General features: G+C 62.7%; 219 protein-coding genes, 5 tRNA genes and 1 riboswitch. Of the genes, 112 read left to right on the forward strand and 112 right to left on the reverse strand.

Annotated features, from left to right (window positions below):
• Window positions 1-75 precede the first annotated feature (75 nt).
• Entirely contained in the window at window positions 76-1,662 is a 1,587-nt protein-coding gene (locus CCC_RS09735) for a trypsin-like peptidase domain-containing protein (protein ID WP_236686352.1), read from the reverse strand.
• Window positions 1,663-1,747: 85 nt separating this feature from the next.
• A complete protein-coding gene (locus tag CCC_RS22790) occupies window positions 1,748-2,044 on the reverse strand; it encodes a methyl-accepting chemotaxis protein (protein WP_009867370.1) in 297 nt (98 codons plus the stop codon).
• 147 nt (window positions 2,045-2,191) lie between these two features.
• Between CCC_RS22790 and scpB the strand changes: the two genes are divergently transcribed.
• Window positions 2,192-2,971, forward strand: coding sequence for a methylmalonyl-CoA decarboxylase (gene scpB, locus CCC_RS09745; protein WP_009867369.1), 780 nt, complete (start codon window positions 2,192-2,194; stop codon window positions 2,969-2,971).
• Here the strand turns inward: scpB and CCC_RS09750 are convergent, their stop codons facing one another.
• The 10 genes from CCC_RS09750 to CCC_RS09795 all read right to left on the reverse strand — a co-directional run bounded on the left by CCC_RS09750 (window position 2,972) and on the right by CCC_RS09795 (window position 12,257).
• Window positions 2,972-3,895, reverse strand: a complete 924-nt coding sequence (locus CCC_RS09750; protein ID WP_152619749.1) for a hypothetical protein — start codon at window positions 3,893-3,895, stop codon at window positions 2,972-2,974.
• Window positions 3,896-3,991: 96 nt separating this feature from the next.
• Window positions 3,992-5,029 (reverse strand): hypothetical protein, encoded by a 1,038-nt coding sequence (locus tag CCC_RS09755; protein ID WP_152619750.1) that lies wholly within the window; start codon window positions 5,027-5,029, stop codon window positions 3,992-3,994.
• 173 nt (window positions 5,030-5,202) lie between these two features.
• Window positions 5,203-6,489: a hypothetical protein gene (locus CCC_RS09760; RefSeq protein WP_152619751.1), complete on the reverse strand. Its 1,287-nt coding sequence runs from the start codon at window positions 6,487-6,489 to the stop codon at window positions 5,203-5,205.
• Between the two features lie 24 nt (window positions 6,490-6,513).
• The gene (locus CCC_RS21180) at window positions 6,514-7,248 is read right to left on the reverse strand and encodes an SDR family NAD(P)-dependent oxidoreductase (RefSeq protein ID WP_052473075.1); all 735 of its coding nucleotides are present in this window, start codon (window positions 7,246-7,248) and stop codon (window positions 6,514-6,516) included.
• Entirely contained in the window at window positions 7,245-8,552 is a 1,308-nt protein-coding gene (locus CCC_RS09770) for an FAD-binding oxidoreductase (protein WP_082036578.1), read from the reverse strand. Before CCC_RS09770 ends, CCC_RS21180 begins: the two co-directional genes overlap by 4 nt.
• Window positions 8,553-8,556: 4 nt before the next feature.
• The gene (locus CCC_RS09775) at window positions 8,557-10,041 is read right to left on the reverse strand and encodes a B12-binding domain-containing radical SAM protein (protein ID WP_041041072.1); all 1,485 of its coding nucleotides are present in this window, start codon (window positions 10,039-10,041) and stop codon (window positions 8,557-8,559) included.
• Window positions 10,042-10,050: 9 nt separating this feature from the next.
• Window positions 10,051-10,761: a class I SAM-dependent methyltransferase gene (locus CCC_RS09780; RefSeq protein ID WP_041041074.1), complete on the reverse strand. Its 711-nt coding sequence runs from the start codon at window positions 10,759-10,761 to the stop codon at window positions 10,051-10,053.
• Window positions 10,758-11,714 (reverse strand): glycosyltransferase, encoded by a 957-nt coding sequence (locus CCC_RS09785; RefSeq protein WP_009866595.1) that lies wholly within the window; start codon window positions 11,712-11,714, stop codon window positions 10,758-10,760. The genes CCC_RS09780 and CCC_RS09785 overlap by 4 nt, the downstream gene beginning before the upstream one ends.
• Before the next feature lie 319 nt (window positions 11,715-12,033).
• Window positions 12,034-12,108: transfer RNA gene (locus tag CCC_RS09790), tRNA-Asn, on the reverse strand.
• A 75-nt stretch (window positions 12,109-12,183) separates the two neighbouring features.
• Window positions 12,184-12,257 (reverse strand) — tRNA-Cys (locus tag CCC_RS09795).
• 206 nt (window positions 12,258-12,463) lie between these two features.
• Between CCC_RS09795 and CCC_RS09800 the strand changes: the two genes are divergently transcribed.
• From CCC_RS09800 to CCC_RS09820, 5 genes are all read left to right on the forward strand, one after another.
• On the forward strand, window positions 12,464-13,120 hold the full coding sequence (locus CCC_RS09800; RefSeq protein WP_041041076.1) for a protein-L-isoaspartate O-methyltransferase family protein: 657 nt from the start codon (window positions 12,464-12,466) through the stop codon (window positions 13,118-13,120).
• Between the two features lie 193 nt (window positions 13,121-13,313).
• The gene (locus CCC_RS09805) at window positions 13,314-14,648 is read left to right on the forward strand and encodes a TolC family outer membrane protein (RefSeq protein ID WP_009866832.1); all 1,335 of its coding nucleotides are present in this window, start codon (window positions 13,314-13,316) and stop codon (window positions 14,646-14,648) included.
• A gap of 144 nt (window positions 14,649-14,792) precedes the next feature.
• Window positions 14,793-15,527, forward strand: a complete 735-nt coding sequence (locus tag CCC_RS09810; protein WP_052473077.1) for a DUF2497 domain-containing protein — start codon at window positions 14,793-14,795, stop codon at window positions 15,525-15,527.
• 94 nt (window positions 15,528-15,621) lie between these two features.
• Window positions 15,622-18,285, forward strand: a complete 2,664-nt coding sequence (locus tag CCC_RS09815; protein ID WP_201773304.1) for a valine--tRNA ligase — start codon at window positions 15,622-15,624, stop codon at window positions 18,283-18,285.
• An 88-nt stretch (window positions 18,286-18,373) separates the two neighbouring features.
• The gene (locus CCC_RS09820) at window positions 18,374-20,302 is read left to right on the forward strand and encodes a diguanylate cyclase domain-containing protein (protein WP_041041084.1); all 1,929 of its coding nucleotides are present in this window, start codon (window positions 18,374-18,376) and stop codon (window positions 20,300-20,302) included.
• A 3-nt stretch (window positions 20,303-20,305) separates the two neighbouring features.
• On the opposite strand, the gene CCC_RS09825 is transcribed toward CCC_RS09820, so the two are convergent.
• The 3 genes from CCC_RS09825 to CCC_RS09835 are packed head-to-tail and all read right to left on the reverse strand — an operon-like array spanning window position 20,306 to window position 21,998.
• On the reverse strand, window positions 20,306-20,737 hold the full coding sequence (locus CCC_RS09825) for a bacteriohemerythrin (RefSeq protein ID WP_041041086.1): 432 nt from the start codon (window positions 20,735-20,737) through the stop codon (window positions 20,306-20,308).
• A 60-nt stretch (window positions 20,738-20,797) separates the two neighbouring features.
• Window positions 20,798-21,433, reverse strand: coding sequence for a uracil-DNA glycosylase (locus CCC_RS09830; RefSeq protein WP_041041088.1), 636 nt, complete (start codon window positions 21,431-21,433; stop codon window positions 20,798-20,800).
• Between the two features lies 1 nt (window position 21,434).
• Complete coding sequence (locus CCC_RS09835; RefSeq protein ID WP_009868861.1) at window positions 21,435-21,998, reverse strand: LabA-like NYN domain-containing protein; 564 nt, start codon at window positions 21,996-21,998, stop codon at window positions 21,435-21,437.
• Between the two features lie 174 nt (window positions 21,999-22,172).
• Between CCC_RS09835 and rpoZ the strand changes: the two genes are divergently transcribed.
• The 11 genes from rpoZ (at window position 22,173) to recO (ending at window position 31,779) form a co-directional block, all read left to right on the forward strand.
• A complete protein-coding gene (gene rpoZ, locus CCC_RS09840) occupies window positions 22,173-22,553 on the forward strand; it encodes a DNA-directed RNA polymerase subunit omega (protein WP_041041090.1) in 381 nt (126 codons plus the stop codon).
• Between the two features lie 133 nt (window positions 22,554-22,686).
• Entirely contained in the window at window positions 22,687-24,858 is a 2,172-nt protein-coding gene (locus tag CCC_RS09845) for a RelA/SpoT family protein (protein WP_009868859.1), read from the forward strand.
• 23 nt (window positions 24,859-24,881) lie between these two features.
• Complete coding sequence (locus CCC_RS09850; protein WP_041041092.1) at window positions 24,882-25,187, forward strand: hypothetical protein; 306 nt, start codon at window positions 24,882-24,884, stop codon at window positions 25,185-25,187.
• A 12-nt stretch (window positions 25,188-25,199) separates the two neighbouring features.
• A complete protein-coding gene (locus CCC_RS09855) occupies window positions 25,200-25,934 on the forward strand; it encodes a pyridoxine 5'-phosphate synthase (protein ID WP_009868857.1) in 735 nt (244 codons plus the stop codon).
• Window positions 25,931-26,326: a holo-ACP synthase gene (gene acpS, locus CCC_RS09860; protein ID WP_009868856.1), complete on the forward strand. Its 396-nt coding sequence runs from the start codon at window positions 25,931-25,933 to the stop codon at window positions 26,324-26,326. The genes CCC_RS09855 and acpS overlap by 4 nt, the downstream gene beginning before the upstream one ends.
• 93 nt (window positions 26,327-26,419) lie before the next feature.
• Window positions 26,420-27,163: a signal peptidase I gene (lepB, locus tag CCC_RS09865; protein ID WP_041041094.1), complete on the forward strand. Its 744-nt coding sequence runs from the start codon at window positions 26,420-26,422 to the stop codon at window positions 27,161-27,163.
• Window positions 27,164-27,167: 4 nt separating this feature from the next.
• On the forward strand, window positions 27,168-27,860 hold the full coding sequence (rnc, locus tag CCC_RS09870) for a ribonuclease III (RefSeq protein WP_009868854.1): 693 nt from the start codon (window positions 27,168-27,170) through the stop codon (window positions 27,858-27,860).
• A gap of 37 nt (window positions 27,861-27,897) precedes the next feature.
• Window positions 27,898-29,754, forward strand: coding sequence for a hypothetical protein (locus tag CCC_RS09875; protein ID WP_009868853.1), 1,857 nt, complete (start codon window positions 27,898-27,900; stop codon window positions 29,752-29,754).
• Between the two features lie 74 nt (window positions 29,755-29,828).
• Window positions 29,829-30,740 (forward strand): GTPase Era, encoded by a 912-nt coding sequence (gene era, locus CCC_RS09880; RefSeq protein WP_009868852.1) that lies wholly within the window; start codon window positions 29,829-29,831, stop codon window positions 30,738-30,740.
• A gap of 126 nt (window positions 30,741-30,866) precedes the next feature.
• Window positions 30,867-31,082: a hypothetical protein gene (locus tag CCC_RS09885; RefSeq protein ID WP_041041096.1), complete on the forward strand. Its 216-nt coding sequence runs from the start codon at window positions 30,867-30,869 to the stop codon at window positions 31,080-31,082.
• Window positions 31,069-31,779 (forward strand): DNA repair protein RecO, encoded by a 711-nt coding sequence (gene recO, locus CCC_RS09890; RefSeq protein WP_041041098.1) that lies wholly within the window; start codon window positions 31,069-31,071, stop codon window positions 31,777-31,779. Before CCC_RS09885 ends, recO begins: the two co-directional genes overlap by 14 nt.
• Window positions 31,780-31,914: 135 nt before the next feature.
• Here recO and CCC_RS09895 read toward each other — a convergent pair whose 3' ends face one another.
• Complete coding sequence (locus CCC_RS09895; RefSeq protein ID WP_152619752.1) at window positions 31,915-33,672, reverse strand: hypothetical protein; 1,758 nt, start codon at window positions 33,670-33,672, stop codon at window positions 31,915-31,917.
• 195 nt (window positions 33,673-33,867) lie between these two features.
• On the opposite strand from CCC_RS09895, the gene CCC_RS09900 reads away from it, so the two are divergent.
• The gene (locus CCC_RS09900) at window positions 33,868-35,523 is read left to right on the forward strand and encodes an AMP-binding protein (protein WP_052473079.1); all 1,656 of its coding nucleotides are present in this window, start codon (window positions 33,868-33,870) and stop codon (window positions 35,521-35,523) included.
• Between the two features lie 183 nt (window positions 35,524-35,706).
• On the opposite strand, the gene CCC_RS09905 is transcribed toward CCC_RS09900, so the two are convergent.
• Entirely contained in the window at window positions 35,707-37,041 is a 1,335-nt protein-coding gene (locus tag CCC_RS09905; protein ID WP_236686353.1) for a radical SAM protein, read from the reverse strand.
• A gap of 68 nt (window positions 37,042-37,109) precedes the next feature.
• Between CCC_RS09905 and CCC_RS09910 the strand changes: the two genes are divergently transcribed.
• Window positions 37,110-40,691 (forward strand): ATP-binding protein, encoded by a 3,582-nt coding sequence (locus CCC_RS09910; protein WP_009868848.1) that lies wholly within the window; start codon window positions 37,110-37,112, stop codon window positions 40,689-40,691.
• 83 nt (window positions 40,692-40,774) lie between these two features.
• Here CCC_RS09910 and ykgO read toward each other — a convergent pair whose 3' ends face one another.
• On the reverse strand, window positions 40,775-40,900 hold the full coding sequence (gene ykgO, locus CCC_RS09915; RefSeq protein ID WP_008614494.1) for a type B 50S ribosomal protein L36: 126 nt from the start codon (window positions 40,898-40,900) through the stop codon (window positions 40,775-40,777).
• A 146-nt stretch (window positions 40,901-41,046) separates the two neighbouring features.
• Here ykgO and CCC_RS09920 point away from each other — a divergent pair, with 146 nt between their 5' ends.
• On the forward strand, window positions 41,047-41,838 hold the full coding sequence (locus CCC_RS09920) for an N-formylglutamate amidohydrolase (RefSeq protein ID WP_009868847.1): 792 nt from the start codon (window positions 41,047-41,049) through the stop codon (window positions 41,836-41,838).
• Here the strand turns inward: CCC_RS09920 and CCC_RS22945 are convergent.
• Window positions 41,835-41,957 carry a hypothetical protein gene (locus CCC_RS22945; protein ID WP_269078877.1) on the reverse strand — a complete coding sequence of 41 codons (123 nt, stop codon included), beginning with the start codon at window positions 41,955-41,957 and terminating at the stop codon, window positions 41,835-41,837. The genes CCC_RS09920 and CCC_RS22945 overlap by 4 nt on opposite strands.
• 89 nt (window positions 41,958-42,046) lie before the next feature.
• Here CCC_RS22945 and CCC_RS09925 point away from each other — a divergent pair, with 89 nt between their 5' ends.
• Window positions 42,047-42,310, forward strand: coding sequence for a DUF2312 domain-containing protein (locus CCC_RS09925; protein ID WP_009868846.1), 264 nt, complete (start codon window positions 42,047-42,049; stop codon window positions 42,308-42,310).
• Window positions 42,311-42,350: 40 nt separating this feature from the next.
• Here the strand turns inward: CCC_RS09925 and CCC_RS09930 are convergent, their stop codons facing one another.
• From CCC_RS09930 to CCC_RS09945, 4 genes are all read right to left on the reverse strand, one after another.
• Window positions 42,351-42,755, reverse strand: a complete 405-nt coding sequence (locus CCC_RS09930; protein ID WP_236686354.1) for a dihydroneopterin aldolase — start codon at window positions 42,753-42,755, stop codon at window positions 42,351-42,353.
• Window positions 42,756-42,824: 69 nt separating this feature from the next.
• Complete coding sequence (locus CCC_RS09935; RefSeq protein ID WP_041041106.1) at window positions 42,825-43,367, reverse strand: hypothetical protein; 543 nt, start codon at window positions 43,365-43,367, stop codon at window positions 42,825-42,827.
• Window positions 43,368-43,426: 59 nt separating this feature from the next.
• On the reverse strand, window positions 43,427-43,927 hold the full coding sequence (folK, locus tag CCC_RS09940; protein ID WP_009866748.1) for a 2-amino-4-hydroxy-6-hydroxymethyldihydropteridine diphosphokinase: 501 nt from the start codon (window positions 43,925-43,927) through the stop codon (window positions 43,427-43,429).
• A 9-nt stretch (window positions 43,928-43,936) separates the two neighbouring features.
• Window positions 43,937-44,143 carry a YdcH family protein gene (locus CCC_RS09945; protein WP_009866747.1) on the reverse strand — a complete coding sequence of 69 codons (207 nt, stop codon included), beginning with the start codon at window positions 44,141-44,143 and terminating at the stop codon, window positions 43,937-43,939.
• Window positions 44,144-44,238: 95 nt separating this feature from the next.
• Here CCC_RS09945 and CCC_RS09950 point away from each other — a divergent pair, with 95 nt between their 5' ends.
• Window positions 44,239-45,324 (forward strand): ATP-dependent 6-phosphofructokinase, encoded by a 1,086-nt coding sequence (locus tag CCC_RS09950; RefSeq protein WP_041041108.1) that lies wholly within the window; start codon window positions 44,239-44,241, stop codon window positions 45,322-45,324.
• A gap of 30 nt (window positions 45,325-45,354) precedes the next feature.
• On the opposite strand, the gene CCC_RS09955 is transcribed toward CCC_RS09950, so the two are convergent.
• The gene (locus CCC_RS09955) at window positions 45,355-45,924 is read right to left on the reverse strand and encodes a UbiX family flavin prenyltransferase (RefSeq protein ID WP_041041110.1); all 570 of its coding nucleotides are present in this window, start codon (window positions 45,922-45,924) and stop codon (window positions 45,355-45,357) included.
• A gap of 138 nt (window positions 45,925-46,062) precedes the next feature.
• Between CCC_RS09955 and CCC_RS21745 the strand changes: the two genes are divergently transcribed.
• Together CCC_RS21745 and CCC_RS09960 are read left to right on the forward strand one after the other, a co-directional pair.
• On the forward strand, window positions 46,063-46,236 hold the full coding sequence (locus CCC_RS21745; protein WP_082036579.1) for a YdcH family protein: 174 nt from the start codon (window positions 46,063-46,065) through the stop codon (window positions 46,234-46,236).
• Between the two features lie 306 nt (window positions 46,237-46,542).
• The gene (locus CCC_RS09960; RefSeq protein WP_041041111.1) at window positions 46,543-48,459 is read left to right on the forward strand and encodes a propionyl-CoA synthetase; all 1,917 of its coding nucleotides are present in this window, start codon (window positions 46,543-46,545) and stop codon (window positions 48,457-48,459) included.
• Between the two features lie 214 nt (window positions 48,460-48,673).
• Here CCC_RS09960 and CCC_RS22140 read toward each other — a convergent pair whose 3' ends face one another.
• From CCC_RS22140 to CCC_RS09980, 4 genes are all read right to left on the reverse strand, one after another.
• Entirely contained in the window at window positions 48,674-48,901 is a 228-nt protein-coding gene (locus tag CCC_RS22140) for a hypothetical protein (RefSeq protein ID WP_152619753.1), read from the reverse strand.
• A 385-nt stretch (window positions 48,902-49,286) separates the two neighbouring features.
• Window positions 49,287-50,321, reverse strand: a complete 1,035-nt coding sequence (locus tag CCC_RS09970; RefSeq protein WP_041041114.1) for a CobW family GTP-binding protein — start codon at window positions 50,319-50,321, stop codon at window positions 49,287-49,289.
• Window positions 50,318-50,716, reverse strand: a complete 399-nt coding sequence (gene hisI / locus CCC_RS09975; RefSeq protein ID WP_009867723.1) for a phosphoribosyl-AMP cyclohydrolase — start codon at window positions 50,714-50,716, stop codon at window positions 50,318-50,320. The genes CCC_RS09970 and hisI overlap by 4 nt, the downstream gene beginning before the upstream one ends.
• A 32-nt stretch (window positions 50,717-50,748) precedes the next feature.
• Window positions 50,749-51,666 carry a zinc ABC transporter substrate-binding protein gene (locus tag CCC_RS09980; protein ID WP_009867724.1) on the reverse strand — a complete coding sequence of 306 codons (918 nt, stop codon included), beginning with the start codon at window positions 51,664-51,666 and terminating at the stop codon, window positions 50,749-50,751.
• A 66-nt stretch (window positions 51,667-51,732) separates the two neighbouring features.
• On the opposite strand from CCC_RS09980, the gene CCC_RS09985 reads away from it, so the two are divergent.
• The 5 genes from CCC_RS09985 to CCC_RS10005 all read left to right on the forward strand — a co-directional run bounded on the left by CCC_RS09985 (window position 51,733) and on the right by CCC_RS10005 (window position 57,131).
• A complete protein-coding gene (locus CCC_RS09985) occupies window positions 51,733-52,215 on the forward strand; it encodes a Fur family transcriptional regulator (RefSeq protein WP_041041116.1) in 483 nt (160 codons plus the stop codon).
• Window positions 52,212-52,997, forward strand: a complete 786-nt coding sequence (locus tag CCC_RS09990) for an ATP-binding cassette domain-containing protein (protein ID WP_009867726.1) — start codon at window positions 52,212-52,214, stop codon at window positions 52,995-52,997. Before CCC_RS09985 ends, CCC_RS09990 begins: the two co-directional genes overlap by 4 nt.
• Entirely contained in the window at window positions 52,990-53,772 is a 783-nt protein-coding gene (locus CCC_RS09995) for an iron chelate uptake ABC transporter family permease subunit (protein WP_041041419.1), read from the forward strand. The genes CCC_RS09990 and CCC_RS09995 overlap by 8 nt, the downstream gene beginning before the upstream one ends.
• Window positions 53,773-53,877: 105 nt before the next feature.
• A complete protein-coding gene (locus tag CCC_RS10000) occupies window positions 53,878-55,050 on the forward strand; it encodes a hypothetical protein (protein ID WP_009867728.1) in 1,173 nt (390 codons plus the stop codon).
• An 83-nt stretch (window positions 55,051-55,133) separates the two neighbouring features.
• Window positions 55,134-57,131: an ATP-binding protein gene (locus CCC_RS10005; protein WP_052473082.1), complete on the forward strand. Its 1,998-nt coding sequence runs from the start codon at window positions 55,134-55,136 to the stop codon at window positions 57,129-57,131.
• Between the two features lie 2 nt (window positions 57,132-57,133).
• Here the strand turns inward: CCC_RS10005 and CCC_RS10010 are convergent, their stop codons facing one another.
• Window positions 57,134-57,859, reverse strand: coding sequence for an MgtC/SapB family protein (locus CCC_RS10010; protein ID WP_009867730.1), 726 nt, complete (start codon window positions 57,857-57,859; stop codon window positions 57,134-57,136).
• A gap of 2 nt (window positions 57,860-57,861) precedes the next feature.
• Complete coding sequence (locus tag CCC_RS21185; protein WP_052473084.1) at window positions 57,862-59,793, reverse strand: efflux transporter outer membrane subunit; 1,932 nt, start codon at window positions 59,791-59,793, stop codon at window positions 57,862-57,864.
• A 333-nt stretch (window positions 59,794-60,126) separates the two neighbouring features.
• On the opposite strand from CCC_RS21185, the gene pdhA reads away from it, so the two are divergent.
• From pdhA to CCC_RS10055, 8 genes are all read left to right on the forward strand, one after another.
• Window positions 60,127-61,125: a pyruvate dehydrogenase (acetyl-transferring) E1 component subunit alpha gene (gene pdhA, locus CCC_RS10020; RefSeq protein WP_009866809.1), complete on the forward strand. Its 999-nt coding sequence runs from the start codon at window positions 60,127-60,129 to the stop codon at window positions 61,123-61,125.
• 17 nt (window positions 61,126-61,142) lie between these two features.
• Complete coding sequence (locus CCC_RS10025) at window positions 61,143-62,504, forward strand: pyruvate dehydrogenase complex E1 component subunit beta (protein ID WP_041041118.1); 1,362 nt, start codon at window positions 61,143-61,145, stop codon at window positions 62,502-62,504.
• A 16-nt stretch (window positions 62,505-62,520) separates the two neighbouring features.
• Window positions 62,521-63,786 (forward strand): pyruvate dehydrogenase complex dihydrolipoamide acetyltransferase, encoded by a 1,266-nt coding sequence (locus CCC_RS10030; RefSeq protein ID WP_041041119.1) that lies wholly within the window; start codon window positions 62,521-62,523, stop codon window positions 63,784-63,786.
• Between the two features lie 13 nt (window positions 63,787-63,799).
• Entirely contained in the window at window positions 63,800-64,378 is a 579-nt protein-coding gene (locus CCC_RS10035) for a hypothetical protein (RefSeq protein WP_009867714.1), read from the forward strand.
• Window positions 64,379-64,396: 18 nt separating this feature from the next.
• Window positions 64,397-64,864 (forward strand): hypothetical protein, encoded by a 468-nt coding sequence (locus tag CCC_RS10040; protein WP_052473086.1) that lies wholly within the window; start codon window positions 64,397-64,399, stop codon window positions 64,862-64,864.
• A gap of 13 nt (window positions 64,865-64,877) precedes the next feature.
• Window positions 64,878-66,266, forward strand: coding sequence for a dihydrolipoyl dehydrogenase (gene lpdA, locus CCC_RS10045; protein ID WP_009867716.1), 1,389 nt, complete (start codon window positions 64,878-64,880; stop codon window positions 66,264-66,266).
• 73 nt (window positions 66,267-66,339) lie between these two features.
• Window positions 66,340-67,341 carry a lipoyl synthase gene (lipA, locus tag CCC_RS10050; protein WP_082036581.1) on the forward strand — a complete coding sequence of 334 codons (1,002 nt, stop codon included), beginning with the start codon at window positions 66,340-66,342 and terminating at the stop codon, window positions 67,339-67,341.
• A gap of 12 nt (window positions 67,342-67,353) precedes the next feature.
• A complete protein-coding gene (locus CCC_RS10055; protein WP_009867718.1) occupies window positions 67,354-67,782 on the forward strand; it encodes a type II toxin-antitoxin system RatA family toxin in 429 nt (142 codons plus the stop codon).
• Between the two features lie 207 nt (window positions 67,783-67,989).
• Here CCC_RS10055 and CCC_RS10060 read toward each other — a convergent pair whose 3' ends face one another.
• From CCC_RS10060 to CCC_RS10085, 6 genes are all read right to left on the reverse strand, one after another.
• On the reverse strand, window positions 67,990-68,691 hold the full coding sequence (locus CCC_RS10060) for a Crp/Fnr family transcriptional regulator (protein WP_236686355.1): 702 nt from the start codon (window positions 68,689-68,691) through the stop codon (window positions 67,990-67,992).
• Between the two features lie 21 nt (window positions 68,692-68,712).
• Window positions 68,713-69,660 (reverse strand): branched-chain amino acid ABC transporter permease, encoded by a 948-nt coding sequence (locus tag CCC_RS10065; protein WP_041041121.1) that lies wholly within the window; start codon window positions 69,658-69,660, stop codon window positions 68,713-68,715.
• 3 nt (window positions 69,661-69,663) lie between these two features.
• On the reverse strand, window positions 69,664-70,551 hold the full coding sequence (locus CCC_RS10070; protein WP_009867236.1) for a branched-chain amino acid ABC transporter permease: 888 nt from the start codon (window positions 70,549-70,551) through the stop codon (window positions 69,664-69,666).
• Window positions 70,552-70,615: 64 nt separating this feature from the next.
• Window positions 70,616-71,830: an ABC transporter substrate-binding protein gene (locus CCC_RS10075; protein ID WP_041041123.1), complete on the reverse strand. Its 1,215-nt coding sequence runs from the start codon at window positions 71,828-71,830 to the stop codon at window positions 70,616-70,618.
• 22 nt (window positions 71,831-71,852) lie between these two features.
• A complete protein-coding gene (locus CCC_RS10080; RefSeq protein ID WP_009867233.1) occupies window positions 71,853-72,563 on the reverse strand; it encodes an ABC transporter ATP-binding protein in 711 nt (236 codons plus the stop codon).
• The gene (locus CCC_RS10085) at window positions 72,556-73,326 is read right to left on the reverse strand and encodes an ABC transporter ATP-binding protein (RefSeq protein ID WP_041041125.1); all 771 of its coding nucleotides are present in this window, start codon (window positions 73,324-73,326) and stop codon (window positions 72,556-72,558) included. The genes CCC_RS10080 and CCC_RS10085 overlap by 8 nt, the downstream gene beginning before the upstream one ends.
• Window positions 73,327-73,858: 532 nt before the next feature.
• Between CCC_RS10085 and gltB the strand changes: the two genes are divergently transcribed.
• The 6 genes from gltB to CCC_RS10115 all read left to right on the forward strand — a co-directional run bounded on the left by gltB (window position 73,859) and on the right by CCC_RS10115 (window position 84,866).
• Complete coding sequence (gene gltB, locus CCC_RS10090; protein WP_041041429.1) at window positions 73,859-78,484, forward strand: glutamate synthase large subunit; 4,626 nt, start codon at window positions 73,859-73,861, stop codon at window positions 78,482-78,484.
• Between the two features lies 1 nt (window position 78,485).
• A complete protein-coding gene (locus CCC_RS10095; RefSeq protein WP_041041127.1) occupies window positions 78,486-79,904 on the forward strand; it encodes a glutamate synthase subunit beta in 1,419 nt (472 codons plus the stop codon).
• 318 nt (window positions 79,905-80,222) lie between these two features.
• Complete coding sequence (locus CCC_RS10100) at window positions 80,223-81,911, forward strand: methyl-accepting chemotaxis protein (protein WP_041041129.1); 1,689 nt, start codon at window positions 80,223-80,225, stop codon at window positions 81,909-81,911.
• 78 nt (window positions 81,912-81,989) lie between these two features.
• Window positions 81,990-83,201 (forward strand): NnrS family protein, encoded by a 1,212-nt coding sequence (locus CCC_RS10105; RefSeq protein WP_009869102.1) that lies wholly within the window; start codon window positions 81,990-81,992, stop codon window positions 83,199-83,201.
• A gap of 9 nt (window positions 83,202-83,210) precedes the next feature.
• On the forward strand, window positions 83,211-83,936 hold the full coding sequence (locus CCC_RS10110; RefSeq protein ID WP_009869103.1) for an SAM hydrolase/SAM-dependent halogenase family protein: 726 nt from the start codon (window positions 83,211-83,213) through the stop codon (window positions 83,934-83,936).
• Window positions 83,937-84,041: 105 nt separating this feature from the next.
• Window positions 84,042-84,866 carry an MBL fold metallo-hydrolase gene (locus CCC_RS10115; RefSeq protein ID WP_041041131.1) on the forward strand — a complete coding sequence of 275 codons (825 nt, stop codon included), beginning with the start codon at window positions 84,042-84,044 and terminating at the stop codon, window positions 84,864-84,866.
• A gap of 75 nt (window positions 84,867-84,941) precedes the next feature.
• Here CCC_RS10115 and CCC_RS10120 read toward each other — a convergent pair whose 3' ends face one another.
• Complete coding sequence (locus CCC_RS10120; RefSeq protein ID WP_009869105.1) at window positions 84,942-85,397, reverse strand: MucR family transcriptional regulator; 456 nt, start codon at window positions 85,395-85,397, stop codon at window positions 84,942-84,944.
• A 339-nt stretch (window positions 85,398-85,736) separates the two neighbouring features.
• Here CCC_RS10120 and rpiB point away from each other — a divergent pair, with 339 nt between their 5' ends.
• The 11 genes from rpiB to CCC_RS10175 all read left to right on the forward strand — a co-directional run bounded on the left by rpiB (window position 85,737) and on the right by CCC_RS10175 (window position 95,784).
• Window positions 85,737-86,180 (forward strand): ribose 5-phosphate isomerase B, encoded by a 444-nt coding sequence (rpiB, locus tag CCC_RS10125; protein ID WP_041041133.1) that lies wholly within the window; start codon window positions 85,737-85,739, stop codon window positions 86,178-86,180.
• A 43-nt stretch (window positions 86,181-86,223) separates the two neighbouring features.
• The gene (gene glyA, locus CCC_RS10130) at window positions 86,224-87,507 is read left to right on the forward strand and encodes a serine hydroxymethyltransferase (protein ID WP_041041135.1); all 1,284 of its coding nucleotides are present in this window, start codon (window positions 86,224-86,226) and stop codon (window positions 87,505-87,507) included.
• A 71-nt stretch (window positions 87,508-87,578) separates the two neighbouring features.
• The gene (nrdR, locus tag CCC_RS10135; RefSeq protein WP_011384737.1) at window positions 87,579-88,040 is read left to right on the forward strand and encodes a transcriptional regulator NrdR; all 462 of its coding nucleotides are present in this window, start codon (window positions 87,579-87,581) and stop codon (window positions 88,038-88,040) included.
• A gap of 31 nt (window positions 88,041-88,071) precedes the next feature.
• Window positions 88,072-89,148: a bifunctional diaminohydroxyphosphoribosylaminopyrimidine deaminase/5-amino-6-(5-phosphoribosylamino)uracil reductase RibD gene (gene ribD / locus CCC_RS10140; RefSeq protein WP_009869110.1), complete on the forward strand. Its 1,077-nt coding sequence runs from the start codon at window positions 88,072-88,074 to the stop codon at window positions 89,146-89,148.
• Window positions 89,149-89,166: 18 nt separating this feature from the next.
• Window positions 89,167-89,760 (forward strand): riboflavin synthase, encoded by a 594-nt coding sequence (locus CCC_RS10145; protein WP_009869111.1) that lies wholly within the window; start codon window positions 89,167-89,169, stop codon window positions 89,758-89,760.
• Window positions 89,732-90,880 (forward strand): 3,4-dihydroxy-2-butanone-4-phosphate synthase, encoded by a 1,149-nt coding sequence (ribB, locus tag CCC_RS10150; protein ID WP_052473088.1) that lies wholly within the window; start codon window positions 89,732-89,734, stop codon window positions 90,878-90,880. Before CCC_RS10145 ends, ribB begins: the two co-directional genes overlap by 29 nt.
• A gap of 17 nt (window positions 90,881-90,897) precedes the next feature.
• Window positions 90,898-91,344, forward strand: a complete 447-nt coding sequence (ribH, locus tag CCC_RS10155) for a 6,7-dimethyl-8-ribityllumazine synthase (RefSeq protein WP_009869114.1) — start codon at window positions 90,898-90,900, stop codon at window positions 91,342-91,344.
• Window positions 91,345-91,465: 121 nt separating this feature from the next.
• Window positions 91,466-91,936 (forward strand): transcription antitermination factor NusB, encoded by a 471-nt coding sequence (nusB, locus tag CCC_RS10160; protein WP_009869115.1) that lies wholly within the window; start codon window positions 91,466-91,468, stop codon window positions 91,934-91,936.
• On the forward strand, window positions 91,933-92,955 hold the full coding sequence (thiL, locus tag CCC_RS10165) for a thiamine-phosphate kinase (protein ID WP_009869116.1): 1,023 nt from the start codon (window positions 91,933-91,935) through the stop codon (window positions 92,953-92,955). Before nusB ends, thiL begins: the two co-directional genes overlap by 4 nt.
• Before the next feature lie 3 nt (window positions 92,956-92,958).
• On the forward strand, window positions 92,959-93,420 hold the full coding sequence (locus CCC_RS10170; RefSeq protein WP_236686356.1) for a flagellar basal body-associated protein FliL: 462 nt from the start codon (window positions 92,959-92,961) through the stop codon (window positions 93,418-93,420).
• Window positions 93,421-93,702: 282 nt separating this feature from the next.
• Window positions 93,703-95,784 (forward strand): sodium-translocating pyrophosphatase, encoded by a 2,082-nt coding sequence (locus CCC_RS10175; protein WP_009869118.1) that lies wholly within the window; start codon window positions 93,703-93,705, stop codon window positions 95,782-95,784.
• Between the two features lie 133 nt (window positions 95,785-95,917).
• Here CCC_RS10175 and CCC_RS10180 read toward each other — a convergent pair whose 3' ends face one another.
• Window positions 95,918-96,373 carry an outer membrane protein assembly factor BamE gene (locus CCC_RS10180; protein ID WP_041041141.1) on the reverse strand — a complete coding sequence of 152 codons (456 nt, stop codon included), beginning with the start codon at window positions 96,371-96,373 and terminating at the stop codon, window positions 95,918-95,920.
• 141 nt (window positions 96,374-96,514) lie between these two features.
• Here CCC_RS10180 and CCC_RS10185 point away from each other — a divergent pair, with 141 nt between their 5' ends.
• The 9 genes from CCC_RS10185 (at window position 96,515) to CCC_RS10225 (ending at window position 103,746) form a co-directional block, all read left to right on the forward strand.
• Complete coding sequence (locus CCC_RS10185) at window positions 96,515-97,078, forward strand: ubiquinol-cytochrome C chaperone family protein (RefSeq protein WP_009869120.1); 564 nt, start codon at window positions 96,515-96,517, stop codon at window positions 97,076-97,078.
• Entirely contained in the window at window positions 97,078-97,620 is a 543-nt protein-coding gene (locus tag CCC_RS10190) for a YceD family protein (RefSeq protein ID WP_009869121.1), read from the forward strand. The genes CCC_RS10185 and CCC_RS10190 overlap by 1 nt, the downstream gene beginning before the upstream one ends.
• An 85-nt stretch (window positions 97,621-97,705) precedes the next feature.
• The gene (rpmF, locus tag CCC_RS10195) at window positions 97,706-97,888 is read left to right on the forward strand and encodes a 50S ribosomal protein L32 (protein WP_009869122.1); all 183 of its coding nucleotides are present in this window, start codon (window positions 97,706-97,708) and stop codon (window positions 97,886-97,888) included.
• A 35-nt stretch (window positions 97,889-97,923) separates the two neighbouring features.
• Entirely contained in the window at window positions 97,924-98,979 is a 1,056-nt protein-coding gene (plsX, locus tag CCC_RS10200) for a phosphate acyltransferase PlsX (RefSeq protein WP_041041143.1), read from the forward strand.
• 13 nt (window positions 98,980-98,992) lie between these two features.
• Window positions 98,993-99,967 (forward strand): beta-ketoacyl-ACP synthase III, encoded by a 975-nt coding sequence (locus tag CCC_RS10205; protein WP_009869124.1) that lies wholly within the window; start codon window positions 98,993-98,995, stop codon window positions 99,965-99,967.
• A 227-nt stretch (window positions 99,968-100,194) separates the two neighbouring features.
• Window positions 100,195-100,515, forward strand: a complete 321-nt coding sequence (locus CCC_RS10210; RefSeq protein ID WP_009869125.1) for an integration host factor subunit alpha — start codon at window positions 100,195-100,197, stop codon at window positions 100,513-100,515.
• Window positions 100,512-101,066: a MerR family transcriptional regulator gene (locus tag CCC_RS10215; protein WP_009869126.1), complete on the forward strand. Its 555-nt coding sequence runs from the start codon at window positions 100,512-100,514 to the stop codon at window positions 101,064-101,066. The genes CCC_RS10210 and CCC_RS10215 overlap by 4 nt, the downstream gene beginning before the upstream one ends.
• A 143-nt stretch (window positions 101,067-101,209) precedes the next feature.
• A tRNA-Pro gene (locus CCC_RS10220) sits at window positions 101,210-101,286 on the forward strand.
• Window positions 101,287-101,346: 60 nt separating this feature from the next.
• Window positions 101,347-103,746, forward strand: a complete 2,400-nt coding sequence (locus CCC_RS10225; RefSeq protein WP_052473090.1) for a tetratricopeptide repeat protein — start codon at window positions 101,347-101,349, stop codon at window positions 103,744-103,746.
• On the opposite strand, the gene CCC_RS22555 is transcribed toward CCC_RS10225, so the two are convergent.
• Complete coding sequence (locus tag CCC_RS22555) at window positions 103,747-103,890, reverse strand: hypothetical protein (protein ID WP_169746887.1); 144 nt, start codon at window positions 103,888-103,890, stop codon at window positions 103,747-103,749.
• 146 nt (window positions 103,891-104,036) lie between these two features.
• A complete protein-coding gene (locus CCC_RS10230) occupies window positions 104,037-105,026 on the reverse strand; it encodes a dihydroorotate dehydrogenase-like protein (protein ID WP_009867163.1) in 990 nt (329 codons plus the stop codon).
• A 127-nt stretch (window positions 105,027-105,153) separates the two neighbouring features.
• Between CCC_RS10230 and CCC_RS10235 the strand changes: the two genes are divergently transcribed.
• Window positions 105,154-106,257, forward strand: a complete 1,104-nt coding sequence (locus CCC_RS10235; protein WP_041041145.1) for a hypothetical protein — start codon at window positions 105,154-105,156, stop codon at window positions 106,255-106,257.
• Window positions 106,258-106,476: 219 nt separating this feature from the next.
• Window positions 106,477-106,782: a divalent-cation tolerance protein CutA gene (gene cutA / locus CCC_RS10240; RefSeq protein ID WP_041041435.1), complete on the forward strand. Its 306-nt coding sequence runs from the start codon at window positions 106,477-106,479 to the stop codon at window positions 106,780-106,782.
• Between the two features lies 1 nt (window position 106,783).
• On the opposite strand, the gene CCC_RS10245 is transcribed toward cutA, so the two are convergent.
• Window positions 106,784-107,938 (reverse strand): bifunctional 2-C-methyl-D-erythritol 4-phosphate cytidylyltransferase/2-C-methyl-D-erythritol 2,4-cyclodiphosphate synthase, encoded by a 1,155-nt coding sequence (locus tag CCC_RS10245; protein ID WP_009867947.1) that lies wholly within the window; start codon window positions 107,936-107,938, stop codon window positions 106,784-106,786.
• Window positions 107,939-108,032: 94 nt separating this feature from the next.
• Here CCC_RS10245 and CCC_RS10250 point away from each other — a divergent pair, with 94 nt between their 5' ends.
• From CCC_RS10250 to CCC_RS10300, 11 genes are all read left to right on the forward strand, one after another.
• Window positions 108,033-108,833, forward strand: coding sequence for a cytochrome C assembly family protein (locus tag CCC_RS10250; protein ID WP_009867949.1), 801 nt, complete (start codon window positions 108,033-108,035; stop codon window positions 108,831-108,833).
• A gap of 69 nt (window positions 108,834-108,902) precedes the next feature.
• The gene (dusB, locus tag CCC_RS10255; RefSeq protein WP_009867951.1) at window positions 108,903-109,910 is read left to right on the forward strand and encodes a tRNA dihydrouridine synthase DusB; all 1,008 of its coding nucleotides are present in this window, start codon (window positions 108,903-108,905) and stop codon (window positions 109,908-109,910) included.
• Entirely contained in the window at window positions 109,910-111,031 is a 1,122-nt protein-coding gene (locus tag CCC_RS10260) for a two-component system sensor histidine kinase NtrB (protein ID WP_009867953.1), read from the forward strand. Before dusB ends, CCC_RS10260 begins: the two co-directional genes overlap by 1 nt.
• 5 nt (window positions 111,032-111,036) lie before the next feature.
• Window positions 111,037-112,491 (forward strand): nitrogen regulation protein NR(I), encoded by a 1,455-nt coding sequence (gene ntrC, locus CCC_RS10265; RefSeq protein WP_041041436.1) that lies wholly within the window; start codon window positions 111,037-111,039, stop codon window positions 112,489-112,491.
• Window positions 112,492-114,726 (forward strand): sensor histidine kinase NtrY-like, encoded by a 2,235-nt coding sequence (locus CCC_RS10270; protein WP_041041147.1) that lies wholly within the window; start codon window positions 112,492-112,494, stop codon window positions 114,724-114,726. It abuts the gene before it with no gap.
• A complete protein-coding gene (gene ntrX, locus CCC_RS10275; protein WP_041041149.1) occupies window positions 114,716-116,107 on the forward strand; it encodes a nitrogen assimilation response regulator NtrX in 1,392 nt (463 codons plus the stop codon). The genes CCC_RS10270 and ntrX overlap by 11 nt, the downstream gene beginning before the upstream one ends.
• Window positions 116,104-117,480 carry a Trk system potassium transporter TrkA gene (trkA, locus tag CCC_RS10280; RefSeq protein WP_009867497.1) on the forward strand — a complete coding sequence of 459 codons (1,377 nt, stop codon included), beginning with the start codon at window positions 116,104-116,106 and terminating at the stop codon, window positions 117,478-117,480. Before ntrX ends, trkA begins: the two co-directional genes overlap by 4 nt.
• Before the next feature lie 14 nt (window positions 117,481-117,494).
• Window positions 117,495-118,139, forward strand: a complete 645-nt coding sequence (locus CCC_RS10285) for an HAD family hydrolase (RefSeq protein ID WP_236686358.1) — start codon at window positions 117,495-117,497, stop codon at window positions 118,137-118,139.
• 104 nt (window positions 118,140-118,243) lie between these two features.
• Window positions 118,244-118,498 (forward strand): RNA chaperone Hfq, encoded by a 255-nt coding sequence (gene hfq / locus CCC_RS10290; RefSeq protein WP_008617630.1) that lies wholly within the window; start codon window positions 118,244-118,246, stop codon window positions 118,496-118,498.
• A complete protein-coding gene (gene hflX / locus CCC_RS10295) occupies window positions 118,499-119,806 on the forward strand; it encodes a GTPase HflX (RefSeq protein WP_041041151.1) in 1,308 nt (435 codons plus the stop codon).
• Window positions 119,806-120,564, forward strand: coding sequence for an inositol monophosphatase family protein (locus CCC_RS10300; RefSeq protein WP_041041153.1), 759 nt, complete (start codon window positions 119,806-119,808; stop codon window positions 120,562-120,564). The genes hflX and CCC_RS10300 overlap by 1 nt, the downstream gene beginning before the upstream one ends.
• Before the next feature lies 1 nt (window position 120,565).
• Here CCC_RS10300 and argE read toward each other — a convergent pair whose 3' ends face one another.
• Entirely contained in the window at window positions 120,566-121,717 is a 1,152-nt protein-coding gene (gene argE / locus CCC_RS10305; RefSeq protein WP_041041155.1) for an acetylornithine deacetylase, read from the reverse strand.
• 230 nt (window positions 121,718-121,947) lie between these two features.
• On the opposite strand from argE, the gene CCC_RS10310 reads away from it, so the two are divergent.
• The 8 genes from CCC_RS10310 to CCC_RS10345 all read left to right on the forward strand — a co-directional run bounded on the left by CCC_RS10310 (window position 121,948) and on the right by CCC_RS10345 (window position 131,839).
• Complete coding sequence (locus CCC_RS10310) at window positions 121,948-123,696, forward strand: peptidase domain-containing ABC transporter (protein ID WP_052473093.1); 1,749 nt, start codon at window positions 121,948-121,950, stop codon at window positions 123,694-123,696.
• A complete protein-coding gene (locus tag CCC_RS10315) occupies window positions 123,693-125,873 on the forward strand; it encodes a peptidase domain-containing ABC transporter (RefSeq protein ID WP_041041157.1) in 2,181 nt (726 codons plus the stop codon). The genes CCC_RS10310 and CCC_RS10315 overlap by 4 nt, the downstream gene beginning before the upstream one ends.
• Window position 125,874: 1 nt before the next feature.
• Window positions 125,875-127,281 carry an HlyD family type I secretion periplasmic adaptor subunit gene (locus tag CCC_RS10320; RefSeq protein WP_009868011.1) on the forward strand — a complete coding sequence of 469 codons (1,407 nt, stop codon included), beginning with the start codon at window positions 125,875-125,877 and terminating at the stop codon, window positions 127,279-127,281.
• 193 nt (window positions 127,282-127,474) lie between these two features.
• Window positions 127,475-130,171 carry a DNA gyrase subunit A gene (gene gyrA, locus CCC_RS10325; RefSeq protein ID WP_009868010.1) on the forward strand — a complete coding sequence of 899 codons (2,697 nt, stop codon included), beginning with the start codon at window positions 127,475-127,477 and terminating at the stop codon, window positions 130,169-130,171.
• Window positions 130,164-130,670: a pantetheine-phosphate adenylyltransferase gene (coaD, locus tag CCC_RS10330; RefSeq protein WP_041041158.1), complete on the forward strand. Its 507-nt coding sequence runs from the start codon at window positions 130,164-130,166 to the stop codon at window positions 130,668-130,670. The genes gyrA and coaD overlap by 8 nt, the downstream gene beginning before the upstream one ends.
• Window positions 130,671-130,681: 11 nt before the next feature.
• Window positions 130,682-131,158: a peptidylprolyl isomerase gene (locus tag CCC_RS10335; RefSeq protein ID WP_041041160.1), complete on the forward strand. Its 477-nt coding sequence runs from the start codon at window positions 130,682-130,684 to the stop codon at window positions 131,156-131,158.
• A gap of 4 nt (window positions 131,159-131,162) precedes the next feature.
• Entirely contained in the window at window positions 131,163-131,708 is a 546-nt protein-coding gene (locus CCC_RS10340; protein ID WP_041041162.1) for a peptidylprolyl isomerase, read from the forward strand.
• 55 nt (window positions 131,709-131,763) lie between these two features.
• Window positions 131,764-131,839, forward strand: a tRNA-Lys gene (locus tag CCC_RS10345).
• Window positions 131,840-132,000: 161 nt separating this feature from the next.
• Here CCC_RS10345 and CCC_RS10350 read toward each other — a convergent pair.
• Together CCC_RS10350 and CCC_RS22795 are read right to left on the reverse strand one after the other, a co-directional pair.
• On the reverse strand, window positions 132,001-132,273 hold the full coding sequence (locus tag CCC_RS10350; RefSeq protein ID WP_009866682.1) for a hypothetical protein: 273 nt from the start codon (window positions 132,271-132,273) through the stop codon (window positions 132,001-132,003).
• A gap of 45 nt (window positions 132,274-132,318) precedes the next feature.
• A complete protein-coding gene (locus CCC_RS22795; protein WP_041041164.1) occupies window positions 132,319-132,663 on the reverse strand; it encodes a hypothetical protein in 345 nt (114 codons plus the stop codon).
• Here CCC_RS22795 and CCC_RS23035 point away from each other — a divergent pair.
• Window positions 132,634-132,933 (forward strand): hypothetical protein, encoded by a 300-nt coding sequence (locus CCC_RS23035; protein WP_407668836.1) that lies wholly within the window; start codon window positions 132,634-132,636, stop codon window positions 132,931-132,933. The genes CCC_RS22795 and CCC_RS23035 overlap by 30 nt on opposite strands.
• A gap of 133 nt (window positions 132,934-133,066) precedes the next feature.
• Here CCC_RS23035 and CCC_RS10360 read toward each other — a convergent pair whose 3' ends face one another.
• The 15 genes from CCC_RS10360 to CCC_RS10425 form a co-directional block, all read right to left on the reverse strand.
• Window positions 133,067-139,009, reverse strand: a complete 5,943-nt coding sequence (locus tag CCC_RS10360; protein WP_041041166.1) for a hypothetical protein — start codon at window positions 139,007-139,009, stop codon at window positions 133,067-133,069.
• Window position 139,010: 1 nt separating this feature from the next.
• On the reverse strand, window positions 139,011-139,682 hold the full coding sequence (locus CCC_RS10365; RefSeq protein ID WP_041041168.1) for a hypothetical protein: 672 nt from the start codon (window positions 139,680-139,682) through the stop codon (window positions 139,011-139,013).
• Window positions 139,679-139,900, reverse strand: a complete 222-nt coding sequence (locus tag CCC_RS10370) for a hypothetical protein (RefSeq protein ID WP_009868118.1) — start codon at window positions 139,898-139,900, stop codon at window positions 139,679-139,681. Before CCC_RS10370 ends, CCC_RS10365 begins: the two co-directional genes overlap by 4 nt.
• Window positions 139,901-139,907: 7 nt before the next feature.
• A complete protein-coding gene (locus CCC_RS10375) occupies window positions 139,908-140,111 on the reverse strand; it encodes a hypothetical protein (RefSeq protein WP_009868117.1) in 204 nt (67 codons plus the stop codon).
• The gene (locus CCC_RS10380) at window positions 140,108-140,326 is read right to left on the reverse strand and encodes a hypothetical protein (protein ID WP_152619755.1); all 219 of its coding nucleotides are present in this window, start codon (window positions 140,324-140,326) and stop codon (window positions 140,108-140,110) included. Before CCC_RS10380 ends, CCC_RS10375 begins: the two co-directional genes overlap by 4 nt.
• A gap of 5 nt (window positions 140,327-140,331) precedes the next feature.
• Entirely contained in the window at window positions 140,332-141,006 is a 675-nt protein-coding gene (locus CCC_RS10385) for a hypothetical protein (protein WP_041041170.1), read from the reverse strand.
• A gap of 76 nt (window positions 141,007-141,082) precedes the next feature.
• Window positions 141,083-141,616 (reverse strand): hypothetical protein, encoded by a 534-nt coding sequence (locus CCC_RS10390; RefSeq protein ID WP_009868114.1) that lies wholly within the window; start codon window positions 141,614-141,616, stop codon window positions 141,083-141,085.
• A 449-nt stretch (window positions 141,617-142,065) separates the two neighbouring features.
• Complete coding sequence (locus CCC_RS10395; RefSeq protein WP_009868113.1) at window positions 142,066-143,286, reverse strand: replicative helicase RepA; 1,221 nt, start codon at window positions 143,284-143,286, stop codon at window positions 142,066-142,068.
• Window positions 143,283-143,537, reverse strand: a complete 255-nt coding sequence (locus tag CCC_RS10400) for a hypothetical protein (RefSeq protein WP_009868112.1) — start codon at window positions 143,535-143,537, stop codon at window positions 143,283-143,285. Before CCC_RS10400 ends, CCC_RS10395 begins: the two co-directional genes overlap by 4 nt.
• Entirely contained in the window at window positions 143,534-144,085 is a 552-nt protein-coding gene (locus tag CCC_RS10405; RefSeq protein ID WP_041041171.1) for a hypothetical protein, read from the reverse strand. The genes CCC_RS10400 and CCC_RS10405 overlap by 4 nt, the downstream gene beginning before the upstream one ends.
• Before the next feature lie 2 nt (window positions 144,086-144,087).
• A complete protein-coding gene (locus CCC_RS10410; RefSeq protein ID WP_041041173.1) occupies window positions 144,088-144,495 on the reverse strand; it encodes a hypothetical protein in 408 nt (135 codons plus the stop codon).
• A gap of 154 nt (window positions 144,496-144,649) precedes the next feature.
• A complete protein-coding gene (locus tag CCC_RS10415; protein WP_152619756.1) occupies window positions 144,650-144,880 on the reverse strand; it encodes a helix-turn-helix transcriptional regulator in 231 nt (76 codons plus the stop codon).
• 97 nt (window positions 144,881-144,977) lie between these two features.
• The gene (locus tag CCC_RS22150) at window positions 144,978-145,349 is read right to left on the reverse strand and encodes a hypothetical protein (RefSeq protein WP_152619757.1); all 372 of its coding nucleotides are present in this window, start codon (window positions 145,347-145,349) and stop codon (window positions 144,978-144,980) included.
• A complete protein-coding gene (locus CCC_RS10420) occupies window positions 145,342-146,706 on the reverse strand; it encodes a tyrosine-type recombinase/integrase (RefSeq protein WP_041041178.1) in 1,365 nt (454 codons plus the stop codon). Before CCC_RS10420 ends, CCC_RS22150 begins: the two co-directional genes overlap by 8 nt.
• A gap of 255 nt (window positions 146,707-146,961) precedes the next feature.
• Window positions 146,962-147,414: a hypothetical protein gene (locus tag CCC_RS10425; RefSeq protein ID WP_009867003.1), complete on the reverse strand. Its 453-nt coding sequence runs from the start codon at window positions 147,412-147,414 to the stop codon at window positions 146,962-146,964.
• Between the two features lie 159 nt (window positions 147,415-147,573).
• Here CCC_RS10425 and CCC_RS22425 point away from each other — a divergent pair, with 159 nt between their 5' ends.
• The 5 genes from CCC_RS22425 to CCC_RS10445 all read left to right on the forward strand — a co-directional run bounded on the left by CCC_RS22425 (window position 147,574) and on the right by CCC_RS10445 (window position 150,437).
• Complete coding sequence (locus CCC_RS22425) at window positions 147,574-147,720, forward strand: hypothetical protein (RefSeq protein ID WP_160295532.1); 147 nt, start codon at window positions 147,574-147,576, stop codon at window positions 147,718-147,720.
• 91 nt (window positions 147,721-147,811) lie between these two features.
• Window positions 147,812-148,681 carry a helix-turn-helix domain-containing protein gene (locus CCC_RS10430; RefSeq protein WP_009867002.1) on the forward strand — a complete coding sequence of 290 codons (870 nt, stop codon included), beginning with the start codon at window positions 147,812-147,814 and terminating at the stop codon, window positions 148,679-148,681.
• 65 nt (window positions 148,682-148,746) lie between these two features.
• On the forward strand, window positions 148,747-149,331 hold the full coding sequence (locus CCC_RS10435; protein WP_041041182.1) for a BON domain-containing protein: 585 nt from the start codon (window positions 148,747-148,749) through the stop codon (window positions 149,329-149,331).
• Between the two features lie 30 nt (window positions 149,332-149,361).
• Window positions 149,362-149,556: a hypothetical protein gene (locus CCC_RS10440; protein ID WP_236686359.1), complete on the forward strand. Its 195-nt coding sequence runs from the start codon at window positions 149,362-149,364 to the stop codon at window positions 149,554-149,556.
• A gap of 5 nt (window positions 149,557-149,561) precedes the next feature.
• On the forward strand, window positions 149,562-150,437 hold the full coding sequence (locus tag CCC_RS10445) for a DMT family transporter (RefSeq protein WP_041041186.1): 876 nt from the start codon (window positions 149,562-149,564) through the stop codon (window positions 150,435-150,437).
• A gap of 13 nt (window positions 150,438-150,450) precedes the next feature.
• Here the strand turns inward: CCC_RS10445 and CCC_RS10450 are convergent, their stop codons facing one another.
• The 16 genes from CCC_RS10450 to CCC_RS10525 form a co-directional block, all read right to left on the reverse strand.
• Window positions 150,451-151,203, reverse strand: coding sequence for an SDR family oxidoreductase (locus CCC_RS10450; protein WP_009866835.1), 753 nt, complete (start codon window positions 151,201-151,203; stop codon window positions 150,451-150,453).
• Window position 151,204: 1 nt separating this feature from the next.
• Window positions 151,205-151,855: a hypothetical protein gene (locus tag CCC_RS10455; protein ID WP_041041188.1), complete on the reverse strand. Its 651-nt coding sequence runs from the start codon at window positions 151,853-151,855 to the stop codon at window positions 151,205-151,207.
• Window positions 151,842-152,660 (reverse strand): nucleoside triphosphate pyrophosphohydrolase, encoded by an 819-nt coding sequence (mazG, locus tag CCC_RS10460; RefSeq protein WP_041041189.1) that lies wholly within the window; start codon window positions 152,658-152,660, stop codon window positions 151,842-151,844. The genes CCC_RS10455 and mazG overlap by 14 nt, the downstream gene beginning before the upstream one ends.
• A 3-nt stretch (window positions 152,661-152,663) precedes the next feature.
• Window positions 152,664-153,332, reverse strand: a complete 669-nt coding sequence (locus tag CCC_RS10465) for a transglutaminase-like domain-containing protein (RefSeq protein ID WP_041041191.1) — start codon at window positions 153,330-153,332, stop codon at window positions 152,664-152,666.
• A gap of 36 nt (window positions 153,333-153,368) precedes the next feature.
• The gene (locus tag CCC_RS10470; RefSeq protein ID WP_009867207.1) at window positions 153,369-153,692 is read right to left on the reverse strand and encodes a hypothetical protein; all 324 of its coding nucleotides are present in this window, start codon (window positions 153,690-153,692) and stop codon (window positions 153,369-153,371) included.
• Window positions 153,693-153,735: 43 nt separating this feature from the next.
• A complete protein-coding gene (nhaA, locus tag CCC_RS10475; RefSeq protein WP_041041193.1) occupies window positions 153,736-154,887 on the reverse strand; it encodes a Na+/H+ antiporter NhaA in 1,152 nt (383 codons plus the stop codon).
• On the reverse strand, window positions 154,877-155,650 hold the full coding sequence (locus CCC_RS10480) for an MBL fold metallo-hydrolase (protein WP_041041195.1): 774 nt from the start codon (window positions 155,648-155,650) through the stop codon (window positions 154,877-154,879). Before CCC_RS10480 ends, nhaA begins: the two co-directional genes overlap by 11 nt.
• Complete coding sequence (locus CCC_RS10485) at window positions 155,647-156,426, reverse strand: TatD family hydrolase (RefSeq protein ID WP_009867204.1); 780 nt, start codon at window positions 156,424-156,426, stop codon at window positions 155,647-155,649. The genes CCC_RS10480 and CCC_RS10485 overlap by 4 nt, the downstream gene beginning before the upstream one ends.
• Window positions 156,427-156,430: 4 nt before the next feature.
• On the reverse strand, window positions 156,431-157,981 hold the full coding sequence (gene metG / locus CCC_RS10490; RefSeq protein WP_041041197.1) for a methionine--tRNA ligase: 1,551 nt from the start codon (window positions 157,979-157,981) through the stop codon (window positions 156,431-156,433).
• A 32-nt stretch (window positions 157,982-158,013) separates the two neighbouring features.
• Window positions 158,014-159,105 (reverse strand): DNA polymerase III subunit delta', encoded by a 1,092-nt coding sequence (locus CCC_RS10495; protein WP_041041199.1) that lies wholly within the window; start codon window positions 159,103-159,105, stop codon window positions 158,014-158,016.
• Entirely contained in the window at window positions 159,102-159,740 is a 639-nt protein-coding gene (gene tmk, locus CCC_RS10500) for a dTMP kinase (protein ID WP_009865753.1), read from the reverse strand. The genes CCC_RS10495 and tmk overlap by 4 nt, the downstream gene beginning before the upstream one ends.
• Window positions 159,741-159,744: 4 nt before the next feature.
• On the reverse strand, window positions 159,745-160,908 hold the full coding sequence (locus CCC_RS10505) for a D-alanyl-D-alanine carboxypeptidase family protein (protein ID WP_052473096.1): 1,164 nt from the start codon (window positions 160,906-160,908) through the stop codon (window positions 159,745-159,747).
• 19 nt (window positions 160,909-160,927) lie between these two features.
• Window positions 160,928-161,902, reverse strand: coding sequence for a septal ring lytic transglycosylase RlpA family protein (locus CCC_RS10510; RefSeq protein ID WP_041041202.1), 975 nt, complete (start codon window positions 161,900-161,902; stop codon window positions 160,928-160,930).
• Between the two features lie 39 nt (window positions 161,903-161,941).
• Window positions 161,942-162,943: a lytic murein transglycosylase gene (locus CCC_RS10515; protein WP_041041204.1), complete on the reverse strand. Its 1,002-nt coding sequence runs from the start codon at window positions 162,941-162,943 to the stop codon at window positions 161,942-161,944.
• 89 nt (window positions 162,944-163,032) lie between these two features.
• Entirely contained in the window at window positions 163,033-163,833 is an 801-nt protein-coding gene (locus CCC_RS10520; protein ID WP_009867299.1) for a YdcF family protein, read from the reverse strand.
• Window positions 163,834-163,923: 90 nt separating this feature from the next.
• Complete coding sequence (locus CCC_RS10525) at window positions 163,924-165,111, reverse strand: ABC transporter substrate-binding protein (RefSeq protein ID WP_041041445.1); 1,188 nt, start codon at window positions 165,109-165,111, stop codon at window positions 163,924-163,926.
• A gap of 191 nt (window positions 165,112-165,302) precedes the next feature.
• On the opposite strand from CCC_RS10525, the gene CCC_RS10530 reads away from it, so the two are divergent.
• Together CCC_RS10530 and CCC_RS21190 are read left to right on the forward strand one after the other, a co-directional pair.
• Window positions 165,303-165,390 (forward strand) — tRNA-Ser (locus CCC_RS10530).
• A 113-nt stretch (window positions 165,391-165,503) separates the two neighbouring features.
• Window positions 165,504-166,961, forward strand: a complete 1,458-nt coding sequence (locus CCC_RS21190; RefSeq protein ID WP_052473100.1) for a sensor histidine kinase — start codon at window positions 165,504-165,506, stop codon at window positions 166,959-166,961.
• Window positions 166,962-166,963: 2 nt separating this feature from the next.
• Here the strand turns inward: CCC_RS21190 and CCC_RS10540 are convergent, their stop codons facing one another.
• From CCC_RS10540 to CCC_RS10565, 6 genes are read right to left on the reverse strand one after another with little or no spacing between them, the layout of a single operon-like run.
• Window positions 166,964-167,815 (reverse strand): aldo/keto reductase family protein, encoded by an 852-nt coding sequence (locus tag CCC_RS10540; protein ID WP_009865526.1) that lies wholly within the window; start codon window positions 167,813-167,815, stop codon window positions 166,964-166,966.
• A 60-nt stretch (window positions 167,816-167,875) separates the two neighbouring features.
• Window positions 167,876-168,583, reverse strand: a complete 708-nt coding sequence (locus CCC_RS10545; protein WP_009865407.1) for an ABC transporter ATP-binding protein — start codon at window positions 168,581-168,583, stop codon at window positions 167,876-167,878.
• Complete coding sequence (locus CCC_RS10550) at window positions 168,583-169,314, reverse strand: ABC transporter ATP-binding protein (protein WP_052473101.1); 732 nt, start codon at window positions 169,312-169,314, stop codon at window positions 168,583-168,585. The genes CCC_RS10545 and CCC_RS10550 overlap by 1 nt, the downstream gene beginning before the upstream one ends.
• Window positions 169,311-170,303: a branched-chain amino acid ABC transporter permease gene (locus CCC_RS10555; RefSeq protein WP_009868293.1), complete on the reverse strand. Its 993-nt coding sequence runs from the start codon at window positions 170,301-170,303 to the stop codon at window positions 169,311-169,313. The genes CCC_RS10550 and CCC_RS10555 overlap by 4 nt, the downstream gene beginning before the upstream one ends.
• On the reverse strand, window positions 170,300-171,166 hold the full coding sequence (locus CCC_RS10560; RefSeq protein ID WP_009868292.1) for a branched-chain amino acid ABC transporter permease: 867 nt from the start codon (window positions 171,164-171,166) through the stop codon (window positions 170,300-170,302). The genes CCC_RS10555 and CCC_RS10560 overlap by 4 nt, the downstream gene beginning before the upstream one ends.
• A 52-nt stretch (window positions 171,167-171,218) precedes the next feature.
• Complete coding sequence (locus tag CCC_RS10565) at window positions 171,219-172,439, reverse strand: ABC transporter substrate-binding protein (RefSeq protein ID WP_009868291.1); 1,221 nt, start codon at window positions 172,437-172,439, stop codon at window positions 171,219-171,221.
• Window positions 172,440-172,577: 138 nt separating this feature from the next.
• On the opposite strand from CCC_RS10565, the gene CCC_RS10570 reads away from it, so the two are divergent.
• Window positions 172,578-173,885 carry a diguanylate cyclase domain-containing protein gene (locus CCC_RS10570; protein WP_009868290.1) on the forward strand — a complete coding sequence of 436 codons (1,308 nt, stop codon included), beginning with the start codon at window positions 172,578-172,580 and terminating at the stop codon, window positions 173,883-173,885.
• Window positions 173,886-173,895: 10 nt separating this feature from the next.
• Window positions 173,896-174,543, forward strand: coding sequence for a DsbA family oxidoreductase (locus CCC_RS10575; RefSeq protein WP_009868289.1), 648 nt, complete (start codon window positions 173,896-173,898; stop codon window positions 174,541-174,543).
• A gap of 178 nt (window positions 174,544-174,721) precedes the next feature.
• On the opposite strand, the gene CCC_RS10580 is transcribed toward CCC_RS10575, so the two are convergent.
• Genes CCC_RS10580 through CCC_RS10590 form a run of 3 tightly spaced genes read right to left on the reverse strand, consistent with a single transcriptional unit; the run spans window position 174,722 to window position 179,699 of the window.
• Complete coding sequence (locus CCC_RS10580) at window positions 174,722-175,924, reverse strand: pyridoxal-phosphate-dependent aminotransferase family protein (RefSeq protein ID WP_009868288.1); 1,203 nt, start codon at window positions 175,922-175,924, stop codon at window positions 174,722-174,724.
• Window positions 175,925-175,962: 38 nt separating this feature from the next.
• Window positions 175,963-179,436, reverse strand: coding sequence for a transcription-repair coupling factor (gene mfd / locus CCC_RS10585; protein WP_041041207.1), 3,474 nt, complete (start codon window positions 179,434-179,436; stop codon window positions 175,963-175,965).
• Window positions 179,433-179,699, reverse strand: coding sequence for an FAD assembly factor SdhE (locus tag CCC_RS10590; RefSeq protein WP_009868286.1), 267 nt, complete (start codon window positions 179,697-179,699; stop codon window positions 179,433-179,435). Before CCC_RS10590 ends, mfd begins: the two co-directional genes overlap by 4 nt.
• Before the next feature lie 71 nt (window positions 179,700-179,770).
• Here CCC_RS10590 and recG point away from each other — a divergent pair, with 71 nt between their 5' ends.
• Window positions 179,771-181,852 carry an ATP-dependent DNA helicase RecG gene (gene recG / locus CCC_RS10595; protein ID WP_041041211.1) on the forward strand — a complete coding sequence of 694 codons (2,082 nt, stop codon included), beginning with the start codon at window positions 179,771-179,773 and terminating at the stop codon, window positions 181,850-181,852.
• A 96-nt stretch (window positions 181,853-181,948) separates the two neighbouring features.
• On the opposite strand, the gene CCC_RS10600 is transcribed toward recG, so the two are convergent.
• On the reverse strand, window positions 181,949-182,530 hold the full coding sequence (locus CCC_RS10600) for a TMEM165/GDT1 family protein (protein WP_041041452.1): 582 nt from the start codon (window positions 182,528-182,530) through the stop codon (window positions 181,949-181,951).
• An 18-nt stretch (window positions 182,531-182,548) separates the two neighbouring features.
• Window positions 182,549-182,724: riboswitch (yybP-ykoY riboswitch) on the reverse strand.
• Between the two features lie 163 nt (window positions 182,725-182,887).
• Between CCC_RS10600 and CCC_RS10605 the strand changes: the two genes are divergently transcribed.
• The 3 genes from CCC_RS10605 to CCC_RS10615 all read left to right on the forward strand — a co-directional run bounded on the left by CCC_RS10605 (window position 182,888) and on the right by CCC_RS10615 (window position 188,119).
• A complete protein-coding gene (locus CCC_RS10605) occupies window positions 182,888-184,270 on the forward strand; it encodes a cation diffusion facilitator family transporter (RefSeq protein WP_009867501.1) in 1,383 nt (460 codons plus the stop codon).
• Between the two features lie 94 nt (window positions 184,271-184,364).
• Window positions 184,365-187,208 carry an excinuclease ABC subunit UvrA gene (gene uvrA, locus CCC_RS10610; protein WP_009867502.1) on the forward strand — a complete coding sequence of 948 codons (2,844 nt, stop codon included), beginning with the start codon at window positions 184,365-184,367 and terminating at the stop codon, window positions 187,206-187,208.
• Between the two features lie 206 nt (window positions 187,209-187,414).
• Window positions 187,415-188,119, forward strand: coding sequence for an OmpA family protein (locus tag CCC_RS10615; protein ID WP_041041213.1), 705 nt, complete (start codon window positions 187,415-187,417; stop codon window positions 188,117-188,119).
• 199 nt (window positions 188,120-188,318) lie between these two features.
• On the opposite strand, the gene CCC_RS10620 is transcribed toward CCC_RS10615, so the two are convergent.
• On the reverse strand, window positions 188,319-188,882 hold the full coding sequence (locus CCC_RS10620; protein ID WP_009866038.1) for an rRNA large subunit pseudouridine synthase E: 564 nt from the start codon (window positions 188,880-188,882) through the stop codon (window positions 188,319-188,321).
• A gap of 36 nt (window positions 188,883-188,918) precedes the next feature.
• On the opposite strand from CCC_RS10620, the gene CCC_RS10625 reads away from it, so the two are divergent.
• From CCC_RS10625 to CCC_RS10640, 4 genes are all read left to right on the forward strand, one after another.
• The gene (locus tag CCC_RS10625; RefSeq protein WP_041041215.1) at window positions 188,919-189,722 is read left to right on the forward strand and encodes a TrmH family RNA methyltransferase; all 804 of its coding nucleotides are present in this window, start codon (window positions 188,919-188,921) and stop codon (window positions 189,720-189,722) included.
• A 35-nt stretch (window positions 189,723-189,757) separates the two neighbouring features.
• Window positions 189,758-190,078, forward strand: a complete 321-nt coding sequence (locus CCC_RS10630; protein WP_009867658.1) for a peptidylprolyl isomerase — start codon at window positions 189,758-189,760, stop codon at window positions 190,076-190,078.
• A 99-nt stretch (window positions 190,079-190,177) separates the two neighbouring features.
• A complete protein-coding gene (gene ppk2, locus CCC_RS10635) occupies window positions 190,178-191,167 on the forward strand; it encodes a polyphosphate kinase 2 (protein ID WP_041041217.1) in 990 nt (329 codons plus the stop codon).
• Window positions 191,168-191,170: 3 nt separating this feature from the next.
• On the forward strand, window positions 191,171-191,545 hold the full coding sequence (locus CCC_RS10640) for a cereblon family protein (RefSeq protein WP_009867660.1): 375 nt from the start codon (window positions 191,171-191,173) through the stop codon (window positions 191,543-191,545).
• Between the two features lie 100 nt (window positions 191,546-191,645).
• On the opposite strand, the gene CCC_RS10645 is transcribed toward CCC_RS10640, so the two are convergent.
• Together CCC_RS10645 and CCC_RS10650 are read right to left on the reverse strand one after the other, a co-directional pair.
• Window positions 191,646-192,356, reverse strand: coding sequence for a pseudouridine synthase (locus CCC_RS10645; protein WP_009867661.1), 711 nt, complete (start codon window positions 192,354-192,356; stop codon window positions 191,646-191,648).
• Window positions 192,357-192,470: 114 nt separating this feature from the next.
• Window positions 192,471-193,496, reverse strand: a complete 1,026-nt coding sequence (locus CCC_RS10650; protein WP_009867662.1) for a class I SAM-dependent methyltransferase — start codon at window positions 193,494-193,496, stop codon at window positions 192,471-192,473.
• 86 nt (window positions 193,497-193,582) lie between these two features.
• On the opposite strand from CCC_RS10650, the gene CCC_RS10655 reads away from it, so the two are divergent.
• Entirely contained in the window at window positions 193,583-193,906 is a 324-nt protein-coding gene (locus CCC_RS10655; RefSeq protein WP_009867663.1) for a hypothetical protein, read from the forward strand.
• A gap of 40 nt (window positions 193,907-193,946) precedes the next feature.
• Here the strand turns inward: CCC_RS10655 and CCC_RS10660 are convergent, their stop codons facing one another.
• Window positions 193,947-194,282, reverse strand: a complete 336-nt coding sequence (locus CCC_RS10660) for a (2Fe-2S) ferredoxin domain-containing protein (protein WP_009867664.1) — start codon at window positions 194,280-194,282, stop codon at window positions 193,947-193,949.
• A 69-nt stretch (window positions 194,283-194,351) separates the two neighbouring features.
• The gene (locus CCC_RS10665; protein ID WP_041041219.1) at window positions 194,352-194,759 is read right to left on the reverse strand and encodes a DUF4170 domain-containing protein; all 408 of its coding nucleotides are present in this window, start codon (window positions 194,757-194,759) and stop codon (window positions 194,352-194,354) included.
• A 201-nt stretch (window positions 194,760-194,960) separates the two neighbouring features.
• On the opposite strand from CCC_RS10665, the gene CCC_RS10670 reads away from it, so the two are divergent.
• Both CCC_RS10670 and trmFO read left to right on the forward strand, forming a co-directional pair.
• Window positions 194,961-195,227, forward strand: coding sequence for a hypothetical protein (locus CCC_RS10670; protein WP_009867667.1), 267 nt, complete (start codon window positions 194,961-194,963; stop codon window positions 195,225-195,227).
• Between the two features lie 46 nt (window positions 195,228-195,273).
• Window positions 195,274-196,617: a methylenetetrahydrofolate--tRNA-(uracil(54)-C(5))-methyltransferase (FADH(2)-oxidizing) TrmFO gene (trmFO, locus tag CCC_RS10675; RefSeq protein ID WP_041041221.1), complete on the forward strand. Its 1,344-nt coding sequence runs from the start codon at window positions 195,274-195,276 to the stop codon at window positions 196,615-196,617.
• Between the two features lie 133 nt (window positions 196,618-196,750).
• On the opposite strand, the gene gloA is transcribed toward trmFO, so the two are convergent.
• The 19 genes from gloA to CCC_RS10770 form a co-directional block, all read right to left on the reverse strand.
• Window positions 196,751-197,143, reverse strand: coding sequence for a lactoylglutathione lyase (gene gloA / locus CCC_RS10680; protein WP_041041223.1), 393 nt, complete (start codon window positions 197,141-197,143; stop codon window positions 196,751-196,753).
• 124 nt (window positions 197,144-197,267) lie between these two features.
• Window positions 197,268-198,434: a lipid-A-disaccharide synthase gene (gene lpxB, locus CCC_RS10685; protein WP_009867382.1), complete on the reverse strand. Its 1,167-nt coding sequence runs from the start codon at window positions 198,432-198,434 to the stop codon at window positions 197,268-197,270.
• Window positions 198,428-199,255 (reverse strand): LpxI family protein, encoded by an 828-nt coding sequence (locus CCC_RS10690; RefSeq protein WP_041041225.1) that lies wholly within the window; start codon window positions 199,253-199,255, stop codon window positions 198,428-198,430. The genes lpxB and CCC_RS10690 overlap by 7 nt, the downstream gene beginning before the upstream one ends.
• Window positions 199,245-200,036, reverse strand: coding sequence for an acyl-ACP--UDP-N-acetylglucosamine O-acyltransferase (gene lpxA / locus CCC_RS10695; RefSeq protein WP_009867380.1), 792 nt, complete (start codon window positions 200,034-200,036; stop codon window positions 199,245-199,247). The genes CCC_RS10690 and lpxA overlap by 11 nt, the downstream gene beginning before the upstream one ends.
• Window positions 200,033-200,512 carry a 3-hydroxyacyl-ACP dehydratase FabZ gene (fabZ, locus tag CCC_RS10700; protein ID WP_009867379.1) on the reverse strand — a complete coding sequence of 160 codons (480 nt, stop codon included), beginning with the start codon at window positions 200,510-200,512 and terminating at the stop codon, window positions 200,033-200,035. Before fabZ ends, lpxA begins: the two co-directional genes overlap by 4 nt.
• A 21-nt stretch (window positions 200,513-200,533) precedes the next feature.
• On the reverse strand, window positions 200,534-201,553 hold the full coding sequence (gene lpxD, locus CCC_RS10705) for a UDP-3-O-(3-hydroxymyristoyl)glucosamine N-acyltransferase (RefSeq protein WP_009867378.1): 1,020 nt from the start codon (window positions 201,551-201,553) through the stop codon (window positions 200,534-200,536).
• A 6-nt stretch (window positions 201,554-201,559) separates the two neighbouring features.
• Window positions 201,560-202,195 (reverse strand): OmpH family outer membrane protein, encoded by a 636-nt coding sequence (locus CCC_RS10710; RefSeq protein ID WP_041041227.1) that lies wholly within the window; start codon window positions 202,193-202,195, stop codon window positions 201,560-201,562.
• A gap of 44 nt (window positions 202,196-202,239) precedes the next feature.
• Window positions 202,240-204,507, reverse strand: a complete 2,268-nt coding sequence (gene bamA, locus CCC_RS10715) for an outer membrane protein assembly factor BamA (protein WP_041041229.1) — start codon at window positions 204,505-204,507, stop codon at window positions 202,240-202,242.
• A gap of 44 nt (window positions 204,508-204,551) precedes the next feature.
• Complete coding sequence (gene rseP / locus CCC_RS10720; protein WP_009867799.1) at window positions 204,552-205,709, reverse strand: RIP metalloprotease RseP; 1,158 nt, start codon at window positions 205,707-205,709, stop codon at window positions 204,552-204,554.
• A 3-nt stretch (window positions 205,710-205,712) separates the two neighbouring features.
• Window positions 205,713-206,876 (reverse strand): 1-deoxy-D-xylulose-5-phosphate reductoisomerase, encoded by a 1,164-nt coding sequence (locus tag CCC_RS10725; RefSeq protein WP_009867798.1) that lies wholly within the window; start codon window positions 206,874-206,876, stop codon window positions 205,713-205,715.
• A gap of 10 nt (window positions 206,877-206,886) precedes the next feature.
• Window positions 206,887-207,675, reverse strand: coding sequence for a phosphatidate cytidylyltransferase (locus CCC_RS10730; RefSeq protein WP_009867796.1), 789 nt, complete (start codon window positions 207,673-207,675; stop codon window positions 206,887-206,889).
• A 6-nt stretch (window positions 207,676-207,681) separates the two neighbouring features.
• Window positions 207,682-208,413: an isoprenyl transferase gene (locus tag CCC_RS10735; protein ID WP_009867794.1), complete on the reverse strand. Its 732-nt coding sequence runs from the start codon at window positions 208,411-208,413 to the stop codon at window positions 207,682-207,684.
• Between the two features lie 18 nt (window positions 208,414-208,431).
• Window positions 208,432-209,004: a ribosome recycling factor gene (frr, locus tag CCC_RS10740; protein ID WP_041041231.1), complete on the reverse strand. Its 573-nt coding sequence runs from the start codon at window positions 209,002-209,004 to the stop codon at window positions 208,432-208,434.
• A gap of 22 nt (window positions 209,005-209,026) precedes the next feature.
• The gene (gene pyrH, locus CCC_RS10745) at window positions 209,027-209,749 is read right to left on the reverse strand and encodes a UMP kinase (RefSeq protein WP_041041456.1); all 723 of its coding nucleotides are present in this window, start codon (window positions 209,747-209,749) and stop codon (window positions 209,027-209,029) included.
• Between the two features lie 153 nt (window positions 209,750-209,902).
• On the reverse strand, window positions 209,903-210,829 hold the full coding sequence (gene tsf / locus CCC_RS10750) for a translation elongation factor Ts (protein WP_009867790.1): 927 nt from the start codon (window positions 210,827-210,829) through the stop codon (window positions 209,903-209,905).
• An 89-nt stretch (window positions 210,830-210,918) separates the two neighbouring features.
• On the reverse strand, window positions 210,919-211,719 hold the full coding sequence (rpsB, locus tag CCC_RS10755) for a 30S ribosomal protein S2 (RefSeq protein WP_009867788.1): 801 nt from the start codon (window positions 211,717-211,719) through the stop codon (window positions 210,919-210,921).
• Between the two features lie 156 nt (window positions 211,720-211,875).
• Window positions 211,876-212,718, reverse strand: a complete 843-nt coding sequence (mepA, locus tag CCC_RS10760) for a penicillin-insensitive murein endopeptidase (RefSeq protein ID WP_009867786.1) — start codon at window positions 212,716-212,718, stop codon at window positions 211,876-211,878.
• Window positions 212,718-213,890: an HD-GYP domain-containing protein gene (locus CCC_RS10765; RefSeq protein WP_041041458.1), complete on the reverse strand. Its 1,173-nt coding sequence runs from the start codon at window positions 213,888-213,890 to the stop codon at window positions 212,718-212,720. The genes mepA and CCC_RS10765 overlap by 1 nt, the downstream gene beginning before the upstream one ends.
• A gap of 119 nt (window positions 213,891-214,009) precedes the next feature.
• Window positions 214,010-215,644, reverse strand: coding sequence for an acyl-CoA synthetase (locus CCC_RS10770; protein ID WP_041041234.1), 1,635 nt, complete (start codon window positions 215,642-215,644; stop codon window positions 214,010-214,012).
• A gap of 202 nt (window positions 215,645-215,846) precedes the next feature.
• On the opposite strand from CCC_RS10770, the gene CCC_RS10775 reads away from it, so the two are divergent.
• Genes CCC_RS10775 through CCC_RS10790 form a run of 4 tightly spaced genes read left to right on the forward strand, consistent with a single transcriptional unit; the run spans window position 215,847 to window position 220,810 of the window.
• Window positions 215,847-217,064 (forward strand): GGDEF domain-containing protein, encoded by a 1,218-nt coding sequence (locus CCC_RS10775; RefSeq protein ID WP_052473104.1) that lies wholly within the window; start codon window positions 215,847-215,849, stop codon window positions 217,062-217,064.
• Window positions 217,065-217,102: 38 nt separating this feature from the next.
• Entirely contained in the window at window positions 217,103-218,008 is a 906-nt protein-coding gene (gene mamU, locus CCC_RS10780; protein ID WP_009867529.1) for a lipid kinase MamU, read from the forward strand.
• On the forward strand, window positions 218,005-218,802 hold the full coding sequence (locus CCC_RS10785; RefSeq protein WP_041041236.1) for a metallophosphoesterase family protein: 798 nt from the start codon (window positions 218,005-218,007) through the stop codon (window positions 218,800-218,802). Before mamU ends, CCC_RS10785 begins: the two co-directional genes overlap by 4 nt.
• A 31-nt stretch (window positions 218,803-218,833) precedes the next feature.
• Window positions 218,834-220,810 (forward strand): O-linked N-acetylglucosamine transferase, SPINDLY family protein, encoded by a 1,977-nt coding sequence (locus CCC_RS10790; protein ID WP_041041238.1) that lies wholly within the window; start codon window positions 218,834-218,836, stop codon window positions 220,808-220,810.
• Here the strand turns inward: CCC_RS10790 and CCC_RS10795 are convergent.
• Both CCC_RS10795 and CCC_RS10800 read right to left on the reverse strand, forming a co-directional pair.
• Window positions 220,807-221,628 carry a class I SAM-dependent methyltransferase gene (locus CCC_RS10795; protein WP_009867640.1) on the reverse strand — a complete coding sequence of 274 codons (822 nt, stop codon included), beginning with the start codon at window positions 221,626-221,628 and terminating at the stop codon, window positions 220,807-220,809. The genes CCC_RS10790 and CCC_RS10795 overlap by 4 nt on opposite strands.
• A gap of 25 nt (window positions 221,629-221,653) precedes the next feature.
• Window positions 221,654-222,094 (reverse strand): c-type cytochrome, encoded by a 441-nt coding sequence (locus tag CCC_RS10800; protein WP_041041462.1) that lies wholly within the window; start codon window positions 222,092-222,094, stop codon window positions 221,654-221,656.
• A gap of 114 nt (window positions 222,095-222,208) precedes the next feature.
• Between CCC_RS10800 and CCC_RS10805 the strand changes: the two genes are divergently transcribed.
• The 3 genes from CCC_RS10805 to putA are packed head-to-tail and all read left to right on the forward strand — an operon-like array spanning window position 222,209 to window position 226,066.
• Window positions 222,209-222,721 carry a glycine cleavage system protein R gene (locus CCC_RS10805; protein ID WP_009867638.1) on the forward strand — a complete coding sequence of 171 codons (513 nt, stop codon included), beginning with the start codon at window positions 222,209-222,211 and terminating at the stop codon, window positions 222,719-222,721.
• The gene (locus CCC_RS10810) at window positions 222,721-222,906 is read left to right on the forward strand and encodes a YgaP family membrane protein (RefSeq protein ID WP_009867637.1); all 186 of its coding nucleotides are present in this window, start codon (window positions 222,721-222,723) and stop codon (window positions 222,904-222,906) included. The genes CCC_RS10805 and CCC_RS10810 overlap by 1 nt, the downstream gene beginning before the upstream one ends.
• Window positions 222,907-222,946: 40 nt before the next feature.
• Window positions 222,947-226,066, forward strand: coding sequence for a bifunctional proline dehydrogenase/L-glutamate gamma-semialdehyde dehydrogenase PutA (gene putA, locus CCC_RS10815; protein ID WP_009867636.1), 3,120 nt, complete (start codon window positions 222,947-222,949; stop codon window positions 226,064-226,066).
• Between the two features lie 134 nt (window positions 226,067-226,200).
• On the opposite strand, the gene CCC_RS10820 is transcribed toward putA, so the two are convergent.
• Window positions 226,201-227,046 (reverse strand): phytoene/squalene synthase family protein, encoded by an 846-nt coding sequence (locus tag CCC_RS10820; RefSeq protein ID WP_041041240.1) that lies wholly within the window; start codon window positions 227,044-227,046, stop codon window positions 226,201-226,203.
• Window positions 227,047-227,070: the final 24 nt, after the last annotated feature.

Here is a 227,070-nt window from a genome sequence, read left to right on the forward strand (position 1 = left end):
ATCAACGGGATCAAAGGGCCCAAGGCCCTTTGCGGGTGTGGGCGGCGCCCACGAGGACCGTGAATCCGGCCTTGCCTAATCAATCCGGCATTCGATGAAGACGGTGACGCGCTTGATGCGCTCGCCCACATCGGCCACCGACATCTGGGACGAGGAGGGCGCGGTCTGGTACGCAACGCCGTTGCTGTCCAGATAGGTCCGCGCCAGATCGGCCTTGATGGCGAAGTTGATGTTCTGGGGCAGGTCGCCGGTTTTGTCGGCGATCTTCATGGCGTTGAGCTTGGAGGTGACGATGCCGACGATATTGCCGCTCATATCGATGAGCGGGCCGCCGGAATTGCCTTTCTGGACCGGGGCGGTGATCTGGTAGTGGCGTGGATCGCCGCGCATGCCGTTCATGGCGCTGACCACGCCTGCGGTGACGTTGGGCTCGCGCGACAGCAGGGACGACAGGGGGAAGCCGATCACCACCACCTCATCGCCCGAGCGAAGCGGGCGGTCCTGGCGGAAATGGGCGATCTCGGGCAGGCGCAGCGAGGTCTTGAGCAGGGCCATGTCGTTGGCGCTGTCCTTGGCCTTCAGCGAGACCACCTGGGCGGGGGCGTCCTGGGGCTTGACGGTGATGGTGCGGCATTGCTCCACCACATGGGCGTTGGTCATCACCACGCCATCAGCGGAAACCACGAAGCCCGAGCCCGAGGACACTTTGCCCCCCGTGGTCTGGGGAGGGGTGGTGGAAGATTGCTGCGGCAGCGGAGCGGAGGAGGGCGAGGGACCACCGGCCTGAGCCGCCGGTTGGCCAGCCAAGGCTGTGGGCTTCCACAGGGCGACGCGGGCTCGCGTGGCATCCAGGTCGGCGGGAGACAGGCGCGAACCGGCCCCATCGCGCTCCTTCTCGTAATTCTGTTTCAGGTTGGGCGGCGCGCGTTCCGCGCCCAGGGCCAGCCAGAAATAGCCTTCGGTCTGGGATTTGGCGATTCCATTGCCGTTGAGATACATGACGCCGAGATTATGCTGGGACTGAGGGTGGCCCTGGTCGGCGGCCTTGCGGAACCACTGCGCGGCCTTATTCATGTCCTTGTCCACGCCGCCCTGGCCCAGCAGATAGGCCACCCCAAGGATGAACTGGGCGACGGGGCGTCCGGCCTCGGCGGCGGGGCGGGCGTATTCCAGCGCCTTGACCTGATCGGTGGGCATGGCGCGCCCTTCCCAGGCGTATTGGGCCAGGCGGTCGAGAGAGGGCGGCCAGCCTTTTTCGGCGGCGCGCTTGAAATATTCGATGCCGCGCCCTTCGTCCTTGTTGATGCCCAGCCCGTTGAAATGGATCTCGCCCATGGCATGCAGGGATTCCGGCTGGCCCTTTTCGGCGGCACGTCCGAACCAGATCAGGGCCTGGGAAATGTCCTTGGGCACGGCGCGGCCGTTGAAATAGGCGCTGCCCAATACGTGCTGGGCGAAGGAATCGCCGCTGGCGGCGGCGGCATTGAGCAGGCGTAACGCCTCCACATCGTCCTTGGTGCCGCCCAACCCATCGAACAGCATATGGCCAAGCCGGGCCTGGGCGGCGGCATTGCCCTGGGCGGCCAGGGGCCTGAACTCCCGGATGGCGGTGGCCCAGTCCCGCTTCTGATAAGCGGCAAGGCCTTCGTCATAGCCAGCCATTGCTGGCACCGTCCCCAAGGCCAGAAAAAGGCTCAGGGCGAGTGGCGCGAGTGGGCGGGCCATCCGGGGGAGGCGAGGCATGGGATTATTCAGCGGCGTCGGCCCGCAGGCGTCCCGCCAGCTTGCCCAATTCATCCACGGCGGCGCCCATTTCCGCTTCCAGCGACTGGGTGATGCCGTCGATGCTTTCCGAGACGTTCTTGACCTCGCCCGCCACCACGGCGAAGCCCTTGCCCGCCTCGCCGGCACGGGCGGCTTCGATCAGGGCGTTGAGCGCCAGAATGCGGGTGGTGCCGGTGACCTTCTTGATCTCCTCCACCTTACGGGAGACCACGTCGGCAAGGGTGGCGGTCAATTCGATGATACGTTCCTGATCGGACATGGTGTGCCTTCCCGCAACTGTGATCGGTGCAGTGTACGGGGCGAGCGGGCGGCGGGCAATCGCCAGCTTTCCGAAATCGTTCATATGGTTTGGCCTTGGCCTATGTCATTGTGCGGTGCATCAATTCAAATGAGGCGAGCGACAGACATGAGCATCATGCGCTGCGAGTTGGACGGCCACCTTGCCGTCATCACCATGACCAACCAGGCCAAGCGCAACGTTCTGTCCGAGGCCATGATCAACGGCATCATCGAGGCGCTGGAAGAGGCGGGGCGTGCCAAGGCGCGCGCCGTCATCCTGCGGGCCGAACCGGGATGCAAGGTCTGGTCGGCCGGTCACGACGTATCCGAACTGCCCGCCAGCCATCGTGATCCGCTGGGCTGGAGCGATCCGCTGCGGGTGGTTATCCGCGCCATCGAGGAGTTTCCGGCCCCCGTGATCGCCCTGATCGAAGGCGGCGTTTGGGGTGGAGCCTGCGAGATGGCCCTGGCCTGCGACATCGTGGTGGCGACGCCCGATTCCACCTTCGCGCTGACGCCCGCCAAGCTGGGCATTCCCTATAACGTCTCGGGCCTTTTGACCTTCATGAATGTCACCGGTATCCATGTGGTGCGCGAGATGGCTTTTACCGCCCGGCCGATTTCGGCCCAGCGGGCCCAGGCGCTCGGCATCGTCAACCATCTGCGCGGGGCGGAGGAGATCACCTTCTACTGCACCATGATGGCCCGCGACATCGAGAAGCTGGCGCCGTTGGCCATCGCGGTGATGAAGGAAGAGATGCGGGTCCTGGCCTCGGCCCATTCCATCACGCCGCGCATGTTCGAGCGGGTGCAGGGCCTGCGCCGCCAGGTCTATGACAGCCAGGATTACCAGGAAGGGGTCCGGGCCTTCCGCGAGAAGCGCCCGCCCAACTTCACGGGTGAGTGATCAGCCCGCGCTGCGGGCGAAGGCGCCGTTGATCAAGGTGGCGACGCGCTGGGCCTGGCGGCTCTTGAAGGCGCTCCACCAGGCGATGACTTCGGTCTGGAGCCGGGCATAGCGTTCGGGCTCCGCCTCCACCGTCTTCCACCACAGGGGAAGCTCGTCCCACGAGTTCAGGATCACGGCCGGAATGCCGCCAGCGGTGCGCTCGTCATGCAGGAAGGGCGCATCCAGGCAGATTGGGATGGCTCCGGTCTCCAGCGCATCATAGAGACGGATGGTCTCTACCGAATTGCCGGTGGGGACCAGGGCGAAGCGGGTGTTTTCCATCAGGGCGCGATAGGCATGGGGGCTGAACTCGCCACCGAACTTGAGAGAGGTCTCGAGCCGGGCGGGAAGGGCATGGGCGCGGATCACCTCCATCATCTTCAGGCGGTCGGTCAATTCGGGCGGCGTGCGGCCCACGAAGCTCATCTGATGGCTCCGCAAGCCGAAGGGCAAAAGGGCATCAGCACGGCAAGGCCCCACGCCGGTACGATAGCCGTTGGGGACCCAAATGGCGCCCTGGCACCGGCTGCCGGGGGCAATCTCCAGGGCTTCGGGGCGCCAGTAATTGCGCAGCACGTAATCGACCTTGGGGTAATAGGAGCAATCGGCCGACAGCGTCTCGTCGGCCATGTGCAGCACGCCCACATTGCGAAACGGCGCGGCGGCGAAGGAGTTCACCACCGGGCTAAGGCGGTTCTCGAAATCGATGATCAGGACGTCGTCCATGGCCTGCAACTGCTGGCCTGGTTCGCCCAGAACGACCCGCACCGGCACATCGACCTTGGACAGCAGCACGTCGAGGATGAACCCCGTCTCCATGATGAAGTCATACATCTGACGCGGTGCCAGAACGCTGAGAACCCTGCCGTCCGGGTTTGTCATGGAATGAGGGCTCCGAAATTTCCTAATTGCCGCCGGTGGAAGATAGCGGAATTCGGGCGAATCCGGAAGATTGGGGCCCGCCGAGTCAGGGCTTTCTCACTGAAATGGCCGGTCCACCTCAAAGGGACCGATTCGGCGGAGATGCTCGGCGATGACCGAGTTTCCGAGTTCACTGAAATGAACGTCGCCGCCGATATAAAGATCGCTATACCATGTCTGTGGATGTGAGGCTTTGTATGAAAAGAAATCTGGAAATGTATCGATAAAATGAGAGCATTTGTTGGTGCACCATTCGCGCCAAATTTTGACATGAACGCTATCAACGTGGTCAGAGTTCAATTGATCTGGCCATGGGTACACGCCAACGCTGATGCGGATGTTTTTTGATTTTAGGAGTTCGTAGAGTTGATCCATGTTTGCCTTTGCTTTTTCGATGGCAGAGGCAACTCCCATGGAGGGGTAGTGGGGGCTGAGATCATTCCAGTCGGTGAACGTCCACGATGCTCTGGTATTGGCAAAGATAGGCTGAATTGTCGGTGGATTGCGGATGGCGTTCAGCAAGTCTGAGATATTTGCCATCGCGATAAAGTTATTGTCTATGAATTGACCGATCAGCAGTTCGAAATCCGTTTCAATGTCATCTCTGTCGTCGATGATATTGTTGCCGGAAGATAGATGATAGTGTGTTTCATCCTGGATATCCGACGGATCTACAAACACGATCACGTGGTCGAACGTCAGTCCCTGTTCCAGCAGGTGACGAACCTTGGTGTAGTAAATGGATGGGGCGTAACTGGCGACCGCCGCGTTCAGCACTTCGGAATTTTCCAGTCGAGACGAATACAGCCCCACGAACGAATCCTTCCAGGGCATGCCAATGGCCTCGGTAAACGAGTCGCCGATGAACAGGAGGCGGGGGCGAATGGGGGCCTGGGCGACGATCCTGGCGGATCCATCCTTAAAACCCAGGGAATTGGTACATATCGGATAAGGCCGCCCACCCCATCTGTCTAGCCCGCAGAGATTTGATCTCAGGGTGTGGTGGTAGACCGGATTGTGAATTCTCAGACCGGTATGACGGATGAGGCCGAACCATGAAAATTGAGAAAATATAAAATCGGCAAGGGCAACCATCAGTAGTGTCAGGAGTATAGATGCGGAGAGTGTGTTGAAATTGTTGAAGTTCATAGTCTTGGTAATAATTGTTGCGGACTGCTCTCGCTTTGGACCTCATGGTAACTTAAGTGTGGGCAATCGCGAACCAGTTTATGGGCCAGTTATCGCGGACGATCTCAGGGGTGAGAAATCTAAAGGGGACGGTTGGTGGAATTATTGCGTCCAAACCGGCATGTGGAAATAAGCCATCGGATCAGTGAGGTGGATAACAGCAGCATCATGGCTGCGGCGGGCAGTGCCTGACGAGCAGGTTCCCAGGTGCTGTTCACCAGACCCAGAAGCACGGTGACCAGTACCGCCGCCATGGGGATGAGAGTGATGAGGGCATCCCGTTTCCGGCGCTCGGGGTCGGTTTGCGGCTCCAGCAGCGCCGCCAACAAGCCGCAGATCACACCGGCGAAGCAGGGAAACAACAAAATGGTCGCCAGATTAGCCAAAGAGACGTTCAGCCATGCGAAGTTATGCTGGCCGACCTCTTTCCAGTAATGGCCGGCGTAATCCCCCAGAGAGTTCAGCCGGCCGGACAAGACCCTCTCCGTGTTCAGGTAGGCAATGCCCATCAACGCCGCCAGGGCGGTCGATGACCCCAGCCCGGCACTGACCAGACGGGTCAGCGCGACCCGCCAGCGAACCTTGCCGTCAGGCGGCAAGATAAGGGCGGCAGCCGCAAGGCACAATCCGGTGGCCAGCCCAAGATTCTCGAAGAACAGCTGTCCAAAAGCAGCGAGCAATGCGGCCTGACCAGCCCCAATCCGCGACGAAGCCCTGAGAGTGAGGGCAAGAAGGTGAACCATGCCCACGGCGGCGAAGTCGTGGGAATTGGTCCGAACGTCCCACATGTAGTAGGAGTGCGGCCAATTGATCACTGGCTGAACCATGGTGAAAAAGGTGTTGATGACCAGGGGGGCGCCACCTCCCACGGTGGATGTCACCGCGATCAGATATAACAGCCGAACTCCGGTGGTTCGAAAGAAGGTCAAGGCAGCCCAATAGACAGGCGAGAGCAACAGGAGCTGGGTACAGGCGCGTGCCATCAACGGCACGGTGAAGCCGTTCAACTCGGAACCACGATCATTATTCCCCCACGGCGAGCCGGGAAACAGCGGATAGCTGGCGGGATCGCCCATGACCAGATGGGCGAAGACGCCGAATATTCCCTGAAAAGCGCGCTCGATCAGAACGCTGCCGACGCGCAGGGATACCGGTAGACCGTTCATGTCGAGAGGCAGCAGGTTCTCGGGACTGTGAAGCAGAATCCGGTGCACGCTGAGATCACGGAAGACAACGACAAAGACCCCCAGCCCCAGGAAAACCAGAAGAGGCAGAATCCTGACCAGTCCTGCTGCCGCAGTCACGCCATTGGCAAGGGAAAGCGCATCAGTCCCCCGCTGTCCCCTTGCTTGCTCGTTTGTCGCCATGCCGCCCCCAATATCTCCGACCGCTCAAATCTTCAGGCGGCGGTACAGAGCCCAGGGAAGCAGTCGCAGCCCCAAGGCAATCAAACCCCACCAGCGGGGAAGGTAAGCCATACCCCGTCTTTTGCCCAGTCGAGCAACAATTTTCCGGGCTATGGACGCTGGCGATGCCACCAGTAGACCGGCGGTACGGTTGCCAAGCATGGTGGTATCCATGAACCCTACCCGGTAGAACTGGACGGAGCAGCCGGTTCCGGAGAGACGGTGGCGCAAAGCTTCGAAGTAGAACTCCAACCCACGCTTCGCCGCCCCATAGACCATGTTGCGCGACCGCCCGCGAATGGCGGCAACCGATCCGATTCCGATCAGATGCGCCTCAGGACTTGAACGCAAGAGATCGGGCAACAAGGCATTAATCACTGCCACCGGGCCGGTAAAATTGACGGCTGCAAGCCGCCGCAGCAAGGACTCTGCCATGGCTCCGTCATCGGCGTCATCGCCCAACCCGGCCACCAGAAAAGCCGCGTCGATTCCGCCCAGACGACCGACCATGGCCTGGGCAAGGCCGGAGGCATCCTCCAGACCTAGGTCTGCGGCCAGCCAGTCCACCTCCGTGCCGTAGCGCAAAGACAGATCTCGGGCCGATGCATCGAGATCCCTTCCGTCCCTTGCCACCAGCAACAGCCGGTCTCCCCGTCTGGCCAGCTCCTCGGCCAGGGCTAGCCCCAAACCGGCCGAAGCACCGATTACCACGGCTCTCACAGTCCGATCCTTTCCGAAAGGATGGATCGCATCAGGCGATCCGGGTCAAAGGCCACCAGGCGTTGCCGGAACAGATCGTATTCGGGATAGGCGGCTTTCACCACGGCCTGGGGCAGCCGGGCATCCTTGATGATATTGGGGCGGCACCCCAGGACGGCATCAAGCTGATCCAGACCTGCGAAAAGCTTCAGGCATTCAGGGCCAGCGGCAACCTCAACGGCAATGCTCAGCCCGTCGCCCTCAAAGCGCAGCAGGCCGGGATTGCCGCCGAACGGCTTCATCACCATCAGCCCGGGGGTCACGCCGAAACGGCGGATCAGATCACGCAGACCGTCAATGTAGTCTGAAGCGCGCTCCCAGGGGACCAGGGACTGATGCTCAAGGAATCCGTTACGTCCGAACAGCGCGAAGAACTGGGGAGTTGCCGCAAAGGGAAAGGTGGCCGCGGCCACGCCCAGATCACGCACATGCCGCCATTGCGCCCACTGGATGGCATTGACCAGGGCAATGCCTGCCCGGTGGCGGAGAACCCCCGGCAGCAAGCCACGGGCACCGGGTTTCAGGGGGCGGTAGCGGGCAAGGCAAGCCGCCCGTTCGCCTTCTCCCTCATGGCGCCCCACGAAGACTATACCGGGACCGCGCCGCCCGGGTGCGGCAAGGTCGTGCCAGGAATAGAGATGCTCAGCATCAGGAGGGCAAACTTTCAAGATGTCTGCTGCCTCTTCCGGTGTCGCGACGCGACGCGGCTCTACCCTGATGGTGTTTGCCGACAGAGGAACCAGCCGCAGGCGGGCGCGCAGGATCACCCCGGTCAATCCCAGCCCGCCGATGGTCATCTCGAACAGATCTGGATTCTGCTCCCGTGACATCGACAGAGGGCCGTGCGATGGATGGAACAGTTCAATGGCCTCGACCCACTGGCCGAAGCAGCCGTGAGCTCTCGGATTCTTGCCATGGACATTGCCGCCTATGGCGCCGCCGATGGTGATGTCGGGATATCCGGGCTGAACGGCAAGCTGAAACCCCTGTGGCGCGAGGAAGTCAAACAGACGTCCCAGAGTGGCTCCGGCCTCGGCGGTCACTGTCGGCACGGTAGGATCAAAGGCGAGAATGCGGTTGAAACGGCGCATGTCCACGGCCCGGACTCCCTCGCCAAATCCGGCGCCGGAGAGGGATAGCCCCCCCCCGCGCGCAATGACCCGCCCTTGAGGAAAGTCGTCGAAGAACCGATATCTGTCAGGGCGCTCCCAAGTGCCCAGGGCACCCTCGCCCCGGCCAAGGCAATGGAAGTGGTGCGATGACACCGGGCTATCCCGCCATCCTGAGGTTCGTCTTTATCAGCTTCATGGCCCCCTTGGCCTTGGACAGAAACTGATAGAGCGAGCCAGTCTGGCGCACGCTGCGCAGGATGTAGGGCAGGCGGAAATAGAATCGGCGATAGGCGCGCTTTTGCTCCCGGACCAAGGTGGTGAGATCCATGAACTCGTTCCAGTGATCGACGATGAAGTCGCGGCGGGGATTGACCGAGAATTCCTGCCAACGTCCAGGCGCGACGACTCCCCTTGCCGTTGCATCATCGTACATTTCGGTGTTGGGATAGAGCTTGAGGACCGAAATCTGAGCATAATCCGGGTCGAGGGCGACCAGGAAGTCAATGTTGCGGCGGATATCGTCGGGCGTTTTCTCGAAAGGCTGGCCGATGATGTAATCGGCCACGGTGAGAATCCCCAGTTCCCGGCACCAGGCGAAGGCTTGGCGGATTTTGGCGGTGGTGGTGGCCTTCTTCAGAATGCGCAAGCCGTCATCGCTGCCTGTCTCCACACCAAACGAAATCATCCGAAGCCCCGAGGCTCTGGCGCGCACCAGGGATTCCCGGCTCACCGCGTTGACCCGACCACGGAAATCCCAGGTAATCCGAAGCCCCCGGCGGTCCAATTCATCGCAGAAGGCGATCACCTTGCGCTCGTTGATGTTGAACAGATCGTCGTAGAAGCGGAACTCTTTGTACCCCATGGCCAGACAGGCCTCGATCTCGTCGCAAACCGCCGCGGGCGAGCGTTCGCGGTAGCTCTTGATCGGCACATCGCAAAAGGTGCAGCGGTAGGGACAACCGCGCGACGACAAGATGGTCGCCAGATCGTCCGTTGATCCGATGATGTTGTGGTAACGGTATTGACGAATATAGGCGCGGTTGAGCATGGGCAGCGCGTCGATATCCTCCACATAGGCGGCGGGGACCGTGACACGGGCTAAAAAGCGCTTATCGCGGACCGGATTGTCTAGATGACGACCGATGGAATCGCGGGTGTAGACGCCGCGGATATCAGTAAAATCCCGCCCCGTCTCCAGCCGGCCGACCAATTCGGTGAAGACTTCCTCGCCCTCACCGACCACCACCGAGTCGAATTCGGGCAGTTCGGCCGCTTCCTTGGGATAGGCAATGGGGTGATGACCACCCAGGCAAAGATGGACGTCCGGCACCACCTCGCGGATCAGGCGGGCCGTCAGAACTACGTCCATCAGGCAAACGGTGAAGCTGGTGATCCCGACCACATCGGGGCGAATATCCTCGATATAGGCGCGAAGCTGTTCGTAATCGCTGCGCTCCGCGACGCAATCCTTGAAGAACAATTGGTGTCCGGTGCTGTGCGCCTCCAGGTGGGAGAGAACGTAAAGCGCTCCCAATGGCGGAAAGTCGCCAAACGAATCAGCCTCGAGGAACTCCTCGCCGTTCTCGTCCGGATTCTCCACCACCTTGTTTCGGTCGGGAGGATTGATGAGCAAGATACGCATGTGGTCGTCCTAACGCCTCCAAACGGCGAGAATGGATTTTCCGAACCGGCCGCCGATCAACGGATCGAAGTATCGCGACGCGGGAACCATCCAGCGATCCCAGGTTAGCACCTGCCCCAAAGTGGGCATGCCGGAGCGCAATAGCAACCGGTTGGCCATGGATGCCGCCATGCCGACGCTATCGAGATAGCTCATTCGCACCGATGCGGCGCCAGCAGGGGCGATGGCCGTCAAACGGTCGCGGTCGTAGCGTCTGACATGGCCAATGGCGTGATCGAAGGCAGTGTAGAGCCATTGGAATGCCGGCGACAGCACCACCAGCGTCCCGCTCGGCCGCAGGAGGGCGAAAGCCCTCGCCAATTCACCGGAGTCATCCTCAATATGCTCCAGAACATCGATATAGATTACGCTGTCGTAGCGCTCGCCCTGGTCGGCGGCGATCAGATCGGAGGTCGTGCCAGCCTGGATCCGGCATTGGACGGGAAGCATGCCTTGTGTCACCGCATCCCCCAGCCTCTTCGCCATTTGGGGGTCGGGTTCCAGGCAGACCCAGCGAGACTGTCCGCTGTAAAGAGCGACGGTCGTCGTTCCGAGCCCGGCCCCCACTTCCAGCACCGACTCCCCAAGATAGGGGGTGATTTTCGAACTGAAATAGCGCTTCCAATTAACGGCATGCGCGAACAGGGCCAACTCGCCGCCCTGATAATCAAGCGCGGTCATTGACACGGCCACACCTTTCGCACGTCCCGTATGTAATGTTCGGAATGAAGAAACGGGATCAACGGCATATTGCAGCGTTCTTGCAATGCCAGGAGGCTGGTGGACAGCAGCCCGAACAGGATCGTCACCAGGGACAGGACCAGGAAGCCGACCATGTTGCTGGCCCAGCCAGGGACGATCCATCCCGGCTCCCAAAAGCGAACCATGACAACAGCAAAAATTGCGGCCAGCACCGCCAGCACCGCCGCAAGAGACAAACGAACCAGAACCGTGTCGGAAAACGTGGTGATCGCCTGCATGCCGTGCAGGATCAAGTCGACGAATCTCATCTTTGCCTCACCGGCATAACGCCGCCCCCGGACCACCGGTATGGTCGTGTAAGGCAATTTAGAGCGCAGGCAGGTAGCGGGCAGGCTGTTCCATAAAATAGGCATGAAGGCCAGCCGGCGGGCTGAGGCATTGGTCATGGCACAGTAGTTGCCGAAGGACAGGCTCTGCCCTGTCAATTGGCGGAACAGCAGCTTGTACACAATATAGAATGCGCGAAACAACAGCCCTTCCGAGCGTTTGGCGCGATGGGCCAGAACGATGGGCGCCTTGCTATCTCGCATCGTGGCAAGAAAGCGCGGAAGATCGGCGGGATCATCCTCACCGTCCCCATCCATGATCACCACATAGCCGCAATCCTCGAATCCGGCAGCCACACTGAGTCCTATGGCAATCGCTTTCTGGTGTCCGAGATTACAGGCCAGCCGCAGGATTTCGACCTGCTCAATGGCCTTGTAGGAACGAAAGGCCCAGCCTGCGTCATCGTCGGAAAGAGTGGAACCATCGTCAACGACCAGCACCCGGGCGCTGGCACCACTCACTAGCATCGACTCGTCAATACCCCTCAGCAGGCGCTCTAACGATACCCAGTCATTGAAGATGGGAATGACGAAGCACACCTTCATTCACGCACCATCCGATATCCGTAACGCAGCGCCGCGCGAGCCAGAAAATTGTGGCAAAGTCCGGTCGGAGGGTATCCATGGCCGCCCGTGATCGCAAGTAAATCGTTCAGGTGGGGATACGAGCGGAAGGCTTAACCCCATGTTCCAAAGGCCCCCGCCAGGGATGGGAGGATTTATGGCGCCGTGGCGCTACGTGTTGGTGGATCTCGAATGCCTATGCCCAGGCTTATGAAAACTTGATCTGCCGTGCCGAGCGAAAGCGCGGGCAAGAAAAAAGGGCTCGACCGTATTGGTCAAGCCCTTCATTTCCCAACAAAATTGGCTCGGGAGGAGGGATTCGAACCCCCGGCCAGGCGGTTAACAGCCGCCTGCTCTACCGCTGAGCTACTCCCGATCAACGGCCTGCCCAGGCGGTATGGCAAGCCGAGGAATTCTTGTGTCTCACATGCACACCCGGACCTGGGGACGGTGGAGGCCGAGGCCGGAATTGAACCGACGTACGCGGATTTGCAGTCCGCTGCATAGCCACTCTGCCACCCGGCCCAACCGGCCCAGCCGGCGGGTGCCGACGTGAGGACCGTGCTTATACGCGCAGTTCGATAACCGGTCAAGCGGCTGTTTGGCGCTTTTCGCGGCATTGTTTTCGCCCGCACTCACGCCTATAAATTTCAATCGCGGCTCTGCCCGATTTCAATTGAGGGGGTGAGCCCGCCCAAGCCAGTGACGAGCAGCAGGGGAGCCCAAGGGACATGGATTACGCCGGCGCCAGATACAACATGGTCGAGAACCAGATCCGCACCAACAAAGTGCATGATCTGAACGTGTCGGGGGCCATTTCCTCGACCCCGCGCGAGGCGTTCCTGCCCAAGGCCATGCGGGCCTTCGCCTATGTGGACGAGGATGTGTCCATCGGCGGCGGCCGCTTCGTGATCGAACCGCTGGTGCTTGCCCGTCTGCTGCAAGCGGCCGCCATCCAGCCTTCCGACGTGGTGCTGGCCATCGGCGATGCCACCGGCTGGGCCTGCGCGGTGCTTTCCAAGCTGGCCAGCACGGTGGTGTCTTTGGAAAGCGATGCCGATCTTTCCAGCCGAGCCTCCCAAGCCTTGTCCGACCAGGGCGTGGATAACGTCGCCTATGTGACGGGCAGTTACTCGACTGGCTATACCGCGCAGGCGCCTTATGACGTGATCATCTATTTGGGGGCGGTAGGGGAGATTCCCTCTGGCCTGTGCCGCCAGTTGAGCGATGGCGGCCGTCTGGTGGCCGTGGCGGATCCGGGGGGCAAGGGCGCGGGCAAGGTGGTGCAGGTGATCCGGGTGGGGGATACTTTTGGCCGCAGGCCCCTGTTCGATGCCGCCACGCCCTATCTGCCCGGCATGGCTCCTCGGCCCGGCTTTGTTTTCTGAGGCTTGTTGCATGCGGCCGGGGTGGGTCGCCCCGGCTGGCGGGAGCGGGCAGGAGGATGGAATTGTCCTTGATCTTCCGGTCCCAAGGTCTAATGTTCTCGGGCCGTAAGGTCGTTTGGGGATGGGGATCCGCTTTGCTGAAGACAGGTGTTGAATGAGGAAGGTAAGCTGCCGGCTGATTGGCGCGGCGTGCATGGTTGTTGCCGCATCGGCGCCCGTCTCCGCTGAGACGCTGGAAGAGGTTCTGGCCTCCACATACTCCTCCAATCCGACGCTTTTGGCCCGGCGTGCCAAGCTTCGTTCCACCGATGAAGGCGTTCCCCAGGCTCTGTCCAACTGGCGGCCAACCGTGTCACTGACCGGATCCGTCGGGCGGGGCAGCTACGACAACAATACGCTTAGCCCCTACAGCATGAACCGCACGCCAAGGACGCAGGCGCTGACCATTTCTCAGCCTCTGTTCCGGGGCGGGCGCACTTTGGCCGCCACATCGCAGGCGGAAAACACCGTGCTGAGCGAGCGGGCGTTGTTGGCCGCTACCGAGCAGTCCATCCTGCTGGCCGCCGCCACCGCCTATCTCAACGTGGTCCGCGATGATGCGGTGCTGAAACTGTCCATCAACAACGAACAGGTTCTGCGCCGCCAGTTCGAGGCGACGGAAGAGCGCTTCAAGGTGGGCGAACTGACCCGTACCGACGTCAGCCAGGCCGAGGCCCGCCTTGCCAAGGCCACCGCCGACCGCGTCGCCGCCGAGGGAAATCTTCAAACCTCGCGCGCCAATTATGTGAACAATGTGGGGCGTCCGCCCGAGGCTCTCAGTCCTCCCGCGGCGCCGCCCGCTCTGCCTGCCAGCCTGGAAGAAGTCACTTCCATGGCCCTGGCGGCCAATCCCAATGTCCTTTCCGCCGATTTCACCCACGAAGCCGCCAAGGATGGCGTCGATCTGGTGTTCGGCGAATTGCTGCCCACTGTCTCGCTGTCGGCGGATCTGACGCGCAACTTCCAGACCTCGACCATGGAGAATTCGTCCACGGCCCGCGAGGTTTTGCTGAACGTCTCGGTCCCACTCTACGAGTCGGGCAGTGTCTATTCCCGCGTGCGCGCCTCCAAGCATACCGCTGGCCAGCGCCGCATCGAGGCCGATCAGGCCAGGCGCGATACCGTGGAGACCGGGACCAAGGCATGGGAGGCGCTGCAGGCGGCCCGCGCCCAGGCCAAGTCCTATCAGGCGCAGATCAAGGCCTCCGAACTGGCCCTGGCCGGTGTGCGTGAGGAATCCAAGGTGGGCTCGCGCACCATTCTCGACGTGCTGAACGCCGAGCAGGAGCTGTTCGACGCCCGCGTCAATCTGGTGAAAGCACAGCGTGACGTGCTGGCCGGTTCCTATCAAGTCAAGTCGGCTCTGGGGCAGATGACCGCCCGGGGGCTTAATCTCGGTGTCGAGGTCTATGATCCGACCAAGCACTATGACGATGTGCGGGGGCAATGGATCGGCAATGGCATCGACAAGGACAAAGGATACGAGTAGAAATAGCGGGACCGGGGGCTCAGCCGAATGGCTGACACAGGTTTCTCTTGGGGACTCGTGGAATTTTAACCATTTGTTACCAGCCGTAGGCCACTATTACGGCAGGTCCCTTTCTTGGGCGCAGGCAGACAGAATAGCCGTGACATGAGCGAAGACAAGGCCCAGCAAGAACCATCAATGGAGGATATCCTCGCCTCTATCCGACGCATTTTGTCGGAAGATGAGGCCGAAGATAAGCCCAAGGCCCCGGAACCGGTCGAGCCGGAGCCCGAGCCCGAGCCCATGCCTCCGCCCGAGCCCGAGCCGGAACCCGAGCCCGAGCCCGAGCCGACCCCCACTTTCGCCCAGGACGACATCGACTCTTTGTTCGATACGCCTGCGCCCGCTCCCGAGCCGGAGCCCGAGCCCGAGCCCGAGCCCGAGCCTGAACCCATCCCCGAGCCGGAGCCCGAGGACGATGTCCTTGAGTTGACCGACGACATGGTGATGGAGGAGGAGCCCGAGCCCGCTTTCGACATCAACGATTTCAAGGCCGATCTCGGCGAGTTCGAGCCTGCTCCCGTCATGGCCACCGCCAGCCGGGTGATGGACGACTATGAGCCGCCGCCGCCGCGCCGTCAGGCCCCGCCCGACGACGAGGGGCTGATGAGCCCGCCGCAGATCGATCACGGTGCCTCGCTTCTGACCAATCTGGCGCGCGAGATCGTGCGGCAAAAGTCGTTCGGTCTGGGCAACAGCGCCGTCACCTTGGAAGATCTGGTGCGTGAACTGTTAAAGCCGATCCTGTCGGAATGGCTGGACCAGAACCTGCCTTACATGATCGAGCGCATCGTCAAGAAAGAGATCGAGAGGATGGTAAACCGCACCGGAGAGTATTAATCTCCGCCGGTTCGAAGCCAATGGGGCGGCCCGGCATGATCGGGCCGCCCTTCTCGTTTGTATCCCCCCAATTGAAGTGACAAGTCCCATGGCCATGCTGGATAAGACCTATCGCCCCGCCGAGATGGAGCCGAAGCATTACGAGCGCTGGGAGGCCCAAGGCGCCTTTGCCGCTCATACCGACTCCGAGGCCCGGCCCTATACCATCATGATGCCGCCGCCCAATGTGACGGGCAGCCTCCATATGGGCCATGCGCTGACTTTCACGCTTCAAGATATCCTGATCCGCTACCGCCGCATGACCGGCAAGGACGCCCTGTGGCAGCCGGGAACCGACCATGCCGGTATCGCCACCCAGATGGTGGTGGAGCGCCAGCTGGAGGCCCAGAAGGTCACCCGCCACGATCTGGGACGCGACAACTTCATCAAGCGCGTCTGGGAGTGGAAGGCGGAATCGGGTGGCACCATTACCCGTCAACTGCGCCGCCTGGGCGCGTCGCCCGATTGGGCCAAGGAACGCTTCACCATGGACGAGGGCCTGTCGGCCGCCGTCCGCAAGGTCTTCGTCACACTTCACCGCCAGGGCCTGATCTACCGCGCCAAGCGGCTGGTCAATTGGGACCCCAAGCTGCACACCGCCATTTCTGATCTGGAGGTTGAGCAACGTGAAGTGAAGGGTCATATGTGGCACTTCAGATATCCCGTTGAAGGCGTTGAAAATGCTTACATTACCGTAGCTACCACCCGCCCCGAAACCATGTTGGGCGACTCGGCTGTTGCAGTTCATCCTGAAGATGAACGCTATACCGATCTGGTGGGTAAGATGGTCCGTCTACCCATTTGTAATCGCTTGATTCCTATCGTCGCGGACGAGTATTCCGACCCCACCAAGGGCACCGGCGCGGTGAAGATCACCCCGGCCCATGACTTCAACGATTTTCAGGTGGGCGTGCGTCACGATCTGCCCCAGATCAATATCTTCGACCGCGATGCGCGGACTCTGGACGATCTGCCCGAGGGCTATGGCGGCCTGGATCGCTATGACGCCCGCAAGAAGGTGGTGGCCGAGTTCGAAGCTCTGGGCCTCTTGGACAAGATCGAGCCCCACACCCATATGGTGCCCTATGGAGACCGGTCGGGCGTGGTGATCGAACCCTGGCTCACCGACCAGTGGTTCGTGGACGCCGCCACCCTGGCCAAGCCTGCCATCGAGGCGGTGGAGACGGGCAAGACCCGCTTCGTCCCCAAGCATTGGGAGAACACCTATTTCGAATGGATGCGCAACATTCAGCCCTGGTGCATCTCGCGCCAGATCTGGTGGGGCCATCAGGTTCCAGCGTGGTACGGCCCTGACGGGGCGTTCTTCGTCGAGGAGACGGAGGCCGAGGCCCAGACCGCTGCGGCCAAGCATTACGGCAAGGCGGTGGACCTGACCCGCGATTCCGACGTGCTGGACACATGGTTTTCGTCGGCGCTGTGGCCGTTCTCGACGCTCGGCTGGCCGGAGCAGACCCCGGAACTGGCCCGCTATTATCCCGGCGACGTGCTGGTCACCGGTTTCGACATCATCTTCTTCTGGGTCGCCCGCATGATGATGATGGGCATCCATTTCATGGGCGACGTGCCCTTCAGGGACATCTACATCCACGCCCTGGTCCGCGATGAGAAGGGCCAGAAGATGTCCAAGTCCAAGGGCAACATCATTGACCCCCTGGATCTGATCGAAAAGTACGGCTGTGATGCGCTGCGCTTCACGCTGTCGGCGCTGGCGGCGCAAGGCCGCGACGTCAAGCTGGCGGAAAGCCGGGTCGAGGGTTACCGCAACTTCGCCACCAAGCTGTGGAACGCGGCGCGCTTTTGTCAGATGAACGAATGCCAGCCGGTGGCGGGTTTTGATCCAAAGGCGGTGAAGGAGACGGTCAACCGCTGGATCGTGGCCAAGACCGCCGAACTGGCCGCCAAAGTGGGCCAGGCCATCGAGACCTATCGCTATGACGGGGCGGCGGGTGGTGCCTATCAGTTCGTCTGGGGAACCTTCTGCGACTGGTATCTGGAATTCGCCAAGCCCATCTTCACTGGCGCCGATGAAGACGCCAAGGCCGAGACGCGGGCCACCGCCGCCTGGGTTCTGGACCAGATCCTGCACGTCCTGCATCCCCTGATGCCCTTCATCACCGAGGAGTTGTGGGGCCAGATCGCCGAACGTGACGGTGATCTGATGCTGCGCTCCTGGCCCGTTCTGGACGGTCTCGCCGCTCCCGGTGTGGAGGAGGAGATGGATTGGGTGGTGCGCATGATCTCCACGGTGCGCGGTGTGCGTGCCGAGATGAACGTGCCACCTTCGGCCCAGGTGGACCTACTGGTATCGGGCCTGGCCGAGGGCAAGCAGGGATGGGCCAAAACCCATGCCGACCTGATCACCCGGCTGGCGCGGCTGACCAGTTTCGATGCTCAGGCGGGCGCCGATCGGGTGGCCCAGGCGTCGTCGCACGGTGCCGCCCAGATGGTGGTGGACGAGGCCACCTTGGTGATGCCGCTGGGAGGCGTCATCGACGTGGACAAGGAACGCGCCCGTCTGGACAAGGAGATCGCCCGGCTGGAGGGCGAGATCGGCAAGGTGGACAAGAAACTCGGCAATGCCGACTTCATCGCCAAGGCGCGTCCCGAAGTGGTCGAAGAGCAGCACGAACGCCGCGCCGACTGGGCGCAGGCGGTGACCAGGCTGAAGGAGGCTTTGGAGCGGCTTTCCGGCGCTTAAAGACCGGAAGGCCCGCTTTCAACCCGCCGAGACTCCATCTCGGTTTCCCGCTAAGATTGGTGCGGGCTGTGCGGGAAAATTGTAGGTGATGCCTGACCTCGGCGAGCGGATCACTCGGGATCTGACCACACGGTATGTTACCGTGCTGGGGGTGCTGGGCGTGGTGGCTCTGCTGTCGTTTTTCGCCCTGGCCCGGATTGTTACCGATGCTGGCGATAGCGCCGAACTGGTCCAATTGACCGGTGAGCAGCGGGTCCTGGTGCAAAAAGCGGTCTTCGAGACTCACCGGTTTCTGGTGTCTTCGGGAGAGGAGCGCCAGACGGCCCGGAAATCCCTGGCCTCCGTTCTTGATGATCTGGAAGCCGGGCATCAGCGGATTTTCTTCTCCGGCTCCCGCCCGTTATCAGAGCCCGCCCACGAGGTGCTGAGCGCTCCCCCCTGGAACCTAGATCGCGAGATGAAGGATTTTGTCCGTTTCGGGCGGGCGATCCTCTCCCTGCCCGACAGCGTGGAGGGGCACAAGACAAATCTGGCGGGCATAGCCTTGAAGGCGGCCAACCCCCTGATGTCGGGTCTGGACGAGGCTTCAAGCCGTTTTCGCCGTGACGCCGCCGGACAATTGGGCGGCGTGGTCACTGTCCAGGGGACAAGCCTGTTTATCGCGCTTGGCCTGCTGGTGCTGTCGGCCCTGGGCGTCTTTCGCCCCATGGTCTTACGGCTGAAGGCCGATTTTGCCGAGCGTTCCGAGGCATCGGCGCGACTGCGCGAAAGCGAGGCGCGCCTATGGCGCATCCTGGAGGAAAGCCCCGTCGGCGTATCGGTGTCGCGACGGCGCGACGGCAAGGTTGTCTTCGCCAACAGCCGGTTCACCGATATCATCGGCATGAGCCGCGACGAATTTCTCGGCTCGGCGGCGCGCGAGCATTACGTGGACGACGCCCAGCGGCAGGTGGTTTTGGCCATTTTGCGCCGCGACGGGCGCCTGGACGACGCCGAGGTGGAGTTCCGCCGCAAGAATGGAAGTCCATTCTGGAGCCTGTTGACCATCCGTCCCCTGGAATTCGAGGACGAGCCGGTCAATCTGGCCTGGATCTACGACATCACCGAGCGCAAGGCGGCGGAGCAGCAGATCTTGCTGGCTGCCAAGGTTCTGGAAACGGTGACCGAGGCCGTGGTGATCACCGATGCCGACAACCGCATCATCTTCGTCAATCCCGCTTTCACCACCATCACCGAATATTCCAAGGACGAGGTGCGGGGCAAAAACCCCAGCTTTCTGCGTTCCGGCCGCCACGATCCCGAATTCTACGCCAATCTGTGGAAGGTTCTTGCCGAGACAGGCCATTGGGAGGGCGAGATCTGGAACCGGCGCAAGTCGGGTGCCTTTTATGCCGAGTGGCTGTCCATCAACGCTTTGCGCGACGTCAGCGGCGCCATCACCCATTTCGTGGCGGTGTTCTCCGATATCACTCACCGCAAGGAAGACGAGGAGCGCATCTGGCGTCAGGCCAATTACGATGCGCTGACCGGCCTGCCCAACCGCTCGCTGTTCCTCGATCGTCTGAGCCAGGCGGTGCGTCAGGCCAAGCGCGACAAGAAGTACTTTGCCCTGATGTTTTTGGACCTGGATGGCTTCAAGGCGGTCAACGACACTTTGGGACATGCGGCCGGTGACGTGTTGTTGCAGCAGACTGCCACCCGGCTGTACCAGTGCATGCGGGCCACCGATACCTTGGCGCGGCTGGCCGGTGACGAATTCGTGGTCATCTTGGAAGGCGTGCACGGCCGGGACGACCCAGCCGTGGTGGCGGGCAAAATCCTGACTTCGCTTGCTGTTCCTTACGAGTTGGATGCGGGAACGGCCCATGTCCGGGGCTCGCTCGGCATTGCCCTTTATCCCGACGACGCCTCCGACGGCCCGGCCCTGATCCGCCGTGCCGATGCCGCCATGTATGCGGTGAAGCGGGGCGGCAAGAACAGCTTTTTGTTCGCTGGCGACCTGCCGCCGGATGCCTGATCCTCAGGTCAGATGCAGCACATAGGGCCGATAAGGGCGGTCCTCGGCCTTGATGTGATCCACCAGCCAGCGTTGCAGGAATTTCGCCGCCTCGATGGTGAGGTCGCGCGATGCGGTTTCGTCGTGGTCGGGGGCTGCGTCCAGCGCCTGGAAACGCTCGTAAAGCCGCTGGGCCTCCACCAGCAGCCTCACATGCTGGGCCCGATGCCCCGCCAGCCCGGGATAGCCCGCGCGGTCCAGCAGGGTTTCCTCGGCACCAAAGTGGATGCGGGTGCGCGCGATCAACTCGCCCAGGATGAGGGTCAGACGCGAAAAGGCTGCGCTCTGTCGGGCGGCGCTCAGGAAGTCGTTGGTCAATTGGAGCAAGTGGCGGTGATCGGAATCCATGGCCGGAACGCCAAGCTTCAGATCATTGGACCATTCGAGGACGGTCATGCCGGATTCTCCCGCCGCATATTCAAAGAGGAAGTCTAGCACTTTCGTTTCAAGGGAGTCTTAACGCATGGCGCCCAGCAAGGCGTCCAGAGCCTGATGGAACATGGCCTCGGTCAGCCGGCCGGTATTGGTGTTGTAGCGAGAGCAGTGATAACTGTCGCCCAGCACCAGCCCGCCGGGCAGAGGGTGGATGCGGCCATGGCCGAAGGGATAAGCCGCCTTCTTCAAGCCCAAGGTGGACAGCACCTGCTCGTGGGAGCCGCGCCCCAGGCAGAAGATGCCGCGCAGATTGGGCATGGCCGCGATCTCGGCGGCCAAAAACGGGCGGCATGCGGCGAACTCGGCGGGGAGGGGCTTGTTGGCTGGGGGGACGCATCGCGCCGCATTGGTGATGCGGCATCCGACCAGTTCCAGGCCATCATCGGCCGCCTGGCGGTAGTCGCCCCGTGCCAGGCCGAAATGTAGCAGGCTGGAATAGAGCAGGTCACCGGCATAGTCGCCGGTAAAAGGGCGTCCGGTGCGGTTGGCACCCTTGAGGCCGGGGGCCAGGCCCACCACCAGCAATCGGGAATCCAGGCCGCCGAAGGACGGCACCGGGTCGTGATGCCAGCCGGGATACTGGGCCCGGTTGGCACGGCGGAACGCGGCTAAGCGCGGGCACAGCCCGCAATCGGCCTGGGGCGCGAAGTCACTCATGTCAGTCCACGGTATAGGGGCGGTCGTCGCGGTGCTGCTGGGCGCGGGCGATCTGGCTTTCCAGGTCCTGCAACTCGATGAACACATCGGCCTGGCGCCGCAATTCATCGGCCACCATGGGCGGCTGGGAACGGATGGTGCTGACCACCGAGACACGCACGCCCTTGCGCTGGACCGCTTCCACCAGTCGGCGGAAGTCGCCGTCGCCGGAGAACAGAACCACATGGTCCAGGTACTGGCACATCTCCATCACGTCGATGGCCAGTTCGATATCCATGTTGCCCTTGATCTTGCGCCGTCCCATGGCATCGGTGAATTCCTTGGTCGGCTTGGTGACCATGGTGTAGCCGTTGTAATCCAGCCAATCCACCAGCGGGCGGATGGGGGAGTATTCCTGATCCTCCATCAGGGCGGTGTAGTAAAAGGCGCGGATCAGGCGGCCCTTGCCCGCGAACAGGTTCAAGAGCTTCTTGTAGTCGATGTCGAAGCCCAGCGAGCGAGCCGCCGAATAAAGGTTGGAGCCGTCGATGAACAGGCCGAGGCGTTCGGCGGAATAGAATTGCATGATGATCTCACTTGTCACAATGGCATGGGCCGCCTGATGCGGCGAATAATGACCTGAACGTAGGGGGGGAGGGACCATCTAGCAAGGGGGCTTTGGCAAGGGGGCTTGCTTTCCTGGCCCAAGCGACGATATAAGCTGTCTCTTTCCGAGATTGCCTGTAGACAAGGATCTTCGATGGCGCGCGTTACGGTTGAAGACTGTGTACTGAAGGTTCCGAACCGCTTTGAGCTGGTGCTGATCGCTGGCCAGCGGGCGCGGGACATTTCCGCCGGGGCCAAGCTGACGGTGGAGCGCGACAACGACAAGAACCCGGTGGTGGCTCTGCGCGAGATCGCCGACGATACGGTTCCGCTGGATGGCTTGCAGAACGCCCTGATCCAGAACCTCCAGAAGCATGTCGAGGTCGACGAGCCGGAAGAGGACGAGATGGAAGGCTTCATCGCCGACCGTGATCTGGCCTTCGAGAATGTCGCCAACGAGGACGAGATGATCGAGGACGGCATGTCCATCAACGATACGGGCGCCGATTTCGACGTCGATTCCGGCGACGAATAAGCCTGGTGTTCGACACCGCCCGCTTCCGTCTGGCAAGGCGGGGGCGGGCGGTTTCGTTTTTGCGTTTTCCTCATTGCCCGAGGGTGGGCTCCGGTCCAAACTCAAGCTGGAGAAAGGTGAGGTGGCCTAGGCGATGATGCGCCAATTCGAACTGGTGGAACGCGTCAAGTCCTACGATCCGGGTGCGGACGAGGACGCCATCAACCGCGCCTATGTTTTCGCCATGAAGATGCACGGCTCGCAATTGCGGGCCTCGGGCGATCCCTATTTCTCCCATCCCATCGAGGTGGCGGGCATCCTGACCAAATACCGTCTGGATTCCTCGTCCATCATTACCGCCCTGCTGCACGACACCATCGAGGACACGCCCGCGACGCTCGACGATATCGAGAAGCTGTTCGGGCGCGAGATCGGCCGTCTGGTGGATGGCGTCACCAAGCTGAACCGCATCGAACTGCAATCGGACCACGCCAAGCAGGCTGAAAATCTGCGCAAGCTGGTCCTGGCCATGAGCGAGGACATCCGCGTCCTGCTGGTCAAACTGGCCGACCGCATGCACAACATGCGCACCCTTCACTACATCAAGAATCCCGACAAGCGCCGCCGCATCGCCATGGAGACCATGGAGATTTACGCGCCTCTGGCCGAGCGCATCGGCATGCAGGGCATCAAGATGGAGCTGGAGGATCTGGCCTTCGCCGAACTGCACCCGGACGCGCGCGGCTCCATCGTGGCGCGTCTGTCCTTCCTGCGTGAGCAGGGCGGCGACCTGATCGGGCGCATTCTGGATGAGCTGCGTTCCATCCTGGCCGAGCCGGGGATCAAGGCCGTGGTCTCGGGGCGCGAGAAGACTCCCTATTCCATCTGGCAGAAGATGCAGCGCAAGAATGTCGGATTCGAACAGCTTTCCGACATCATGGCGTTCCGCGTCGCCGTGGACAATGTGGAGGATTGCTACCGGGCCCTGGGGGTCATTCACTCCAAGTATCCGATGGTTCCCAACCGCTTCAAGGACTACATCTCGACACCCAAGCCCAACGGCTATCGTAGTTTGCATACCGGGGTGTTCGGGCCCGAGCGCCACCGCATCGAGGTCCAGATCCGAACTTCGGAAATGCATGAAGTGGCCGAACTGGGTGTGGCCGCCCACTGGAAGTACAAGAACGACAGCGGCGGCGGCAATGGCGGGAACATGACCGATGGCCGCCAGTACCGCTGGCTGCGCGAATTGCTCGACATCCTGGAGCATGCCTCCAATCCCGAGGAGTTCCTGGAGCACACCAAGCTGGAGATGTTCTCCGATCAGGTGTTCTGCTTCACGCCCAAGGGCGACCTGATCTCGCTGCCCCGTGGCGCCTGCCCGGTGGATTTCGCCTATGCCGTCCACTCCCAGGTGGGCGATACCTGCGTCGGCGCCAAGGTCAACGGCCGCATCATGCCGCTGCGCACCCAGCTGCAGAACGGCGATCAGGTCGACATCATCACCTCCAAGGCGCAGACGCCGAACCCCACCTGGGAACGCTTCGTCGTCACGGGCAAGGCCCGCGCCCGCATCCGCCGCTTCATCCGCACCCAGCAGCGCGCCCAATATACCGAACTGGGCCGCGCCATCCTGGTGCGCACCTTCCGCCAAGAGGGTTACGAGTACACGGAAAAAGCCCTGGAAGGCGTGCTGCGCATCTTCAAGGCGCCGTCGGCGGAGGATCTGCTGGCCCTGGTGGGCGAGGGCACGCTGACCGGCCGCGACGTGGTCTCCACCGTCTTCCCGGAACTCAAGACCCAGACATCGCGCCCAGACAACGTGGTGGCGCTGAAGGCGCGAAGCGGTAAACCGCTATCGGATAAGAAGGACAAGGCCGGGGCGGTGCCCATCAAGGGCCTGATTCCCGGTATGGCCATGCATTTCGCCGGTTGCTGCCATCCGCTGCCCGGTGACCGGATCGTTGGCATCGTCACCACCGGCAAGGGCGTCACCATCCACACCATCGACTGCGAGAATCTGGAGCAGTTCGCCGATACGCCCGAGCGCTGGCTGGATCTGGCCTGGGACGAGGCCGATACCGCCGCCCATCTGGGCCGTATCGATCTGGTGGTGACCAACGAGCCCGGCGCCTTTGGGGCCATTTCCACGGTGATCGCCAAGAATATGGGCAACATCACCAATCTCAAGATCACCAACCGCACCACTGACTTTTTCGAGATGCTCATCGATATCGAGGTGCGCGACGTCAAGCACCTCACCAATGTCATCGCCGCGTTGCGCGCCACGCCGGTCATCAATTCGGTGGACCGGGCCAGAAACTAGACATCACTCCCAGGAGACGTCACATGCAGGAATTTCGCATTCTGTCCATTGCCGCCGGTCTTGCCTTGATCGCTTCCGCGGCCCTCGCCCAATCCTCCGTTGATCTCGACAAGAGCTGGGGCGGTACCAAGGCGGCCGCGAAGTCGGCGGTCGGCGGGTCCTCCGTCTGCGTTCCCGGTGCCACGGTGGAGGCCTTGTCCGAAGGGGGCTGGTATCCGGCCGTGGTCCTGGACCCGCTGCGTGACGGCCGCTGCTTCGTTCATTACGAGGGCTATGGCGCCGATGATGACGAAGCCTTGCCTCCCAACGCCATCCGGTCGCGCCGCTAAGGGTCTCGTTCCATGTCCAGCCGTCTTCGCCTCGGGGTCAATATTGATCACGTCGCCACCATCCGTAACGCCCGCGGCGGTCACCATCCCGATCCGGTGCGGGCGGCGCATATGGCGGCAAGCGCCGGGGCGGACGGCATCACCGCCCATCTGCGCGAGGATCGGCGCCATATCTCCGATCGGGATATGGAGCGGCTGGCCAACGAGATCACCCTTCCGCTCAATTTCGAGATGGCCGCCACCGAGGAGATGGTGGCCATCGCGCTGCGCCACCGGCCCCATGCCGCTTGCATCGTGCCCGAGCGCCGCGAGGAGCGCACCACAGAGGGCGGCCTCGACGTGGTGGGGCAGTTCGACAGCCTGAAGCCTCTGGTCGGGCGTCTGGTCGAGGCGGGCATCCGCGTTTCCATGTTCATCGAGGCCAACCTTAAGCAACTGGACGCCTCCAAGGCCCTGGGCGCGCCGGTCATCGAACTGCATACGGGGGCCTATTGCGACGCCGAGGGCGAGGCCCGCGACCGCGAATTCGCCCGCATCCGCGAAGCCGCCGCCCATGCCCATTCCATCGGCCTGGAATGCCATGCCGGGCATGGCTTGTCTTACGACACGGTCAAGCCGGTGGCGGCGCTGCCTTCCATCATGGAACTGAATATCGGCCACTTCCTGGTGGGTGAAGCCATCTTTGTCGGACTGGAAGCTTCCATCCGCCATATGCGCCAACTGATGGACGAGGCGCGCCGAAGGTGATCATCGGTCTCGGCAATGATCTGGTGGATATCCGCCGCATCGAGGATAGCCTGGAACGGTTCGGCCAGCGTTTCATCGACAAGGTCTTCACCGTGGCCGAGCAGGCCACCGCTGATCGGCGGGTGGGTCAGGCGCGGGCGGGTGCCTATGCCAAGCGCTTCGCAGCCAAGGAGGCGCTGGTCAAGGCCCTGGGCAAGCAGGGCGTGGGCTGGCGCGACATGGAGGTCACCAATGATGCCGAGGGCAAGCCGCATCTGTCCTTAAGCGGCGGCGCGGCCGAGCTTCTGGCGCGGCGGATTCCCGCCGGGATGACCGCCCATCTTCACCTGTCCCTGTCCGACGACTACCCCCTGGCCCAGGCCGTCTTGATCATCGAAGCCCTGCCTGCTTGACATAGGGCGCGGGGGCTGGCTTGATCTCGGCGTCAAGGAATGGTCTTTCCGGATCTGATGACATACATTTCAATGGGATAAGCGGCGCTATTCATGTCTAAAGGCAAGTCGGGCGGAATGGGCGAGACGATCCGAACCATCGTTTACGCCATGCTGATCGCCGGGAGCGTCCGCACCCTGGCCTTCGAGCCCTTCAACATACCCTCGGGCTCCATGATCCCCAGCCTGTTGATCGGCGATTATCTGTTCGTCTCCAAATACGCCTATGGCTATTCCCGCTATTCCATGCCCTTCGGCATCGGGCCGGGCGGCGGACGGATCATGGAGCATATGCCAGAGCGCGGCGACGTGATCGTCTTCAAGAAGCCGCCGGAGAACAAGGTCGACTACATCAAGCGGGTGGTGGGTCTGCCCGGCGACCGCATCCAGGTGAAGGGCGGCATTCTGCATATCAACGGCAGTGCCGTGGACAGAAAGCGTATCGAGGATTTTGTCGAGCGCGACCGGGACGGCAACATCTTGCGCGCGCCGCAATATATCGAGACCCTGCCCAACGGGCGCAAGCACAAGATCATCGAATTCCTGGGCGATAACGGCCCCGCCGACAACACCATGGAATATCTGGTGCCCGCCGGTCATTACTTCATGATGGGCGACAACCGCGACAATTCGGCGGATTCCCGCTTCCTGTCCGAGGTGGGCTATGTGCCGGCCGAGAACTTGGTCGGGCGGGCGGAGATTCTGTTCTTCTCCGGCGATGGCAGCGCCGCCCTGTGGGAAGTGTGGCGTTGGCCCTGGGCCATCCGCTATGCCCGCCTGCTTCAGGGGATCGAGTAGCGCCATGAAGGGCGCCGCCGCCGATCTTCCCGCGCTACTGGGCCATGCCTTCGCGCGGCCCGAGCTTCTGTCACAGGCCCTGACCCATCCCAGCACCCAGCAGCACCGCCGCTCCCAGGGTTCGGACCCCTATGAGCGGTTGGAGTTTTTGGGCGATCGTGTCCTGGGCCTGGTAGTGGCAGAGATGCTGTTTCTCCGCTTTCCCGACGAGGCCGAGGGCGCCCTGGCGCGGCGCCATGCCGCCCTGGTGCGCCGCGAGGCGGTGGCCCGTATCGCCAATGAGATCGGCCTGGGGCGTCATCTGGTGCTGGCCAAGGGCGAGTCGGATGCCGGTGGGCGGACCAATCCCGGCATCCTGGCCGATGCTTGCGAGGCGGTGATCGGCGCCCTTTACGCCGATGCCGGTTTTGCCGTGGCGGCGGCCTTCGTGCGGTCACGCTGGGAACCCATGATGGAAGAGGCCCTGGCGCCCCCAAAGGATGCCAAGACTGGGCTGCAGGAATGGGCTCAGGGGCGGGGCAAACCGCTGCCCGCCTATAAGATGCTGGGCCAGGAAGGCCCGCCCCACGAGCCGACTTTCCTGATGGAGGTTAGTGTGGAGGGTGTAGGCTCGGCCGTGGGTCGCGGTGCCTCGAAACGGGTGGCGGAGCAGGCCGCCGCGAAACTGCTTCTGGCGGCCCAGCATTCAGGGGAATGATGGTTTTTCGCCAATATTGAAACTCTAGAGTAAGACCATGCTCGCACTTGCCGCCACCATGCTCACGGTCATCGGATTAGCGGGGCTGCTTCCTGGGTTGGCGCGCGGAGGGCGTGAGGGCGACTGGCTGGGGGCGCGGGTTTTCTCCGGCTTTTGCCTGCTGCTGCTCCTCGTCTATTTTGGCCATTTGGTGCTGGGCCTGACCTTGCCGGTTGCTGCCGGTGTCTCGGCTGGGATGGCGGGACTGGGACTGACTCGGCTTGTACTGAGGGGTTTCGGCAAAGACCGGTCTATCCTGGTCCACCCGGTGGTTCTGATGCCGCTGGCCGGTATGGTCATCCTGGTGATCCGGGGGCTGGACTATCAGCCGCTGGCCTGGGATGAATTGACCAACTGGCTGGCCTGGACCCGGCAGGCGGCCCTGAAAGGGCGTCTTCTCGGTGACGATATCAGACACGGCGTTCTTGGTTATACGCCCGGTTGGACCATCGCCTTGGCCTATCCCAATCTGCTGTTCGGCGGTTTCATTGAAAGCCGCTCGGCCATGGTGCCCTTCGTCATGCATGTGGCGTTGTGCGGTCTGATCCATGACATCGCAATGAGATTAAGGCTGCTTTTGGGAGTGTCGCGGGTATCGGCCCGCCTGGGCGCCTGGGTCCTGGTCCTCGGCCTTTTGGGCGTCGAGGCCATGTGGCGTCTGGCTCCCACCAATCTGCTGATCGAGAAGCCGCAAATTTATACCCTGACCGCCGCGTTGCTGTTAGGGCTCTTGATTCTGGAAGACGCTGCCGACCGCATGCGGGCCGGACTGCATCTCGGACTGGTCATCGCCGGGGGATATCTGATCAAGGTCTCCATGCTGGCCTTCGTCGCTCCGCTGCTTGTCCTACTGGGATGGGCGGCCTTGCGCTCGGCCGGGCAGGGGCGGTCCAGGATCGCGGTTATGTTCGGGTTAGCCCTGGTGCCGACGATACTGGTCTATGGGGTGTGGCGGAGCGTGGGGGCGGTGCAGGGGTGCATGTCCGACCCCCTGGCCCTGTTGCCCGGTCTGCTGGCTGGCGGCGATGGTTCGGTCCGCATGACGGATCTGTTCCTGCGGCTGTTCGGAACCATCCTGGCCTATGTGGCGGAGTTTAAGCTGCCCCTGACCCTGGTCGCGGCCGGGGGCGTGGCCGTGGCCGCTTTCAATGCCCGCCAAAGACCCCTGATCATTGCATTCGCGCTGTACCTGCTGCTCTATTTCGGGGCGCTGTACGTCTATCATCTCGACTGCTTCGGCGAGTTCTATTTCAAGAACCTAAACTCTCCCGACCGCTTTACCCGTGTCCCGTTGCGGACATTCCACGCGGCGGGACTGGTGTTGCTGTTCTTCGCGCTGCATCCGGTTGAAGTGCGTCTGCACCGATGGACGCTGCCCATTCTCGCCGCTGTTCTTGGTGTGTGGGGCGTGTATCGCCTGGATATGAGTATCCGCTCCATGACGGAACGCTTTGAAGCCGCCGGGGAACAGGTGACCACCGTGCGCACCATGCGCGGCTGGACCGAGGCCGTGGCGGCGCGTGTTCTCCTCCACCCCGAGCAGGGGCGTGACGTTCAGATCATCGCCCAGGGCAGTGACGGCTATGAGGTCATGATCATGACCTATTTCGCGGCAGGCCGCTTTATCGTGCATGGCAGCCACAGTTTCGGCGAGGCTCCCATCAATGTCTGGATGAGCAAGGCTTCTCCGGATACATTCCGGCGTCGGATCATGGAGTCCTCGTTGGTCGTGCCCGTCCATCTCGATACCTGGGCGAGGCAGAGTCTCGACATTGGGGCCGGTTGTCTGGACAGTCCCAGGCTTCTCGTGCCCGATGCCGTCACGGGCCGAATGGAATGCCCGCAGGAGCCTTGAACGTGCATTATGCTGTCGGTGCGAACGCAACCGAGGAAACATACGGGCGGCAAGCCGCTGGAACAGGTGAAGTCATGAATGAAGTTCCCGAAACCGATCAGCGCTGCGGCTTCGTGGCGGTGGTGGGCGCCCCCAATGCCGGCAAGTCGACCCTGGTCAACGCTCTGGTGGGCACCAAAGTGTCCATCGTCTCGCCCAAGGTGCAGACCACCCGCTTTCGGGTGATGGGCATCGCCATGGTGGGCGAGGCCCAGGTGGTGCTGGTCGATACACCCGGCATCTTCGCGCCCAAGAAGCGGCTGGAGCGCGCCATGGTGGCGGCGGCCTGGGGCGGCACCAACGATGCCGACCATATCTGCCTGCTGATCGACGCCGCCAAGGGCTATGACGACGAATCCCGCGCCATCGTCGATAAGCTGAAGGAGACCAAGCGTCAGGCCATCTTAGTGCTGAACAAGGTGGATCTGGTCAAGCGCGACAAGCTGCTGGGCCTCACCGCTCAACTGGACGCCGAGGGCATCTTCACCGACGTCTTTATGATCAGCGCGCTCAAAGGCGACGGTATCGACGACCTGCTGGCCCATCTGGGCAAGCTGGTGTCGCCCGGCCCCTGGATGTTCCCCGAAGATCAGGTCTCGGACCTGCCGCAGCGCCTGCTGGCCGCCGAGATCACCCGCGAGAAGGCCTTTATCGCTCTGTATCAGGAGCTTCCCTATTCGCTCCATGTGGAGACCGAGAAGTGGGAGGAGAAGGAGGACGGCTCGGCGCGCATCGATCAGGTGATCTATGTGGAGCGCGAAAGCCAAAAGCCCATCGTGCTGGGCAAGGCTGGTCGCCAGATCAAGTCCATCGGGGCGAGCGCCCGCCAAGAGCTCGAGGAATTGCTGGAACGCCGCGTCCATCTCTTCATCCATATCAAGGTCCGCGAGGACTGGTCGGAGAAGCGCGGCCATTACTCCGAGATCGGCCTGGATTTCGATTCGTGAGCACAGCCTTTTCATGAAGATCATCGTCATCCCGGACGAGCAACGCGAGATCCGGGATCCAGGGGGGGCCACTCCTGGATCCCGGCTCAAGGCCGGGATGACGACGGAGTGGAAGAGGGGGACCGCATGAGCTTGCGCGCCATTGCCATCATCCTGATCTGGGTCGGGGTTCTGGCGCTGCTCGGCGTGTTGGTTCACCGCTTTACCCGAGGCGCCTGGAGCCTGGAAGACGACGACATCCCGGTCATCTCGCCGCGCCAGAAGCTGGCGGCTGCCCTGGCTTTGGCCACCACCACCGCAGGGCTGGGGCTGTTCATCTGGAGCTGGTATGGAATGGGATGACGACGGAATCGTCCTGGCGGTGCGCCGTCATGGCGAAACCGGCGCGGTCGCCTCGCTGCTGACCCGAAGCCATGGCCGCCATGCCGGTCTGGTCCATGGCGGCCAGGGCCGGACCAATCGTCCCATCCTGCAGCCCGGCAATCTCGTCCGCGCCAAATGGACCGGCCGCCTGCCCGAGCAATTGGGCAATTTCAAACTGGAAATGCTCCACGCCTATGGCGCGGCCTTTTTGGATGACGCCGCACGGCTTTCCGCCCTCGGTTCCGCCTGCGCCCTGGTGGAGACGGCCCTGGCCGAACGCCAGCCCCATCCCGCCTGCCATGCCGCCCTGGTGGCGCTGCTTCATGCTCTGGAAGCCGAGTCCTGGCCCAGCATCTATGTCCATTTCGAACTGGCCCTGCTGCGCGACCTGGGCTTCGGCCTCGACCTCTCGGCCTGCGCCGCGACGGGGCAGACCGACGATCTGGCCTGGGTCAGCCCCAAAACCGGCCGCGCCGTCAGCCGCGCGGCGGGCGAGCCCTACCGTGACAAGCTGTTCAAGCTTCCCGCCTTCCTGGTCGAAGGCGGGGAGGGCGATGCCGCCGCCATCCGCGAAGGGCTGGAGATGACCGGCTTCTTCCTGCAACGCCACGTCCTCGACTCCCGCCATGCTGTTCTGCCGGCGGCGCGGGGACGGATGATCGGGCGGTTGGGGTGATCCTCACGGTTTAACCGCGATCTGATCCCCATATTGGGCTATCGCCCAAACCCATTTGGGGCCATGCCCCAAGCCCCCTTTTTGTTTGTTCGTAAAAATCAGGGGCGGTCAATGATGGATTGACTCTGACTCCATTTACTCTCTGCAATTACCCTCTGCTTTCTCATCATGTGCCGCTTTCTCGGGAAAATGTTCGTAGACTGCATCCATGAGAATGAACCTCAGGATCGGGCGTAGATCTCCTGCGATGTTTTGCAAACGCTCAATACTCCAGTTGCCCATATCATTATGGGAGTTCCAATGCAGATCTTTGAGCCAATGTGATGCGATGGTGCTCGCTCGCTCGGAAAGCTTTTTGTTGTCTCGAAAAACTTCGGTGCGCGTGCTTGCCATTCCAACCAGTCTTCCAATGGGAAAATGCTGGCCATTGTCATCTCGGCACGGAAGTTTGATCTGATCGTAGTGGTACACGAGCGCCCATTCCAGCAAAGCCCGCATGAGCATGAACAAGGACAGCCGGAACGAGGTTAGATTGTTTTTCGTTGAGCTGAGTTGCGTCAGCTCATAGGTCAGCCGCTTCAGCCGATCATCGTCACGAAGGCACCGAATATCTTCGAGAAGCAGAAGCGGCCTGGGCTTCTGAACTGGTGGCAGCGTAGAAGGCGTGGCCGCATCCGAATTCATCTCGTCGGGGAGGGCCATGGGAGCCAACGGTGGCGACGTACAATCGGCGGGCAGTGGATGAGCCGATACCGTCGAGGGCGGCGTTTCTAGTTCCATATGGCTGCCGTTCGCGCCGTCCTCAGGACCATTCGGCGGGATGTCCTTAGGCGAGGCTGGGTTGTCCGGAAGCTCCAGTTGCCCGTCGGTCGGTTCAGTACTGGTGGGCGGCTTCGGTGCGGGTTTTCGGCCTTCGGTTTTCCTATTGGGCGGAGTGTACAGCGATAGGCCCCCAGCTGGTCTGTTCATGTCGAAGAGGTCAGGTTCCTTTCCTGGGCACGGAACGACCTCATTTACCCGATCGCCAATTGGCCAAGTCCGCCGGAGATAATCCTCGACCGAATCTCCCTTGGAAAATTTGTCGTCCGTATCCCTACGCTGGGCAATCAACGTATGTCGGGCAATCACACCGACCATTTGGTCAAGATTGCTAAAACCAAATCGATTGGGCCGCCCATCATCAAAGAACATGGGTTGCCCAAAGTGGTGTTCTACTCTTCTAGAAAGTACGGCTCTGAGGAATGGTTCATGATCGACTTGCTCATCACGGTATAGAATGGCCTTTTCATCATCTGGCCACACATTTCCATGAATGGCAATTTGGAGAGCCTCTCTTCCACGGAGAAGCTGCTTCACCGTCTTTAGGTCAATCTTAAGGGTTTGGGCAATTTCCTGCTCATTCTTGCTTTTCTTGAATTCTCGATGGACGTAGCGCATTCGGGATACCAGAGACCATGCCCGCCTTTGAATGACGGCATGGATATTCGCAACGATCGGATCCCCGCGTTCCCTGTCGTAATCGAAACAGACGTCGATCTTGCTGATGTTGTTCCTGGTTTCATCATCGATGACCGGGATTTGTGGCAGTAGATCGTACGCAGATTCGGGCAGGATCTCTGGGTTAAGCAATATCTTGCATGCGGCGGTCCTGCGATTGCCTTCAAGGACGATGTGTTGCTTTCCGTCGAAGTACGTCAGAACGGTCTCGGTCGGCCAAAGCTCTTTGGCCTCAATGATGCTTTTTGCCAGAGCGATTACATCGTGATCGCGCAGCAGGTGAAGTAAAATCGCCTCTTGGCTGTGTGATGTTAGCTCGAAGCGTGGATTGTCAGGGTCAAGTTGCAACGCTAAAGGAGAGATGCGATCACGTTGCCAACGATTAGAAACTGTCATGGGGCGGAACCTCCGATAACGATGGTTGCAAGAGTTATTTTATAGGTCAAGTGGTGATCTGCTTACTTGGTGGCGCCACCTCAATTTCCTGCGTCCCCACCTGTTAGCAAACCGACATCCTCCATTCCCCTTGACCTCACCCCACTGAATGAATAATCATTCAACTGAACGAGCATTCAGTTTGCGGAGGATCAGATGCGCTTGCCCAGTGGTGCTCCAGGGGGTGTGCCCAGTGCCCATGTGGACCGCTTTGCCCGCGAACTGTTGCCGCCGCCTGATCTGTGGCCGGTCTTTGACTATTCGGCGCCCCATCTCGGCCATTATCCCGACCGCATCAACGCGGCGGCCGCGCTGATCGATACGGCAGTGGCGGCGGGGTTTGGGGCCAAGCCGGTGTTCCATTACGGGGAAGGGACCTGGAGTTACGCCCATCTTCTCGACCGGGCCGAGCGCATCGCCCGCGTCCTGACCGAGGACTTCGGGCTGGTGCCGGGCAATCGGGTGCTGCTGCGCTCGGCCAATACGCCCATGCTGGTGGCGTGCTGGCTGGCGGTGTTGAAGGCGGGGGGCATTTGCGTGACCACCATGCCGCTGCTGCGCGCCAAGGAACTGTCCTACATCGTGGAGAAGGCCCGAATCGCCATCGCCCTGTGCGAGCTTGATCTGGCCGAGGAGATGGATCTCACCCGCCAGAAAATGCCCGAGCTTCGCCATGTGTCCTATTTCACGCCGCTAGGCGACGGCACCAAGTCCGACGCCGATCTTGACCGCCGCGCCGAGGCCAAGCCTGCCGGATTCGCCAATGTGGACACGGCGGCCGACGATGTGGCGCTGATCACCTTCACCTCGGGGACCACAGGCAATCCCAAGGGCGCCATGCATTTCCACCGCGACATCTTGGCGTCGTGTGATTGCTGGCCACGCCGCCATGGCCTGGACGCCGACGAGGTGGTGATCGGCTCGCCCTCCATCGCCTTCACCTATGGCAAGGCGGCCTTCATGATGTATCCGTTGCGGTACCGCGCCACCGCTGTTCTGGTGCCCAAGCCCACGCCGGACCTGATTTTGGAGGGCATTCAGCGTCATCGCGCCACCAGCCTTTACGCGGTGCCCACCTCGTTCAACGCCATGCTGGGCATGATCGGCAAATACGATATCTCGTCCTTGCGCAAGGGGTCCTCGGCGGGCGAGCATCTGCGGCCCAAGCTTTACGACGACTGGCTGGACCGTACCGGCATCAAGCTGGTCAACGGAATCGGCATGACCGAGATGCTGACCCATTTCATCTGTCAGTCGGCGGATGTTGCCAAGCCGGGCGCTACCGGCTTTCCTGTGGATGGTTACAGCGCCTGTATCTTGGACGACGACTTCAATCCGCTGCCTGTGGGGTCCAAGGGGCGCCTCGCGGTGCGCGGGCCCACCGGCTGCCGCTATCTCGACGATCAGGCGCGACAGGCGGGTTTCGTCAAGAACGGCTGGAACGTCACCGGGGACATCATGGAGCAGGACCAGGACGGCTGGTTCTGGTATGTGGACCGCTCCGACGACATGATCGTCTCGTCGGGCTACAACATCTCGGCCCAGGAGGTGGAGCGCGCCATCCTGGACCACCCCAAGGTGGCGGAATGCGCCGTCATCGGCGTTCCCGACGAGGCGCGCGGCACCATCGTGCGGGCCTGTATCGTGCTGGATAACCCCTCCCTGGCCTCGGAACTGCTGGCCGAGGAGATCCAGACCTTCGTCAAAGCCAATATCGCGCCCTACAAATACCCGCGCGAGGTCAAATTCGTGGAGTTCCTGCCCAAGACCCAGACGGGCAAGATCCAGCGGTTCCGTCTCAGGGAATTATAGGCATTACTTCGCTTGCGCGTGGGCTCGTTTGACCAAGCCGCAGGGCGCTGCCCTGCACCCGCCAGGGACTGAAGTCCCTGGACCCTATTACGAATAATCCAATGGGATCAAAGGGCCTTGGCCCTTTGCGGGTGTGGGCAGAGCCCGCAAGGGGGGCTAACTCTACGACTATGAGATGTTTTCTTAGCCGAAAGGATCGTCGCATTTGCCGCACATGGGGATATCGCGGACATCGCCATTGCGGAAGGCGTCCAGGATGCGGCCATAGGCGGAGCCACGGCGGATCTCGCCCAGGCCCTGATCCATGATATTGCCGATCTTCAATTGGGCATTGGAATCATAGCAGCCGCAGGCGGTCACCGTGCCGTCGCAGAACACGCCGACGGCCTTGAGGAACAGGCGGCAAGGCATCAGGCGGTGGTGATCGATATCCTTCAAGGACCAGATTCCGTGGCGTTCGCTCAAACTCCCGCACTGGACAGAGCCGCCGAAATTATTGGCGGGCACGGTCCACACATCGGTGATGCCGATGGAGGCGAGGAAGGCCTTGGTCTTGCGCAGATTGACTTCCCAATCGCCCAGCGCCACCGCCTTGACGGCGAAACGGGTGGGGGTGTCCTTCAGCGCCTTGTGGATGGCTTTGAGGTTGACCACGATTCGCTCGAATTTCGCGCCCACATAGACGCTCTCATAACTTGGCGCGTCCCAGCCCGCGAAGGAGAATTGCAGATAGGCTAGGCCCAGCTTGGACAGGCGGGAAATCTTATCGGGTGTGAACGGCGTGCCGTTGGTGACGATGCCCACCTGAAAGCCCTCGGCCACGGCATGCTCCAGCATCTCGAAGACGCGGGGATGGAGGAAGGGTTCTCCCTGACCGGCCAGGATATGCATGGTCTTGATGCCGCTGGCCTTGCCCTCGGCGATCACCCGCTCGAAGACCGCGTCCTCCATGAAGCCGGAATTGTCCTTCCAGATCTCCCATCCGCACATGGTACAACGCAGATTGCATCGGCGGCTGAGCTGGACGTAAAGCTCGTAGGGCACCAGCTGGCGCCGTTCGGCCGGAGCGATGACCAGGGCCCGGGCCTTGGCCAGATGGGGGGCGGCGGCCTGCGACCGTCCGGCCTCCTCCAGGGCGATGCCTAGCAAATAATGGATGCGGCCCGATTGCGGCTGTATTTGCGCTGCCGGTTCCAGCAGGGCCAGGGACTCGGCGGCCCGGCCTTGCGCCACCAGGGCACCGGCCAGACCGACCATGGTGTCGAGATGACCGGGAATGGCCGTCAGCACCCGGCGGAACAGCGTCTCCGCCTCGGGGGCGCGCTGACGGGCCAGCAATAGACCGGCGCGGCGATAGTCGCATTCCACATGGCCATCGGCCTTTTCCAGGGCGGCGATGGCCTCGTCCAGCAACTGTCCCTCGGCCAGACGCATGGCCTCGGCCAGGATGAGGGCCGGATCGATCGGCTTGGTTTTTTTCTTCGGCGGCTTCATGACGCGGCAGACTAACACCGCCACCTCTCGGCTTTCCATGGTGGTGTTGTCTGGGGCATTATGCCCGAGGCCAAAAAGGGGAGAGCGGGGCAGTGCCGGGCGTGTCAGCCGACGACAGGATCACCAGCCAGGAGGATGGCCCAGGCGGCCGTTGGCGTTTTGGCATCCGTGCCAAGCTGGTGGTGGCGGTCGGCACCGTGGCTGGCATGATCATGGTCGCCAGTCTGCTCACTTGGTTCAGTTATTCGGAAATCGAACGTCTGCTGGCCGCCGTGACGCGGACCAATCTGCCCAGCCTGTCCAACGCCCTGAAACTGTCCGAGGCCACCGCCCGGCTGGCCGCCGCCGCTCCGGCTCTTGACGGCTCCCAGTCACAGTTCCAGAGGCAAAGTAATTTCGTGGCGCTGCAACAGCAGACCGAACGCCTGCTTGTTCTGGTCGACCATCTGGCCGGGTCCATCGCCGATACCGGGCGGGTCGAGGAACTGCGTTCCATGATCGCCGCCTTTGCCGACAATGTGGTGGATCGTAACATCTTAGTGGACAAGCGGTTGCAACTGGCCGAGCGCAGCCGCGCCCAGGCCGAGATCATCAGTAATCTCGACGTGGAGGTGCACCGCGCCATGGGAGGGCTGATCGGTGATCCCGCCCTGGCCACCGTGGTGCTGGCGTCGAACTACCTGCGCGAGGCGGTGGTGGCCGGCAATCTGGAGAAGGTCGGCGACCTGCGCAGCGCCTATGAGGAACAGGTGCGCTATCTGGCTGAACTGGTCGATGCCGCCGGGTCCAGGCCGCCCAGGACCCGCGAACTGACCCGGCGCGTGTTGGCGCTGGGGACGGGGCCGGAAAACGTTTTCGAACTCCGTACCTTGCAGATGTTGACCATTGCGCGGCTGGCCGCCGCCAATGACGAGGGGCGCGATCTGGTGGCCCGCACCTCGTCCTCGGTGGGGCGGCTGGTTTCGGCGGCGGAAGCCGAGGCGGCGGAGAACGAGCGCCGCACCGAGGCCGCGGTGTCGAGCGGGCGGACCACCATGCTGGTGGTGGCCATGCTGACCTTCTTCGGGCCGCTGCTGTTCATATGGCTGTATCTGGGACGCAGCGTGGTTGCGCGTCTGGCCGGACTGGCGTCGTCCATGCACGCCATCGCCGAGGGTGACTTTCAGGCGCCCATTCCCGGCCAGGGCAATGACGAGATCACCGATATGGCCGCCGAACTGGCAGTGTTCCGCGACGCCATGGCCAAGCTGCAGGAATCCAGCGAGGCGCTGATCGAAAGCGAGCGGCGCCTGCGCCGCATCCTCGATACCTCACCCCTGGCTCTGGCCATTTCGCGGGTGTCGGACAGCGCCATTTTGCTGGTCAATCCCCGCTGGTCCGAACTTTACCGGGTGCCGAAGGCCCGCGCCCTGGGAATGACCGTGGCGTCTTGCTATTCCGATCCGGCCAACCGGCTGCGGCTGGTCGAACTGGTGAAAAAACGCGGCTTCGTGGGCGGGTTCGAGTGCCGGATGCGGGCCAGCGACGGCCATGAATTCTGGGCCATGCTCTCGGCCGCCGAAATCGAGATGGACGGCGAGCCCGCGGTGATCGTCTCCTCCACCGATATCACGCGGCACAAGGAGGAGGAGGCCGCCCTGGCCGAGGCCAAGAAGGTGGCCGAAGAGGCCAGCCAGGCCAAATCCCTGTTCCTGGCCACAATGAGCCATGAGATCCGCACGCCCATGAACGGCGTCTTGACCATGGCCCAACTGCTCGAAGACATGCCTTTGCCCGCCGAGCAGCGGGAAATGGCCCGCGTCATCCGCGATTCCGCCACATCGCTGCTCACCATCATCAACGACATCTTGGATTTCTCCAAGATCGAGGCCGACAAGCTCCAACTCGAACTGGTGGAACTGTCGCTGTCGGAACTGGTGGAAGGGGTGGCCGATCTTCTGACCATCCGCGCCCAGGAAAAGGGCATCAGCCTGATCACCTTCATCGATCCGGCCCTGACCGACATGGTCATCGGCGATCCCATCCGCCTGCGCCAGATCATCACCAATCTGGCCGGTAACGCCATCAAGTTCACCGACAAGGGGTATGTGCGCATCTCGGTCCGCGCCCTGGACCCGCGTGAGCGTCCGTTGCGTCTGGAGTTCAACATCACCGACACCGGGATCGGACTGGATTCGGAACAACAGGCCCGCCTGTTCGAGCCCTTCATGCAGGCCGACGTCACCATTTCCCGGCGCTATGGCGGAACCGGGCTGGGCCTGTCCATCTGCCGCCGCCTGGTGGCCATGATGGATGGCGAAATCGGGGTGCGCAGCAATATGGGCCAGGGCTCGACCTTCTGGTTCCAGGTGCCCCTGGAACCGGCCGATGTCGCGCCGGAGGAGACCCCGGACCTGTCCGGCATCGCCGTCCTGGTCCTGGCGGAAGGGCCGGTGGCGGCGGAATGCCTGCGCCAGTATCTCGGCCATTTGGGTGCCCAGGTGGCTGTGGTGGTGGGGGCCGAGGGCGCCGTGGCTGCCGTGCGTGCCGCCGCCTTGGCCGGTTGGACCTATGACGTGGCGCTTCTTGATGATGGCCAGGATTTCCGTATGCGTCTGGGCGTGGCCGGGGCCCTGATGACCGCCGCCGGGCCCGATCTGGAATTGAAGGTGGCCTTGCTGGTCGCCAAGGAAGCCTTCGCCGCCGTGGCGTCCGAAATCAAGGCGGCCGGGCTATACGCCGCCCTGCCCAAACCCATCCGCCGTCGCCAGCTATGGCGCAATGTGGCCGTTGCGGTGGGGCGGGCCATGCCCGAAGCCGAGTCCGCCGATGGCGTCGGCGCGGAGGAGGGGTGGCGTCCTCCAACCACCGAAGAAGCGGCGGCGGCGGGCGCCCTGATCCTGGTGGCCGAGGACAATCCCACCAACAAGGTGGTCATCCGCCACCTGATGGAGCGCCTGGGCTACGCCATCGAGGTTGTGGGCAACGGCGCCGAGGCCTGGGAGCGCATGCAGATCCGCGATTACGGCCTGTTGCTCACCGATTGCCATATGCCCGAGATGGATGGCTACGAACTGACCCAGCGCATCCGTGAATGGGAGGTGGAGACCGGCCATCTGCTGCCCATCGTGGCGCTGACCGCCGATGCTTTGGCCGGGACCGCGCGGCGTTGCCTTGATTGCGGCATGAACGCCTTTTTGGCCAAGCCCATCGACCTGATTCAGTTGGACGCCACCATCCGCCGTCTTCTGCCGGTGGCGGTCGGGCTGCGGCGGCGGCGTTCCGGGGGCGAGGAGGCGGTGGCGCCCCCGCTGGCGGCGGTCGGGGTTCCTCTGCTTGGTCCCGTGGCGGCGGACCCGTCCTTGCCGCCGGTCCTCGATCTTACCCCCATGCGGCAGATCTTTGGCGATATCGGAAACGAGGTCCGCGAACTTCTGGCCCTGTTCGTGGACACGACCCGTCCGCTGGTGGTGGATCTTGGCATTGCCTTAGAGGCCGCCGACGCCCTGGCGGCGCGGGAAGCGGCCCATTCGGCCAAGGGGGCGGGCAACAGCGCCGGGGCCTTCCGCTTCGCCAAGCTGTGCGCCCAGGCCGAGGCCGCCTGTGCGGCTTCCGATCTGGCCACGGTCAGCGCTCTCTATCCCGCGCTGGAAGTTGCCTTCGACGAGGCCGCCGCGGCGATCGCAGCCATATGACAAAAAGAAAACCGCGCTCTCTGTGGAGCGCGGCTTGCTTCGATCTTGTGCCTTATTTAAGGGCGCTGACCGGCTGCCGGGCCTTAGCCCTGGCGGGCCTTGAAGCGGGGGTTCGTCTTGTTGATGACGTAGACCCGGCCCTTGCGGCGAACGATGCGGCAATTCTTGTCGCGCAGCTTGGCCGACTTCAGCGAGTTACGAATCTTCATGGTCCGACTTCCTAAAGCGTAATTGTCGCCGAAACGACGTCACTTGGTTTCGCAAGCGCGAGGCCGGGAAAATACGGAAAGGAACGGGGGCTGTCAACAGCTCGTGAAACGTTTTCTTTCGAATTTTGGAAGTTATACTCCTTTCCATGCTGACCTTCATCCCTGATCCCCTCGGAACCCCCGTCGCCTTCCATACCGTAGAGGGCCGGGCAGGCGCGCGCGTCCTGGTGGTTTGCGACCATGCCTCGGCGGCCATCCCCGCCAGCCTGGGTGATCTGGGGGTTGGCGAGGCCCAGCGGACCAGCCATGTGGCCTGGGATATCGGCGCCGCCCAGGTGGCCGTCATTCTGGCTGATATCCTGGGTTGTCCCGCCGTTCTGTCGGGCGTCAGCCGACTGGTCATCGACTGCAACCGCCAGCCCGGCGACCCGTCTTCCATACCCGCGCTCAGTTGCGGCGTCCGGGTTCCGGGCAACGAGGGCGTCGATGAGGCAGAGGCCGATGCCCGTGCCCGCGACTGGTTCTGGCCCTATCACACCGAGATCGGCGACCGCATCGCCCATTTATGGCGCGAGGCAAGCGTACCGGCGGTGGTGGCCGTTCACAGCTTCACGCCCTGCATCGAGGGGCAGATGCCGCGGCCCTGGCATGTGGGCGTGCTGTGGAACCGGGATCCGCGCATGGCGGAACCGGTGCTGGCGGGCCTGCGGGCGCGCGGCGATCTGGTGGTGGGCGACAACCAGCCCTATTCCGGGCGCGAGATCAATTACACGCTGGACACCCATGCGGGCGTGGCCGGGCTGCCCAATGTCTCGTTCGAGATCCGCCAGGATTTGTTGGCCGACGAGGCCGGGTGCCGACGCTGGGCTTTGATCCTGGCCGATGCCCTGAGCGGCGTTCTGGCCGATGACGGGCTGTACCGCGCCGAAACCTATTAGAATCCGGTATTGAAGATGGAGCAGCCGCCCCTGGTTCCGGCGTTATTGCCCTTCACCTCGCAATTGCCGCAAGCAGCGAGGAACAGGCAGATCAGCAGGGGCAGCAACCGGTGTTTCATGACCCCATCCTAGCAGAGTGTAACACCCGCTTGAACCAGCTCCCTTGCTTGGCTATGGTCTGGACCCATTTCGACCGAGGAGCGCGTTCATGAGCGAGGAACAGAATACCAGCCAGATCGGCGGCATCGCGGCCGAGGCGCTGCGCCAGTTCATCGACCGTATCGAACGGTTGGAAGAGGAAAAGAAGGCCCTCTCGGCCGATATCAAGGACGTCTATTCCCAGTGCAAGTCCCAGGGATTCGACACCAAGATCATCCGCAAGATCGTGGCGCTGAGAAAGCGCGACCGCCAGGAGCGGGAAGAGGAACAGCAGATCCTCGATCTCTACCTCGCCGCCCTCGGCGAGGCGTAAGCCATCTCGTCGCTCGAGGAATGACGGCCCGTCCGGGCCGTCACTTCCGTCCGCGCTCGATCTCGATTCCCACCGAGGCGGCCTCGGCATAGACGTCGAGCTTTTCCACCCGGATGCGCGCGGTTTCCACCCGCTCATCGATCAGGCACAGGTCGGCGATCTTCTCCGCCAGGGTCTCCACCAGATTGATGTGTCCCTCGGCCAGCATGGTCTTGATGCCGTCGATCACATCCTCGTAGGACACCACATTGGCGATGTCGTCGCTCAAGGGTCCTGCCTGTTCCAGCACGCTCATATCCACGTTGATACGCACCCGCTGCGGCGCCAGCAATTCATGGGCATGGATACCGATCAAGCATTTGAGCACCAGATCGCGCACCAGAATGCGATAGAGGCGGCGGACCGGCGCTTCGCCCGGCTGGATATCGGCTTGACTGCGGCTCACGAACACTTGGATCTTTCCTCAGGCTGGGAAAGCAGGGTCATAGCGCTTACCGAGCGCTGGGCGCAAGTGTCAATGACTGGTGCCGCAACACGGGGGGCAGCGAACCTGATGGGTGCGGAAGGGGATGTCATCGGCAAAGATGCCCAGGCGGTCCAGGGCCTCGCTTGCCGGTTGCCATTGGTCCCCGATCTTGATCCGCCCGCATTCGGGGCATAGATCCACATTGACCGGCAGGCGCAGATGCCGCTGGTGGAATTCGCCGACCTCCTGCGGTTCCGTGGCGATAAGGCGGCTGGAAAACCGGATTCCGCCGCAGCCCAAGGGCATCATGACCATGGACATCAGCCGTTTTGTGCCAGGATCGTCGCACCGGAAGGCAAAGCAAACCCCTAAGCCCGTCCGCCGAATCTCGGTCACCAGGGCGCGGTAGATATCGGAAATATTGGCATCGTCCACCACGTCCCAGAGAGAGCGGCTGAGAACACTCTTCTGGTAGGTCTTCTCCGGCCAACCCTGGCCGAAAGCAACGATGCGGTCGCGGCCGCAAATTTCATAGCTCAGGACGTCGGCAGCATCCTGGGTCGGCTCACTGATCTGAAAGAGCCCCACCATCGGCCACCTCACAAATCCATAGCTCTATGCCCTAAGGATGTTGTGGTTCTGGCCCTCATCTACAAGGCCATGGAGTCCAAAGGGGCGAGGCGGCGGATATCATCAGCCTCGGGCAAGCGCGCCAGCAGGCCGGCGATGTCGGTGCCCAGCAGCGGATGAAGGCAGGCCCCGGCGATCTCGGCAAGGGGGGCCAGGGCGAAATGGCGTTCGGGCAGCCGGGGATGGGGCAGGGTGAGAATCTCGCTCTCCATCACCACATCACCATAGAGAAGGATGTCGAGGTCGATGAGACGCGGCCCATAGCGCACCGAGGCGACGCGGCCCAAATCGTCTTCCATGGTCTTGAGACAGGACAACAGGTCCAGTGGGGCGAGCTGGGTTTTCAACGCGGCTGCCATGTTGAGGAAGGCGGGCTGGTCGGTGACATAAAGCGGGGCCGTTTCCCAGACCCGAGAGCGGGCGGTGATCACTCCGACCCGGCCCAGGGCGTCCAGGGCGGCGCGCAGATTGGCGGGCCGGTCGCCCAGGTTGGTGCCGAGACCGAGATGAACCAGTGTCATGGAATGCTGTCAGGCGATGATGTCGGGGATCAGGGCGTTTTCCAGCCGCGCAATCTCGTCCTTGAGATGCAGTTTGCGCTTTTTCAGGCGCTGAAGGCGCAGCTGATCGAACGGCGCCTCGTCGGAAACGCGTGAAATCACGTCATCCAAATCGCGGTGCTCGGTCTTCAATTCCGCCAGTTGACGGCGGACTTCATCAAGATTGTCATCGATCATGGCTGGACGCGGCTAGGATTACGTGGCTAGACGGTAGCAGAACTCCGCCGGAAACGGTATGGGTAAGGTAGGACAATCACGGAAAGGGGTGGGGAATGACGGCCAAGCGTATCGGAATTCTGACCAGCGGCGGCGATTGTGCCGGACTGAATGCGGCCTTGCGGGCCGTGGTTCACCGCGCCATCCGCAATTACGGCTGGAAAGTGTTCGGCATCCGGGACGGCAGCCTTGGACTCATGAACCGTCCACTCAACTACGTGGAATTCGACCTGAAGTCGGTGGGCGACGACATGCTGCGCCTGGGCGGCACCATCTTAGGGACCATCAACAAGGGCGACCCTTTCGCCTATCCCATGCCCGACGGCAGCAAGAAGGACCGCTCCCAGGACTTCGTGGACGGCTATAAGGAATTGGGCATCGAGGCGCTGGTGGTGATCGGCGGCGATGGTTCCATGCGCATCCTCAATGAATTATGCCGCAAGGGCGGCATTCCCATGGTCGGCATCCCCAAGACCATCGACAACGATGTGGCCCATACCGACTATGCCATCGGCTTCGCCACGGCGCTCAACGTGGCGGGCGAGGCCATGGATCGGCTGGCCCCCACGGCGGCCAGCCATCATCGCGTGATGATCCTGGAGGTCATGGGCCGCGATGTGGGCCACATCGCCATCAACGCCGGTATCGCTGGCGGCGCCGACGTGGTGCTGATCCCCGAGATTCCCTATACCCTGGAAGGCATTGCCCGGAAAATTTCCGAGGTCAGGGCCGAGGGGCGCAATCACGCCCTGATGGTGGTGGCCGAGGGCTGCAAGACCGAAACCGGCGAATCGGTGACCACGCTGCAGAGCGGCGGTCAGGCCCGCTATGGCGGTATCGGCCAGTATCTGGCGGCGCGTCTGGCCGAAACCGTGGAGGCGGAAACCCGGGTCACTGTTCTGGGCCATGTGCAGCGCGGCGGCATGCCCGCCATGCGCGACCGCATCATCGCTTCGGCTTTCGGCGTCTATGCCGTCGATCTGATCGCCCAGGGCAAGCTGGGGCGTATGGTGGCCTGGCAGCATGGTCAGGTGGTGGATGTTCCGATCACCGACGTGGCTGGCATTACGCGGGCCATCGACCCCTACGGCACCCTGGCTCAGACGGCCCGCGGCCTGGGAACCTATATCGGCGAGATGTAGGGTAGGGGGGGGCGGGGAGTGGCCTTTGGCCTACTCCCCCCACCTTCGGATGGTCCCGCAATCCAGGCCGAACAGGTCGAGCATGCGCCCGGCCGTGTGCTCGATCATGTCGTCCAGGCTTTCGGGTCTGGCGTAGAAGCCGGGGACGGGGGGCGCGATCACCGCGCCCATCTCCGAGAGTTGCAGCATGGAGCGCAGATGGCCGGTATGAAGTGGCGTCTCGCGCACCATGAGGACCAGGCGGCGGCGTTCCTTCAAGGCCACATCGGCGGCCCGGGTCAGCAACGAGGTGGTCACCCCGGTACTGATCTCGCTCATGCTGCGGATAGAGCACGGCGCCACGATCATGCCCAGCGAGCGGAACGAGCCCGAGGCCGGTGCGCCGCCGATATCCTCGGCCTTATACCAGTGGCTGGCCAGGGCGCGGACCTGGGCCACTTTCATCTCGCTTTCGTGGGACAGGGTCACTTCGGCGGCGCGGCTCATGATCAGATGGGATTCAACGCCCAGCCGGGCCAGCATCTCCAGGACACGGATGCCATAGACCACCCCCGAGGCTCCACTAATTCCTACGATCAGGCGGGGCGGGGGGGCGTTCAAGGGTGTTGGTCCTCGTTCAGGTTTGAAGATGGAGTAAGAACCTTAGTCCAGGCGGGTGATGAGGGCAATTTCCTGCTGACAATTGTGTGACAGGAGGAATAAGATTCCCAGGTTACTCATCCCCTAGGGAGGACCGTAATGAGCCTTCATGACCGTGCTGAGTCCTTGAAAGTCAAGCATGCCGCTCTGGAAAGCGCCATCGAAATGGAAACCAGACGCCCGCTGCCGGATAACACCCAAATCCACGATCTGAAACGCAAAAAACTCCTGATCAAGGACGAGTTGAGCCGCATAGGCTCCGGGCCTCACTGAGGAAGGCGATCGGAGGGGCCGGGTTTACCGGCCCCTTTTTTCATGGTGGCTTTGGCGAAAAAGCTTTTCGCCGCCTTCACAGAATTCAGCGGATTTCCTGAATACCCCTGAAATTGCGAAGTTTGCAAATGGGTGAGCATCGCCGCCTATTGCTCTGTTTTTCAACAATAAAGCCATTCTGCAAAATTGCATTTGCGTTTCTGCAATGCACCTTTGCAAAAATTGCCGAGTTACGGCATTCTCCCCCTCAGACGGAGGGGCAAAAGCCCCCCACGGGAGAGTGGCAAAGCAGAGGACCTGTCCGACATGACCAACGCATACCAGCAAGCTTACGAGAAGTCGCTGAAGGACCCCGAGGGGTTCTGGGGTGAGGCGGCCAAGGAAATTCATTGGTACAAGACCTGGGACAAGGTCCTGGACGATTCCAAGAAGCCGTTCTATCGCTGGTTCGTCGGTGCCGAGACCAACACCTGCTACAACGCCATCGACCGCCATGTGGAGCAGGGTCGCGGCGCGCAGACCGCCATCATCTATGACAGCCCCGTCACCAATACCAAGCGCAAGATCTCTTACGACGAGCTGAAGGATCAGGTGTCGCGCCTGGCCGGTGCCATGGCCGCGCTCGGCGTCACCAAGGGTGACCGCGTCCTGCTCTACATGCCCATGATCCCCGAAGCGGTGGTCGGCATGCTGGCCACCGCCCGTCTGGGCGCCATTCACTCGGTGGTGTTCGGCGGCTTCGCCCCCACCGAACTGGCCACCCGCATCAACGATGCCAAGCCCAAGGTGATCCTCTCGGCCTCCTGCGGCATCGAGGGTTCGCGCGTCATCGCCTACAAGCCCCTGCTGGACGAGGCTATCGAGATCTCCGAGCACAAGCCCGGCAACACCATCATGTATCAGCGCCCCCAGTCGGCCGCCGTGATGGACAAGGCTGGCGATCTGGACTGGACCGAGGTCTGCGCCAAGGCCAAGCCCGCCGATTGCGTGCCGGTCCTGGCCACCGATCCGCTCTACATCCTCTACACCTCGGGCACCACCGGCCAGCCCAAGGGCGTGGTCCGCGACAATGGCGGCCACATGGTCGCCCTGATGTGGTCCATGAAGTATGTCTACGACATCAAGCCGGGCGAGGTCTTCTGGGCCGCCTCCGACGTGGGTTGGGTGGTCGGCCACTCCTATATCTGCTACGCCCCGCTGCTCAACGGCTCCACCACCGTGGTCTACGAGGGCAAGCCGGTCGGCACCCCCGATGCCGGTGCCTTCTGGCGCATGATCAGCGAATACAAGATGGCCGCGCTGTTCACCGCGCCCACCGCCTTCCGCGCCATCAAGCGCGAAGACCCCAACGCCGAACTGCTCAAGAAGTACGACCTGAGCGGCTTCCGCGCCCTGTTCCTGGCGGGCGAGCGTTCGGACCCCGACACCATCAACTGGGCCGTCAACCACCTCAAAGTGCCGGTGGTCGATCACTGGTGGCAGACCGAGACCGGCTGGGCCATCGCCGCCAATTGCCTGGGCCTGCATGAATTCCCCATCAAGCCCGGCTCGCCCACCAAGCCCGTCCCCGGATGGGGTCTGGAAGTCCTCGACGAAGGCCATCAGCCCTGCGAGGCTGGCAAGGTCGGTTCGCTGGTGGTGCGCCTGCCGCTGCCCCCCGGTGCTCTGCTTACCCTGTGGAATGCCGATCAGCGCTGTGTCGACAGCTACTATTCGGAATTTCCCGGCTGCTACAAGACCGCCGATGCCGGCATGATCGATGAGGACGGCTACGCCTACATCATGTCGCGCACCGACGACATCATCAATGTGGCCGGTCACCGCCTGTCCACCGGCGGCATGGAAGAAGTGCTGGCCAGCCATCCCGACGTGGCCGAATGCGCCGTCATCGGCGTCGCCGACCAGCTGAAGGGCCAGCTGCCGCTGGGCTTCATCTGCCTCAAGGCGGGTGTGACCAAGCCCCACGATCAGGTCATCGCCGAAGTGGTCAAGCTGGTGCGCGAGAAGATCGGCCCCGTGGCCGCCTTCAAGACCTGCACCGTGGTCAACCGTCTGCCCAAGACCCGCTCGGGCAAGATCCTGCGCGGCACCATGCAGAAGATCGCCGACAACCAGGACTTCAAGATGCCCGCCACCATCGACGATCCCTCCATCTTGGACGAGATCGGCGAGTCTCTGGAAAGCGTCGGCTACGCCAAGGCCCGCAAGGACGCGGTGGAGTAAGTCTTTTCCGCCGGCGGAAAAAGCGCAGACGGCTCCCGGAGCAATCCGGGGGCCGTTTTCGTTGGTGGGGTGGGGCGTTTGTCGATGCCAACGAAGCGGATTCGTTGTGCGCCAACAGTCCTCACATTGTGATTACAACAGATCATCGAGCGGTGAAGATGACGGGCGATGGCTTGGTTTATGTGCCCCTTGGCCTTAGGCCGCGTTCTTCACTCTAAACCGCTCGCCCTTCCGCTGTCCCATTCGCTATTTCCAATAGCCAATCTTCGACCAGGGACAGGCGGTCGTCGCATTCCTGGCGTTGGAGGCAATCCTCGCGATGGAGGCAGTCTTGCACGATGGAGGCGGTGCTGCGGACCAAGTCGGGATCTGGGCGCCGACCGGCCCATTTCAGCGCCAGATCCAGCCCTTGCAGGCATGTGCAGTCGAGTCCCTGGCCCATGGCTATCTCCCTAAAGGAGGTTTGTGCCATTATCATATCGCCAAAAAGGCGATGATGTATCGCATCTTGTTTGGTGCATTGATAGGATCTGCGAGTGTATCCCATACCAAATATATAATCAAAAAAATCCGCCCCGAACCTATTGGTCGGGGCGGTGGCAGTTGCTTAGAGAGGGAGGCTGACCTCGGGGGGGAGGTCAACATCTGGAATAAGACTAACAAGCAGCTTTTGTTACGTCAAATGATTTTAAGGTGCGATGCGGTAATTCCGAGCAATTCTGTCGGGATGAAGGATGGGTGCGATCTATCTATCTGATTTCATTATGAGAAATAACGATATTCGGGGCATTGGTCCCGGATCGATTTGGTCACAAGCTTGAAAAATTTCAGGGAGCACCATTCTCCTCCAAGGCCAAAACGCCCTTCAGCAAATCCTCGACCGCCTGGCGCGACAGGTCGCGGGTGATGAAGACGATGCGGGTCCGGTGGTCGTCGTCGGGCCAGCCGGGCAGGGGCGCCGGGGGGTGGAAGACGTGCTGCACCCCGTGAATGGCTAGCGGATCGACGGATTCTCGGGCATTGACGATGCCTTTGATACGCAACAGGTTCTCGCCCTTGGAGGAAATCATCAATTCCAGAGCGAACCCCAACGCCATCCACGATACCGGCTCGGTGGCGGTGAATACAAAGGCCTGGATATGGGCATCATGGCGGTTGGCGTCATGGTGGTGATGATGGTGGTCGTGATGGGAGCGGTAGGCTTCCTCATTCAGCCAGCCTGCCACATCAGGAATTTTGCTGCCCGCATTGAACAGGCCGGCATCAAGAATTTCCGCAGGCTCCACCTTGCCCTGTACCGCGACGATAATGGGCGCGGCGGGGTTGAGGCGGCGCAGGCGGGCTCGTAAAACCTCCACCATGACCGGATCGGCGATGTCGGCCTTGGTCAGGATCAGCCGGTCGGCCACGGCCACTTGCTTGACCGCCTCGGCCTGGGCGTTGAGGGTGCGCTCTCCATTGACCGCATCCACCGTGGCGACGATGCCGTCCAGCTTGTAGCGGCTTGAGATCAACTGATCGCTCATCAAGGTGTGGATGATGGGGGCGGGGTCGGCCAGGCCGGTGGTCTCGATGATCATGCGGCTGAATTCGGGGATTTCGCCCCGTACCCGCTTGATGAACAGGTCGCGCATGCCTTCCACCAGATCGCCGCGCACCGTGCAGCACAGGCAGCCCGATTGCAGCAGGACCACATCCTCGGCCACTTGGCGCACCAGCAGATGATCCAGCCCCACCGAGCCGAATTCGTTGATCAGGACGGCGGTGTCGGCCAGTCCCGGCTGGGCCAGAAGATGGTTGAGCAGTGTCGTCTTGCCGCTGCCGAGAAAGCCGGTCAGCACGGTGACGGGGATAAGGCTCATTTCTTGTAAAGCTCCTCGGGCGAGACCAGGACCTTGGCCACTTCGGTCAGACCCTCGGGTCGCGCGGCGGTGTAAAAGCAGGTGCGGCGCCCGGTGTGGCAGGCGACGCCGTCCTGGTCGACCTTCAACAGAATGGTGTCGCCGTCGCAATCGATGAGGAAGTCCTTGAGGCGCTGTTGCTGGCCCGAGCTTTCGCCCTTGCGCCAAAGCCCGCCGCGCGAGCGCGAGAAATAGCAGACCCGTCCGGTCTCCAAGGTCTCGGCCACGGATTCCTTGTTCATCCAGGCCATCATCAACACTTCGCCGGTATCGTGCTGCTGGGCGATGGCGGGAACCAGTCCGTCGGCGTTAAATTTCAGTTTGGCGAGAACGGCGGCGGCGTCGATGGCGGACATGATCAAAACCTCTTGAAACAGGAGGCTCATCCTTAGCGGGCGGCAAGGCACTCGGCAAGGGCGCTGGCCAGTCCTTGCATCTGTTGCACATAGGAGTCCTTGCCCGGAGCCACAAGCAGGCCTTCGGGGTCCAACTGTCCCAATCTTGCCCCGGACGCCTCGGCCAGCATGGTTGCGGTGGCCTTTGGCGCGCCCGGTTCGCCGAAGACGCAAGCCGCGCCGGAGGTTTTCAGGCGGTCGCGCAACTGGGCCATGCGCTTGGCCCCCGGCGGGCGTTCGGGGTCGACGGTAATGGCGCCAGCCGGGCTCAGACCGTATCGCGCCTCGAAATACTGATGGGCGTCGTGAAATACCACATAAGGGCGCTTGGCAACCGGGGCCAGCCGGGCCGCCAGATGCGCGTCCAGTTCGGCAAGCCGCCTCTTCATGGTTTGCGCATTGGCGGCATAGCGCTGGGCATTGTCCGGGTCCAACGCGCCCAGACGTTCGCTCACCGCGACGACTAAGATTGCGGCATTGCGCGGATCAAGCCACACATGGGGGTCGGTTTCGTCGCCTTGCCCATGGGCGTGGTGGCCTCCATGATCATGATGGTCAGGCTCCCAGGCGCCGCCTTCGCGGGTGTCCAGGCGGATCAGGCCGGGTAGCGACAGCATGGCAAGTCCGTCCTGGCGTTTGGCCATGGTATGGTCCAACCAGGATTCCAGCGCGGGGCCGACCCAGACCACCAGTTTGGCCTTCTCGGCAGCGCGGGCATCGGAAGGCTTCATGGCATAACCATGGGGAGATGCGGTTCCCGAGACGATCAGCCCGGGCTCGCCCATCCCCTCCATTACGGCAGCCACCAGGGAATGCAGCGGCTTGATGCTGACCAGGACCTTGGGAACCTCGGCCAAGGCGGGGGCGGCAAGGCCTGTCAGAAGGAGGGCGGCAGCGAGGGTCTTCCGCATGGGGGCGCTCCGTGTCATGATGGAAAAGATGAAATGTTATAATATAACATATCAACGGCGGCAAGAATGAGCTTTCCCGTTCCCCAACATGATCACGGCGCCTGTATCCGGGCCGCCATGGCGGCGGCGGAGGAGGAGTGCCGTCGGCGTGGCGCTCGTCTTACCGATATCCGCCGCCGGGTTCTCGAACTGGTATGGGGCAGTCACAGGCCGGTCGGGGCCTATGCTCTTCTGGAGGAACTGGGCAAGGAGGGTTGGTCGGCGGCGCCGCCCACTGTCTATCGGGCGCTCGAATTCCTGCAAGCCCACGGACTGGTTCATCGCATCGCCTTGCTCAATGCCTTTGTCGGCTGTGCCCATCCCGGTCACCTTCATGAGGGGCAGTTCCTGCTCTGCGCCCAATGCGGCATCGCCGTGGAACTGGAGGATAAGGAGGTGGATGCCTCCATCGGCCGGGCGGCGGGGCGCATGGGCTTTTCCGTCTCGCGCCAGACCATCGAGATCGAGGGACTGTGTCTCGAATGCAGGGCCAAGGGAACGCCGTCATGAGCCTGCTCAGTCTTCATGACGTGCGGTTGAGCCATGGCCGGACCCTGGTGCTTGATCATGTGGACCTGACGGTGGATGCCGGGCGGATCATCACCGTGGTGGGACCCAACGGAGCGGGAAAGTCCTCGCTGCTCAAGGTGGCCTTGGGGCTGCTGACGCCTGATTCCGGCCGGGTGGAGCGGTCGGCCAAGGTGATCGGCTATGTGCCTCAGCGTCTCGAGATCGGGCGGCTTTTGCCTTTGTCGGTGCGGCGCTTTCTGGCCATGGCGATCCGCGAGACGGCGGATAAAGGGCAGTTGGAGGCCATGCTCGACACAGTGGGAGCCGGTCATGTCCTGGCGCGCCAGGTGGTGGATCTGTCGGGCGGCGAGATGCAACGGGTCTTGCTGGCCCGCGCCCTTCTGCGCAAGCCCGATCTGCTGGTCCTCGACGAGCCGGTGGGCGGCGTGGATGTGGCGGGGCAGGCCGAGCTTTACGATCTGATCACCGGTCAGGCGCGCGAGGCCGGAGTGGGCGTGCTGATGGTGTCGCACGACCTGCATGTGGTCATGGCCGCCACCGATCATGTGGTCTGCCTCAATCGCCATGTCTGCTGCGCCGGTCATCCCGAAGCGGTCAGCCGCCACCCGGAATATCTTGCGCTGTTCGGTCCCCGTGTGGCCGCCAGCCTTGCTATCTACACCCATGCCCATGATCACGGGCATGGCGCCGATGGTTCCGTTCTGCCCCTGGACGCCGGGGGAGGGGGGCATGTTCATGGACCAGGGTGCCGCCATGGATGATTTCCTGATTCGGGCCTTGATGGCCGGTGCCGCGGTGGCGCTGGTTGCCGGGCCGTTGGGCTGCTTCATCGTCTGGCGCAGGATGGCCTATTTCGGCGATGCCCTGGCCCATTCCGCCCTGTTGGGCATCGTGGCGGGATTGCTGCTCGGCGTGGCGCCGCTGGTGGGCGTGGCCGCCTTATGCGTCATCGCCGCCCTTATCCTGGCCCGCGCCGAAGTGGATCGGGCCACCGGGGGCGACAGCCTGCTGGGCATCCTGGCCCATGGCTCCCTGGCCTTGGGTCTGGTCCTGCTGTCCCTGATGGATCGGGTCAGGGTCGATCTGATGGGCTGGCTGTTCGGGGACATCTTGGCGGTCGGCGCCTCGGACCTGGCCTGGCTGTGGGGTGGGGCATGCTTTGTCCTGGCGATGCTGGTCTGGCAGTGGCGCAGTCTGGTGGCGGCTGCCGTGGACGAGGATCTGGCCGTGGTCGAGGGGCACAAGGTGGCCCGCGTCCGGATGCTGCTGATGCTGCTGGTGGCTTTGGGCGTTGCGGGCGCCATGAAAGTCGTCGGCATCATGCTGGTCACCGCCATGCTGATCATTCCGGCGGCGGCGGTGCGGCGTCTGTCGCGTACCCCGGAACAGATGGCCGGGCTCGCGGCTTTGGCCGGATTGATCGCCGTGGCGCTGGGCCTGGCAGGCAGCTGGATCTGGGACACGCCGTCGGGGCCCAGCATCGTTACCGTGGCGACGGCGCTTTTCCTGCTGTCTCGGACCCTGTCACGGCGATAATTCCTCCGGAGAGCCTTGCCGATTGTCCAAGGCGGTGCCATCATCGGCCTTCAATTCCGGTAATTGGGGAGGCTCCGCTCCAGAAAGGAGTAGAGGCCTTGAGATATGAGCGATTCCAAGCGTAGAGAAAAATTCGAATCCAAGGTTGCGGAGCTGCTTGCGGTTACCTCGGGATTGAAGGTTCCGCAGATTCTCATGCTGCGCCGGATGACCGCGTCCGACCCGGATACCCAGTCCTGGGCCAATGAGCGCGAATTGGGCGTGGTATTCGATACCATTCTCGACCGCGCCATCGCCGCTATCGACGTCGAGGAATTGGGCGCCGCCGCCGATCAGCATTTCGACGGCTTGCTTCCGCCCGGTCCCGACGATGCCCGCGACAAGGATCGCTGGCTTTTGTTCGATGTCACCAAGAAGTATCTGGTCAACCGTTCCAAGGCGGCCATTGCGGTTCCCGCCGCCCCCGAGCCGCCCTCCGCGGTGATCGAGGAGGAGGAGGAGGAACCCTTCGCCTTCGACAATTTCCGCCAGATGTTCGATGAGACCTTGGCCCGCTATACCCGCCGCGCTCTTCAGGTTCTGGTGGTCAATCCGGCCACCGCCGCGGCCATGCGGCCGCATATTCCACTGCCTTTCATCATCTCGCCCGGCTTTGCCAATTGCTATGAGACCTTGCTGCGCAAATTCGTGCTTCCCGACATCCGTGCCACCAAGCGCATCAAGGAATTGTCGGAAAGCCGGACCTGGGATGCCAATGGTCCCAACCGATTGATCGGCATCATTCAGCAAGGTGGCCAGGGCAATCCCATTCTCGACACCTGGGACTCCCGCTGGGGCGCCTATAAGTCCGAAGGGGTGGGTGCCAAGCACGCCAAGGCCAACGACCCCTGGGCGGTCTTTCACGACTGGGCCAAGGCTGGCGGTTTTCCTTCGCCCGACGAATCCGATATCCCGCTGTTGCATTCGGTCATCCGGTGGGAGCCGGAATCCCTGATCGAAGCCTGGCGGGAGGTGGCCTTGCTCTATCAGCAGGAGTTTCACCCCAAGGACCGCCACGATCAGGCCCGCGAGGGAGCCTTCCGCGACGCCATCGTGCGGGTCATCCGGGAACAGCCCAAATATGGCGGCGATCTCATCGCCATGAAGGCATTTTTCGAGATGCCCAAATGTGATCGCATGTTCCTCAGAAAACTGATGCAGACGGTGGGGGGCACCGAAACCGAGCGACGCCGTGTCGCCCCCGGACTGGTTCATTTTTACAACAATCTCCCTCTGTAATATGCCCGTCTCAGCTGCGTTTATGCATGCCTTGAGGTTTGTGCTATAACCTAAGGTATGGGGAAATGCGTGTGAGGGGTGGTATGGCAGGAGCATTGTGGATAGGAGGCAGGCGCGGAAAGCTGTCGGCTTGGCTGCCTCTGCTGGTCGCTTCTCTCATTACGATCTGTTCCGGTCTGGTCCTGTTCAAGGTTTATGCCCTACAGGCGGAGCGCCGCCACGAGGCTGCCAGGGCTGAACTGCTGTCCCGGCTTTCCGTGCTGAGGGCCCATCTGGAATACAATTTGACCGCCCCCTTGCTCATCAGCCGGGGCTTGGTGGCCCAGATCATCCTGCATGACGGCTTGACCGATGCGGAATTCGCGCGCGCCGCATCCCTGGTGATCAAAGATTATGATTCCGTCCGCAACCTGACCATGTCGCGCGGCACGGTGATTTCCGCCGTCTATCCCGAAGCGCCCAACCGGGCTGTGTTGGGGGTCGATTACCACAGCAAACCAGATCAATGGCCGAGTGTGGAGCGGGCCATTTCCAGCCGCAAACCGGTGGTGGCGGGTCCCGTGAACCTGATCCAGGGCGGAACGGCCCTAATCGGGCGGGTTCCGGTCTATATGCCCGATCACGGCGGCGGTGAGTCCAGGTTTTTCGGCCTGATCAGCGTCGTGATCGATCTTCCCAAGGTGTTTTCCGCCTCAGGGCTCGATGCCGGGATGATGTCCATGGAACTGGCCGTACGGGGGCATGATGGCTTGGGCCGGTTGGGTGACATGATCAGGGGGGACGAATCCATCTTCGGGCGTTCACCGGTGGAGATGGAGGTCAGTCTGCCCGACGGCACTTGGATTATGGCGGCCATTCCCAAGGGCGGCTGGGCCGCCGATGACGGTCAATTGCGGGTAACGGGCGGCATGGGGGCTGTGCTGTTCCTGTTGACGGTCCTGGCGTCTTTCGGCTGGGCGTTCTATGCCCGGCGTCAGCAGCGGGCCAGCCGTCTCGTGGCCGAGAGCGAACAACGTTACCGCGCCCTGATGGAGACCGTGCCCGTGGCAGTCGTGGTCCATCGGGAGGGAATCATTTTGTTCGCCAATACCCAGGCGGCCCGGACGGTAAGGATGGCTGCCGGAGAAACACTGGTTGGCCGCAAAGTCATGGATTTCGTCCTCCCCGAGGACCGCCAATCCGTGGCTGAGCGGGTGGCGACGGTTCTTGCCAAGCCTGATCAGGAGGCTGGCGGCCCGGTCCGCTATGTCACCTGCGACGGCCAGGTCATCGAGACCGAGGTGGTTTCCATCCGGGTCGGCCTGGAGGATCAGCCGGCGGTCTTGTCGGTGGTTCTGGACGTGTCCCTGCGCAAGAAGGCGGAGCGGGAACGGGAAAGCCTGCTGGACAGTCTTCGGCGTTCGAACGAGGACTTGCAGCAATTCGCCTATATTGCCAGCCATGACTTGCAGGAACCTCTGCGCAATGTGTCGGGTTATGTGCAGTTGCTGGGGCGGCGCTATCGCGGACGGCTGGACAAGGATGCCGACGACTTTATTTCCTTCGCCGTCGAGGGAACCAAGCGCATGCAGGAGATGATCGCCAATCTTCTGGATTATTCGAGACTTCAGCACGATGATGGCGTGACCGAGCGGGTTGATAGCCGTCTGCCTCTCGACGAAGCCCTGGCCGATCTTGGCGCCGCCATTGACGAGTCCGGTGCCGTGGTCGAAGTGGTCGGCCACATGCCGGTGGTGTTCGCCCGGCGCGTCGAACTGGCCCGCATCTTCCTGAACCTTATTGGCAACGCTATCAAGTACCGGCGCAGCGACACGGTTACGCTTATCCGCATTTCGGCCCGCCGCGAGGGGACCAATTGGGTGATTTGCGTTGCCGATAACGGTATCGGCATGGAACCGGCCTATCTGGACCGCATCTTCACCTTGTTCCAGCGCCTGCATTCCCGCGATACCTATGACGGGACCGGCATCGGCCTGGCCATCTGCCGCAAGCTGGTGCAGCACAATGGCGGGCGTATCTGGGCGGAATCAGAGCTGGGGCGCGGCTCCACCTTTAATTTCAGCCTTCAGGCGGCGGATTAGGGCTAGGATCGCGCGGGGGTGAGGCTGAACCCGGCCAGGGATTCGGTCTGCGACAAGGTGTCGAGCAGTTCCAGGGGCGCCGGTTCACGCTCGGCCGCCAGCGACATCTGGTATTCGAACAGCTTGCCGCCTTGTGCCAACTGAAAGCTCCAGTCACGGGCCACGAAGCCATGGCGGGCCAGCATGGCGTGGATGTCCTTGGCTGGCGGCGTCTGGTTGTGCAGATAGGTGAGCGTCAGATGCAGAGCCGTCTGATGGGGCAGGGCATGTTCGATGCGCCGCGCCGTGGTCATAACGGCCACGGTGCACACAGCGCCAACAATGGCGGCCGCATAGAATCCGACACCGATCAGAACGCCGATGGCGGCCGTCACCCAGATGGAGGCGGCGGTGGACAAGCCGCGGATGCTGAAGCCTTCCTTCATGATCACACCGGCGCCCAGGAAACCGATGCCGGTCATGATGCCCTGGATGGCGCGGGTGGGGTCGGCGACGCCGGGCGTATCGGTGAGGCCGCCGTACCACATACCGGGATAGCCGTTGACCACGGTCAGCGCCGTGGAGGCCATGCAGACCAGGGAATAGGTGCGTAAGCCCGCGGCCCGGCCGTGATACGACCGCTCGTAGCCGATCACCAACCCGGTGGCCAGGGCTCCCAGCATGTGGAGCACCACCAGCCCGTTGGTGACCAGTTCCTTACCCGACCAGTAGGAGAGCAGCGTCTCCATGCCTAGCTGGCGTTATCGTTGAAGGCGGCGGTCTCGTAAATATCGGCGGGCGCCATGGACGGCAAGGTGTCCAGGGCGGTGGGCTGGGTCCGCACCAGCACCGGCTTGTCCACCGGTTCCGTCACCCGGGCGGCGGGTGACGTCACGGGCTCCTGGCTGGGGGCCGGTGCGGCCTCTGGAGCCGGGCTGGGCGGGGCCGGCGTCCGAGCCGGAGCGGGAGCGGGAGCGGGAGTGGGAGCAGGAGCGGCAGGTGCCTGAGCCGGGGCAGGAGCCACATCAACCTGAGGCCTCGGAGCCGATGGCGGCGGCGGAGCTTCGGTCGCGGCGGGCGCTTCGACCGGAGCGGGCACAGGGGCCTGGACCGGAGCCGGAGCGGGCACAGGGGCCGGAGCGGGAACCGCGGCAGGAGCGGGGGCCGGGCTGGGTTTGACCGAGGCCGGAGCCTGGGCGGGAGATGGCGTGGCCGGGGCGGGAGGCGGCGCATTAACGGCGATTTCGTCCAGTTCCATGCCGCCGCCCAGGGCCTTGTAGAGGCCGATGGCGGCCTCCAGACGACCGAAGCGGGCCTGGACCTTGGCATCCTCGGCCTGGAAGCGGGTGCGCTGGGTCTCCAGGACGTTGAGGTAATCGACCATGCCCAGGCGGAAGGCTTCGGAGCTGAGACCATAGGCGTCCAAAGAGGCCTGCAGCACTTCCTGCTGGGCCACTTCCAGATCGCCCTGCAACCGGACCGCCAGCAGCGAATCCTCGACATCGCGCAAGCTGGTCAGGATGGTCTGCTGGTAGGTTTCCACCAATTCGGCTTGCCGGGATTCGCTGTAGTCGATATCGGACCGGGTCTTGCCGTTATCGAAGATGGTGGCGGCCAAGGTGGCGGCCAGGGTGAAGAAGATGCTGGTGGGATTGGTGATGTTGTCGAAATACTGGGCGGCCCAACCGCGATCGCCAGAAATGGACAGCGTCGGGAACAGCTTGGCCCGCGCCACGCCGATATTGGCATTGGCGGCGATCAGATTGGCCTCGGCCTTGCGGATATCGGGGCGGCGCAGCAGAAGGTCGGAAGGCAGGCCCGCCGACATTTCCGGCACCAAAAGATCGCGCAGCGTCTTGCCGTTCAGCGTCATGGTCTGGGGCGGCTTGCCCAACAGGACGGCCAGTTTGTTGAAGGCGCGTTCGCGGGTCAGGATGATGGGCGGAATGGTGGCTTCGGTCTGGGCCAGGACATTGCGCTGTTGCGCCAGTTCCAGGTTCGAGCTTTCGCCCAGGCGGACACGCTCGGACACCGCCTTATACATGGCCTTCATATTGGCGATGTTGCTGCGCGCCACGGCCTCGCGGTCCAGGCCTTCCAGATACTGGATATAGGTGAGGACCACGTCGGAAATCAGGGTGAGACCGATGGCCTCGCGGTCGTGGAGATTGGCGAAGGCGGTGGCCAGGGAAGAGGCCTCCGACGCCCGGACCTTCCCCCACAGATCGATTTCCCAGCTTGCCGAAACATAGGCGGAGCTGAGGCGATGGCTGCGGTTGGTGGGCGGGTTGGGGTCGGCGCCCTGTCCACCCTGGGGAGAATCGATGCTGCGCTTGCCTGAAGCGGTGATGGTGGGCAGCAAGGCGGCGCCCGCCGATCCCGCCTGCGCCTCGGCCTGGACGATGCGGGCGGTGGCTGCCTTGAGGTCGTGGTTGTTGGCCAGAGCCTCGGTCACCAGGGCGTTCAGTTCCTCGGACCCGAAGATCGTCCACCAGTTCGACAGTGGCTTGGGCATTTCCGGCGAGGGTTCGGGCAGCGGATTGCGAAAGCTGGTGGGGAGGCTCTGCTTGGGGCGTTCATATTTCGGCGTCATGTTGCAGGCGGTGTTGCTGAGCAACAGCGCCGCGATCATCACCCATCGCGCCGCAAGCGCGGTGACTGCCGGTTTTTCCGTGGTGCCCATTGGTTCCCCTGGTCCTGTAGCGCATCAGTAAGTACCACGATTGCCGTGCCTTCGGAAGGGCCGTCGGGTAGGGGATTCAACCCATAGCCTTTTAGTCATGGAGGTCCTTCCCCACATGTGTTGTTGGCGAAGCGGACATAGGCTTGCCGCAGGGATGCGCACGCCACCCTCTAATGTTGCGCCGCAACAAAAGGTTCGCAATTAACCACAATACAGTTAACGTTAGTTATCTTGTTATGAAACAACGGCTTTTAGCTAAAAATGTCGTTGCAAAATAGGGAAGGTTCATTTACCTATCTGCCCTGTCAAACGATTCAGGCTCCGGGAGGAACCATGGCCAGCAAGAAGAAGGATCGGGGGGCTGCCGAGCCCACCCCGCAGGAACTCATCCGCTATTACCGCGAGATGCTGCTCATTCGCCGCTTCGAGGAGAAGGCGGGGCAGCTCTACGGAATGGGGCTGATCAACGGCTTCTGTCACCTCTATATCGGCCAGGAAGCCGTGGTGGTGGGAATGCAGGCCGTGGCGGGCGCCGCGGATTCCTGCATCACCTCCTACCGCGATCACGGTCATATGCTGGTCTGCGGCATGGACCCCAAGGGGGTCATGGCCGAGCTGACGGGCCGCGCTGGCGGCTATTCCCGCGGCAAGGGCGGCTCCATGCATATGTTCAGTCGTGAGAAGCGGTTCTATGGCGGCCACGGCATCGTGGGCGCCCAGGTGCCGCTGGGCACCGGCCTGGGCTTCGCCCACAAATATTCCAAGGATAATGGCGTCGCCCATGTCTATTGCGGTGATGGCGCCGTCAATCAGGGCCAGGTCTACGAGGCCTTCAACATGGCCTCCCTGTGGAAGCTGCCCGTTGTCTTCGTCATCGAGAACAACAAATACGCCATGGGCACCTCGACCATCCGTCACGCCGCCGGGCAGGAGCTGTACATGCGCGGCGCCGCCTACGGCATTCCCGGCGAGCCGGTCAACGGCATGAGCGTCATCGCCGTGCGCGAAGCCGCCGCCCGCGCCCTGGAACACGCCCGTTCCGGCCAGGGTCCCTATATCCTGGAAATGAACACCTACCGCTATCGCGGCCACTCCATGTCCGACCCGGCCAAGTACCGGAGCAAGGAGGAGGTGACCAAGATGCGCGAGCAGCACGATCCCATCGACCAGCTGAAGGAAAAGCTGCTGGCCGACGGTCTGATCGACGAGGCCGGTCTCAAGGAGATCGATCGCGAGGTCAAGGTGATCGTCACCGAGGCGGCCGAATTCTCGCAGTCCAGTCCCGAGCCGGATCCGTCCGAGCTGTGGACCGACGTGCTGATCGAAGCGTAAGCGAGGGGGGTATAAAAATGCCGATTCAAGTTCTGATGCCCGCCCTGTCGCCGACCATGACCGAGGGCAAGCTGGCCAAATGGCTGAAGGCCGAGGGCGATGCCGTCAAGTCCGGCGACATCCTGGCTGAAATCGAGACCGACAAGGCCACCATGGAAATGGAAGCCGTCGAGGATGGTGTGCTGGGCAAGATTCTGGTGCAAGGCGGCACCGAGGGCGTGGCGGTCAATACGCCCATCGCCCTGATCCTGGAAGAGGGCGAGGACGCCTCGGCGCTTTCTGCTTCTGCTCCGGCTCCTGCCACCGCCGCTCCCGTGGCGGCCCCTGTCGCCGCGGCCCCAGTTGCCGCTCCGGTGGTCATCGCTCCGGCGCCCGAGGAAAAGGTCTACGCCTCCTACAAGCGTCAGACCATCCGCGAAGCCCTACGCGACGCCATGGCCGAGGAAATGCGCGCCGATCCGTCCGTCTTCCTGATGGGCGAGGAAGTGGCCCAGTACCAGGGCGCCTATAAGGTCAGCCAGGGTCTCTTGGACGAATTTGGGGCCGAACGTGTCATCGACACCCCCATCACCGAGATGGGCTTTGCCGGTCTGGCTTGCGGTGCCGGATATGCGGGCCTCAAGCCCATCGTCGAGTTCATGACCATGAACTTCTCCATGCAGGCCATTGACCACGTCATCAATTCGGCGGCCAAGACCCTTTACATGTCGGGCGGCCAGTTGACCTGCCCCATCGTGTTCCGCGGTCCCAACGGTGCTGCCAGCCGCGTCGGTGCCCAGCACAGCCAGGATTACGCCTCTTGGTACGCCCATTGCCCCGGCCTCAAGGTGGTGGCGCCGTGGAGCGCCGCCGACGCCAAGGGCCTGCTCAAGGCCTCCATCCGCGATCCCAATCCGGTGGTGTTCCTTGAGAACGAGCTGCTCTACGGCCAAAGCTTCGACGTGCCCGACGATCCCGATTTCGTCCTGCCCATCGGCAAGGCCAAGATCGAGCGGGCCGGTGCCCATGTGACCATCACCGCCTATTCGCGCATGGTTCAGATCGCTCTCGACGCCGCCGAGATCCTCAAGGGCGAGGGTATCGAGGCCGAGGTGATCAATCTGCGCACCATCCGTCCCTTGGACACCGCCACCATCGTGGCTTCGGTGCAAAAGACCAACCGCATCGTCAGCCTGGAAGAGGGCTGGGCCTATGCCGGTATCGGCTCGGAAATCGCCGCGGTGATGATGGAGCAGGCCTTCGATTGGCTGGATGCGCCGGTGGTGCGGGTCTGTGGCGCTGACGTGCCCATGCCCTATGCCGCCAATCTGGAAAAGCTGGCCCTGCCGCAGATCGAGCATGTGGTGGCTGCCGCCCGCTCCGTCTGCTATCGCGCTTGAAAAGGGGGGACGTAGCATGCCTGTTCAAATCCTGATGCCCGCCCTCTCGCCGACCATGACCGAGGGCAATCTGGCCAAGTGGCTGAAGAACGAGGGTGACGCCGTCAAATCCGGCGACATCCTCTGCGAGATCGAGACCGACAAGGCGACCATGGAATTCGAAGCCGTGGACGAAGGCGTCCTGGGCAAGATCCTGGTGGCTGGCGGGACCTCCGGTGTCGCGGTCAACACCCCCATCGCCGTTCTGTTGGAAGAGGGCGAGGATGCCTCGGCCATTTCCGCCGCTCCGGCCCCCAAGGCTGTTGCGGCTCCGGCGAGTGTCGCCGCTGCACCGATAGCTGCGGCTCCGGCCGCCGCTCCCGCTGCAGCCCATGGTGGTGACCGCGTCGTCGCTTCGCCTTTGGCCAAGCGCATCGCCAAGGACGGCAATGTGGACCTGAAGGCGGTCAAGGGTTCGGGTCCCCACGGTCGCATCGTCAAGGCCGACGTGGAAGCGGCGATCAAAGCCGGTCCCGCCAAGCCTGCCGCCGCCACTCCGGCTGCTGCCGCCGCTGCGCCCAAACCCGCTCCTGCTCCGGCGAGCGCCAGCCCGTTCGAGCCTGCCTTCGAGGAGATTCCCAACTCCTCCATGCGCAAGGTCATCGCCCGGCGCCTGACCGAGGCCAAGTCGACCATTCCGCACTTCTATCTGTCCATCGATTGCGAGTTGGACTCCTTGCTGAAGGTGCGTGCCGATCTCAATGGCCGGTCCGACGCCTACAAGCTGTCGGTCAACGACTTCGTGGTCCGCGCCGTGGCGCTGGCCCTGAAGAAGGTTCCCGCCGCCAACGCCTCGTGGGGTGAGGATGCCATCAAGCGCTATAAGGACGTGGACATCTCGGTGGCTGTGGCGACGCCAAGCGGCCTGATCACCCCCATTGTGCATCACGCCGATCACAAGGGGCTGGCCGAGATTTCCAACGAGATGAAGGCGTTGGCAGGTAAGGCAAGAGACAACAAGCTGAAGCCCGAGGAGTTCCAGGGCGGCGGCTTCACCATCTCCAATCTCGGCATGTTCGGCATCAAGGACTTCGCCGCCATCATCAACCCGCCTCAGGGCTGCATCCTGGCCGTCGGCGCGGGCGAGCAGCGTCCGGTGGTGAAAGCCGGTGCCTTGGCTGTGGCGACGGTGATGACCTGCACGCTCTCGGTGGACCACCGGGTGGTCGATGGCGCGGTGGGGGCGGAATTCCTGGCCGCCTTCAAGAAGCTGATCGAAGACCCGCTGTCGATGCTGCTGTAGGGAGGGCCGCGTCATGAGCCGCGAGGCCGTGATCGCCGCCTTCGCCAGCCTGAAGGCCGATTTCCGCGATGAACGTTTTCCCGTCATCGCGGGACGGCTGGCTGGAGAATGTCTGGTTTGGGGCGAGCAGTTGCTGACGCTGTTTGCCCATGCCGACCGCGACGCCCTGAGGGCCGTGGATGCGCTCGCCCGCTTCTGGGTGGTGCGCTTTCGCGGCATGCCCGAACCGGCCGATCTGGGCGGGGCTGGGCCGGGGCCCGCTTTCGTCCTGGCCTTCACCGCCTTTCCCTATCTCGACGTCATGATGGAGGCGTGGGAATTGGGCGAGGTGGTGGCGGAGCAGGGGCCCGACCGGATGACGCTGCGCTGTCTGTTCGATGGCGAGGACCAGGGAACCCTGGTGAGTGCCGAGCGGGCAGGGGGCGGATGGCGTTTCGATCTGATGGGGCTCTACCGCGCCAAGGCCCAGGCCCTGGAGACGTTCATTCAAGCCGAGTTCGGCGATTTCGACGCCTTTCTCGACCATTACGTGGCCGAGCACGATTTGAATTTCATTGCGGATCAAGCCTGGCGGCCTCTGGCCGAAAAATAAAAACCGGGAGGGAGTGAAATGGGTCTGAGAGTAAGGGAGATGCCCCGTCCGCCGGGCATGCCGGTTACGCCGTTCCCCGCGGGAAGTGTGGCCGAGCGTTCGGCTCTGGCTGGTCTGGTGGGCATGATCGAGAACAACCCCGCCTTTTGCAATCGCGGTGTCCTGCCCGAAGAGCAGGAGCGTTGCTACCGCGCCGTGGTCGATGCCAAGCGCCTGATCGGCGATACCGCCGAACTGCTGCCGCCCGGCACTCCGGCCGATGATCTGCTGGGCGCCATGCGCGCCGCCTGCCGCAAATACATTCTCGAAGCCGAGAATTGGGACCGCCGCACCGGGCGGCGCTATCAGATGCCGACCTTTGTTTTCTACCAGTTGCTGGGCGCCTTCCGCGAATTGCTGGGAGTGCATGTCTGGCGTCTGGCCGAGGCCTACGACATGGAAATCGAGGGCCGCCTCAACATGATCTTCCCCGGCTCACCGGAATAATTTGGAGAAAACCATGGCCGAGAACAGCTTCGACATCATCGTCATCGGCGGTGGCCCCGGCGGCTATGTCGCCGCCATCCGCGCCGCGCAATTGGGCATGAATACCGCTTTGGTGGAGCGCGAGCATCTGGGCGGCATCTGCCTCAACTGGGGCTGCATCCCCACCAAGGCCCTGCTGCGTTCCGCCGAGATCTACCGCAACATGCAGCATGCCGAGTCTTACGGCCTGTCGGCGCCCGGCGCCTCGTTCGACCTGGCCAAGATCGTGGCGCGCTCGCGCGGGGTTTCGGCCCAGTTGCAGGGCGGCATCAAGCATCTGCTGAAGAAGAACAAGGTCACGGTGATCGAGGGCACCGCCAAGCTGGCGGGTGGCGGCAAGGTGGCCATCGAGGGCAAGCCCACCATCTCCGCGCCCCACATCATCCTGGCGACGGGGGCGCGGGCCCGCATCCTTCCCGGTTTCGAGCCCGACGGCAAGTTCATCTGGACCTATAAGGAAGCCCTGGTTCCCGACACCATGCCCAAACGCCTGCTGGTCATCGGCTCGGGCGCCATCGGCATCGAGTTCGCCAGCTTCTTCAATGCATTGGGTGCACAGGTCACCGTGGCCGAGGCCATGGACCGTGTCTTGCCGGTGGAAGACGCCGAGATCAGCGCCATGGCCCAGAAGAGCTTCGAGAAGCAGGGCATGAAGATCCTGACCAGCGCCAATATCAAGGGGCTGAAGAAGAACGCCGCCGACGTCACTGTCACCATCGAGGCTGGCGGCAAGACCCAGGACATCACCGTCGATCGGATCATCACCGCCATCGGTATCGTCGGCAATGTGGAGAATATCGGTCTGGAAGGCACCAAGATCAGGGTGGAACGCACCCACGTCATCACCGATCCCTATTGCCGCACTGACGAACCGGGCATCTACGCCATCGGCGATATCGCAGGCGCTCCCTGGCTGGCTCACAAGGCCAGCCACGAGGCCATGATCTGCGTGGAAAAGATCAAGGGCTTGGCCGATGTCCATCCGTTGGACATGCGCAAGATTCCCGGCTGCACCTACTGCCATCCCCAGGTGGCCTCAGTGGGCCTTTCCGAGGCCAAGGCCAAGGACAAGGGCTATACGGTCAAGGTCGGCCGCTTCCCCTTCATGGCCAACGGCAAGGCCATCGCCTTGGGCGAGACCGAGGGCATGATCAAGACGGTGTTCGACGCCAAGACCGGCGAATTGCTGGGCGCCCATATGATCGGCGCCGAAGTCACCGAGATGATCCAGGGCTATGTGGTCGCCAAGACGCTGGAGACCACCGAGGCCGAGTTGATGCACACCGTCTTCGCCCATCCGACGCTGTCGGAAATGATGCATGAATCGGTTCTGGACGCTTATGGGCGGGCGGTCCACTTCTAATCGCTGATTTTCACCCCGAAGGCACGAAGGGCACGAAGAACAAGCAAAGGTTTCTTCGTGTTCCTTCGTGCCTTTGCGCCTTCGTGGTTCAGAAGTCCTTGACCCACGACCATTGCTGGACGATATCCAAGCCATGAACGACAAGCAGTCCCTGCGTCATCCCGAAAAAGCCCGCAAGCCGGACCAGATCAGTCCGCGCAAGCCCGACTGGATCAGGGTCAAGGCTCCGACCTCGGAAGAGGCGGCGGAAGTGCGCCGCCTGATGCGCGAAAAGAACCTGCACACCGTGTGCGAAGAGGCGGCCTGCCCCAATATCGGCGAATGCTGGAAGCACAAGCACGCCACCTTCATGATCCTGGGCGATACCTGCACGCGGGCCTGCGCCTTCTGCAATGTCAAGACCGGCAATCCCAAAGGTGCTGTCGATCTGGCCGAGCCCGAGCATCTGGCCGAATCGGTCAAGGCCATGGGGCTCAAACACGTCGTCATCACCTCGGTGGACAGAGATGATCTGGCCGATGGCGGCGCCTTCCAGTTCGTGGCCTGTATCGAGGCCATCCGCGCCTCGTCGCCTGAATGCACCATCGAGGTGCTGACGCCTGATTTTCGCGACAAAGGCGAGGGGACCGTCGAGCGCATCGCCATCGCCCGTCCCGATGTGTTCAACCACAATCTGGAAACCGTGCCGCGGCTTTATCCCGGCATTCGTCCCGGTGCCCGCTATTTCGAGTCCCTGCGCGTGCTGCAGCGGGCCAAAGCTGCGAACACTTCCATTTTCACCAAGTCAGGCATCATGGTGGGGCTGGGGGAGGAGCGGGCCGAGGTACTGCAGGTCATGGATGACATGCGCTCTGCCGGGGTGGATTTCATCACCATCGGCCAGTATCTTCAGCCGACCTTGAAGCATGTGGCGGTGTCGCGCTTCGTCACCCCCGACGAGTTCGAGGATTACCGCGCCCAGGCCCGCGCCAAGGGCTTTCTTATGGTGGCGGCCACGCCGCTGACCCGATCCAGCCACCACGCCGACCGCGATTTCGAGGCGCTGAAGGCCGAACGCCAGCGCCGCCAGGGGTAACCAGGGACCACCATGCCGACCCATGCCGAGCAGCGCGTTCTGCCTTATCCTCCGGAGAAGTTGTTTGAACTGGTGGCCGACGTGGCCCGGTACCCTGAATTCCTGCCTTGGTGCGTGGCGTCGCGCATCCGCTCACGCGATGGCGATGTGTTCTTCGCCGATCTGGTCATCGGCTTCAAGATGGTGCGCGAGCGCTTCACCTCCAAAGTGACGCTCACGCGGCCCGACCGCATCGACGTCACTTATACCGAGGGGCCGTTCAAGCATTTGAACAACCACTGGGTCTTCAAGCCCCATCCCGAAGGCACCGAGATCGATTTCTACGTGGATTTCGAGTTCCGGTCCAAGATGCTGCAGGCCCTGATCGGCGCTTTGTTCAACGAGGCGGTCAAGATGATGGTCGGGGCCTTCGAAAAGCGCGCCCGGCAGCTTTACGGGTAAATCACGCCACAACGGAAAAAGCCCCCGGCGGAGGATCATCGCCGGAGGCTTTTGCCCAGAGGTAGTGCCCCAAAAGTCACCCTCGGGCCCGTCTTTATGTCCCGTTCGTTCGTTCGAGGAGGGGACGGACTATGTAATTCGTGACGGGTTCAATCTAGGACCGGGTGGGGGGCTGCGTCTGTGAAGAGTCTCACATAGCGGTAAGACTCAATCCAGCGAGGTCAGGCCTTCCAGGGCGTTGACCTTGTTCAGGGTGATCTGGCCGCGCCCCAATGTCACGATTCCCGCCTGTTCCCATTTGGACAGCACCTTGTTGACGCTTTCCCGGCTGATGCCCAGATGGTCGGCGATTTCCTGCTGCGACAGCTTGATGGCCGAGGGGCCGCCCGCCTTGCTCTTGGTCCCCATGGTCTGGTCCAGCATCAGCAGATGCTTGGCCAGGCGGGAGGGAAGCGACAGGAAAACCATGTCTTCCAACTGGTTGTCGGCCTTGCGGATGCGGTCGCACAGCACCTCGATCAGGTGCAGGGCCTGGGCAGGATGCTTATGCAGGAAGGTGTGGACGTCCTTGCGCTCCAGCGCGATCAGCTCGGTGGCCTCCATGGCGGTGGCGTCGGCCGAGCGCTCCTTGCCGTCCAGGACGGCGATCTCGCCGAACAGCTGGCCCGGCTTGATCATGCCATAGGTGACCTCGCGGCCATCCGCCGACAGGACGCCGATGCGGATCAGTCCTTTGGCCAGCAGATAGAGACGGTCGCCGGGATCACCCTTGGAAAACAGGGTCTCGCGGGCGTCGATCTTGACCATCTTGGCGCGGGCGGCCAACTCATCCAGCAATTCGGGCTGAACAGAGGCAAACAGTGGCGTATTCGCCAGCATCTCGCGGCGACGCAAAGCTGAATCCGGCATGATCGAGCTTTCCCTCCCCACTCAGCCGGTGATACCGCGCCGCTTCAACCACGGCGCCAGCACGCCAATCATACCGCTACGGAACAGCAATACGCAAATCACGAAAATGACGCCCTGGATGATGATGACCCACGAGCCGATGCCAGCGAAGAAGTCCTGGATGGCCACCACCAGGAAGGCGCCCACCGTCGGTCCCAGAACGGTGCCAACGCCGCCCAGAAGGGTCATCAGCACCACCTCGCCTGACATGTGCCAGCTGACATCGGCCAGGGAGGCCAACTGGAACACCAGACTCTTCAGCGATCCGGCCAGTCCGGCGAAGGCGGCCGACAGGACGAAGGCGATCAGTTTGTAGCGGCTGACCTCATAACCCAACGAGATGGCGCGGGGCTCGTTGTCGCGGATGGCTTTCAGCACCTGGCCGAAGGGGGAATTGACCACCCGGTACAGAAACAGCAGCGAAAGGACGAACACCGCCAGCACGAAGTAATACATGGCCATGGTGTTGGACAGGTCGATCAGCCCGAACAGATGGCCGCGCGGCACGCCCTGGATGCCGTCCTCGCCATGGGTCATGGGGGCCTGCACCGCCACGAAAAAGCCCAACTGGGCAAGCGCCAGGGTGATCATGGCGAAATAGATACCCTGACGGCGGATGGCCAGCCAGCCGACCACGCCGCCCAGCACCGCTGCCGTGGCGACGCCCAATAGGATGGCGATTTCCGGGGTAAGGCCCCATTCCTTGGCGGTGAAGGCGGTGACATAGGCCGACCAGCCGAAGAACATGGCATGGCCAAAGGACAACAGCCCCACATAGCCCAGGAGTAGATTGAAGGCGGCGGCGAACAGGCCGAAGCACAGACCCTTCATCAAAAAGACCGGGTAGAAGATGAAGGGCAGAACCAGTCCCAGCCCAAGCAGTGCGAGGATGAAGGGCGTCTGGCGCGATGGCGGAGGGGCGTTGCTCATGGGTCAGGCTCCCTTGCCGAATAGCCCGGCGGGCTTGATCAACAGCACCACCACCATGACCATGAAGATCACTGTACTGGCCGCTTCCGGGTAGAAGACCTTGGTCAATCCCTCGACGATCCCCAGCATGTAGCCGGTGAGGATGGAGCCCATGATGGAGCCCATGCCGCCGATCACCACCACGGCGAAGACCACGATGATCAGGTCCGAGCCCATCTTGGGGCTGACCTGATAGATGGGGGCGGCCAACACGCCGGCGATGGCCGCCAGGGCGACACCGAACCCGTAGGTGAGCGTGATCATCAAGGGTACATTGATGCCGAAGGCCTGAACCAGGGTGGGGTTTTCCGTTCCGGCGCGCAGATAGGCGCCCAACTTGGTCTTTTCGATGGCGTACCAGGTGCCCAGGCACAGGACGAGGGAGGCGACCACCACCCAGCCGCGATAGATGGGCAGGAACATGAAGCCCAGATTCCATCCACCCGCCAGGGCTGGGGGCACGGCATAGGGCTGGCCCGACACGCCATAGCCTTCGCGAAACAATCCCTCGATGATCAGCGCCAGACCAAAGGTCAGCAGCAGGCCGTAGAGGTGATCCAGCTTGTAAAGGCGGCACAGCATGGTGCGCTCGATGATGATGCCGATGACCGCCACCACCAGGGGGGCGGCGATGAGGGCGCCCCAGTATCCCAGTCCCAGGAAATTCAGCGCCAGCCAGGCCACGAAGGCGCCCATCATGTAAAGGGCGCCGTGGCTGAAATTGATGATGTTGAGCAGCCCGAAGATCAGCGCCAGCCCCAGGCTGAGCATGGCGTAGAAGGCGCCGTTGATGAGACCCAGCAGCAATTGCCCGAACAGGGCCTGGGTCGGTATGCCGAGAATGGTCATCATGGCGGTAAGGGCTCCCCCTGGACAGGAAGGGACGCCGGGTCACCCCGGCGTCCCGGCCTCGATGCTACTTCTTCACCAGCGAGCAGGTGCTTTCGGACAGAGGCTGATAGGCCTCGTCACCCGGAATGGTGCGGACGATCTTGTAGTAGTCCCAGGGCCCCTTGGACTCGGACGGCTTCTTGACCTGGGCCAGATACATGTCGTGGACCATGCGGCCATCGGCGCGGATCTTGCCGTTCTTGGCGAAGAAGTCGTTGATGGGCAGCTTGCGCATCTCGTCGGCCACCTTGATGCCTTCGTCGGTCTTGGCGGCTGCTGCGGCCCGCAGGTAATGCAGAACCTGGGAATAGGTGCCCGCATGGACCATGGACGGCATTTTGCCATTGCCCATCTTCTCGGACCAGCGCTTGGACCAGGCGCGCGTCTGGTCATCCATGTCCCAGTAGAAACCGGTGGTCAGCATCATGCCCTGAGCGGTTTCAAGGCCCAGCGAGTGGATGTCGGTGATGAACACCAAAAGACCGGCCAGTTGCTGGCCCGCCTGGGTGATGCCGAATTCCTTGGCCTGCTTGATGGCGTTGATGGTGTCGGCGCCCGCATTGGCCAGACCGATGATCTGGGCGCCCGATGCCTGGGCCTGGAGCAGGAAGGACGAGAAGTCGGAATTGGGGAAGGGGTGCTTGACCGCGCCCTTGACCTCGCCGCCATTGGCCTTAACCACCTTCTCGGTCTGGGCCTGGAGGTTGTGGCCGAAGGCATAGTCGGCGGTGAGGAAGAACCAGGTCTTGCCGCCGTTCTTCACCACAGCATTGCCCGTGCCGTTGGCCAGGGCGTAGGTGTCGTAGGTCCAGTGAAAGCCGGTGGGCGAGCATTTGTCGTTGGTCAGCGGCGTGGATGCGGCGCCCGAGACCAGATCGATCTTGCCCTTTTCCTTGGACACTTCGCGCACCGCGATGGCGGCGGCCGTGGTCACCAGTTCGGCGATCACGTCCACCTGTTCGGTGTCATACCATTTGCGCGCGATGCCCGAGGCGATATCGGCCTTGTTCTGATGGTCAGCCGAGATCAATTCGATGGGCTGGCCGTTGATCTTGCCGCCGAAATCGTCGATGGCCATCTGGGCGGCGACAATGGTGCCCTTACCCGCCAGATCGGAATAGGTTCCCGACAGGTCGGTGAGTACGCCGATCTTGACCTTGCCGTCGCTGTACTGGGCATGCGCCATGCCGGTGGACAGGGCCAGCGCCGCGGCGCCGAGCAGAAGCCTCTTCATCACCATGTTGTACGTCCTCCCATTGGTGTTAAACGCCGAGATAAGTCTTCAGCTTTTCCATATTGGCCGCCAAGGCTTCGTTGGGGATCATGTCGATCACCTGCCCGTGCTCGACCACGTAATGGCGGTCGGCGACGGTGGCGGCGAAGTGAAAATTCTGTTCCACCAGCAAGATGGTGAAACCTCTCTCTCGTAAGGTACGGATGATGTCGCCGATATGCTGAACGATGACCGGGGCCAAGCCCTCGGTGGGCTCGTCCAGCAGCAGCATATCGGCGCCGGTGCGCAGGATCCTGGCGATGGCCAGCATCTGCTGCTCGCCGCCTGACAGTTTGGTTCCCTGGCTGGAGCCGCGCTCCAACAGGCGGGGGAAGAGGGCGTAGACCTCGTCCAAGGGAAGGCCGCCCGGCTTGATGATGGGGGGCAGCACCATGTTCTCTTTCACGGTCAGCGAGGAGAAGATGCCGCGCTCTTCCGGGCAATAAGCCAGACCCAGCCGCGCGATGCGGTTGGACGAGAGAGTGATGGTCTCGGTGCCCTGGTATTTCACCGAACCGGCGCGCTTGCCCACGATGCCCATGATGGAGCGCATGGTGGTGGTCTTGCCGACGCCGTTGCGGCCCAGCAGGGTGACCACTTCGCCCTTGGGCACGTCGAAGCTCATGCCATGCAGCACATGGGATTCGCCGTAATGGGCGTGCAGATCCCTGACGGAAAGGAGAATTTCGGACTCAGCCATGGCCTGCCGCTCCGTGCCCAGATCCCATATAGGCTTCGACCACCTCGGGATTGTCGGTGATCTCGGCATAGCTGCCCTCGGCCAGGACCCGGCCCAGCTTCAGCACCGTGATGGTGTCCGAGAGGTCGGCGACCACCGAGAGGTTATGCTCCACCATCAAGATGGTGCGGTTGGCCGATACCCGGCGGATCAGTTCCGCGGTGCGCTTGACGTCCTCAGTCCCCATGCCTGCCATGGGCTCGTCCAGCAGCAGCATCTCGGGGTCCAGCGCCAAGGTGGTGGCGATTTCCAGCGCCCTTTTGCGGCCATAGGACAATTCACCGGCCGGGGTGTCGCGATATTGGGCGACCCCCACATCCTCGATCAGTTCCTCGGCGCGGGCGTTGAGTTCGTCAAGACACCGGTCAGACCGCCAGAACTGGAACGACTTGCCCTGGCGGCGCTGCAGCGCGACGCGGACGTTTTCCAGAACCGTCAAATGGCCGAACACCGCCGAGATCTGGAACGAGCGAACCATGCCCTGGCGCGCGATGGCGGCCGGTTGGGTGTGAGTGATGTCGGTGCCGTTGAACAGGATCTGGCCCCGCGTGGGCGTCAGAAATTTGGTCACCAGATTGAAGCAGGTGGTCTTGCCCGCGCCATTGGGGCCGATCAGCGCGTGGATGGTGTGGCGGCGAATCTTGAGATTAACGTCGGACACGGCGACGAAACCCCTGAACTCCTTGGTCAAGGAGCGGGTCTCGACGATGAAGTCGTCTCCCATGCGGACACCTCCCTGCGGCGACCTTATCGGGCGATCGCGCGCGGGAGTTTTTCCCGTCTGCCCGGACGCCTGAATATTATTCATTAAATAAGGCCATCAAAATCGCACCCTGTCAAAGCATGGAATTACCGGACAAGGCTCATCGGGTGAATACCGTATCTCAAGGCTAGATCCCCAATTCCCGCGAGTCGAAATCTGTGATCTCCTCGAGAAGGAATGAGGGAATTGACCCTCCCTTTTACAAGGGGGCCGTCATAAGCCTGTGGTGACCGGTCAAGTCTATGCCCGCTTCCTGCCAGATCCCGTGCTTGTCCCAGGTGTCCCTTGGCATTGACCGACTCTGTCTGCGGGGGGGCCGCAACCTACTCTTGGCGAACTCGGCGGAATGCCGTATGAAGTCCAACTTGGCTGATCGCCGTCGGTGATCGGGCAGGGGGGCTGTCGTGCCCGCCCAAGGGACGGATTGGGTGTGTAGTCAGGCTTTGCGGCCGGTAGGGGGCGCAAGGCGGTATATAAGGAACATGAAGTGAAGATGAGCGGATTGCCCGAAGCACAGGGACTCTATGACCCGCGCCACGAACACGATGCCTGCGGTGTCGGCTTCATCGTCGATATCAAGAACCGCAAGTCGCATGACATCGTCCGCGACGGCCTCGAGATCCTGGTCAATCTCACCCATCGTGGCGCCGTTGGCGCCGATCCCAAGGCCGGTGACGGCGCGGGTATCCTGATTCAAATGCCCGATGCGTTTCTACGCGACGAGGCCGCCAAACTGGGCATTACCCTACCGCCCGAGGGCGCCTACGGCGCTGGCTGTGTGTTTCTGCCCCAAGACGCCGCCATCCGTAAGGCCTGTGAGGCTCATTGTGAGGCTCTGGTGAAGGCCGAAGGCCAGATCCTGTTGGGCTGGCGCGACGTCCCTACCGATTCGTCCAGCCTGGGCTATTCCGTGCTGCCCACCGTGCCGGTGGTGCGCATGGTGTTCATCGGCAAGGGTGAGGGCGTGGCCGACCAGAACGCTTTCGAGCGCAAGCTGTTCGTCATCCGCAAACAGGTATTCAACAAGGCCCCCGAAGGGTCCGAGCGTGATTTCTACATTCCGTCGCTGTCGACCCGCACCCTGATCTACAAGGGCATGCTGCTGGCCGATCAGGTGGGCGTGTTCTACAAGGAACTGAGCGACGAACGCATGGTCAGCGCGCTGGCCATGGTGCATCAGCGCTTCTCCACCAATACCTTCCCCTCCTGGCGTCTGGCCCATCCGTTCCGCATGATCAGCCATAACGGCGAGATCAACACGCTTCGCGGCAATCTGAACTGGATGAATGCGCGGCGTCAGACCATGGAATCCAGCGTTCTGGGCGATGATCTGGCCAAGCTGTGGCCGCTGATCCCCGAAGGCCAGTCAGATTCCGCCTGTTTCGACAACGCCTTGGAACTCCTGGTCATGGGCGGCTATCCGCTGGCCCATGCCATGATGATGCTGATCCCCGAAGCGTGGTCGGGCAATCCGCTGATGGACGAGAAGCGCAAGGCCTTCTACGAGTACCATGCCGCCCTGATGGAGCCGTGGGACGGCCCGGCGGCGGTGTGCTTCACCGATGGCCGCCAGATCGGCGCGACGCTGGACCGCAACGGCCTGCGTCCGGCCCGCTATCTGGTGACCAAGGACGACAAGTTCATGATGGCTTCCGAGATGGGTGTGCTGCCCATCGCCGAGGACCGCATCAAGAAGAAGTGGCGCCTGCAGCCCGGCAAGATGCTGCTGATCGACCTGGAACAAGGCCGCATCATCGACGATTCCGAGATCAAGGCCCAACTGGCCAATGACAAGCCCTATGCCGAGTGGCTGGCCCAGTCGCAGATCATGCTGGAAGACCTCGACATTCCGGTCGAGACGGTCAAGGCCGATCCGGCCACCCTGCTGGACCGTCAGCAGGCCTTCGGCTACACCCAGGAAGATGTGAAGTTCCTGCTGCACCCCATGGCCGTGACCGGCCAGGAAGCGGTGGGCTCCATGGGCACCGATACGCCCATCGCGGTGCTCTCGGCCAAGCCGAAGCTGCTGTTCAACTACTTCAAGCAGTGCTTTGCCCAGGTGACCAATCCGCCCATCGATTCCATCCGCGAGGAATCGGTGATGAGCCTGGTCTCGCTGATTGGTCCGCGTCCCAATCTGCTGGGCCTGGACAAGGATGGCGGCCACGCCAAGCGTCTGGAAGTGCGCCAGCCCATCCTCACCAACGAGGATCTGGAAAAGATCCGCCGCATCGAGAAGTTGCCCGGTTCGGGCTTCAAGTCGGTGACCATCGACATCACCTGGCCGGCCGCCGAAGGTCCCGGCGGGCTGGAAGCCGCCGTGGCCGGTATCTGCCGTCAGGCCAAGGCCAAGGTGACCGAGGGCTACAACATCATCGTCCTGTCCGACCGCTCGGTGGGGCCGGACAACGTGCCGGTTCCGTCCCTGCTGGCGGTGTCGGCGGTGCATCACTTCCTGATCCGCGAAGGCTTGCGCACCAAGGCGGGCCTGGTGGTGGAAACCGGCGAGGCGCGCGAGATCCATCACATGTGCGTGCTGGCCGGTTACGGCGCCGAGGCCATCAATCCCTATCTGGCCTTCGAGACGCTGGAAGAGATGCGCCCCAACCTGCCCGAGCCCCTGACCTCCTACGAGGTGCAGAAGCGCTACATCAAGGCCATGGACAAGGCCATCCTGAAGGTGATGGCCAAGATGGGCATCTCCACCTACCAGTCCTATTGCGGCGCCCAGATTTTCGACGCCATCGGCCTGTCGTCGGGCTTCCTCAATACCTATTTCGCCGGGACCTCCAGCCGGGTCGAGGGCATTTCCCTGATCGGCGTGGCCGAGGAGACGGTGCGGCGCCACCAGATCGCCTATTCCGACGCCCCCGTCTACCGCAACGCCCTGGATGTGGGCGGCGAATACGCCGTGCGCCTGCGCGGCGAGGAGCATGCCTGGACCAGCGAGACCATCGCCACCATGCAGCATGCGGTGCGCTCGGGCTCCATGGACAAGTTCCGTGAGTTCTCCAAGAATATCGACGATCAGAGCAAGCGTCTGCTGACCCTGCGTGGCCTGTTCGAGATCAAGCCCGCGGGCAATGGCATCTCCATCGACGAGGTGGAGTCCGCCAAGGAGATCGTCAAACGCTTTGTCACCGGCGCCATGTCGTTCGGCTCCATCTCTTATGAGGCCCACTCGACCCTGGCGGTCGCCATGAACCGCATCGGCGGCAAGTCCAATACCGGCGAAGGCGGCGAGGAGCCGGAGCGCTTCTTGCCCCTGGCCAATGGCGATTCCAAGCGTTCGGCCATCAAGCAGGTGGCGTCGGGACGTTTCGGCGTCACCGCCGAATATCTTGTCAATGCCGATGACATCCAAATCAAGATGGCCCAGGGCGCCAAGCCCGGCGAGGGCGGCCAGCTTCCCGGCCACAAGGTGGATAAGGTTATCGCGCGGGTGCGTCACTCCACCCCCGGCGTCGGCCTGATCAGCCCGCCGCCGCACCACGACATCTATTCCATCGAGGATCTGGCCCAGCTGATCTTCGACTTGAAAAACGTCAATCCCGCCGCCCGCATCTCGGTGAAGCTGGTCTCCGAGATCGGCGTGGGCACCGTGGCGGCTGGCGTGTCCAAGGCCAAGGCCGACCATGTGACCATTTCCGGCTTCGACGGCGGCACCGGTGCTTCGCCCCTGACCTCCATCAAGCATGCCGGTTCGCCCTGGGAGATCGGCCTGGCCGAGACTCATCAGACCCTGGTGCTCAATCAATTGCGCGGCCGCATCGTGGTGCAGGCCGATGGCGGCCTGCGCACGGGGCGCGACGTGATCATCGCCGCCCTGCTGGGCGCCGACGAATTCGGCTTCGCCACCGCGCCGCTGATCGCGGCGGGCTGCATCATGATGCGCAAGTGTCACCTCAACACCTGCCCCGTGGGCGTGGCCACCCAGGACCCCGAACTCAGGAAGCGTTTCGTGGGTCAGCCCGAGCATGTCATCAACTACTTCTTCTTCGTCGCCGAGGAAGTGCGCGAATGGATGGCCAAGCTGGGCGTGCGGTCGCTGTCGGAGCTGACCGGTCGCACCGATCTGCTCGACGTCAATCAGGCCATCAACCACTGGAAGGCCAAGGGCCTGGACTTCTCCAAGATGTTCCACCGTATCCCGTCCCAGCCGGGCGTGGCCGAACGTCATTGCGAGTCCCAGGAGCATGACCTGGACGACGCCCTTGATCGCGAACTGATCAACGAGGCCAAGCCAGCCCTGGACGACCGCATGTCGGTGCGGATCTCCAAGCCGGTGCGCAATGTCAACCGCACCGTGGGCGCCATGCTGTCGGGCGAGGTGGCCAAGCGTTTCGGCCATGGGGGCCTGCCGGGTGACACTATCCATGTCAAGCTGTCGGGCACCGCCGGTCAGAGCTTCGGCGCCTTCCTGGCGCGCGGTGTGACGCTGGAGCTGGAAGGCGAAGGCAACGACTATGTGGGCAAGGGCATTTCCGGCGGCCGGGTCATCATCTACCCGTCCAAGGATTTCAAGTCCCCGGCCGAGGACAACATCATCGTCGGCAATACCGTTCTTTACGGCGCCATCGAGGGTGAGTGCTACTTCCGTGGCGTGGCGGGCGAGCGTTTCGCCGTGCGTAACTCGGGCGCCATCGCGGTGGTCGAGGGCGTGGGCGATCACGGCTGCGAGTACATGACCGGCGGCGTGGTGCTGGTCATCGGCGCCACGGGCCGCAACTTCGCGGCGGGCATGTCGGGCGGCGTCGCCTATGTGCTGGACGAGGCGGGCGACTTCAAGAAGCGCTGCAACCTCTCCATGGTCGAACTGGAGCCGGTTGCCGCCGAGGAGGATGCCAACTCCAAGCACGAAAATCAGGCGGGTGATCTGGAAGGCCACGGCCTGGTGGACGTCATGGGCGACATGACCCGCGATGATGCGTCGCGCATCCAGGCCTTGCTGCGCAATCACCAGCATTACACAGGCTCCAAGCGAGCCCACGAGATCCTTCTGAACTGGGAATATTACATGCCGAAATTCGTCAAGGTGATGCCGGTGGATTACCGGCGAGCCCTGCTCGAGATGCAGAAGGCGCAGGAGCCCAAGGTCGCGGCTGGGGGAGGGCGCTGAAATGGGAAAGGCTACCGGTTTCAAGGAATTCGAGCGCAAGACCCCGGGCTATGAGGCCCCGGCCGAGCGCGTGAAGCATTATCGCGAATTCACCACGCCGCTGACCAACGAGGAATTGGCCTGCCAGGGGGCGCGCTGCATGGATTGCGGCATTCCCTTCTGTCACCAGGGCTGCCCGGTCAACAATATCATTCCCGACTGGAATGATCTGGTGTACCGCAACCGTTGGCAGGAGGCCGCCGAGGTTCTCCACTCGACCAACAATTTCCCGGAATTCACCGGCCGCGTCTGCCCGGCTCCTTGCGAGGCGGCGTGCACGCTCAACATTACCGACAGCCCCGTGGCCATCAAGACCATCGAACATGCGGTGGTCGAACGCGCCTTCGCCGAAGGCTGGCTGGTGCCCGATCTGCCGAAGCGCGAGACCGGAAAGATGGTGGCGGTGGTGGGCGGCGGCCCGGCTGGCATGGCGGCGGCGCAGCAACTGGCCCGCGCCGGCCACGCCGTGACCCTGTTCGAGAAGAACGCCCAGGTGGGCGGTCTGCTGCGCTACGGCATTCCCGACTTCAAGTTGGAGAAGGCGGTCATCGACCGCCGCGTGGCGCAAATGGAGGCCGAGGGCGTCACCATTCGGGCCAACACCCATGTGGGTGTGACGTTCCCGGTCAAGGACCTGCTGGACGGTTTCGATGCCGTCGTGCTGACGGGTGGTTCGGAAAAGCCGCGTGATCTGCCGGTTCCAGGACGCGAGCTGAACGGCGTTCATTTCGCCATGGACTTCCTCACCCAGCAGAACCGACGCAATTCGGGCGAGGCGGTCGGCGTCGCCGATATCCTGGCCAAGGGCAAGAAGGTCGTGGTGATCGGCGGCGGCGATACCGGCGCCGACTGCGTCGGCACCTCCAACCGCCAGGGCGCCGCCTCCATCACTCAGATCGAGATCATGCCCCGTCCGCCTGAAAAGGAGGACAAGGGCCTGTCCTGGCCATTATGGCCCAATCGGCTGCGGACCTCGTCCTCCCATGATGAAGGCTGCGAGCGCCGCTGGGCGGTCTCCACCGTGCGTTTCACGGGCAAGGACGGCCAGGTCACCGGCCTCGACTGCACCGAGGTGGATGCCAAGTTCCAACCCATTCCCGGCACCGAGTTCAAACTGGAGGCCGATCTGGTCCTGCTGGCCATGGGCTTCGTCCATCCTGTCCATGAGGGACTGGTTGAGGGTCTGGGACTGGAGAAGGACGGGCGCGGCAATGTCAAGGCCGACACCATCGCCTATCAGACCAATAATCCCAAGGTTTTCGCCGCTGGCGACATCCGCCGCGGTCAGAGCCTGGTGGTCTGGGCCATCCGCGAGGGGCGTCAGGCGGCGCGCGCCGTGGATGCCTTTCTCATGGGCTCCAGCGACCTGCCTGCCTGCTGAATTGCTTAGTATCGGGGAGGGTGCCGACCAGACAAGTGGCGCCCTCCCTAGAGATCTTTTCGATATTAGTGAACGCCATTGATTTTGTTAGTGGCCATAACAAAATCAAGAAAGCGAATTCACAAAATCAAATTCTGCGAATTTACGCCGTCTTCTTTTCATAATGCTGTTTTCTTAGAGTGGTGCGCCCGATGGCTTGCGCCAATGGTATGCATATTCGAAATCGGTATTTGGACTTATTGACTAGTACAGAAGGTCGTCATAGAACGGATAAAGATGGAGGGTCCGTATCAATATCGGCCTTGGGATATATGTCGAATGTCTATCAGTAATTGGCGTTTCAGAGCCAAGATTCTTCTCATCGTTGTGCTGTCGCTGCTGGGTATGGCGACGATCATCGCGGTGAATCTCGCCAATCTCCATGACGAGTTGATGACGGCCCGCAAGGTCAAGACCCAGCATGTGGTCGAAACCGCTCACAGCGTCATCAGCCATTACGTCAAACTGGCCAAATCCGGTCAGATGACCACCGAGGCCGCCCAGGCTGCCGCTATCGACGCCATCAAGAACATGCGCTATTCCGGAACCGAGTATTTCTGGATCAACAGCCTGGCGGGCAAGATGGTCGTCCACCCCATCCGCCCCGACATGCAAGGCCAGGACCTGATGGGTCTGAAGGATCCGGCGGGCAAGAATTTCTTCGCCTCGATGATTGAGGTGGTCAATAAGGACAAGGCCGGTTTCGTCGATTATCTGTGGCCCAAACCCGGATTCGACAAGCCGGTTCCCAAGCTGTCCTACGTCAAGGGGATAGATGAATGGGCGTGGCTGGTGGGGTCGGGCATCTATATCGATGACGTGGACACCGCTTTTCGCGCCGAGGTCGTTCAAATTGGCGGCATCGTGGCTGGTGTGGTGTTTATAGTGTTGCTGGTGTCCTGGTGGATCGGCAAGAACGTTGTCGATGGCATGCACAATGTCACCGGCGGAATCCGCAAACTGGCCGAGGGCGACACCGCTGTCGAGATCAGGGGGGCTGATCGCGGCGACGAGATCGGTGATCTGGTCCGTGCCGCTGAGATCTTTCGCGAACACTCTCTGACCATGGAACGGATGTCGGCGGAACGGGCTGAAAATCGCCGTCAGGCAGAGGTGGAACGCCGCTCCACCCTGTCCGGTCTGGCCGACGAGTTGGAGCGCGGCGTCAAATCGACCGTGGTGATGGTCAGCGATTCCGCCAATCGCATGCAGACGACGGCCAATGGCATGGCGGGTTCTATCGATCACGCCTCGCGGGAAAGTCAGGCCGTGGCGGCGGCTGCCCAGCAGACCTCGTCCAACGTGGAAACAGTGGCCGCCGCGGCCGAGGAATTGTCGTCATCCATTCGCGGCATCGGCGCTCAGGTGATGGAAAGCGCTCATATCGCCAAGGAGGCTGTTGACGCCGCCAACCGCACCGATTCCGTGGTGCGCGGCCTGTCCGAGGCCGCCGACCGGATCGGAGAGGTGGTGCGCCTGATCAATGATATCGCAGGTCAGACCAATTTGCTGGCTCTGAACGCCACCATCGAGGCCGCTCGGGCGGGCGAGGCTGGCAAGGGCTTCGCCGTGGTGGCCAATGAGGTCAAGCATCTGGCCAGCCAGACCGCCAGGGCCACCGAAGAGATCGGCCAGCAGATCGCCTCCATCCAATCGACCACTGCCGACGCGGTGGGTGCCATCGAGTCCATCGGCAAAACCATCGGCCGCATGGATGAGATTGCCGGTTCCATCGCCGATGCGGTGGAGCAGCAGGGCGCGGCGACTCAGGAAATCGCCCGCAATGTCCACGAGGCGGCCGATGGGGCAGAGGAGGTATCGCGCCACATCTCCTCCATCAGCCGGACCGCATCGGAAGCCGGTGTGGCAGCCCGCGAATTGTTGGAAGCGGCGGCGGAATTGGCTGGAGAGTCCGAAACCCTGCGCAGCGGCGTGGACCGTTTCCTGGGCGAAGTGCGGGCAATGTAGCCGTCTTGACTGTCCTCAAGGCGATATGACCGGCGGTGGGGCACCATTCGCCGGTCTTTCGTTTGAGGATGTTCGTTCATGGCCACGATTCCGTTGATGGAACCCGTCTACAAGGGCTCGCGGGGGCCGGTGTTCTTTGCCGCCGGGTTTCGCCCGTTCTTTCTGTTCGCCGCCATCCAGGCCGCGGTCATGCTGCCTGTCTGGCTATTGGCATTTGCCGGAATTCTCCCCGTTCCGGCCAACTGGAATCCGGTGGTCTGGCATTCCCATGCCATGGTCTTCGGGCTGGGCGGCGCGGCGGTGGGCGGCTTTCTGCTGACAGCGGTTCCCAACTGGACCAATTCCCACCATGTGTCGGGCAGGCCGTTGATGGCGCTGTTCGGCCTGTGGCTGGCTGGGCGCGCAGCCGTTGCCCTGGCTGGAATTCTACCGCCGCTCCTGGTGGCGGCCATCGATCTTGGTTATCTGCCGCTTCTGGCCTATCTCCTGGCCAAGCCCCTGATTCAGGCTGGCAAGTGGCGCAACATCGTTTTTCTACCCATTCTCGGCGTTTTGTGGCTGGCCGGGATGTGCGCCCATATCGAGGCGCTGACCGGTCATGTGGCGGGGCTCAAGGGCGTGACTCTGGGCATTTTCATCTTGTTGCTGATGATTGCCATCGTGGGCGGACGCATTATTCCCTCCTTCACCCAGAATTGGCTGCGCATGCAGGGCCGACCGGTGGATGTCGCCCCGGTGGGCTGGATCGAAAGCGGCGGGGCAGGGGGCATCGTCGCCCTGGCGGGGCTCGCCCAGGTCTTGCTGCCGTCGTCGCCTCTGGCAGGAGGGACGTTGCTGCTTGCGGCGTTGGTCCATGCCTGGCGGCTGTCGGGCTGGCATGGGCTCAAGGTCGTCTCCAGTCCCATTCTCGTCATCTTGCATGTGGGCTATGCCTGGATGGTTTTGGGCTTCGCCTTGCTGGGGCTGTCGGCGTTCATCGCATCTCTGCCGCCTTCGGCCGCTTTGCACGCCCTGACCGCAGGGGCCATCGCCACCATGATCATGGCGGTGATGAGCCGTGCCGCGCTGGGCCATGCCGGTCATCCGCTGGTGGTTTCCAAGCTTACGGTCTGGGCCTATGGCCTGATTTCGGCGGGTGCACTGCTTCGCGTGGTGGCCCCGGTCATTCCCGACGGCATGATGGTTCTCACCATGATGGGGGGCGGGGTGTGGACCCTTGCCTGGCTGCTGTATGTGGTGGTCTACTTTCCCATCTGCACCCGTCCGCGCGCCGACGGGCGGCCTGGGTGAGGTGATGCGATGATTGTCTTTTTCACCGATTTCGGGGCGCAGGGCCCCTATCTCGGCCAGATGGAGATGGTCATCCGCCGCGCCCTGCCCACCGAACCGGTGGTCAATCTTTTGGCCGACGCCCCCCGGTTCGATCCCAAGTCATCGGCCTATCTGCTGGCCGCGCTCTCACCCGGCATTCCCCGCCAGTCCGTGGTTCTGGCGGTGGTGGATCCGGGTGTGGGCGGCGAGCGACTGCCCCTGGTGGTGGAAGCCGACGGCGTGCTGTTCGTCGGCCCGGATAACGGGCTGTTTGAGCCCTTGATCCGCCGTTCCGGGTCGATTCGGGCCTGGGAAATCGTCTGGCGGCCCGAACGCATGTCGGCCAGCTTTCACGGCCGCGATCTTTTCGCACCCATCGCCGCGCGTCTGGCTGCGGGGCTCGGGCCCGAGGATGCCGGGTGCCGGACCATGGAGGCGCCGCGCCGACCGGATTGGCCCGATGATCTGGCGGCCATCATTTATCATGATCATTACGGCAATGCCTGGACCGGTTTGCGCGCCGCTATTCTGGGCGAGACTACGGTTTTACGGGCCGGAGGGCATGACTTTCACCGGGCGCGGACTTTTTCCGATGTCCCGCCGGGCAAGGGCTTTTGGTACGAAAATTCGGCGGGACTGGCCGAAATCGCCGTCAATGGCGGTTCAGCCGCCAGATTGCCATCACTGGCCCTTGGTGCTTGCGTTACAAAATAACTTACATTCTTTCTTATTTTTCCACATTTGTGTGACCAAATGCATATGACAGGGCCGGTTCGGCGGTTACAGTCGCACCCTGGGGGCTGACGCGGGAGCGAGGGAATGGTTTGCACGGTGAAGTTTTGGGGGGTGCGAGGAAGCATCGCCTGTCCTTCGCCCGAGCATGTGGTCTATGGCGGCAACACGTCTTGTATTGCTGTTACCACCGAAGCCGGGATCGTGGTCTTTGATGCCGGAACGGGAATCCGGTCCCTGGGGCGCGAGATTATCGGGCGTGGCGTCGGCCATGCCCAGTTGTTCTTCACCCATACCCATTGGGACCATATCAACGGCTTTCCCTTCTTTGCCCCCGCTTATAATCCGGCCTTCCGCCTCGATATTCACGGACCAAAGCAGGAGGGAAGCCCGCGCGGCATCCAGCATGTCCTGACCGGCCAGATGGAAACACCCAATTTTCCCGTGCCCCTGGCCGCCATGCGCGGCATCGTTTCGTATGAAGATTTCGAGGTGGGGTCCGTCTTTTCTCCCTATGACGGCGTCACGCTGCGTACGGCGCCCCTGCGCCATCCCAATGGCGCCTGCGGGTATCGTCTGGAGACCGAAGGCGTCGCCATGGCCTATATCACCGATACCGAGCATCTGCCCGGCACGCCGGACGAGAATGTCTTGTTCCTGATGCGGGGCGCCGATCTGGTGATCTACGACTGCACCTATACGGATGAGCAGTTTCCGTCCAAGGTCGGATGGGGCCATTCCACCTGGCAGGAGGGGGTCCGCCTGGCCCGCGCCGCTGGCGTGAAGCGTCTGGCCATCTTCCACCATGATCCCGAGCACACCGATGTCGTCATGGCCGCCATCGAGGCCGAGGCCGTCCAGTCATGGGATGGCGTGGTCGTCGCTCGCGACGGCATGGAAATTCAGCTTTAGAAGCTCGTCTGTCTCGAAAACAATAACGGCGCGGAGTACTGGGCTCCGCGCCGTTCATTGTTTGCGAAATTCGCCTTAGCGGCGGCCGCGGCGGACCGGCTTATCGGCGGTTTCGCCAGCCTTGCGGCCCAAGCCGATCTTCTTGGCGAAGTCAGAGCGCTGTGCGGCGTAGTTGGGGGCGACCATGGGATAGTCGGGCGGCAGGCCCCACTTCACCCGATACTCGTCCGGGGTCATGTTGTAAGTGGTGCGCAGATGCCGCTTCAGCATCTTCAGCTTCTTGCCGTCTTCGAGACAGATGATGTAGTCGGGGGTCACCGACTTCTTGACCGCGATGGCAGGCTTCGGCGCTTCGGACTTTGCTTCCGGCTGGCCACCCTCGAGGGACGAAAGCGATCCGTAGACCGTATTGATCAATTCCGGCAATTGTCCTGCGGGAACCGGGTTCTTTCCCACATAGGCGGCAACTACGTCGACGGCCATGCGCAGCAGGTCGTCACGATTGGTTTTATCCGAGTTGATGTCGCTCATCTGGCTATCCGACCACGGTTTGTTGACATTATTGATTCAATGAATGCATGGAGGAACTTTAGTGTCAATTGGAAATTGCATCTTCTGAATAATGAGTTCTTTGGTTCGGCGTGAACAGCAATAATCATCATCCGTTAGGATGGGGGTTTAACCCGATGGTCTGTGTAGCCGTCAAGGGTTCTATTGGTACATACCCTCGTCTTGATACTTTTTTTGAAGTCGCGGTGGATGATCCGTGTCGCAGTCGTTCGTGCCCCATGAGCTTGTGGCGCATTGGCAAGACGGTCCGACATATGGTATCTAGCCCACTCGGACACAGATCGCCGGGGTAGGGTAAGAATGAGCGCGAAAATCATGGCCATTGCCTGCGATCATGGCGGTGTCGATCTCAAGGACGTGCTGATCAAGGATCTGGCCGCATCGGGCTGGACGGTTCTTGACCTGGGGACCGACGGACCCGAGTCCGTCGATTATCCTGATTTCGCGGTCAAGCTGGCCCAGGCCCTGAAGGACGGCAAGGCCGAACGCGGCGTTCTGCTCTGCGGCACCGGCATCGGCATCTCCATCGCCGCCAACCGTTTCGATCATATCCGCGCAGCCCTGGTGCACGACGCTTTCGGCGCCCGAATGTGCCGTCAGCACAATGACGCCAATGTTCTTGTCATGGGCGGGCGCACCATCGGTCCCGAAGTGGCGCGCGATTGCCTGAAGATTTTCACCGAGACCGAATTCGAGGGCGGCCGTCATGCGCGGCGCGTCTCCAAGTTGTCCGCTAACGGATAAAACTCCGCCACACCACCACGACCGACTGCCAGAAAGAGATCCGATGTCCAGCGCACCCACCGACGCCTTTTTCCGCACTTCGCTCGCCGAGCGTGATCCCGAGGTCTTCGCGGCCATCACCAGCGAGTTGAAGCGCCAGCAGGATCAGATCGAGCTGATCGCTTCCGAGAACATCGTGTCGCGCGCGGTTCTCGAGGCCCAGGGGTCTGTGCTGACCAACAAATACGCCGAGGGTTATCCCGGCAAGCGTTATTACGGCGGCTGCGAGTTTGTCGATATCGCCGAAAGCCTGGCCATCTCGCGCGCCTGTCAGATCTTCGGCTGCACCTACGCCAATGTTCAGCCCAGTTCGGGCTCCCAGGCCAATCAGGGCGTCTATATGGCGCTGCTGCAGCCGGGCGATACCGTCATGGGTATGAGCCTGGCGGCCGGTGGTCACCTGACCCATGGCGCCTCTGTCAACCAGTCGGGCAAGTGGTTCAAGGCCGTTCAATACGGCGTGCGCAAGCAAGATTCCCAGATCGACTTCGCCGAGGTCGAGGAACTGGCCCGCACCCATAAGCCCAAGCTGATCATCGCCGGTGGTTCCGCCTATCCGCGCACCATCGACTTCGCCCGCTTCCGCAAGATCGCCGATGAGGTGGGGGCGTTCTTCATGGTCGATATGGCGCATTTCGCCGGTCTGGTGGCGGGTGGCGCCTATCCCAACCCGCTGCCCCATGCCCATGTGGTGACCACCACCACCCACAAGACGCTGCGCGGTCCGCGCGGCGGCATGATCCTGTCCAACGACGCCGATATCGGCAAGAAGATCAACTCGGCCATCTTCCCCGGCATCCAGGGTGGCCCCTTGATGCATGTCATCGCGGGCAAGGCGGTGGCCTTCGGCGAGGCGCTGAAGCCCGAGTTCAAGCTCTATGCCCGCCAGGTGGTGGACAATGCCCGCGCCCTGGCCGACACCTTGGTGCGCCGGGGCCTGGACATCGTCTCGGGCGGCACCGATTCCCACCTGATGCTGGTGGATCTGCGGCCCAAGAAGCTGACCGGCAAGGCCGCCGAGGCCAGCCTGGAACATGCGGGCATGACCTGCAACAAGAACGGTATTCCCTTCGACCCGGAAAAGCCGACCATCACCTCGGGCGTGCGTCTGGGCACGCCAGCGGCGACCACGCGCGGTTTCGGCATCGAAGAGTTCAAGAAGGTGGGCGAGCTGATCGGCGACGTACTCGACGGTCTGGCCGCCAACCCAGAGGATAATTCGGCGGCCGAGGCCCGTGCGCGGGCCGAGGTGGCTGAGCTGTGCCGGCGCTTCCCGATCTATTCGTAAGGCGTCCATCAACCAAGATTAAAGGGCGGGGGCCTGTTTAAGCCTCCGCCGGTCTACCGGGGGGAAAGATCATGCGGTGTCCGTTTTGCGGTCACGACGATACCCAGGTGAAGGATTCGCGGCCGACCGAGGATAACTCGGCCATCCGGCGGCGGCGGTCCTGCCCGGAATGTGGTTCGCGCTTCACCACCTTCGAGCGGGTGCAGATCCGCGATCTGGTGGTGATCAAGAAGGATGGCGGCCGTTCGCCCTTCGACCGCGACAAGGTGTTGAAGTCGCTACGCATCGCGCTTCGCAAGCGCCCCGTGGATGACGAGCAGATCGAACGCATCGTCAACGGCATCCATCGCCGCCTGGAAAGCATGGGTGAAAACGAGGTGCCGTCCAAGTTCATCGGCGAACTGGTGATGGAGGTGCTGATGGACCTCGACAAGGTCGCCTATGTCCGCTACGCCTCGGTATACCGCAATTTCCGCGAAGCCAAGGACTTCGAGGATTTCCTGGGGAAGATGGTTGTCCCACGCCTCGACTGACCGCACGCAGTCCGAAATCGATCTGGGCCATATGCGGGCCGCTCTGGCGCTTGCCCGGCGCGGCTTGGGTACTGTGTGGCCCAATCCGGCCGTGGGCTGCGTCATCGTGCGCGATGGCAGGGTGGTGGGACGCGGCTGGACCCAGCCGGGCGGACGCCCCCATGCCGAGACCGAAGCCCTGGCCATGGCGGGACGCGCGGCCAATGGTGCCACGGTCTATGTGACCCTGGAGCCTTGCGCCCATCACGGCAAGACGGCGCCATGCGCCGACGCCCTGATCGCCGCCGGTGTGTCCCGCGTTGTGGTCGCCGTGCAGGACCCGGATTCCCGTGTGGCGGGCAAGGGCATCGACCGTCTGCGGGTGGCGGGCATTCCGGTGACCGAGGGCGTGTTGCACGCCGAGGCCTCGGAACTGAATGCCGGTTTCTTTCTGCGCATCAATACCGGTCGGCCCCTGGTGACCCTGAAGCTGGCCACAACCCTGGACGGCCGCATCGCCACCCATACCGGGGAAAGCCGCTGGATCACCGGCGAACAGGCCCGTGCGGCGGCTCATCTGCTGCGCGCCGAGACCGACGCCATCATGGTGGGGAGCGGTACGGCCCTGCATGACGACCCCGATCTCACGTGCCGCCTGCCGGGACTGGTGGAGCGCTCGCCGGTCCGCGTGGTGGTGGACGGGCGGTTGCGCCTGCCGCTGACCAGCCGGTTGGTTTCCACCGCCAATGAGGTTCCCACCTGGCTGCTGACGCTGGAGGATTGCGATTCCGACCGGCGCGAGGCCTATGAGGATGCCGGTGTGGACGTGGTCGAGGTCTCGCCCGGTCCCGACGGCGCCGTCGATCTTGAACTGGCCTTGCAGGCCCTGGGCGAAAGCGGCGTGACGCGGGTGCTGGTGGAGGGTGGTGCCCATCTGTCCGCCGCCTTGCTGCGCGCCGGTCTGGTGGACCGCATGGTCTGGTTCCGGGCGCCGCGCCTGATGGGCGGCGACGGTTTGCCTGCCGCCGTTTCCTTCGGCATCGACCATCTGGCCCAGACCCCCCATTTCGAACGCGTCGAAATCCGTGCCCTCGGCGACGACGTGATGGAAACCTATATCCGTCTATAGCAAACCAGTGAGGTTCCCATGTTCACCGGCATCGTCACCGATCTCGGCGTGGTGCGCCGTATCGTTCGCGGCGAGGGGCGCGAAGCCCGTTTCGAGATAGCCAGCCGCTACGACACCGCAACCATCGCCATCGGCGCCAGCATCGCCCATAACGGCGTCTGCCTGACCATCATCGAGGTGGGGCCGGACTGGCATGCGGTGGAAGCCTCTGCCGAGACCTTGTCCAAGACCACCCTGGGCGGTTGGGTCGAAGGCTCCAAGGTCAATCTGGAACGGGCTCTCAAAGTGGGCGACGAACTGGGCGGCCATATCGTTTCCGGCCATGTGGACGGCGTCGCCAAGGTGGTGGATATCCGCCCCGAGAACGAATCCCTGCGCTTTACCTTCGAAACGCCCGCCGATCTGGCCTGTTTTGTGGCGCCCAAGGGTTCGGTGGCGCTGGACGGCGTGTCGCTGACTGTCAACGAGGTTGACGGTCGGCGCTTCGGGGTCAACATCATTCCCCATACCCAGTCGGTGACGACCTTCGGCACCTATCGCCCCGGCCATGAGGTGAATATGGAAATCGACATGCTGGCACGCTATGTTGCCCGCCTGTTGCAAAAGGACTGACACCTTGGTTTCCGAATATCATCAGTACCTGTCATCCATCGAGGACATCATCGAAGAGGCCCGCCAGGGCCGCATGTTCATCCTGGTGGACGACGAGGACCGCGAGAACGAGGGTGATCTGGTCATCCCCGCCGATATGGCCAATGCCGATGCCATCAACTTTATGGCCCGGTTTGGGCGTGGACTTATCTGTCTGTCCCTGACTCGGGGCCGTTGCGAGCATTTGGGCCTCAAGCCCATGAGCAGCGATAACGGCACCCGCATGGAAACCGCTTTCACGGTGTCTATCGAGGCACGCGAAGGCGTCACCACCGGCATCTCGGCGGCGGATCGCGCTACCACCATCAAGGCCGCCATCGATGTCGACAAGAACCGCTATGACATCGTCAGCCCCGGTCACGTCTTCCCGCTGATGGCCCGAGAGGGCGGCGTTCTGGTGCGCGCCGGGCATACCGAGGCCGCAGTGGATATCTCGCGTCTGGCCGGGCTCAATCCCTCGGGCGTGATCTGCGAGATCATGAACGACGACGGCACCATGGCCCGCATGCCCGATCTGGTGAAGTTCGCCCAGCATCACGGGCTGAAGATCGCCACCATCGCCGATCTGATCGCCTATCGCCGCCGCAATGACAAGATCGTGGCGCGCGAGGTGGAGACGCCTTTCCATTCCAAATGGGGCGGCGACTGGACCATGGTGGTCTATACCAACACCGTGGCCTATGCCGAGCATATCGCCCTAGTCAAGGGCGACCTCAACGCCGCGGGGCCGGTGATGGTTCGTGTCCACGCCGTCAACATTCTCGACGATGTCCTGGGCGACCAGGGGTCGGGCAAGGCGGGCGAGCTTCATTCCGCCATGGAAATGATTGCGGCTCACGGCAGTGGCGTGGTGGTTCTAATCCGCGAGCCGCGCCCCACCAGCCTGTCGGACACGGTGCGCGCCCATCTGGAACACCGCCCGGCGGTTCCGGCTTTGCGCGATTACGGCGTCGGCGCTCAGATCCTGCTGGATCTTGGGGTCCGTGAAATGATTTTGCTGTCCAACACCAAGCGTTCCATCATTGGCCTCGATGGCTATGGCATGAAGCTGGTGGAGCAGCGGCCGATTCCGGTCGGCTGACACAAGGAGAAAACGCGATGACACGCGTTCTGATCATCGAAGCCCGCTTTTACGACCACATCGCCGACGGCCTGCTGGCCGGGGCGAGGGCCGAATTCGACAAGGCCGGGGTGGCCCATGACCTGCTGGTGGTGCCGGGCATCTTCGAACTGCCTGCCGCGCTGAAACTGGTGCTGACCGCCGCCGAGCAGGGCAATGAAAAGGCCCGCTATGACGGCTTTGTCACCCTGGGCTGTGCCATCCGCGGCGAGTCCGATCATTACCACCATGTGGGCACCGAGTGCATGCGGGGCATCGCCGATCTGTCCATGGCCTATGACCTGGCCCTGGGCAACGGCGTGCTGACCGTCCATAACGAAGCCCAGGCCCTGGCGCGGTCCGATCCGGCGCGCAAGAATCTGGGAGGGCAAGCGGCGCGGGCCTGCCTGCGCATGATGGCGGTCAAGCGCGAGCTGGGCCTATGAGCGACCGTAGGGAGCGCGGGCGCGTTGAGCGCCCCGGAGCGATGCCGGAGCGAAGCGAAGGCAGGAAGCGGAGGAGCCAAGCGCGCTCAGGCGCGCGCCCGGCGCTTGAGGGGCTAATGCAATGAACACTTCCAATCCTTCCGTCGCCAAGCGCAGCGCCGCGCGCCTCGCCGCCGTTCAGGTCCTCTATCAGATGGAGATGACCGGGACCGACTGCGAACGCGCCCTGCAGGACGCCAAGGATCGCCGGGCCGCCGAGCCCAAGGGACGCATGGCCGATCCCGATTCCTCGCTGCTCAATCAGGTGGTGCGCGGGGTTTCCGCCCAGTTGGAGGATATCGACCGCCATGTGGGCGGCGCTCTGTCCGGCGACTGGACCGTGGAGCGGCTGGAAGCCGTGCTGCGCGCCATCATCCGTGGCGGTGCCTGGGAATTGTCTGCCCGGCCTCAGACCCCAGCCCGGGTCTGCATCTCCGAATGGGTCGACGTGGCCCACGCCTTTTATTCCGGCCCCGAACCGGGATTGGTCAACGCCGTACTCGATCATCTTGCCCAGACGCTGCGGGGCGGAGAAATGGGCAAGGGCGGGTGAGCGTGACAGGCGGGGCGCCCGACGAATTCGGCCTGATCGCCGAGTTGTTCGCTCCGCTCGCCGCCGGTTTTCCCGGCGCTCTGGGCCTTGCCGACGATGCCGCCTTCATTGCCGCCGAACCGGGTTTCGACACGGTCGCCACCATGGATTCCATGGTGGCGGGCGTGCATTTCCTGCCCGATGATCCTCCCGATCTGATTGCCCGCAAGCTGATCCGGGTCAATTTGTCCGATCTGGCGGCCAAGGGGGCCGAGCCCCGGTTCCTGATGCTGTCGGCCGCCTTTCCCCGGGATGTGGGGCAGGATTGGCTGCGCGCCTTCGGGGCTGGTCTGGCCGAGGATGTGAGGACATTCGGTATCCATCTGATCGGCGGCGACACGGTATCGACGCCGGGACCGCTGACCCTGACGCTGACCGCTTTGGGGCGGGTCAAGGCGGGGCGGGGGCTCAAGCGCTCGGGGGCCAAGGCCGGAGATACGGTCTGGGTATCGGGCAGTATCGGTGACGGTGCCCTGGGGCTTAAGGCCATCCGAGGGCTTTTGACCGGGATATCCGCCGCGTACGGAGAATTTCTCTCCGGGCGCTACCGCCTGCCACACCCCCGCGTGAGCCTTGGCCCAAGGTTATTGGACTTGGCCCATGGAGCAATGGACGTTTCGGACGGCCTGGTTCAGGATCTCGGGCATCTGTGCCGGGCCTCCGGCCTGGCGGCCAGGATCGAGGCGGCGCGAATTCCTTTGTCGCCAGCCGCCGCCGCCGCGTTGGAACTGGACCAGTCCCTGCTTGCCTCGGTGCTGACGGGAGGCGATGATTACGAATTGCTGTTCACCGCGTCCGCCGAGGCCGCCGAGACCTTGGCGGATCTGTCCTCCCAACTGGGCGTGGCGCTCACCGGCATCGGCAGGGTGGAGCCGGGGGACACGGGAAAAGTGACGGTGATCGGAGCGGATGGCCGGGAAATTCCGGTCGTGCAAGGAGGCTGGCGCCATTTTGGCGGCGGCTCGCAATCGGGGGAATAGCGTTTGGTCCGGTTGATCTTCATGGTGGTGGCACTGCTGATGCTGATCGGCGCGGTCATCGGTGGCCTGTATTTCTGGGGCATCGATCCGCTGGCCAAACTGGGCATCACCGCGCCCATGGTGAGCAAGGAGCCAGCCGCGCCGCCGCCTCCGCCGCCGCCCAGCTATGTGGATTTCGGACTGCTGATCGTGCCGGTGATTCAGGATCGCGAGGTCAAGAAGCAGGCGGAGATGATCGTCCGGCTGGAAGTCGATCCCAAGAACAAGGAAATCGTCGCCAAGAATCTGCCGCGACTGCAGAACGCCTATCTGGCCGAGATGATCACCTATCTGGGCAATACGGTGAAGGAGGGCCAGCCCCTGGACATTCCCGCCATTCGTCGGCGCCTGACCATTTCGGCCGAAAAGACCCTGGGCGGGGTCTATGTCAAGGACGTGGCCATCGAGAATCCCAATCTGAAATAGCCTCTACCCCTTTGGCTAGTTCCAAAGGCCACTTCGCCCCGCCCGAAGGTGCGGGGAGGTCACGGTAAAGAGGGATCTCCGGTGCCGAAATTGCCCCGGACGGCGAAATTCATCGCAATAATTCCAGAATATCGTCGCGATGCGAGCATTTTATTGCATCACTGCGGTTCTTCTGGCAGTTTCTCCACGCTTCCGTCGCCCCCTTTCGTGCCCCAGCACTGCTCGCCGGATGCCATGCGGGGTGGTGATGCTAAAGAAGATTCATCAGGGGACTCGAACCACATGACCAACCTCTTCGTGATCGCATGCGGCGTTCTGGCGCTGCTGTACGGGGTTTATGCCATCAGATCCGTGATGGCGGCCTCGGCCGGTACTGCCCGGATGCAGGAAATCGCCGCTGCCGTGCAGGAAGGCGCCGCCGCCTACCTGAACCGTCAGTACACCACCATTGCCATGGCTGGCGTCGTCGTCGCCATCATTCTGGCCGCTAAGCTGGGCCTCTATCAGGCCGTCGGCTTCGTCATCGGCGCGGTGCTCTCGGGCGCTGCCGGTTATGTCGGCATGAACGTTTCCGTTCGCGCCAACGTCCGCACCGCCGAGGCCGCCCGTTCGGGTGGCATGCAGCAGGCCCTCGACGTGGCCTTCAAGTCTGGCGCCATCACCGGTCTGCTGGTGGTCGGCCTGGGCCTGATCGGCGTCGCTGGCTACTACATGGTCCTCAAGAACGTCGGCATCGACTCGCGCGCTCTGCTCGAGGCTCTGGTGGCCCTGTCGTTCGGCGCCTCGCTGATCTCCATCTTCGCCCGTCTGGGCGGCGGTATCTTCACCAAGGGCGCCGACGTGGGCGCCGATCTGGTGGGTAAGGTCGAAGCGGGTATCCCCGAGGATGACCCCCGCAACCCGGCCGTGATCGCCGATAACGTGGGCGACAATGTCGGCGATTGCGCCGGTATGGCCGCCGACCTGTTCGAAACCTATGCCGTGACCGTTGTCGGCACCATGCTGCTGGGTTCGATCTTCTTCACCGGCGTCGCCCAGGAGCAGATGATGATGCTGCCGCTGGTCATCTGCGGCGTCTGCATTTTCGCCTCCATCGTCGGCACCTTCTTCGTGAAGCTGGACGCTGGCCTGAACATCATGAAGGCGCTGTACAAGGGCGTCATCGTGACCGCTCTGCTGTCGGCGGTGCTGATCGCGGGCATCATCCAGATCAATCTGGGTGGTTTCGACGCCAAGTTCGTGGCGGCCGGTAAGGAAATCACCGGCATGAGCCTGTACATTTGCGCCATCATCGGCCTGATCGTCACCGGCCTGCTGGTGTGGATCACCGAATACTACACCGGTACCGATTACCGTCCGGTCAAGTCGGTGGCCCAGGCCTCGACCACCGGTCACGGCACCAACGTGATCCAGGGTCTGGCGGTTTCCATGGAAGCCTGTGCCCTGCCGGTGATCGTGATCTCCGTCGCCATCATCGTGTCGTACAAGATCGCCGGCCTGTTCGGCATCTCGGTGGCCGCGACCACCATGCTGGCCCTGGCCGGCATGATCGTTGCCCTCGACGCCTACGGCCCGGTGACCGACAACGCCGGCGGCATCGCCGAAATGGCCGAACTGCCCAAGGAAGTCCGCAAAGTCACCGACGCGCTCGACGCCGTCGGCAACACCACCAAGGCGGTTACCAAGGGCTATGCCATCGGTTCGGCCGGTCTGGCCTCGCTGGTTCTCTTCGCCGCTTATACCGAAGACCTGCACCACTACTTCCCGCAGCTGAACATCACGTTCAGCCTGGAAGATCCCTTCGTGGTGGTGGGCCTGTTCCTCGGTGGTCTGCTGCCCTACCTGTTCGGTGCCATGGGCATGCAGGCGGTCGGCCGCGCCGCCGGTTCGGTGGTGGTGGAAGTCCGTCGCCAGTTCAAGGAAATCCCCGGCATCATGGAAGGCACCGCCAAGCCCGACTACGGTCGCGCCGTGGACATGCTGACCAAGGCCGCCATCAAGGAAATGATCATCCCGTCCATGCTGCCGGTTCTGTCGCCGGTGGTGCTGTACTTCGTGATCCTGCTGGCTGCCGATCAGAAGGCCGCCTTCACCGCCATGGGCGCCATGCTGCTGGGCACCATCGTGACCGGCCTGTTCGTCGCTATCTCGATGACCTCGGGCGGCGGCGCTTGGGATAACGCCAAGAAGTACATCGAAGACGGCCATCATGGTGGCAAGGGTTCCGACGCTCACAAGGCGGCGGTGACCGGCGACACCGTCGGCGATCCCTACAAGGACACCGCTGGCCCGGCCGTGAACCCGATGATCAAGATCATCAACATCGTCGCCATCCTGCTGCTGGCCATGGTTGCCGGTCACTAAGAGGCCGATCCGGGCGGAAGGTTCCTTCCGCCCGGATAAGTCTGACCGATAACCAGCCGATATCAGGCTGAAACGGAAAACCCCGGTCGGAAACGACCGGGGTTTTTTCATGGGCGGAAAATGGACGGAGAGGCTACTTCCCCTGGGCGGGCTTCGAGAAGCGGCCCACATTGCCCATCAGCTGCTGCAGGATGGTCAGTTCCTTGCCAGCGGTAGGGGTCTCGCGGCCCGCGGGAACCACGTCCTTGCCGTCCTCCAGGCCGCGATTGTCGATGGCCCGCACGGTGCCAGCGCGGTCGAAGACCACGGTGATCACCTTGCGCTCCTTGACCTCAGGCTCGAAGAAGGCCTCGCGCTCGGTAATGGCCGAGATGTAGTGCCAGCTTTCCTCGCCGAACGGGGTCACGTTGGACGGAGTCCCTAAGAGGGCCTGGACGTCCTCGCGCGTGCTGGTGCCGATCTTGACCTGAGCCAATTGCTCGGGCGGCGGCAAATTGCCGCGAACCTCGATGATCGGGGTGCAGGCGGCGGAGACGGCAACCAGGGCCGCGACCAATAGAAAACGGTGAGAAACTGAGGTCTTTTTCATTCGCTGCGACGCCGGAGGCATTGACGACAGACCGCCCCAAAGCCAATGTGAGGGGGCCGATGTGGGGGGAACATTGCACTTCCCATCATCGCCTTGTCAACGCCGTCGCCCAAACCGGGGCGAGGCTATTCGGACCCTACCATGCCCATCCGTAAATTCTTCGAGCGCCGCCGCTGCAATCGGGTTGCTCATGATCTCTATGTCGCGGTGATCAATCAGGCCCGTTTGCCCGATTTTTATCTGCGCCTGGCCGTTCCGGATACGCTGGACGGGCGTTTCGACCTGATCGTTCTGCATGCCTTTCTGGTCATGCGCCGCCTGCGGCAAGTGACTGCCGAAGAGGGAGGGGAGGCCGCCCGTGCGGTTGCTCAGGCGCTTTTCGATCTGATGTTTGCCGATATGGACCAAAATCTGCGCGAGATGGGCGTTGGAGACATGTCGGTGGGCAAGAGGGTGAAACAGATGGCGCGGGCCTTCTATGGCCGCGTGGCCGCCTATGACGAGGGGTTGGCCGCCGAGGGAGACGCTTTGGCCGAGGCATTGCGGCGCAATCTTTACGGGACCGTGGAGGGCGACCTCGATCTGGGTGTCATCGCGACGGTTGCGGAGTATTTTGTGGCTCAGTCCGCCTATCTGGCTGGCCAGTCTGCCCAGGCTCTGCTGGATGGCAGGCTGGAATTTCAGCGGCCCAAGGGAGAGTCGTGATGACCGAAGATGCCATGCCTTTCTCCCATCCCGTCGAAGTGGACAAGATTCCCGCGCGCGGCAGCCGCCTTCGCGTGACGCCATCCCCAGAGGAGCATCAGGCTTTGGCGGACTGGCTCGATGTCGTGGAAGTCTCTGAAATAAATGCTGAATTTCAGATGGCCCCCATGGGTAAGACTGGCCTTTTCCGCGTCAATGGGCGGTTGACAGCGCGGGTGACACAGACCTGCGTGGTTACCTTGGCTCCGGTGGTGACCTTGGTGGACGAAGAGATTTCCATGACGTTCGGGCCGCCTCAGGGCGACGATGACATGGAGGGTGACGAGATCGAGATCGATTTCCACGAGGTGGACCCGCCTGACCCCATCAAAGACGGCGCCATTGACCTGGGCGCCGTGATGGTCGAACATCTGGCCTTGGGCATCGACCCCTTTCCCAGGGCGGAAGGGGCTGAGTTCGCGCCGCTGGCAGAACCGCCGGAAGCGCCGGAACCCAAGGCGAATCCATTCGCCGCTCTGGCCTCTCTCAAACAAAAAAGGTGAGGGGGGTCAGCATCCCCTTGCCCCGCGTCGCCTTTTTGGCTAATAAACCACCCTTTCCCATTCCGGGTTGAAGCGAGTAGATATTATGGCCGTTCCGAAGAAGAAGACCTCCAAGTCCCGCCGCGACATGCGTCGCGCTCATCACGCCCTGGTCAATGTGACCGGCGCCGAGTGCCCGAATTGCGGCGAAGTGAAGCTGCCTCACCACGTCTGTGGTTCGTGCGGCCACTATGATGGCCGTGAGGTTGTTGCTCAGGCGGAAGCCTAAGCCGTTTCATTGGCTAGGCTGGGGAGTGCGAGCCGGTGAGCAGCGCTGTCACCATTTCCATTGATGCCATGGGGGGCGATGCCGCCCCCGACATGGTCGTGGAAGGGGTGCGCATGGCTCATGAACGCCTCCCCCACGTTCGCTATCTGATGTTCGGAGATTCCGCGCGGATCGAACCGTTGCTGGCGCGCTTCCCCGAGATCAGGGGTGTCTGCACCATCCATCACACCGAGGAATCGGTGTCCATGGAGGCCAAGCCCAGCCAGGTCCTGCGCACAGGGCGCAAGTCCAGCATGTGGCTGGCCGTGGAAGCCGTGCAGAAGGGCGAGGCGGCGGGTGTCGTCTCGGCTGGCAATACCGGCGCCCTGATGGCCGTGTCCAAATTCGTGCTGCGGACTCTTCCGGGCATCGACCGTCCGGCCATCGCTGGCATGTTCCCGACCATCCGGGGCGAGACCCTGATGCTCGACCTGGGCGCCAATGTGGATTGCAACTCCAACAATCTGGTCGAGTTCGCCGTCATGGGCGAGGTCTATGCCCGCCATGTGCTGGGGCTGGAGAAGCCGTCCATCGGGTTGCTCAATGTGGGCGCCGAGGACATGAAGGGCAACGACGCGGTCAAGGCCGCCGCGGCCACCTTGCGTGAATATCACCTTCCCATCGATTTCCGCGGCTTTGTCGAGGGCAACGACATCTGCGGCGGCGCCGTGGACGTGGTGGTGACCGATGGCTTCACCGGCAATATCGCCCTGAAGACCGCCGAGGGCACGGTGAAACTCTATTCCACCTTCCTCAAGGAAGCCTTCAAAAGCTCGTTGCTGGCCAAGATCGGCTATCTCCTGGCTGGTCATGCCATCAACAAGGTCAAGGTCCGCACCGATCCCCGCCGCTACAACGGCGCCATGTTCCTGGGCCTCAACGGCATCGCCGTGAAAAGCCACGGCGGTACCGATGCCTTCGGTTTCGCCAATGCGGTTGGCGTGGCGGTGGAACTGGTGACCCATGGCTTCAATGACCGAATCCGCAAGGAATTCGACCGGCTGAAGCCGGCCGAGATTTCCCCGTCGCAACTGGCCGCCGGCACCCGGTGACAAGGGACTGATCATGATCGTGCGCTCCCAAATCATCGGATGCGGGTCCTATCTTCCGTCGCGTCTGGTCACTAATGCCGAATTGGCGGCCAAGGTGGACACCACCGACGAGTGGATCGTCGAACGCTCCGGCATCCGTCAGCGCCATATCGCCGCCGAGGGGGAGACCACCTCCGATCTGGCCACCAATGCCGCGCTCCGCGCCCTGGAGGCTGCCGGTATCGCCGGTTCCGCCGTGGATCTGGTCATTGTGGCCACCGCCACCCCGGACAATACCTTTCCCGCCACCGCTACCAAGGTCCAGAGCCGCATCGGCATGAAGCATGGCTTCGCCTTCGACGTTCAGGCGGTGTGTTCGGGCTTCGTCTATGCCCTGTCCGTGGCCGATAACTTCATCAAGTCGGGGCAGGTGCAGACCGCCCTGGTGATCGGTGCGGAAACCTTCTCGCGCATCCTCGACTGGAATGACCGCACCACCTGCGTGCTGTTCGGCGATGGGGCGGGTGCCGTGGTACTGCGCGCCAATCGCGGCAAGGGCAGCAGCGCCGATCGCGGTATCTTGTCCACCCATCTACATTCCGACGGCAGCCACTACGACCTGCTTTACGTGGATGGCGGTCCCTCCAGCACCCAGACCGTGGGCCATGTGCACATGGAAGGCCGCGAGGTGTTCCGCCACGCCGTCATCAACCTCGCCTCGGTGGTGGGTGAGGCGCTGTCGGCCAATGACCTCAAGGCCTCCGATATCGATTGGGTGGTGCCCCACCAGGCCAACCGCCGCATCATCGAGGGCACCGCCAAGAAGCTGGGTTTTCCCTTGGACAAGATGGTGATGACCGTGGACCGCCACGCCAACACCTCGGCAGCCTCCATTCCCCTGGCGCTTACCGAGGCGGTGAGCGATGGCCGCATCAAGCCGGGCCAACTGGTCCTGCTGGAAGCCATGGGTGGCGGATTCACCTGGGGTTCAGCCCTGGTGCGGATGTAATCCCAAGTCCCGAAAGCGGGACTTGGCTCTTTGATGACGTTCTCAATCGCCGGACGCCGCCTGTGGCGGCTTGGCTTCCGCAGCATAAGCTGCGCGGCCCTTTGGGCCTGGAAGTGTTCTTGCATGGCTGTTGAACGCCATCTCGCATCCCTCTGATATTGACGGATTTATCGTAAGGGTCTAGGGTCGGACCAGCTTTTCGGATTCCTTCAATCGGCTGGGGCGTCATGACTGACAAGACCATTACGCGGGCGCAACTGAGCGAGGCCGTCTATCAAGAGGTCGGCCTGTCGCGCAACGAGTCCGCAGATCTGCTGGAAGCGGTGCTGGACGAGATTTCCGGCGCGCTGGCCAAGGGCGATGCGGTGAAGATCTCCTCGTTCGGGAGCTTCTCGGTGCGCTCCAAGGGCCAACGCATCGGCCGCAATCCCAAGACCGGTGAGGAAGTGCCCATCACGCCCCGCCGCGTGCTGGTGTTCCGCCCCTCCCAACTGCTCAAGAAGAAGATCAATGATGGCGTGGCCGCCAAGAGTGGCGGGGCCAAATGACGGGCGACGAGGGGGACGATTCTTCGGCCCGGCGCAACGGCAAGTCCGAAGCGGCGTTCCGGACCATCAGCGAGGTCGCCGACGACCTCGACGTCCCCCAGCATGTTCTTCGTTTTTGGGAAGGCAAGTTTCCTCAGGTCAAGCCGCTGAAGCGGGGCGGGGGGCGGCGTTACTATCGTCCCGATGATGTGGCGCTGCTGCGGCGCATCCGCGACCTTCTTTATGCCGAGGGCTATACCATCAAGGGTGTGCAGAAGCTCTTGAAGGAGGGCGGGGGCAAGGATGCACCGGCCCAGGCCTCACCGGCCCGCGCCGCCGAGCCCGAGCTTCTGCTGGGTCTGGATCAGCCCGACGACCATGACGAGGATGACGAGGCCGACGATCTGGTCATCGAGGATGACGAATCCCGCCATGCTGTGGTGCGGACCATCATTGCCGGAGGCGATGATCTCCCGGCGGCACCGGGGGGGCTCAGCCCCACGCTGCGCCACGAACTGGAGGATATCCTGGCCGAGCTGGAGCAACTGCGGGCCTTGTTGCAGGGGCGATGAAATTCCGTGAAGAACTGGGTTGCGTTGGCGGAAGGGCCTGACTATAGTGCGCCCCTCTCCCGGCACACCCCGCCGGTTTCTCCCCCTCCCACGGTGGTTTTCCGCCGGGGAACAAAGGTTTCGGTGGGCTCGCCCACCACGGTCGGAGCGTAGCGCAGCCCGGTAGCGCATCAGTCTGGGGGACTGGGGGTCGCAGGTTCGAATCCTGTCGCTCCGACCAAAGTTCGGCGGCCCGGCTCATCATGATGAGCCGGGCCGTTTCTCTTATGGGGAGGCCTGATTGGATCAAGAGACTTTAGCCAAGGCCCAGGCTGCGCACCGCGCGGGAAACCTTGCTGCGGCCGAGCCCCTTTACGCCGCCGTTCTGGCCGCCAACCCCGATCATGTGGAGTCGCTTTACGCTTATGGCGTGCTGATGGCTCAGACGGGGCGTTTGCCCCAGTCCCTGGATAGCCTGGGCAAAGCGGCGCGATTGGCGCCCGACGACAGCCGGATCGGTCGAAACTATGCTCTGGTCCTACAGGCGGCCGGACGCCTTCCGGAATCCGAGCGTGAGTTCGTGCGTTTGTCCGACCGTGAACCCGATCGTCCCGAACATCGTTTCGGGCTCGGTCTGGTGGTCTCGGCCCAGGGGCGCTTCGACCATGCCATCGCTCATTTCCGGGAGGGGCTTGCCCTGGCGCCGGGGGATGCGGAGGCCCGTTGTAATCTGGGTTTGGCCTGCCGAGCCGCCGGGCGGCTGGAAGAGGCCATCGATGCCTTCGCCAAGGCGGCGGAGATGGCTCCTGGATTGGCCAAGGCCCACGGCAATCTGGGGGGCGCCCTGTTCGCCGCCGGACGTTGGGTCGACGCGGTGGATGCCTGGGCACGGGCCTTGGCTCTGGAACCCCGCCATGCGGATGTGCGCTCCGATATGGGGGTGGCCTTGGCCAAGCTGGGGCGGCTGGACGAGGCGGTGGACTGCTTCCGGCAGGCTTCGGAGATCGACCCCGGCAATCCCGGCCACGGATACAATCTAGGCCGCGCGCTTCACGATCTCGGGCGGCTGGAAGAGGCCCTCCAGTCCTATGCCCAGGTTATCGCCTTGGATCCCTGCCATCTCTCCGCCCATCTCAACAGCGGTGTGATCTTCAAGAAGGCCGGGGATTACGATCAGGCGCTGGCCGCCTATGACCGGGTTCTTGAACTGGACCCGGCCAATGGCGCCGCTAGCCTCAATCGCGGCAAGACGCTGTTCGAACTGGGGCGGCTGGAAGAGGCCTTGGAGGCCTATACAACGGCCCGCAATCTGATGCCCGACGATGCCGATGCGCTGAGCGAGCTGGTGCATCTGCGCAAGGTCGTTTGCGACTGGCCGGGGATCGAGGCGGAGGAGGAGGCGTGCCGCCGCATGGTGGCGGACGGCAATCCGGGCATCGACCCCCTGGTCTTCCTGTCCATTCCCGCCTCGACCGAGGAACAGGCGCGATGCGGGAATTTGTGGGGCCGGATGCTTTGCTCCGACCGCGCCGCCTCGGTCCAGGGCGTCTCGTTCGCCCCCCGGAACGGTGACGCGGTCTCCCCGAAGATCAAAATCGGCTATCTGGCCGCCGATTTTCATAATCATCCCGTGGCCAATCTGAGTGCGGGGATATACGACCGTCACGACCGCTCGCGTTTTGAGATCTCTGCCTATTCCCTGGGGCCCGACGACGGCAGTCCCATGCGCCAGAGGCTGGAGGCCAGCTTCGACCGTTTCGTGGATCTCAGGGAGGTGGCTTCAGGGGACGCGGCGCGCCGTATCCACGCGGATGGCATCGACATTCTGGTGGATCTCAGCGGTTTCACCAAGAATACCCGGCCAGAGATTCTGGCCTGCCGCCCGGCGCCCGTTCAGATCAATTTCCTGGGCTTCCCCGCCACCATGGGAGTGGACTGGCTCGACTACATCTTGGCGGATGCGGTGATCGCCCCAAGGGACCAGCAAGAGCACTATGCCGAGAAGCTGGTTCATCTGCCTCACAGTTTCCTGCCCTTCGGCGACCATCCCCCGGTTGGCGAACCCAGTCAGCCGCGCGCCGCCCATGGGTTGCCCGAAGATGCCTTCGTCTTTTGCTGCATCAACAATAGCTTCAAATTCCGGCCGCAGACATTCGATGTCTGGGCCGAGATCCTGCATCAGGTTCCCAGGGGCGTTCTCTGGCTGCTCGACCGCGGTCCTCTCAGCCGGGACAATATGAACCGGGAGATGGCCGGGCGGGGGATCGATCCGGCCCGTCTGGTATTCGCCCAGCGGGTCGATCTTGCCGAACACATGGCACGGCATCGTCTGGCGGATCTGTTTCTGGACAGCTTTCCCTTCAACGCCATCACCACGGCCAGCGACGCCTTGTGGTCGGGGCTGCCCGTTCTGACCTGGATGGGCGAGAGTTTCGTGAGCCGGGGGGCCTCCAGCCTTCTCCTTGCCCTGGGCCTTCCGGAACTCGTCACGGCGTCACCGGAGGCGTACAAGGCCGAGGCCATCCGTCTGGCCCGCGAGCCCGAGCGCCTGCGAATGCTTAAGGACCGGTTGGACACCCGGCGGCAAACGCCTGCGCCCCTGTTTGACACCGAGATCTTTACCAGGGATCTGGAGAAGGCCTATGTCCAGATGGTGGCGCGGTCGCGCGCGGGCCTGCCGCCCGAACCCTTTGCGGTTTGATCAGTGCGCCAGGACGGTGGTCAGGCCAATGATCGCCCATCCGAATAAAGTTGCGCCGATCACCGTTCCGGCGATCACGATGGCGGCGTAACCCAACAGGCGGGGAACACGGCATTCGGTTTTGCTGGTGGATGCGGCGGTCATGAGAGTCCCTGTCCTTCGTAATGTGTATTTTGGTTATACATTTGACCAAGGTCAAATTCAAAGACTCTAATTGTTATAATTCGACGGCCCGAAAGCAAAAGGCCCGGCTAAACGACCGGGCCTTTCCGAGATAATATCTTGGAAAGTCAGGCGTTATAGGCGCCGCCCCGCAGGATGCGGATATAGTTGACCCGGTCGAAGGCGGCCAGATCCTTGGTGGCGCCACGGCTCATGCGGCCCCGGATGTCGGCCACGGATTCGGCTTCGCGTTCCTTGAGTTCGGCGATGAGGCCATCATGAAGGGTCTTCATATAGCCGACGCCGTGACGCATCAGGGCAGAGGTGGTCATCACCACATCGGCGCCGACGAACAGATACTTCACCACCTCGGCGGCGGTCTGTACACCGGAACTAGCGGCGATGGACGCCTTGATCTTGCCGGCCAGGGTGGCGATCCACAGCAGGGGCAGGCGGATTTCGCCCTTATGGCTGAGCTTGAGATCGCGGACCAGGGTCAGTTCCTCGAGATCGATGTCGGGCTGGTAGAAGCGGTTGAACAGGACCACGCCATCCACCCCATGGTCGTCGAGGACCTTCACCATATTGCCCACCGAACTGAAATAGGGGCTGAGCTTCATGGAGACCGGAATCTTCACCGTGGACTTCACGTCTTCGAGAATTTCCAGGTAGCGGGATTCCACCTCGGTGCCGCTCATATCCATGTCGGTGGGCAGCAAATAGACATTCAGTTCGATGGCGCTGGCGCCGGCTTGCTGGATCTGCTGGGCGTAATCGGTCCAGCCAGTCCGCGTGGTGCCGTTCAAGCTGGCGATCACTGGAATTTCCAGGGCTTCCCTGGTGCGGCGGATCAGGTCGAGATAGTTCTTCGGCCCGGCATTGGCGGAAATATTGGCGGGGAAGTACGAGAAGGCTTCGGAATTGCCCTCGCAGACCAGCCGTTCGATCTCGTCGATCTCGTTCTCGATGTCTTCTTGAAAGATGGAGGGCAGCACGATGGCCGCCGCGCCACAGTCTTCCAAACGCCGGGAATTGCCAAGGTCGAGCGCCAACGGCGAGGCCGATACCACCAGAGGATTCTTCAAGTCGAGGCCGAGATAACGGGTGGCGAGATTCATGGCGGCTGTCCTTCGTTCACGGGCAGAATGTTACGTGAAAGAAAGGGTAGCCCCGGCTGGGCTCGCGCGGCAAGCCGGAAACGGATATGGTGCCCGCCCATCCAGATCTTCCAGGTTAAAGCGGTCCATGCTTCTTCCCGAAACGTCAAAGCATCTTTGGCTGGCCCTATCGCCCCACGGCTATGGCCATGCGGCCATGACGGCGCCGGTGATACATGCCTTGCGGCGGCGCTTGCCCGATCTTCGCCTGACCATCCAGACCGCCTTGCCGCGCGCTTTTCTGGAAGAGCGCTACGGCCCCGATTTCACCCATATTCCGGACATCCCTGATTTCGGTCTGAAGATGCTGTCGGCCACGGTGGTGGATCTGGAGGCTTCGGCGGAAGGCTATCGCCGCCTGCATGCCGATTTCGATGCCCTCGTGGAGTCCGAGGCCCAAAGGCTGCGCCGAGCCTGGCCTGATCTGGTGCTGGCCAATGTGCCCTATGTCACCCTGGCTGCCGCCGCGCGGGCAGGTATCGGGGCCGTGGCGCTCAGTTCGCTGGAATGGGCCGACATCTACCGGCACTATCTGGGGGACCGGCCGGAAGCGGCTGGCATCTATGCCCAGATGCGCGGTTCCTACAACGCGGCCCAAGCCTTCCTGCGGGTCACGCCCGCCATGGACATGCCCAGTATCGACACCATTATCGACATCGGACCTGTGGCAAATAAGGGGCGGAACCGCCGGGATGAATTGGCCGCCCGGCTGCCCGGCAGGCTTGGACTGGCGGCTTTTGGCGGCATCGATCACGATTTTTCCATGGCGAACTGGCCGCGCATGGAGGGGTGGACCTGGGCCACCACGCTGGATTTTCCAAAAGACCGGGGCGATATCGTGGCCTGGCGGGATCTTGGCCTGCCGTTTTCCGATCTGGCCGCTTCGGTGGATGTGATCGTCACCAAACCGGGCTACGGCACCTTTACCGAAGCCGGGCTTTCGGGAATACCCGTATTATATGTCCTGCGGCCCGATTGGCCGGAATCGCCCGCCATGGACATATGGTTGGCGGCCCATACAAGGGCGCTGGCGGTGACCTTGGAAGCACTGACATGTGACGCGGAGGCTCAACTACGCAGGTTGTTTTCCCTGCCGGAACAGCCTGTTGCCCAAGCTTTGGGGAATGAAGAGGCGGCCGAATATATCGCGAGTATTCTGTGCGCGGAAACCGGCATCTGCGAAAGAAGTTGAAGGGATGAGGATTTGTCACGCCGGGGTATCGAAATCCATTTACCCAATTCACATATGCGTGACATCGGTTGGCGGTGCCGTGGTACCGGACCGGTGAGGGCTCCTGGTTCGATCTCCTCTTCCGGGATGACCTGCACAGACTCGTGGGGCGCGCCCGATCACAAGTGGACGCGCCCCGCTTTTCTCTGCCAGTAAGGAGATAAGCCTTTGACGGTCAAGATGATTTACGTGACAGCCTCCGATCGGGAGGAGGCCATGGCCTTGGCTCGTAGCCTGGTGGAAGAGAGGCTGGTGGCCTGCGCCAATGTGATGGACGGCGTCACCTCGGTCTATTGGTGGGAGGGCAAGGTCTGCGAGGGACCCGAGGCGGTGTTGATCTGCAAGACGCGGGCGGAATTGGTGGAATCCGTGATCGCGCGGGTGCGTGAACGGCACTCCTATGCCTGCCCCTGCGTGGTTGCCTTGCCAATCGAGGCGGGCAATCCCGCCTATCTGGATTGGATCAAGACCGAGACAGGCGGGTGAGCTAGCGGGGCAGCCAGACCGAAGCCATGGCCTGGGCGGCGATGCCTTCGCGGCGGCCGGTGAAGCCCAGACCTTCCGTGGTGGTGGCCTTGACGCTGACCCGGTCTTGGGAAATCCCCAGGATTTCCGCCACCCTGGCCGCCATGGCGGCGCGGTGGGGGCCCACTTTGGGCCGCTCGCAGATGATGGTGACATCCACATTGACGATGCGCCCGCCCTTGGCGGTGACCAGCGAGCCCGCATGGGCCAGGAACTGGTCCGAGGCCGCGCCCTTCCATTTAGGATCGGTGGGGGGGAAGTGATGGCCGATATCACCGGCCGAGATGGCGCCCAGCACCGCGTCGGTAAGCGCGTGCAGGGAGACGTCGGCATCGGAATGGCCTTCCAGGCCCGCTTCATGAGGAATCTCGACGCCGCACAGCCACACGCTTTTCTTGGCGGGGTCGAAGCGGTGCACGTCATAGCCCGAGGCCGAACGGACCTCGCCGGGGCCGTCGAATAAGCGGCGCGCCCGCTCAAGATCGGCGCTGGTGGTGATCTTGACGTTGTCTTCCGCGCCGTTCACCAGTTCCACCGCCAGACCGGCCTTTTCCGCCACGGCGGCGTCATCGGTCAGTTCATTGCCGATCACCGCCTGGTGAGCGGCAATGATATCGGCATAGCGGAATCCCTGGGGAGTCTGGGCGCGGAACAGATTGGAGCGATCCACCGTGTCGGCCACGAAACCGTCCTGGCCTCGTTTCAGCGTATCGGCCACCGGCACAACAGGAAGGGCACCGGGGTGGTTGTCGAGCGCGCGGATGACCCGGCCGATGGTGCCGTGATCGATGAAGGGCCGCGCCCCGTCGTGGATCAACACATTGGCGGGAGCCAGATCCTTCAGGCTTTCCAGGCCCAGACGCACGCTGTCCTGGCGAGTGGCGCCGCCATGGACCGGTTCCAGCAGGTTGAGACCGGCTGCGGCCATGTCGTAGAGCTGGCGGTCGTCGGGATGGATGACGGCGCGCACGGCGGCAATCTCGGGATTGGTGGCGAAGGCTGCCAGGGTGTGGCGCAGCACCATGCGTCCGGCCAGATCATGGTATTGCTTGGGCAGGTCGCCGCCGAACCGCCGTCCGCGCCCCGCCGCCACCACCAGCACAACCGTCTTGGCCATTTGCGATCTCCCATGAAAAGCGGGCGACAGACTATGCGAGACGTCGCGTGCTGTCACCCCTTTGCGGCTTCGCAAAGGATGGTATAGTCCGCTCATGTCGTCCCTGGCTCTCAATATTGTCGCCCTCGTGGCGCTGCTTCCCGCCGCGCTGGTGGCCCTTCGCGCCGGCGAGGGGCGGAGCGTGCAGTTCCGCCTTTGCCTGGCTCTGGCGGCCCTGGGGCCGTCTTTGTGGGCCCTTACCCTGATGGGTGGGCAGTGGCAGACCAGTCTGTCGGCCGCGCTTTGGGTCTCCATCGCCGCGACCGCCGCCCTATTCGCCGCCCTGGCCCAGACCACGGGGCAGGGATGGCGGCTTGCACCGCTGCTGATGCCGTTTCTCGCCGCGCTCGGTCTTCTGGCCTCCCTGGTCCAGTGGGTGGAGGCGCCGTCGCAGCTCAGTACTCAGGTGCCTGCCGCCTGGCTGGACATCCACATTGTCGTTTCGGTTCTGACCTATGCCTTGCTGACTTTGGCGGCGGTGGCCTCGCTGGCCACCTTCCTGCAGGAGCGCGCTTTGAAGCGCAAGGCGCCGACCCAGCTGACCCGGATGCTCCCCAGCGTCGCCGACAGTGAGACCCTGGCCGGACGCCTGCTGTTGGCCTCGGAAGTGGTGCTGGGCCTGGGGCTGGTCACCGGCATGGCCACCCAGTATTTCGAGACGGGAACCCTGCTGGCCCTGTCTCACAAGATCCTGCTGTCGCTGCTGGCCTTCGTCCTGATCGGGCTGCTGCTCGTCGGGCACAGGGTCTGTGGCGTGCGTGGACGGGTGGCGGCCCGCGTGGTGTTGCTGTCCTATCTTTTGCTGACCTTGGCCTATCCGGGGGTCAAATTCGTGACCCAGGTCCTGCTGTCTTAAGAGCCTGCTTTTTTAGCAGGCAGCTTTTGCCGTTGCATTATGCGGCATCTGCATAATAAATACGCAGCCATGGCTCAGTATACACGCAAGACCATCTCCATCGGATCGGTGACCCTGGATAATCCGGTTATCCTGGCCCCCATGGCGGGTGTTACCGACATGCCCAATCGCAGGCTGGTCAAGCGGCTCGGCGCGGGTCTGGTCGTGTCGGAAATGATCGCCAGCCAGGCCATGATCCGCCAGAACCGCCAGACCATGCAGATGGCCCAACACACCGCCGAGGAATTCCCCATGTCGGTGCAACTGGCCGGTTGCGAACCCAAGGTCATGGCCGAGGCCGCCAAGCTGAACCAGGATCTGGGCGTGGCCATCATCGACATCAATATGGGCTGTCCGGTCAAGAAGGTCGCCTTGAAGGGCGAGGCCGGATCGGCCCTGATGCGCAACGAGAACCTGGCGGCCCGCATCATGAGCGCCGTGGTCAAGGCGGTGGATATTCCCGTCACCTTGAAAATGCGCACCGGCTGGGACATGAACAGCCGCAACGCCCCCAGTCTAGCCCGTGTCGCCGAGGAATGCGGCATCCGCATGGTCACCGTGCATGGCCGCACCCGAAACCAGATGTATACAGGCCAGGCCGACTGGGCCTTCATCGGCGAGGTCAAGCGGGCGGTGTCCATTCCGGTGATCGGCAATGGCGATGTGGAAAGCATCGATGATGCCGTCCGTATGCTGGAACTGTCCGACGCCGATGGCGTTATGATCGGCCGCGGCACCTATGGGCGTCCGTGGCTGCCGGGGCAGGTGGCTCATTTCCTGGCCACGGGCGAGCGGCTCCCCGATCCTTCGCGGGCGGAGCAATTGGAGATCATGCTGGGGCATCTGGACGCCATGCTATCCCATTACGGATCCGAACCGGGGGTGCGCATCGCCCGTAAGCACGTGGCCTGGTATTCCAAGGGATTGCCAGGTTCGGCCGAGTTCCGGGCCGAAATCAACCGCACAAACGACCCGGCGATCATGCGTCAGTCCATCATCGACTTCTACGCCCCCATCTTGGAAAAGGCCGCCGCCTGATGCCCATTCCCATCGTCTCGGCCTTGAAGCGCGGATTGTCCGGCTCCACCTTCGATCCGACCTCGGTCCTGAGCGCGCTCGGTTCCGCCGTGGTGGCCGTGGACAGGCAGAACGTCATCCGTTACGCCAATGGTGCGGCAGAGCAGTTGTTCGCCTGTGGCGCCGCCTATATGGTCGGCCAGTCCGTCACGGATTTTCTGCCGCCCGATTCACCGCTGCTGGCGCTGGTCACTCAGGCTCGCGACGGCAATTTCTCGGTCGCCGAATACGGCGTCACCCTCGACACGCCACGCACCGGTCACCGCACCGTCACGGTGCAGATCGCTCCCATCATCGAGATGCCCGGCGCGGTGGTGATCAGCCTTCACGAGCAGTCCATCGCTCTGAAGATCGGCTCGCAGCTGACCAGTCGCAATGCGGCGCGGTCGGTGAGCGCCATGGCCGCCATCTTAGCCCACGAGGTCAAGAATCCCCTGTCCGGCATCCGGGGCGCCGCCCAATTGCTTGAGCAGAATGCCGGAGAGGACGACCGGGTTCTGACCCGGCTGATCTGTGACGAGGCGGACCGCATCGTGGCCCTGGTCGACCGCATGGAGGCCTTCTCGGACAATCCCACCGTGGAGCGCAGCGCCGTCAACATCCATCGGGTGCTGGAACATGTGCGCCGCATCTCCGAGGCCGGATTCGCCCGCTCGGTGCGGATCATCGAGAATTACGATCCTTCGCTGCCGCCGGTCTTGGGAGATCGCGACCAACTGGTCCAGGTCTTCCTCAATCTGGTGAAGAACGCCGCCGAGGCGGTGCCGGAGGAGGGCGGCGAGATCATCCTGTCCACCGGGTATCAGCACGGCGTCCGTCTGGCCCTGCCGGGCAGCGAGACGCGCCGCCACCTGCCTTTGGTGGTGAGCATCCAAGATAACGGCCCCGGAATCCCCGAGGATCTGAAGCCCAACCTGTTCGACGCCTTCGTCACCACCAAGACATCGGGCAGCGGGTTGGGCTTGGCCCTGGTGGCCAAGATCATCGGCGATCATGGCGGCGTGATTGAATTCGACAGCGTACCGAGGCGGACCATTTTCCGGGTGATGCTGCCCATGGTCCAGGATGGGGACGGCAAGTGAGCACCATGACAACCACCACCACGGCCACAATTCTGGTGGCCGATGACGATCGGGGCATCCGCACGGTACTGTCCCAGGCTTTGGGCCGGGCGGGCTACGAGGTGCGGACCACCGGCAATGCCTCGACCCTGTGGCGCTGGGTGTCGGAAGGCGAGGGCGATCTGGTGATCACCGATGTGGTGATGCCCGACGAAAGCGGGCTGGACCTGCTGCCGCGCATGAAGAAGATCCGCCCGGAACTGCGCATCATCGTCATGAGCGCCCAGAACACGCTGCTGACCGCGGTGAAGGCTACCCAGCGCGGCGCTTTCGAATACTTGCCCAAGCCCTTCGACCTCAAGGAACTGGTCAATGTGGTCGGGCGCGCCTTGTCCACGCCGCGGGCCTCTCCCACCGAGGCCGCCGCCGATGACGACGATGAAAAGCTGCCGCTGATCGGCCGATCGCCTGCCATGCAGGAGATCTACCGGACCCTGGCGCGGCTGATGAGTACCGATCTGTCGGTGATGATCACGGGCGAATCGGGCACGGGCAAGGAACTGGTGGCCCGCGCGCTGCACGATTACGGCAAGCGCCGCAACGGTCCCTTCGTGGCCATCAACATGGCGGCCATTCCGCGCGAGCTGATCGAAAGCGAGTTGTTCGGCCACGAAAAGGGCGCCTTTACCGGCGCCACCCAGCGGGCTGCCGGACGTTTCGAACAGGCCGAGGGCGGAACCTTGTTCCTGGACGAGATCGGCGACATGCCGCCCGAGGCCCAGACCCGTCTGCTGCGTGTTCTGCAAGAAGGCGAGTATACCACGGTGGGCGGGCGCACCCCCATCCGCGCCAATGTGCGCATCGTGGCCGCGACCCACCGCGATCTTACCCAACTGATCCGCCAAGGCCTGTTCCGCGAGGATCTGTTCTACCGCCTGAACGTGGTGCCCATCCGCCTGCCGCCCTTGCGCGAGCGGTCCGAGGACATTCCGGAGCTGATCCGTCATTTCCTGGCCCAGGCGGGAGCGGAGGGATTGCCGTCCAAGACCATCGACGGCCTGGCCATGGACCGGCTGCGCAAGCACCGCTGGCCGGGCAATGTGCGCGAACTGGAGAATCTGGTTCGCCGTCTGGCGGCGCTGTATTCCCAAGAAGTGATCGGCATTGAGGTTATCGAGCAGGAACTGGTGGGCGGTACGCCCCATGCCGACGCCATTTCCGGCGGGGTGGAGGGCGAGGGGCTGTCCGCTACGGTGGAGCGGCATCTGCGCGAATATTTCGGCAATCACGGCGACGGACTGCCGCCTGCCGGAGTCTACGACCGGGTGCTGCGCGAAGTGGAACGTCCCCTGGTTACCATCGCCTTGGAAGCGACGCGCGGCAATCAGATCAAGGCGGCCCATCTGCTGGGCGTCAACCGCAATACGCTTCGCAAGAAGATCAAGGACCTGGACATCCAGATCGCCCGCGGCCTCAAATAAATGGCCTTTGGTCGCCGCATACGCCATTGGGCGCGCCGGGTCGATCTGGCGCGCCGTCTGGCCTATGGCCTGACCTTCGCGTCGGTTCCGGCCATCATCGCCACGGTCTGGGTGATGGGCGGCGGCGGAGCCGGTCCCGCTGGCCCCGATCCCCGCGCCGTGCTGTCGCTGCTGGCCACCGACGGTATCTTGCTGGCCGCGCTGGGGGGCGTTGTTGGGTTCAGGGTTCTGGACGTGCTTCGGGCGCGGCGGCGCGGGGCCTCGGGGTCCAAGCTTCATCTGCGCTTCATCATGCTGTTCGCCCTGGTGGCGGTCACGCCCTCGGTACTGATGAGCGTCGGATCGACCGCCTTTTTCCGTTATGGCGTGGAAAGCTGGTTTTCCGATCGTGTCCGCACCGCGCTTCAGGCTTCGCTGGAAGTGGCGCACGCCTATCTTGAAGAACACAAGCGCATCATCGGCGGCGATGCCCTGGCCATGGCCAATGACATCAACCGCGAAGGTCCCATCCTGCTGCGCTCGCCTCAGCATTTCGCCCAGTTTGTCGGCACCCAGGCGGCCATTCGTGGCCTGACCGAGGCCATTGTCTTCGATACCCGTGGCAATATCCTGGCCCGTTCGGGATTGATTTTCGCGGTCGAGGCCAGCATCGATCAGATTCCCCGTTGGGCCCTGGACAAGGCGCGCAGCGGCGATGTGGTGGTTCTGTCGGGTTCGGGCGAGGACCGGGTCAAGGCCCTGGTCCTGCTTCAGGGGCTGTTCGGCGACACATTTTTGTATGTGGGCCGCTTCGTCGATCCTAAGGTGATCGGCCATATGGCCAAGACATCCGAGGCGGTGGCGCAATATGAGCGCTTGGAAGGGCGTCTGTCGGGTCTGGAACAGGCATTCTCCCTGATCTTCGCCATCGTGGCCTTGCTGCTGGTTCTGACCGCCATCTGGGTCGGTGTCTCCATGGCGGTGAGGCTGGCGACGCCCATCGGGCGGCTGATCGATGCGGCCGAGAAGGTGCGTTCCGGCGATCTCGACACCAGGGTGGCGGAGGATGCCGCCGACGAGATCGGTGTTCTCAGCCGTGCCTTCAACCGCATGACCCATCAGCTTTCCAGCCAGCGTCAGGATCTGGTGGACGCCAACCGCGAACTGGACGAACGCCGCCGCTTCACCGAGACGGTGCTGGCCGGTGTGTCTTCCGGCGTCATCGGCCTGGATTCGGAAGGGCGCATCCATCTTCCCAACCGTTCGGCGGGAGAGCTGATTGGCATCAACCTCGATGAGCAGGTGGGCCACGATATCCGCGAAGTCATCCCGGAATTGGCCGAACCCTTGGACGAGGCGGTCCGCCGTCCCGACAAGCTGATTCAACGCGAGGTGCGTCTGTCCTCGCCCGGCGGCCGCAGCCGAATCCTGCTGGTCCGCGTGGCCGCCGAGCGCCTCGATGCCGAAGTCATCGGCTATGTGGTGACCTTCGACGACATCACCGAGCTGGTCTCGGCCCAGCGTACCGCCGCCTGGGCTGATGTGGCCCGGCGCATCGCCCACGAAATCAAGAACCCGCTGACCCCGATCCAACTTTCTGCAGAGCGGCTAAAACGTAAATATCTCAAGGAGATACAGAGCGATCCTGAGACATACGTCAATCTGGTGGAAACCATCGTCCGCCAAGTTGGCGATATCGGCCGCATGGTCGATGAGTTCTCATCCTTCGCCCGCATGCCCGCGCCGCAGATGAAGCCCGACGATCTCAATGACATCTGCCGTCAGGCCATGTTCATGCAACGCACCGGCAATCCCGATGTGGAGTTCGTCCATCATCTGCCCGAGGGCAAGGTCCCGGTTCTGTGCGACGGCCGCCTGATCGGTCAGGCGCTGACCAATCTGCTGAAGAACGCGGTGGAAGCCATCCAGGGCCGCGAAGACCCCGAGGCGCCACGCGGGCGAATAGAGCTCAGCCTCGCTACCCGCGCCGATCGATGGGTGGTGACGGTACAAGACAACGGCAAGGGCTTGCCCACCGAGAACCGCGAGCGCCTGACCGAGCCCTATGTCACCACGCGGACCAAGGGAACCGGCCTGGGTCTGGCCATCGTCAAGAAGATCATGGAAGACCATGGCGGTGATCTGTATCTTGAGGATGCGCCTGGGGGAGGCGCAAAAATCGGGCTGGTCTTCCCGGCACCCGAGCAGCAGCAAACCCAGGCAACCGGCGAGACCACGGTAACCCATGGCCCATGACATCCTGATCGTCGACGACGAGGCCGATATCCGGGCCTTGATTGCCGGAATCCTTGAAGACGAGGGACACCACACCCGCGAGGCCGCCAATTCGGACGAGGCCCTGGAGGGCATCCGTGCCCGTCGGCCCAATCTGGTCATCCAGGACATCTGGCTGCAAGGTTCGCGCCTGGACGGTCTGGAGGTTCTCGACGCCATCAAGCGCGATCATCCGGAAGTGCCGGTTGTGATGATTTCCGGCCACGGCAATATCGAGACCGCCGTTCAAGCCATCAAGCAGGGCGCCTACGACTTCATCGAGAAGCCGTTCAAGGCCGACCGTCTGCTTCTGGTGGTGGAGCGTGCCGTCGAGGCGGCCCGGTTGCGGCGCGAGAACGAGGAACTGAAATTGCGCTCCGGCTCGGCGGGCGATCTGGTCGGCGCCGCGCTGGGCATCCAGCAGGTCCGCCAGGCGGTGGAAAAGGTGGCGCCCACCAATTCCCGCGTGCTGATCACCGGCCCTGCGGGATCGGGTAAGGAAGTGGTGGCGCGCCAGATTCACGCCCGTTCACGCCGCGCCGACGGCCCCTTCGTGGTTCTCAACTGCGCCGCCATGCATCCCGACCGCATGGAGATGGAGCTGTTCGGCACGGAACACGGCCTGGACGGCCCCGACAGCCCCCGCAAGATCGGCACGTTCGAACAGGCCCATGGCGGCACTCTGCTGCTGGACGAGGTGGCCGACATGCCGCTGGAAACCCAGGGCAAGATCGTCCGGGTCCTGCAAGACCAGATGTTCGAGCGGGTGGGCGGTGGTAAACGGGTCGAGGTGGATGTGCGCGTCATCGCGTCAACCAACCGCGATCTGCAAAGCGAGATGACCGCCGGTCATTTCCGCGAGGACCTGTATTACCGCCTCAACGTGGTGCCGGTGAAGATGCCCGCTCTTCGCGACCGGCGTGAGGATATCCCGGCCCTGGCCCGGTACTTCATGACCCTGGCCGCGGCGGCCGCGGGAGCCCAGCCCCGCATCGTGGGCGAGGACGCCATGGCGGCGCTGCAGGCCTATGATTGGCCGGGCAATGTGCGCCAGCTCAGAAACGTCATGGATTGGCTGCTGATCATGGCGCCCGGCGATGCGCGTGAGCCCATCCGCGCCGATATGCTGCCCGGCGAGATCGGCGCCATCACGCCTGCCGTCTTGCGCTGGGAGAAGTCCAGCGAGATCATGACCCTGCCGCTGCGCGAGGCGAGGGAACTGTTCGAGCGGGAATACCTGCTGGCCCAGGTCAATCGTTTCGCTGGCAACATATCGCGCACCTCGGCCTTCGTGGGCATGGAGCGTTCGGCCCTTCACCGCAAGCTCAAGCTGCTTGGCGTCAACACGGACGAAAAGAAATGAAGGTCATAGTCTGCGGCGCCGGTCAGGTCGGCTTCAACATCGCCCATTATCTGGCGGGCGAGAACAACGACGTCACCATCATCGATCAGCGCCCCGAACTGATCCGCAAGGTCAGCGATACCCTGGATGTCCAGGTGGTGCTGGGCTTCGCCTCCCATCCGGCGGTGCTGGAACAGGCGGGCGCCGGTGATGCAGACATGATCATCGCGGTGACCGCCGCAGACGAGGTCAACATGGTGGCCTGCCAGGTGGCCCATTCGCTGTTCAACGTGCCGACCAAGATCGCCCGCGTGCGCAGCCAGGCCTATCTGGCCCCCATCTGGGCCAATCTGTTCTCGCGCGAGCATCTGCCCATCGATGTCATCATCAGCCCCGAGATCGAGGTGGCCCGCGCCATCGCCAAGCGCCTTCAGGTGCCGGGCGCCATCGACGTGATTCCCCTTGTGGGCGACAAGGTCCGGCTGATCGGCGTGCGCTGCACCGGGCAATGCCCGCTGATCAACACGCCGCTGCGCCAGTTGACCGTGCTGTTTCCCGATCTGGCCATCGTCATCATCGGTATCGTGCGCGACGGCAAGGCCATCGTGCCGACCTCGGAAGACCAGATGCAGGAAGGCGACGAAGTCTATTTCGTCGTCGATACGGAGCATGTGGACCGGGCGTTGACCGCCTTCGGCCGGGAAGATCAGGAAGCGCGCCGCATCGTCATCTTCGGTGGCGGCAATATCGGCCTGTTCCTGGCCCAGCAGTTGGAAGAGGCCCGGCCCGGAACCTCTATCAAGGTCATCGAATCCAACAAGGAACGCGCCGAATTCGTGGCCAAGGCCGTGGGGCATACCGTGGTCATTCATGGCGACGCCCTGGACCCGGAAATTTTGGAAGAGGCCTCGGTGGGCGCCGCCGAGGCGGTGGTGGCCGTCACCAATGACGACGAGACCAACATCCTGTCGGGCCTGCTGGCCAAACGCTATGGCTGCCGCCGGACCATGGCGCTGATCAACAAGACCACCTACAACTCGTTGGTTGCGCCGCTGGGCATCGATGTGGCCGTCAATCCCCGCGCCATCACCGTTTCCAACATCCTCCAGCATGTGCGCCGGGGCCGCATCCACGCCGTCCACTCCCTGCACGAGGGATTCGGCGAATTGATCGAGGCCGATGCCCTGGAAACCTCGTCCCTGGTGGGCAAGCCGCTACGAGAGGTCAAACTGCCCGCGGGCGTTCTGCTGGGCGCGGTGGTCCATGACGGCAAGGTGGTGAGCCCCAGGGGCAGCACGGTCATTCACCCCGGCGACCGCGTCATCTTGTTCGCCACCGCCGATGCGGTGAAAAAAGTCGAAAAGATGTTCTCGGTCCGTCTGGAATATTTCTGATGGCGGAGGCGAGTTTGAGCCGTCCGCGGGCCATCATCTTCGACTGGGACAACACCCTGGTGGATTCCTGGGTCTGTATCCAGGAATCCTACAACATGACCTTTCGCCATTTCGGCATGCCGGAATGGAGTCTGGATGAGACGCGCGGACAGGTGGCGGCCTCCATGCGCGATTCCTTTCCCGCCATGTTCGGCGAGCGCTGGCCCGAGGCCCGCGACGTGTTCACCAAGAGTTTTTCCGATATCCATCTGGATTACCTGAACCCCTTGCCCGGCGCGGGCGAGATGTTGGCCGGGCTGCGTGGCGAAGGCGTGGTGCTGGCGGTGGTCAGCAACAAGCGTGGCGGATTCCTGCGCAAGGAAGCCGAGATCATGGGCTGGGCCGGTCACTTTGTCCGTCTGGTGGGGGCTGACGACGCCGAGGCCGACAAGCCGGCTGCCGCTCCCGTTCATCTCGCCTTGGCGGGAACGGGAATCGAAGCCGGGCCGGATGTGTGGTTCGTGGGCGATTCCCCCATCGACACCCATTGCGCCGTCAATTCGGGATGCACACCTGTGGTCATGCGGCCCGATCCTCCCAGCGAGGGAGAGTTCGTCCATCCGCCCGTGCGCTTTCTATCCGCCTGCATGGACCTCGTCCATCTTGTCCGAGAACTATAGGTTCCCATCTGTCGGAAATGGTGGTAACGACTGAGGGCTCAAACGGGGCGGTGCCTAACCGCATTCCGACAATCAAGATCGGCCAATAAGAACGGATCCCAATCATGTCCGCCGAAAAGTCGCAAAATGTGCAGGATGTGTTCCTCAACTACATCCGCAAGAACAAGACCCCCGTCACCATCTTCCTGGTCAACGGTGTGAAGCTTCAGGGTATCGTCACCTGGTTCGACAACTTCTCGGTGTTGTTGCGTCGTGACGGCCATACCCAGCTTGTCTACAAGCACGCCATCTCGACGGTGATGCCGTCCACCCCCATCTCTCTGTTCGAGCCTCCGATCAAGGAAAACGGCGAAGAATAGGTGGGAGAGTCCGGGTCCACGAAAACGGCGCCCAGCCGCGCCATGGTCGTCCACCCCGCCGTCAAGGGCGGGGAGGGCAACCGTTTGCCCGAAGCCCGTCTGGCCGAGGCCGTAGGGCTGGCCGGTGCCATTGATCTCGATATCGTCGCCGCCGAGGCGGTGAATGTGGCCAAACTGCGCCCCGCCACCCTGATGGGCAAGGGCGCGGTGGAACGCCTTGCCGAATTGGTCGAGGAGCGTGATGTCGCCCTGGCCGTGGTGGATTGCCATCTGTCGCCGGTGCAGCAGCGCAATCTTGAAAAGGCCTGGGGTTGCAAGGTCATCGACCGCACCGGCCTGATTCTCGAGATTTTCGGCGCCCGCGCCCGCACTCGCGAGGGCACGTTGCAGGTGGAACTTGCGGCGCTGTCTTATCAGCGGTCTCGTCTGGTGCGGTCCTGGACCCATCTGGAGCGCCAACGGGGCGGCTTTGGCTTTCTGGGCGGTCCTGGCGAGACTCAGATCGAGGCCGACCGCCGTATGATCGGCGAGCGCATCGTCAAGCTGGAACGCGAGTTGGAGGACGTGAAGCGCACCCGCGATCTGCACCGCAAGGCGCGGCGCAAGGTGCCTTATCCCATCGTCGCCCTGGTGGGCTATACCAATGCCGGTAAATCCACGTTGTTCAATCAGTTGACCCGCGCCGAGGTCCTGGCCAAGGACATGCTATTCGCTACCCTGGACCCCACCATGCGCACCCTGGTTCTGCCATCGGGTCGCAAGATCATCTTGTCAGACACGGTGGGCTTTATCTCCGATTTGCCCCATGAACTGGTCGCCGCCTTCCGCGCCACCCTGGAGGAGGTGCTGGAGGCCGATATCGTGGTCCATGTGCGCGACATCTCCCATCCCGATACCGAAGCCCAATCCGCCGATGTGGATACGGTGCTGAAGGAACTGGGGCTGGCCGAGGTGGTGGATCGCGGTCTGGTGGAGGCGCTCAACAAGATCGACCTGCTGGACGAGGAAAGGCGCCACGAAGTCCTTAATCAGGCGCGGCGGCGCGACGGCGTCATGGCGCTGTCGGCTATCACCGGCCAGGGCGTCGATGAATTGCTGGCCGAACTGGACCGGCGCCTGGGCCATGCCCGCGAGACCATCGATGTGGCCTTGCCCTTGGGCGACGGCGCTTCCATCGCCTGGCTCTACAGCCACGGCGAGGTGGTGGCCCGGCGCGATGACGAGGCCCAGGCCTTCATGCGGGTCAAGCTTGACCCGGCCGACGTCAAACGCTTTCATCAGCGCAAGGCCGAGGGCAGGGGGCACTGATGAATTTCGAGAAAGTGGCCTCCATCATCCGCGAAGCCTCGGCCGAGGAGATCGTGCCGCGCTTCAAGCATCTTTCGGCCGGGCAGATCCGGGAAAAACGGCCGGGCGAACTGGTCACCGAGGCCGATACGGAAGCGGAACGGGTCATGACGGGCCGGCTGCGCGATCTGTTGCCGGGCTCGGCCGTGGTGGGCGAGGAGGCGGTGGCCGCCGATCCCGCCCTTCTCAAGCTGCTGGAGGGCCAAGGTTCCGTCTGGATCATCGATCCGGTGGACGGCACCGCCAATTTCGCCAAGGGCAATGCCCGTTTCGCCGTGATCGTCGCCCTGGTGAGGGACGGCGTGACGGTGGCGGGGTGGATCTTCGATCCTCTGGGCGAACGCATGATCACGGCTGAACTTGGCGGCGGCGCCTGGTCAGGGTCCCAGCGACTTACGGTCCTGCCGGTGGCGCCGCTGGCGGAGCTGACCGGTTCGGTCAAGCGATCTGGCCGCCTGTCGGCCCTGGTGGCCAAGACGGGCCGCAAGGGCAGTGCCGCCCATGATTACCTGGACCTGGTGACGGGCCAGCTTCACTTCGCCCATTACAACCGCCTGATGCCTTGGGATCATGCCGCCGGAGTGCTGATCCACGCCGAAGCGGGTGGCTATGCCGCTCTGACCGATGGCCGCCCCTACCGCCCGAGGGCGGAGGAGGGGTGTCTGCTCCTGGCCCCATCACCGGGCACCTGGACATCGCTTCGGGCGGTGATTGATTAGTTCAGCACATATGGGCCAGCAGGCGCCGCAGAAAGTCCTCGCATTTGGCGACCTGCTCGATGGCGATGAATTCGTCGGGCCGATGGGCCTGGGTGATGCTGCCGGGGCCGATCACCACCGCAGGAATGCCCGCTTGCTGAAACAGTCCGGCCTCGGTGGTGAATGCCACCTTGCTGGTCTGGTTGCTGCCCGATAGTGCGCAAACCAGTTGAACCACCGCGTCCATCTCGTCAAGACCTAAGCCCGGCGTGGAGTTGTGCTCGTCCAGCGTGATGCCGCTGGCCTCGCTGACCGCCAGCATTTCCGGCACCAGATCCTGGGCCCAGCCCCGCACTTCGGCCATCAGGTCCTCGGGGTCGTGGTCGGGCAGATTTCGGATCTCGAATTCGAAAGAGCAGGATTTCGGAACGATGTTCAAAGCCGTGCCGCCCTGCATGGTGCCGGTATGGACCGTGGTATAGGGCGGCTGGTAGCCGTGATCGAAAGGTCCCTGTTCTTTGATGCGGCGCTGCATGGCGCGCAGCCGGGTGACCATTTCGGCGGCGATCTCCACGGCATTGACGCCTTGATGGTTCAGCGCCGAGTGGCATTCGTGGCCCTCCACATGGCAGCGCACGCTTTTCTTGCCCTTGTGGCCGATCACCGCTTTCATATCCGTGGGTTCGCCCACGATGCAAAGGGCGGGACGCACTGCCAGATGGGCTAGGTCGTCAATCAGCCTGCGAACTCCGACGCATCCCACCTCCTCGTCATAGGAGAAAGCGAAATGCACCGGCATCCGCAGCGGCGCGGCGGCGAATTCGGGGGCAAGCGTCAGGCAGATTGCAATGAAACTCTTCATGTCGGCAGTGCCGCGACCGAACAGCTTGCCGTCCATGGGGGTCAAGCGGAAGGGGTCTGTGGTCCAGTCCTGACCATCCACCGGTACGACGTCGGTATGGCCGGAAAGCACTATACCAGGGACATCATTGGGACCAATTGTGGCGAAGATATTGGCCTTGTTTCTGGACTCGTCCCAGGTTCTGCGGATATTAGCCCCGAGAGCGGTAAGGATTTCTTCCGCCAGGTCGATTAACTGTAAATTAGTCTTGTAACTTGTAGTGTCGATGGCGATCAATTTCGCGATCGTTTCGATGCTGGCCGGCAAGGGCATTCGGGAATGTTGGCTCAAGGAACCGTACTCGCTCTGGGACGCTTTCTAGGCTGCTGCCATCATAATGCGCGCCCAAACCCAAAGGCCAGCCCCCCGCTACAAAATATAACCAATATCTTGTGGTTATTACGGATGCGACTCGCTATTCTCCCGCTTGCCGACGGGGGCCGGGGGCGGTGGTTTCGTTGGTGTTCGAGGGAGCGCGGCGTGCAGACTGTGGTGCCACCGTAATGAATGATTCCGCAGCCGGGGCGACGAACGGAGCAGAGGCGCCAGCGTTTAGCATCGCCTCACTGTCGACGTTGAAGAGCAGTCTGTTCGACCTCGCCATGGCGTCGTTATTCCTCAATATCCTTGGCCTGGCGCTTCCCATGGCGCTTTTGCAGGTCTACGACCGTATCCTGCCCAATAAATCGGTGGGCACCATGGTGTTCCTGATGGGCGCCGTGTTTGCCTCCCTGCTGCTGGAATCCACCCTGAATTTCTGCCGTTCGTGGATCACCGGCTGGGTGGGCGCCAAATTCGAGCACAATGCGGGCTGTACGGCGCTGAACCATCTGGTGATGTCGGGTGTGGACGAGTTCGAGAAGGACGGGTCCGGCGCTCATCTGGAGCGCATGAACTCTCTGGCCACGGTGCGTGAATTCTATGCCGGTCAGGCCATGCTGACCCTGCTGGATCTGCCCTTCGCCGTTCTGTATCTCAGTCTGGTGGCCATGATGGGCGGCATCCTGGTCTTTGTTCCCATCACCATCCTGGTTCTGTTCTGCCTGACCGCCATCCTCCTGGGCGGCAAGCTGCGCGGCGCGCTGCAAAAGCGCATGATCGCCGATGACCGGCGCTTCAATTTCATCATCGAGGTGCTGGGCGGCATTCACAGCGTCAAGGCCTTCGCCATGGAGGCGCAGATGGTGCGCCGTTATGAGCGTCTGCAGGAGACCTGCGCCGAGGGCGCCTATCAGGTGGCGCTCAATTCCTCGACCGCCATGGGTGTCTCGTCCTTCTTCTCCCAGGCCACCACGGTCTGCGTCGCCATGTTCGGAGCCCTTGTGGTGCTGAACGGCGAGATGACCACCGGCGGTCTGGCGGCGTGTTCCATGCTGGCCGGTCGCGCCATGGCGCCCATTCAGAAGGCGTTGGGCGTCTGGACCCGGTTCCAGTCATTCATGCTGGCCCGCCACCGGCTGTCCGAGCTGTTCAAGTTGAAGCCCGAATCGGCCAAGAATCTGCCGAAGATGACCTCGCCCAAAGGGGCTTTGGAGTTGAAGGACTGCTCTTTCCGTTATGGCGAGAAGCTGCCCGTGATCATCCATGACGCCTCCATCAATATCCGGGAGGGCGAATGCATCGCCATTTCGGGCGGCAATGGCAGCGGCAAGACCACATTGCTGACCCTGATGCAGGGCGCCATCAAACCCACCAAGGGCGAGGTGCTGGTGGACGGCCAGCCCATGACCATGTTCGAGCCGCAAAGCGTGCGCGATCACATCGCGTTTCTGCCGCAGATGGGCGTGCTGTTCCAGGGGACAATCCTTCAAAACATCACCATGTTCCGCAAGGAATTCGACGATGTGGCGGTGGAGACGGCCGCTTTGCTGGGCCTGGACGAGGTGGTGGCGACCATGGCCTTGGGTTATGACACGCCGGTGGGCGATGGCGCCTATGATTCCCTGCCGCGCGGCATCAAGCAGCGCATCGCCATCGCGCGGGCCCTGGTCAACAATCCGCGCGTCGTGCTGTTCGACGAAGCCAATACGGCTGTGGACACGACCGGCGACAACTTTCTGCGCGTCTGGCTGGAGCGGGCCAAGGGCAAGCGCACCCTGGTCCTGGTCACACCTCGGCCTTCGCTTTCCAAGATGGCCGACCGGGTTTTCGATCTGAAGGAAGGCACTCTGATTCCCAAGGCTCCGCGCGAGGAGCGGCCGCCGATGCCTGAAATGCCTCCGGGCCTGTTGCCCCAGGGAGGCCCGGCATGACCGCCGTCGCCGCCACCAGCCTTGCCCCGGGTTACAAGCCCAATCAGCAGGCAATCGAGCAGTACGAACAGCAACTGGCGCAAAATGCTCTGGGCGGCTTTTCCGCAGCTTCGGATCTTGCCGCATGCCTCTTGCCGCTGCTGAAGGCGCTGGGCTGGAAGGGCGATCCTCGCCATGTGGCAGAATCCCTGCCTCACTTCGCCAATGATCTGGACCTGACCGGTCTGCGCAATGTCATGGCGACCCTGAACTATTCCAGTCGGCCCGAGCGCCTTGAACTGGAGATCATCGATCCCCGGTTGTTGCCCTGCCTGTTCCTGCCCGATACCAGTCATGCCCTGGTGGTCAAGAAGATCGACGAGGACGGCGAGGCCGAAGTTTTCGACAGCTCCCAGGGACTTACCATCAAAGCCGATACCCGCGGAATCGTGGGGACGGCCTATTTCTTTACCAATCTGGGTGGAGACGCGGCCGCCGCCAAGCCGGCCAGCTGGTTCAAGAGTGTTCTGGAGCGGTTCCGGCCGCTTTACTGGCAGGCTTTCTTCGTCACCTTCGTACTCAATGTCTTCTCGCTGGGCACGCCGCTGTTCACCATGTCGGTCTATGACAAGGTGATCGGCGCCGAATCCTATTCCATGCTGGTTTCGCTCTCCATCGGCGTGACCATGGCCCTGGTCGCCGACGCCATCCTGCGCGAGGTCCGTGCCCGCATCCTGGCCTTTGTCGGCGCGCGGCTCGACAACATCATGGGCAATAACATCTTCCAGCATATCCTGGCTCTGCCGCCCGGATTTACCGAGCGGGCGACTATCGGCGCCCAGGTGGCCCGCATCAAGGATTTCGAATCCGTGCGCGAGTTCTTCACCGGGCCGCTGGCCACGGTGTTCATGGAACTGCCCTTCGCCATCTTCTATTTCACCGTCATCGCCTTGTTGGGCGGAGTCATCGCCCTGGTGCCGGTGATCGGCACTTTGCTGTTCCTGGTGGGCGGCTGGGCCGTGATGCCCGTGGTGCGCAAGAATGTGGGACTTGCGTCGCGCGCCGGTTCCCGGCGTCAGGAATTCCTGGTGGAAGCACTGGGCAAGATGCGCGCCGTCAAACTGGCCGCCGCCGAACACACCTGGGTCAAGCGCTACCGCGACATGTCGGCCCGTGCCGCCATGGGTGGATTCAAGAACGGCATGTTCGCCGTCGCCATCAGCACCTGCTCTAATATCCTGATCATCTCGTCGGGGTTGGCCACCATCATGGTCGGCGTGCTGGGCGTCATCGACGGCGCCCTGTCCATCGGTGGCCTGATCGCCGCCATGATGCTGGTGTGGCGCGTCCTGTCGCCTTTGCAGACCGGCTTCACCATGTTGCAGCGGGTGGAGCAGGTGAGGGGGTCTATCCGGCAGATCGACGGCTTGATGGGCATCAAGCCCGAGCGCGACCCCAAGGCCATCGTGGCGCCGCTGAAGAATATCAAGGGGCGCGTGGTCTTCTCCCGCGTGTCGTTGCGCTATAACAACGAATCAGACCCGGCCCTGGTCGGCGTTTCTTTCGAAGTGGAGCCGGGCGAGGTGGTGTGCGTCACGGGCCGCAACGGTTCGGGAAAATCCACCATTCTCAAGGTTCTTCTCGGCCTTTATGCCCCCCAGGCTGGCGCCGTGAAGATCGATGCCACCGATATCCGCCAGATCGACCCGATCGAGATGCGGCATATGATTTCCTATACGCCTCAACAATGTAACCTGTTCTTCGGCTCCGTGGCGCAGAACCTGCGCCTGGCCCATCCCACGGCGACCGATGCCGATATCCGTTGGGCCTGTGATCAAGCTGATGTCTGGGAGGAGATCATGAACCTGCCGCGCGGTCTCGAGACCCGCATCGGCGAAGGCGCCTCCGATCATTTGCCCACCAGTTTCGTCCAGAAGCTGTCCCTGGCGCGCGGCTATCTCAAGCGCAGCCCGATCATGCTGTTCGACGAACCGGTCAATGGTCTCGATTTCGAAGGCGACCGCACATTCATGCAGTCCGTCGAGAATTTCCGTGGCCAATCCACTATCTTCATGGTTACCCATCGTCCTAGTCACCTGCGGGTCGCGGACCGCATTCTAGTGTTCGATGGAGGCTATCTGCGTCTTGCCGGTCCAGCCGAAGAGGTTCGGGCCAAAATACCGCCGGATCTGATCTGATATGAGCACGACTCCCAATCCCGGACAGAACCTTGTCAATGTCGCCCAGCCCGACAAGACGCCTTCACTGGCGGCGGCGGGAAAGGCCTTGGTAAAGCTGTCCAACCGCCAGTCCCGCCACCTCGCCCAGGCGCTGGTGCTGGAAGAGAGCGGAACGTCCGGCCTGGTCCGCTTCACCATGCTGCTGGCGAGCGCCACCACGGCCGCGTTCGTGATCTGGGCGGCGTTTACCGATGTTCCTGAAATCGCCACAGCCGAAGGCCAGGTCATCCCTTCGGGCCAAGTCCAGGCGGTCCAGCACCTGGAAGGCGGCATCGTTCAGGAGATCGTTGCCCATGACGGCGATCTGGTGGAAGCGGGCGCGCCCATCGTCAGGCTCAATCCGGCCCAGGCCATTTCCGACCTGGAACAGACCAGGGCGCGTGAAGCGACCCTGTTGATCAAGGCCGAGCGCCTGCGCGCTCTGGCCGAGGAACGTCAGCCCGATTTCAGCCAGATGCCCAAAGGTTATGACCGGCTGATCGCCGACAATATGGCGATCTTCAACAGCCAATCCCAAGCCCGCGACACGTCGCGCTCGGTCATTCTGTCGCAGATGGAGCAGAAGCGGTCCGATCTGCGCCTGCTGGAATCCCAGGAACGCTCGTTGCGCGAGCAGTTGGGGCCGCTGCAGGAAGAAATGACCATGCGCCAGGAACTGGTCGCCAAGGGACTGGTTTCGCGGGTGGTCTTCCTGGATACCAAGCGCGAATTGTCGCGCGTCCAAGGCGAATTGGCTCGTCTGGTCGGCCAGGAAGTGACGGCGCGTGAAGCCTATTCCGAGGTGGAAAACCGCCTGATGGACAATAAGTCGTCGCTGCAAAAGGCCACGATGGATGATCTGGGCACCACGGTGAACGAACTGGCCCAGGTCCAGGAAAGCATCGGCCGCCTTGAAGACAGGGTGGCCCGTTTGGACATCGTGGCCCCGGTGCGCGGTCTGGTGAAGGGCCTGATGGTCAAGAATCAGGGCGCCGTCATCCAGGCGGGCGGTAATGTCTGCGAAGTGGTGCCGGTCGATACCCAGATGAAGGTCGACGCCAAAATCAATACCAAGGATGTGGGCCATCTCAAGATCGGCCAGCCGGTCCGGGTCAAGGTCACCACCTATGACTTCGCCCGTTATGGCGCCGTCGATGGCACACTCAGCAAGATCTCGGCGTCGAGCTTCGCCGACGAAAAGGGAAATCCCTTCTTCAAGGGCGTCATCGATCTCAAGCACAATTATGTGGGCGCCGCCGCTGGTCGTTACGGCATTCAGCCCGGCATGTCGGTGACGGCGGAAATCATCACTGGCGACAAGACGTTGTTGCAATACATGCTCAAGCCGATCTTCACCCAGATCCAGCAGTCGTTCCACGAGCGCTGAGGCGTAAAAATCCGGGCGTCAACCTACGCATTGACGCCCGGACCGCCGACTTTTCTCGCCACGCGGTGGACCCCGCCGATCCCAAGCGCGCCTCGGGTTGTCGGGGGACACGATATCTGGTAGCGTGCGCCCGCGTGGACCTGTGTCCACCCCAAATTCTGGTTGCTCTTTTGAAGCCGATGGGAAGATTTCTTTGACCACGCTCCCTGCGTCGCCGCAATTCGACATCACCCCCGTCACCATCGAAGACGAGATGAAGCGCTCCTACCTCGATTACGCCATGAGCGTGATCGTGAGCCGTGCGCTTCCCGACGTCCGCGACGGGCTGAAGCCGGTCCACCGCCGCATCCTGTTCGCCATGAACGAGGCGGGCTATCACTTCAACAAGCCTTTCCGTAAATCGGCCCGCATCGTCGGCGATGTCATGGGTAAGTATCACCCCCATGGCGATTCGGCCATTTACGACGCCATGGTGCGCATGGCGCAGAACTTTTCCATGCGTCTGCCGCTGGTGGATGGGCAGGGCAATTTCGGCTCCATGGACGGCGATCCGCCTGCAGCCATGCGTTATACCGAGGCCCGGCTCGCCAAGTCGGCCCATTCCCTGCTCGAGGATATCGACAAGGAAACCGTCGACTTTCAGGCCAATTACGACGAATCCACCCATGAACCCATGGTTCTGCCCGCCCGCTATCCCAACCTGCTGGTCAATGGCGCGGGCGGTATCGCGGTGGGTATGGCCACCAATATTCCGCCCCACAATCTGGGCGAGGTGATCGACGCCTGCTGCGCCTATATCGACGACCCTGAGGTGACGGTCGAGCGGCTGATGGAACTGGTTCCCGGTCCCGACTTCCCCACCGGCGGCACCATTTTGGGGCGCGCAGGCATACGCGCCGCCCAGCTGACGGGCCGTGGCTCTGTGGTCATGCGCGGCCGCGTCCATATCGAAGAGGTCCGCAAGGACCGCGAAGCCATTATCGTCACCGAGATTCCCTATCAGGTGAACAAGGCCCGCATGCTCGAGCAGATCGCCGAGCTGGTGCGCGACAAGAAGATCGAGGGCATCTCGGATCTGCGTGACGAGTCGGATCGCGATGGCGTGCGGGTGGTGATCGAGATCAAGCGCGACGCCATTGCCGAGGTGGTGCTGGCCCAGCTTTACCGCTTCACGCCTCTGCAGACCAGTTTCGGCGTCAACTCGCTGGCCCTGAATGGCGGCCGCCCCGAGATGATGACGCTGAGGGACATTATCGTCGCCTTCATCGCCTTCCGCGAGGAAGTGATCACCCGGCGCACCATCTTCGAACTGGGCAAGGCCCGCGACCGCGCCCATGTCTTGGCCGGTCTGGCCATCGCCGTGGCCAATATCGACGAGGTCATCCGCCTGATCCGCGCCGCTCCCGATCCCGGCGAGGCGCGCGAAAGGCTGATGACTCGGGCCTGGCCGGTGGGCGACGTGGAGCCGCTGATCCAGCTGATCGACGAGCCCGGCCGCGCCATCGAGGACGGCTGTTACCGCCTGTCCGAGATTCAGGCCAAGGCCATCCTTGATCTGCGTCTGCACCGCCTGACCGGGCTGGAGCGCGACAAGATCGGCGACGAGCTGCGCGAGATCGGCCATCAGATCGAGGCCTATCTGCTGATTCTGTCGTCGCGTCCCCGGCTGTTCGAGGTGATGCGCGGCGAATTGATGGAAATCCGCGAGCAATTCGCCACGCCGCGCCGCACCACCATCGAGGAAAACGAGTTCGAGGCCGATATCGAGGACCTCATCGCCCGCGAGGACATGGTGGTGACGGTGACCAATACCGGCTACATCAAGCGGGTGCCACTCTCGGCCTATCGCGCCCAGAAGCGCGGCGGCAAGGGCCGCTCGGGCATGAATATCAAGGACGAGGATTTCCTCTCCCAGGTCTTCGTGGTCAACACCCACACGCCGGTTCTGTTCTTCTCATCCACGGGTATCGCCTACAAGCTGAAGGTCTACCGCCTGCCGCTGGGCAATCCCCAGGCCCGCGGCAAGGCCATGGTCAATCTGCTGCCGCTGGACGAGGGCGAGACCATTTCCACCATCATGCCGCTGCCCGAGGATGAGACCAGCTGGGGCGATCTGCATGTGATGTTCGTCACCTCCAAGGGTGATGTGCGGCGTAATCCGCTGTCGGACTTCACCGAGGTGCGCGCCAACGGCAAGATCGCCATGAAGCTGGGCGAGGGCGAGCGCCTGATTTCGGTGCAGACCTGTGCGGCCGAGACCGATGACGTGCTGCTGGCCACCCATCTTGGCAAGGCCATCCGTTTCCCGGTTCACGATGTCCGCGAGTTCAAGAGCCGCGATTCCACCGGCGTGCGTGGCATCCGGCTGGACGGGGAGGACGAGGTCATCTCCATGTCCATCCTGCGCCACACCGACTATGATTCCGAGACCCGCGACGCCTTCCTCAAGGGCGATCTGCCCGCCGAGCAGATGGAAAAGATGGGTGCCGAGCAGCAATTCGTGCTTACCGTCACCGAAAACGGCTTCGGCAAGCGCACCTCGGCCTTCGAATACCGCATCACTGGCCGTGGCGGGTCCGGCATTGCCAATCTGGACATGACGGCCAAGACCGGCACCGTGGTGGCGTCTTTCCCCGTCAACCACGAAGATGACATCATGCTGGTCAGCGACGGCGGCAAGCTGATCCGTATGCCGGTGGATGATATCCGTATTGCCGGTCGCAAGACCCAGGGCGTGACCTTGTTGCGCACCGCCGAGAACGAGCGGGTGGTGTCGGCGGCCAGACTGTGCGATATCGGAAGCAATGGCGATGAGGCCGAAGAGGCCGATGAGGCCGACGAGGGAGTCCTGGATGCAGCCGAGGATATGGCGGGAGGCGAGGATGCCTAAGCGCGTCGGTCTTTATCCCGGGACATTCGATCCCGTGACCAACGGCCACATGGATATCGTCGCCCGTGCCGCACGGGTGGTGGATCATCTGATCGTCGCCGTGGCTGCCAATGCAGGAAAGGGGCCCCTGTTCACCCTGAAAGAGCGGGTGGCCATGGCCGAGTTGGAGATGGCCGAACTGGCCCAATCCATCGGCGCCAGCATCGAGGTTCGATCCTTTGATACCCTGTTGGTGGATTTCACTGCCCAGTGTGGCGCCAATCTGATCGTACGCGGCTTGCGCGCCGTCTCGGACTTCGAATACGAATTCCAGATGGCTGGCATGAATGCGCGGCTGTCGCCCGACATCGAGACCATCTTTCTGATGGCCTCCGAGCGCTGCCAGTTCATCTCGTCTCGTTTCGTCAAGGAAATCGGCCGTCTCGGCGGCGATATTTCCCAATTCGTGAGCCCGCGCGTCAAGGCGCAGCTCGATGAAAAGTTCGGCTTCTCGGCTTAAGGAAGACCCCCGTGGATCTGGAAAACACTCTGTATCTCGACCTGAAGGACGGTCGCGTCGTCATTGAACTGCGCCCCGACCTGGCTCCCAAGCATGTGGCCCGCATCAAGGAACTGGCTCGCGCCAAGTTCTATGACGGCATCAAGTTCCATCGGGTGATCGACGGCTTTATGGCCCAGACCGGTTGCCCCCAGGGCACCGGCACCGGCGGATCGGGCACCAAGCTCAAGGCCGAGTTCAATGCGGGCAAGCATGTGCGCGGCACCTGTTCCATGGCGCGCGCCCAGTCGCCCGACAGCGCCGATTCCCAGTTCTTCATCTGCTTCGACACCCAGTCCTATCTGGATCGCCAGTACACCATCTGGGGCCAGGTGGTCGAAGGCATGGATTTCGTGGATATGATCAAGAAGGGCGCACCGCGTTCAGGGGCTGTGACCGACCCCGATTGCATCATCAGCTTGCGCGTTGCCGCCGATGACGAGGGTTGAGATCATGTTGAAGCGATTGTTGATTGCCGCCGCCACCCTGATCCTGTTCGCCGTTCAGCCAGCGCAGGCCGCCGATCCCGAGAATACCTTGGTGCTGGAACTGGCCACTGGCACGGTGACCGTCGAGTTGCGCCCCGATTTGGCGCCCAAACATGTGGCCCGTGTCAAGGAACTGGTCCGCAAGGGATTTTATGACGGAACGGTGTTCCACCGCGTCATCCCCGGCTTCATGGCCCAGGGCGGTGATCCCACCGGCACCGGTACCGGCGGCTCGGGCGTCAAGCTTCGTGCCGAGTTTACGGGCGAGCCCTTCGTGCGCGGTGTGGTGGGCATGGCCCGCTCGGCCAGCCCCGACAGTGCCGATTCTCAGTTCTTCATCATGTTCGGTTCTGCCCCCAGCCTGGACGGCCGCTATACCGCCATCGGCAGGGTGGTGGAGGGCATGGAAAGCGTGGACCGTATCAAGGCTGGCGATCCGGCCGATAACGGCATCGTTTCCAAGCCCGACAAACTGATCCGCATCCAGGTCTTGGCCGATATCCGGAAATAGGCTGTTCCCGGCATTGACGACAGGCGCTCACCTGCCTATGGTGAGCGCCCTTTTCGGGTCCGTAGCTCAGTTGGTAGAGCAAGCGACTTTTAATCGAGAGGTCCCGGGTTCGAGTCCCGGCGGACCCACCAAATCTCTCAAAGAAAACAAGGCTCTAGCGGTTTCCGCTGGGGCCTTTTTCTTTGCCGCGAGGAGCGGGGCACCAAAGGGGCACCATTTCAGGGCCAGCAAAAAACCCCCACCTCGCGGCAGGGGCTTCTGTGATGCCTGTGTCAGTCGGCGACCAGATCAGTCAGGCGGGCACCCCATACCAGTCAGCCAGCCCGGCGAGATCGACGCCCAGCTTGTCGGCCAGCAGCGCCACCGCGGCGTTGTGCCGCTCGAGGACTGCCTGATCATCCCGGTGGATATAACCGCCTGAGATCGCCAGGACGGCCAGGGCATCATCGGCGCTGCGGATCGGGGCCTGCAATACTGCAGTCTCGGCGGCGGTGACGGATTCCATGTCATCGGTGGCAGTGGCAGCGGCGAGAGCCTGCAGGGCGGTGGTGGTGGTGATATGCATGTCGTCCTCCAGTGTTGATCTGAGGGAATCCTGCCACCGAGGAAATCAGGAGTCAACTACCTTTGCGTGTTGCGTAAATCGCAACTGACACGTTGCGCGTGTCGCAACTGCGGCCTGGGTGGTGATGAAGATCGCCTGGGCCTTGTTCAGGTAGAACTCCTCGGCGGGGCGGCCACCCATATCCGACGAGGTTTTCCGCACCGTGCGGATAACCCCCAACTGCGTCAACGCGGCGGCGTGACGCTTGATCAGGTCACGGATCGTAGCGGGGCGGGCATACTCCAGCGCATCGGCCAGGTCGGTGTCGATCTCAACGGAGAGCCGTGGTTCGTAGCGGCTGATGTCTGCTATGTGTTGGGGATGTCCGCGTCTGGAGGGGCAACTCGCCATTTAACAAACCTCAATCAGATTGAGGTTTCCCGTCATGTCTTAGGCGTTGGACGCCCTGCCGCTATCGCCTCCGAATCCGGCCTCTACAAGCTGATCATGCGATCTCAGGAAATGCAGCGGGGGAGGCGCGGACGCCACCTTCCCCCGCCCCGACGAGGAGCAACCACACGCCGGATCTCATTTAGCCGCGACCAGATCCTCTGGAAACAGCCGTCGATACCAAATTGGCCGAGGCGCCCGCGGGATCTCCATATCGAGACGCCCATTTGATGCCCAGGCATTGAACCGCGCACATGCCGCCCCGCCCGCACAGACCACCCGGAACATGCAGCCTTCACACGGCGCTGGGTCATCATTCACCACGGTTGCCCCGGCGGGGCGCATGTTTCTGTGCGCGGCCATGTCAGTGCTTCTTATGGCTCGGGCCAAAGGCTAATCCGCGGATGAAGTCCAGGGCTCCATCTGGATTCTCATCACCGTTGGACACGTCCCACAGATATTGAATGGTTCCTGCAGGCTGGCCGGTGGGAAGCCCGAACACATATCCGGGCGTCTCGATGGCATGGCGAAGCCAGCGGTCTGATACTTCATGGTCGCTGAGTCCAAGCGCCGCCCCGGCATCCTTGCCAAGGACAAGCAAGCTGTCCAAAGCCTTGCCAACAGGGGACATCTCATAATGCCGACCAGAAATCGCCGCCTTCGCCAGGTCGCGCATGACGGGGATGCCCGCGGGGATCTCGCCCAGGATCGCCTTTGCCGCCCAGTGGCCCCAGGTTTCGTCCTCACCATCGGGGGCGCCTTCACTGACAAGCGCCTCAATGAGGGCAGGGGCGGCCAGATAGAACCATGACCGCGACAGGACCATCGCAAAATCTCTCCTGGCGCCGACCCAGTCACCGCCTTTGACCGCATCGACGCCATGCCCGGCAATCCGAACTGCGTCACGCTGACGATTGTAAACGTGGTTGAAGAACCCATAGAACATGGTGAACAGCTTCTGAGCCTCGCTTCCTCGCTGGATTGCGGCCATATCAGGCGATCCTTGGGCGCCGTGGGCCTTCCGTACCTGTTTATCGGCGGCATAGACGGCATCAGCCTCGCTCAGACCACCGGCAACGGCCTTGCGGTAAGCGGCAAGCCATGTCGGAACCGCGCTCGCCATATCCAGCATCGCGACACCGTAATGACCATAACGAGCCGCGGCGGCCTTCCAGCCTTGCTGGCCGGTCAGATCCCGCAATGCTTCCCGCGTGTCGCGGTCGATCTCATTCATGCGGTGCCGCATCTCACCTGATTTATCCAGAACCATGTCCCAGGTGCGGCGCATCTTCTCCGGGGTTCCGAAAAACTCAGCCGTGGCCTTGCCCATCCAGACCGGCCCGACCTCGCCAATGCTGTTCATCAAGGCGGTGGTGCCATGTTTCAACATCGTCGAGACGCGGAACCCGATTCCGACGATCATCGAATTGATCCGCAATTCATGCAGGAAGCGGTCGAACCAAGCCAGCCCGCGGGCATCGACGTTGCGCTCGTTGGCGATGTGCTGAAGCCAGGGCCTGAACTGCTGGTAAGCCTCTCGGCCTAATGTCCGTTCGATGGCCTCTCGGATCCGATTGTCCTGCATGAATTTATCGGCATCCATGATTGCCTCGCGGAACGCCAGATCATGAATTGCTTGTCCCAGCTTGAATGGAATGCCATCCAGATCAAGATGCAGCGGCGCCGCGTATTCGGTGCGGGAGATGGTGTGACCCTTGGGCGTTGTTGCCCGCTGGTACTGATTCTCAAACAGAGCGTTTGCCGACCGTTCCCGATTCACCTCGGCCTGCCAGGATTTCAGCGGATCGTACATGACCGGGAAATAACCGCCGCGCAGATCCGCCACGCCGTCGACGGTGGAGATCTGGAACCCGCGGGCGTCGACCTTGTCGGGTTCGACACCGGACAGCCGCTTCTGCATTTCGGCAATCCTCGGCCATAGGCTCTCGAACGTGTCCCAGATCCCCTGGACGAAACGCCAGTCGGCCTGGGACAGATGGCGCTCAAGGACGGCCCTGACGTTCTCCTCTGTCCAGTGATAGCCACGCAGCAGCTTGTCGAAATTGCTCTCGTTGCCCAGGTTCAGCGCCACCGCCAGAAGGTCGCGCTTGCGGAAAACAGTTGCCTCACCATCGGCGTTCGGGAGTTCCGGCACCTCATAGCGGCGATCGAGATCCTTGGAGAACTCCTTGCCAAGCCCGGCATGCAATTCTTTCAGGCTGCTGGTGATCTCAATCTGCAGATCGTTCGCCCTGACTTGGGCGTCCTTGATTCGCCGAAATACGATCCGATTGAACACGCCGTTCGGGTTGTTGCTGTCGAGCCAGTCGATGATCTGTTCGGGCTTGGTCAGCATGGCATCGACGCCACGGACTACGCCCGCGACCTTCTCGCCAGCAGTCGGATTGATATTCGTGGACAGAGGGCGCTGTTTCAGACCTGCAAGCTGGTCGATCGCCTCATTCACCAACTCGTCAAAGTCCCGCCGCTCCTTATTGTCCAGCAGGGTCTGTTTCAGGCGCCCAAGGTGGAGAATGTTCCGCAGGGCATCGCCCAGACCGCGCACCTCCTCGACGGTCATATCCTTGTATGACTGGCGCCTTGATTCATTCAGCAGATCAGCCGGAATCGCCACCTCGTTGCCCGCGGCCTCTTGTTCCGCTGCCCAGGCGGCGAGGGCCTTCCGCTTCTCGATGGCCTTGAGCGTCACGCCGCGGCGAAGGTCGAACCGATCAAGCAACCCGTCGATCTGTTCCAGATACGAATCTGCGATCTTCTCGCGGGTGCTGTCCTTGCCAAGCCGCCCTGCAAGATTCACAACGTGGTCGATGTCTTCCGCGGCCTTCTTCGCCTCGGCATACAGCGCATGCTGCAGCAACTGCTTGCGCTTGGCGGTGGCCGCTGCCTCAAAATCACCGGAGGCGAGGGCGCGTTCAGCCTCACGAGCCGACCGCAATTCAGCCGTCGCATACTGCCCCAGGCGGGTGGCATCAGCGACACGCTTGCGCCCGATCATGTCTCTGGCGACTTGCCGCGCAACTTCGCTGGTAGTTTTAGGCCCAACAGCCCAACGCTTGCCCCCATACTCAACAGTCGTGGCGCGGCGGGCGAGGGCCTTCAATTCAGTTTCGATGAATGTTCCCGCCAGATCATTGTGAACGGCTGCCAGGGCCTGTTCGGCTGCGCTGCCGTCTTCCTTTGGGCCAAACCGTTCCTCCATTCGCTGGTCGACCATCTCGCGCACCAACTTGCCGCGGGTGGCGGTGGACTTCAGCGCCGTCAGCATCTCGGATCCGGTCCTGAATCCAGCCAGTTCGGCGACAACATCTGGATGGCTCCCGCCGGTCTTCACCCACAGCGGCGGAACAGTCTTCGGGAGATCCTTCACATCAACGCCCAGGCGCTCGATGTCGGCGCGATCCAGCCGCATATCTTTCATCAGGGCCAACGCCCGGTATTCAGGGCGCTGATCCAGTTCGGCCTCGACCTCGGCCTTCACCTTGCTGGCTTCATCACGCCACCAGCTTTCCCGATGCCGCGCAATCTCGGCCATCTTCTTCTGAACCAATTCGGAGCGGGCGGCGTCACTGGATTCCTGGGCAGCCTTCAGATACGCGCCATGCTCATCGGGCGTCATGCCAACCTTGGCCGCTTCCTCGGCGGTTCGGAACAGCGGACGCTGCCCCGTTCTCGCCCTGGCCGCGTCGATCTCCTCGTCGGACGCCAGCAGGCGGTCCATCACGCCCCTGATTTCGTCGGTCATTTCTACATTCAGCCCGCGGGCCGTCCGATAGATATGACCGAGCCATGCAGCGAAACGAGCGAATATAGACTGCAGCCCGACAGACGGCGCCTTGCCCTCCATCAGGTAATGCTCGAACCCACGCGCCCATGTTTCGTGATGCTGTGCCGCCAGGTCGTCAGTGACGCCAAGCCATGATTTCACCGCCTGCCAGTCATGCCTGATCTGTTCAGGCGCATCGGCGCGGCTGGCATCCAGGCGCAATTCCTCGAGGAACACATGCCCCGACTCATGCAGAAACGTCGACAGGTTCGCCTTCTCGAACAGGCCGACCATCGTCGGGCCAGTGCCGAAACCAGTGGCAGGAAACCTTACGTCGCCCCGGGCGCCTTCACTGCCGTCAGTTCCGCCACGCTTGGGGCTTGATCCGTCGTCAGGCTGGGTGAACCGGCTCCCAGCTTTTCCAACAGTTGCCGCCCCAGATCCATCGCCGCCGACTTGTCCGCCGCCGACGCCTTGTCTGCCTTCCATCTGGTCAGCCGTGCCATTCTTTCGCATCTCCTCAATCGCCCAGGAGGCCGCGGCCTTCTCGGCATCGTTGAATCCGAGTTCACCAGCCGCCCGGTCAATCTCAGCGGGCGAGAACCTGTTCAGTATCTGCAGATCGGTCTGGCGGTACAGTTCCAGCGGATCGACGCCCAACCGCTCACCCCGCACCCGATACCGGGCGCCCCACAGAGCCGCGTCCTTCTCGGCAACATCTCCATGTTGACCGGCGGCAATCAGCTTCTGACGAACGTCATCGGCTACCATGTCAGCCGAGTTGACGCCGCGCCCGGTAGCCTCTGCCGCAGCCAGGGCATCACCGACCATCTGAGGCGCTGAAGCCTTGAAGTCCTCGGCCTCTCGAGGCGTCATCTCATCCGGCGACATCCGTATGTCAGGGATCAGCCCCGCATGGTGATCACTTCCGGCGACCTTGCCGACATACTGCGACATGGGAATCGACACATCGCCGCCCGACTTCAGGCCGTCAGATACCTGAGAGCGGTCAATTCCGAGGTGATCCGCCACCTTCAACGGGTCCATGCCCTGGTTTTGGAAATACTGAATGAACCGTTCGGCGGGGATGTAGACGGCAGAATCAGTCGGCGCCGCATGGTCGGCCCAAGACTGGAAAACGTCTTCGGATCTCGCCCGCAACGTCGACGCCTTGATCGAATCACCAAGCGCCTGGAACTGCTGGGCCTGCAGATCAGCACGGCGAACCCGCGCCAAATCTGAGGTCATTGTTGCCCCCAGAGGAACAGTGTGCAGGGCCGCCATGCCCAGAGCCATGTCAACCGCAGATAACACCATCCGAGACAGGGCCATTTCACGCTGACCAGGGTCATTCATAACAGTGGCAAACTCACCAGATGACGCCATGCGGGCAGCCTGTTCCGCCGCTATGTTGGCGCCCTCGGTGACCAGCCCAAGAACAGCGCCAGTGCCGCCAGACTTCCCAAGGTCAGCCGCGAACTTCCCCACCGCCTGAGCCACAGTCGGACGCGACAACGCCCGCGCAATCGTTTCAGTCGTCATCTGTTCAGCCACAGCGGCAAACGGCGCCGCGCCGACCTTCAGGCCCCAGGTGTTCAGCGCCCCAACAACAATTCCGCCCAGCAGCGCCGCGCCCTGACGCGCAACCTCATCAACTGGCCGACCATCAGCGCCGACCGCCTGACCAATCGCCGAGTACAAATTGCCAGCCGCGACCTTGAACATGTCGCCAAACATTCCGGCGCCAAATCCTGCAGACGTTCCCACAACCATGCCAGCAGGCACCGATACAGGGGCGAGGGGACCGCCAACCGCGCCCAGTGCGCCACCGACAGCCATGCCACCAGCTGCAACAGGGGCCGCACGTTGGGCGCTGTCCCACATGCCGGATACCAACCCAGACACGGTGTTCACAACCCGATAAAACCCGCCGATCCCGCCAACACGATCGGCCAGGGTGCGGTCGATCTCGGTCATCCGCGTCCTGTCGGCATCAGTCGCCGCGCCTGACATCTGGGAATATCCCAGTCGCCCACGTTCGTTGGACAGTGCGGCATCATCCCAGCCGGTCGACACTGCCCGCATCAGCTTTTCAGCCGTACTCAGCCGCTCATAGTCATCCTTCGCAATAATCGCGGACTCGGGGTTCTGGATCAGCCAGTCCTGCAGGCCGGGAGACTGGGCGAGGATGCCGCCAGTCTTCTGGATGGCGAGGCGCTGTTCAAACTCGGATAGGTTCTGCAGGACGGCAGCGCCCGGCAGGCCGAGTTGCTTGCCGATCTCGTCAGCGCGGGCAGCCTTGTCGGCATCGCCCATCTGGGCCACCACGTTGACCACGGCAGCCTGGGATTCGCGGGCCGCTTTGAGTTGTCCGACAATCGGGCCGAGGTCATATTTCTCATTAACCGATGCCTGGGCGGCACGGGCCTGCTTGAACTGGCCCTCGATGTCATCCCACGGTGACTGGGACGCCTCGGTCTGAGGCTGCTGGAACTGCTGTTCGACCTGATCCCAGTCGTTCATCTTACAACCCCTTCCGCTTCAACCCAGCAGCGCGAGCCGCCAGACGCTCAATCACCGCAGGCTGATGCAGGGCGCCCATCTCGGCCAGCCAGGAGCTAACACCGGGATACTTCGCCTCAGCCCGCTCGATCAGGCCCAGCGCCGCCCGCATCTTCCCCTGGGCGCCAGCACCAAGGCCGCGGACCAAGTCCTCCTTGTTGGCGTACCGGCCCGTGGCGATGCTGGCCGCACCAGCCTTCACGATGGCCTCCAACGTCGACGGCCCCATCGACAGCGCACGGGCGACACTCCCGAAATTGTCGACATCGGCAGGCGTCCAGCCATCCGGCGCGGCTCGGTAGTCAAGGCCGAGCAGTTCGTTGCCCTCGGAAGGCATCTCGGAATACGCGGCATCGTCCAGCGTCCAGCCATCGTCATACAGATCACCGCCAGGGGCGTTTTCAGCCGCACTGAGTGTCGTTTCCGCCTCGCTGGTGTCATCGCTCGGATTGTCGGGATACAGGGCCTCAGCGGCGCTCCTGGGACTCGTAAGGAACGATGGAGCCGCCCGGTTGCCAACCGCGCTCGGATACAACGTCTCAGCCGCCGATGCCCCACGCGGAACACTCGGAGCCGGTGCAGCGGATTCAGTGGAGCCGTACAGGCCAGCGGCCAGGGTCGCAGTGTCGGTCATGGTGATGTGATCCCCTTTGCCTTGAGCAGCGCCATCGCGCCCATGAAGTCCATTGAGGCGGGTTTGCCTGCAGCCTGGAACGTCTGCACATCGTCGGTGCTGGCCTCGACCGGCACCCAGAACCTGTCAGGCGGCGGGCCGTCGAAGTCGACCATCTGACCGGCGACGAACCGTCGATCACCGTGGCGGCAGTTTTGGAGGGCGCGATAGACCGGCATGGCTCACCTATCGGATGCTGTTGATGGCGCTGTCGGGCAAGGCCGTCAGCACTGAACCGCCGCGGTATACCGGGTCGGTCACCACTGGCGCGTTGTTGAAGTAGACCAGCAGATCCGCCGGAACCTCGGCAGCGTCATACGTCTGACCCTCGCGGAAGAAATGGCAGCCGGTGCTGTCCCAGCAGGACCGCCAGCATGTTAGGGTGGTCATGACGTCACCTCGCGGTCGGCATAGATCATCGGCTCGAGCGCGGCGAAATCAGCGACCGGCGGCGGCAGTTCATGCGGCTCCTGTCCGACGAACGGAACGAAGTACCGCCGACGATCCGCCGGAACCTCTCCCGGCTCGATGACCTGGCCGCGGCGCACCAGTCGCGGAGGGGCACCGGTCACCGGGATCTGAACGCTGTCGGTCGCGATCAGCACGTCGATCACTCCGCAGCAGCGGGAAGGACACCGTCCTGGCGCAGGCGCTGGGCGATGCGGTGGCCGTGACGCTCGAGCATGAGATCCAGATCCGCGCCGATCAGCGGAACCGGGTTCGGCGTCACGTTTACGTCGACGCGATATTCGTTGAACTCGGCGCGCAGGGCATGGGTCACGGTGTCCCAGTCGATCCACGGGTCATCGAAGCCCCCCGATGCGATGGCGGTCTTGCGGGCCTCGGAGATCGTGCCGCGCAGCTTGTCAGCGAGGCCATAGACCTTGCCCACCGCGGCGTCGAGTTCAGCAGCCTGCTTGCGGGCCAGGGCGACGATGTCGGCATGACGGTGGCCTGCATCAACCTTGGCTTGACGGACGGAAGCCTGGGCCTCCTCGGACTCCAATTCCCGCGACTTCTCGATGGCGGCGTTCAGGCCGATGATGCGGTCCTCGAGGTCGGAGATGGTCGCCTTCAGCGACTTGGCCTTGTCCGCGGCCTCGGCATCGCCCGTGACAGCGGCAAGGTTGGCCGTCGACCATTCCGCCTTGGTCTGGCGCAGTTCGTGGGCGAGGGCGTTACGACGTTCGGTGAGTTCGGTGCTGTTCATAATGGTGAGCCTTTCGATGGTGCTGGGTTGGTTCAAACTGATGTGTAATCGAATGATCTGATCCTTGATCTGCAAGGAATACCGACATTCATGCGGTTGCCGATTTTAACGGGGCACCAACAGGGCACCGCATACGACTGTTTCACGGCCATCATTCACCTCCCCAAGGATCAATCGGCGTCACCTCGCGAGGTGGCGTCGACCGCAGGACGGGTTGCTGTGGCTCCGCTCCGATGAGGGGGCCTTCAGTCCATTCGGCAGGGGTGGGCGAGGGCAGGGGCGGCAGAACGTCGGGCAGGGGCCTGAACGCAGGCATGCCGGTATTGACGGCTATCGGCAGGGGGATTCCGTCATCGTCGGTGACCGTGATTGAAATCGGGTCGATTCCACGCGCCGCCATGTCGGTCAGTGCCGCCTTGGCCTCGGCCATTCGTTCCTCGACAAGCTTCCCGATGTCACCTTGGTTCACCGAGGCCGCGAGGGCATGCAGTTGTACCGTTTCGGATTTCAACGCTGCCTTGGCGGCATCAATTCGCATATCCAAGGGGAGCGTCGGACAGCGATACACGCTCACCAGAAGGCCATGCGCGGTCAGGTTCTCGGCTTCCGCGCCCATAACCTCGGCCAGACGCTTTGCCGCTTCCTCGGCAGCCTGACGGGCGGCGACGGTGGCCTTGTTCGGCACACCAGCAACCCGCCCACCTGTCTTTGGCAATCCTTTTGGCCTCGGCATCGTTATCTACCGTTTCTGTAACACGGTATTATGATACCGCAATCGGGCGGTGGTCGTCTCCACAATTCGTGCGAACTACGCCCAGCACAGCCTTGTTTTCACACGATGTTGCGCCAAATGCAGCATCGAGGATGATGCCGACATCGTAGCCTGCAGATGGAGTGACCCAATGGGCGCCGGGTTCCGTCTGGCAGTGTGCTGGGTGGATGCCTCGGAGTTGCCGCCACTCCGATCTGGAAAGCCCGGATGTTTCCACACCACCTTCCTCACCGATCTCGCACTCCCCACACCCCACCCCCACCTCCCCTAAAGGGGGGTGGGGAAAGTGGGGAAGTGGGGGTAGATGCTTTTTCACCCCCACCTTACCCACACTTTACCCCCACTTTTCCCACACCTTGTTTTCAGCCCAAGGGGAACTCGTCGTCCGCCACATTGGTGGCAGCCACCTCTGCCGCGGTGACCCATTTGCCGACAGCAATGACCGGCGTCGGACGGCCCTTCTTGTTCATGATCTCATCGGCGATCAACGCGCCGTTGTTGATCCACGTCTTGATCAGGGATTTGAGCCGGTTCTTGTCATGGGGTTTGGCGGGATCAAGGCCGACGATGTGGCCGATGTGCTGGCCGACCCAGTCTGTAGCCTGGACATTCTGGCGATAGTCCTTGCCGTCGATGGCCTTCTGAACGGCCAGAAGATGCCGGGGCGTGATGCCGTCAAACGGATCAGGTTTATCCCACTGGACGACGACGCCCACATTGTCGCCGTTGTCTAACTGGACGCTCTCCATCCTGAACCAGTTCTCGCTGTCGGTGGCGGCGGCAAGATTGTTCTTGTCGTCGGACACCTTGAAATGGCCCTTGTTGCTGGTGAGGCCGCACTGCAGGGCTTCTTCTTTAGCCATTCGGTTCAGCACTCGTACCGACCTGGCCGCAGCCACCAAAGACACGGCACCGCGGGCGCTCTCGGCGGTGGCCTCGATCCCATGGGGGAGTTTGCGGAGATGGTGAACTAATTCGATGGCGCAGCCGGTGCGGTCGGCAATGGCTCCCCACTTCTTAGCAACGGCATCAATGGCCCCGTTGTCGTTCTCGGACACCTGATGGCTGGAAACGAACGGGTCGACGATCAGCACGTCGATCTCGCGGGCCAGGATCTCAGCCTGCAGGGCATCAATCACAGGGTCGAGGATCTCGATTCCGTTGTGTCCCTGGCGGGCGATGCACAGGCTCTGGTCACGGCCACTGTCGACAAACAGACGACCTTCGATGTCAGTCGAATGGATTTGGTACTGGATGGCCGTTGCGGTAATCCGGCGTTGGAGTTCATCAATCGGATCTTCGAGGTTCCAGATCCAGACGCGGAGCGGTCGCCCGGCATAGACCGGGGTTCCCACCAGATTGCGGTTTGCACTCATTGCCAGGGCGTCTGCAATGAGGAGAGACGACTTGCCGGTGGCGCCGGGGGCCACCGTCAGCGAGACATACCCACGGATCAGGTGGTGACCATAGAGCCACTTGCGCGGGGGGATGTTGGCGGGTTCGATCCAGACGAACGGGGTTGCCCTAATAGCTGACTGCTGAGACGTGGCAGGGAAGGCGGCAACCGTATCACGCGGGGTCATTGCACACCGCCTTCCGCAGGCAACGACAGCAGATAGCAGCGGGTCAGGGGGATCCTGACTTCACGGTCGAAGATTTCGGGCGGGATCTGGGACTCGAGGCGCTCGAGCATCAGCCCGAACACGTCGTCGGCCCAGCCTTCCTGGTAGATCCACCAGGGCCAAGCGGAAACACGTTTCCAGATCGTGGCATGTTGAGCCAGGGCGACAACGTCGACGACGGCAGCGGCCAGCTTGGGGAGGTGATCGATCATGGCTGCTGCCCTCCACCAACCGGCACCAGCAGCTTGCGGCGAAGCATGGCGACGGCGTCCAATTCCCTCTGGGTGCTGACAGCACGGCCATAGCGTTGGCTGGACGTGACGGATTGGCCCAGCAGCGCCTCATGTTCAGTCCAGGCATCAATCACGCCTTGGTGAAACTCGATGGCAATGCGGATCGCTATTCCTCGAATTTCTTGAGGAAACAGTTCGATCGAATCAACGCGATCAAGCAGGAACATATGTTGGGACAGCCGGTGAAGAGCTTGCGGCCAAAGACCGATTTCATCTTCAGGCAGAACTCGCCCCACTTCAGCGGCCAGCCGATTGACAGCTTGGGCTTCATATTCGTCGCAATTGTTGGGGATGATCCTGCCAATGTTGTGATGACCGATGATCCAAGTTCCAGCCTCGTCCTGATAGGTATAGGTGCCTTCATTCTCCTCAATGGTTTCCCAGCTTATGATCATGCCTTCGGCCTTGATCAGAACCCGATCACCGCTTCGCAGGAAGGGGATGAACGCCTTGATGTAATCATTCATGGCTAGATCTCCTCCTCGCCATCAGGGGCGGCCTTACTGTCCGCTTGGATTTCCTGAATCATCGCGCGGAGATACCTGTAATAGCCAAATGAGTTACGAACTCTGGCTAAAAATTCATGCTTGTCAGCGATGGGGTGCAGTCGTCTTTTTCTAGCCGAAGTGGGCAGCCACAATTCGTCAGAATCAGGGATCGTCTCGGGATCGGGGCGAGGCGCTTTCAGGAATTCATCAATGGCGAGAAGCTCTTTAAACTCTGCCAGCAACCAAGCCCGGTCATACCGGCTCAGATGGCCTTTTTCATAAAGCGCATCCATCATCCTGGCGGCTTTCTCACCGAGTGCCGAGCACATCGGTTCGCGCCAGTCACCGCCAATCGTCGGCGGGAATTTGGGACCGTATTTTGTGGGCATATTTTTTATCCTTACTCGATGTGTTAGGGGATCGAGTTGCGGAAACCTTGAATGCCCGGGTTGTTGAACCTGTCGGCCTGCGATGCTATGTTGGTGCTGTTCCGCAGTACCAACCAGTTTCGCAGCGCCTCGGCCAACGCCGGGGCGTTTTGCTTTAGGCTGCCTTGGAACGGCGGCGCAGTTTGGAGAAGTCAGTCTCTTGGCTGATGAGCCAGGACAGCAGCGCCGACTTTCGGTAGACGATGCGGCGTCCAACGGAAATGCGGGCCGGACCCTTACGATCCATCGCCCAGTGGCGAAGGGTCGAGATGGTCTTGCCGAGAATGCTGGCGGCCTCGGATTCCGTGATGAAATCGGGGTCGAGAGCGGTAACGTCAATGCCCATGTTGGCCTCCATTGCTTGGGCGTAACTCATGCAATGGATGATGCGGCATGGTGCTGCCTGTTAAAAAAATGAAACTTTTTCATAACAGTTGAAAAAATTAGTCACGGCCATAATTTTCATCTTCATATATTGAGTATCCATCATCTAGGGAAACTGATTTGATTTGATCAAGCGTTATTAGCGTTACGTTATCTTCCCAGTCTTTCTTAGCCAAGTAGTATAGCCTTTTCAGCACGCTAAATGACCTACCGTCTATTTCCGATAAGCGCTTGATGGCATCGTTTATTGATGCTGATTTTCGCGTCCTCATGTAGATGCTGAGTCCGTCACTGTGTTCCTTCGGTCGCCCCCTTGGCGCCCTAAATTCCGGCGCGTAATCAAGTGCAAGAGCCTTTGCGAGCGTTTCCCAGTCGGGGGATGTCGGCTCAATCCCGTACCTTTCAAAAATTGACAGCCATTTGTTATCCATTCCGCCCTCCCTTCAACTGCGTCACCTCGGCACTGCGACCGGAAGCCAAGCCGTCCAGCAACGAGCCGACACGGTTGGTAGCCTCTCGCAACGGGTCATCGAACAGGTGGGCATAGCGGGCCGTTGTCTGGGTCTGGGTATGGCCGAGAAGCTGGCCGATGATCGGCAATGACAGGCCGCTGGACGCCAGGATCGACGCATAGGAATGCCGCAGATCGTGGACATTCACGTCGGTGATGCCTGCCGGGAGTTCGACGCCCTTTATTTGTGCCCAGGCCACGACCTTGCGGTGCTCGGGCAAGTCATCAATCGTCAGTTCCGCCACCAGCTTGCCCGCGGTGGTTTCTGGCTTCGACGCCCACAGCGAGACGGTGGCCCGCTCTCGGATCATCTCCCAGTACTTCTTCGGGCTGGTGATATGGTCCTTGCCCCGGCCAGGGAACAGAAACTTGCTCGGCTCCTCGTTGGCCTTCTTGGCCTCGGCGTCGGCTTTGGCCTTCATGTCGACCAGCAGGGCGAGGGCGGGGGCCGACAACGGAACCCGGTGGGTCTTCTTCTGCTTGGTGTGGCTGCTGGGCTTGATCCAGACGCCGGTTTCCAAGTCCACTTGATCCCAGGTGGCCGACATCGTTTCACCGCGTCTGGCGCCGGTCAGCAGTAGAAACCGGATCAGGTTGGCGCAGTGGCGGCTGGCCGCGACGGTGTGCTTGTTCATCGCGTCCAACAGGTGCGAGATCTCCTCAGTCGACAGATAGCGTTCGCGCTTGTTTTCTGGGTTGCGCTCGATGCCCTTGGCCGGGTTGTCGGGTCGGTATCCCCATTTGATTGCCAGGGCAAACATCTTGGACAGCAGGGCGATTTCGCGGTTGGCCTGGGTCGGAGCGTCCTGGCTCCGGTCGCGGTGATAGATCTCGACCTGACGGTGGGTGATGTCGGCAACCTTCTGCCCTCCGAACCGGCGCAGGATGTGACGATCCAGCGTCTGGCGGTCATGCTCGCCGGTGCGTTTTTTCGGGGCGTGATCGCGCAGATACTCGTCGGCCAGATCCTTGAAGGTGGGGGCCTGTCGCTCATCCTGGCGCTCTGCCATTGGATCTTCGCCGCGGTCGATGTCTTTCCGCAGCTTGATGGCTTCGGCCCTCGCAGCGGATGCCGACCAAGTCGGATAGTCCCCGATCTTGAACCGCTTCTTTGACCGCGACGACCAGTAGGACAGGATGAACGACTTCGCGCCGGTCGATGTCACACGGACACCGAACCCCGGGATTTCAGTGTCCCATACCGTGATCCGCTTGCCCTCATCGGGGAGCGTAATGGCTTCGATTGCCTTCTTGTCCAGCCACACCTTGTCGACCATGAAATCCTCCGGGGCACCAACGGGGCACCAGATCAATCTACATCATGGCGGCATCCAATTGCATCGAAAATCAACTGGTCTGCTCTGAAACGCCTGCATTTCATGGGGATTTGCTTTGATAGGTTTGGTGCCCCGTGTGTTTCTGCGGCTCTCCGGGCATGCCAAAATCAGACTTTTAATCGAGAGGTCCCGGGTTCGAGTCCCGGCGGACCCACCAAGACCTCGAAAGCCCGCCGGTTCTGCCGGCGGGCTTTTCTATGTGCTGGCGCTGGTCCAGTCGAAGCTTTCGCGGGTCGGTTCCGGCGCGGCATCGGCCACCGATTGGCCAATACTGCGCCGCTCGGCCCCCTGTCGCCGCTCGCCATTGGTGCGGCGCTCAGCGAAGGCAGTGTGGCCGCAGGCCTTGCAGATCAGCAATATTCCGTTTTCGGCGCCATGACGCTCCACATCGGAGCCGCAGACGGAGCAGGTGGTCAGTGACGGCCCCGGACCGTCCAGGACCTCGCCAAGCTGCTGGGCCATGTCTTCCAGGCCTTGTTCGATATTGGATTCCCTGCGTTCGACTCCGTGCAGTTCGTCCACCATTTCGCGGATGGCAAGCAGGGCGGCGTGCGTCTCTTGGTGCATGGACTGCATTTCGTCCCGCAGCGAGCGAAGCTCTGCCAAGATCATGGTCGACTCTGCGGAGATGGGCATGATGTCAGTCACAGCATCCTCCTGGAGTACTTATTTCTGATTATACTCTTGATCGGAGATGCATGGCATCGTGGACACTGCCTAGAAGTCTGAATGGGTTAATCGGTTTTTTACGCATGGAATGCTAGGATTTTATTGTAATTAAACGCCGTCATATTGGCGGAGGCCGTGATGATTCCGCGTTTTCTTCTTGCCGCAGTGACGGCCCGTCTGGCCGGAGAGGGCTATTCGGTCCTGACGGCGCCTCCCAGCCTGATAAAGGCCCTGGTGGATCAGCTTGCAGCGGATCGGCAAAGCGGCAACCCACAGGCAAACTGATCCCAGGCACAGCAGCATCTTGACAAGACAATTACGGCATTGCACCGTCAACCCAAGTGTTGACGAGGGGGCTATGGACCTTTTCGATTTAATGAGCCAGGGACGGGAGGACAAAGCCCTCGACCGTCTGGAAGGCATGCTGGCCCTTTACGACTCCGAGACGGAAGCCGAGCAAGACGAGGCGCTGGACCGCGCACGGGCCTTTTGCGATCTGGAATGGGGCTCTTATCCCGCGGGGCTTGAAGTTCTAGCGCGGCGCTGGGCGACCCGCAACGGTGATGGCGCCGAAGCCGCCATGCAGGCACTGCGTCTGCATGAGGAAGGAGCCAAACCCGGAGCCATCATTCGCGCGGCGCGCCTGCGCCGCTTGCGCGAACTGACCCGTACCGACGAACGCGCGGCCTTGATCGCAAGTTTCGGCAGCGTGGAGGCGGTTCTGCGCCCCACGGCCTTCGAGTCCGTCTTCATCGCCGCCGCAGAGTCCTGTGACTCTCCTTCAGGGATGGAGGCTGCCGTGGCGGCCTGTCATCCTATGCCATCCACGGTGGAGGCCGCGCGCTCCGAGAGCCTGCGCTGGGGGGCACGCCTGCGGCAGATGGAGTTGGTTTCCGATCCCGACGCCTTGCCACCGGTTCTGCCGCCGCCCTGCGCAACCCGTTACCGGCTGGTCGAGGCGGCTTGGCGCAAGGATCTGCCCGCCGCGACCATCGCCGATTACTCCGCCCGTCTTGAATACTGGGCGGAGCGGGGCGGGGAGGATCTCAGCGGCTATGCCATCCTGGCCCGTGATTTCGAGGTGTTGGCCAAGGGCTTGAGTGCACGGGCGCCCGGACAATCCACCAAGGACCGGGCGAAAAGCCTGAGGCAGGCCAATCCCGACTGGTCGCTGGCCCGTATCGGCAAGGAACTGGGGATTTCCCGCCAGGCCGTGCACAAGCACCTTAAGACCTTGGGCAATTAGCCGATTGGCGGCATGGGGAACGGTCTGTATGGTTTCCCGTCACTTTTTCGTCACGGGGTTCTGACATGCGCCGAATCGTCGTTGCCGTCGCCGCTCTATTCATGGCCGTGCCTGCCCAGGCCCAGTTGATGGATGTGTTGACCGCGCCCAAGACCTTGATTGATCGGGCCATCGAAGCGCGCTCGGCCTCGGATATCGCCAAGGACAATCTGATCGTCGCCAAGGTCAACGGTTATATGGGCAAGCACGCGACCATCAAGGCCTCCACCGAGATCTACGAGCAGCGCCTGCTGATCACCGGCCTGTTCGATGACAAGGCCACCTATGACGAATTCCAGAAGGATGTGCGCGGTGTCGAGGGCGTGCGCAAGCTTTACTGGCATGTGACCTATCTGCCCAAGGACGATCCCAAGCGCAAGACGCTGCCCAGTTGGGCCGATACCGTGGAGATGGGCGTCAAGGCGCAAGCCCGGTTGATCGGCACCAAGGGCGTTGCGGACGTCAACTTCCGCACCACCGTGGATTCCTATGGCACAGTCTATGTGATCGGCCGCGCCCGCTCGCAAGAGGAGGCCAACAAGGCCGTCGCCCGCCTCAAGGAAGGCGAGGGGATTCGCAAGGTGGTCAATTACATCGATGTCAGGCCGTAAGCGATGAGCGCAACCTCCGGGAAGAAGGGATTGCCCCGACACGTCATCGGCGCCGCCTGGACTGCTTGCGGGTTCGTCGGCGGCATTGCCCTGCTGCTGGTCCTGCCCAGCTATTTCGGTGTTCCACCCAAATTGGCCGGGCTGATCAGCATGGTGGTTTGGCTGGCCTCCACCTGGGTGTTCTGGAGCGGTGGCGAGGCTCCGCCGCCCAAGGCCGAGGGGTGACCAGAATGAAGGAACACGCCTGGACCAAGGCCATGCCGGGCGTCTTCGTGATGCTGTGGAGTACCGGCTTTATCGGCGCCAAATACGGCCTTCCCTATGCCGAGCCTTTCACCTTCCTGGTGATGCGATTCATCATCGTCATCGCCCTGCTGGGCGTTGTGGTTGGGATATTCCGCGCAAAGTTTCCCTCCGACCCGAAATTGTGGCTGCATCTGGCCGTGTCCGGCCTGCTGGTGCACGCCGTTTACCTGGGCGGTGTCTTCGCCGCCATCCGCCTGGGCGTTCCTTCCGGGCTCACGGCCCTGGTGGCGGGGCTTCAACCCTTGCTGACCGCCGCCGTGGTGGGGCCATTGCTGGGCGAGAAGGTCGGGCCGCGCCAGTGGGGTGGTCTTGCCCTTGGCCTGATTGGTGTCGCCATGGTGTTGTCCACCCGGTTGACGGGAGTGCGTTTCGACGGATTCGGCTGGGACGGCATGGCCTTCGCCGTGGCGGCTTTGCTGGCTATCACTTGCGGCACGCTGTATCAGAAGCGCTACTGCACCGGCATGGATCTGCGTACCGGAACCCTGATTCAGTATTTGGCCGCCCTGGCGGTGGTCGGGCCCGCTGCGCTGGCCACCGAAACCATGGTGGTTCAGTGGACATTGCCCTTCGTCCTGGCTCTGGGCTGGCTGGTCCTGGTGTTGTCGCTGGGAGCGATCAGCCTGCTGATGACCCTGATCCGGTTGGGCGAGGCGGCCAAAGTGGCCAGCTTCTTCTATCTGGTGCCGCCGATGACGGCCCTGCTGGCCTGGGCCCTGTTCGACGAGGTCCTGACCCCGCTTGCCCTGGGCGGCATGGTGGCCACCGCCTTGGGCGTGGCCCTGGTGGTCAGGAAGTAGGGCCGAGACTTTATTAAGACCGGTGGACGGCGAAGGCGGCCGAGGCCTGGCAGACCGGCATCATCTCGATGCGGTTGATATTGACATGAGCGGGCAGGGAGGCCGCCCAGTAGACGGACTCGGCGATATCCTCGGCACTCAACGGCTGGGTGCCTTCATAGACCTTGGCGGCCTTTTCGGCGTCTCCGTGGAAGCGCACCTGGGAAAACTCGCTGCCGCCGCACATGCCGGGCTCGATATTGGTGACCCGCACCTTGGTCTTGACCAGATCGGCGATGAGATTGAGCGAGAACTGGGACACCGCCGCCTTGGTGGCGCCATACATATTGCCGCCCGGATAGGGATAGGTCCCGGCCACCGAGCTGATATTGATCACATGGCCGCGATCGCGCTCCACCATGCCGGGCAGGATGGCCCGCGTCATATACATCAATCCCTTGAGATTGGTATCGATCATGGTCTCCCAGTCATCCAGATCGGCGGCCTGGGCTGGCTCAAGCCCCAGGGCCAAACCGGCGTTATTGACCAGGACGTCCACGTTCCAGGGCAGAGACGCGGTGAAATCCGCCACGGCGGCGCGGTCGCGCACGTCCAGGGGGGCGGCATGGCAAGGCGTGCCGCCCAGTTCCGCCTTAAGCGCTTCCAGGCGCTCGCTCCTGCGCCCGCAAATCACCAGATTAGCGCCTTCGGCCGCGAAACGGCGGGCGATGGCGGCGCCGAAGCCGGCGGTGGCGCCGGTGACCAGAACGGTGCGGTTCTTCCACATTCTAACGAAGCTCCGAGGCACGGGGGGCGAGGGGACGTTCGGTATCCACGTCGCGGATCATCACCAGTTCCGGCATGGCCGACAGGGCATTCTCGATCTTCCAGATATAGACCTTGGACGTGCCGAAGGGTTTGACCTGGGTGGCGTTGTGTTTCACCACATTGCCGTCGGTGGTGATGCGGAACTCGCCCTCCATGTTGAGGCCCAGTTCGGCCAAAATCTGGGCGTCCGAGGGCTTCATGGCATTGGCTTTGACCACAATGGCGCCGTTCTCCATGGACCGCAGCGAGATCATCCTGGCGTCACGGCGAATCAATGAGGTCAGCTGGACCTTTTCCAGCCTGCCGACCCGTTCATATTCCACGGAGAACCGGCCCTTGCCCTTGGCCTCGATCTTGCGAAAGGCGATGTCGCGCGACAGATCGCGGCGAACGTTTTCTTGTCGCTCGGCCTCTTCCTCGGGCTTGATCTTGTTCTTGCGGTAATCGTCGAGCATGGGGGCGAACATCAGATCGCCCTTATAGGTCAGCGAATAATCGCCGTACCGGGACAGGCGCAGCTCGCTCTTGAACTTGTCGGGGATATAGCACGACGACAGCAGCAGCAAAGCCGCCAGCACGCCGATCCGTTTCAGCCAGTCACCCGCCACCATGTCCTCCGGACTTCTCCAAGGTTTTGGCAGCCTGCCACAGTGCCTCCATCTCGTCGAGGGTGGCGGTATCGGGCGAACGCCCCGAAGCCTTCAATTCAGCCTCGATATGGCGAAAACGGCGTTCGAACTTGGCATTGGCGCGTTTTAGGGCCCGTTCGGGATCGATGGCCAGCTTGCGGGCCAGATTGACGCAGACGAACAGCACGTCGCCCATTTCGTCTTCCAGGCGGTCGAAAGGGGCCTGCGAGCGGATTTCCTCGGCGATTTCTTCGGCTTCTTCGGCCAGCTTGTCCAAGATGGTCTCGGGACGATCCCAGTCGAAGCCCACGCGGGCGGCTCGGTTTTGCAGTTTCAGGGCGCGAGTCATGGGGGGCAGGGTGCGGGCCACCCCATCCAGAATGCCCGGCTCGGCGCCTTGGGCCTTGGCGGCGCGCTCGCTGGCCTTGGTTTCCTCCCAGGCTTCCACCTGACCGGCGCTGTCGCGGCCGTCATTCTCCACGAAGACATGGGGATGGCGGCGGATCATCTTGTCTGCGATGGCCGAAGCGATGGCGTCGAAGTCGAAGTCGCCGTTCTCCTTGGCCATCTGGGCGTAGAACACCACCTGGAACAGCAGGTCGCCCAGTTCGTCCTTCAATTGGGGCATGTCGCCGTGTTCGATGGCCTCGGCCACCTCATAGGCTTCCTCGATGGTGTAGGGAGCGATGGTAGAGAAGGTCTGTTCCAGATCCCAGGGGCAGCCACCCTCAGGCGAGCGCAGGCGGGCCATGATGCCCAGCAATCGGTCGATAGGCTTGTCGCTCATGCTTCAGGCCTTGGCCTCGGCGGCGAAATCGGCGCCCTTGTCCCAGGGATCATCGGTCATCAGCAGCGGGCAATGCACGCGGTAGGTCTCGGTGATCTCATCAAAAGGGACGTCCCAGAAGCTGCCATGCTGGGCCACATATTCCATGTGACGTCGGTCCTGCTTGTCGAAGGGGTGGAAGACAGAGTCGTTTTTTCCATCCCATTCAAGGGGATGGACGCCGAACTTCTCGCATAGAGCCAGGTTGAAGGCGGGGGTGGCCTTGACCCATTGATTCTCGGCCATGATCTCGGCGAAGGCGTGCCAGCGGAACACATCGCCGCCGTTCTTCTCCAGTAATTTTGGCGTCGCCAAGTGATTGCGAACATCGGCAAAGCCGATGCGGGCGGGAATGCCGACAGCCCTGGCGCAGGCGGTCAGCAAGGCCGCCTTGGGGATGCAAAAGCCGCTGCCCTTAGCCAACACATGGGCGGCGGAATAGGTTTCCTGCGCGTTGAATCGCACATAGGGGGCGTAGATCACCGTATCGCGCACCGCATAATAGAGGCGAATGGCGGCGTCCAACCGATCACTCGCACCAGAGGCGGCGTTTTGGGCAAAGGCGATAATGGCGGGATCGTCGCTTTGAATGAATTTTGCAGGCTGCAAGGCGCGCGGATCGATGCTGGTCATGGGGGTTCCGTACTGGTGGGGCGCACCAGCATAAAGCTATTCCTTGGCCGGGGGAACGCTGCAGCACTGATGGACGATGGAGTTCTGGTCGCGGCGGTTCTCATCCTTGAACGCCAACCAAAGGCGACGCAGCCGAGCGAAGAGGCCTGTGGAAAGATTCACGCCATTGGCCGCCAGCCAGCGCTCCATATCGGCAAGCGTGGCATGGCGCAGATCATAGGTGATCATGATGGCGAACGGCCCCAAAAGCTTCAGGTCTAGAATGCCTTCAGGCCGGGCCAGGGTTTCGACGATTGTTGCCGGGGCGTTTGGCGCGAGAGAGAGGGTAATGGTGCGGATCAGACGGTGCGTGGCGCTCATCTCGTCTCCAATCCTTTCATAGCCATTTGTCGCATAATGTATATTATGACGACACTCGTGTGCATCTTAAAAGGATGGCGGAGCCCAGGATGGCGGAAAGCCCGGATCCGGCCAAAACACCGATTTTCACGGCATTGGTCATGTCGGAATGTCCTGCAAAAGCAAGGGCGCCAATGAACAGGCTCATGGTGAAGCCGATGCCGCACAGCACAGCGATTCCGTAAAGCTGGGACAAACTGGCGCCATCGGGACAAACGGCAAGCTTGAACCGGATGGCGCACCAGATTGCGGCGAAAACGCCGAATTGCTTGCCGAGGAACAACCCCAGAGAAATGCCCACAGGAACGCCGCCAAAAATCACGGATGGGTCGAGCCCGCTAAAGGAAACGCCGGCATTGGCAAAGCCGAAGATCGGAACAACGCCATAACCAACCCATTTGGCCAGGCCATGTTCCAACCTCAGCAAGGGCGCCCCTTCCCCTTCTCCCATGGGAATGGTCATGGCAAGCACAACACCGGCGATGGTGGCATGGATGCCCGATTGCAGCATGGCGACCCACAGCCCCGCCCCCAGGAGCAAATAGGGCCACAAAACACGCACACCGGTACGGTTCAGGAACACCAGCCCGCCCAGCAGTACCGCCGCTAGCCCCAAAGCAAGCCAAGACAGTTGCGCCGTATAGAACAAAGCGATGATCAGAACAGCCCCCAGATCATCCATGATGGCCAGGGCGGTCAGAAAAACTTTCAGTGAGGCCGGAACCCTTGATCCCAGCAGCGCGAGAACGCCCAGCGCAAAGGCGATATCGGTGGCGGTGGGTATGGCCCAGCCGCGGATCGCCAGCGGGGAAGCCCCGTTGAAGGCCAGATAGACCAGGGCTGGTGCCGCCATTCCTCCCAAGGCCCCAACACCGGGCAGAGCGCGCTGCGGCCAGGTTGACAACTGACCCACCAGCACCTCGCGCTTGATCTCCAGCCCGACCAGAAGAAAGAACACCGCCATCAGCCCGTCATTGATCCAATGCAGAATGCTGAGACCCAGATAACTGGCCTGAAGCGACGCGAAATAGACTTCTGACTGCGGTGAATTGGCGACACCCAAGGCCAAGCCCGCAGCAATCATCAAAATGATGCCGCCCGACGCCTCACTGTCCAAAAAGTCCCGTAGCCCGGAAAAATACCGTTCAGCCGTCATTGTCGATCACCAACCCGTCATGGGCCGGAATGACGTGCGGCGGAACGGCACGCCGCACCGCCTCGTAATCAAGACGGGAGCCCATATGGGTGATATAGGCGCGTCTGGGCTTGACGCAATCGATCCATTCCAGAGCCTTGGCGATATGGGCGTGGGTCTGGTGGGGATAATCCACCAGGCAACCGATAATCCAGGTGTCCACGCCTTTCAGGGCCTTGAAGGCCTCGGGCGGCATTTCGACCACATCAGTACTGTAGGCCATGGAGCCGAACCGCAAGCCCAGCGTGCGGCAATAGCCATGGTCCTGATCGAAGGGAATCACATCAATGTTTCCGATGCGGAACGGCCCGCTGATTTCATGGGCTTCCAGCAGGGGGCGATAAATCATTTCCCCCATTTCCTCCAGCGGCTCGAAAGCATAGGGAAAACGGCTCCGGGCGGTGGCAAGCGTTCCCGCGTCGCCCCATACCGGCAGCCATTTGCGGGTGGCGCGGTTGATCTCGCGCAGATCGTCGATGCCGTGCAGGTGATCGGCGTGGTCGTGGGTATAGACCACCGCATCGACGCTCTTGACCCCGGCCGCCAGCAACTGGTCGCGCAGGTCGGGCGAGGTATCCACCAGGATTCGGGTATCGCCCTCCTCCACCAGAATCGAAGACCGCAGACGACGGTTGCGCGGATTGTTGGGGTCACAGACCCCCCACCCCCCGGAGATGGTCGGAACGCCAGCGGCGCCGCCACAGCCGAGGATGCTTATCCTCATGGCCGGATCACTTTGGTGAACAGGCGGTGAAAGTTGTCGGTGGTGGCGGCTTCCATCTCAGCCATGGTTATGCCCTTCACTTCGGCTAGCCGGGCGGCGGTATGGGCCACATAGGCGGGCTCGTTACGTTTGCCGCGATAGGGAATCGGCGCCAGATAAGGCGCGTCTGTCTCCACCAGAAGGCGGTCCAGGGGTACGACCGCCAGGGTATCGCGCAAGATGTCGGCGGTCTTGAAGGTCATGATGCCCGATGCCGAGATGAAAAGGCCCAATTCCACAGCTTTTTCAGCGAAGTCTGGGCCCGAACTGAAGCAGTGGATCAGTCCGGTGAAGGCCCCCTTCTCCATCTCTTCGGCCAAAATCCGCCCGGTATCGTCGTCAGCGTCGCGGGTATGGACGATGATGGGCAAACCCGTTTGGCGCGCTGCCTCGATGTGGATGCGGAATGAATGGCGCTGCTGCTCGCGCGGGCTCTTGTCGTAGTAATAATCCAGGCCGGTCTCGCCCAGCGCCACCACCTTGGGATGCTCGGCCAGACGCAGTAAGGTATCGAGATCAGCATAGGGCTCCACACCGGCTTCGTGCGGATGGATTCCTACTGTTGCCCAGACATTATCGTAGCGCTCGGCCACCCTGACCACCTGGTCATAGCGGGTGACATGGGTGCCGATGGTCAGCAGCACGCCTACCCCCGCCGCTTTGGCGCGCCCGACCACGCCGTCGAGATCGTCGGCGAAGTCGGGGAAATCGAGATGGCAGTGACTGTCGACAAGCATTTCTTTAGCTCGCAGTTTCTTCCACATAGCGTGGGAACACGCCTTGAGGGGTCGGCAAGGTGATTCCCGCCTTCAACGCATGAGCGGGGCCGAAGAAGGCGAAGCTGCGTTCGGCCTCGGGCACCATCAACTGGTCGAGGATGCGGGCCGAGGCCGCCGGCATGAAGGGCTGAGTCAGCAGGCCCAAGCAACGGATGGTCTCGGCCAGAACCCAAAGCACCGTGCCCATGCGGGCGGGATCTGTCTTCTTCAAAGCCCAAGGCGCCTGCTTGTCCACATAACCATTGGCGGCACGGATGACAACCCAGATGGCCTCGATGGCCTCGTGATACATCTGGCGGTCCATGGAATCCCTGACCTTGGCCAGCATGGCATAGGCGGCACCCAGCATCTCCTTGTCATCATCGGTATCGGGCGAATGGGCGGGCGTCACGCCTGAGCAATTCTTGCCGATCATGGACAGCGAGCGCTGAACCAGATTGCCGTAATCATTGGCCAGTTCGCTGTTCATGCGGCCCATCATGGCGCGATGGCTGAAATCGCCGTCATTGCCGAACGGCACCTCGCGCAGCAGGAAATAGCGCACCTGATCCAGGCCGTAGGTCTCGATGAGCGACAGCGGATCGATGACATTGCCCACGGATTTGGAGATCTTCTGGCCCTCGTTGGTCCACCAGCCATGGGCGAAGACGCGCCGAGGCGCAGGCAAATCGGCGGCCATCAGGAAGGCCGGCCAGTACACGGCGTGGAAGCGGACGATGTCCTTGCCCACCATATGGATGACGTTGGGCCAGTAGCGGGCGAAGTCGCCGGTCGTGTCGGGATAGCCCACGGCGGTGATGTAGTTGGTCAGCGCGTCCAGCCAGACATACATGATATGGGCGTCGTCGCCGGGCACCGGAATGCCCCATTTGAAGCTGGTGCGCGATACCGACAGGTCCTGCAGCCCGCCCTTCACGAAGCTCATCACCTCGTTGCGCCGCGACTGGGGCGCCACGCAATCGGGATTGTCCTCGTACCATTTGAGCAGGCGGTCCTGCCAGGCCGACAGGCGGAAGAAGTAGCTGGGCTCCTTCACCCATTCCACGGGCGCGCCGGTCGGCGCCAATTTGGAACCGCCCTCGCCTTTGACCAGCTCGTCCTCGGCGTAGAAAGCCTCGTCGCGCACAGAGTACCAGCCCTCATAGGCGCCAAGATAGATGTCGCCCTTGGCCAGCAGCTTGTCCCACAGCGCCTGACAGGCCACCTTATGACGCTCCTCGGTGGTGCGGATGAAATCGTCATTGGTGCAGCCCAGGATCTTGGCCAGTTCGCGGAAATTGGCCGAATTCTGGTCGGCCAGGGCCTTAGGCGTCACGCCGAAGGCTTCCGCCGACTTTTCCACCTTCTGGCCGTGCTCGTCGGTGCCGGTCAGGAACTTGACGTCGAAGCCATCCAGGCGCTTGAAACGCGCCAGGACATCGCAGGCCAGCGTGGTATAGGCATGGCCGATATGGGGCTTGTCGTTGACGTAGTAGATCGGCGTGGTGACGTAGAAGGTCCCGGCCCCGGTCATGGGAATGCTCCACAAAATCAAGATGTTGCCCGCTAGCGTGAACCCTGGCGGGCGAGGCGTTCCACCGCCATGAAGGCGCTGAGAACGGCCTGCTTGCGGTCGAGATGGACCGCTTCGGTGCGGGCGAACAGGGTGGTGATCTTTTCCCACACCTCCAGCCAATGTTCAAGACTGGCCGCCGCCAGCAGGCGCTCCATCAGGGCGCCCTCGCCCGCCACCACTTCCGCCATGCCGTGACCCTGACGGCCACCGGCGCGAATCAGGCGGGCCAGCCACCAGCCCAGCAATTCGGTAACCGTTCGGAACGATCCATCGTTTTCGGGCCGCGCCACCTTGTCGCCGAAGGCATGGAGCGCAGGCACATCCAGGCGCGGCAGGGTTTGCAGCAGATTCAGCAGATCGCGGTAGAGGTCGAGACCGCCCTCATCGGCCAGCGCCAAGGCCTTTCCGATACTGCCTTCGCCCAGCTTGGCCAGGGCGGCGACTTCGGTGGGGCCCAGTTCGGGGCGCTGACGGGTCAGCAGATCGGCGACCACATCCTCAGCCAGGGGTTGAAGCATCAGGCGGCGACAGCGGGACCGAATGGTGGGCAGCAAGCGACCAGGAGAGTGCGAAATGAGCAACATCAAGGCATTGCGCGGCGGTTCTTCCAATACCTTTAGCACCGCATTGGCGGCGTTGCGGTTCATTTCGTCGGCGGAATCGATGATCACTACCCGCCAACCACCCTCGGCCGGAGTCAGCGACATGAAGTGGCCGATGCCGCGCACATCCTCGACCACGATTTCCGAGCGCAGTTTGCTTTTCTTGTCGTCGGCCCAGCCGCGCTCGACGGCTTCGAGATCCGCATGGCCCTGGGAGGCGATGCGGCGGAACACCGGATGGTCTGGTCGGATTTCCAGATCGGTAGGCGAATCGCCGAACAGCCCGCCCCCCTCCCCGCCACCGGCCAGGGCGAAGCGGGCGAAGCGGTAGGCCAGGGTCGCCTTGCCGATGCCCTTGGGGCCGCAGAGCAGCCAGGCATGGGCCAGCCGCCCCGAATTCCAGGCATCAAGCAGCGCCGTCTCGGCCGTCGCATGGCCGAACAGATCCGAGGTTTCGCGGGGATGGGGGGAGTCGGTCATGGCACCGGCAGCCGCGCCCGCACCGTCGACATGATGTCGCCATGCACCTCGTCGGGCGAACGGGTGGCGTCGATAACGGCGCAGCGCATGGGATTGGAGGCGGCGATACCGAGGAATCCCTGGCGCAGACGCTGGTGAAAGCCTAAGCCCATGCGCTCATAGCGGTCCTCGGCCCCACCTCTGGCGCCCGCCCGCTCCAGCCCCGTCTCGACGGGTAAATCAAGGACCAGGGTAAGGTCGGGGGCGAAATGACCCACGGCGACGCGGTACAGGCTGGCGATCACATCGGGGTCAAGACCATGGCCGAAACCCTGATAGGCCAGCGTGGAATCGGCGAAACGGTCGCAGATGACCCAGGCGCCGCGCTCCAAGGCAGGCCAGACGGTCTTGAGCAGATGGTCGCGCCGCGCGGCGAAGTGAAGCAGCGCCTCGGTCACCCCGTCCCAGCGGGCCGTGTCGCCCTCCACCAGCAGAGCCCGGATGGCCTCCGCTCCCGTCGAGCCGCCCGGCTCGCGGGTGGTGACCACCATCAATCCCTCATCGCGTAAGGAATCGGCCAGCAATCGGACCTGGGTCGACTTGCCCGCCCCTTCCCCGCCCTCGAAGGTGATGAAGCGTCCGCGGGCGGTTTGCATGGGTTCAGCCCTTCTTGCCCCAGATGACGCGCTTGAAGGCGGTGGACATGCGCCCGCTCCAGCCCAGCTTCTCCACATCGGCACCGGCCACCATGGGCATTTCCACCGGGTCCATGCCGGGCGCGGTCACCACGATCTTGCCCACTTCCTGACCGGCCTTGATGGGCGCGGCGATGGGGCCGTTATAGATTGTGGTGACCTTCATCTCCAGGCGGTTGCGGCGTTGCATGCTGACCTCGACGGCATTCTTGACCAGCAGAGGTACGGTTTCCTTCTGGCCCAGCCAAACCTCGGCATCGGGGATCACCTCCTCGCCCGCCTTGAACAGGGCGTAGGTTTCCCATTCGCGGAAGGCCCATTCGGTCAGGCGGCGCGATTCCTCGGCCCGTTCCTTCATGGAGCTCATTCCGTTCAGCACCATGATGATACGGCGGTTGCCCCGCTTGATGGAGGCGGTCAGGCCGTATCCGGCGGCTTCGGTATGGCCGGTCTTGAGGCCATCGGCGCCCGGCGTGTTATAGAGCAGCGGATTGCGGTTGCCCTGCTTGATGCCGTTGAAGACGAATTCCATCTGGCTGAACAGCGGGTAATATTCAGGAAAATCGCCGATCAGGTGGCGGGCCAGCACCGAAAGGTCGCGGGCCGTCATCATATGGCCGGGCTCGGGCCAGCCGCTGGCATTCTTGAAGGTACTCCTGGTCAGGCCGATCTGGCGGGCTCTGCGGGTTTCTTCCTCGGCGAAGGCCTCTTCCGAGCCGGAATAGGCCTCGGCCAGCACGGAACAGGCGTCGTTGCCCGACTGGATGACCACGCCCTTCAGCAATTCCTCGACCGTGGCCGTGGAGTTGACGGGAAGGAACATCAGCGAGCCCTCGGACTTGTAATGCCGCTTCCACGCGGTTTCGCTGACCGGCAGGCGGTCGGATGGCTTCCAGGCGCCGCTTTTCAGCTTGTCGAAGACCATGAAGACGGTCATCAGCTTGCTCATGGAACTGGGCACCATCAGCTCATCGGCATTCTTCTCCATCAGCACCTGGCCGCTGGCGTGATCGATGATGATGGCCTGCTTGGCGGCGGTCTCGATGGATTGAGCCCCGGCTGGCAACGATACGATGGCCAGGGGGACGACCAGGGCCGCAGCCAGGGAACGGCGGAGAAGAGCGAGCATCACAACGGCCTTTTCTTTGTTAATCAACGACCACGCGGGCATCCTCTGCCCCCGCGGCGACAACGGAATCGAGGGTCCGGTCGGCTTCTTCCACCGAGGACATGGGCCCCAAACGGACCCGGAACAAGGTTTTGCCTTGGACCTGGACCTGCTGCAACTGGGCTTTGCCCAGCTTGGACAGGCGCGCCACCATGCGGTTGGCATTGTCATGGCGGCCAAACGATCCAGCTTGGACATAGATGGAGGTGGGGTGCACGGGCACCGACTTGACCTCTTGGGCAGCGATCTCGCGCTCCACGGATTCCGGCGTCAAACCGGGGCGCTTGGGCTGGGCCGAAGAGGCGATGGTCACGTTGTCGCCGCCGCCCGTCTTGACGCCGGGAGGCGGCGGCAAGGATTCCGCGGACACCGAGCCGCGCGGGGCGGCGCTGGCCACCTTGGGCTCGTTGCCGCTGGAATCAGGCTTGAGCTTGCCCGCCAGGACGCGGCTTTCCTCTGGCAGGACCTGCACTCTTACCCTGGCGGTCCCCTTGCCTTCCATGCCCAGCAGTTGCGCCGATTTGCGCGACAGATCCAGGATGCGGCCATTGACGAAAGGCCCGCGGTCATTGATGCGCACGATGATGGACCGCCCGTTCTCCAGATTAGTCACGCGGGCGATGGCGGGCATCTGCAGTGTCTTGTGGGCGGCGGTGACGGCGTTCTGGTCGAAGGTCTCGCCATTGGCGGTCAGCTTGGCGTGGAAATTGGGACCATACCAGGATGCGATGCCCGTCTCGTCATAGGCGAAGTCTTCCTGGGGATAGTACCAGATTCCCGCCACCTGATAGGGCTTGCCGACCTTGTAATTGGTGGCGGCCGAGGCGGAAGGCGGCGGCGGCTCGTCACCCCCCACCGCGCTTTTGGCCAGATGCCCGAAGAGATTCATCTCGGCGCAGCCCGCGAGCATGGTCCCCGATAGCAGCACAGCCACCAAGCGCGTTATCCGCGACATCTAGTTACCTCCCGCCGGTCCGCCCAAAGATATGGTAGTCTACTTGCCACCGATGCGGTCCGCAAGATGCCCCGCCGCCAGGGCGAAGAAGGTGGAGCGGTTCCACTTCATGATGGTGCGGAAATTGTCGTAGACCATGAAGGGCGGCCCCTTGCTGCCCTCGGCCAGGACGATGGAGGCAGAGATATCACGGGCCGGCAGGGGCTTGCCATCGACGGCTTTGACCCCTAAGGCCGCCCATTCCGTCACCGTCTTGCGGGTGTCGGTGCCCAGGGCCGAGCGCGGAAAATCGGACGGCAGCTTCACCGCGCGCCCCCAGGTCTGATCGCCCTTCCAGCCTTCCGACGACAAATAATTGGCGGCCGAGGCCAGGGCATCGGACCGGTTGGTCCAGATGTTGCGCTTGCCGTCGCCATCCCAATCCACGGCGAACTTCAAGAAGGTGGACGGCATGAACTGACATTGTCCCATGGCCCCGGCCCAGGAGCCGATCATATTGGCGGGGGTGATATGGCCCTGATCAAGAATGGTGAGCGCGTTCATCAACTCGGTGCGGAAATATTTCGACCGCCGCCCGTCATAGGCCAGTGTGGCCAGGGACGACACCACCGACATGCCACCGGTATTCTTGCCGAAATTGGTCTCGATGCCCCACAGAGCCACCACGAAACGGGGCTGCACGCCGTAGCGGCGCTCGATTTCGGTGAGCAGGGCCTTGTTTTCCGCCAGCTTGCGCCGCCCTTCCTCCACGCGGGACTGGGAGACGATACGACCCAGATATTCGTTGAAGGACAAGGTGAATTCCGGCTGTTTGCGATCCAGCTCAATCACCCGGTCGATATGGACCACATTGGCCAGAGCGGCGTCCAGGGTCTCGGGCTTAAGGCCCTTCTCCAGGGCCTCGGCCCGCACACCGGCCAGAAAGGTGCCGAAGCCGCTTTCCGCCGTCGCCACCTGAGCTTCGGCCGGAGCCGCCGGTTCCTCGGCCGATGCGGCGCAACCGCCCAGGGCCAACGCGGCTACCGCCAATCCCGCCGTCATCCAAGATTTCGTCGCCCAAGCCATGCGCCAAACCCCAAATCTGGTAAGCATCCGGGTGTTGTGCCACACTTTGGACGGTGTCCGCAATCTCAAGGCTTGGGCAAGAGCGTATCAGTCCAGCCCATCAGGCGGTACATAACCAGACCCAGTCCCTCGTGAATCAAAGGCGCCAGGCCGAAAATACCCTTCTGGGGGCTGAAACGCAGTTCAGTCCACCAGGGCTTGTCCAGACCCGTTGTGTAGTAATCCACCGGAATGGGGACCACAGGCCAGCCCACGGCACGGAAACACCCCACCGAGCGCGGCATATGGCCGGCTGAGGTGATCAGCAACCAGGTCTCTCCTGGTCTGGGCTGCATGAGTTCCTTGCTCAACGTGGCGTTCTCGCGGGTATTGCGCGAATCCCGCTCGAAAACGATGCGGTCGGTGTCGAATCCCAGATCGTCGTAAAAGATCTTGGCGTAATCGGCTTCGCGGAGTTCCGGGTTGAAAGGGCTGCCCGAGCCTCCGCTGAACACCAGCCGGGCTTCGGGGTAGCGCTTTGCCAGGGGGATCAGCGTCGTCATGCGGGTGACGCCGCCCCCCACGGACACCTGACCCCGCGCCTCGCTCACCACTGGGTTGATGGCACCGCCCAGAACGATGATGCCATCGACCTTCTCGGGGAGAGGATTAGGAGCCCTGAACCGCGCCTCCATCCAGGTCTCGGCCCAATATTCCAGGGGCACCACGGCCATGAAAGTGACCGTCAGCAGGGTGACGCCAAGAACCTTTCGCCCCAAGGACAGCCATCGACGCGACAAGGTCATCAGACCGCCGAGCAGAATCAGCAGCAGGAAGACAGTGGCCGGGTCGGTAGCGAAACCGAGCAGTTTGGACAGCAGAAACATACAAACTACATGCCACGGCAAGGGTGTGGAGTCACTGGGCTTGTGATGACGGGAGGCGGCCAGACAACCGCCTCCCTCCCTTTATTACCGTTATTTCTTGACCGTGGGGCAGGCCGAGTTGGCCAGTGGCTTGAAGGCCTCGGCTGCCGGAATGGTTGCCTGGATGGTGTAGAAGTCCCAGTCGCCCTTTGATTCCGCCGGGCTCTTGACCTTGACCAGCAGCATGTCGTGGATCACACGTCCGTCGGGCCGGATGGCCGCATTGCGCATCACCGCGTCTGAAATGGGCATTTCGCGCATCTTGGCCGATACCGCCTTGGCTTCGGTGGTCTTGGCCGCCGCCACGGCGTGCAGGTAATGCAGTACGCTGGAATAGGTTCCCGCCTGCACCATGGTCGGCTTGCGGTCCTTGAAGGCTTTCTGGAACCGCGCGGCGAAAGCGCGGGCCTGATCGTCCTGGTCCCAATAGAAACCCTCGGTGAAGGTCAGGCCCTGGGCGATCTCCAGGCCCAGGCTGCGGATATCGGTCAGGAAGATCAGGAGCGGCACCACCTGTTGCCCACCCTGGACGATGCCGAATTCACGCGCCGTCTTGATGGCGTTGATGGTGTCGGCCGCGCCATTGGCCAGGGCGACCACCTGGGCCTTGGAACTTTGGGCCTGCAACAGGAAGGACGACATGTCCGCCGTATTGAGCGGATGGCGGACACTTCCCGCCACCGTGCCGCCCAACTGCTTGACCATGGCCATGGAATCGGCTTCCAGCGAATGGCCGAAGGCATAATCGACGGTGAGGAAATACCAGCTCTTGCCGCCCATTTTGGTGATGGCCTGGGCCGAACCCGCCGCCAGGGCATAGGTGTCGAACATCCAGTGAAAGCCGGTGGCCGAGCAATCCTCGTTGGTCAGCTTGGTGGTGGCGGGACCGGAATACATGGCGACGAAGTCGTGGTCCAGGGTCAGCTTCTGAACCCCCAGAGCCACCGCCGAATTGGTCAAGTCGGCAATGGCGTTAACCTTATTGACATCCGCCCATTCGCGGGCCTTCTGCACGCCGATATCGGGCTTGTTCTGATGGTCGATGGACAGAAGTTCGATCTTCATGCCCTTGCATTCCTTGGCCAGACACTCGTCGATGGCCAATTGAGCCGCGGCGACCGAGCCGGGCCCGCCCATGTCGGAATAGGGGCCGGACATATCCGAGAGAATGCCGATCTTGACTGTCTGCTCGGCCATGGCTGGCATGGCGGCCAGAGTAAGCGTGAGGAGGCCAGTCAAGGCCGGGAACCTTAGGTTTCTGATCATGTGAGCGTTTCCCCGTCTGTGAAGCTCGTCGGAGGCATTTGCCCCTCGTTGCCTTCATCAAAACACAGCAAGGGATGGCAGTGAAACGAATATGTGTTCGTTTAAAGGAAGGCGCTCTGCCCCATTGCGCCCCCCGGCCCGGTGCGCTAAATCTGCGTTCCGTCGGAAGGGTGGCAGAGTGGTCTATTGCAGCGGTCTTGAAAACCGCAGGGGCGCAAGCCTCCGGGGGTTCGAATCCCTCCCCTTCCGCCACTTGCGTCCCGACAAGGCCTTCTCAGATGCCTTGTGTGGGGGTATCCTTAGGAACGTTGGGTGAGAAGTGGGCACGGAACTTTCCGTGGCTGAGGGCTGTGGGGTCGCTCCGTATGCGTGATCGTCTGGAGACACTGGAGCGGCTCGTTTCCGAGCAATCCGAGAAGTTGCGGCAACGCGACGAGGATTTGCGCACGATCCTCGACAATATTCCGGCCATGATTGGTTATTGGGACCGGGACCTGAGGAACCGTTTCGGCAACCGCGCCTATTTCGACTGGTTCGGCGTCGATCCCGACAAAATGCCCGGCATGCATATCCAAGACGTCATCGGGGAAGAGCGCTACAGGCTCAACCTGCCCTATATCGAACGCGCCCTGAGGGGAGAACGCCAGACTTTCGAGCGCGAAATCCCCACTCCCGACGGGCGTTCCCTTCGCCACTCCCTGGCCCAATACATTCCCGATATCCATGACGGAGAGGTCCGCGGTTTTTTCGTCTTGGTCTCCGACATTACCCAGGTGAAGGAGACGGAGACCCATTTGCGGACGGTTATCGACAGCGAACCCGAATGCATCAAGATGGTCGATGCTCTGGGAAAGCTGATTCAGATGAACCCGGCAGGACTGGCCATGATCGAGGCGAAGTCGTTGGATCAGGTCGTGGGCAGCCCCGTCCTGGACATGATCGCGCCAGAATATCGAGATGCTTTCAGGGCCATGCACCAGAGGGTCATCCAGGGCGAAAGCCAGGAATTGCAGTTCGAAATCCTAGGACTGAAGGGAACCCGTCGGTGGCTGGAAACCCATGCGGTTCCCATGAATTATCAGGGAGAGCGGGTTCATCTTGCCGTCACCCGTGATATTTCTGCGCAAAAGGCCATGGAGCTTGTCCTGAAACGGTCCAATGCCGAACTCGAGCACTTTGCCTATGCCGCCTCTCACGATCTTCGCCAGCCTCTCAGGATGATCAGTTCATACCTTCATCTTCTGGAAAAGCAGATGGCGGGCCATCTTGACGAAGAGTGCCAGGAATTCTTCGCGTTCGCCATCAACGGCGCCAGGCGCATGGATCGGATGATCACCGATCTGCTCAATTACGCGCGCGTTTGCGCCGCCGGCACTGCGAAAACCGCAGTAGACCTTGGCGCCGTCCTGCGCCAAGCCATGGCGAATTTGACCGATGATCTAAGGCTGGCGGAATTGGCCGTTCCTCCGGAACTGCCCGTTGTTTGGGGATTCGAATCCGAACTGGAACGCCTCTTTCAGAATCTGATCGCCAATGCCGTCAAGTTCGTCGAGACAGGGTGTCGGCCAAAGATTGCCGTAACGTGCCGGGACGGTGGCAACGAGTGGGTCATCGCCATCTCGGATAACGGTATCGGCATTGCGCCCGATGATATCGAACGGCTCTTCAGGGTGTTCCAGCGCCTGGTCAACCATGATCGTTTCCAAGGGTCCGGCATCGGGCTGGCATCGTGCCGGAAAATCGTCGAACACCATGGAGGGCGTATCTGGGTGGAGTCCCAGGTGGGCGTGGGATCGACGTTCCTGTTTTCCCTGCCCAAGTAACCTCAGTTCAACAGGGGGGCCAGAGTCTGGCACTCCGCATCGCTCAACTCGAAATCCCCGATCTCCAGGTCCTGGCCCATGTGAACGGCCGATGTGGTTCCTGTCAGCGGGATGATTTCCTGCTGGCTGAGGTAGCGAAAAAATATCTGAGGCGCGGTACGCCCGTGCTTTGCCATCAGCGCCTTGACCCTGTCATCCACCAGGATCTCCGGGTTGGCGGTCAACGTCCAGAAGCTTTGATAAAGAATACCGTTCTTGCGGCAATAGGCGCGCAGGATGCGGTCGAAACCGGTCGCGGCGTAGAAACGGTTCTGGACGATGGCTGGCTTGACCCTGGATGTTTCGCAAAGATGGCGCAGAACCTCGGGATCATAGCAATTGCTGATCCCCAGTTGCCGTGTCCCGCCGGATTCGAAAATGCCCTCCATGGCAGACCAGACTTCGCGAAAGTCCGCAGGGTTGCCGAGGGGGGAATGCAGAACAAGGCCGTCCAGGAATTCGGTTCTTAAATTCGCGCAGGACCGCTCGAAGGACTGTGCCACCTGCTGGCTCAGACAGGCGGAGGGATCGTAAGGGATGCGCTGGGGGTCCTGACCGGCCAAGGGAGTGAACTTGGTCTGCAGATAGATTTCGTCACGGCGCAGGCCCTTGGCCAGGGCGGCGGCCAATCCCTCTCCCACCCCCGGCTCATGGTAATGCTTGGGCTGGCAGGCGGTGTCGATGCCGCGGAATCCCTGCCCCAGGGCAAGCTCCACCAGATCGGCCGTCTTCTCCTTCTTCCAGGCCGTGCCATAGATGATCCGGGGCATCACCACGCCGTGAATGGAGGTCCAGCATTGGCTCGCGACAGTCATGGGGCCCCTCTGCTCATGGACATGTCTGCTAATTCGGGCCGGAGCCGAGGGGTTTCAAGGTCAAAGCCCCAGATAGGCCGCCCTGACGCCGTCATCGCCCAGCAGGTCGGCTCCCCTGCCCTCCATGACCACGTGGCCGTTCTCCAGCACGCAGGCATGGTCGGCCATGTGCAGCGACACCGCCACGTTCTGCTCCACCAGGACAACGGTCATGCCGTCTGCCTCGTGCAGACGGCGGATGATGGCGAAGACCTCCTGAACCATGGCGGGCGACAGGCCCAGTGACGGTTCGTCGAACATGATCATCTTGGGAAGGCCCATCAGACAGCGGCCGATGGCCAGCATCTGCTGTTCACCACCCGATAGCGTTCCGGCCAGTTGCTTGCGCCGTTCCAGCAGGCGGGGAAACATCTCCCACACCCGATCCAGGCTTTGCACGGCCTTTGCTCGGGCGCGCGGCACCATGGCGCCCAGTTCAAGATTGTCCTGCACGCTCATTGTGGGAAAGACCTGGCGGCCCTCGGCCACCTGTCCCAGGCCCAGATCGCAGATTTCGAAGCTCTCCTTGGCCGTGATGTCGTGACCATCGAAGACGATGGAACCGGAACGGGGCTTTTCCATACCGGCGATGGCTCGGATCAGGGAGGTCTTGCCCGCCCCATTGGCGCCGACGATGGCGGTGATGGAGCCGTCCGGCACGGTGAAACTCACCCCGGCCAAAGCCTGGGCATCGCCGTAAAACAGGTCCAGGTCCCGGATTTCGAGCATCAGAGCTTCTCCTGGCCCAGATAGCATTCCAGCACTCTCGGGTCGCGCACCACCTCTTCCGGCACACCGTCGCAGACCGGCTTGCCGGTGTTGATCACAACCACACGCTGGGACAGCGCCATGACGGCGCGCATGACATGTTCGATCAGCACGATGGTCAGACCCGTTTCGCGGTTGAGCTTGCGGAAGATCTCCACCATGCGGTCGGTCTCGGCCGGGCGCAGGCCCGCCATCACTTCGTCCAGCAGCAGCAGTTTGGGCGCAGTGGCCAGAGCGCGGGCCACTTCCAGGCATTTGCGGTCGGGCAGCGTCAGGCCGCGGGCCATCTGGCGACGCTTGTCGGCAAGGCCCAGGAGCTCCAAAACCTCGCGGGCCCGGCGCCGGGCCTGGCCCACGTCATGGGTCCAGCGCAGAGCTCCGATCAGCACGTTCTCTTCCACCGAGATATTGCCGAAGGGCTTGACCAACTGGAAGGTCCGCCCCACCCCGGCCCGGCAAACCTGATCGGGCCGAAACCCGACCAGCGAGGCGCCGTCCAGTTCGATCCGCCCTTCATCGGGTTCAAAGACACCGGCGATCATGTTGAAAACAGTGGTCTTTCCCGCGCCGTTGGGGCCGATCAGCGCCACGACCTCGCCGGCGGCCACGCTGAACGTCACACCATCCACGGCGCGCAATCCGTGGAAGTTCTTGACCAGACCATCGACCAGCAGCAGGGGCGCGGCGCTCAATTGTCGCCCTCCCCGTCCAGATCGGGCTCCAGGCCCAGGCGGGCGCGGGCCCAGGGCCAGACTCCGTCGGGCAGGAATTTGACGATGGCCAGCAGCGACAGGCCGTAGCACAGCTGCTTGATTCCCGCCGCCTTGAAGCCCATGGCCTCGGTCGCCAAGGTGATGCCCTCGCCCAGGGGGGTAAGGATCAAGGCCCCCAGGATCGGCCCGAACAGGGTCCCCAGCCCGCCAACGATGGGGGCCAGGATGATCTCGATGGACCGGTTCATGCCGAAGGCCTGGTTGGGAAACAGGTTGTTGTAGTAGAAGGCGAAAAACACGCCCCCCAAGGCGGTCAGCCCCGCCGACAGCATCACGGCATATAGCTTGGCGCGAAACACATTGATGCCCAACGCGGCCGCCGCTTCCTGATCCTCCCTCACCGCCAGCCAGGTATAGCCGAGGCGCGAACGCAGCAGCCAACGGCACAGCAGGAAGATGCCCACGGTCATGGCCAGGATCAGGTAATAGAACATCAAGGGATGGCCCCGCAGATGGATCAGATCGATCCCGTTGCGGTCCCCCACCGGCAGGAACAGGCCGCCAGGGCCGCCCAGGCCGGGGATGTGCTCGAACAGAATGCGGGTGAACTCGGCAAAGGCGATGGTCAGCAGGGCGAAATAGACGCCCTTGACCCCGAAGCGAAAGCCCAGCGCCCCGACGATACCGCCCGTCAGCACGGCCGCCCCCACCGCGGCGAACAGGCCCAGCGCGGCGGGCACCCCCAGATGGACGAACAGCGCGGCAGCGGTATAGGCGCCCAATCCCACATACAGGGTGTGACCAAGCGACAACTGTCCGGCAAAGCCCATCATGATGTTCCACGTCTGGCCCACATAGGCGAAGTACATGACCACCACCAGGACCGACAGCAGATAAGGCCCGGCCGCCAGGGGCGCCAGGGCGAAGGCGGCCAGCAGAAGGCCGAGCAGAATGGCCTGGCGGCTCATTTGCGCGCCCCCATCAGACCTTGGGGCCGCAGGATGAGGACCAGGATCAGAATGGCGAAACTGAACATGCTCTTCATGGACGGCATCAGGAAATATCCGGCCAGCACCTCGGAGATACCGATCAGGATGCCGCCCAACAGGGCGCCGCCCATGCTGCCCAGGCCGCCGACGATGACGATGATGAAGGCCAGCATGGTCAGTTCCGGCCCGCTGGATGGCATGACGTCGATCAGCATGGCCAGCAAGGCCCCCGCTGCCCCAACGCAGGCCGAGCCGATGCCGAAGGTGACGGCGTAGAGCTGCTTGACGTTCAGCCCGATGACCTTGGCGCCCACCAGATTGTCGGCGCAGGCGCGAATGGCCTTGCCGGTCATGGTGTGGCGAAAAAACAGCATCAGGAGGCCGGAGATGGCAAGCGCCGCCACGGCGGCCAGCAGACGGACCTTGTCCACCAGCAGCGGCCCCACCTCGTAGGTATCGAAGCCATAAGGAACCTGAATGCCGTGGGCATCGGGTCCAAAGACCAGCAGCGAGCCGTTGACCATGACGATGGCCACGGCCACCAGCAAGATGAACTGCATGTGTTCCGGTTTGGAGACGAAGGCGTCGATCAGGCCGCGCTGCATGACATAGCCCAGCGCGAACAGCAGCAAGGCGATCAGCGGCAGGCCGATCAGCGGATCAAGTTCCAGCCAGGAAAACAGCGCCCAGGCGGCGTACATGGCCAGCGCGGTCATCTCGCCATGGGCGAAATTGACGACGCGGACCACGCCGAAAATGACCGACAGGCCAAGGGCCATCAGGCTGTAGACCAGTCCGGTCAAGAGGCCTGTGACAATCTGATTGGCGAGATCGATGCTCATGGGCAAAAAATCCAACGGCCGCCCCGATCGGCGGCCGTCGGCTTGTACCTCATCAGCCGCGCTGTTGCCAGCCCGGAGCCGGGAATACCGGCTTTGCCTCCGCCACATCGCTGGGCAGGACCACCAGGGGCTTGCCGCCGAAATTCTGGATGGTGGCGGAACGGGTATTGGTGTTCTGGCCCTTGGCGTCGAAGGCGATGGGTCCGCCGATCATCACATGCTCGGTGATGTTGGTGGCGGGCAGCGCGGCCAGGATCGCCTTGGGATCATTGCTGCCGGCCCGTTTGGCGGCATCGGCGGCGATAAGGATGGCCTCGAAGGTAAAGCCGATATTCATCTCGAACAGGGCGTCGGGATAGGCCTTGTTGAAGGCCTTGAGCAGGGCTTGGCTCATGGCCGATTTCGGGTTGATCCAAGGCAGGTTGGTCATGCAGTAATCGGCATACTTGCCCAAGGTCTTGTAGAACTGCACCTCGTACATGCCGGGGCTGCCGGGCGATACAACCGCCTTGGGCTCGAAGCGCTGCTTGACCATCTCGCGGATCATGCGGATGCAGTCGTCGCCATGGGGCACCAGCAGGACCAGATCGGCGCCGGTGGCCTTGGCTTTGCCCACTTCCACCGCCAGATCGCGGGCCGCGCCGTCATAGGCGATGGTTTCCACCAGGGGAAACGGCATATCCAGCGTGGGGAACAGCTTGTTGACGGCCCCGGCCATGGCGGTGCCGAAGGTGTCATTATTGTGCAGGAACACCGCCTTGGTGGGCGTGGTTCCGGATATCTTAAAGACGTCCTTCATGAGGGCCAGACCCTCGGTCACCAGCTTGGGCGCCGTGGGGAAGTTGCGGAACAGGGTCTTGAAGCCCTGCTCGGTAATATTGGGCGCGGCGGCGATATTGACCACCAGGGGAATGCCCCGCTGCTCGCAGACCTGGGCCACCGCCAGGGTATGGGCGGAATCAAAGGCGCCGATCAGCACCTCGGCGCCGTCGGCGATCAGCTTTTCGGCCCGCGTCCGCGCCGTGTCGATATTGGTTTCAGTGTCGGCGATCATCAGTTGCACCGGCATGCCCATATCGGCCAGCAGGCCCGGCGTGACATCGGCGCCGCGCTTGCAGCTTTGCCCCTCACGGGCCAGGCCGCCCGACAGGGGCAGCAGCAGCCCGATCTTCAACGGTTGGGCGGCGCGGACGGTCCCGCCGAAGCCCAGGATGGTTGCACCGGCCGCACCGGCGGCGAGGAAACCGCGGCGGTTGATCATCGGCGAGGACATGACTTGCTCCCTGCTTGAACTGAATGGCGCGAGACTAGCCTTTCGTCATCGATGCGGCAATGAGGTCATACCCCCTTATGGCGGACGGCGATCCGTATTATGGTGAAGCCTTGTCCTGCAATCGAAGGTTCAAACCTCATGATCCGCTTGGCCAACGTCATCGTAGCCCATACCGACGCAAGCGCCGCCGAAGGGGTTTTGGCACGCCTGTCGCACAACGGTTATCACGCCATGCACGCCACCAGCCGCGAACAGGTGCTGCGGCTGGCCGAGTTTGAGCATCCCGATCTGATTCTGGTGGGCGATGTGGGCGAGGATTCCATCGGTCTGGGCAACTGTCTGAAACAGGAACCGCTGCTGGCCGATATCCCCATGGTCCTTCTGGTGGACAAGGTCACTGCCGAGGCGGCGGAGCGCGCCTGTGCCGCGGGACTGGACGACACAATTTCCATGCAGGACGACGACATGGAGATGCTGTCGCGGCTGCGCCCCCTGGTCCGGCTGGCCACAATGCATGCCGAGTTGCGCCATCGGGCCTGCGCGGCCCAACCCTTTGGCGTTACCGCCAGCGTGCGGGCCACCGCCCCGGAAGGAACGCGGCCCTGCGTCCTGGTGGTCGGCCATGATCGCGACGGCGTGGGCGCCGTTCTCGGCGCCTCGGCCGAGGTGATCACCAGCGCCAATCTGTATGATGCGGAAAGCCTGCTGGAAAAACGCAATTTCGACGCCGCCGTGGTGACCACCGATGCCGATCTGGAGGGCTATCTGGCCTTCACCTCCCAGGTCCGCAACAATCCCCGCCTGTTCAACCTGCCCATGGTTCTGATCGTCGACAAGGGCGTGGCACCGGCCGAGGTCTACCGGCGCGGCGCCAGCCGGGTGCTGGTCCGGCCCTTCGATTCCGGCATTCTGCGGGCTTCGGTGCTGGGCATGGTGCGGCGCCAGCAATTGCGCTGGGTCATCCGCGCCGCCCTGTTCGAAAGCCTGAAGGAGCCGACCCGCGATCCGCTGACCGGGGTTTACAGCCGCGCCTATCTGGACGCCTATCTGGCCGAACGTCTCGACGTCGCCAAGACCCATGACCGCCATCTGGCCGTGGTGTTCTTCTACATTCCCAATATCGAAGGCGTGCGCAGCCATTTCGGAGACGATGCCGCCGAACATCTGGCCCAACAATTGGGGCAATGGATCAACGGCCTGTTGCGGGCCGAGGATATGACGGCGCTTTACGACAAGAATCTGTTCTGCGTGGTGCTGCCCGATACCCCCACCGTCGAGGCCGAGGTGGTGATGCACCGCATCGCCGGTGTGCTGGCCTATACGGATTTCGCGGTGCGCGAGGTCTATCAGCCGGTCAAGGTCTGGGTTCAGGTGGCTTGTACCGATGCCAAGACCACCGACACGCTGGAAACGCTGCTGGCCCGCGTCAAGGCCAAGCTGGATTGAGGTCACGAGATTGAGGATCGAATACGTCTTCGATACCGTCTGTCCCTGGTGCTATGTGGGCAAGCGCCGCCTCGAGCGCGCTTTGGCCCAGCGCCCGGAGACCCGCGCGCGGATCATCTGGCGGCCTTTCCTGCTCAATCCCGATCTGCCCGCCGAGGGAATCGACCGGAGGACCTATCTGGACCGCAAGTTCGGAGGCACCGCCCGTGTCCAGCGGGTTCACGCCGCCGTGGCGGCCGCGGGCAAAAGCGAAGGCATCGACTTCGACTTCGATTCCATTACCCGCATGCCCAATTCCCTCAATTCCCACCGCATGATCCGCTATGCTGGCGCCAGCGGCTGTGAGGCTGAACTGGTCGAGTCCTTGTACCGGGCCTATTTCGTCCAGGGCCTCGATATCGGCGATGTGGAGGTCCTGACCGCAATCGGCGCTTCGGTAGGACTGGCGCCGGATCCGTTGCGGACCTACCTGTCCTCCGACGCCGATGCGGTCGGCGTGCTCAACGACAACGCCCGCGCCCATCGCTTAGGGGTCAACGGTGTGCCCTGCCTGATCCTCGACGGCTCCTATGCCCTGGCCGGGGCTCAGGAGCCCGATATTCTGCTTCGCCTCATCGACATCGTGCGCGAAAGCCAGCCGGAAGCGGCGTTCAGCTAGGCAATGGGGACTTCACCACGAAGGCGTGAAGGCACGAAGGAAGCACGAAGGAAGTAAGCCTTTCTCTTCTTCGTGCCTTCGCGCCTTCGCGCCTTCGTGGTTTATCTAATGTGCGCCGAAGCCTGACAGGCGGGCGCCATGGATCCCAGATCAAGGCCGAGGTGACGTGGGGGAGTGGTTATCCCCTCACCTCGGACGCCAAGCTGCGCTCCAACTCGGCCATGCCGCCGGGCATGTCCACCTTGCCGCCCGCCGCCCGCATGGCGGAGCCGAGCGCGTGCAGGGTGCGGAACAGGTTGGGCGCACGGCTCTGTTCACCCATCTGGCCGATGCGGACGATGGGCAGGCCGAAGGCGCCGGAGATTTCCACCTTGTGCACCTGGCTCATGATGTGGCGGACCTGATCGGCCGAGATGGTCTCGGGCAGTTCGATGCCCACCACCGAATTGAGGCGCGAATCCTCCTCGATCAGCAGTTTCAGGCCCATGGCCAGCACGCCGCGCTGCAAGGCGGTTGAACACTGCGCATGGCGGCGGAAGCGGCCCGGCAGGGTCTCGTCGCCGATCAGGCGCAGGGCCTCGTGCAGAGCCAGGATGCCCGAGACCGGGGCGGTGTAGTGGTAGGAGTGATTGTGCCAGAACTGATGCGCCAGCCGGGCGTCCAGGCACCAATGGGCCATGGGGCTGTTGCGCGCCGAGATGCGGGTGAAGGCCTCTTCCGAGAAGGCGATCAGCGACACGCCGGGAATGGAGGACAGGCCCTTCTGTCCGCCCGTGATGATGGCGTCCACCATCCACTCGTCCATTTCCATGGGCATGGTCGACAGGGTACAGACGGCATCGACGATGTTGAGACAGCCGTACTGCTTGCCCAGGCGGCAGATCTCGATGAGATCGCGGTTCCACACCGTGTTGGAGGTCTCGCCCTGCACCACGGTCACAATCTGGAACTTGCCGGTCTTCAGCAGCTTTTCCACTTCCTCGGCGGCCACGGCCCGCTTGTCGGGAGCGTTCAGGATGGTGACGTCGCCGCCCACGCGGGTGGCCATCTCGGCCAGACGCTTGGAAAACAGCCCGTTACAGATGGACAGAACGCGGGTTCCCGGCTCTACCAGATTGGCGATAGCCATTTCCATGGCGGCCGAAGCCGGACCGGCCACGCCCATCACATGGGGGGAATTGGTCTGGAAGACGTAGCGCCCCATGGTCTTCACCTGTTCGATCACCGCATTCATGGTGTCGCCCAGATGGTTGATGATCAGCGAGTTGGCCATGGCCACCTTGGGCGGAATCGGCACGGGACCGGCGCCCATCATCAACAGGGGTTCGTCAGGCAGGATGTTGTCGAGGGGAATAACCGTGGGGGGCGTGGGGTATTTCATGTCACTTCCTAAAGGCGGGATTCGCCTATACTCCTTTTTCAGGCGGCTGCCAATTCCGCCAATTTACCAATCACGTTGCGCAATCCGACGATGCGCTGCTTGGGGTCCTCCCAGGCGCGCAGGAAGACGATCTTGTGGTCGGGGCGGATCTTGCACGATCCGGCCGAGCGCGCGATGAACTGCACCAGGGCGCCCGGATTGGCGAAGACGTTGCCGCGCAAGGACACAACGGCGCCCTTGGGCCCCGAATCCACCTTGTCGATCCCGGCCAGTTTGCACAGGGCCTTGATGGCCACCACTTCCAGCAGGTTCTCCACCTCAGGCGGCAGCGTGCCGAAGCGGTCGATCAGCTCGGCGGCCAGGGCCTCGATCTCCGCCTGATCGGACAGCGAACCGATACGGCGATACAGCGACAGACGCACCGACAGATCGGCCACATAGGTCTCGGGGATCAGCACCGGCGTGCCCACGGCGATCTGGGGCGACCATTCCTCGGCGGCCTCGCTCCCCTGCCCGCCCTTGGCGGCGGCCACGGCTTCTTCCAACAATTGCTGGTAAAGCTCGACGCCCACTTCGCGGATATGGCCCGACTGTTCCTCGCCCAGCAGATTGCCAGCGCCTCTGATGTCGAGATCGTGGCTTGCCAGTTGGAACCCGGCGCCCAAAGTGTCGAGCGCCTGCATCACCTGCAGCCGCTTTTCCGCCGCCTTGGACAGCACCTTGTCATTGGGAAGCGTGAAATAGGCATAGCCCCGCGTCTTGCCGCGCCCCACCCGGCCGCGCAACTGGTAAAGCTGCCCCAGGCCGAACATATCGGCGCGGTGGATGATCAAGGTGTTGACCGAGGGCATGTCGATGCCCGATTCAATGATGTTGGTGGACAGCAGCACGTCGTACTGCTTGTCGCCGAAGGCCACCATCACCTCTTCCAGATCGGCGGGCGCTAGGCGGCCATGGGCCACGGCGGTCTTGACCTCGGGCACCAGCTTGGCCAGACGCTCGGCCACCCGGTCGATATCGGCCAGACGCGGACAGACATAGAAGACCTGCCCGCCGCGATAGCGCTCGCGCAGGATGGATTCGCGCAGCACCACCGGGTCATAGGGCAGGACAAAGGTACGCACCGCCAGCCGGTCGATGGGCGGCGTGGCGATGACGCTCATTTCCTTGACCCCCGACAGCGCCATCTGGAGCGTGCGGGGAATGGGCGTGGCGGTCAGAGTCAGGACGTGAACATCGGCTTTGAGCTGCTTCAGGCGTTCCTTGTGGGCCACGCCGAAATGCTGCTCCTCGTCGATGATGAGCAGGCCCAGGCGCTTGAAGCCGATGCCCTTGGCCAGCAGGGCATGGGTGCCGACCACGATATCCACCGAGCCATCGGCCACGCCCGCCTTGACCTCGGAGGCGGTCTTGGCGGTGACCAGCCGGGAAAGCTGCTCCACCCGAACAGGAAGGCCAGCGAAGCGCTCCTTGAAGGTGCGGTAATGCTGGCGGGCCAGCAGCGTGGTGGGAACCACCACCGCCACCTGAAGGCCCTGAAGCGCCGCCACGAAGGCGACGCGCATGGCCACCTCGGTCTTGCCAAAGCCCACATCGCCGCAGATCAGGCGGTCCATGGGCTTTCCACTGGCCAGATCGGCGATGGAATCCTCGATGGCGCGCAACTGGTCTTCGGTTTCGGCGAAGGGGAAGCGGGCGCAGAACTCGTCATAGAGCCCTTCCGCCGGGACCAATGCCTCGCCCTGGCGCATCTTGCGCTGTGCGGCGATGCCGATCAGTTGGTCGGCGATATCCCTGATGCGCTTCTTCAGCTTGGCCTTGCGGGCCTGCCAGGCGGTGCCGCCCAGCTTGTCCAGCGATACCCCGGCCTGCTCCGAGCCGAAGCGGGTCAGCACGTCGATGTTTTCCACCGGCACGAACAGCTTGTCGCCGCCGTCATAGATCACGCGCAGGCAATCATGGGGCGCGCCCGACACTTCCAGGGCCACCAGACCGTCATAGCGGCCGATACCATGCTCCACATGCACCACCAGATCGCCCTCGGCCAGGGCGGAGGCTTCGGCGATGAACTGGGCGCCCTTCTTCTTCTTGCGGGCGGGCCGCGCCAGACGGTCGCCCAGAATGTCCTGCTCGGTGATCACCGCCAGTTCGGGGGTGACAAAGCCGTGGTCGAGGCCGAGAACAGCGACGGCCACCCTCCCCTTGTCCAAGGCTTTGGCCTCGGCCCAGGACTCGACGGGCTCGATCCCCTTGACGCCGTGGTCCTTTAAGACCCCGGCCAGCCGGTCGCGCGATCCGTTCGTCCAGGCGGCGATCACGACCCGGCGGCCCGCTTTGGCCTGTTCCTCGGCATGCTCGCGCACGCAGTCATAGACATTGACGCCCGGCCGGGCCCGCATATCGGCGAAATCGCGGCCCAGCCGCCCCCCGGCATCAGGAGCGCCATCCTCCACCGCATCGAAGGGCGATAGATGCAGCACCGGGCGCACCGCCAGCAGACGGTCCCACTCGTCGCGCTCCAGATACAGGCGCTCGGGCGCTATTGGGTGATAGACCATGCCCGATTCGGTCAAGCCCGCCCCGGCCAGACCGGCGCGGGCGTCGAAATATTCCAGCACCAGGGCATGGCGCGCCGTCAAAGCCTCGTCCGACTGGTGGTCCAGGACCACCGCCGCCTCGGGCAGATAGGCGAACAAGGTGTCGAGCCCGTCGTGGAACAGGGGCAGCCAGTGCTCCATGCCGTTGAACTTGATGCCTTCGGAAATGGATTCGTAGAGCGGGTCCGCGCCCTGGATGACCCCGAATAATTCCCGGTAATTGGTGCGGAAGCGGGCAATGGAGGCTTCATCCAGGCCCACTTCACTGACGGGTCTGCAGACGAAGCCCTCCACCGGGCCTGTGGTTCGCTGGCTCATGGGATCGAAGGAGCGCACGCTATCGATCTCGTCGCCGAAGAAGTCCAGGCGCAACGGCTCGGCCGATCCCGGTGGGAACAGATCGACGATGCCACCCCTCACCGCGTATTCACCGGGTTCCATCACCGTGTCGGCGCGCACATAGCCGTTCTTGGCGAGAAAGCCCACCAGCTTGTCCATGGACAGCCGCGAGCCCTTGCGGGCATCCAGAGTCGCCTGAGCCAAGGCCTCACGCGGCGGAACCCGTTGCGCCAATGCGGGAACGGTGGTCAGCACAACGAAGGCGCCCTTCACCCCATCGGCAAGACGCGCCAGGGTATCGATGCGCCGCGCCACCATGTCCACATGGGGCGAGACCCGGTCATAGGGCACGCAATCCCAGCCGGGAAACTCCAGCACCGTAAGGTCGGGGGCGAAGAAGGCCAGGGCCTCGGCCATGCGCGCCATGCGGCCTTCATCGCGGGCCACATGCAAGATGCCGCCCTCGGCCTCGGGGCAAGCGGCCAGTTCGGCCAGCAACAGGGCATCACGCCCTTCCGGCGCTCCGGCAACCTTGCGGCGCCCGGCCTGGGATATGAGACTGTCTAGGTTTTTCAAATCGGTGCGGCTTCGCTTTGAACAAATTTCTTGATCATGGCCATGACGTCATGGTCCAGATGATCGGGCACTTCGGCCTTGCTGGTGACCCAATTGAACAGGTCGGAATCGTTCTCGGCGATCAGGGCCTCGAACCGCTCGGCCTGATCGGGAGACAGCGACATCAGGTATTTGGCGGCGAAACCGCCGAACAGAATGTCGTTCTCGTTGGAGCCCATATGGTGGGCGCGGAACATCAGGCGCTTCAGTCGATCGTGATCCATTGCATCCGGCATTGCGTCGGTTTCGGAGCCGACTAGGATATAGCCCCTCGTCGTCCGAATGTCAGCCCGCCATGCGCCCTCAGGTTCTGTTTCCTCTCTTTGCTCCGGTAACCAGCCTGCCCGGCATCGGGCCGCGCCTTGCGCCGCTCTATCAGCGGCTGGTGGGAGAAAAGGTACTGGATCTCCTGTGGCACTTACCTGCGGGCGTAGTTGATCGCCGTTTCGCCCCCAAGGTGGCCGAAGCGCCCCATGGCAAGGTCGCGACCCTGACGCTCCGGGTGGATGCTCATTACCCCTCGTCCAGCCCTAAGCGTCCCTACCGGGTGCGCATGGCCGACGAGACAGGGTTCCTGCATCTGGTGTTCTTCCACGGGCGCGAGGATTGGCTGAGGAAACAATTACCCGAAGGCGAAATCCGCGTGGTCAGCGGCGTGGTCGAGCATTTCAACAACGAGATCCAGATCAGCCACCCCGATCACATCGTGCGCTTGGAGGAGATCGCCCAGGTGATGGCCGTGGAGCCGGTCTATGGTCTCACCGCTGGGCTCACGGGCCGCGCCGTGGCCAAAACCGTGGCTGCGGCCGTGGCAAAGGCCCCGCAATTGCCGGAATGGCAGGAGCCCCACTGGCTGGTCCGCCAGGGATGGCCCGGCTGGCATGAGGCGCTGACCGCCGTTCACCATCCCGCCGATGAACATAGCGCCCTTGGCGACACGCCCGCCCGACGCCGCCTGGCCTTCGATGAATTGCTGGCCAACCAACTGGCGCTGGCCATGGTGCGGGCTCAGATGAGGAAGCTCAAGGGCCGCTCCCTGGTGGGCGACGGCTCCTTGCGGGCCAAGGTATTGGCCGCCCTGCCCTATACCCTGACGGGGGCGCAAAGCCGGTCCTTGGCCGAGATCGACGCCGATATGGCCCAGCCCATGCGCATGCTCCGCCTGCTGCAAGGCGATGTGGGCAGCGGCAAGACCATCGTGGCATTGCTTGCCATGCTCACCGCCGTGGAGACCGGGGCCCAAGCCGCCATGATGGCGCCCACCGAAATTCTCGCCCGTCAGCATTATGCCGGTATCGCGCCTCTGGCCGAAGCGGCGGGCCTGCGGGTCGCCCTGCTCACCGGCCGCGACAAGGGCAAATCCCGCGAGGCGGTTCTGGCCGGTCTGGCCTCGGGCGAGATCCATATCCTGCTGGGCACCCATGCCCTGTTTCAGGAGGACGTGGCCTTCAAGGATCTGGCGCTGGCCGTCATCGACGAGCAGCACCGCTTCGGCGTGCATCAGAGGCTGGAACTGGCGGCCAAGGGCGTGGCGGTGGACATGCTGGTGATGACCGCCACACCCATTCCCCGCACCCTGCTGCTGACCGCCTATGGCGACATGGATGCGTCCCGCCTGGACGAGAAGCCGCCGGGCAGGAAGCCCATCGATACCCGTGTCGTGCCCCTGGCCCGGTTGGACGAAATGGTGGCCGGGGTGGGCCGCGCCCTGGAAAGCGGCGCCCGCGTCTATTGGGTCTGCCCCCTGGTTGAGGAATCCGAGACCTCCGACCTGGCGGCCGCCGAGGAGCGTCACCGCCATCTTTCCCAGATGTTTGGGGATCGGGTCGGCCTCGTCCATGGCCGCATGAAGCCCACCGCCAAGGACAAGGTAATGGCTGAATTCGCCGCCGGAAACCTGGATATCCTGGTCGCCACCACGGTGATCGAGGTGGGCGTCGATGTGCCCGAGGCCAATATCATGGTCATCGAACACGCCGAGCGTTTTGGCCTTGCCCAGTTGCACCAGTTGCGCGGCCGGGTGGGACGGGGCAGCCGGGAATCCCGCTGCCTGCTGCTCTATGGCCATCCCCTGGGCGAAATCGCCAAGGCAAGGCTGGAGATCATGCGCGCCACCGAGGACGGATTCAGGATCGCCGAGGAGGATCTCCGCCTTCGAGGCGGCGGCGAAATGCTGGGCACACGGCAAAGCGGCCTGCCCGAATTCCGCCTGGCCGATCTGGCCATCCACGGCGAATTGCTGGCCGCCGCCCGCGACGATGCCCGCCTGATTCTGGAACGAGATCCGGAGCTAGCCTCCCCCCGAGGCGAGGCCTTGCGCGTCCTGCTCTATCTGTTCGAGCGGGACGCGGCAGTGAGGACGTTACGGTCGGGGTGAACCACGAAGGCGCAGAGGCCCGAAGGAACACGAAGAAGATATCCCTCCTCTATTCTTCGTGCCTTCGCGCCTTCGTGGTTCCAGTTCTCATATTCCCTACCCCAAAACCTCTTTGCCCACACCGGAAAGCGCCAGAACACCCAGGAGGGCGAACAGAGCGGCTGCCACCATGCGCACCAGCTTCAGAGGCAATTTCTCGGCCATGGCATTGCCGACAAAGACGGCGGGAACATCGGCGATCAGCATGCCTAGCGTGGTGCCTGCCGTAACCAGAAGCAGATCACCGAAGCGCGCCCCCAAGGCCACCGTGGCAATCTGGGTCTTGTCGCCGATCTCCACCAGGAAGAACGAGATGGCGGTGGCAACAAAGGCGCCCGCCTTCTCCCAGGTCTTAGGGGTGTCGTCCTCGTCCATCTTGTCGGGAACCAAAGTCCAGGCGGCCATGGCGATGAAGGAGACGCCCACGATCCAGCGCATGGTCTCAGGCCCGATCCAACGCGCCACTTCGACGCCCGCCCAGGCGGCAAGCCCGTGATTGGCGATGGTTGCCACGAAAATACCGGCAACCACGGCCCAGGGTTTCCTGAACTTGGCGGCAAGCAGAAGGGCGAGAAGCTGGGTCTTGTCGCCGATCTCGGCGGCGGTGACCACGGCAAGGGATACCAGTAAAGCTTCCATGAAAAGCACCATCAGGGGGTCGGGCAACACATGACCAATGGCCCGGAGTCCCGCCCAACCCCTGGACGCTAGGATTCCGAAGCCAAAGGTCTCGCCAAGCTGCTGGGCCGGACGCGCCATGGACCACAAGGCCCAAGTTTGTTGACGCGCCCCCTTCTAAAACCCGAAGGCGGCTACTCCCCAATGACGCGGGGACCATAAGGCCAGTCCGGCCGCTGATCAAGGACTTCATGCCGCATTGAGAATGAAAGTCAGACAAAGCCTCACAACAAATTGAAATTCATAGCGTTTTTTCCTTTTCTCATCTTCCGGCCTGCGTTACCTCTCTCATCAGCAGCCAACACATCAAGGGCCACCATGTCCACCAATGCCAAGGAAAGCGTCGCCATCTCCTCTGTCCTCGCCAGCGCCGCCATGACGGTGATGAAGCTGGTGGTGGGGCTGATGACCGGCAGCCTGGGCATTCTGTCGGAAGCCGCCCATTCCCTGCTGGACATGGGCGCGGCGCTTCTGACTTGGTTCGCGGTGCGCATTGGTGACCAGCCCGCCGACGAGCGCCACCCCTATGGCCATGGCAAGGTGGAAAGCGTCTCGGCCCTGATCGAGACCGGCCTGCTCTTCGTCACCGCCGCCTGGATCATCAAGGAAGCGGTCTCCCGGCTGCTGGAATCGACTCCGCCCGAGGTGGAAACCACATGGTGGGCCGTGGCGGTGATCGTGGTGTCCATCATCATCGATATCGGCCGTTCGCGGGCCCTGCTGAAGGTGGCCAAGGAAACCGGCAGCCAGGCCCTGGAAGCCGATGCGCTCCACTTTTCCTCAGACATTCTCAGCTCCACCGCCGTTCTGATCGGCCTAGGCCTGGTCTGGCTGGGCTGGCCCAAGGGCGACGCCGTGGCGGCTTTGGGCGTGGCGGGCTTCGTGTTGCTGGCTGGCTGGCGCCTGGGCACGCGGACCATCGACGTCCTGGTGGATGCGGCGCCCCAGGGTATCGCCGAGCATATCGAGAAGATGGCGGCCCAGCTTCCCGGCATCGCCCGTGTCGAACGGGTCCGCGCCCGCCCAGCCGGTCCCGCCGTCTTCGCCGAAGTGGTGGTGAAGGTCAGCCGCACCCTGCATCTCGAGCAGGTGGAATCCTTGCGCCGCGCCGTCCTCGACCGCCTGCGCGCCGAATTGCCCGAGGTCCAGGCCGTTGTCATCGCCGAGCCCTTGGCCCTGGACGATGAAAGTCTGGCCGAGACCGTCAGGGTTCTGGCCGCCGCCCGTGGCCTTTCCGTCCACCATGTGGGCGTCGCCACCCTTAACGACCGGCCTCATCTCAGCTTTGACATCGAGGTGGACGAGACCCTGACCATTGCTGCCGCCCACGCGGTCGCCACCGAGCTGGAACAGGCCCTGGCCGCCGAACTGGGCGACGACGTCACCATCGACACCCATATCGATCCGCGCCGGGCGAGCAATTTCTCCGGCGCCGCCCCGGCGGGCAACCGTCTGGCCGAAGTGCGCGATGCCTTGGCTACGGCATCCAAGGGGTTGGTGGATCAAGTCCATCAGATCGAAGCGCAGGAGCGCGAGGATGGGCTTTACGTCTCTCTTCACTGCCTATTCCCCGATGACGCCCCTATCGGCGAGGTTCATCACGCCACCGCGCGGCTGGAACACCGCCTGCGCGACGCGGTGCGCGGCATCGCCCGCGTTGTGGTTCGCGCCGAACCGGCCAGCGAAGGGCTGACAGGTTAAAACGCAGGGATGGTGTGCGGGGGTAACCCTTTATCCTTTCCGAGAATCGCTCTAACATCCCCGCCCTGATTTTCTGGATGCGGATTGGCGTGATATGAGCGGTTTCATCCGGGTGCGTGGCGCCCGCGAGCATAACCTCAAGAACATCGATGTGGACCTGCCCCGCGACAAACTGGTGGTGATCACCGGCCTGTCGGGTTCGGGCAAGTCGTCGCTGGCCTTCGACACCATCTATGCCGAGGGACAGCGCCGCTATGTGGAATCCCTGTCGGCCTATGCGCGCCAGTTCCTGGAACTGATGCAAAAGCCCGATGTGGAAAGCATCGAAGGCCTGAGCCCCGCCATTTCCATCGAACAGAAGACCACGTCCAAGAATCCGCGCTCCACCGTGGGCACGGTCACCGAGATCTACGACTATATGCGTCTGCTCTGGGCCCGCGTCGGCGTGCCCCACTCGCCCGCCACCGGCCTGCCCATCGAGAGCCAGACGGTCAGCCAGATGGTCGATCGGGTCGAATGCATGGACGAGGGAACGCGCCTTTATCTGCTGGCCCCCTTCGTGCGCGGCCGCAAGGGCGAGTACCGCAAGGATCTGCTGGAACTGCAGAAGAAGGGCTTCCAGCGGGTCAAGGTGGACGGCACGCTCTACGAGATCGACGACGTCCCCACCCTGGATAAGAAAAAGAAACACGATATCGAGGTGGTGGTGGATCGCCTGGTGGTGAAGCCGGGCCTCGGCAACCGTCTGGCGGATTCCATCGAGACGGCGCTGAGCCTGGCTGACGGGTTGTGCATCGCCGAGAATGCCGAAACGGGCGAGCGCACGGTGTTTTCCGCCAAATTCGCCTGCCCCGTCTCGGGCTTCACCATCGAGGAGATCGAGCCGCGCCTGTTCTCCTTCAACAACCCGTTCGGCGCTTGCCCGTCCTGTGATGGATTGGGCGTGAAGCTTTATTTCGACCCCGAACTGGTCGTTCCAAACCCTGGGATTTCCTTGCGTGATGGCGCCCTGGCCCCCTGGGCCGGGTCCACCTCGCAATACTATCTCCAGACGCTTCAGGGCTTGGCCGAGCATTACCGCTTCAGCCTGGAAACCCCCTGGGAAAAGCTGCCCGAGCGGGTGCGCGAGGTGATTCTCCACGGTTCAGGCAATGAGGAAATCCGCATCGCCTATGAGGATGGGTTCAGGGGCTATCACACCGAGAAATCGTTCGAAGGCGTCATTCCCAACATGGCGCGTCGCTACCGCGAGACGGATTCGTCTTACGTGCGCGAGGATCTGGCCCGCTTTCAGGGCACGGCTCCCTGCGAGGTCTGTGGTGGGGCAAGGCTCAAGCCCGAGGCCCTGGCGGTCAAGGTCTGCGGTCTGCACATCTCCCAATCCACCGAATTCTCCATCATGGCGGCCAGGGACTGGTTCGCCGATCTGCACAACCATCTGCGTCCCAAGGATCAGGAGATCGCCCGGCGCATCCTGCGCGAGATCAATGACCGCCTGGGCTTTCTGGTGGATGTGGGGCTGGAATACCTGACGCTCGGCCGGGGTTCCGGTTCGCTATCGGGCGGTGAAAGCCAGCGCATCCGTCTGGCCAGCCAGATCGGCTCGGGGCTGACCGGCGTGCTCTATGTGCTGGACGAACCCTCCATCGGCCTGCATCAGCGCGATAACGACCGTTTGCTGGCGACGCTGAAGCGCTTGCGCGACATCGGCAATACGGTGATCGTGGTGGAACACGACGAGGACGCCATCCGCAGCGCCGATTATCTGGTGGATATGGGCCCAGGCGCCGGTATCCACGGCGGCGAGGTGGTGTCCGAGGGCACGCCCGAGCAGGTGATGGCCGATCCTAAGAGCATGACCGGGCGCTATCTCACCGGCCAGGACCATATCCCCCTGCCCGCGCTCCGCCGCCCTGGCAGCGGCAAGCGCCTGTCGTTGATCGGAGCGCGCGGCAACAATCTCAAGGCGGTGGATGCCCACATTCCCTTAGGCACGCTCACTTGCGTCACCGGGGTGTCGGGCGGTGGCAAGTCCACCCTGGTGATCGAGACCCTGTACAAGGCCCTGGCCCGGCGTCTGATGGGCGCTCGCGAGCAGCCCTCGCCCTTCGATCGCATCGACGGCATCGAGCATCTGGACAAGATCATCGATATCGACCAAAGCCCCATCGGCCGTACGCCGCGCTCCAACCCGGCCACCTATACCGGCGCCTTCTCGCCCATCCGCGACTGGTTCACTGAATTGCCGGAATCCAAGGTGCGCGGCTACAAGCCCGGCCGTTTCTCCTTCAACGTCAAGGGTGGGCGCTGCGAGGCCTGTCAGGGCGACGGCGTCATCAAGATCGAGATGCACTTCCTGCCCGACGTCTATGTGCAGTGCGACGTGTGCAAGGGCAAGCGCTATAACCGCGAAACCCTGGAAATTACCTTTCGCGGCAAGAGCATAGCCGATGTTCTGGATATGACCGTCGAGGAGGCCGCCGACTTCTTCAAGGCGGTTCCCGCCATCCGCGACAAGATGGTCACCCTGCAACGGGTGGGGTTGGACTACATCCATCTGGGCCAGCAGGCCACCACTCTGTCGGGCGGCGAGGCCCAGCGGGTCAAGCTGGCCAAGGAACTGTCGCGGCGTTCCACCGGCCGCACCTTGTACATCCTGGACGAACCCACCACCGGGCTTCATTTCGAAGACGTGCGCAAGCTGCTTGAAGTCATTCAGGCCCTGGTGGAGGCGGGCAACACCGTGCTGGTCATCGAACACAATCTGGAAGTCATCAAGACCGCCGACTGGATCGTCGATCTGGGACCCGAAGGTGGCGATGGAGGTGGTCGCATCGTGGTGGCGGGGACTCCCGAAGACGTGGCGGCCTGCCGGGAAAGTTACACGGGTCATTACCTCGCACCCATTCTGGGGCGGAAATCGAGAAAGACTCGCTAACCCATTGCCTACGGCTGATTTTTCACGTCTTCTGAATCCTCCGTCGTAAAGACGATGCTTTAAGAAAAACGACGGTTTATCGATTCAGTTCACCATGGTAACGTTTTCTTAACTGGACTCGCCCAAGTCCATTACTTCGAAACCTCTGGACAGCCGATTCTTTTCTTGCAACATTGATCATCTGGATCGCAAGAAGAGTCGTCACCATGAAGTTCCTTCACGTCATCGCCGCGCTCTCCGCCCTTGTGGCGGTGTCGGCCTGTGCCGAGATGGAACCCATGGCGCCGCCCACCGCCTCGACCCCGATGGTGGCCGTGCCCCCTCCGCCCCCTGCCCTCGTGGTGAGGGACGATGTGGCTCTGCCGCCTTCGCCGGTGGTGGTCCACTTCAATCACGCCAAGGCCGACATCACCGGCTCGACCATGCAGGTGTTGTGGGGTCTGGCTCCCGCTCTTAAGGCGGCCGAGCCTGGCTTGATCCGCATCCAGGGCTTCACCGATTCCTCGGGCAAGGCCGCCTACAATCAGGTCTTGTCCGAGAAGCGGGCCCAGGCAGTTGCCGAGCAGCTGCGCAAGCTTGGCATCACCGCCCGTATCGAAGTGACGGGCCAAGGCATCGTCAAGGGTGGAAAAAAGGGTCAGAAGGACCAGGGCGCGCGCCGCGTCGAGATCACCTGGGAGCCTGCCGCTCCCGCCAAGACCTCGTCCACGGCGCCTGTTTCACCTGAAAGCGTGAAGACGCAGACCGATGCGCCTGATCTGGGCATGACCGGAATTGCAAACACCGCCCCGGCGGCTGGTGTTGCCGAGGCGGTGTCTTATGCCGGATCTTTGCCGGTTGCCGGGTCGCCCCTGGTCACGGATTGGGCCGTGTCCTCAGGTGCGACCGGCCCTCCGGTCACTCTTTCCTAGATATACGCGGCAATCTGAGCCCGCCGACGGCGCAGGGCCTCGGCATCCTCCACCTTGACCACCGGCTTTTGGGCGGTGTCGGTCTGGGTCTCGGCGGTCTGCTTGGTGCTCTTCATGATGGGGTTCGTTCTTGATCGGGAAGGCCGCTTGCCTTCGAGACGGACAATGCCCCCCAATCATGGCGGCAATCGGGACGCAATCAGGGCTTTTTCAAGGCACGTACGGGCTCGTCCCGCCACTCGCCGGGGGCTAGTCCCGCCAAGGTCCACTCCCCCACCGCCCATCGGATGAGGCGCAGGGTGGGAAAGCCCATGGCGGCTGTCATGCGGCGGACCTGACGGTTGCGGCCTTCTCTGATGGTCAGTTCGATCCAGGAGGTGGGAATGGCTGCGCGGTAGCGGATGGGCGGGTCGCGCGGCCATAGGTTATCGGGCTCCGGCATGGTCCGCACCCCCGCGGGCAAGGTGGGGCCGTCCTTCAGGACCACCCCACGGCGCAGCTTGTCCAGATCGTCCTCGGACGGGATCCCCTCCACCTGGGCCCAATAGGTCTTGGCCAGCTTATGTTTGGGGTCACTTATACGCGCCGCCAGAGGCCCGGAATCGGTCAGAACCAGAAGCCCTTCCGAGTCACGGTCCAGCCGTCCGGCGGCATATACACCCGGCACGTTGATGAAATCCTTCAGCGTCGCCCGCCCGCCTTCACGGTCGGTGAATTGGGTCAGCACGTCATAGGGCTTGTTGAAGACGATCAGCCGAGTCACAACACCCCTTCCACCTTTGCCTGAGAGGCCCCAGCAATGGCACGAGCGCCGTTTCCGCACAAGAAGCAGCCGCCAAAACGCCCCGAAACCAGCCCCATCCGCCCCGACAGCGATAAGGTGGCGGGCCTTCCGGCGGTCAAAGCGCTGTTCGCCCACGATCCGGCCCGCATCGAGCGATTGTTCTACGACGAGCGCATGAAGGAGGCGGCCAACGAGATGTGCAAGGCCATGGCGGCGGCCCACAAGCCCTACCGCATGGCGCCCACCGAGGAGCTGACCAAGATCCTGGGCTCACCACTCCATGGCGGCATCCTGGCGGTGACCCGGCCCAAGCCCATCCGCGTCTTCGATCCCGCCGATGCCCATCTCTGGGCCAAGGAAGGCAAGCCGTTGTTGGTTCTGGATGGTGTGGGCAATCCCCATAATCTGGGCGCCATCGCGCGGACCATGGCCTTTTTCGGCCTTGAACGCCTGTTGATCTCCGACCATCCGGGACAGGCTGCTCCCTCCGAGGCTTCGCTGCGGGTTTCCGAGGGCGGCCTGGAATGGGTCGAGGTGATCCGCGCCCAGAAATTCGTTGCGTCCCTGAAACGGCTGAGGGATTCCCATAGGATTGTCGGAACGGCACTCGGTTCGGGTAAGCCGGTGGCCGAGGTGCTGAACCGTCCGGGCAAGCCTATCGCCCTGCTCCTCGGCAATGAGGAAGATGGGTTGCCGCCCGCCACCCTGGCGGCCTGCGACGACATCGTCACCCTGCCCGGCTCGGGCAGGGTTCAGTCGCTGAACGTGGCCGCCACCGCCGCCATCCTTATCCATGAACTGGCGAAGCCGCGTCGGTAAGGGTATTGTTCCCCTTCACACTTTTGGAGAGTTCCATGTCGTCCACCGTCCGCGCCTCCCACATCCTCCTGATGTACAAGGGGTCCATGCGCTCCCAGGCCACCCGTTCCAAGGACGAGGCCCTGACCGAGATCAACAACATCAAGGAAGAACTCAACCAGGGGGCCGATTTCGGCCAGATGGCGCGTCAGTATTCCGATTGCCCCTCGGGCGAGGACGGCGGCGATCTGGGCGAGTTCCCCAAGGGCGCCATGGTGCCGGAATTCGAAGTGGCCGCCTTCGCGCTCAAATCGGGCGAGGTCAGCGGCGTGGTGGAAACCCCCTTCGGCTTCCATCTGATCCAGCGCACCGATTAGTCGAGATATCCCGCGTCGGCCATCATTCGATCCATGGACAGAGCAACCCAAAGAAGCTTAGGATTCTTTGCAGGTTGATGACATCCGAAGGGAGCGGACATGGCCGACGATGGGAATAACGTAAAAGCTGAAAGCGTGCCAGCGACGGCGGAGCCGGTTTCGCCCGCTTCGCCTAAGGCGAAGAAGTCTTCGCCCGCGGCCAAGGCCGTTACGCCCGCCGGTCAGGCCCGCCACGATCTGGCGGAAATGCGCCACGACCCGGAAGCGGTACGACATGCCTTCGAGACGGGCGAATATCCGTATAAGAGCCGCATGGGCCGCGCCGAATACGAGTCCAAGAAGGCCGCGCTGCAAGCCGAATTGCTCAAGGTCCAGCTTTGGGCCCGCGACACGGGCCAGAAATTCGTGCTGCTGTTCGAAGGTCGCGACGCGGCTGGCAAGGGCGGCACCATCAAGCGCTTCATGGAGCATCTCAATCCCCGCGCCGCCCGCGTGGTCGCCCTGGAAAAGCCCAGCGAGATCGAGCGCGGCCAATGGTTCTTCCAGCGCTATATCCAGCACCTGCCCACGGCGGGGGAAATGGTCTTCTTCGACCGTTCCTGGTACAACCGGGCCGGTGTCGAGCGGGTGATGGGCTTTTGCACCCCCGCCGAATACCTTGAATTCATGCGCCAGACCCCGGAAGTGGAGCGCATGCTGGTCCGTTCCGGGATCAAGCTCTACAAATACTGGTTCTCGGTCACCCAGGACGAGCAGTTGCGCCGTTTCAAGTCGCGGGAGCGCGATCCTCTGAAGCAGTGGAAGCTGTCGCCCATCGACAAGGCGTCGCTGGGCAAGTGGGGGGAATATACCGAGGCCAAGGAGGCCATGTTCTTCTACACCGACACCGCCGATGCGCCTTGGACCATCGTCAAGTCGGACGACAAGAAGCGGGCCCGGCTGAACTGCATGCTCCACTTCCTCAACTCGCTGGACTATCCCGGCAAGAACGAGAGCCTGGTGCATGTCCCCGATCCGCTGATCGTCGGCAAGGGCGCCCATGTGGTCCACAAGAGCGAGCGCATCCTGGGCGCCAGTCTAAGCCCGTAACCCATGCCCCGTGACGCCCCGGCGGAGCAGAATGATACCCTGTCCTGGGACAAGGACATCGCGTATTTCTGCGCCCGCTGTGGCGCCCCGGTGACGCGGGGGCGTTGGGAAATGGCCATGAATGGCGGGTTCGAGCACGTCTTCTTCAATCCCGCAGGCATCGTCTTTCGGGTTCTGTGCTTCAAAGAGGCACCGGGGGCCTTGGCCCTGGGTGCGGCCAGCGGCCAGTTTACCTGGTTCAAAGGCTATCTTTGGCGGTTAGCCGCCTGCCGCGCCTGCGACCTGCATCTGGGCTGGCGCTTTGAAGGATCGGACGCCCCGCGCATCTTCTTCGGCCTGATCAAGGACAGTCTTACGACAGTGGCCACACGGCGTTGATCGAAATCGATCAACGCGCCCTCAGGCGCCGGGCGGGCGCGAGCGCCCTTGGCTTCCGCGCCATAAGACGCGCGGCCCTTTGGGCCTAGCCCAATCTCGATCATCGAGATTGGGGGGCGATCACCAAGGTAATCTCGTCCGGCGTAAGCATCCGCCACTGCCCCTCGGGCAGATCGCCCAGGTCCAGCCCGCCGATGGCGGCGCGGTGCAGGCGCTCCACATGGTTACCGACGGCCGCGAACATGCGCTTGACCTGATGGTAGCGCCCTTCGGTGATGGTGATGCGGGCCGTCTGGGGGCCGGTGACCATCAACTCGGCCGGAGCCAATGGGGTATTCTCCGAGCGCAGCATCAGGGTGCCGGAGGCGAAGACCGCCCCCTCCTCCCCGGTCAGCGGCCGGGCCAGGGTCACCTCGTAGGTCTTGGGCACATGGCGCTTGGGCGAAGTGACGCGATGGGCCAGCGGACCGTCATCGGTCAGCAGCAGCAGGCCGGAACTGTCGCGGTCCAGGCGTCCCACCGGCGCCACGATGGGATTGCGGTGCATGAAACGCGGAGGCAGCAGTTCATAGACGACGCGGCCCGGATCCGAGGTGGAACAGGTATAGCCCTCGGGCTTGTTGAGCATCAGCACCAGACCGGGCGGCGGATCGAGGGGCTCGCCATCGACCCGGATATCCTCATGGGCCACCTTGGACGTGTCGTCCAATACGGAACCATCGGCGCGAGTGACCAGACCATCCTTGATCATGGCCTTGACGTCGCGCTGGCTGCCATAGCCCAGATTGGCGATGAGGCGGATCAGTCGCATATCTTTATGTCCCTTATGCGCCGGGCGGGATGCGTACCGCATCCCTTGGCTTCCGCGCCATAAGGCGCGCCGGGCCTTGCCCGCAACTCCAAGCCTGCGGTTTGTCGGCCATTATCATTTGTCATGGCGATTGCTGGCCAAATAGACCTTGAAGCCGTCGGCCTCGCGCAGCAGGGTCACCTCACGGAAGCGGCGGCGCAGCTCCGCTTCGTAAGGCAGGCTGCGATTGGCCACCAGCACGAATTTGCCGCGCCGCCGGATGGCCTTCCAGGCGGAATTGATGAATCCCTGACCGATAGCCGGGTCGGCCTTGCGCCCCTCGTGAAAAGGCGGATTGCTGACGATCCAGTCATAGGGATCGCATTTGGGCAGCCCCGCTCCCACGTCCAGCCAGTGAAAGGCGGCACGCGGATCGCCGCCTAGATTGGTGCGCGCATCCTCCAGGGCCAGGGATTCCGCCTCGAACAGATCAACGCCGGTCACGGAGGGAAAACGGGCCAGAATCTCGGCTGAAAGATAGCCCCAGCCAGCGCCCAGATCGGCCACCCTCCCCGCCACGCCCTCGGGCAGGCATTGCATCAAGAGGCGCGACCCCTTGTCCACATGCTCCGAGCTGAAACAGCCCGCGCGGGCCACCATTGCGCAGCCCTCCACCGGCCTTGGGCTGGCGGCCTCCAGCCATTGGGCGCATTCGGCGGGCCGAGGCCCCGCCCCGCGCTTCATCCAGAAAGTCCTGGCCTGATGTTTGGACAGCGACCCGGCCAGGCCAAAGACCTTTTCCGCCTCGCGTTCGTGGCTGGCAGCGCCCAGGGCATTGGCGCCGCAGCACACCAGAATGCCGCCCGGCTCCAGCAGGTCCCAGGCCCGCGCCAGATTGGCCCGGTTTTCGGCCTTGTGCTTGGTCAGCAGCACCAGACCGGCGCCAAAGCGGCCTTCAAGGCGTTCCACTGTTTCGAATCCGGCCTGGATCAGACGATCATAGGCGGGCTTGAAGCCCTGTTCGCAGATCAGGCGCGCATTCCATTCGTCCCGCAGAGCATCGTGGGGCTCGGCGCGCATCAGAAAAGCCCGTTCGGGCAGCGGCACAAGGTCGCGTTCGAAGGGCAGAAGAAGGGCGTCGATGATCTTGGAATCGTTCATGACGGGCGGTTTAGCATGCCCGGCATGTGGCCGTCGAGGCATGCCAAGCGTTGACTCGCGCCCGATGCGGGGCCAAGGTGCCGCCCATGGCCCGCCAAGACACAATCGACGACGAAGACAAGGTCCGGCTGCTGCGCGCCTTGGCCTTCCAGATCCACCGCAAACGCCCGGCCGAAGAGGCTTTGGGCGAATTGCTGGAGCATGAATCCAAGGGCGGGCGCCGCCGCGCCTACCGGGCCGGAGTGGACGCCCTGGCCGCCGACGGCTTCACCGCCGCCATGGATGCGCTTGGCCTGTTCAATGACGATGCCCTGGTGCTGCTGGGGGTGCTGGCCGATTCCGGCGACCACCGCCTGCTGTCCAGCGCCTTGGGCAAAATCGCCGATCTCATGGAAAACAAAAGCCCCTGATCCGCCAGGACCAGGGGCTTTATCGGTGTAACCGGCTCGCTCAGCCCTTGGCAGGCGTGACGATCAGGCGTTCGACCGGCGTGTCATTGGCGAAATGCGAGGTCACGATCTCGTCGATATCGGCCGTGGTTTCGGTCTTGTACCAGATGCCCTGGGGATAGACGACCATCAGCGGCCCGGCCTTGCAAAAGCCCAGGCAGCTGGACGAGGCGACGCTGACGCCCTTGTCCCACAGATTCAGCTCACTCACCTTCATGGCCAGCTGATTGAACAGATTCTGACCGCCGCCCTTGCTGGTGCAACAGCCGCGGGGATGGCCGTCGGGGCGGCGCTGAGTGCAGACGAAGGCGTGGTACTTATTGGGGTAATGGGACACGGACGACCTCCCTCTCATCAAAATCCGGTAAGGAAATACCGCTTTCTCCGGTTCATGACCAGAGTCTAATCAGCCCTTCACCTTGAGGAGCTTCAGTTCCTCACCGGTGAAGAGGTCATAGCGGGTCAGGCAGGAATCCACCGACTTGCCGGTCAGTTCGCGCCACTTGTCCAGCGCTTCCTTGCGCGAATAAGGGCCATGCACTTCCAACTGGCGTCCCTCGGTGACGTTCTGGAAGGTGGTATCAGCGTATTCGCCGCCCATCACATACCACTGATCCGCGGCCGAATCCTCGGTGCTGCGGATAAAGTAGCGGATCATGGCATTGTCCACGGACTTGCCGGTCAACGCACGCCAGCAGATATGCGCCTCGTGCTCCTCGAAGGGGCCGAACCGCTCTTCGGTGTGGCCCGGCGCGATGACGGTAAAGGAAGTATCGGCATATTCGCCGCCGACAACATAATAGGTCTTGGCCATGGGTGTCTCTCTTCCCACTCGAAGGGGTGGCTTCGGGCAAGCTTATACCCCATCCCCGGCCCGGAAGGAATGTCCTTCGTAACATGGTGCCCCGGCAGATTCTGCCGCCCTATTGCATGAAGAATTGGCGGAAAGCCTAGAGTTTCCGTTTGGCACGATGGCTGCATAGAGAGCGGGGAACTCTCTCCTCGGAGAACGAACATGGTTTCTCTCAGCGTCGCCTCGTCCAATCTTCTCCTGAACAAGAAGGAAAACGAGGCCACTCATTCCATCGAAAAGTCAGGCTCGGCCTCGGCCTTTTCCAATTATGGCTATGGCCCCCTCGACCTGCCCGACGGCAACAAGGACATCACCGCCGAGGGCACCGGGACCAAGCCGGTTTCGGGCACGTCGTCCATTGCCGCGGTTTCCAGCGGCGCCAGCGCCCAATGGCTGGCCCAACTGGCCGCGTCGATGAATCCCAGGTAAAGCACTTCTGGACAAGAGGCGTCCAAGCCTCTATCTCCCTTGGGCCATGACCCGCACCGTCCATGTGATCGGCGGCGGGCTTGCCGGGTCGGAAGCGGCCTGGCAGCTCGCCCAGGCCGATATCCCCACCGTCCTCCACGAAATGCGCCCGGTGCGCACCACGCCCGCTCATCAGACCGATGGCCTGGCCGAACTGGTGTGCTCCAACTCCTTGCGCTCGGACGATGCGGATTACAACGCCGTCGGCCTGCTGCATGAAGAGATGCGCCGCGCCGGTTCTCTCATCCTCGCCCAGGCCGATGCCCACAAGGTCCCGGCCGGTGGCGCCCTGGCGGTGGACCGCGACGGCTTTTCCCAAGGTGTTCAGGCGGCCCTGTCCTCCCATCCGCGCATCACCATCGTGCGCGAAGAAGTGGCCGGTCTTCCCCCTGAGGATTGGGAACAGGTGGTCATCGCCACCGGCCCGCTGACCTCGCCCGCCATGGCCGAGGGGCTGCGTGAGCTGACGGGCGAGGCCTCCCTGGCCTTCTTCGACGCCATCGCCCCCATCGTCACCAAGGACAGCATCGACTTCACCAAGGCTTGGTTCCAGTCGCGCTATGACAAGGGCACGGGCTCGGACTACATCAACTGCCCCTTGGACAAGGACCAGTACTACGCCTTCATCGAGGCGCTGATTACCGGCGAGAAGGTGGCGTTCCATGAATGGGAAAAGGACACCCCCTATTTCGAGGGTTGCCTGCCCATCGAGGTGATGGCCGAGCGCGGTCGTGACACCCTGGCCTACGGCCCCATGAAGCCGGTGGGCCTGACCAATCCCAATGGCCCCAAGCCCTTTGCCGTGGTGCAGTTGCGCCAGGATAACGCGCTGGGCACGCTCTACAATCTGGTGGGCTTTCAGACCAAGCTGCGCCATGGCGAGCAGTCGCGCATTTTCCGCGCCATTCCCGGCTTGGAAAACGCCGAGTTCGCCCGTCTGGGCGGGCTGCACCGCAACACCTTCGTCAACGGCCCCCGCGTCCTCGACCGCAGCTTGCGGCTCAAGGCCCAGCCCCGGCTGCGCTTGGCGGGCCAGATCACCGGCTGTGAAGGCTATGTGGAAAGCTCGGCCATCGGCCTGCTGGCCGGTCTGTTCGCCGCCGCCGAGGCTCTGGGCCGCGAGATGCTGCGCCCGCCCGCAACCACGGCCTTGGGCGCCCTGCTCAACCATGTCACCGGCGATGCCGAGGCCGAGACCTATCAGCCCATGAACATCAATTTCGGCCTCTTCCCCCCGCCGCCTGAGCGCGACGAAAAGGGCCGCCGCGTCAAGGGCCGCGATCGCAAGAAGCTCTATGCCGAACGGGCGCGCAACGCGCTCACACCCTGGATCAATTCGCTTCGGGAATAGTTCATTGCGGGGCTCCCGCCCCGATCCCCCGGCTGGAGGCGATGCCTCCAGACCTCCCTTTGATTCATAAATGAAATGGGGTTTGGGGCCTTGCCCCGAACGGGTGCGGGCCGGTGGCCCGCTCGCGCAGCGATCATTTCGCCTGGATCAACTCGATCTTATAGCCGTCAGGGTCTTCCACGAAGGCGATGATGGTCGAGCCGTGCTTCATGGGGCCTGGGGCGCGGGTGATCTTGGCCCCTGCCGCCGCCAGATCGGCGCAGGCCTTGTAGATGTCGGGAACGCCAAGGGCCAGATGGCCGAAGCCGCCGCCCAGATCGTAGGATTCGGTGTCCCAGTTGAAGGTCAGTTCCACCACCGTGCTGGACGCCTCCTCGCCATAGCCGACGAAGGCCAGGGTGAAGCGTCCTTCCGGGTAATCGGTGCGGCGCAGCAGCTTCATACCCAGCAAGCGGGTGTAAAAGTCGATGGAGCGGTCCAGATTGCCCACCCGGATCATGGTGTGGAGAAAGCGCCAGTCAGCCATAGTTCTGGTCCTTATTTGCTTGGCGCCTTCACGCGCCGGGCGAGCCACCTCCGTGGCCCTTGGCTTCCGCAGCATAAGCTGCGCGGCCCCTTGGGCCTAGCCAAGCCTCGACGAGTTATCCTCGTCAAGACTTGGTCTTGCGTTGCCTGATAAAGTCGATCACCGCATCGGCGGCCCGCTTTCCCGGACTCTCGCCGCCCAGGCCTAGCTTTTCCAAGGCCCGGCGGGCGCCTGCCGCCTGCAGCGCGCGGGCCGCTTCGTCGGTCAACAGATGTTCCACCGCCGCCGCCAGTTTATCCGGCTGACAATCATCTTGCAGCAGTTCAGGCATCACCACCTCGTCAACCAGGATGTTGACGAGGGTGACGAATTTGAGGCTGAGCCCCAGGAAACGGGTGGCGATGAAGGCCGAGACAGGCGACACCTTGTAGGTGACCACGGCGGGCAGCCGCGCCATGGCCAGTTCCAGGGTGACGGTGCCCGAAGCCGCCAAGGCGGCGTCACAGGCGGCAAAGGCGTCGTATTTCTCCGCCCCGCGCACCACCAGTGTAGGCAGCGGCCAGGATTTTACCGCCTGCGTGACCTCATCGGCCACAGTCTCGACGGTGGGCACCACCACCGCCAGATCGGGAAAGCGTTTGGCCAGCAGCGCCATGGTCTGCCCGAACGGCTCTAGAAGCTTGGCCGTCTCGGAATGCCGGCTGCCGGGCAGGACGCAGAGGAGTTTGCGGTCGGGGTGAATGGCATGCCGGGCGCGGAAGGCTGCGCCATCGCCTCTGGCCGCCGCCCCCTCGATCACCGGATGCCCCACATGCAGGGTCCGAAGCCCCTCTTTCTCGAACCAAGCCGGTTCGTTGGGCAACAAGGTCAGCAGCAGATCCAGTACCTTCGCCAGGGTCTTGGTCCGTCCCGACTTCCAGGCCCAGACCATGGGCGCCACGTAATGGATGCGTGGAACCGCCGAACCTCGTTTCTTCAGGCCCGCATGAATGCGTCCGTTGAAGCCCCAGGAATCGATGGAAATCAACGCATCCGGGCGCTTCGTTTCGATATCGGAAATGGTCTGCTTGACCCGGCGCAGGATCTTGGGGATACGGGGCAGCACCTCCACCAGCCCCATCACCGACAATTCGGTCATGGGAACCAGGGAGGTCAGCCCCTCGGCCTGCATGCCTTCGCCGCCGATTCCGGCAAAAGTGACGCCGTCTCCCAGGCGCTCCTTCAAAGCCGCCATCAACCGTCCACCCAGCAGATCCCCCGAGGGTTCTCCGGCGATAAGATAGATCAGCATGGAGGAAACTCGATGCCGGTGACGAACAGGCCCAGCCGGTCGGCTTCTTCTCCCAGCGTCTTGCCGCCCAAGACCAAGGCGCCACCCGCCTCCACCGCGATGCCGCGCAGACCGGCGCTTGCCGCTTCGCGCAAGGTGGTAAGGCCGATGGTGGGCAGATCGATGCGGCGATCCTGGCCCGGCTTCTTCAGTTTGACCAGAACGCCGCCCTCCCCTTCGCGGGCCAGGGGGCCACAGCGGCGGATCAAATTGTCGGTGCCTTCGATGGCTTCGACGCCCAGCACGATGCCCTGCTGCACCACGACGGCCTGCCCCACATCTAGGGCCCCCAAGCCCCGCGCCACTGCGATGCCGCGCGTGATGTCGGCTTGCGCCTGCTCGTCAGGGGTCCTTGAACCGTAAGGACCAGGAGTGGCGAGGCAGTCGGACAAGACATCGTCGACGCCGACAACCTTGAACCCTTCGCTTTCCAACTCGGCGGCGACGGCACGCAGCAATCCGTCATCGCCAAGCGCTTTGAGCCCGACACGGGCGAAAAAGCGGGCGGTGCGGAAATCGGGCGCCAGTTCCATGAGGGTCGGACGGCGCACCGGGCCGATCATCACCACCTCGGCGACCCCGGCCTGGCGCAGACGCTCGAATCCAGTTCCGGCCTCGCCCAGGCGAATCCAGTCCTGGGCAGCCTCTTGACCGATGACCTGGGGATCGGCATGTCCCGAAAGAGCGAGAAAATGAAAGGGGCGCCCCTGGGCACGGCAAGCGGCGGCGACCAATCCAGGCAGGTCGCCGCCTCCTGCGATGATGCCGAGCTTAGGAGCCATTCGGCGTGCTGAGGGAACGCGACGAATCCGAGCGGATGAAGGCCACGATCTCCATTACCACCGGATGGTCCTTGAACTGTTCCTCCACGTCCGAAAGACGCTCGGCCAGGGTGCCTTCCGGGGCGAACATCAGGCGATAGGCATTGCGCAGCGTGTGGATGTCATCGCGCGAAAAGCCTCGGCGCTTCAGTCCAACGATGTTCAACCCGTTGAGATAGGCCCGATTGCCGATCACCATGCCGAAGGGGATCACGTCGGCCTCGACGCCCGACATGCCGCCGATCATGGCGTGGCGGCCGATGCGCACGAACTGGTGCACCGCCGACAGCCCGCCCAGAAAGGCGTATTCGCCGACGATGACATGACCGGCCAGAGTGGCGTTGTTGGCCATGATGACATTGTCGCCCAGAATACAGTCATGCGCCACATGGGCACTGGCCATGAACAGACAGTTGTCGCCCACCTTGGTCACCATGCCGCCACCCTCGGTGCCGGGATTCATGGTGACGTGCTCGCGGATCTGGTTATTGGCGCCGATCTCCAGGGTCGAGGGCTCGCCCTTGTATTTAAGATCCTGGGGGCGATGGCCGATGGAGGCGAAGGGGAAGATGCGCGAGCCCGCGCCAATGGTGGTGCGCCCGGCCACCGCCACATGGGACACCAATTCCACGGATTCGCCCAGTTTGACGTCGGGGCCAACCACGCAAAAGGGGCCGATGATTGCCGAGGAGGCAATCTCCGCCTTGGGATCGATAACGGCCGAAGGATGAATATTGGTCATTTTTCGTCCAGAATCATGGCGGCATAGGTGGCTTCGGCGACAAGGACACCGTCAACCTTGGCTTCGCCCCGGAACTTCCAGACGTTGCCGCGCGAGCGTTCCTTGAAGACGTGGATCATCAACTGGTCGCCGGGGCCGACCGGCTTCCTGAAGCGGGCGTTCTCGACGCTCATGAAGTAGACCAGCTTGCCCTCGGCAGATTCGCCCAGGGTTTCCACCACCAGCACGGCGGCGGTCTGGGCCATGGATTCGATGATCAGAACGCCGGGGAACACCGGGCGCGACGGGAAGTGGCCCTGAAAGAACGGCTCGTTGATGGTGACGTTCTTGATGCCTACGGCACTTTCATTGGCCACCACCTGCACCACCCGATCCACCATCAGGAAAGGATAGCGGTGCGGGATCATCTGGATGATCCGGCTGATGTCGATGACCTTACCCAGGTCGGTAGCCTGATTGTTGTTGGCGGTATCCATACTCACGTCCTGCCTTTGGCCTTAACCCTTTTTCCGCGCCATCTTGCCCAGAATAGCCGATTGGCGCAGCCAATCCGCCATGGGCACGGCGGGCGCGCCACCGACGGTTTCCCCCGGGGGAATGTCCCGCATCACCCCGGCCTGGGCGGCGATCTTGGCGCCCGCCCCAATCTTCAAATGGCCGGTAATCCCGGCCTGACCACCCGCGGCGACGAAATCGCCCATGCGGGTCGAACCGGAAATTCCCACCTGCGCCACGATGACGCATCCGCGGCCCAGCTGAACGTTGTGCCCAATCTGGACGAGGTTGTCTATCATGCAGCCGTCGCCGATCTGCGTGTCGGGCCCCGCGCCTCGGTCGATGGTGGTATTGGCGCCGATTTCCACATTATTGCCGATGACCACCCGGCCCAATTGCGGCACTTTGAGGTGGCCTTGCGGCCCCATGGCAAAACCAAAGCCATCCTGGCCGATGCGGGCGCCTGGATAGATGTTGACGCGATTGCCCACCAGGGCATGAGACACCGTGGCATTGGCGCCGATGGTGCAATCTTCGCCCAGCACGACACCCTGGCCGATCACCACATTGGCGCCGATGCGGCAGCGGGCGCCGATCCGGGCATTGGAGCCGATGACCGCGCCGGGTTCGATGCGGCACCCCTCGCCCACACTCGCCGTCACGTCAATATACGCCGTCGGAGCCACCCAGGGCTCCGGTGCGGGATTGGGGTAGAAGGCCTGGGCGATGCGGGCATAGGCACGGTAGGGATCGGCAGACAGTAGCAAATGCATGCCCGCCGGGGCCTTTTCCGCCATTTCCGGCGCCACAACGCACAAACCCGCCTTGCTGGCCTGAAAGGCGGCCACGTATTTGCGGTTGTCGAGGAAGGACACGGTGTCCGCCTCCGCTTGCTCCAGCGGGGCAACATCCACAAATCTGGCGCCAAGCTCGCCGCCTTCAGCCACCGCCGCGCCGGAAATTTCCGCCAGTTGGGCCAGGGTGAAGGGACCTGCGACAGTAAAGAAACGGGGATCGGCCATGTGATGTCACTTCTTGCCGGACTTGGGAGATGGCGGCGCTTCTGACGGCGCGGAGGCATCAACCTGGGGAATGGGAAAATTGACCGCGGGCAGCTTCTTGTTCAAACGCTCGATCACCTGGGCGGTAACATCCATGCGAGGCTCGTGCAAGACCACCTGCTGCTTGGGCAGAACCAGATTGGCCCCCATCTCGGCGGCAATTTCCCCCGTGATGGTGAGGATGGCGTTCATCAATTCCGCCATGGCGGAATCCGTGGATTTCTCCAGGGCGCGTACCGCCATCTGCGTTCTGTTCTGGAAGGCGACGACCTGCAACTCCAGGGCCTTGACCTTCTGGTCATAAGCCTCTTGCGGCATGGTGCCTTTCTGCTTGGCCAGATCCTGGTCGCTGCGCTGCAGTGCCTGGCGAGTGGAATTGAACTCGGCCTGAAAATTCTGCTGATACTTGTCGCGCTGGGCCGCCAGAGCCCGTCCGGGCAAGGATTCCCGCTGGGCTTGCTGGATATCGACGATGATCAGGCTCATGGGCGCAACCGAGGCCCGCTGAGCCTCGGCCGCACCGCAATTCCACAGAAGAGCCGCCATAACCAGTGAGAGCAAACGGGCAGCCAGGGCAAGGCGGCGTGACAGGGTGTTCCTCACGACATCTCTTCCACTTGAAGCCGCGACTCGCCGTTTGAGCACGGTCAGAACTTGGTTCCGAAGTTGAACCGGAAGATTTCCTTCTTGTCGAACTTCTCCTTGACCAGCGGGAAACCGAGATCGACGGAAACCGGACCCATGGGCGACTTCCAGGAAAGGCCGACGCCGGGTGAGACGCGGATCGACGAGGATTGGTTGACATTGGTCGTATCGGCGGTATCGGTCGGGCCAGCGGTGCCGATATCGGTAAAGGCCTGGCCGGAAACACCGAACTCCTCGGGCAGACCCAGGGGGAACTTGACCTGGGCCGAGCCCACGGCCTGCCAGATACCACCCAGCGCATCGCCGGTATTCTTGTCTCGGGGGCCGACGCCACCATTGGCAAAGCCGCGCAGATTATCGCCACCCACATAGAAGCGGTCGGTGATGCGCACCCGCTGGTCGAGGCCGTAGATATAGCCCAGCGAACTGCTGATGCCGAGAATGACCTTATCGGTCAGGGTAAAATACTGCCCGCCGGAGATCGAACCGCGCAGATACCGGATATCACCGCCCAAACCGGCTCCATCCGTACCCAATCGGATGAAATAGCCTTCGGTCGGATCGATGCGGGAATCGCGCCGGTCGTAGAGCAGGCCCTGTCCGATAACAGAACTCACCTTCGAGCCAAGTTGTTCGAGGACGTAGGGCGAGGTGCTGTTGATGCCCTTCACCGTGTCCTGCTTCAGGGTATAGACCACATCCTGACGCAGATTCTCGGACAGGCGATAGCCCGCACGCAGGTCGCCACCCATCGACGACGCATCATAGGAGCTTTCTCTCTGAAGCTTGCGGTCGACGACAAAGGCGTCAAAACCGGCCGCCACTTCACGATCCATGAAATAGGGTTCCGTGAAGGACAGATCCAGACTGCTCCGCTTGGTGCCCAGACCGGCGCCAAGACGCAAATCCTGACCACGGCCCAGAAGATTGCGTTCCCGCAACGAGGCCTCGATGATCGGTCCGGCCGAGGATGCCCAGCCGACGCCGAACGTCAGCTCGCCCGTAGACTTCTCCGTGACATCCACTTTGATGACAGTGCGATCCGGAGCCGTGTCCGACGGAATGTTGGTAATTTCAGCCTTCTCGAAGAAATTGAGGTCCTTCAGGCGCTGGCGCGAGCGGCGCAGTTTGGCGGAATTGAAGGCATCGCCTTCCACCAGACGGAATTCGCGACGGATCACCTGATCGAGGGTACGGACATTGCCGGAAATATCGATGCGCTCGACAAAGACCCGCGGGCCTTCCTTGATGTCGTAAGTGATGTCGATGGTCTGGGTTTCGCGATTGCGGCGAACCTGGGGCTTCACGTCGACAAAGGCGAAACCCTTGGTTCCAACCGCATCAACCAGCCTCTGGACGATGTCTTCCACCTGATCGGCGTTGTACCAGTCTCCGGGTTCACTGATCAGCAGCGGCTGCAGGTCCTCGGGCTTCAGGTCACGCAAATCGGCATTGATGGTCGAGGCGCCGAACTTGTAACGCTCGCCCTCGTCGATGGTATAGGTGATGAAGAAGCCTTCGCGCGAGGGGGTAAGCTCGGCGATGGCCGAACTGACGCGAAAATCGGCGAAGCCATGCTTCAGATAGAAGCGGCGTAGCAATTCGCGGTCGTAAGTAACCCGGTCGGGATCATAGGTGTCATCGGTGGAGAGGAAGCGATACCACCGCTCCTCCTTGGTTTGCAGCATCTCGCGCAGTTTATCCTGGTCGTAACGCTTGTTACCGACGAAGGCAATGCGGCGGACATAAGTGGGCTGGCCCTCGCTGATCTCATAGACGAGATCGACGCGGTTCTGCTCGAGCTGGATGATCTTGGGTTCGACCGTCGCGGCGAATCGGCCGCCACGGCGGTACAGTTCCAGGATGCGCTTGACGTCGGCCTGGACCTTGGAACGAGTGTAGACGGTTCGTGGACGCAGTTGAACCTCGGAGCTCAACTGCTCTTCCTTGATGCGGCTGTTCCCCTCGAAAGCGATCCGGTTGATGATCGGATTTTCCACGACCCGGACCACCAACTGCTCGCCTTCGCGGCGGATGGCCACATCCTGGAACAGTCCAGTATTGAAAAGCGCCTTGAGAGAACGGTTGACGCGGTCGGTGTCATACAGATCGCCTTCGGCGATGGTCATGTAAGACCGGACCGTCTCGACCTCGATACGCTGAGTGCCAAGAATGGAGACGGAGCGGATACGACCGCCTTCCTGGGCAAGAGCCGGCATAACACCAGCCAGGATGCCCAGCAGCACAGCGGTCCACAGCACGAAACGCATCCAGGCCCCCCTTGAGCTTCGTAAATCCGATCCCTTGGACCGGCTCACGAAAACAGCCGCTTCACCATATCCCAGACCGGCAGCGACACAAGGTCGTTGCGGGTGGCAAAGACCATCAAGGCCAATACCAGAAACAACCCGATTCGGAAACCATATTCTTGGGCCTTCTCCCCCAGGGGGCGCCCAAGAATGGCCTCGAACGCATAAAACATTAGATGCCCGCCATCGAGGATAGGAATAGGAAAAAGATTGATCAGGCCAAGATTGAGCGACAGCAGGATCGTATAGAAGACTACGCTGGCCAGGCCGAGTTGTGCCGCCTCTCCTGCTCCCTTGGCGATTCGGATCGGACCGCCCAGTTCGTCGGTGTCGCGGGTGCCGTTGATCATCTGGCCGATGCCGATGAATGTGGAACGCACCATGTTCTCCGTCTCGGCCAGGGCCTCACCCAGGGCCGAGACAGGACCGTGACGGACGATTTCAGTGCTGGCCGGATCGGCGGAAATGCCCAGAACTGGCACTTTCTCCATGTCGCCGAACACGCCCTTGCGCGAGATGATGCGGGGACGCGCCGCCACGTCGAAGGATTTGTCGCCGCGCCGGACCGAAAGCGACAACTCGCTCTCGATCTCCAGGCGGACCATGCGCTGGATATCCTGGAAACGCTCCACGGCGCGTCCATTGATGGCGGTGATACGGTCGCCCGCCTTCAGCCCGGCAGTTTCAGCGGCGGTCCCAGGATGGACCATGCCAATCACCGGCTGGGTCACTGGCTGGCCCAGCACCATGAACATGCCAGCCAGACCAAGGATGGCGAACAGAAAATTGGCGGCAGGCCCCGCCACGACGATGGCGGCGCGCTGCCCCACCCGCTTGTGGCAGAAGGCCTGGGCCTTTTCCTCATCGCTCATGGGCTGGTCGCTGGCCGTGGCCGAGGCCGCATCGGCATCGCCGAACATCTTTACAAAGCCGCCCAGCGGCAGCAGGCCGATACGCCAGCGTGTGCCGTTGGCGGCGACGCGCCCCCAGACCTCCGGCCCGAAGCCGATGGAGAAGACCTCCACCTTGACCCCGTTCCAGCGGGCCACCAGGAAATGCCCGAATTCGTGGACAAAGACCACGACGGTCAGGATGACCAGGAAGATGACCAGATAATACCAGACGCCGTGCAGGACGCTGTTGAGTAGACCGAAAAGATCCATGTGTCAGCGGCCACCATCGATGAGGGCAGATGCAAAACGGCGCGCCTCGGCATCTTGGGCCAAAACGTCGTCAATGCTGGTCAGTTCGCAATGGGTCACGCCAGCCACGGTACGCTCGACGATGGAGGCGATGTCGAGGAAGCCGATGCGCCGCCCCAGGAAGGCGGCCACCGACACTTCGTTGGCGGCGTTCATCACGGCGGCGGCCGAACCGCCCGCCCGTAAAGCCTCGCGCGCCAGACGCAAAGAGGGGAACCGCACAGGATCGGGGGCCTCGAAGGTCAGGGTGGCGATGGTGGCCAGATCAAGCCTGGGCACCGGCGCCTCGATACGGTTGGGCCAGCCCAGGGCATAGGCGATGGGGGTGCGCATGTCGGGCGAGCCCAACTGAGCCAGAACCGAGCCGTCCACATAGGCCACCAACGAATGAATGACCGACTGGGGATGGACGACGATGTCGATCTTGTCCTCGGGCATGTCGAACAGGTGATGGGCTTCGATCAGTTCCAGGCCCTTGTTGAACATGGAGGCGGAATCCACCGAGATCTTGGCGCCCATGGACCAGTTGGGATGGGCCACCGCCTGTTCGGGCGTCACATCGGCCATGAATTCGCGGGTCTTAGTGCGGAACGGACCGCCCGAGGCGGTCAGGATGATCTTTTCGATCCGGTCGTGCTGGTCGGCTTCGAACACCTGGAAGATGGCGGAATGCTCGGAATCCACGGGCAGAAGGGTGGCGCCGTGCTTTTCCACCTCGGCCATCATCAGCTGACCGGCGCAGACCAGACACTCCTTATTGGCCAGGCCGACCACCGCGCCACGGCGCACCGCCGCCAGGGTGGGCGCCAGACCGGCGGCGCCGACGATGGCTGCCATCACCCAGTCGGCGGGCATCCGGGCGGCGGCAACCACGGCCTCAGGCCCGGCGGCAGCTTCGATGCCGGTTCCGGCCAGAGCCTCCTTCAGAGCGCCATAAGCCCCCTCATCGGCGACCACGGCGAGCTTAGCCCTCAGGGTCTTGGCCTGCTGGGCCAGGATGTCCACGCGTGAATTGGCCACCAGAGCCTCGACACGATAGAGCTCGGGGTTTCTCTCGACCAGATCCACCGTGTTGCAACCGATGGACCCCGTCGAGCCCAGAATGGTGACACCCTTGCGCCCGCTCATGCTTCTTCCTTCATTGCCAGTCCAGGACCGTCTTGCCGGTCGCCAGAGAGAACGCCGCCACGGCAAGGGCGGTGGTCAGCAGGCCATCGACGCGGTCAAGCACACCGCCATGGCCCGGAATGATATTGCTTGAGTCCTTGACGTTGCAACGCCGCTTGATCCAGGACTCGAACAGATCGCCGATCTGGGCGACCACGGCAACCGCGGCACTGATCACGGCCAGCGACGTATTTTCCGATGCACCTGCCCAGAATGCCATCCCCACGCCGGTCAATGCCGCACAAAGCATGCCGCCGATAAGTCCCGCCCAGGTTTTTTTCGGACTGACGGACGGCAGCAGCTTAGGCCCTCCGATCATCCGGCCAAAGGCATAGGCTCCGATATCCGTCGCCCATACCACCAGCAAAATCCACGCGATGATCTCGGCGCCGAATTGAGGATGGGCGCGAATCCACACCAAAGCCACCGAGGGCAGTCCGGCATAAAAGACCCCAAAGCCAGCCCAACCCCGCCCCGACCGGTCGTTGCCCGCCAGTCCGCCCGAAGTCAGCGCGGCCAGCAGCACCATGGCCAATCCGATATCGGGCCGCGCCACGGTCAGCAGCGAGGCCAGAGCGCACCCCAAAGAGGCAACCCTCCCCGACAGGGCGAAGCCGCCATTCAGCATGCGGTGCCATTCCCAGCACATCAAGGCCGCGGCAAGGGCGATCAGAACCGCGAAGGCATAGCCACCGGCCCAGGCGGCAAGCAGGGCGGGCGGAGCCATGACGAGAGCGGACAGGGCGCGGGTTTTCAGCACGCGCGGCTACCTGGCCGTTCCGAAACGGCGGTCGCGGCCGTGAAAATCACGAATGGCGGACTCCAACTCGCTGCGCCCGAAATCGGGCCACAAGGTATCCATGAACACCAATTCGGCGTAGGCCCCCTGCCACAGCAGGAAATTGCTGATCCGCTGCTCGCCGCTGGTACGGATGATCATGTCGGGATCGGGAATGCCCGCCGTGGACAGACGGGCGTTGATGGCATCCTCGTCCACGTCTTCGGCGGCAACTTTTCCGTCGGCAACATCCTGGGCCAAGACCCTGGCCGCCGCGACGATCTCCTGGCGTCCGCCGTAAGACAGGGCCAGCAGCAGAGTCAGCGCGGTATTGCCAGCGGTCTTGGCCTCAGAATCCTCGATCAGGCGGATGATATCGGCCCCCAGACGGGTCCGGTCGCCGATCACCTTGAGGCGGATGCCGTTCTTGTGGAGGCTGTTGACCTCATTGCGAAGATAAAGACGCAACAGTCCCATGAGATCGGTGATCTCACCGGCCGGACGCTTCCAGTTCTCCGAGGAAAAGGCGTAGAGAGTGAGGTAGGAAACACCCATCTCACGCGCCGCCTCGACCGTGCGGCGGACCGCCTCGGCGCCCCGCTTGTGACCAGCGGTGCGCGGCAGGCCACGCGCCTTGGCCCAGCGCCCGTTACCATCCATGATGATGGCGACATGCGCTGGTGGCGGCGGCTGATCAGCGTTGGAAAGCATGGGCTCCATTTTCGGGTCCTCGCCGCCTCAAACCTGCATGATTTCCTTTTCCTTATGACCCAGAACCTCGTCGATCTTCTTAATCGTGTCGTCGGTTACGGTTTGGACCTCTTTTTCGTGCTTCTTGATTTCGTCTTCGGAGATGTGGCCGTCCTTCTCCATCTTCTTCAAGGAGTCCATGCCGTCGCGGCGCACATTGCGCACCGAGATGCGGGCCTGCTCGGCATATTTGCCCGCCACCTTCTGCAGCTCCTTGCGGCGCTCCTCGTTCAACGCCGGAATCGGCACGCGGATCATCTGGCCGTCGGCCTGGGGATTGAGGCCGAGACCGGCATTGGCGATGGCCTTTTCCACGGCCTTGACCTGGGACTTGTCCCACACCTGCACGGTCAGCATGCGCGGCTCGGGCACGCCCACGGTGCCGCACTGGCTGAGAGGCATGGTCTGGCCATAGGCCTCGACCACCACCGGGTCCAGCAAGTTGACGGAGGCGCGGCCCGAACGCAGGCCCGAAAATTCCTTCTTCAGCACCTCGACGGCACTGTCCATGCGCCGGGTGACATCCTTCTTGAGGTCATTCCAGTTAGTCGGAGCGGACACGATCGACTCCCCTTGAGGCTTATTAATCGTTGCTGATGATGGTGAACAGGCCGCGTCCCGCGACCGTTTCGGCGAAGGCGCCAGGCCGGTGCAGGTCGAATACCACGATAGGAACCTTGTTCTCGCGGCACAAAGCGATGGCGGAAGTATCCATCACACCCAAGTCACGGGCCAGAACCTCGTTGAAGGTCAAACGGTCATAGCGGACCGCGTCCTTGTCCTTCTTGGGGTCGGCGGTATAGACGCCATCCACCTGGGTGGCCTTCAAGAGAGCGTCACAGCCCATCTCGACGGCGCGCAGGGCGGCGGCGGTATCGGTGGTGAAGAACGGATTGCCGGTACCTGCGGCAAAAATCACCACCCTGCCCTTTTCCAGATGACGGATGGCGCGGCGGCGGATGAAAGCCTCGCACACGGTGGGCATGACGATGGCCGACTGGACGCGGGTTTCGACACCGGCCTTTTCCAGGGCATTTTGCACCGACAGCGCGTTGATGACGGTGGCCAGCATGCCCATGTTGTCGGCCGCCGCCCGTTCCATGCCTGTGGAAGCCCCGGACACGCCGCGGAAGATGTTGCCGCCGCCGATGACCACGCAGACTTCGACGCCGAGGTCGCGGACGGACTTCACCTCGCGGGCGATGCGGTCGACGGTCTCGGGATCAAGACCGTACTCCCGCTTTCCCATCAGGCCTTCGCCCGAAATCTTGAGGAGAACGCGGCGGAATTTGGCGTCGCTGGCCATGGAATCCTCGGGCTGAAAAGTCTTGCCAAAATACTTGGCGCGGGCGGCGGCGATCATACACCATTCCACCAGCCTGTCTCCCCCCCTAATGGGGAGAAAAAAGGCCGCCCGCCCCCTGATGAGGGGAGCGGACGGCCCGAACGACCCGTCCGATCAGCCGCCCAGCTGGGCAGCCACTTCGGCGGCGAAGTCCTTCTCTTCCTTCTCGATGCCCTCGCCCAGCGCGAAGCGGGCGAAACCGGCCAGCTTGACCGGCGCGCCGATCTCCTTGCCCAGATTCTCGAGCACCTTGGAGATCTTGTTCTCCTGGTCGATGACGAAGATCTGCTCGGACAGGCAGACTTCCTCGTAGTACTTGCGGATGCGGCCTTCCACCATCTTCTCGATGACGGCGGCGGGCTTGCCCGAAGCCTGGGCCTGCTCGGTCAGCACGTTGCGCTCGCGGTCGAGCGCGCTGGTATCGACCACCGACGGGTCCAGGAACAGCGGATTGGCGGCCGCCACATGCATGGCGATCTGCTTGCCCACTTCGTTCAGGCGATCGACATTGCCGGTGGACTCGAGAGCCACCAGACAGCCGATCTTGCCCAGGCCGGGAGCAATGGCGGTGTGCACATAGGAGGCGACCACACCGGCCGACACTTCCAGGCGAACGGCGCGGCGCAGCGACATGTTCTCGCCGATGGTGGCGATCAGATGGGTCAGCTGGTCGGCGACGTTCTTGTCGGTGCCGGGGCAAGCGGCGGCCTTGATGGCCTCCACATCGGCGCCCTTGGCCAGTGCCACGGCGGCGACGGAGGCGACGAAGCCCTGGAACTGATCATTGCGGGCAACGAAATCGGTCTCGGCATTGACTTCGACGGCCACGCCCTTAGGTCCAGCGGCGGCAATGCCGACCAGACCCTCGGCGGCGACGCGGCCAGCCTTCTTGGCGGCGGCGGCAAGACCCTTCTTGCGCAGCCAGTCGATGGCGGCTTCAACGTCGCCAGCAGTCTCGCCCAGCGCCTTCTTGCAGTCCATCATGCCAGCGCCAGTCTTCTCGCGCAGCTCCTTGACCAGCGAAGCGGTAATCTCGGCCATGGGTATTCCCTCTCGACGAATGATTGGTTGGTTCTCAAGCGAATGGCGGCGACATCGGGTCGCCGCCATCGCAACAGTCTCTCCGAAGCCTAGGCCTGCGGAGCGGCGGCTTCCTCGGCGGCCGCCTCGGCGACCACTTCCGGAATCTGCTCGACCGGAGCCTCGGCCGAAGCGCCGACGTCGCCGCCGCCACGGGTGATCTCGGCCTGGATGCCGTCCAGAACGGCGCCCGACATCAGATCGCAATAGGTCTGGATGGCGCGGATGGCGTCGTCATTGCCGGGGATCGGATAGGTGATGCCAGCCGGATCGCAGTTGGAGTCGATGATCGCCACCACCGGAATGCCCAGCTTGTTGGCTTCCTGAACAGCCAGGGCTTCCTTGTTGGTGTCGATGATGAACAGGATATCGGGCAGGCCGCCCATATCCTTGATGCCGCCGAGCGCGCGGTCCAGCTTCTCCTTCTCGCGCGACAGGACCAGCTGCTCCTTCTTGGTCAGACCAGCCAGGGCGCCGGAAGCCAGCTGCTCGTCCAGCTCGCGCAGGCGGCGGATGGAGTTGGAGATGGTCTTCCAGTTGGTCAGCATGCCGCCGAGCCAGCGATGGTTCACGAAGTACTGGCCGCAACGCTTGGCGGATTCGGCTACCACTTCGGAGGCCTGGTGCTTGGTGCCGACGAACAGAACGCGGCCACCGCCAGCGGTCACGTCGCGCACGGCCTGCATGGCGCGGTGCAGCATGGGCACGCTCTGCTGCAGGTCGATGATGTGGATGCCGTTGCGGATGCCGAAGAGGTACGAGGCCATCTTCGGGTTCCAGCGGCGGGTGTTGTGACCGAAATGCACACCGGCTTCGACGAGCTGGCGCATGGTGAACGTGGGCAGAGCCATTGGATAAGTCCTTTGCTTCTCCGGTTGAACCTCCGCGGGTGTGGCCGGGATATCTCCCGGCACCGGAGCGAACGAGCGACAAAGACATGCCGCCGCCGCGATCCCGCGTGCGGATTGGTGGCGGGGTTCTACGCCCTTCCCCTCACCTTTGCAAGCCTAACCTTTGCGGGCCAACCCGGCACAGGCGTCCGGCAGCGGGCGGGACTGGATATGGGGTCGGGACGGAGGCGCGGGCCAAGTGGGCTTGGCCGACCAGGAGTCCAGTTCCTCGCCGCAGCCGTCACCCTCGGGCATGGGTTTTTGCCGCTCGCAATCGGGGCTGTCGGCGGGACAGGACAGTCTGACGTGGAAATGCTCGTCATGGCCCCACCAGGGCCGCAATTTGCGCAGCCAATCGCGGTCGCCATTGGCGGAAGTGGCGCGACAGACGGCCTTCTTGATGGCAGGGTTGACGAAGATACGGTCCACCTGGGGCGCCCGGGCCGCCAGTTCCAACAGACGGGCCTGGGCCGGAGTCCAGGACTCCTCGTCGATCTCCGTACCGTTGACCATGGTGATCGGCTTGGGAGTCTCGATTTCGGCGCGGCTGAGCGGCTTGGCGGGCAGACGGAACCAGATATCGACATCAAGGCCGTTCTGGTGGCTGCCATGGCCGACGGGCATGGGGCCGCCCCGGGGCTGCGCCATGTCGCCGATCAGCAATGGTCCGGTGATCCCCTCACCCTTGGCGGCGCGGGCCAGGTCCTGAACAAATCGGATGGTGGCCGGATGGCCCCAATGACGGTTGCGTGACGGCCGCAGCACCTGAAACGAATGCTCGTCCTCAGCCAGGGATACGGCGCCTTTGAGGCAACCGGCGGCGGGAGAGCCGATCACCGAGGCCTGCCCCGAAGCCGGTCCGCCCACCCGCGACCAATCCGACTGGCCAGATTCAGCCCCCATGGCCGCACTGCCCAAGAGCAGGGCGGAAAGCATCACAAGGCGGGCCGGGAACAGCATCAATCGTAAACCGTCTCGTCGAACTGGCTCTGAATATCGGCGATCAGATCGGCGCTGTCGATCAGGGCAGTGACGCAAAGCGAGTCGAATTTCGCGCCCGTCTGAGTTCGCAAAAGGTCGATGGCCGCCTGATTGGTCCAGGCGCCCTTGTAGGGCCGCACCGAGGTCAGTGCGTCGAAGACGTCGGCCACCGCCGCGATGCGCGCCTCCAGGGGGATCTCCCCCCCGGCCAAGCCGTGGGGATAGCCGCTGCCATCGATGGCCTCGTGGTGATAGGCCACCACATTGCGCAGCATGTCGAAATGCGGCAGGGATTGCCGCCCGATATCGCCGACCATCATGTCGACGATCTCCACGCCGCGGGCCACATGGCCCTTCATGACGTCGTATTCCTCGGTGGTGAGGCGGGCGGGCTTGAGCAAAATATGGTCGGGCACAGAAATCTTGCCCAGATCGTGCAACGGCGCGAACTGGAACAGATATTCAACATATTCGTCCGACAGCCCCAGTTGCGGCGCCAGACGCGAGGCGATGATCCTGGAATAGCGGGCCATGCGGGCAAGATGGGCGCCGGTTTCCTCGTCGCGCACCGTGGAGACCTGGCGGATCACCTTCACCGCCGCATGCATCATCCTGACGGTATCCAATTCGCGCATGATGATCTGGGCGATCAATTCCGCGTAAGGGCGCAGGCGGTGTATCACCGTCGGCGAGAAGAAATTCACCGCGAAGGAATTGAGGAACAGAAAGCCGTAAAAGACACCCTTGGAATGGATGGGAACGGTGTAACTGGATCTGTAGCCTGCGGCGAAGAGACGGATGGCATGGTCCTGGCCGCTGGACGCCACCTCTTCCAGATCGTTGATGATCCGCCGCGCTCCGGTCCAGGCCAGCCGGGACAGCCCCGGAACCTCGGTCAGTTTCGCCGTGGAATGATCCAGGGGACTATCGCCGTCGCTGGAATGGATGAAGGTCTTGAGAACGTCCGAGGTTTCATCGTAAAGCGCGATGGCGATACGGCTGAGACCACCGAGCGCAACGTCGCCCTTGATCTCGTCGTGAAGACAGATCAGGCGTTCCGCCAGCCCGCGATGCACCGCCTCCGTGGGTTTCACCCCACCGACATCCAGATTCATCACGCGTGTCTGCTCGCCGGAAATTTTCGTACTCATGGAGGGCAGACTATATCCGGGCACGGTCTGACCAGTCAAACCGCCGATGGTGATAAATTGTTTCCGATCCAGTGAATTGGCGAGCGGCAATAAGGTCAATCCACCGCTCGCCCCTTCAATCAATCATTGAGTTTCTTGGCCATTTCCCGCAGGACGTATTTCTGAACTTTTCCGGTGGATGTCTTGGGCAAGGAAGTGAAGACCACGGTGCGCGGGCATTTGTAATGGGCCAGACGCTGGCGGCAGAAGGCCATGATCTCCTCGGCCGTTGCCGCTCCTCCCTCTTTCAGGCCGATGAAGGCGCAAGGGGTTTCGCCCCATTTCTCGTCGGGACGGGCCACCACGGCCGCCTCGCCCACTGCCGGATGTTGATAGAGAACGCCTTCGACCTCGATGGTCGAGATATTCTCGCCACCCGAGATAATGATGTCCTTGGAGCGGTCCTTCAGTTCGATGTAGTCGTCGCCGTGCCAAACCCCCAGATCGCCGGTATGAAACCAGCCACCCGAAAAAGCTTCGTCGGTTGCGGCGGGATTCTTGAGATATCCCTTCATCACCACATTGCCGCGATAGAACACCTCGCCCATGGTGACGCCGTCTTTGGGCACCGGGACCAGAGTGAGGGGATCGGCGACCATCATCGCCTCCTCGTTGACGTAGCGCACGCCCTGGCGCGACTTCAACCGGGCCCGCTCCTCGGTGGGCAGCGCATCCCATTCCTCGTGCCAGGCGCACACTGTGGCCGGGCCGTAGACTTCGGTCAGACCGTAGACATGGGTGATCTTGAACCCCTGGGATTCCAGCCTTTCGATCACCGCGGCGGGCGGCGGCGCGGCGGCGGTCATGAACTCCACCGGGTGGGGCAGCGGACGGCGGTCCTTTTCCGGGGCGTTGATCAACATGCCCATGACGATGGGCGCCCCGCACATATGGGTGACCTTGTGCTTCTCGATGGCGGCGAACATATGCCCACCATCCACACGGCGCAGGCAGACATTGGTTCCGGCCAAGGCCGCCAGGGTCCAGGGAAAACACCAGCCGTTGCAATGGAACATGGGCAGGGTCCACAGATAGACCGGATGCCCCGTCATCCCCCAGTTGACGACGTTGCCCAGGGCGTTGATATAGGCGCCGCGATGGTGATAGACCACGCCCTTGGGATTACCGGTGGTGCCCGAGGTGTAGTTCAGCGCGATGGCGTCCCACTCATCGGCAGGCCAGACCCAGGCGTAATCGGGATCGCCGCCGGCGATGAAGGCTTCGTATTCCATCTCGCCCAGCATCTCGCCCGTGGTGACGGCGGCATCGTCGATGTCGATGACCAGGGGCTTCTTGTCCAGGAGCGACAGCGCCTTCTTGATGGTGGGCGCGAATTCGCGGTCGGTCAGCAGAACCTTGGCCTCTCCATGGCTCAGCATGAAGGCGATGGCCTCGGCATCGAGACGGATGTTGAGCGCGCACAGCACACCGCCGGTCATGGGCACGCCGAACGCCGCCTCGTAGGCGGCCGGAGTATTGGCCGCCATGACCGCCACGGTGTCGCCCACCCCCACTCCCCGCGCCGCCAGGGCCGAGCCCAAACGCCGGGCGCGGTCATAGGTCTCTTTCCAGGTAAAGCGAAGATCTCCGTGTATGACGGAAACGCGGTTCGGATAAACGGAAGCGGAACGCTCGAGAAAGCCCAACGGCGTCAATGGCACGTAATTGGCCGGGTTCTTGTCGAGATGCGTATTGTAAGGATTGGTTGCGGACATCTGCGTCTCCCGTTCATCATCCGGATTCGGCCTTTACGGCTCGGTTTCTTCCGGAAGAATGCGGCTTGAAACCGTGCTTTTCAACCGTGATATGTCATGCTTGACCATTGTCAAGTTACGGTTTTTCCAATACCCTCCGCCCCGTTCCGAAGTGCCGGGGCAGGTCAAGAGCAGGAGTTGGGCTGTGGACGGATCTGGGCAGATGCAATCCGACCTGATCGACGGCAATTCTGAAAGCCCCAAGGGCTGGCGATCCTTCGCCTCCCATCTGTTCGCCCCCATCAAGATCACCTGGGGCCAGTTCTTTGATCTTTTGGTGCCCCTCCGCCATTCGGCGCATATCCGCCGTCACGCGGCCTCGGTGATCATTTCGCGCATTCAGCTGGTCGCCGCCATTTTCGCGGTGATGGTGCCCATGTGGTCCATTATCGACTGGTTCGTCTTTCCCTGGCCGCAATGGGCGTTGATGACGGTCCTGCGCCTGGGCTCCGGGGTGGTGTTCCTGTTGCTGGCGTGGCCCTGGGACATCGCCAAGTCCCGGCTTCAGGCCGATTCCATGCTGATGATCCTGCTGCTGGTGCCGCCGGTCTTCTACCTGCTTTCCATCCTGGTGACCGAGGAACTGCACGTCACCGGCGTGGCCCTGCTGGTCACCAAGCTTTATGCCCTGATGCCTAATATCGTGCTGGCCGGTCTGGCGATCTTTCCGCTGACCGCCTTCGAGGTGGCCCTGTTCTCGGCCCCGGCTTTCGCCTTCGCGGTGATCGGGCTGTTCATGGGGGGCCAGACCCTCAGCGTGGACGTTCACGGCCCCATGTTCTGGCTGATGGTGCTGGTGATGGGCGTGGCCATGTTCTCGGGCATGAGCCAGCTTCACTACATCACCGCCCTGGTCAACCGGGCCATGATCGACCCCCTGACCGGCGCCTATACGCGGCGTTCCGGCGGCGAGGCCCTGGACCTTCAGTTCCGGCTGTCGGCCATGCGCAACACCTCCCTGGCCATCGCCTTCTTCGATCTGGACAAGTTCAAGTCCATCAATGACAGCTTCGGCCACGAGGAAGGCGACAAGGCCCTGAAGGCCCTGGCCGAGAATCTGCGGCAGGGGCTGCGGCGCGGCGACGTCCTGGTCCGCTGGGGTGGCGAGGAATTCGTGGCCATTTTGGCCGAAACCAATACCGAGGGCGCCCGCATCCTGATGGAGCGCTTGCGCACCACCGGTTTCGGCCTGCGTCCCGACGGTGCGCCCATGACCGCGTCCATCGGCGTCGCCGAACGGATGACCGATGGCGCCAATGACTGGCCCGCCCTGATCGAACTGGCCGACCAGCGCATGTACGAAGCCAAGCGCGGCGGCCGCGACCGGGTCGTCATGCCCGGCGGCGAGACCCTGGTCTTCGGGGACAAGCCCATTTTCTAAAGCTTGACACCGCTCCTCGGGCGGAGTGCTGTCGTTTCATGAGACTGGCCCTTCTCATCAACCGGTCCGCCGGAACCTTCCGCCGTCTGCCGCTGGATGCCACGGTAGACTCCATCGTGGCTGCCTTGGCCGCGGCCGGGCATGAGGTCAGTAGCGAAATCGTCGGACGGCGGGAACTGGCCCGCGCCCTGTCGGCCATGGCCCATGACAATAGCCTGGATGCCGTGGTCGTTGGCGGCGGCGACGGTACCATCCTGACTGCCATCGTGGCGGGCCTGGGCCGAGACAAGCCTTTGGGAATCCTGCCGCTGGGCACGCTCAATCTCTTCGCCCGCGATCTCGGCCTGCCCCAGGACCCGGTGGAGGCGGCCCGCATCTTAGGCGGCGCGATCCCCCGCGACATCGATCTGGCCGAGGTCAACGGCCTGCCCTTCGCCATCTGGGCCTCCATGGGGATGCATCCCTGGGTGGTGCGCCGCAGGGATCACATGCAGCGCGGCGGCATGGGCAAGGGCCGCGCCATGGCTTTGGCCGCGCTCAGGGCTTTCCGCCGCTTCCCGTTGATCGATGTGACGCTGAACCTGCCCGAGGGCAATATCACCGTCTCGACCCCCATGCTGTTCATCACCAACAATCCATGGCGCGAAGAGCCTCTGCCCCTGTCGCGCGAGACATTGGACACCGGCCAGTTGGTGATTCACGTTGCCGCCTGTTCGGGCCGCCTGTCCTTGCTGTGGCTGTTCTTCGAGGCGTTGCTGGGCCATTGGCGGGCCAGTCCCCGCATCAGAACCTACACCACGGGGGAAGTGCGCGTGACCAGCCGCAAGCGGCGCATGATGGTCTCGTTGGATGGCGAAGTCACGGTGATGGGCGCGCCGTTGGTGTTCCGCGCCCGGCCCAAGGCTCTGCGCGTTCTGATGCCCGTGCCGGAGGGTGCGGCATGAGGATTGTGGCGCATCTGTCGGATCTGCATTTTGGCCGCACCGATTCCAAGGTGGTTGACGCCCTGCTTCGTGACCTGCAGCACCAACGCCCCGATCTGGTGATCGTCTCGGGCGATCTGACCCAGCGGGCCCGCTCGCACCAGTTCGCCGAGGCCAGGAGCTTTCTCTCCCACTGTCCCGCCCCCGCCCTGGTGGTGCCGGGCAACCACGACCTGGAACCCCTCTACCGCCCCTTGAGGCGCATTTTCCGACCCCGTGCCAAGTTCCATATGCACCTGCCCGGCCACGAGCCTTTCCCCGCCTGGGTGGACGAGTCCCTGGTGGCCGTGGGTCTGGACAGCACACGGTCGTTGCGCTGGAAGTCTGGCGCGTTGAAAGGCGCTCATCTCGACCACCTGGAAACCACCCTGGACGGCGCCCCTCCCGAGGCGACCCGGCTGGTCTTCCTGCATCACCCGCCTTCCACCACCTCGGGCGGCCATCCCTATGAAGTGCTCCTTGATCACGGGATCGATGCCGTGCTCACCGGCCATGTCCACCACGCCCGCGTCGAACTGATCAACGGAGCCAACGGCCATTCCCTGGTTCTGGTCCAGGCCACCACCGCCTGCTCCACCCGTTTGCGCGAGGATGCCAACGGCTATTGCCTGCTGAGCTTCGACGCCGACCACATGGAGGTGGCCATCCGGGGCTGGAGCGGCGAGGTTTTCCATACCATCCGCCATCACTGGTTCGAAAAGAGGGGCGGAACCTGGCGCACCGTTCCTCGCCCTCACCATGTCTTTCCGGCTTGATACGTCCCCGTTTTGAGGGCATGGAGAGGTCATGAACATCGATCAAGACATGGCCAAGGCGATCAAGCTGGCTCAGGCGGGCAAGCTGAAACCCGCCATCGCCATCCTGGACGGTCTGGTCAAGGCCGCGCCCTCGGCCATTCCGGTTCGCTATAATCTGGCGCTGTTTCTGCTGATGGCGGGTCGCCATGCCGAGGCATTGCCTCATCTCGACCGTATCCTGGCCGCCCAGCCGGGCCACGCACCCTCGCTGTTTAGCAAGGCCAAGGGCTTGCTGGCGCTGGACCGTGCCCCCGAGGCCCTGCCTATTCTGGAGCGTCTGGCCGTCGGCAATGACCCGGAAAGCCTCTTGGCGCTCGGCAATGCGCTGCGCCAGCTTCAGCGCATGGACGAGGCGGCCCAGGCCTTCCGCCGCCTGACCAAAGTGGCCCCCGCCTTCCCCGGCGGTCACATGAATCTCTGCATCTTGCTGGTGTCGTCCAACAATAACGAAGCGGCCTTGAATGCCCTGGACGAGGCCGTGCGCCTTCATCCCAAACTGTCCGAATTGCACGCCATGCGGGGCCAGATGCTGCTACGTCTCGGCCATCACGGCGAGGCTATCGCGGCGCTAAAGGCGGCATTGGAGATCAATCCCGCCCTGGCTCCCGCCAAGGGCCGCCTGCTGCGCGCCTATCGCGAGACCGCCGATTGGGATTCGGAAGACAGGCTGTTTACCGAGATTCGCGCCGCCATCGCCACGGGCGAGGCCAAGGGGCAATTGCCGCTGACCATTCAGGACGCCCTGTTCTACCCCTTCACCGGCGAGGAGATGCGCCGCATCGCCGGGTTGGAAGTCGCTTTCCGCGTTCCCGGCCAACCCAGGCCGGTGCTTCGCCCCCAGCCCAAGGCCACGCCGCCCCTGGTGGTGGGTTATCTCTCGCCCGATTACCGTGAACACGCCACCATGCATCTGGCGGGCGACATCTTCGCCGCCCATGACCGCAGCCGCGTGCGGCCCCTGGCCTATTCCGTTGGCCCGGATGATGGATCTGGCTGGCGGGAAAGGGTGGAGCGCCATTGCGAGGCCTTCGTCGATCTGTCCTCTTCAAGCGACCGGGCGGCCGCCGAGCGCATCGCCGCCGACGGGGTTCAAATCCTGGTGGATATGTCGGTGTTCACCCGTCACGCCCGTCCCGGCATCGCCGCGCTTCGCCCCGCCCCCGTCCAGACCGTCTGGCTGGGCCTTGCCGCAAGTTCCGCTTGCCCCTGGATGGATTACGCCATTGTCGATTCGGTGCTGGTGCCACCCGCCCATGGCGGCCATTTTACCGAGAAGCTGATCCGCCTGCCCGACACCTATCAGGCCAATCTTGCTTGGACTCCCCCCGGAGAAAGGCCGTCGCGCGAAGCGCTGGGCCTGCCCGAGGACCGGCTGGTCCTGTGTTCCTTCAATGGCCACCGCAAGCTGGACCGCGCCAGCTTTGCCCTCTGGCTGGAGATCTTGGCCGATCTGCCCCAGGCGGTTCTGTGGCAGCTTTCTCCGCCGGACATGGCCAAGAGGCGCCTGGAAGACGCCGCAGCAAAGGCCGGAATCGACCCCGCCCGGCTGATCTGGGCGCCGTCCCTGCCGAGGGCCGAGCATCTGGCCCGCCTGCCCGCCGCCGATCTGTTCGTCGATGCCCTGGTCTGCGGCGCCCATACCACCGCGGCCGACAGCCTGCGCATGGGAGTGCCGCTCGTCACCGTGGCGGGAGAGCGGTTGGGTTCGCGGGTCGCGGCTTCGATTCTGAATGCAGTGGGACTGCCGGAACTGGCCGTGCAAAGCGCCGCCGCCATGAGGGATCTGGTGGTCGCATTGGGCCGCAATCCCTCGCGTCTGGCGGATCTGCGCACCCGGCTGACGGAGCTTTTGCCCGCCTCGGCCGCCTTCGACCCCGCCCGCTTTGCCCGCCATCTGGAAGCCGGTTACGAAGCCGCCTGGGCGCGTCATGCCGCGGGAAAAAAGCCGGAAGATATAACGCTCTAACGCCGTTTCTTAATATTCAGCCAGAAAGACGTGCTGGGGGCCGGAAAGGCATTGGTGCCGATGGCCTGCCACAACGGCGCCAGTTTCGGCGACAAGTGCGGGTCCTGGACCACGGCATAATTGGGAAAGACCGGTTCCAGCCATTTGGCCTCGCCCAGCAGCAGGGCACTGAGCAGATACTGCTCGTTATACATCAGCCCCTCCGCCGCGGGCGGATAGTCGTAGGGGAGATAGACGTCGTGGACATGGACGATCACGCCGGGCGGCAGTTCCGGCAGAACCTCCAGGAACAAGGTGGTGACGTCCGAGTTCTCCAGGCTGCGATGAGACGAATCGATGAACAGAATGTCTCCGGATTTCAGCCGCGAGAACACCGACGGATCGACGAATTCGGCGGGTGCGCGGATGACCTCGTCGCACAAGGCGTCCACTTCGGCGCGTGGCTCGGGATCGATGGAGACGATCTTGGTCCGCAAGCGCTTGGCCGTGATGGCGTGGCGAGCAAATTTGGTGGAATTGCCCGAACCGATCTCGATCAGCAGACGCGGATCGTGGCGCACCAGCATGCCGGTCAGCATGATGGCATCCATGGCGCTGAACCACGGATTCATCCAGCGGGGTTCGGGCGAGTCCTCGGGCGCTTCCTGGGCGATGGCGGCGAAGTGATCGGCTAGTCCCAGCACCTGATCGATACGGCGGATATACTCCGCCTTGCCACGCCCGATGATCTCGGTCAGGCGCGGATGGGTGGGACGGCCAAAGCCCCAGCGCGGCTGACAGGTGTAGCCGTAATTGCCGATCTTGATCTTGGCGGTCAATCCCGCACCCCTTCCCCTGATTGGCTCAATGCCTCAGCATTTCAGCGCGGCGGTCCAGAATCTCCTGCGGCCAGGTGGATTCGATATAGGAAAGCACCGCCTTGATTTCGGCGTCGCTCAGCTTGCCCACATAGGGCTGCATGGCCGTCTTGTAGCCGGGCGGCGCGAAACGGGCCGTGCCATGCTTGATGATGGCGAACAACTGGTCCTCGGGATGATGCCAGGTATGGCCGGACGCGTCATGGGGCGGTGCGGGCAGTTCGCCATTGGGTTTGCGCGTCTGCCAGTCGGGCTCGCCTTTAAGGTCATGGCCATGACACGAGGCGCAATGGACGTTGTAGAGGTCATAGCCCAAGGCCACCTGCCGGGCATCTTGCGGATTGATGCCGTAGCCGCGCGGCCACCAGACCCAGGCGGCCACGCCGGTCACTGCCACCACCAACAAAGCGACACCTAAACCGCGCATCTGTCCCTCTCCAATTGCCAGGCCATTATAGCCCCATGTCTCGGGGTTAACAAATGCCTGAACCTGACGCATGATATGGAGTTCGCCCATTTACGCTCTTTGCTAGAGGTCCTCATGGCCACCGTACTCGTTTCCGTATTCTGTTCCGATCGTACCGGGCTGGTGGCAGCCATCACCGGGCGTCTTTTCGATCTGGGCGCCGATCTCGGCGATACCAGTTTCGCCATGCTGGGCAGTGGCGCCGAGTTCACCTCGGTCTGCGAGTTGCCCCCTTCGGTCTTGGCCCAAGAGGTTGAATCCGATCTCGGACGCCTGCCCGTGCTGGAAGGGGCCCGTATCTCGGTGCGGACTTTTGAGATGGACGCCGCCCACGGCCCGGCCGGAACCATCACCCATCGGGTGGTGGTCTCGGGTGGTGACCGTCCCGGTCTGGTGGCCCGTCTGTCCGAGGTGTTCGGCGAGTTCCAGGCCAATATCGTGCGCATGGACGCCCAGCGCCTGCCCGACCAGGGGATCTACGTCACCCGCTTTTCCGTGGCCATTCCGTCGCGTGCCGAGGCCTGCCTCACCACCGTCGCCAACACGGCCGGGGAAATGAACCTGGCCTGTTCCGTCGAGGCGGTGTGATGGACGCCAATATGGGGGCTAAGGACCGGCTGATCCGCGTGGCGGTTGCGCTGGTCATGATGGGACTGGCCTTGGGCAATCTGATCGGGCCGTGGGGATGGATCGGCATTATTCCGCTGGTCTCGGCGGCGCTGGGCTGGTGCCCCATATACATGCTTGCGGGGCTGTCGACCCGCGGGGTTTAGCCCGGCCGGACCAGAGCGGCGGGGAGAAAGAGACAAAGCCATGATCTTCACCCAGCCCCTTCCCTCTCCCACTGCCGAACGCTTGGCCATCCACCAAGCCGCCGCCAGGGATGAGGCCGATCTGGTGTCCGGTCTGGCGGCGGCCGTTCCGCTTGAAGACGAAGCGCGCCGCCGTGCGGTCAATCATGCCGTCAATCTGGTTGACGGCGCGCGGCAGAACCGCCGATCCCTTGGCCTGGATGGTTTTTTGAACGAGTACCGGCTATCCACCCGCGAAGGCGTGGTGATGATGTGCCTGGCCGAAGCCTTGCTGCGCATTCCCGATGACCATACCGCCGATCTGCTGATCAAGGACAAGATCGGGTCGGGGGATTGGGACGACCATCTCGGCCACTCCCCTTCGCTTTTCGTCAACGCCTCTACCTGGGCCCTGGTGCTGGGCGACAGGCTTTTGCATCTGGAAGAGGACGGCAGGGCAACCTTGGGCCGGATGGCGGGACGTCTGGGCGAAGCGGTGGTGCGCCGGGCGCTGCGTCAGGCCATGGGTCTGATGGGCCGCCAATTCGTCATGGGACGCAGCATCGCCGAGGCCCTGGACCATGCCCGCGCCTGGGAGGCCAAGGGTTACCTCCATTCCTTCGACATGCTGGGCGAAGCGGCGCGTTGCGAGGCGACGGCGCTGGACTATGTTCGCGCCTATACCACCGCCATCGAGGCTTTGGGCCGCCATGCCACGGGGGACGGCGTCATCGCGGGGCCGGGCATCTCGGTCAAGCTTTCAGCCCTGCATCCCCGTTTCGAGATGGCCCAGCGTGGTCGGGTCATGGCGGAACTGGTGCCGCGCCTGCGCGATCTCTGCCTCAAGGCCCGCCACGCCGGAATCGGACTGACCATCGATGCCGAGGAGGCCGACCGTCTGGAAATCTCCCTGGACGTCATCGAAGCGGCCCTTTCCGACTCTGGTCTGGATGGCTGGAGCGGGTTCGGCATGGCGATCCAGGCCTATCAGAAGCGGGCCCGGCCGGTCATCGCCTGGGCTGGCGCCCTGGCGGCGCGGCGGCAATGCCGCCTGATGATCCGTCTGGTCAAGGGCGCCTATTGGGATGGCGAGATCAAACGGGCCCAGGAGCGCGGGCTGCACGGCTTTCCCGTATTCACGGCCAAGGAAGCCACCGACGTCTCCTATCTGGCCTGCGCCGCTGATCTATTGGCCCGGCCCGATCTGTTCTATCCCCAGTTTGCCACCCACAACGCCCACACCGTGGCTGCCATCGTGGAAATGACGGGCGGGCCGGGTGATTGGGAGTTCCAGCGGCTGCATGGCATGGGCGAAGCCCTCTACGCCCAGTTGGTGCCCCAATTCGCCTGCCGGATCTATGCGCCCGTGGGATCCCATCAGGACCTTCTGCCCTATCTGGTGCGCCGCCTGTTGGAGAACGGCGCCAATTCCTCTTTCGTCAGCCGCCTTGCCGATGAAGACATTCCCGCCCATGTGGTCGCCGCCGATCCCCTGGCGATCTTGGGCCGCATCACGCCGCAAATGGTGGCTGCGCCTTCCGCCCTGTTCGAACCGCAACGGCGCAATTCAAGCGGGCTGGACCTGTCCTCGCCTGCCGTCCTGGCCCAACTGGACCTGGCCTTGGCCGCCGCCGCGACGCCCGAGCGGGCGCATCCGATCATCGATGGCCAGATGTTGGATACAGACAACGCGACCCCGGTGCTTGATCCCGCCGATCATCGTCGGATCGTGGGAGAGGTCGTGGATGCCCATCCGGCCCAGGTGGCGGCGGCCCTGGCTTCGGCCCACGCAGCCTTCCCCGCCTGGGACGATCTGGGCGGCGAAGGCCGCGCGGCCATTCTGGACAAGGCCGCCGAAATGCTGGAGGACCAACGGGCCCGCTTCATGGCCCTGGCCATCCGCGAAGCGGGAAAGACGCTTCCCGACGCCTTGGGCGAAGTGCGCGAAGCGGTGGATTTCCTGCGCTTTTATGCCGCCGAGGCGCGGACGCGCTTTGCCCATCCCCTACCCCTTCCCGGTCCCGTCGGAGAAAGCAATCATCTGATGCTGGGCGGCCGTGGCGTCTTCGCCTGTATCTCGCCCTGGAATTTCCCGCTGGCCATCTTCATGGGCCAAGTGGCCGCCGCCCTGGCCGCAGGCAATACGGTCGTGGCCAAGCCCGCGCCTCAAACGCCGCTGATGGCGGCGGCGGCGGTGCGTCTGCTCCATGCTGCTGGCGTGCCGCCTAAGGTCCTGCATCTGGTGCCCGGCGGGCCCTCGGTGGGCGAGGCGCTGGTATCGAGCCCCATGTTGGATGGAATCAGCTTTACCGGCTCCACCGCCACGGCACGCCAAATCAACCGGATCCGGGCCGCCATGGATGGACCGCTGCTGCCCCTGATCGCCGAGACCGGCGGTCTCAACGCCATGATCGTCGATTCTTCGGCCCTGGCCGAACAGGTTGTGGCCGATTGCCAGGAAAGCGCCTTCCGCTCCGCCGGGCAACGCTGCTCGGCGCTGCGCATCGCCTTCATCCAGCGCGAGGCCTGGACGCGTATCGAACCCTTGCTGGCCGGAGCCATGGCGGAACTGTCCCTAGGCGACCCGGCCCTGCTGTCGACCGATGTGGGGCCAGTGATCGACGAGGCGGCCCGCCAGCGCCTGTTGGCCCATGGCGGGAAATTGCGCCACGCGGGCCGCGCCATCGGTCAATCCCCATTTCCCGCCGATTGCCGCTTTGGCACCTTCTTCGCCCCCATGGCTTATGAGCTGGAAAACCTGGACCTGCTGCGGGCCGAGGTTTTCGGCCCCATCCTGCATGTCATCACCTGGGAATCAGGGCATTTGGACAAGGTCCTGGACGCTGTGGCCGCCACCTCCTACGGGCTGACGCTTGGCATTCATTCGCGCATCGACGCCACCATCGCCCAGGTGGTGGCGCGCGCCCGCATCGGCAACATCTACGTCAATCGCGCCATGATCGGGGCGGTGGTCGGCTCCCAGCCCTTCGGTGGGCTGGGCCTGTCAGGAACCGGCGCCAAGGCTGGCGGGCCCAATACCCTGATCCGTTATGGCGTCGAACGCTGCCTGTCGGTCAATACCGCCGCGGCCGGAGGCGATGCCGCCCTGATGGCCGGGCCGCAGCGGGGCCACGCCAAATAGAGTAGTCGTAGCCAACATCTCATACTATATTTGCATTATCCAAGTAATCCTTGGATGGGATCCGATTTCATTGCGTTAAGGCAATTTTAAAATTGCGCCATCGCAATGTATTCATTGCGACATGGAAATATTGCCTAGAATCGCCCCATCAGATGGGCGATAACCAGCCGTATGGGGCGCGGATTGGGACGCGGCACCCGGCTGTCAAAGGGATTCCATCCTGATTTTTCAATGACTTGCAGGTATCCATCAGCCAGGATGGCGGGAAGAAGGGCGGCCAGCCCCTGCCGCCCCGCCTTGAACTTCCGCGCCTCGCTTAGATGATGACGGGCCCGCTCTCCCATGACTTGGACCGCGGCTGTCAACGCCTCCATTGACGCTCGCCCTGCCAGGACCTCTTCACCTCGGCTGCCGTATTGGCCAAGCAGGCCCTCAGGCAGCGTCAATTTCCCCATTGACAGGTGATGGCCCAAGGCGCGGAGGTTACCGATCATCCCCCAGGCCGTGCCAACATGATCGCCCGCCCGGCGGATTTCCTCGGATGTGCCCCCCAAAACCGCCAAAGCCAGTTGCGTCAGGGCGGCGGAACTGCGCTGGACATATCTTTCCGCCTCGGCCATGTCGGCCGGGGCAAAGCCTTCCAGATCGTCCTGGCGGGCGCTTATGAGATCATCGAAGGCCTGAAGCGGCAGGTCGTGCCTGCGGATCAGCTCTGCCAATGGCCTTGCTATGGGATGGTTGTCGCAGGTTCCCCCCTCCGCTCCGCTGATCAAGGTGTCGCGCCACCATTGCAGGCGGATCATCCCGGCCATGGGTTCGCGCACGCTTTCCTGGACCTTGGCAATCTCCAGGTTGAAGGCATAAAGCAGCATCAGGGATTCACGCCTGTCAGGTGGCGCGAACAAGGCGGTGGCAAAGCGGTCGCGGTCGAATTCAAAGACCTGGCGGGCGGCATGGGACAGGGTGTCGGGGGCGGACATGAGACCTCGTTTCAACTGGAGCCC

The sequence above is a fragment of the Paramagnetospirillum magnetotacticum MS-1 genome, from assembly GCF_000829825.1.
GTDB lineage: Bacteria > Pseudomonadota > Alphaproteobacteria > Rhodospirillales > Magnetospirillaceae > Phaeospirillum > Phaeospirillum magnetotacticum.

Excerpts from the sequence above, each read along its gene's own strand:
- CCC_RS09735 (WP_236686352.1), bottom strand. The coding sequence starts at position 1,662 with ATGGCTGGCTATGACGAAGGCCTTGCCGCTTATCAGAAGCGGGACTGG.
- CCC_RS22790 (WP_009867370.1), bottom strand. The coding sequence starts at position 2,044 with ATGTCCGATCAGGAACGTATCATCGAATTGACCGCCACCCTTGCCGAC.
- scpB (WP_009867369.1), top strand. The coding sequence starts at position 2,192 with ATGAGCATCATGCGCTGCGAGTTGGACGGCCACCTTGCCGTCATCACC.
- CCC_RS09750 (WP_152619749.1), bottom strand. The coding sequence starts at position 3,895 with ATGACAAACCCGGACGGCAGGGTTCTCAGCGTTCTGGCACCGCGTCAG.
- CCC_RS09755 (WP_152619750.1), bottom strand. The coding sequence starts at position 5,029 with ATGGTTGCCCTTGCCGATTTTATATTTTCTCAATTTTCATGGTTCGGC.
- CCC_RS09760 (WP_152619751.1), bottom strand. The coding sequence starts at position 6,489 with ATGGCGACAAACGAGCAAGCAAGGGGACAGCGGGGGACTGATGCGCTT.
- CCC_RS09775 (WP_041041072.1), bottom strand. The coding sequence starts at position 10,041 with ATGCGTATCTTGCTCATCAATCCTCCCGACCGAAACAAGGTGGTGGAG.
- CCC_RS09780 (WP_041041074.1), bottom strand. The coding sequence starts at position 10,761 with ATGACCGCGCTTGATTATCAGGGCGGCGAGTTGGCCCTGTTCGCGCAT.
- CCC_RS09785 (WP_009866595.1), bottom strand. The coding sequence starts at position 11,714 with ATGAAGGTGTGCTTCGTCATTCCCATCTTCAATGACTGGGTATCGTTA.
- CCC_RS09800 (WP_041041076.1), top strand. The coding sequence starts at position 12,464 with ATGGATTACGCCGGCGCCAGATACAACATGGTCGAGAACCAGATCCGC.
- CCC_RS09805 (WP_009866832.1), top strand. The coding sequence starts at position 13,314 with ATGGTTGTTGCCGCATCGGCGCCCGTCTCCGCTGAGACGCTGGAAGAG.
- CCC_RS09810 (WP_052473077.1), top strand. The coding sequence starts at position 14,793 with ATGAGCGAAGACAAGGCCCAGCAAGAACCATCAATGGAGGATATCCTC.
- CCC_RS09815 (WP_201773304.1), top strand. The coding sequence starts at position 15,622 with ATGCTGGATAAGACCTATCGCCCCGCCGAGATGGAGCCGAAGCATTAC.
- CCC_RS09820 (WP_041041084.1), top strand. The coding sequence starts at position 18,374 with ATGCCTGACCTCGGCGAGCGGATCACTCGGGATCTGACCACACGGTAT.
- CCC_RS09825 (WP_041041086.1), bottom strand. The coding sequence starts at position 20,737 with ATGACCGTCCTCGAATGGTCCAATGATCTGAAGCTTGGCGTTCCGGCC.
- CCC_RS09830 (WP_041041088.1), bottom strand. The coding sequence starts at position 21,433 with ATGAGTGACTTCGCGCCCCAGGCCGATTGCGGGCTGTGCCCGCGCTTA.
- CCC_RS09835 (WP_009868861.1), bottom strand. The coding sequence starts at position 21,998 with ATGCAATTCTATTCCGCCGAACGCCTCGGCCTGTTCATCGACGGCTCC.
- rpoZ (WP_041041090.1), top strand. The coding sequence starts at position 22,173 with ATGGCGCGCGTTACGGTTGAAGACTGTGTACTGAAGGTTCCGAACCGC.
- CCC_RS09845 (WP_009868859.1), top strand. The coding sequence starts at position 22,687 with ATGATGCGCCAATTCGAACTGGTGGAACGCGTCAAGTCCTACGATCCG.
- CCC_RS09850 (WP_041041092.1), top strand. The coding sequence starts at position 24,882 with ATGCAGGAATTTCGCATTCTGTCCATTGCCGCCGGTCTTGCCTTGATC.
- CCC_RS09855 (WP_009868857.1), top strand. The coding sequence starts at position 25,200 with ATGTCCAGCCGTCTTCGCCTCGGGGTCAATATTGATCACGTCGCCACC.
- lepB (WP_041041094.1), top strand. The coding sequence starts at position 26,420 with ATGTCTAAAGGCAAGTCGGGCGGAATGGGCGAGACGATCCGAACCATC.
- rnc (WP_009868854.1), top strand. The coding sequence starts at position 27,168 with ATGAAGGGCGCCGCCGCCGATCTTCCCGCGCTACTGGGCCATGCCTTC.
- CCC_RS09875 (WP_009868853.1), top strand. The coding sequence starts at position 27,898 with ATGCTCGCACTTGCCGCCACCATGCTCACGGTCATCGGATTAGCGGGG.
- era (WP_009868852.1), top strand. The coding sequence starts at position 29,829 with ATGAATGAAGTTCCCGAAACCGATCAGCGCTGCGGCTTCGTGGCGGTG.
- CCC_RS09885 (WP_041041096.1), top strand. The coding sequence starts at position 30,867 with ATGAGCTTGCGCGCCATTGCCATCATCCTGATCTGGGTCGGGGTTCTG.
- recO (WP_041041098.1), top strand. The coding sequence starts at position 31,069 with ATGGAATGGGATGACGACGGAATCGTCCTGGCGGTGCGCCGTCATGGC.
- CCC_RS09895 (WP_152619752.1), bottom strand. The coding sequence starts at position 33,672 with ATGACAGTTTCTAATCGTTGGCAACGTGATCGCATCTCTCCTTTAGCG.
- CCC_RS09900 (WP_052473079.1), top strand. The coding sequence starts at position 33,868 with ATGCGCTTGCCCAGTGGTGCTCCAGGGGGTGTGCCCAGTGCCCATGTG.
- ykgO (WP_008614494.1), bottom strand. The coding sequence starts at position 40,900 with ATGAAGATTCGTAACTCGCTGAAGTCGGCCAAGCTGCGCGACAAGAAT.
- CCC_RS09920 (WP_009868847.1), top strand. The coding sequence starts at position 41,047 with ATGCTGACCTTCATCCCTGATCCCCTCGGAACCCCCGTCGCCTTCCAT.
- CCC_RS22945 (WP_269078877.1), bottom strand. The coding sequence starts at position 41,957 with ATGAAACACCGGTTGCTGCCCCTGCTGATCTGCCTGTTCCTCGCTGCT.
- CCC_RS09925 (WP_009868846.1), top strand. The coding sequence starts at position 42,047 with ATGAGCGAGGAACAGAATACCAGCCAGATCGGCGGCATCGCGGCCGAG.
- CCC_RS09935 (WP_041041106.1), bottom strand. The coding sequence starts at position 43,367 with ATGGTGGGGCTCTTTCAGATCAGTGAGCCGACCCAGGATGCTGCCGAC.
- folK (WP_009866748.1), bottom strand. The coding sequence starts at position 43,927 with ATGACACTGGTTCATCTCGGTCTCGGCACCAACCTGGGCGACCGGCCC.
- CCC_RS09945 (WP_009866747.1), bottom strand. The coding sequence starts at position 44,143 with ATGATCGATGACAATCTTGATGAAGTCCGCCGTCAACTGGCGGAATTG.
- CCC_RS09950 (WP_041041108.1), top strand. The coding sequence starts at position 44,239 with ATGACGGCCAAGCGTATCGGAATTCTGACCAGCGGCGGCGATTGTGCC.
- CCC_RS21745 (WP_082036579.1), top strand. The coding sequence starts at position 46,063 with ATGAGCCTTCATGACCGTGCTGAGTCCTTGAAAGTCAAGCATGCCGCT.
- CCC_RS09960 (WP_041041111.1), top strand. The coding sequence starts at position 46,543 with ATGACCAACGCATACCAGCAAGCTTACGAGAAGTCGCTGAAGGACCCC.
- CCC_RS22140 (WP_152619753.1), bottom strand. The coding sequence starts at position 48,901 with ATGGGCCAGGGACTCGACTGCACATGCCTGCAAGGGCTGGATCTGGCG.
- CCC_RS09970 (WP_041041114.1), bottom strand. The coding sequence starts at position 50,321 with ATGAGCCTTATCCCCGTCACCGTGCTGACCGGCTTTCTCGGCAGCGGC.
- hisI (WP_009867723.1), bottom strand. The coding sequence starts at position 50,716 with ATGTCCGCCATCGACGCCGCCGCCGTTCTCGCCAAACTGAAATTTAAC.
- CCC_RS09980 (WP_009867724.1), bottom strand. The coding sequence starts at position 51,666 with ATGCGGAAGACCCTCGCTGCCGCCCTCCTTCTGACAGGCCTTGCCGCC.
- CCC_RS09985 (WP_041041116.1), top strand. The coding sequence starts at position 51,733 with ATGAGCTTTCCCGTTCCCCAACATGATCACGGCGCCTGTATCCGGGCC.
- CCC_RS09990 (WP_009867726.1), top strand. The coding sequence starts at position 52,212 with ATGAGCCTGCTCAGTCTTCATGACGTGCGGTTGAGCCATGGCCGGACC.
- CCC_RS09995 (WP_041041419.1), top strand. The coding sequence starts at position 52,990 with ATGGATGATTTCCTGATTCGGGCCTTGATGGCCGGTGCCGCGGTGGCG.
- CCC_RS10000 (WP_009867728.1), top strand. The coding sequence starts at position 53,878 with ATGAGCGATTCCAAGCGTAGAGAAAAATTCGAATCCAAGGTTGCGGAG.
- CCC_RS10005 (WP_052473082.1), top strand. The coding sequence starts at position 55,134 with ATGGCAGGAGCATTGTGGATAGGAGGCAGGCGCGGAAAGCTGTCGGCT.
- CCC_RS10010 (WP_009867730.1), bottom strand. The coding sequence starts at position 57,859 with ATGGAGACGCTGCTCTCCTACTGGTCGGGTAAGGAACTGGTCACCAAC.
- CCC_RS21185 (WP_052473084.1), bottom strand. The coding sequence starts at position 59,793 with ATGGGCACCACGGAAAAACCGGCAGTCACCGCGCTTGCGGCGCGATGG.
- pdhA (WP_009866809.1), top strand. The coding sequence starts at position 60,127 with ATGGCCAGCAAGAAGAAGGATCGGGGGGCTGCCGAGCCCACCCCGCAG.
- CCC_RS10025 (WP_041041118.1), top strand. The coding sequence starts at position 61,143 with ATGCCGATTCAAGTTCTGATGCCCGCCCTGTCGCCGACCATGACCGAG.
- CCC_RS10030 (WP_041041119.1), top strand. The coding sequence starts at position 62,521 with ATGCCTGTTCAAATCCTGATGCCCGCCCTCTCGCCGACCATGACCGAG.
- CCC_RS10035 (WP_009867714.1), top strand. The coding sequence starts at position 63,800 with ATGAGCCGCGAGGCCGTGATCGCCGCCTTCGCCAGCCTGAAGGCCGAT.
- CCC_RS10040 (WP_052473086.1), top strand. The coding sequence starts at position 64,397 with ATGGGTCTGAGAGTAAGGGAGATGCCCCGTCCGCCGGGCATGCCGGTT.
- lpdA (WP_009867716.1), top strand. The coding sequence starts at position 64,878 with ATGGCCGAGAACAGCTTCGACATCATCGTCATCGGCGGTGGCCCCGGC.
- CCC_RS10055 (WP_009867718.1), top strand. The coding sequence starts at position 67,354 with ATGCCGACCCATGCCGAGCAGCGCGTTCTGCCTTATCCTCCGGAGAAG.
- CCC_RS10060 (WP_236686355.1), bottom strand. The coding sequence starts at position 68,691 with ATGCCGGATTCAGCTTTGCGTCGCCGCGAGATGCTGGCGAATACGCCA.
- CCC_RS10065 (WP_041041121.1), bottom strand. The coding sequence starts at position 69,660 with ATGAGCAACGCCCCTCCGCCATCGCGCCAGACGCCCTTCATCCTCGCA.
- CCC_RS10070 (WP_009867236.1), bottom strand. The coding sequence starts at position 70,551 with ATGATGACCATTCTCGGCATACCGACCCAGGCCCTGTTCGGGCAATTG.
- CCC_RS10075 (WP_041041123.1), bottom strand. The coding sequence starts at position 71,830 with ATGGTGATGAAGAGGCTTCTGCTCGGCGCCGCGGCGCTGGCCCTGTCC.
- CCC_RS10080 (WP_009867233.1), bottom strand. The coding sequence starts at position 72,563 with ATGGCTGAGTCCGAAATTCTCCTTTCCGTCAGGGATCTGCACGCCCAT.
- CCC_RS10085 (WP_041041125.1), bottom strand. The coding sequence starts at position 73,326 with ATGGGAGACGACTTCATCGTCGAGACCCGCTCCTTGACCAAGGAGTTC.
- gltB (WP_041041429.1), top strand. The coding sequence starts at position 73,859 with ATGAGCGGATTGCCCGAAGCACAGGGACTCTATGACCCGCGCCACGAA.
- CCC_RS10095 (WP_041041127.1), top strand. The coding sequence starts at position 78,486 with ATGGGAAAGGCTACCGGTTTCAAGGAATTCGAGCGCAAGACCCCGGGC.
- CCC_RS10100 (WP_041041129.1), top strand. The coding sequence starts at position 80,223 with ATGTCTATCAGTAATTGGCGTTTCAGAGCCAAGATTCTTCTCATCGTT.
- CCC_RS10105 (WP_009869102.1), top strand. The coding sequence starts at position 81,990 with ATGGCCACGATTCCGTTGATGGAACCCGTCTACAAGGGCTCGCGGGGG.
- CCC_RS10110 (WP_009869103.1), top strand. The coding sequence starts at position 83,211 with ATGATTGTCTTTTTCACCGATTTCGGGGCGCAGGGCCCCTATCTCGGC.
- CCC_RS10115 (WP_041041131.1), top strand. The coding sequence starts at position 84,042 with ATGGTTTGCACGGTGAAGTTTTGGGGGGTGCGAGGAAGCATCGCCTGT.
- CCC_RS10120 (WP_009869105.1), bottom strand. The coding sequence starts at position 85,397 with ATGAGCGACATCAACTCGGATAAAACCAATCGTGACGACCTGCTGCGC.
- rpiB (WP_041041133.1), top strand. The coding sequence starts at position 85,737 with ATGAGCGCGAAAATCATGGCCATTGCCTGCGATCATGGCGGTGTCGAT.
- glyA (WP_041041135.1), top strand. The coding sequence starts at position 86,224 with ATGTCCAGCGCACCCACCGACGCCTTTTTCCGCACTTCGCTCGCCGAG.
- nrdR (WP_011384737.1), top strand. The coding sequence starts at position 87,579 with ATGCGGTGTCCGTTTTGCGGTCACGACGATACCCAGGTGAAGGATTCG.
- ribD (WP_009869110.1), top strand. The coding sequence starts at position 88,072 with ATGCGGGCCGCTCTGGCGCTTGCCCGGCGCGGCTTGGGTACTGTGTGG.
- CCC_RS10145 (WP_009869111.1), top strand. The coding sequence starts at position 89,167 with ATGTTCACCGGCATCGTCACCGATCTCGGCGTGGTGCGCCGTATCGTT.
- ribB (WP_052473088.1), top strand. The coding sequence starts at position 89,732 with ATGTTGCCCGCCTGTTGCAAAAGGACTGACACCTTGGTTTCCGAATAT.
- ribH (WP_009869114.1), top strand. The coding sequence starts at position 90,898 with ATGACACGCGTTCTGATCATCGAAGCCCGCTTTTACGACCACATCGCC.
- nusB (WP_009869115.1), top strand. The coding sequence starts at position 91,466 with ATGAACACTTCCAATCCTTCCGTCGCCAAGCGCAGCGCCGCGCGCCTC.
- CCC_RS10175 (WP_009869118.1), top strand. The coding sequence starts at position 93,703 with ATGACCAACCTCTTCGTGATCGCATGCGGCGTTCTGGCGCTGCTGTAC.
- CCC_RS10180 (WP_041041141.1), bottom strand. The coding sequence starts at position 96,373 with ATGAAAAAGACCTCAGTTTCTCACCGTTTTCTATTGGTCGCGGCCCTG.
- CCC_RS10185 (WP_009869120.1), top strand. The coding sequence starts at position 96,515 with ATGCCCATCCGTAAATTCTTCGAGCGCCGCCGCTGCAATCGGGTTGCT.
- CCC_RS10190 (WP_009869121.1), top strand. The coding sequence starts at position 97,078 with ATGACCGAAGATGCCATGCCTTTCTCCCATCCCGTCGAAGTGGACAAG.
- rpmF (WP_009869122.1), top strand. The coding sequence starts at position 97,706 with ATGGCCGTTCCGAAGAAGAAGACCTCCAAGTCCCGCCGCGACATGCGT.
- CCC_RS10205 (WP_009869124.1), top strand. The coding sequence starts at position 98,993 with ATGATCGTGCGCTCCCAAATCATCGGATGCGGGTCCTATCTTCCGTCG.
- CCC_RS10210 (WP_009869125.1), top strand. The coding sequence starts at position 100,195 with ATGACTGACAAGACCATTACGCGGGCGCAACTGAGCGAGGCCGTCTAT.
- CCC_RS10215 (WP_009869126.1), top strand. The coding sequence starts at position 100,512 with ATGACGGGCGACGAGGGGGACGATTCTTCGGCCCGGCGCAACGGCAAG.
- CCC_RS22555 (WP_169746887.1), bottom strand. The coding sequence starts at position 103,890 with ATGACCGCCGCATCCACCAGCAAAACCGAATGCCGTGTTCCCCGCCTG.
- CCC_RS10230 (WP_009867163.1), bottom strand. The coding sequence starts at position 105,026 with ATGAATCTCGCCACCCGTTATCTCGGCCTCGACTTGAAGAATCCTCTG.
- CCC_RS10235 (WP_041041145.1), top strand. The coding sequence starts at position 105,154 with ATGCTTCTTCCCGAAACGTCAAAGCATCTTTGGCTGGCCCTATCGCCC.
- cutA (WP_041041435.1), top strand. The coding sequence starts at position 106,477 with ATGATTTACGTGACAGCCTCCGATCGGGAGGAGGCCATGGCCTTGGCT.
- CCC_RS10245 (WP_009867947.1), bottom strand. The coding sequence starts at position 107,938 with ATGGCCAAGACGGTTGTGCTGGTGGTGGCGGCGGGGCGCGGACGGCGG.
- CCC_RS10250 (WP_009867949.1), top strand. The coding sequence starts at position 108,033 with ATGTCGTCCCTGGCTCTCAATATTGTCGCCCTCGTGGCGCTGCTTCCC.
- dusB (WP_009867951.1), top strand. The coding sequence starts at position 108,903 with ATGGCTCAGTATACACGCAAGACCATCTCCATCGGATCGGTGACCCTG.
- CCC_RS10260 (WP_009867953.1), top strand. The coding sequence starts at position 109,910 with ATGCCCATTCCCATCGTCTCGGCCTTGAAGCGCGGATTGTCCGGCTCC.
- ntrC (WP_041041436.1), top strand. The coding sequence starts at position 111,037 with ATGACAACCACCACCACGGCCACAATTCTGGTGGCCGATGACGATCGG.
- CCC_RS10270 (WP_041041147.1), top strand. The coding sequence starts at position 112,492 with ATGGCCTTTGGTCGCCGCATACGCCATTGGGCGCGCCGGGTCGATCTG.
- ntrX (WP_041041149.1), top strand. The coding sequence starts at position 114,716 with ATGGCCCATGACATCCTGATCGTCGACGACGAGGCCGATATCCGGGCC.
- trkA (WP_009867497.1), top strand. The coding sequence starts at position 116,104 with ATGAAGGTCATAGTCTGCGGCGCCGGTCAGGTCGGCTTCAACATCGCC.
- hfq (WP_008617630.1), top strand. The coding sequence starts at position 118,244 with ATGTCCGCCGAAAAGTCGCAAAATGTGCAGGATGTGTTCCTCAACTAC.
- CCC_RS10300 (WP_041041153.1), top strand. The coding sequence starts at position 119,806 with ATGAATTTCGAGAAAGTGGCCTCCATCATCCGCGAAGCCTCGGCCGAG.
- argE (WP_041041155.1), bottom strand. The coding sequence starts at position 121,717 with ATGCCCTTGCCGGCCAGCATCGAAACGATCGCGAAATTGATCGCCATC.
- CCC_RS10310 (WP_052473093.1), top strand. The coding sequence starts at position 121,948 with ATGAATGATTCCGCAGCCGGGGCGACGAACGGAGCAGAGGCGCCAGCG.
- CCC_RS10315 (WP_041041157.1), top strand. The coding sequence starts at position 123,693 with ATGACCGCCGTCGCCGCCACCAGCCTTGCCCCGGGTTACAAGCCCAAT.
- CCC_RS10320 (WP_009868011.1), top strand. The coding sequence starts at position 125,875 with ATGAGCACGACTCCCAATCCCGGACAGAACCTTGTCAATGTCGCCCAG.
- coaD (WP_041041158.1), top strand. The coding sequence starts at position 130,164 with ATGCCTAAGCGCGTCGGTCTTTATCCCGGGACATTCGATCCCGTGACC.
- CCC_RS10340 (WP_041041162.1), top strand. The coding sequence starts at position 131,163 with ATGTTGAAGCGATTGTTGATTGCCGCCGCCACCCTGATCCTGTTCGCC.
- CCC_RS10350 (WP_009866682.1), bottom strand. The coding sequence starts at position 132,273 with ATGCATATCACCACCACCACCGCCCTGCAGGCTCTCGCCGCTGCCACT.
- CCC_RS23035 (WP_407668836.1), top strand. The coding sequence starts at position 132,634 with ATGTCCGCGTCTGGAGGGGCAACTCGCCATTTAACAAACCTCAATCAG.
- CCC_RS22795 (WP_041041164.1), bottom strand. The coding sequence starts at position 132,663 with ATGGCGAGTTGCCCCTCCAGACGCGGACATCCCCAACACATAGCAGAC.
- CCC_RS10360 (WP_041041166.1), bottom strand. The coding sequence starts at position 139,009 with ATGAACGACTGGGATCAGGTCGAACAGCAGTTCCAGCAGCCTCAGACC.
- CCC_RS10365 (WP_041041168.1), bottom strand. The coding sequence starts at position 139,682 with ATGACCGACACTGCGACCCTGGCCGCTGGCCTGTACGGCTCCACTGAA.
- CCC_RS10370 (WP_009868118.1), bottom strand. The coding sequence starts at position 139,900 with ATGCCGGTCTATCGCGCCCTCCAAAACTGCCGCCACGGTGATCGACGG.
- CCC_RS10375 (WP_009868117.1), bottom strand. The coding sequence starts at position 140,111 with ATGACCACCCTAACATGCTGGCGGTCCTGCTGGGACAGCACCGGCTGC.
- CCC_RS10395 (WP_009868113.1), bottom strand. The coding sequence starts at position 143,286 with ATGACCCCGCGTGATACGGTTGCCGCCTTCCCTGCCACGTCTCAGCAG.
- CCC_RS10400 (WP_009868112.1), bottom strand. The coding sequence starts at position 143,537 with ATGATCGATCACCTCCCCAAGCTGGCCGCTGCCGTCGTCGACGTTGTC.
- CCC_RS10405 (WP_041041171.1), bottom strand. The coding sequence starts at position 144,085 with ATGAATGATTACATCAAGGCGTTCATCCCCTTCCTGCGAAGCGGTGAT.
- CCC_RS10410 (WP_041041173.1), bottom strand. The coding sequence starts at position 144,495 with ATGCCCACAAAATACGGTCCCAAATTCCCGCCGACGATTGGCGGTGAC.
- CCC_RS10415 (WP_152619756.1), bottom strand. The coding sequence starts at position 144,880 with ATGGGCATTGACGTTACCGCTCTCGACCCCGATTTCATCACGGAATCC.
- CCC_RS22150 (WP_152619757.1), bottom strand. The coding sequence starts at position 145,349 with ATGGATAACAAATGGCTGTCAATTTTTGAAAGGTACGGGATTGAGCCG.
- CCC_RS10420 (WP_041041178.1), bottom strand. The coding sequence starts at position 146,706 with ATGGTCGACAAGGTGTGGCTGGACAAGAAGGCAATCGAAGCCATTACG.
- CCC_RS22425 (WP_160295532.1), top strand. The coding sequence starts at position 147,574 with ATGATTCCGCGTTTTCTTCTTGCCGCAGTGACGGCCCGTCTGGCCGGA.
- CCC_RS10430 (WP_009867002.1), top strand. The coding sequence starts at position 147,812 with ATGAGCCAGGGACGGGAGGACAAAGCCCTCGACCGTCTGGAAGGCATG.
- CCC_RS10435 (WP_041041182.1), top strand. The coding sequence starts at position 148,747 with ATGCGCCGAATCGTCGTTGCCGTCGCCGCTCTATTCATGGCCGTGCCT.
- CCC_RS10445 (WP_041041186.1), top strand. The coding sequence starts at position 149,562 with ATGAAGGAACACGCCTGGACCAAGGCCATGCCGGGCGTCTTCGTGATG.
- CCC_RS10450 (WP_009866835.1), bottom strand. The coding sequence starts at position 151,203 with ATGTGGAAGAACCGCACCGTTCTGGTCACCGGCGCCACCGCCGGCTTC.
- CCC_RS10455 (WP_041041188.1), bottom strand. The coding sequence starts at position 151,855 with ATGGTGGCGGGTGACTGGCTGAAACGGATCGGCGTGCTGGCGGCTTTG.
- mazG (WP_041041189.1), bottom strand. The coding sequence starts at position 152,660 with ATGAGCGACAAGCCTATCGACCGATTGCTGGGCATCATGGCCCGCCTG.
- CCC_RS10465 (WP_041041191.1), bottom strand. The coding sequence starts at position 153,332 with ATGACCAGCATCGATCCGCGCGCCTTGCAGCCTGCAAAATTCATTCAA.
- CCC_RS10470 (WP_009867207.1), bottom strand. The coding sequence starts at position 153,692 with ATGAGCGCCACGCACCGTCTGATCCGCACCATTACCCTCTCTCTCGCG.
- nhaA (WP_041041193.1), bottom strand. The coding sequence starts at position 154,887 with ATGACGGCTGAACGGTATTTTTCCGGGCTACGGGACTTTTTGGACAGT.
- CCC_RS10480 (WP_041041195.1), bottom strand. The coding sequence starts at position 155,650 with ATGAGGATAAGCATCCTCGGCTGTGGCGGCGCCGCTGGCGTTCCGACC.
- CCC_RS10485 (WP_009867204.1), bottom strand. The coding sequence starts at position 156,426 with ATGCTTGTCGACAGTCACTGCCATCTCGATTTCCCCGACTTCGCCGAC.
- metG (WP_041041197.1), bottom strand. The coding sequence starts at position 157,981 with ATGACCGGGGCCGGGACCTTCTACGTCACCACGCCGATCTACTACGTC.
- CCC_RS10495 (WP_041041199.1), bottom strand. The coding sequence starts at position 159,105 with ATGACCGACTCCCCCCATCCCCGCGAAACCTCGGATCTGTTCGGCCAT.
- tmk (WP_009865753.1), bottom strand. The coding sequence starts at position 159,740 with ATGCAAACCGCCCGCGGACGCTTCATCACCTTCGAGGGCGGGGAAGGG.
- CCC_RS10505 (WP_052473096.1), bottom strand. The coding sequence starts at position 160,908 with ATGCTCGCTCTTCTCCGCCGTTCCCTGGCTGCGGCCCTGGTCGTCCCC.
- CCC_RS10510 (WP_041041202.1), bottom strand. The coding sequence starts at position 161,902 with ATGTCGCGGATAACGCGCTTGGTGGCTGTGCTGCTATCGGGGACCATG.
- CCC_RS10515 (WP_041041204.1), bottom strand. The coding sequence starts at position 162,943 with ATGACGGCGGGATTGGCGGTAGCCGCGTTGGCCCTGGGCGGTTGCGCC.
- CCC_RS10520 (WP_009867299.1), bottom strand. The coding sequence starts at position 163,833 with ATGTTTCTGCTGTCCAAACTGCTCGGTTTCGCTACCGACCCGGCCACT.
- CCC_RS21190 (WP_052473100.1), top strand. The coding sequence starts at position 165,504 with ATGCGTGATCGTCTGGAGACACTGGAGCGGCTCGTTTCCGAGCAATCC.
- CCC_RS10540 (WP_009865526.1), bottom strand. The coding sequence starts at position 167,815 with ATGACTGTCGCGAGCCAATGCTGGACCTCCATTCACGGCGTGGTGATG.
- CCC_RS10545 (WP_009865407.1), bottom strand. The coding sequence starts at position 168,583 with ATGCTCGAAATCCGGGACCTGGACCTGTTTTACGGCGATGCCCAGGCT.
- CCC_RS10555 (WP_009868293.1), bottom strand. The coding sequence starts at position 170,303 with ATGAGCCGCCAGGCCATTCTGCTCGGCCTTCTGCTGGCCGCCTTCGCC.
- CCC_RS10560 (WP_009868292.1), bottom strand. The coding sequence starts at position 171,166 with ATGAGCATCGATCTCGCCAATCAGATTGTCACAGGCCTCTTGACCGGA.
- CCC_RS10565 (WP_009868291.1), bottom strand. The coding sequence starts at position 172,439 with ATGTCCTCGCCGATGATCAACCGCCGCGGTTTCCTCGCCGCCGGTGCG.
- CCC_RS10570 (WP_009868290.1), top strand. The coding sequence starts at position 172,578 with ATGATCCGCTTGGCCAACGTCATCGTAGCCCATACCGACGCAAGCGCC.
- CCC_RS10580 (WP_009868288.1), bottom strand. The coding sequence starts at position 175,924 with ATGAAATACCCCACGCCCCCCACGGTTATTCCCCTCGACAACATCCTG.
- CCC_RS10590 (WP_009868286.1), bottom strand. The coding sequence starts at position 179,699 with ATGGATCACGATCGACTGAAGCGCCTGATGTTCCGCGCCCACCATATG.
- recG (WP_041041211.1), top strand. The coding sequence starts at position 179,771 with ATGCGCCCTCAGGTTCTGTTTCCTCTCTTTGCTCCGGTAACCAGCCTG.
- CCC_RS10600 (WP_041041452.1), bottom strand. The coding sequence starts at position 182,530 with ATGGAAGCTTTACTGGTATCCCTTGCCGTGGTCACCGCCGCCGAGATC.
- CCC_RS10605 (WP_009867501.1), top strand. The coding sequence starts at position 182,888 with ATGTCCACCAATGCCAAGGAAAGCGTCGCCATCTCCTCTGTCCTCGCC.
- uvrA (WP_009867502.1), top strand. The coding sequence starts at position 184,365 with ATGAGCGGTTTCATCCGGGTGCGTGGCGCCCGCGAGCATAACCTCAAG.
- CCC_RS10615 (WP_041041213.1), top strand. The coding sequence starts at position 187,415 with ATGAAGTTCCTTCACGTCATCGCCGCGCTCTCCGCCCTTGTGGCGGTG.
- CCC_RS10625 (WP_041041215.1), top strand. The coding sequence starts at position 188,919 with ATGGCACGAGCGCCGTTTCCGCACAAGAAGCAGCCGCCAAAACGCCCC.
- CCC_RS10630 (WP_009867658.1), top strand. The coding sequence starts at position 189,758 with ATGTCGTCCACCGTCCGCGCCTCCCACATCCTCCTGATGTACAAGGGG.
- ppk2 (WP_041041217.1), top strand. The coding sequence starts at position 190,178 with ATGGCCGACGATGGGAATAACGTAAAAGCTGAAAGCGTGCCAGCGACG.
- CCC_RS10640 (WP_009867660.1), top strand. The coding sequence starts at position 191,171 with ATGCCCCGTGACGCCCCGGCGGAGCAGAATGATACCCTGTCCTGGGAC.
- CCC_RS10645 (WP_009867661.1), bottom strand. The coding sequence starts at position 192,356 with ATGCGACTGATCCGCCTCATCGCCAATCTGGGCTATGGCAGCCAGCGC.
- CCC_RS10650 (WP_009867662.1), bottom strand. The coding sequence starts at position 193,496 with ATGAACGATTCCAAGATCATCGACGCCCTTCTTCTGCCCTTCGAACGC.
- CCC_RS10655 (WP_009867663.1), top strand. The coding sequence starts at position 193,583 with ATGGCCCGCCAAGACACAATCGACGACGAAGACAAGGTCCGGCTGCTG.
- CCC_RS10665 (WP_041041219.1), bottom strand. The coding sequence starts at position 194,759 with ATGGCCAAGACCTATTATGTTGTCGGCGGCGAATATGCCGATACTTCC.
- CCC_RS10670 (WP_009867667.1), top strand. The coding sequence starts at position 194,961 with ATGGTTTCTCTCAGCGTCGCCTCGTCCAATCTTCTCCTGAACAAGAAG.
- trmFO (WP_041041221.1), top strand. The coding sequence starts at position 195,274 with ATGACCCGCACCGTCCATGTGATCGGCGGCGGGCTTGCCGGGTCGGAA.
- gloA (WP_041041223.1), bottom strand. The coding sequence starts at position 197,143 with ATGGCTGACTGGCGCTTTCTCCACACCATGATCCGGGTGGGCAATCTG.
- lpxB (WP_009867382.1), bottom strand. The coding sequence starts at position 198,434 with ATGCTGATCTATCTTATCGCCGGAGAACCCTCGGGGGATCTGCTGGGT.
- CCC_RS10690 (WP_041041225.1), bottom strand. The coding sequence starts at position 199,255 with ATGGCTCCTAAGCTCGGCATCATCGCAGGAGGCGGCGACCTGCCTGGA.
- lpxA (WP_009867380.1), bottom strand. The coding sequence starts at position 200,036 with ATGACCAATATTCATCCTTCGGCCGTTATCGATCCCAAGGCGGAGATT.
- fabZ (WP_009867379.1), bottom strand. The coding sequence starts at position 200,512 with ATGGATACCGCCAACAACAATCAGGCTACCGACCTGGGTAAGGTCATC.
- lpxD (WP_009867378.1), bottom strand. The coding sequence starts at position 201,553 with ATGGCCGATCCCCGTTTCTTTACTGTCGCAGGTCCCTTCACCCTGGCC.
- bamA (WP_041041229.1), bottom strand. The coding sequence starts at position 204,507 with ATGCGTTTCGTGCTGTGGACCGCTGTGCTGCTGGGCATCCTGGCTGGT.
- rseP (WP_009867799.1), bottom strand. The coding sequence starts at position 205,709 with ATGGATCTTTTCGGTCTACTCAACAGCGTCCTGCACGGCGTCTGGTAT.
- CCC_RS10725 (WP_009867798.1), bottom strand. The coding sequence starts at position 206,876 with ATGAGCGGGCGCAAGGGTGTCACCATTCTGGGCTCGACGGGGTCCATC.
- CCC_RS10735 (WP_009867794.1), bottom strand. The coding sequence starts at position 208,413 with ATGGAGCCCATGCTTTCCAACGCTGATCAGCCGCCGCCACCAGCGCAT.
- pyrH (WP_041041456.1), bottom strand. The coding sequence starts at position 209,749 with ATGGCCAGCGACGCCAAATTCCGCCGCGTTCTCCTCAAGATTTCGGGC.
- tsf (WP_009867790.1), bottom strand. The coding sequence starts at position 210,829 with ATGGCCGAGATTACCGCTTCGCTGGTCAAGGAGCTGCGCGAGAAGACT.
- rpsB (WP_009867788.1), bottom strand. The coding sequence starts at position 211,719 with ATGGCTCTGCCCACGTTCACCATGCGCCAGCTCGTCGAAGCCGGTGTG.
- mepA (WP_009867786.1), bottom strand. The coding sequence starts at position 212,718 with ATGCTGTTCCCGGCCCGCCTTGTGATGCTTTCCGCCCTGCTCTTGGGC.
- CCC_RS10765 (WP_041041458.1), bottom strand. The coding sequence starts at position 213,890 with ATGAGTACGAAAATTTCCGGCGAGCAGACACGCGTGATGAATCTGGAT.
- CCC_RS10770 (WP_041041234.1), bottom strand. The coding sequence starts at position 215,644 with ATGTCCGCAACCAATCCTTACAATACGCATCTCGACAAGAACCCGGCC.
- CCC_RS10775 (WP_052473104.1), top strand. The coding sequence starts at position 215,847 with ATGCAATCCGACCTGATCGACGGCAATTCTGAAAGCCCCAAGGGCTGG.
- mamU (WP_009867529.1), top strand. The coding sequence starts at position 217,103 with ATGAGACTGGCCCTTCTCATCAACCGGTCCGCCGGAACCTTCCGCCGT.
- CCC_RS10785 (WP_041041236.1), top strand. The coding sequence starts at position 218,005 with ATGAGGATTGTGGCGCATCTGTCGGATCTGCATTTTGGCCGCACCGAT.
- CCC_RS10790 (WP_041041238.1), top strand. The coding sequence starts at position 218,834 with ATGAACATCGATCAAGACATGGCCAAGGCGATCAAGCTGGCTCAGGCG.
- CCC_RS10800 (WP_041041462.1), bottom strand. The coding sequence starts at position 222,094 with ATGCGCGGTTTAGGTGTCGCTTTGTTGGTGGTGGCAGTGACCGGCGTG.
- CCC_RS10805 (WP_009867638.1), top strand. The coding sequence starts at position 222,209 with ATGGCCACCGTACTCGTTTCCGTATTCTGTTCCGATCGTACCGGGCTG.
- CCC_RS10810 (WP_009867637.1), top strand. The coding sequence starts at position 222,721 with ATGGACGCCAATATGGGGGCTAAGGACCGGCTGATCCGCGTGGCGGTT.
- putA (WP_009867636.1), top strand. The coding sequence starts at position 222,947 with ATGATCTTCACCCAGCCCCTTCCCTCTCCCACTGCCGAACGCTTGGCC.
- CCC_RS10820 (WP_041041240.1), bottom strand. The coding sequence starts at position 227,046 with ATGTCCGCCCCCGACACCCTGTCCCATGCCGCCCGCCAGGTCTTTGAA.